Origin of the sequence: Sphingobacterium sp. BN32, assembly GCF_030503615.1 — a bacterium.
Taxonomy (GTDB): domain Bacteria; phylum Bacteroidota; class Bacteroidia; order Sphingobacteriales; family Sphingobacteriaceae; genus Sphingobacterium.
The window spans coordinates 1,787,820-2,018,505 of record NZ_CP129963.1; the positions used below are offsets into that span (position 1 = coordinate 1,787,820).

Genomic DNA, 230,686 nt, shown 5'->3' on the forward strand with positions numbered 1-230,686 from the left:
GGATCTTAATATCCCTGAGAGTCAAAAACGCTTATTGGAAGCCCTATTGAAAACAGGTAAGCCGGTAGTCTTGGTGCTATTTACCGGGCGCCCATTGACGCTCACCTGGGAGCATGAGCACGTTCCGGCGATATTAAACGTTTGGTTTGCCGGCACAGAATCCGGAAAAGCGATTGCCGATGTATTATTTGGCGATGTTAATCCGAGTGGTAAGCTTCCTGCCACATTCCCACAGAATGTAGGTCAGATTCCGCTATACTACAGCCATAAAAATACAGGACGTCCTTTGGCTGAAGGAGCTTGGTTCCAAAAGTTCCGCTCAAATTACCTTGATGTCAGCAACGAGCCCCTATACCCTTTCGGATACGGTTTAAGCTACAGTACATTTGAGTATGGCGATATCATACTGGACAAAAAAACGATCAAGAAGAATGAAACCCTAAAAGTCTCCATCGAACTTAAGAATACGGGCAACTTTGATGGCGAAGAAGTGGTTCAGCTCTATATCCGTGATATGGTGGGTAGTATCACACGACCTGTTAAAGAACTTAAAAACTTCCAGAAGGTCTTTCTAAAGAAAGGAGAATCGAAAAGAATCGAATTCACGATATCGGAAGAGGATCTGAAGTTCTACGATCAACAACTTAAGCACATTGCTGAGCCGGGTGCTTTCAAGATATTTATTGGCGGAAACTCCCGAGACGTTAAGGAAGCGGATTTCGAATTGACAGATTAAAAATATTCCGAAGTATGTTTATCTTTACCTTATGGTAAAATTGCTCTACTTCGTCGCTTTCTGGCTATCTCAAATCGTTTCCAGTATTATCTTTAAATATGGAGGTATCAATCCGAAATTTCAATGGCCTGCCTTGATTATCGGAAATATCATTATCCTATCAGCAAGCTGGTTTTTGATACAGCTTTTCAAGAACTTCCCACAGCCTATCGTTATTGCGGTTTGTTCTGGAGGTACATTCTTGACGGTACAACTCGCTATGGCCCTATGGTTTAAAGAATCGTTGAACTGGATACAGGTGTTAGGATGCTTAGTTATTGTTTTCGGTATGGCAATGATTACCTTTGGTGGTAAACAGAGCGTAACTCCTTAGCTATGGAAAATCAACAAAACCTAGAAGTCTGGATGAGAGGTCCTATTGAAGGCATTTCAGAACTATTACAACCCGTTGCCCATGCATTGCTGCAGGTCAGCGAAGATGTCCCCAAATTATTAAATAGTGAGGATGAGCAAATCATCCGGATCAAACCCTTTGGAATGGCTTCATCAGCCTTCCATATCCTGCATATCACCGGAGTAATTGACCGTATGTTCACCTATGCGGCGGGAAAATCCCTATCCGAAGAGTAGTTTGAATACTTAGACAAAGAAAACAGCCCAAATCAAGATATCTCGGTAGATGAAATGCTCGATAATCTCGATCATGCGGTCGAACGAGCGATAGACGCTTTAAAGAACATCGATAGTTCCACACTAACCGCGGAGCGATTCATCGGCAGAATGATGATTCCTACAACACAGTTAGGTCTGTTATTTCATGCCGCGGAACATGCGCAACGACACTACGGGCAATTGCTCGTTACGATAAAAACCGTACGTGGCTTATTTCAACAAGGCTCAATACATTAATTAAGGAAGTTCCAATACCGATTGGTCTACGATTGCATAAACTTTCGTCAAGCTTGTTTTGGGCAATATATGCAAGCCAGTAAACTTTCCAAATGCGGGTAAAGTGAGCACCCTATTCTCTAAATGGAAACAAGGAAGTCGGAAGCTCTGCCGACCAGCTAGAAATATTTGGCAGCCTGGGTGGATATGGCCAACCACATTGATGATATGACTTTCAAGACCTAGCAAAGGTTCGTGAGACAATACGATCCCTTCTTCCAACAGCAAATGATCGACGATGCGGAGTGCTGATCTTTCCCAATGTGCATCCTCCAGAATATCATGATTCCCTTTAGTCAAAGTGAAGGTAATATTCGGCTTAGCTTTCGTATATATACAGAATTGTTCCCAGTCGGAATTCAACTTGGAATGAAAAAGATCTCCTAGAAAAACTACTTGTTTGACTTCCAGGGCATTTAGCAAAGTATCAAGCCTGCTTAACTCCTCCATCACATTCGGGGCAGGAACAAAGAAACCTTCTTTTCTAAAATGCTTCAACTTGCCCAAATGCCAATCTGAAATTACAAGTAGTTGATGTTTGGCGATATACATCGCCTTTTGTGGCAATAAAAAACAATCTAAACCATTCAACACAAGCTTCTTAGCCATCAATCAATTGCATTTTAATTTTCTCCAATTTGCTTTGCCAGTCTTCATTGCTATATCGCTCGCGGAACGACTCCGAGAATATTGGAAACGCGAAAGGCGTAAGTTTCTCCGGTTTCCGAAAAATAATCCGGTGACTATCGATACGCTCAAACGCTTTTATCATCCTTCCCTCCTCAAGCTGAAAATCAAAGACTTCGTCATAAGACTCACGCAAAAGTAAGTTGTTTGGTTCATATTCTGAAAAGACAGAAAAGAAAAGACCTGCATTGGCTTGCAAATGCTTGCTCTTCATCTGCTTTCCGGGAAAGCCCTGAAAAACCAAACCTGCAATGCCCGCAATATCCCTAAAGCGTCGCCTCGCCATCTCATGCACGTTGATACCGGAATTGATATCTGCATGCAATTGATGGGGTGAAAAGATCTGTTTCAAAATATCCTCATTGAGCTCATAAGCGGTGTCACTCAGTAGCTCAATTCCATATTCATTTGTGGCAATACTGAATGTTGCCGGAGTAATTTGCCCTAGCCTATAAGCGATAACCTGAGCCATCCCCTCATGCACCAGCTTCCCATCAAAAGGATATAAAAACAAATGGAAACCATACCTTGTTTCTGTGTATTCCACCAACAGCTCATCTTCTTTCGGAAGTCCCGAAACACGCTCTTGTTCTTGAAATAGCGGCTGCAAAAACTTAATCTCTGCACTTTGTCCCGATTTCTTGTGGATACTGCTGAAGCTATGGCGGATTGCAATGCCCAAATCCGGCGATATCGCAAAGCGACCACCCATCCAGGATGGCACAACGCCTTTTTTCTTTTGCGAAGGCTTGACGATTGCATCATTAGCGATCACCTGAATCAACTCTAACTGTCGACCGGAAAACCAGAATACATCACCGACATTCAATTTAGAAATAAACGACTCCTCGATCGATCCTAAATACTTGCCCGACAGGAACTTTACCCGCATCATCAAATCCGATACAATAGCACCAATAGACAGCCGATGTCGCATAGCAAGTTTCCTTGACGTCACTTTATAAAGCCCATCGACCAATTCCAAACGATGGAAATCATCGTAAGCCTTCAAGCTACTGCCCCCATGCAACAACAAACTCATACATTGATCGAACTCCTCCCGACTGACCGACTCAAAGCAATGTGTATTCGTAATCTCCTGATAAATCTGCTTAGGATCAAATCCATCGCCAACTGCCAATGTCATTAAGTACTGCGTCAGCACATCGAACGAACGCACATAGGGTATTCGTTGCTCGACAATCTTTTCTTTTACCGCAAACTTGAGCGAATCTCCTTCGATGATCTCCAAAGAGTTCGTCGGGACATAGTAGATAATGGACGTTGCGTCAGGACGGTGTCCGGAGCGTCCTGCGCGCTGTAAAAATCTCGCCACGCCTTTGGGCGACCCAATCTGTATAACGCAGTCTACAGGCCTAAAATCAACCCCTAAATCCAAACTACTGGTACAAACCACAGCTTTAAGCTTTCCGGCATGTAAAGCTTCCTCCACCCACATGCGTACCTCATCACTCAAAGATCCATGATGGATAGCGAGCAAGCCGGCAAACTCCGGATAATTGGAGATAATCTGCTGGTACCATATCTCCGCTTGCGAACGCGTATTGGTAAAAATTAAAGTGGTTCCGTATTGATTGACAACATCGACCACCTTATCCAAAAGCCGAATACCTAAGTGTCCAGCCCATGGAAACTTCTCCAAACTATCCGGTAGGATCGTCTGTATATCAATCTTCTTATTGATCTGTGCCTTGACCAAAACACCTTTATTTGATGCACCCAGCAAAATATCCTTGGCTTGCTCTAGATTACCGATGGTTGCCGAAATGCCCCAAATCTTTAAGTTGGGATTAATACTCTTCAATCTGCTCAGCGCAAGTTCGATCAGCACTCCGCGTTTAGAACCTAGAAGCTCATGCCATTCATCGACGACGATAAATTCCAATTGCTTAAAGAAGTCTTGGCCTTGCTTGGTTGCTAAAATTAAGTGAACACTCTCCGGCGTGGTAATTAAGGCTTGCGGCGGATTCTTTCGCTGCTTTTGCCTGACGGCGGTACTTGTATCGCCCGTCCGTAGCTCGATCTGGTAATCCAAATCGAGGTCTAATGAAACCCCTTCGGTTACCCGGTGTATTTCCTTAGATAGTGCCCGCAAAGGCGTTATCCAAAGTGCATGTAGCCCTCGCTTGCGTTGTTTTTCAAGTTTCGCCTGATAAGCATCCGAATAATAATGTTGAATAACGCCAAACCAAATGGCAAAAGTTTTACCATAACCGGTCGGCGCATTTAGAATTCCAGAACGATTTGCTCCAATCTCATTCCAACACTTCTTTTGGAAATCATGAGGCTCCCAGCCCTGATTATAAAACCAAACATCCGCCAATTCGTTCTTCATAGACCAATTTATTGTTTCAAATTACAAAGAATATCACCCACTATACAACATTTTACTCGATTAATTGTTAGCACATGTAAAGAGATATTATTATGGAAAAGATACAAGTTGGCTTATTCGTCGGAAGCTTGAGAAAAGAATCCTTCAATAAGAAAATCGCAAAACATTTGATTAGCATAACCCCCGAGGGATATGAATATAAAATTATCGAAATCGGACAACTGCCATTTTATAATGAAGATTTAGAGGGCGACAAATTGCCGGATAGCTATAAAGCTTTTCGCGCCGAAGTGGAGGCCTTAGACGCGGTAATTTTTGTCACTCCTGAATACAACCGTTCGGTGCCTGCCGTATTAAAAAATGCAATCGATGTTGCGTCACGCCCTTATGGAAAAGGGAAATGGGCTAAAAAGCCTGGTGCAGTAATCAGTTCATCAATCGGCGCCATCGGAGGCTTTGGGGCGAATCATCACTTGCGTCAGTCCTTAGTTTTTGTCGATGTACCAACGATGGCACAGCCTGAAGCTTACATCGGGAATGCAGCGAAACTCTTTGATGAGCAAGGTAAATTGACAAATGAAGACACTGCAAAATTTCTAAAGAACTATGTTGCAGCGTTCAGCGACTGGGTTGAAAAGTTTGTAAAGAAATAATATTATTTAAACGACACCTCGCCGAAAAACTGCGGTAAGTGGAAATTCGGCGTTGGGTTGTCAATATCATTCCAAGCGATAAAATGTGGATTGGGCAATGCATCTCCACATTTGTAGAAATTTGCATGCGCTTGTTTTCCCTTCAAATCTTCAGCATTAACCTTGAAAACACTGAAAGGAATCTGCAAAATCTGCTGCCAACTCTTCTTGCCGTCAATCGTTTGAACCGAGGAGAATGCATTAATTTGAAGAATTTCTTCAGCGCTCAATCGGTTTCTATCCGATTTGACAGAAGTGCCATAGCCAACTAGCCCCACCCCTAAGACATTGAATTCCACGTTATAGTACGTTTCTCGATTGTCGAAGGAAATGAAAAACTCTACACAGCTATCTTCCCAAACATTTTCATTTGGACGGATATACTGCCCTTTAACATATTCTTCTTGGACCGAATAATGAACGAGAATAGCCTGATCGGTATAAGCCACTTGAAATTGAACACATGGAATATAGGGAAATTCAGCTTGCCATGGCGCCGAATTGATATCATGCCATGCTAATGAGCTCATCGTTTTCGCTAAAGAAGCGTAATCGCCTATTAATTCCTGAACGCCTATTTTTTCAATCTCAAGGGTCTTCATATTAGTTCGAATTTAAGTTCGCTGCTAATATATCAGTTAAAACCTTATGATTTGCCTCTAATTCCTGAACTAATTTCAATTGTGCCTTCGTACGCACCAAATTATGCTCGGGATAAGCGATTTTGTAGTAGGTATCACCGTCAATATAATCTGTTAAAAAACGAACCGCTTGCATATATGGCAACAAATGAACCCCATGAATCAAGGATTCAACTTCTGTTTCATTTAAAAACTCCTTCGCCTCAGACAAGTAACCTGCCGTGAAAGCTTCGAATAATGGAACGTTTAATACGATTTTAGACAGGTCAGCTTCATCTTCCGCCGCCGAATTGATGATCGTACGGATGGCATCGCCAAAGTCATAAGCCACATAACCAGGCATCACCGTATCTAAGTCAATAACACACTGAACTTGATCATTACTGTCCAACAAAACATTGTTGAACTTCGTGTCATTATGAGTGATACGAAGCGGTAATTTATTTGCGCGCCCCAATTCAAGGATGGTACGCATCTTGTCTTCACGCTCGAAAATATAATCCAACAAGTCTTGAACCTCTGCAACTCGATTTACACGATCGTTAGCAATCGCTTCGCGAAGATTGTTCATGCGGAATTCGATATTATGAAAGTTTGGAAGAACTTCAACTATAGATGTAGGATCCAGATCGCTCAGCTGCTTTTGAAATTGACCGAAGGCCATACCACCGGAAAACGCCTGATCTGTTGTTTCTAAGATGTCGTAACTGCGGGTATCCGGAATGAGGATAAACACACGCCAATAATCACCCTGCTCGTCTTTGTAGTAATGCTGTCCGTCCCAAGTCGGGATTAACGTCATCGTACGCTTCGCCACTTCTTCTTGCCCTAAATGTGCAAGTTTCTGTTTTAGATGAAGACATACTCTCTCTATATTATCCATCAAGCCGTCCACATTGCGAAAAACGTGGTGGTTGATGCGCTGAAGTAAGTATTGCTCTTTTTTATCCGAATCAGTAACAATCTTGAACGTATCATTGATATGCCCCGAGCCAAAAGGAACTGAGGATACAATGTTTCCCTCGATCTTAAATTTCTCTGCTGATAAAATGCTGTTTTCTATAGTATTGGTTGACATTACTTCACTTTTCATTTCATAATTTCTGAGTAAGTGTTCGCAATATCTACATAACTCGCCAATATTAAAAATATTTTTTTCAATCAAACGGTTGCACTGTTTTATTTGTTAATAACACGTAAATCTCGAATTAACATCTAATGATTATTCTCAACAAATAGCATTTAAAACGAAACAATGTGTATATTTTTTGTATTTTAGGACATCAAAGCGAATTTGCCTTTATATGGTCACGGAAATATTCATTATCCTCATCTTAATCATCCTAAACGGAATCCTGTCAGCATCTGAAATCGCCATTGTATCCAGCCGGAAGGCACGACTACAAGCAGCGAGCGAGAAAAATGCAGGCGCTAAAACAGCATTAGAGTTAAAAGATAACCCAAATAATTTCTTATCAACGGTACAGATCGGGATTACCTTAATCGGTATCTTAACAGGTTTTTTCAGTGGAGGCTCCATATCGACCTTCCTTGCTGAGCAAATGAACCAAGTATCTTTCTTAGCACCATACAGCTCACAGATTGCCGTTGTAGTGGTTGTGTTAACTATCACATACCTTTCATTAGTAATTGGTGAACTAGTACCGAAACGAATCGGTATGGCGATTCCAGAGAAGTACGCGTCTTTTATTGCCGTCCCGATGAACTTGCTAAGCAAGATCGTGAAGCCCTTTGTTTGGTTGCTGAGTGTCTCTACGGATTTTATTGTTAAACTATTCAACATTAAGTCGAATCAGAATGCAGTAACAGAAGAAGAGATCAAAGCATTAGTGGACGAGGGTGTAGATAGCGGAGCTATCGAAGGAATTGAACACGATATGGTAGACCGCGTGCTAAGTCTTGGTGACAAACGCGCGATCAACCTGATGGTACACCGATCGAAGATTACCTACCTGGATATACAGAAATCATTCGAGGAGAACAAAGCCTATATCCTTGCAGATGAACATACCGAATACCCCGTGTGTAACGGTAATTTCGACCATGTTATCGGTGTTGTACATATTAAAACACTTTTTAAGGAGTATTTGACAAGCGACGAGCCGGAACTGACCAACTTACTGCAACCGATCCCCTTCATCAATGAAAACACATACGCATACAATGTTATGCAGTCGATGAAGACCTCCGGCGTTATGCAAGCGGTAGTAGTCGATGAATACGGAAGTCCACAAGGGATTATCACCATGGCCGATCTGGTCGGTTCCTTAGTCGGTGGATTCGACTCGCCAGAAGATGATGAGAAGAAAACTATCCGACAACGTGAAGATGGTTCCTATGTGATTGACGGTAGCTACCAACTAGACGATTTCATCGAACTATTCAATATCAACCTTACGGAAGACGATGAAGATGAAATCGGAAACCTAACGACCGTCGCAGGATTAGTATTCCTCCTACTCGACCATATCCCTGAAGAAGGTGAACAAGTAGTCTACAAGAACCTAGAATTTGAAGTCCTCGATATGGACGGCCACCGAATCGATAAGCTTATCGTCAATGTACAAGGCGAAACAAGCGATGAAACGGCAAATATTGATTAGTAGTTAGTATTTAGTAGTTAGTATTTAGACCTAGGGCGGGAATAGATATTAGACGTTAGATATAAGAGATTAGAGCAGGGCGCCGATAAGGCGCCTTTTTTTGTATCAATAGCAGAGTTTAACTTGAATTTGTTGCAGGCAAGGAGATAGTATTTGTCGTTTAAAAGCAGTGTTTGTTCTGAACCAAGACAGGAAGGATGTAAGGATTGACAGGATGTTTGTGATTCCGTATAATGGGAGGCCATATTGGCCGCAATAGGTCTTTATACTAAGTACTAACTACTAAATACTATTTCTTTCCTGGTTCAAAGACAAATCATCCTGCAAATCCTTACATCCCTCCTTCCTTCCTCGTTTAAACACTTGGCTGAAGACCAACTTCTTCACCTATCCAAACACAAAATCCAGCACCTACATTTATCAAGGCGTCGTCGACCCTTCGTCTGCTTAAACCCATTGTAAACCCAATACAAAGCCCTTTCATAACCCAATCATAGCCGCTCCGAAAGGGGTATGATTGGGTTATGAAAAGGTATTGATTAAACTATAGTATGTGATATCTCCAAAGGATGCTGGAGAAAGCGATATTGAAGTCAGTAGCCGACCAGAAGTCTAACGACTAAGTACTGACTACTAAATACTACCCGAGATTGCGGATCAATTTTACCAGCTCGCTTTTTTGCTGCAAACCGCTTTGACGCCAAACCTGCTCGCCATTTTTGTAGAGAATTAGCGTGGGTACTCCCTGAATCTGGAACTTGGCAGCTAATGCCTGGTTTTTATCCACGTCAATTTTGATCACACTCAGGTCATCGCCCAATTCGTCTTTCACTTCTTTCAAGATTGGCGCTAGCGTTTGACATGGTCCACACCAGGCTGCCGAAAAATCAACTAATACTACTTTGTTTCCTTGAATTAATTCGTTAAAACTTGCCATTTTATTAGATTTTAGATATTAGAATTTAGATTTGAGACATTAGATTTTATATATATAAGAACTAGCAAAGTGCTGAAATTGTTTTTCGTTAGATATTAGACGTTAGACATTAGATATAAGAACTAGCAAACTCCTGACATTGTATTTTTTAGATATTAGACGTTAGACATTAGATATAAGAACTAGCAAACTCCTGACATTGTGTTATCTACAATTTTCTTAGAACAAAGATTGGAGACAGACATTCGAAACAACGCTCTAATGTCTTAAATCTAATGTCTCAAATCTAAATTCTAATGTCTTAAATCTAATGTCTCAAATCTAAATTCTAAAATTTACTTCATACATAACTCTTCGAGTTCTTCGATACTGCCGGTGTACATATTTAGATCGACGGGGCCTTTAATGCCTCTCACGGATCCTTTCTCTGAGAACTGCCAGAAGTTCCAGTGTTTTTTAGGTCTTTCGACCCAGAAATTATAGTTAGCAATCCATAGGGTATAGTCTTCGAATTCCTTTTCGAGGAAATCAGCAAAATACTTATCTCCGGAATATAAAATTGGTTTTATTTCGTAATGATTTTCAACAATGCTGAGCCAACGCTTTAAGCCTACTTTTAGGCTATCCATGGATTGGTTTCTAGGCATCTCTTCAATGTCTAAGACTGGTGGAAGATCGCCCGACTCCAGCTTTACGGTTTTGATAAAATTATTGGCCTGCTTTGTCGAATTTTCATTTGGCCGAAAGTAATGGTATGCTCCCCGCAACTTATTCCTTTTTTTAATTGCTTTCCAATTTTCTTTAAATGCACGGTCTTTTGCTCGCTCGCCCATCGTAGCGCGCACGAAAATAAAGTCTACAGGAAACTCGTCATGTATCGTTAATACCTCATCCCAGGAAATATCCCCTTGATACTGGGAAACGTCAATGCCATAAATCTTATCATCATAACGGCGCATGAGCTCCTTGTTGCGGATATCGTATTTAGATAAGTCCTCCCTTTCGATCTTTCCTTTCTCGAACCATTTTACAAAAAGATAAGATATGCCGGCACGATGCTGAATGGCGAAAATAAGGACAACTAAAGCGAGCGGAATGGCAATGCTCCAAATCAACAACTTACGTTGAACCTGCTTATCTGTTTGCACTTTTTTCTTGCCAGATTTCCTGCTTTTTGACATATTGCGTGAAAATAGGCTATTTCTGCCGCATAGTCAAAAAATATTTATTCATGATTGTTTACAACCCCAAGGACTGGTTTAAGACCATTAGTTATCTTCACAATAGCAAAATATTCAAACGTCTTTTACCCTATCTTATCATTTCTATATTTGTTTCCTGGGGCCTGGCATACCTCGAATTAGAATATCTAAAACTCTCCGACCGGAGCTGGATAAAGAATATTACGACTGTTCACAACCTTCTAGGCTTCGTGTTATCCCTGCTCCTCGTTTTTAGAACCAATACTGCATACGACCGCTGGTGGGAAGCGCGCAAGCAATGGGGCGCATTGACAAATACTAGCCGCACCCTTGCCATTAAGATGAATGCTTTTCTAGATCCGCTTGATAAAGTAAATCGTAGTTTTTATAGAAAGTCCATCACGTTATTTGCCGAAACCTTATACACCTACCTGCGTTCTGATTACACAAAATTCATGTTGGATGAAGTCGAGCACCCGGAACTAAACGCATTGGATGAAAAGAAGCATGGCCCGAATCAGGTTGCTGCATTAATCTATAAGAAGACGAATTTATTATATAAAGAAGGAAAGCTATCGGGTGATCAATTTATTTTGATCAATAAGGAACTGACTGCGCTTACGGAAGTAACCGGCGCATGCGAGCGCATCAAAAACACGCCAATACCGTTAGGCTACAGTGCTTTTATCAAAACCTTCATTGTTTTGTATACAGTGACACTCCCAATTGGATTGGTATTTTCCATGGGCTATTTTGTAATTGCCGCTGTTCCTTTTATTTTCTACGTGCTTGCCACGTTGGAGATGATTGGTGAATCGATCGAAGATCCCTTTGGTTCGGACTCGGATGACCTACCGATTGAGAAAATCTCAGCTAACATCAAGAAACATACGCAGGAAATACTCCTCGCCTAATAAAAATATGGCAACCGTTATTACAACGGTTGCCCATTCATTTTAAGCAATGTTTTGATCAAAATAAACAATAAACTGGGTTGGATTAAGCCCACGATGATCTTTAATTGATTTCGCAAATTTTCCGTAGGACGAAAAGCCGCAGTAAGCTGCTAGATAAGCTAATTTAAAACTTCGTGCCTGTTCGGTTTTACGAAGGTAGTCTTCCAAAAAGCAAATTCGCAGATTATTTACATAGTTTGGAAAATCACTCCCTTTGTTCTTGTTTACGACGTAGGAAAGATACTTGGAATTACAGCCGATTTCGCGAGCTGCTGATGTAATGGAACACGCTGGATTAAGGAAGTAGCGTTCTTGTTCCCATTCGTTTAGTGCATTTAAAAGTTTGCCCTCTGTTTCATGGCTCATGTAAGCCTTCGTGTTAGAAGATTCGTTTTTCGCAATCATACAATTTGGTTGTTTTACTATTAATATTTAATTCGCAGTTTTTATTTGTTTCTGTTTCGCAGATTATAGTTTTAAAGGCTTCGCAGCGCCTTGACGTTTATAATTCAATTAATTAATTTAATTTAAGATAATATCCTAAATTATTCTCTTTTCCATCGACCATATCTTTAATATTTCCGTTTTTATCCTTCGCTTCTTTATGAAGTTCTTCATAGTCCTTCGTGTATAATGCGTTGGGAACCACGTTCACATCAAATATCAACTCTTCCTTATCGGTCGTTGCAAAGTTGCCATAAAGCTCGATGTAGTGCTTCGCATATCCTATGTTTTTGGCGCTATTAAATTTCAGACTGATCACTCCTTCTTCTCCGGGTGGAACGTTCTTCGTCGTGATTTTATTAACGACCAGACAGCCACAGGATGTAATAATATCGGTAAGCAGCAGCGGAACATCCCCTGTGTTCTTAAATTTATAAACTACATCTAAGTCTTGTCCCGTAAGAATCGGATAGTAATGGCGATCATTATCAATGATCTCAATCTTTGTTTTTTTTCCTTTGAAATCTGAGCAAGAGGAAAGAATGAACAACAGTATGTAACAATTATATACTAATCTACTCATTTTGCTAATTTTTTTAATTAAAAACTTGAACTTCATCCAAACCTAGTCTCGATAGTTGAGCATTACTTGAACTGATTTTAATTTCGCTAACGACATCCGCTTTTAAGCCATCTAGTGGAATGCTTAGCGTGTAGACCGATTCTCCTTCTCGCACATCACTGATGTCGGTCTGGAATACAGGTTTGCCTGCTTGGAGGATCGCTACTCTGCTCGGAGCAGCGTATTTGTGGCGATTGTTTTTTAGAAATCTGAGTTGCATTGTTTTCTTCTGTGACAAGGCACCTGCTTCTAAAACCAATGTCAACTGCTTATTTGCTGTGAGCCATCCCTGATGAAAGTCGTTGCTAAATCCAAGTACGCCGTCGGCCAGCACACTTTTGTCTAGAACGTCATTTTCATTACTTAACGCCGTGAGCAGTTGTTCAGGCCGCAGTTGGTTCGGCTTCTGTAACTTCTCCGAATAAGAAGTCCATTGTGCCAGATAATCGTTCAGCTCGCCATCGGCTTCCTTATAGCGCTTAATAATCCCATGGTCTACATCTTTTTTCAACTGCTTGATCAATGTGTTTGCAGCATGATTTGGACGTACCTGCTGATTAACAACTTCAAATGCACCTCCGGTCCCTGTGCCTTTGTTATACGCAATCTGCAAGCTCGTATAACGGAATGCCGCCAGTAGCTTTTCCAATGCTTCGCGTTCAAATCCTTTGGTCTTAGGAAGAATGCTCTGCAAAGCCTTGTTAAACGATAAGAATTTGTCGGCATCAAAGTAAGATGTTTTCACTTCCGAAAAACCAGCATACAACGAGTATGGCTTAGCTTTCTTGGCAAAATCGTCTTCCATTTGTAGGTAATAGTCAGCGAGCAACTGATGTGATTTCGGATAGAGCTTCTTAAAATATGCTCTTGTCAATGTATGTATATCCAGTTCTGTATTAATCATTAGTGCGGCAGCCACATATGTTTTTAGATCATCGAAGCTACTATAGTCATATCCCGAGGCATTTAAGAATACACCTTCCACTCCCTCTTTCTTGAAGCCTTGAAGCTGTGCTTTCAAAACAGATAGCGATGGTAAGGGCGTTAAATAATCGTCGAAATTCGATGCGTAATCCCACAAGTAGATGGTCTTTGTTTTCGATTTCCAGGCCTCGATTTCATCTATTAACGATTGAAAGCTAGAATTGTCCTTTAAATCGGTAATTTTAGGTAGCTCGATAGTGCTGAAGAAAAGTCCGGCATTGTCTTCGAATTCATAAGCCGGGGGCTCATTGACCGAGTGATATCTAATGGTAAAGAATTGATGCTGTCTAAACTCCTTCGCCAGTTTGTTGATCAATAAGACAACGGCAGGCGCTGCATTTTTATCCGTATTCCCTGTCGCTTGACATCGGTCGCAGGTACAAGACAATAGGTTATCATTTGGCGCAATCATGAACTTCATTCCCTCTTCAGGCTTATCGCTAAAATTATCTTGAATGTATACTTTCAACTGATTGTAAAGGGAATCACTGCTGAAGCAATATTGCTCTTGTGTTATCTTGCCATCCACCTCCGCCCATATACCGGGCGCATCTTGTAGGACACGTGTGATATTATGTCCCCATATCCCCCATTCGCTGTCCAGGTTGTTGGTTCCTAATAATGCTGCGTATTCTATATTTGTGTTCGGGGCATAATGTGGTTCACGATATACGAAATCGAAATCCTTACATTGATTATTAAATTTGATAATTGCAGGCGGCAGGTCATCGGTATTAATTACCTTTTTAACCTGTCCCAAGCTTTCGATCAACTGATAGCTCATCCAGGTGGCAATCGCTTTCGTCTTTACGCGTAGATGTAACTTTTCTTTTGTATGCTGTATACAGTAGTCGTTATTCAAGTCAGGTGCAATCTCCACATGTATCTGTTTTTGATTCGCCGCGATATGCTCATCGTCTTCCGAACGGCTAATGAGTCCTTTCTTGGCGCTTCTCTTGCTCAAATGATTGAACAGATACTCTTGCCATTGCTCGCTCGCTGCATCTTGTTCTGCCGTCAATACATAAGCATTAGCATCTAATTCATTAAAATCGGATCCACAAGAGGTAAACAACATGATAAAACAGCTGAAGATGATATTAAAAAGCAACATTGGCTTGTAAAAATAAGTTATATAAATTACGGTACTGTACGGGGTTAGGGCTGGTTTGAAAGTTGTACCAAGTACCCATAACACTTGCTGATACATTTTTGGTTATCAAGCGTCCAAGTCCTGTTCCTACCATACTATTCATCACCGAAAGGGTATTGAAACTTTGGTAGTCGAGAATATCGACATCAGGAGTGGAACCCAAATTAGCTAAAGCGACTACATAATTCTTAGGATTATCGAAACTATACCGTGCTTGCGCTGCTATATTGTAAACCCATTTCTCTTGCAATACTGCCTGTGTAAATTTGGCTTGCAACCTGAACTGCTTGATGTCTTTTCCGAAACCTACAACAGCGGAGCTCATCTTTTCATCATTATAAAGTTTCCTGTGTCCGAGGCCTAATTCTATTTCCCAGTCCTTCGGAAGAGTTCGAATAACAGCACCGTGAACGGCAAATTTAGAGAAATATTTGTTAGCGCCGCTAACATCGATTCTAGACGCCCAATTGCTATTCCAGTTCCTACCCCATTCTAACTGTCCCTGAACGCCTTTGCCCTCTTCCCGACCCGAGTAGAAAACGCGCGCGGTATAGTTATTTTTAGCGCCCTTACGCATGTATTCTAATGCAGAAATCGTTTGGATCGAATAGTAGTCGCCATAGCGAGAGCGCATATGACTGATGGCAAATTCGTTCTGATACATTCTATAATTCAGATATTTTAAATTGGCTTTGAACTCGTCTAGCTCTAACAAGCTAGGCTCGTAAAACGACTGATAGTAATAAGCCGAATCGTATTGCTTCAATTTTTCATAAGCAAGGCCCTTCAAATATTTAAGTTCCTTGTTTGTTGGCTGATATCGCAAGGCCTGGTCCGTTACTTCTAAGACTTCCTTTTCGGCTTTTTCCGACAACAGCTGCGTGGCATGATCCTGCGACGCTTGCACATAGGCATTAACGACTTCGTTATGATAGGGATTACGAATGATCTCTTGACCCATCATTTCCCAAATATCTTTGGTCGGAGCACCGTTCAATTGCATGGCAGACGCTAGGCGCACTTTAAATAGGCTCTCTTCCGGATAGGCTTCGTTTGCACGCTTTGCAAAAGCAAGCATCTGAGCTTTATCTTGCAATTGATGCGATAGATTTACCGCATAAAGCAACGCTTGATGATTCTTTGGAGCCACTGCCAACCAACGAGTTACCCAATTCATGGCATCTCTATAACGCTGAGATTCTGTACTTTCTTTGACTACTTGAGCCATCATATCATTAAACCCAGTCAGGTAATAGAATTGTTGTTCGGGTTTTAAGCTCCCCAATAAGGCTTCATAACTAGCTACGGCTTTGTCATACTGTTGTAGACGCATATAGATGCTCGCTTTTTTTACAGCAAGATTGGCGTCACTAGGATTCACGCGATGCATTTCTTCGATAATTTGAAGAGCTTCTGTAAACTTGCCTTGTTGATAGTATGCGTTCTGTAAGCTATTATTGATAAAGTCGCGATATTCTGCATTTGCGTGAGGAATCAGCTGACGGAGTTTAGTTTCGGCGAGGTTCCATTCCTCTGCAGCCAGGTGATCTTTAATCTCTTCGCTGATCACTTTAACAAATCCTTCCTTTAGGTCGCTATCGTTCGGATAGTTCAAGAACATCGTCTTTGTGAGCTGGTTGACTTTAGAATGATCGTTTTTAAGGCGGTATAATTCAAGTTCCTTTGCAGCGAGCGTCTTCGAGTTACCTTTGATTCGCATAAAGCTATGCATTCTGCGCAATGCTTCATCGTATTGCTGTTGTGCCACTAAACTATTAAATACGACTTGGAAGGCTTCTTCATTTCCTGGCGTTGCATCCAAAATCTTTCCGTACAGCACTGCCGGGTCGTTCTGCTTAGCAGATCTGGCCGCTTCTAAAAGAAAGTAATTGTATTGCCCACCATTGATAGCTGAGGGATCATTCTTAATAAAGGCAAGAATCTCATCATAGCGTTTATTCTGTTCCAACAAAGCGATTTTCTTTTGTCTCAAGGCCGCATTGCTTGGAAAGGTATTCAAGCCACGCTCGGTCGTTACCATAGCACTGTTATAATCGCCTGCTTTAATATAACTGTTTATCAAATCCATGTAGACTTCGATGTTCCTTGGCTTTTCTTGCATAAGCAGCTTATTGACTTCGATAGCATCGTCAATGCGTCCGGATTTACGTTTGTTATTCGCAGTTAATTCCATTTGATAGTTGAGGTCTTCCTGGATCTGCCCATCCTCTGGAAAGATCTGAGAAATACGTTTTAATAGGCGGTTGGCTTCGACCTCATTGCCCTGCAGCCTATAAAGCTCAATCTTTTTGCGCCAGAGTCCTTTCCAATAGGGATTAACCTCCAGTAGTTCATTAACATAGCAAATGGCACTGGAATACCGCTTGGTTTCTGTTTCGACCGTTACTAAAAGATGACGGGAGTCGACATTCCCTGGATTGAATTCTAAGGATTTGTTCAATTCAAAACGAGCTTTATCGTATTGTTTGGTCATAACATAGTATTTTCCCAATAGCATTTTAAGATCAGAATCCTTTGGAGATTTCTGCAAATTGATTTCTGTCAATTGCTTGCCATCCTGGAGTTTACCAGCATGATATAAAGCGTTTATTTTCTTTACAACATTGCCTTTATCGCTGATGCTGACTTTTTGTTGGCCATAGAGCCTATTGCCGGAGAAATCGACCATGCTGCCAGTGCATAGCAGGAGCATGAATATTCCCGTGCGGAGATATGTGAAATTGCTGTTCATTAAATTTTAAGCTAACGTTTTAATAACATGTTTTAAGCTGCTTTTGACTCGGTATTCGATTGAAATCCTTGACGGGTCATAGTTCCCCATTTGAATTTTTTCTTGGTCAGGAACTGCCAATAGCCTTTGAGTGAGAAAAACACGACGAAAGGGTGATAGAAGAACGCTTCGAACGATGAAAATAGAATTAGCCTTAAATATTCTGCAAATGTTTTATATTGTTTTTTAATGGATAAGTCGAATACAATTGTTAAGGTTGAAATACTGACACCAATCAGATAAACATAGAGCAGCATTAACCAAAAGGTGTTGAAGTTAATTTGTTCTGTATAAAGCTGAAAGATGAGAAAGAACAAGCCGGTAGTCTCAATAATTGGTGCTAACAACTCAAAGAACAGTGCGTAAGGCATAATGACTAGGCCCATACGTCCGTACCGTTTATTGAATAGAAAGCGGCGATGTACGAAGAAAATTTGTAATAATCCTCTTCCCCATCTTGTTCTTTGGCGAGCCAGGACGTTGAGATTTGGTGGTCCTTCGGTCCAGCAACAGGTCGCTGGAGTTTGGACTATGCGATAAGGCTGTTTGTGCTCGCGCTTATAAGCGATCATGCGCAGCGTCATATCCATATCCTCTGCGTGCGAGTTCGTGTCGAAGCCTCCACAGTCGATTACCGTTTGTTTTTCAAACAAACCAAATCCTCCAGATACATTTGGTATTGCATTGATTGCCGACCAGCCCATTTTTGCTACCAAATACGAGCGTAGGTACTCCGTTTCTTGAAATGTAGGAATCACTTGTCTCGGTGGTCTAACACGCTTCAACTTTCCTTCTTCCACCTCGCAACCATTCGCCATACGCATTGTAGCACCTACTGCGATAACAGGGATATCCGAATCGAGTACCGGAAGAATGACTTTGGTTAGGGTGTCTGGCGCTAGGATGCAATCCACGTCCGTATTGATGAAATAGTCGTACTTCGCTACATTAACCCCTGCATTCATCGCGTCCGCTTTTGTCCCTCCGTTCACTTTATCAACTACGATGACTTTTTCATATAAGGGGTTGAACGACTTGAATACACGCTTCATCGGTCTACATTCTACTTTATTGATATAAGCATACGGAACTTCCACCATATCAAAATTGGAGATCAAAAGTTCTAACGTGTTATCCGTACTTCCATCATTCACAATAATGATTTCGTAATTCGGGTAGTTTAGGCTTAATAACGACTTTACGCTGTCGATAACAATTACCTCTTCGTTATAGGCAGGCGCAACAATGGAGATCCCTGGTGCTGCTTCGGGATATTCAACAAGAATGCGTTCTTCCCTTCTGGTATATCTGGTCTTATGGCGCCAAATATTGAAGTAGCCCATTACCGCAAGCGACAAATAGATCAGCGTTATGGATGTGGCATAGAAGAAAATGCCATAGCCATAGATAGAAAATAATATATCTAACATCTTTTCGTCCCTTAAGTTTACAAACCTGATTGATAGGTCACCTGATCGAAGATTTTCTTTCCAAATTCATTGCTCTTCGCAGATAGCTCTTTTAATGCATTACTGCCTTCTTCGCCGTACTGCTGAATAGCGTAGGCTACTTCAATTTTAATTTCATTGTCGACAATTCGATTATAGCTATAGCACAGAAAGCGAAGGCCATCGGCTGATTTGAAAAGTGTTATTGCTTTAATGATAGCACGTTGCACATCTTTGCTTGTCATCGGAAAAAGTTTGAAGAGATTGGGTTCAACTTCTTGATGTCCTAATTTCCCTAAGGTCTCGATTATTGCGATTTTCAAAATGTTCGAGTCTTCAGTTTCCAACATACTTGCAAGAATAGGCGTAGCTTCTGACTGTTTGAAGAATCCGATTTCTTTGATCATAAAAGCTCTAAATGCTTCGTTCTCCGAAGTCCTAACCCAACGTGTTAGCAATGGAAGAGGTCCGCTTTTCGCCCTGCTCGTTAAGAAATGGTGAATAAGAATCTCGTCTAGCGCATTAAAATCAGAATCAAAGCTGTCTTCTAAGAATTTGAACGGATCGTTAGTATCGTATTGTAAAGCTGCAGCACGCGCATGCTTCCTTAGCCCTTTATCCTTGTGATACGCTGAACGCATAATAATTGCACCGGCACAGCCATTGCCTAGGTCGTCAAGCTTGCGTAAGGCATTCCTACGGCGGCTGGAACTGCTCGACAAGAGTTCTTTCTCCCAGAAACATGGGATCTCGTATGCATTCAATAGCGCCCGAACATTCTGTTGATTAACTTTGTTCTTCTTCCCTGAGGCAAGTTGTATCAGGTCAATGATGATGTCAGTAAACACCATCTTATCCTGTTTATTCTTAACCAATCGGATAGAGTCTGCAAGTTCAAATGCCACGTACTCCTCTGAAAGATTTCGCTCGTCAAAAATAATAGCATTGATACGATCCCCCATCTTCGTTTCAATGCGATTCTTTCTGCGCTCGATCGCTTTATGATATAGATTAATCGCCAAGAACCGGATTAAACTAAATATGTAGACTAGCACCAGAATCGATACAAGTAGTACCGTTAGACGGATGATCAGCGGATATCCGAAGAACTTGCTCTCCAGGTATAGCGCATAATATTGAATGTAGTAACTGAGATCCATAATGTTTTAAAATAAGGTAAATGATTAATGTTGCTGTTTTGTGTTCTTGTTTATTCCTGTTTGTTGTTAAACCAAAATTAGAATCAACGCAAAAGAAAATTATCTCATTTTCGTAGGTTTTTGACCACTTGGGAAAATAAGACATAGTGATACACTTTTTAAAAACTTAATTATCAGCAATTTAAAAAAGACAGAGCATAAGCTTTTGCTCCTATCCATTTTCTGAATTCGGCAAGAAAATTGTCGAAAATTCGGAAATTGGACATAGAAAAATATGGTGGACATTTCCTGTTTTCTGCATGTTTATATCGAGAATAGTATAATTTGAAAGAATGCCTGTGAAAATAAATGATGATGATCACGAAAATGAAAGACTTTTGAACGCAATAAAGAGAGGAATCCACAAAATAATGTCGATTTCATGTGTTTTATCTACGCAATTGTAAAAATGCGCACATGTCTCAATGCCAAATGAGCCGTAAAGTAAGGAATGTCCCCTACCTATTTAGGATAGTTTAGGCTGAAAGTGATACTTAAATACTGATTTCGCTTCTGATCTCTTCAATATATTGGGAAGGAGTCTTTCCCATTACAGACTTAAATGCCGTAGTAAACTTACTGTGGGAGGAAAAGCCACTAAGCTCGGCTAAATATGCAAGCTTATAGTCCAGCAGGGAATTATCAGCATTGATCTTTTCCAATAGATAATTAACCTTTTTATGTTGTAAATAGTCATTAAAGTCGAGATTTCTATATTTTTTAATGATATGGGAAACATATTTTTGGTTAGAACTTAAGCGACCAGCAAGTTTATTTAGCGTTATGTCCCGTTCTAGAAAGAAGTTTTCCTGTTCTAAGGCAGAAAGTTCTCTTATTAACCGCGTTTCTGTTTCTAGCGCAATGTTTAACTCTGTCTCAGTAGCATGTGTTTCCGGTATACTACGGCTATGCTGCGCAGGCTTGGGTGAGTATTCCTCATTCAGCTCTTCCCTATGCTGTAAAGGCCGTAGGTTTATTGCCGCCTTAGAACGACGATATCGAATCTGATAAGATAACAGCAGAATAACAACGACAGAGGCTACGGAGATACACCACCAGAATAAAAGCTTATACTTACGATTCTCTAGTTCTTCTTTTCGTAATTCCATGATTATCCTGGAGGAAATCTCTTGGCCAATCAGATATTTATCCGAATCTAAAACTTGTTGCTTTTTTAAATATTCGTTCGCCATCCTATCATCTCCGGATAGCATATAATATTTCGCACTTGTCGCTGTAAAGAGTTCTTTCAACCTTAATCTTCCCGCTTTCTTCAAATAAGCGCTGGTAAGATCTAAGTAATGCTTGCAAGAGTCTATATTCGCCCCTTTTAAGTGATATTCCGCCAGTCCACGATAGACGAAAGGGATAATATTTCGATCTTCTTCAGTTAGATAACTTAATGAGCTATGCATTAACTCGTAAGAGGTCTTCATATTTCCTAATTCCAATTCACAGATACCCTGCAAATGATAATTTGCAGCCTTTTTAATCCGTAAGGCATCGTCGGTTTCTGGGTCGAGCGCAATCAATCGTTTCGCACTGTCTAACATGTCCAATGCGACGCGATAGCTACGCGTATTCATTTTATATAATGCCTGTTCCTGATAAAGTTCAATCTGTATATCGGACTTTAAATCAAGATCATCTAGCAAATTACACATGCTTTCCGCAGTAGCAAGGTAGGATCGCGACTGTTCATATAGGCCAAGCTCGCGGAAGTTCGTTGCCAGTATTTTGCAAAATACTGCTCGCCATCTGTTGTAACCTGTAAGCTGAGCGAGGCGATCGCCGATTGTCGCATACTTAATTGCACGCTGCACATTCCCCAAGCTTTGTTGAATATTGCTGTTTAAAATATAGCTCTTAATCTTTTGCTCGTCAGTTTCCGCAGCCTCTATAACAGAATCACCCATCGTTGCGGCAGCTTCCACGTTGGACCCCATATATTGCTGATGGCAAGCCGTGTATAGACTATCGAATTTACTCGATTGCCCCCATGCACAAAGTAAAATGCAGAAAAAAAACAATATGGAAAGAATAGCCCTACGCATAATACGAATTACTTCACTACCGATTTCTCGCGAAACTCTATTGGAGAACAGCCCATCTCCTGATTAAAATTTCTATAGAAGGAAGCTCGAGAATTAAAACCACAATGCAAAGCGAGTTCCTCAATATTCATATCAAAACCCTCGTCACTTAAATAAATGCAAGCTTCCTTGATGCGCAAGGAGTTGATTACTTTCAGAAAACTTTCATTAAAATGAAGTTTAAAAAACTGTTGAATAACAGGCTTTGAAACATTCAGAAGCTTTGACATCTTGTCGATACTAAACTCCGTATCGAGGTAGGATTTCTCCACAAGATAGTCTATAATCTTCAGTTTAACACCTTGTTGTTCAGCATGTGTTAAGCCGGATAAATTACGTTCAAAAGGCTCCGTATTCAGTTCTCCGCTTAAAGATTGCATTTCTAATCGCAGCGGTCTCCGAAGTCGACCCAAGAAATAATTATAGCCTAATAAGCTTCCTAGCAACATAATGAAAAAGATCGTTGCACCTGAACTGGGTGCATCAGCACTACCCTTTTCAATTATTCTATTTAATACCAGGGTTAGCATAAAAATGGAGGACACCAGAATCAGGATAACGCTGTAATAATAGATTCTTCTTTCTAATCGCGCCCGGTTTGCACCATTATTACTCAGTATAAAAACACCTACCGGATAGAAGAACCAAGAAAGGCCCATGAGGCTGTAAAGTACGATATAATATTCTCCTCGAAATTCCATTCGAAAGGAATAGGAACTAATAAAAACAACATGCCCCACCAAAAACAATAAGAACGGCATGCCGTGCCACAGCACTTGTTTTACGGTTATCCTCTTTTGTTCGATAGCACGATAAGCGAAGTATAGAAATGGACCATACACTAATCCAAACGGTGCCGACCTGTCGACATAAACAAGTCCTGGAAGGAGATCTCTAAATACTGCTGCATGGCAAATATGGATTAATAGGAACAACAGAAAAAGCTGTGCCAGCCTATCCATATCCGTTTTTTGCTGCAGGTAGTGGCTAATTTGAAGTCCAAGCAAGCAAATGAGGGAAGTTGCGCAATATAGAAAAGAGAAAATCATATATTCTGCAACATTTTAAGCCTGTATTCCGATGGCGATAACCCGTTAAACTGTTTGAAATATCGCGTAAAGGACGTCCGGGAGTTAAAACCACATAGATTCGCGAGGAATTCTAATTTTAAATTATCAGTACCGCTTTTCAAGAGCTGTATCGAATAGGCGATCCTATATTTTGCGAGCCATTCATAGAAATTACTTTCTAAACTGTTATTAATAACATAAGATATGTGGTGTTTGGGGATATTGGTATACACCGAGAGACCTTCTAAGCTCAAGTTAGCATCTAAAAATAGCTGCTCGCTCTCCATGATGCTATTTAGTTTCGTCTTGTACAATTCTATTGTTTCCCGAGATAAATTCAGATGTATCAACTCTTCCCCAATTGGAGAACCCTCCTTCTTAGCCTCAAAGCGCGTCGTATAAACATACCATATGATCAATCCCATTGAAATAATCATCAAGGAAATAACAACAAATAGCGGATTGACATCAAAATCAAATGGCATAATCATGTTAAAGAACAATAAGCCGAAAAAGAATGCCGCGGCAACACCCAATAATGCCAAATTTTCTACAAATAAGATCTTGTTTACTTCTGTAGTCTCTGCTTTGAGTTTCGACGATTTGAATAATACATAAACCGGATAACCTGTCAGCAGGCAGAATACCGCCAGCATATACGGAATATCAACTTCATTATACCAGCCCGTGGGGTTCAACAGGAAAAGTATCAGAAAAGAGATAAGCGGTGTTAGATGAAGCAACACGGTGCCCACATCGATACGCTCCTGCAAACTCGCCTTAAAAATGAAAAACAACATTGGACCATATACTAAAGGTATTGGCAATATGATCACATTCAAGATCAGTATGACATGTATACAAAGGATGGAAAAAAAGAGACCGATTATAAGTCCAAATAATCCGTAACGTTTGATTGCCCTGTTAAACATCGCCGAATCTTCAAATTCAAAAAATACAGTTAATAAATCGTGGTTAACGCAGTTTTGCACAACGTTTTACAAATATACTTATTTATTTTTTTAATTAAGATTCTTCCAATTATAGAAAATATTATCATAGTATGAGGGAATTATTAAACATATTAACCATACTGGTTAAATATTAACCCTAAATGTATTTTTAATCTTAATTACCACATTATTTAACTCGCATCCGCATGAGTTAATTAAGAAAATAGAAATCAGGCAAACAAAAACCGGCTGAAATTGTTTGTATAGCAGTATGCAGAATCAAACCCCGACAAATTCTGGCAAAACTCTTATCATCTCCAATCGATTGCCAGTCAAAATTGAACGTAAAAAAGGAAAGCTAAAATTTACCGCAAGCGAAGGTGGACTGGCCACAGGACTAGGCTCCTTCTATAAAGATAATGGCTCTTGGTGGATCGGATGGCCGGGCATTATTCCGAAAACCCAGGAAGAGGAACAGCATATCCGCGAAGAATTGTACAAACTAAATTTGATACCGGTATTTCTTACCCAAGTAGAAATAAAAAACTATTACGAAGGTTTCTCCAACGCTGTGCTCTGGCCACTTTGTCATTACAGACCCAGCTATGTTGAACTACGCAATGACTATTGGGAAGCCTATGAACAGGTGAATCAGAAATTTGCAAAAGCCGCTCTTCCCTATATTGAAGAAGAAACAACGGTTTGGGTTCATGACTATCAATTAATGTTATTGCCCAAATATATTCGGGAGCAAAGCGAGCCAAACAGTATTGGCTACTTTCATCATATCCCCTTCCCTCCTCCAGAACTCTTTAGCATGTTGCCCTGGAGAAAGCAGTTACTCGATGGACTTTCCAGCGCCGACTTAGTCGGATTCCATACCTATGAAAATGCTCATAATTTCCTGGAAGCAAATCAAACCCTGTTGAGCGCAGAGATCCATCACCATCATATCAAGTTGGAAGGCCGTAGTTGCTTTGTCGATGTCTTCCCGATGGGAATAGATTATGAAAAATACAAACAACAGGCTATCAATTCGAAAACCCAGTTGTATGCCGCTGAGCTCAAAAAGCTGTTTGACGACAAAAAGATTATTCTTTCTGTCGATCGTTTAGACTATAGTAAAGGAATTTTACAGCGATTAGCATCTTACGAAAAACTATTACTGAAACATCCGGAACTGCAGGAAAAAGTCGTGCTATATATGCTTATCGTCCCTTCCAGAGATCAGGTTAATCAATATAAAAAGCTACGGAACGAGATTGACCGCAAAGTCGGCAATATCAATGCCGTCCTCGGATCGCCAGGATGGCAACCCGTTTCCTATTTCTATAAATCCTTGCCATTCGACAGACTTTCGGCAGTATATGCAGCTGCGGACGTCTGCTTGGTCAGCTCCTTGTACGATGGCATGAACCTCGTCGCGAAGGAATATATCGCTAGCAAACAACTCCAAACCGGCGCTTTGGTCCTTAGTGAGTTCGCCGGTGCTTCCAAAGAGCTGTCCGATGCTTTATTAATCAATCCCTATGCGATTGAAGAATCAAGCGACACACTATATGAGGCACTAACCATGTCTGAAAGCGAGAAGATGGAACGAATGCAGGCAAGTCAGCAGGTCGTCGAGAAGTTCAATGTCTTTCATTGGGTTAACCTCTTTTTCCAGCGCCTGCGTGAAATAAAAGAACAGCAGCGTAATGCGATCACACGCAAAGTAAAAGATCAAGTTCGAACATCCATCAAATCAACCTATCAACAGGCGACAAATAGATTGATCCTCCTAGACTACGATGGTACCTTAGTCGGATTCAATAAGGATGCCGCCAAAGCCACGCCTACCGACGAACTGCATCAACTGCTTGAGAATATCGCAAAAGACAAACAAAATACGCTCTCATTAGTGAGTGGCAGAAAATATGACAATATGCAAGATTGGTTTCCCGGAAAATCCTTCTTTACGATTGCAGAGCACGGTATTTGGTCCAACTTTCCGAACCACCAATGGCATATCAAAGAAGGATTATCCAACGAATGGAAAGTCTTTGTACGCAGTATCCTGCAACGCTTCACCGACAGAACCCCCGGTTCGCTGATCGAAGAGAAAACCTACTCCCTGGCCTGGCATTATCGAAAGGTAGATCATGCCTTGGGGAAAATTAAAGCACAAGAATTACTACAGGAACTCCATCCGCTCGCAAATGAAATAGGTTTGCAGATTATCAATGGTGATCGAGTGATCGAGATCAAGAACGAAGAAATTAATAAAGGGAAAGCGGTTAGTCAATTAGTCAATGAAATAAACCCTGATTATATCCTATGCATTGGCGATGATGCGACAGATGAGGATATGTTTAACGAATTACCCGCAAATGCCGTCACGATTAAAGTCGGTAATAAGCAATCTGCGGCAAAATATTTCGTTGAAAATAAAGATGAAGTCTTAAAACTATTGACTGAGTTGACACAAGCTTAACAACAAAACCATATTGAATGAATAAAAAACATTTATATAATTCTGGCATTATTGGAAACTGCAATTTTATTGCTCACGTCCATAAAAGTACAAATATCAACTGGCTCTGCTGGCCAACCTTCCGGGATAACTTTGTCTTCGGATGCTTGCTCGATAAGAATAAAGGGGGCGAGTTTAACATCAGACTACAGGGCGACAATGTATATTCCAAACAGTATTATCTAGAAAACACCAATATTTTAGTCACCGAGGTGCATAGCGACCAGGGAAGTTTTAAAGTGACAGACTTTGCTCCTCGATTCGAGCAATACGAACGATTCTATAAGCCGCTGATGCTGATTCGCATTGTTGAACCACTGGCAGGCAATCCAAAGGTAAAAGTTACCTGCAGTCCGAAAGCAAATTATGGGTTGGCAGATTTTAACCGGTCGAGAGGCAGCAATCATGTGCAATTCAACTACGATAATGAGCATATGCGCTTGACCACGAACATCCCAATCAGCCACTTTTTCGACGAAGATAAAGGGAGCATCATCCTCTCTGAAAAGAAATATATGGTATTGAGCTACGGGAGTGCATTTGAAGCTGCCTTGGAAAAGACAGCGGAAGATTTCTTAATCAGAACCAAACAATACTGGCGCAACTGGACGAAAAAAGCTGATATCCCTAACTTTTATCAAGATCAGATTATTCGCTCAGCATTAGTGCTCAAACTGCATCAGTATGAAGATACCGGAGCGATTATCGCATCAAGTACAACCAGTTTGCCTGAATCGCCAGGCTCGGGACGAAATTGGGATTATCGCTATTGTTGGGTGCGCGATAGCTATTACGTGCTGACAGCACTTGCGAATATTGGCAAATTCGATGAACTCGAAAAATTTGCAACCTACATCACAGGAATCACGCAGTCTGATAGTGGTAGACTACAGCCACTTTATGGTATCCTGGGTCGACGCACCTTGACCGAAGAAACGCTGGATTACCTGGATGGTTATCTGGGAAACAAACCGGTACGTATTGGAAACCAAGCTTATGAACATATACAGAACGATGTCTATGGTCAAGCTATGATAGCCCTGCTTCCCCTATTCACCGATTTCCGGTTCCCTGCCGACGAACGCAAGGATGCAAAAAGCTGGCTGACTTATATTCTGGACAAGATCGCAATGACGATCGATGAGAAAGATGCCGGCATCTGGGAGTTCCGACATATTGCCAACAGACATGCTTATTCCAACCTATTCCAATGGGCGGGCGCATCCGCTGCATTAAAGATCGCTAAGCAAAATGGCTATCAGGATATTGAAATCCAGGCACAAGAGTTAAAAGACAAGGCCGCAGCACATATCGAATCCTGCTACGATGAGGAAAGAAAGGTTTATCGAAACGCTGCCGAAGGATCCGATTTGGATGCAAGCACGCTGCAGCTCATCATGATGCACTATTTAGACCCCAATTCGGAACGTGCAAAACTTCATCTGAATGAATTGGAAAAAGTGTTGAAAGGTAAAAATGGATTATTCTATCGCTACTTACACCAAGATGATTTTGGAAAGCCACAATCCACTTTCTTAGTCTGTGCGTTTTGGTATGTGGAGGCTTTGGCCTGTGTGGGAAGAATCGAAGAAGCGCAGGAAATTTTCCATAACTTGATGGGTTACAGCAATCATCTAGGGCTATTTAGCGAAGACGTGCATGAAGACGATGGCAGTCAATGGGGCAACTTTCCACAAGCATATAGCCATGTCGGACTGATGAATGCTGCATACCGAATTGCAACAAAATTAGACTGTCCAATCTTCATATAGCGTTAATGCATCCTTTACAATTAAATTACAATTGGCATAAGGTTTGCCTAAGGAAGATTGCATTACTCACATTTTACTATGAAAAATACATTATTATATTCACTAGCTCTAGCAACCTTAGCGTTGGGAAGTTGCTCGACTGATGATGGTATCCCGACTGGTAAAACGCCGTTAACCATTAAGATGACGGACGCACCGGCAAATTACGATGCCATTTATTTGAACATTGACGAAATCGAAGTCCGTACAGTAAGTGGAAACGAAGTAATCGATGTAGATGCCGACCCTTTTGATATTCTTCAATATCGTTTCGGTAGAGATACAGTAATTGCTGCACACGATGTACCCTCCGGAAGAATTAAGGAAATTCGTCTAAAACTAGAAGATGAAGGCAATGAAATTGTTGTCGATGGCGTTCATTACCCGTTAACTACGCCTTCAGGACAGTCATCAGGTGTAAAACTGAAAGTGCATGATGATCTTATCCCGAATGTAGCTTATACCCTACTGATCGACTTTGATGCTGCAAAATCGGTGCACCGCGCTGGAAATGGTAAATGGATGTTAAAACCAGTTCTTCGTGCAATCCCAGTAGCAACATCGGGCGCTATTGAAGGGGTTGTCACCCCATTCTCCGCTTGGCCGAATGTATATGCTATTGCGGGAACAGATACGATTGGTACAATCACCAACCCACTAGGAAAATTCTATTTCCCAGGGGTGGATCAAGGTACTTATAAATTGCTAATTCAACCTACAGAACCCGGATACGACACTGTATCTCAAGATGTTATTGTAACGCAAGGAAAAGTAACGAATGTAGGTACAATTAACCTAGGAAAAGTTTTAGCAAACTAATCCCGATATACTATAAAGTAATAGGTTGTCTATTTTTAGACAGCCTATTTTTTTTATGATTATAAACTCGCTTCAATAGCGTCCCAAAGCGCAATTCTTTTCTGTAGAGCCTGCTTAGCCGTCTGCTGCATCTCTTCCCATTTCTTATTATCCTCACCTGCTAATTCCATGATCATACGCATTGCTAATGGACCGTGCTCATCGCCATCCAATTCGATATGGCGTTGGAAATAATAGATCAAACGGTCTAAGTCGGTATCCGGAAACTGAACCTTTAACGAATCCAGAATAGAACTGAACATATCCGGAATCAAGTCCTCACGACCAAAAGTAAAAGCCGAAGCAATTTTATGGGGCTCCTGACTCGCAATACAATCAAACGTAAAATGTAAAAAGTCTTTGATGCGCTGATCAAAAGACTGCGCATCAATAGCACCGCGAATGTCTGATTTACCTTTCAATCCCGATACAAAGCCTAGAATAGGCTCGCAGTTTGCGCCTAATGCCTGCATGGAATCCAAATACATCTCAAAATGGCTTAATCGACGTCCATCGTAATATTCGTCCGACTCCTCTGCCAGAACAATTTCATTGATCAAATAGCGAGTGTCTGGATATTCACTCGCAAACCAAGGCACTTGGGTGCAAGTTAATTGAATCTGCAAAGCCTTCAGCAAGGACATAAAATCCCAAACAGCATAAACATGCCCCTCGGTAAATTTCCGAAGATCGTCAACCGTTTGGATTTTCTGGTAAAGGGGATGGCTCAAAAGTATAGCGCGTTCTTCGTTAATAAAAGAATGGATAGTGTTAATACGGTTTTGCATGCACAAAAGTAAGCATACCTAAACGATATTATCCTCTTATTGCGCTGATTATTTTTAAACACTAAATTAGTTTGATATTTAACTGTCTATTATTTAACTTTGCATATCAATCAGCAAGCTATGAATGAAGATATCGCATTAGTACGAAACTTGATACACGACGTAATTGCACTTCGCGCTGGAATAAAGCAGTTTTATTACCAAAAAATTAAAGAACTTAATCTAGACATCACCTATGAAATGATGCAGGTAATGGCTGTACTATGGCGGAAAACAGAGGTTAATCAACAGGATATTGCCGAAGCGGTACAGAAAAGCAAAGCCAGTATCACGCCCCTGATCGATAATCTGTGCAAGCGTGGGTTAGTCACGCGCGTTTCAGATCCTTCTGATCGACGAAATAATAAAATAGAACTTACAGAAAAAGGCTTCCTTTTCCAAGAAACAATGGCTCCCGTTCAAGACGAACTATTCCAAAGAATTTCAAAAGTAAGCAGCAAGGAGGAGATCATCCGCTTGCGCGAACAACTGCAAAAAATCGCGACGGCAATCGTTTAGATTTTTTTAACTCATTAGTTCAATGTTGAACTAATTTAAACATATGCACATCACAGTATATGAATCAGAAAACAACGAAACAAATCAGTCCGAAAGAAAAGATACGCAGACGTAAAATCTATCTCGTCAATGCAATTTCCATCATCGTTATTCTTGCGGCCATTAGCTGGGGAATTACGGAGTTTTTCCACCTCAACGAAAGTGTGTATACCGAAGATGCACAAGTAGACGCACATATCAACCCGGTTTCTGCAAAAGTATCCGGTTATGTCAAAGACATCAAATTCCGTGAACACCAATATGTACACAAAGGCGATACACTCGTCGTACTGGAAAATGAGGAATACAAAATTCAAGTAGAAAACGCAATGGCAGCATTGGCAGATGCGCGAGCCGGTCACGATGTGGTTCAAACCGAAGTTCAAATTGCGAACAACAGCTTGAATATAGCGGATGCAAACATTGAAGAGCTCAAAACGAGACTAAACAACGCGGAAGCAAACTACAATAGATTCCAAGCATTAATGGACAAGGATGCCATCGCTGTTTACCAGTACGAACAAGTTAGAACAGAATATGAGTCTCTACAAGCGAAATATAAATCGCTATTGGCACAGAAGACGAGCAGCAACCTAAGTTCGCTAGAAACGCGAAAGAAAACTGCAATCAACCAAGCCAGCATTATGCGCGCACAAGCGGCGCTGGATTTGGCTCGATTAAACCTGTCTTACACCGTCATCCTTGCGCCCTATGATGGCGTATTGGGTCGTGTACCGGTGGAAGAAGGACAGCTAATACAATCCGGACAGCAGCTTTTCAGCATCGTGCGAGATCAGCAAAAATGGATAACCGCAAATTATACTGAACGACAGCTAAAAGAATTAGCGATAGGTAAAGACGTACAGATTACTGTAGACGCCCTGCCAAACCGTATATTTAAAGGCAAGATCAGTGCGATATCCGAAGCAACGGGCTCAAAATATGCAAGCATCCCTGTTGACAACTCCACCGGAAATTTTATCAAAGTACAGCAGCGCATTCCTGTTCGTATAGACTTCTCTCAACAGAACGACACCAAGGAACTCGAGAAACTATTGGTAGGAATGAACGTCGTCGTAAAAGCCATATAAATGAAGGGTAGCATTTTTCAAAGCTGGATATCCGAAAGGTATAAATTCCCTATCCTACTGCTTATCGCCATCACCTTATCCTGCAACAGCGGTATTCCCAGTACAATTTATCCCTTCGTGATGGGCGCACTATCCGCCAACTCGCCAGATTTATCGATGGCCATGTATGCCTATTGTGCCGGAATGGTATGTTCGATACCCCTGATCTTTCGCCTCGGAGGCGTTATTCCGAAAAAAACACTGATCATTTTTTTGATCCTTGTTTTAATGGCAATTAATTTCCTCACGGCGATCAACGACAATGTATTAGTCAACGTGATGCTCATGTTTGTGTTTGGCTGCGTGAAAATCATTGTAACCATGGCACTGATAACCGAGCTTATGCCCTATCTGATGCCGAAAGGCGAGCGATATCAAATGTATGCGGTTTATTATCCAATGAATATGATTTTGCCTGTCATTGGCGGACTAATATCTGTCATGCTCGCACAGCGATATTACTGGGAAATCGGATTTCATTTCCAGAACCTTATGCTATTCATCTGCCTTTTGCTCGTACTTTGCACATTCAAAACACAAGCTATAGTCAAAATTCCACTTTTCCAATACGATTGGTTCGGAACAATTCTATTAGCAAGCTCCTTACTTTCTTTTTCATTTGTATGCAGCTATGCCGTGCAGAACAATTGGTGCTACAGTCCTTCAATCATTATTGCAACGGTGCTGTGCATCGTGTTCTTTATGCTCTTCTTCAACAGAAATTACCGAAAGAAAAGAAAGGTTATCAGCTTTTCGACAATGGTTGATAAAGGTACATTTTTAACCCTCTTGACTATATTTCTGCTGGGGATGTTCTATGCAAACAGCAGTTTATTGAATTACTTACTAAACAATCTCGTGCCGAATAACCCCGGCAAAGTAGCAGAGATCAATGCGTATGTCATCATCGGTTACCTCATCGGCAGCCTTATCGTTTGGCTTTATTTCAAACGCACGAAGAAATGCAAAGCCATCATGCTATTTGCGGGCCTGTGTTACCTCGCTTCAAATATCTTGATGTATCGCTACATCAATACGAATACTGCCGTAGAATTGCTTATTACCCCGATTATTCTACGAGGAATAGCCATCATCGTGTCCTTTATTGCTACGGCCGTTTACCTGGCCGCCAATGTCAACCCGAAACAATTCCTGCATAGCATCGTCCTCTTCTTGTTGGTCAGAACCTTTATCGTTACTGTGTTTTGGTCTTCGTTCATCAATTACTGGTATCAACATCAAGTAGCGGTGCATCAAACGCGTTTAGCCGAAATAATAGAAAACTCGATCGTATTAAGCCGCTCAAGTCTGGCGAGTTTTCAAACACAAACCGCGCTACTTGCGTTGCAAGATGTTTATTGGTACCTTATCCTGGCGAATATCGCGGTATTGCTTATTATTGCGATACTTCCATATCATTCCTCAACGATAAGGCATATCTACAATTGGGCAACCAAGAAAAACGCAAAAGAGCTGATACAGGCAAGCCCTATGTAGTCTATAACTGTACTTAATCAAGACTGACCCGAGACGACTTAAAACCCTTTCAAACCCAATGATCACCCAATACAAACCCCAATCATAGCCGCTTGGAAAGGGCTTTGATTGGGGTGTAAATGGGATGTAATTTATGTCATTGTTGTTCTAGTCTTGAACAATTCTGCACAAAAGCTTGTATTTAATATATTCGCTGAACAAATATCGCTTGATACTATGAGGAAATTTGCTTTTATTCTGTCCATTTTATTATTTTCCCAAGGTCATTGCCTAATCGCTCAAGAGCAAGAGATCAAGCAGATCGAACCTACTGCGCAGGAAAAAGAAGCATTATTTTTTCAAAAGCTGTGTTTCAGCCAAACAATCTTTCCGCTGTATGAGGATATATTTGGATTGGATGCCGAGCCTATTGCATGGATATCCCTATTTTGGCCGGAAGAGAAGTTCGGATTTTTGGAGAGCAAGTCCATCACAATATCCAATGAGCAAGGCGGTGAAATTATCTTAAGCGACGAGCTCCAACATTCGGTTACTATTCGCGGTAGCTTAATGGGGAACTCTCAAGCAATCGATGATAAGGGGCATTGGCTGAACTTCAGACGTAACTTCGTTGGCAAAATCAATATTGAGGATGAACACGCGCAAAAAAGCAGTGTTAGTAAGAACCTGATTAATAAAGCAAAGATTGCGACCAACTCCGGACAACAAATCACTATAAAAAGTACACGTATCGGTCTAGAAATATCCGATAATAGAGGAAACAATGCTTTAATCGAGATTGACCGCTGGGGAAATCGAACGCTTCACTATCCTAATAAAGACTATATTGCATTTGAATACTTAGAAGAAGGCTATCAAATCAGCAGCAATTTCATCGATGAAGTTTTTATTGCGATTGATGGCAGAACCGGCAACATGAAGATCTGGGAAGGAACGAAACCGCCCTACCGGATTATCAACGAATTTCGAAAACCAACGCCGCCAGATGATCCATTTGTTTTTATACCATCGCCCTAAGTAGTAAAATTAGATCGTTGTATCCTGACCGCATTTAATATCGCTAATAGTGCCACCCCAACATCGGCGAACACCGCTTCCCACATGGTCGCCAGGCCGCCTGCACCTAAGATCAGTACAATGGCTTTGACGCCGAAAGCGAAGCCTATATTCTGCCATACAATGGTCTTGGTTTTCTTTCCAATTTGAATCGCAATAGGGATTTTTATAGGTTTATCATCTTGGATTACGACATCTGCCGTTTCAATCGTCGCATCAGATCCGAGCCCACCCATCGCAATACCGACGTCGCTCAAAGCGACAACTGGCGCATCATTGACTCCATCGCCAACAAAAGCCACTACCTGATCACTAGATTTAATTGTTTTGAAATGATTTACCTTATCTTCTGGTAGTAGATCGCCGAAAGCTTGATCGATTCCCAACTCTTTGGCTACATGCTTAACGACCGTTTCCTTATCTCCGCTTAGCATCGTCGCTTTAGCGCCCAGGCTGTGTAGCTTGTCGATCGTCGCTTTTGCATCCGCTTTTATCGTGTCCGCGATTGTTATATAGCCCTGATATTGCCCGTCGTAAGCAATAGCAATCGTCGTATAAGCGATATCTGCCGGATTGATCGGATAAGCGACCTGGTATTTATCCAATAGTTTGAAGTTACCTACAAGGAGTTCTTTCGAATTGACCTCGCCTCTAAGTCCATGTCCGGCGATTTCTTCTATATTTTGAAGCGGCAGCTGTTCTTTAATCTCGCCTACATACTCGTGTATTGCAGTAGCAACGGGATGGGTACTCTTGCTTTCCAGTAAATTGACATAATCCATTAAATCCGGGAGAGCCACTTGTTCTGTTAAATTCACCTCCTGCACTTTGAACACACCTTCTGTCATTGTTCCGGTTTTATCCATCACCACATGCTTCAGACCTGCTAAGACATCAAGGAAATTGCCTCCTTTGATCAATATACCGTGACGGCTTGCGGCGCCTATCCCACCAAAATAACCTAGCGGAATTGATATCACAAGGGCGCAGGGGCAAGAGACAACTAAGAAAATAAGCGCTCGATACAACCAATGCTGAAAGACATAGTCGGCCACAAAGAAATATGGGATAAAACAGATACCTATCGCAAGAAAGACGACGATGGGTGTATAGATACGAGCGAATTTGGAAATAAACAATTCCGTAGGTGCTTTCTGCGAGCTGGCATGTTGAACCAACTCGAGTATCTTGCTCAACTTACTATCCGCATAGGCCGTCGTGACCTCTACCTGCGCAACAGACTGTAGATTGATCATCCCGGCAAGTACTTGTTCTCCTTTGCTCTTGGTATCGGGTTTACTCTCACCGGTCAGTGCAGCGGTGTTGAAGGATGCAGCATCCGATAATAAAATGCCATCAAGCCCCAGCTTCTCACCTGGCTTCAACTGTATGACATCACCGATTTGAACGTCGGTCGCTTTAATGGTCTGCGTCTTGGAATCGCGGATAACAGTCGCTTCATCGGGACGCTGATCCAATAACTTTTTAATATTGGATTTGGCACGAGATACCGCCAAGGTTTGGAAACTCTCGCCTACCGCATAAAATAGCATCACCGCAACAGCTTCCGGATATTCAGCAATGCCAAAGGCACCTAGCGTCGCGATCCCCATCAAAAAGAACTCAGAGAAAAAGTTGCCCTTTCTGATGCTTTTCACCGCATCTTTCAGGACAGGCAAGCCTACAGGAATGTAGGCTGCCAAATACCAAACTAAGCGCACATAGCCCGTAAACCAATCCATCTTCCAGAAATGGTCGAAGGTAAGCCCCAGCAATAGCAGTATTAAACTGACAATCGACGGTAGAAAAAGCTTAAACAGACTATCGCCAGCTTCATGGCTATGATCATGATCGTGAGCATCTTCATCAGCATGATCGTGTTCATGGTTATGCTCCTTGCTTTCCTCATGCGGATGTGCATGAGCGTTTTTTGCAGCTTTTTTTGTTAAAAGGTCGGCAGCATTCGCTTGCCGATATACCTTTTCCGTTTGGCTACATATTTCACAAACCCCATTTTCATTGTAGATATGCTGATGTTGTTGTCTCATAAAAAACTTTGTTTAATTTGATTAATGTTCATGACCTTGTGATCCACTTAATACGGCATTCACAAAAAATGCGCCTTTTGCAACGACCTTATCCGTAGCTGATAATGCTTTCGTACTGGTTACCGCTGCATACTTTCCATCGGAAAGGCCTTTGCTAACTTCTACTTTTTCAAATTTATACACGCCCTCGGCTTTATCAAATCCACGATCGATAAAGATATAATCCTTGCCCTCTTCATTGATGATAGCCTCTACCGGTAAACTCTGCTGTAAGCTAGAGCCCGCATGGATGTATGCCACCGCCTGCATACCTTCTGCAAGAAGGTCTTTGCTTCCAATGACCTGTGCATGTACAGGAATGGTGCGATTCTCGTCAAGGCTTTTATTGATCATACTGATCTTTGCTTGATAGTTCTGTGCAGCGTTATTTGCCAGTGTGAATTCAATAGCTTGTCCGACCTTCACTAAAGATAAGTCTTTTTCGAACATATTGATTTGCAATAGAATATTATTATTATCCTCTACGGTTGCTATAGCTACCGATGGGTCTACGAAATTACCTATGCTGCTATTCAATTGCGTAATATATCCGCTTAATGGACTCTTTACGGAAATAGAGCTGATTAAGTTCCCATTGACAACCTGCTGTGGCGAAATACCCATCAGTTGCAATTGCTTGCGTAAGCTCTGTTGTTGTGCCCGTAGGCTTTTCAATTGGGATTCTGCGTTCTGAAGATTACGTAATGTTCCTGCTTGTCCTTGATTCAGGATCTTCTGGCGCTCTACCTCCTTCGCAGCAAAGTCAATCTGGCTCATAACGGACGAATAATTCTCCTGCACCTGAATATATTCCGGGTTGCTAATGGTCGCAATAGTTTGGCCTTGCTTCACAAAGTCCCCCTGTTTGATATATAATTTAGCAATTGTTCCGGAATAAACGGAGTTTATCGTTGCTTTTTTCTCGTTCGGGATGATAAGCGAGCCGTTAAATTTGAGCTTATTCTCTAAATCGCGAGACTCCATGCTGGTATAGGCAATACCGACCGTTTTAAATTGTTCCGGACTGAGTTCTGCTATATTACCGCCATGTCCTGACTCCTCTTCTTCTCCGTGCTCATGTCCATGCTCATGTGCATCGCCTTCGGCATGCCCCTCTCCCTTATTACCTCCCGAATTACAGGCCATAAAAAGTGATAGACTTAACCCTATTAATAGGTAACTGATATATGTTTTAATTGGAATTCTCATTGTTGATTTCACAATAGTGTCTCTTAATTTGTTTATTACTTAGCCGTATGGTTTCCTATGATATATCGAATATTATTTACGGTCTGATTGTTTTCATAAATGCTCTGTATGTAGTTCATCTCGATAGTAATAGCATTTTGAATCGCTGTAAGATATTCGATATAGTCCATATCGCCTACCTCATAGCCCAATCGTCCGGCATTCAAGATATCCGCAGCATTTTGTAGACCCTGCGATCGGTAAAAATTATACTGCTCTTGCTGTTGCTGAAATAGTTTAATATTGTTGTTCAGCTCGGACTTCAACTCGCGACTTCGCTGTTGAAGTCTGAGGTTATTTGCTTCCTGCTCTAGCTTGATGCTTTTGATTCTGGACTTAGCCCCCGTGTTGAAAATCGGAATTGCCACACCGATATTTGCGGAATGGAACCGATCTCTCGATGTTCTTTCATCGATAACAATTCCGTTCTGCACATCAGAACCTATAAAGGATGTATTTGCATATCCTATCGTAAAATCAGGCAGCCTTTGCTGTTTTTCTAAACCAATCTCCGCTTCGGCGCGTTCAATTTGATTTGCGATCTGCCCAAGTTCGGGATTGGAAACAAGCAACTCTTCCTGCATGGACTTGTCGATCATATCGACAAGCAACGCCGGATGATCGATATGATGCATTAGACTATCATTGGTAAATGCATTGATTTGCTCCTTCAGGTTCTCAATAAGTACCTGTTGTTGCCTCAATTGTAGCTGAGCTTCGCCACGCTTCGTCTTCGCCGTTGTTACTTGTATTTTGGGGATATCGCCTGCTTGAAACTTCACTTGTGAGGCTCTCTCAAACTCGGCATATAGACTATCTAAACGTTTCAGTTTTTCCTCACGTGCATAGGCAAAACTCAAATCTTCATAAGCGTTTGCCAACTGCAAGGCGAGCATATTCTTAAACAGGCGATAGTCGTTTTCCGCCAGTAAGACATCTTTTTCAAATAGAGTTCGTCGCGCTTTGAAGACGGTAGGAAAAGGAATTTCCTGAGACAGCTCGAAATTCTGATCGAATTTCTCCGAGTTATATTGCCCCAATTGGGCAGACAGATTGGTTTTTGCCATCGAACCTGCCGATCCTATCAGCGCTCTTCGAGCTTCTACGCTTCGACTGGCAGCCTGAACCGCAGCATTGTTTGCAAGTCCTGCCTGTACAAACGCTGTTTTCTCAATATTCTGTGCCTGTGCGACCACTGTACTAGTGCATACAAAGAAGATTAGCATAGCTGTTCCATTCGGCTTTACCTTCCATTTGCGCTCGAATAGCGAGTATAATATGGGTAAAACGATAAGCGTCAGTATAGTGGCTGTAATCAATCCTCCTATTACGACCGTGGCTAAAGGTTTCTGCACCTCAGCTCCATCGCCCTGACTAATCGCCATCGGCAGGAAGCCTAGGCTCGCTACACTTGCCGTCATCAATACTGGTCTAAAGCGTTCTTTCGTTCCTTCTTTGATGCGTTGCCAAACATCTTTCATACCATCTTGTTTTAAGTGATTAAAGGTTCCTATCAATACAATCCCATTCAATACGGCGACACCAAATAGCGCGATAAAGCCTATCCCTGCCGAAATGGAGAATGGCATACCTCGAAGCATCAGCGCAAAGACACCACCAATAGCCGACATCGGAATTGCTGTAAATATTAATATGGCTTGTTTTACGGATTTAAAAGTTGTGTACAGCAGGAAGAAGATTAACAGCAAGGCAAGTGGTACTGCCCAAGATAATCTTGCGTTGGCTTCTTCTAGGTTTTGAAACGAACCTGCATACTGCAAGTAATAACCGCTAGTCAATTTCAACTGCTTGTCCATCTTATCTTGAATTTCCTTTACGACAGAGGCAACATCCCGTCCTCCTGTAATATTGAAACCGATTACTACACGACGCTTACCTTCTTCGCGGGAAATCTGTGCAGGACCGTTCTTATAGGCAACGGTGGCTAATTCGCTTAGCGGCAATAACACGCCTGCCTTCGTTGGAACAAAAAGGTTTGCGACGTTATCTATCGTCTGGCGATTCTCTTCATTCAATCGCACGACTAAATCAAACTTCCGTTCATTTTCATAAACAGATCCTGTTACTCGACCTGCAAAGGCAGCCGCAATAATATCATTCACTTCCTGCACCGATACGCCATTGTTTGCCAATCGAACTCGATCATATTCTACAGTAATTTGCGGAAGACCGCTGATATTCTCCATCTGCGGCGTACTGGCGCCCGGCACCTGCTTGATGATTTCGCTTACTTTATTCCCATAAAATAATAGGCTATCGATATTCTCACCAAATACTTTTACTGCAACATCCTGACGGATACCCGTCATCAGTTCATTGCTGCGCATTTGGATAGGCTGATTCTTTTCAAAGAACACCCCCGGAATGGTTGCTTTCAATTTCGCATATATAGCATCTCCCAACTCATCATAAGTCCGCCCTGACGTCCATTCGTCTTTCGGATTAAGGATAACCATGATGTCTGTCGCTTCAGGCGGCATCGGATCTGTCGGCACCTCTGCAGAACCTGTTTTACCAACGACCATCTTCACCTCATCAAAACTCTTGATTATTCGAGAAGCTAGCATAGAAGTCTCAATACTTTGGTTCAAACTAGTTCCCTTTGGCAAGATACAGTGGAAAGCATAGTCTCCTTCCTTCAATGTCGGCAGGAACTCCCCTCCCATTTTTGAAAAGAAGAATACCGATATCCCGAACACAGCAACGGTAATTCCGACAATCCATCCTTTAAAATCAAATGCTTTGTGTAAAATCGGCTCATAGCGTAGATAGAGCCAGCTGATCATCCGCGTTGAGAATGTCTCCTTTTGCTTAATTTGCTTTGGTAAGAATAAAGCACACATCATCGGGATATAAGTCAACGATAGGATTAATGCACCGATGATAGCGAAAGACACGGTTTGTGCCATCGGCACGAACATCTTCCCTTCAACTCCTCTTAATACGAGAATAGGAATATATACGATGAGGATAATGATTTCTCCGAATGCTGCGCTAGAGCGAATCTTTGACGCAGACTGGTAAACCTCTTCATCCATCTCTTTTTGGCTTAACTTGCCAGATAGGCCACGCGTGGCAAGGTGATGCAGCGTCGCCTCGACAATAATAACCGAGCCATCGACAATCAGTCCAAAATCTATAGCTCCTAAGCTCATCAGATTTGCAGTTACGCCAAACACGTTCATTAAGCTGATTGCAAATAGCATAGACAATGGAATTGCTGATGCAACAATCAATCCTGCACGAAGATTTCCTAAGAAAATAACCAACACGAAGATTACAATTAACGCACCTTCGATCAAGTTCTTCTCTACCGTTCTGATTGCCCGATCGACAAGGTCTGTACGATCTAGATAAGGTTCAATGGTCACATCTTTTGGCAAAGTCTTCTGTATGGTCGCAATGCGTCCTTTGACAGCATCAACGACTTCTTTACTGTTCTCGCCTTTCAACATCATCACCACGCCCCCTACGGCATCAACTTTCCCATTATAGGTCATTGCACCATATCGAACGGCACTTCCAAACTTCACATCAGCGATATCCCTGATATAAGTTGGAGGCTGGTTTTCCCTGATGATTGCTATTTGTTTTACATCCTCTAAGGATGTCACCACCCCTACACCACGGATATAGTAGGCGGTCGGCTTCTTATCGATATAAGCACCGCCGGTATTCTGATTATTTTGTTCTAAAGCTGAATATACGTCCGCGATAGATAGATTATAAGCTCTTAATCGCTCCGGGTCGATACTGACCTCGTATTGTTTTAGTAAACCACCGAAACTGTTGACTTCTGCCACACCGGGCGTCCCGTTCAACTGCCGGCGCACAATCCAATCCTGCATCGTACGCAGGTCCATCGTTGTGTATTTATTCTCCGCACCTTCTTTCGGATGGAGAATATATTGGTAAACCTCTCCAAGCCCTGTACTTACAGGCGCTAGCTCCGGACGGCCCACGCCATCAGGAATCTCTTCTTCGGCTTCCTTTAGCTTTTCTTGCAGTAGCTGCCGCGCAAAGTAGATATCTACTTCTTCCTTAAAAACGACAGTAATAACGGACAATCCAAACCGGGAGATACTGCGGATCTCTTCCGTATTCGGAACGTTGGCAATGGCTTGCTCGATAGGAAAACGTAGTAGGAATTCAATTCGATAAATTGATATTCTGTACGAATGTGTTCATTGAGGTTGATCTGATGACTTACCTGATCAGAAAGTACGATATGACAACAGCCACACACGCACAAAGGCGAGCAATCATGAGAATTATTATGTGCTTCAGAGCTTTTATCATCACTGTTATGATGATCTTCGCTACTGTGAGCATGCGAGCAATAAGTATGTGAAGCAGGTTCCGCAGCGTTGCCCTCTGCATAATGGAAATGATCGCCACACGGCACTAAAAGCAGTGCGATGTAATAGACGATAAATGCCAGTATGCATGTTCTCATTGATTTATATAATTAAGCTAATGCGCAACAAATATAAATATTTGATATTAAAACTTTGGTGTTAGATTTGATCGTATAAAAACAAAAGCCTTATGAGAGCCCTATTTACCTTAATCTTGATAGTAGTATTCGTTAATGTTGGATTTTCTCAAGTCGCTGTGATCAGCAGTCCGGATGGATATGCGAACATTCGCGAAAAACCGGATAGCAAGAGTAAAGTCGTCGCAAAGGTTAAGGCTAATATGGTGATCCTTGCTTTCAATGATGACATTGGCGTTTCCAATGCTGATGCTGTCTGGTCGCAGGCTTTACTAATCAAGGATCCGATGAGCAGGCTCAACACCGCAAACGATGAGTACACTTACGGATATATTCATAGGTCGCAATATAAGTTATTGGATGATCTCAAAAATGCCGACCCCAAAGCCTTTAAATTTCAATACAAACATAAACCCTTCAGCAAATCAGGAAAGAAGATCGACTATATTGACGGATCCGAGGCGATCGCAACGATCAATGGCGAGCATTACTTCGGAGCGGACTGCGGAACTCCAAAGACGGAAATCAGCAAAGCAACAGCAACAATCGGTAGCAAAATAGTCGATATCCCCATGTCCTTAATCTGGGGAATATTGCATGCTGGCAAGGACTTCGAAATCAAAACCTATAACAACCACTACTACGTCAGTCAAGGCGTCGGCGACGGCGGCTGCTTCGCACATCTCGTATGGGTATTCGACAAAAACGGACTGGTGCAACGGTTTGTTGGGTGGCAATATTAGGTCTAGATGGTAGATATTAGATTTAAGACATTAGAGTAAGCTGGCTAAGGAGAAAGTGCTGTATGGTGTTTATTTACTCCTCATATATTTTATCTTTTACGCTATAGTAATAACGCACATTGATGTGCTAGTATATTTATCGTTGCGCTCTAAAATCTTATGTCTAATGTCTACAATCCAAATTATATTTCCATAACACAAAAGAAGTGCTACAATATTTATCGCAACGCTCTAAAATCTTACATCTAATGTCTAAAATCTAACGTACAACAAAATCATTCAAATAAATCTTCTTTCCTTCGGCGAATAGCACTTGCGGTTTGCCGTTTGTCCAGAGTACTGCTGTAGATTTTGTTCCGTTGAGGTAATTTCCGAGGACATATACTTTACCGCTTACCACTTGTATTGCAGTCGCGGTGATGCTAGCTGCGCCGCTTAGCTGGTAAAGTTTTTTTTTATTCTTATAAACTACAGATGTGCCCTTGCCGCCGTTATCGAAGTTGGCGACGAAATAATAATCTGTCCCTACCATGGTTCCTATAACGTCTGATGCAAAGTCTCCAAGGGGCAACTTGAATACTTCTTTCCGATTTTTCCATACCATTGCCGCGTCGGAACTGCTATTATAATTTGCATGGCCGAGCACATAAACATCCTTATTAATGGCATGTATATAGTCTGCGTAGGTATTCGGACCGGCAATCGACATTGCCCATTCATTGTTAAACATATGCGCATTGCTTGCAAACCGTCCTGCTAGGTAGGGCTCCCCTGCAACTTCCGTAATCGATGTTAGTTCGGACTGTGCCAAACAACATGCTTTTGTCTTCTCTACTCCGTTCGTCCATAGATACAAGCCGGAAGCTCCGTTGGAATCTTTGGTTCCCCCTACATAGACATTACTCCCAATTACATTGATTGCCGTGCCTTTATTACTATTTCCTGCCTGTGTTAGGAATGAAATCTTACCATTCTTCCAATAGGCAACACGCTGCTGCCCTGTCGATGTCTTCTGATAACCTGTAATATGTGCTTCCTTCTTGTTTACCGCTGCAATGGCTAATGCATCTGAACGCAATGAGGGAGAAAGAAGAACAAGCGAGTCATCAACGCTTAAGATAGCATTTCGATCGGCACCTCTATAATCTGTTTGATACTTATAGCCGGCATAGAAAAATGTCAACGGCTCGGGTGTCGGGGGTTGTGGCGTCTCTGGAGTTTCGGGCTCTGGCGTCTCTGCATCATCAGATTTCTTGCTACAGGCACTGATGACAGCCAACATACCGAAGGCGACAATCACACTTCTAAAATTCAATTTTCTCATAATACTCATCTATGCTAAGAACCACACAAAGAAAGAACCAACGCCCCGAAAAAATAAATGGAACCTTAGCATAATTATATAAAAACGCTATAGAACGAGGAAATACACGATTTTAGGCTATCTACTTTATATCTACATGCTATAGTTTATTACAATATCTCGAGCTCCCTCGATAAATCGGCTACTCCACTAATTAAAAAGCGTCTTTCATCATATTGTTTTTCAATCGCTTACATATATTCTCAACTTTAATACATCTTATTAATAAACCACTAAACTTAAAGTCATGAATAACGATGTATTTAAGATTATGGAGGATCTAAAATGGAAAGCCGTAGGTGTAGATCCCAGCACTGGCCAGACTCCAAATAATCAATTTGTATCATTTCTCCCTATTGGACTACCCATCCCGGAAGAAGATTTCAGAAATCCATGGACACCCACTCAATCCAACCTTGCCGAAGCGATGAAGTTTGCTAGAGAGAATAAATCGGGAACGACTGATGCCACAGATCCGGCGAATTCCGAAGCAGCCTCTGTGTCGGCAACCTTGGAAGACATTATGCTCAAGGATGCTGCTATCGGACAATCCATGAATGCTTATCTACAAACCTTCTCGCTTACAGATACTAAGATTTCTATTGACGACACCTATCGTGCTTGGCCCAACGCTGCGAAAGTCAATGACACATGGTATGCCATCATCAACGGCGCTAATGGTGTAGAATCAGGTTTGGAAGCCAATGAAAACATCAAGGCTGCTTTGCAACGAGCTGAAAAAATAATGGTTGATGAAGAAGGTAATGACAGCCCAAAATATGCTAAATACAATCAATATCGAGATGAATATTATGACGCTGTAAGAGAGCGTGATCGACAGTATGCAAATGCATTAACCGACCCCATGAAGTTCAACTTATGGCCAATGCAGGGTAAAGTCTACCAGGATGACATTGATTATGCATGGGACAAATGGCAGGCACGCGGTGCCAAGCAAGAAATTGAGGAAGCAATGGCCTTGCTATCAGCTCAAGGAATTGACCCAGCTATCTTGATGATTCGGCGTGCTAAAGTCAAATACGAAAATAGCCTGATCAATGCGCCCGGAGTCGGCAATCTTCCATATACCTTTATTACGCCGAGCAAATGGTACTCTAAGAATGGTCCCGGATGGAATACCTACAGCCAAACCGACTATCATTCTGAAAAATCCTTTGATACGCTGTCGACAAAAACAGAAGCTTCGGCTAAAATCAGTAGTGGATTTAGGCTCTTTGGAAGTCTTGGTGGATCGGTAAACCATTCCAAACAACACAGCGAAAAGCATATCAGTTCATCCTTCGAAGGACTAACGATTAATTTTTCTTATTGTATTGCCAACATCAACAGGCCATGGATGGATACCACCTTGATGAATATTGGAAACTGGTTTCTTATGGGGGATTATCCAGAGGGCTGTATTTCAACAGGTAAAGTGAACCAAGAGTTTAAACCCGACGATCCAAAACAGTTTGTATTGCTTCCTTCTGTCGTTACGAGCATGATTTTGATTAAAGATGTCGTGATCTCTTGGAACTCTGCTTCCTTTGATTCAAATGAAATTGCCAATACGATAAGTACAGGTGGCGCAGTTAGTTTCGGAAACATATTTGTATCCGGCAAAGGATCCGCGAGCTATCGGAAAGACGACTACCACTGGGATCAAACCATTGACCAAAACACGCGACAACTGCGGGTTGATGGCGTTCAACTTATTGGATATGTATCCTCCATTATGCCGCTATCGCCGAAATTGAATGGAGCCAACTTTACGCAGAAGAAAAAAGAAGAACCTAAAAAAGAGGCAGTGAAAGAGGAACCGGTGAAAGAAGAGCAAAAATAGGGATAAACGATCATGGACTTTCAAGAAAAACTAAAAGAGTTCTTTCTTAGGCAGTATAAGGACGGACTGGAAAAAAGCAATCTGTTCATTGCTTTCGAACCGATTGGTTGCATGATCGATGAACTCGACCCTGCCGATCCGCAGAGCAAAACGAGAGCAAATGAACAACTCTCCATTCTTGCTGAACGCCTTCCTGCTATCCAAGAAAGCATGACTTTTGGCAGCTCCCGCTTTACTGACATATGGGAAACGATGGTTTATTCGAGTACTTTTCGAGAGAATCTTGTAGCGGATGCTGAAAAAGAAGATTATCGAAAGATATTCAACCAAGCCAAAGCCGAAACGATAGCAAAGCTTGAACAAGGAAAAAGAGCCTCTGTCGTTACAGCGACGGGTTCTTATTACCTAGTCACGGGCCAGCCCGACGCCTGGTACAATAAGGATGCATCAGTCTGGATCAGTAAATCCTTCTCTCAAAAAATACCCGAGCAAGTAGATGAACCAGACAAACCTTTTCGGTTTGACTTAAAATGGAAGCGCATTGACCAAACAAAGCTGTCGACTTCAGTCCAGCAGCAGTTCGAAGGACTGATTAAACGGAATCCTGCTATTGAGAAGACGCAGTGGCATGAGTCTTTAGCAAAACAGCAATTGAATATGAATCTGCTCCAGGTTAAAACACAACAGATCCGACGTCCGGCTATTAACTTTCAAGTCAAGCCTATGCTCGTTAGCGAAAGCAAACCATTGTTAATAAAACCACTCCTATCCAAGCGTTTAGCAATGACTCAAATGCTCCAGCAAGATAAGCTGCTAATACAGCAGCAGCCGGAGGCTGATCGTTTTGAACTATCTTTCGATTATTGCATGGTCAATCTACGACGTGATTGGTTTGACCGATCCCTATTGAATTGCTCCAAACTTTGGTACGCGAAAGCATTGGAAAAGAACTTTTTCTCGAATGGCATGAAAGATAGCAGCAATGAGGGGGAACTGAAATGCATGACGACGGCAATGATATTGGTCAAGAATTTGAAAATATCTGCCAACTGGTCTACGCAAGACCTTGCTCATTCGGAAGAAAGTATGAGTTTGGGCTTCTTCAATATTGCAGACAGTCGGATCAATAGTAAAAACGAATTAATAAACCCCGGGATACAGGCTTTGGGTTGGATTTGCGAAGTATTCCCAGCCTTGCCCAGCATCAGCGATCCCATTCTTTTCGAATAATATAATCATGGAAAATTTCAATACAAAAATCGCAGACCTCGCAGGGCGCGGATTCGATACTGGCCAAATCCTCAGCGAATCAGAGTTGGCTAACGGACGTGTAGCCATCTGTCAGAATTGTGTGTTATACGCTTGTCCAGATGAGCTGATATTTGAAGTTCACGGTAATATTCTCATGAAATATCAGGAAGTTGGTGAAACGACTTCTAACTTAGGCTTTCCCCGATCGGATGAAATGGATGATCCCAGCATTGCTGGCGGAAAAGTCAGCTATTTTGAATATGGAAAGATTAACTGGCAATATCCTAATGGCAGCTCGATAGAAATGTATGAATTTGTCGACCTAGATAGTTATGAGCTGCAGCGTGCGCCCTTGGTTGCCAAACTTCAGGAAATTGCAGACTATGCCTTTGAAGCCCTTTCCGAGCCCCAAAGCAGCATTGAAAACAAAATTACCAAGGGCAGTAAGGAGTCTTGGTGTGGCAAAGCTGTTGCTTATTTTTATGCCAAAGCGGGCGTACCGAACAAGACGACTAGTCAATTTATGAATACTTCCAATATTTCATTATTCGGTTCCTATGGGAAAATGACCTTTGACCAAAATGGGGTTCTACGTAAAGACTATCGCGAAAACACGCAATTGAAAGAGCAACATATGGCGCAGGATGCAGCTAGGAAAATGATTACGTTTGAAGATATTGATGCCCAATATGACCTCGATATCTTGCCAGGCGATATTGTCCTTGTCGACAATTCGGGTAAGGGAGGCGCAGACCACATCCAAATCGTTTACAAATATGATCCCGGAACTAAAATGCTGACCGTAGTCGATGGAAACGGCGGTGGATTCGCTCTAGCCTCCCTCGGTATACCAAACAACGACGTCGCCCTAGCGCAAATAGCGGCTGACGGTATCCCCATATCGGCCAAAAAACAATGGATTGAAGACGAACTGGGAATATCACTGGTCTATCAGGGAAACGTCGCAGGTCATGTCGGAATCTCCTGCCATATCCTATTGCCGGAATATCAGATTCGTTACGAGGATAATACCTCCAAACATAAACGTGTATGGGCAATTATCCGGCCTTCTATTCTGGACTTGCAATGAGGAGGTATTAGATTTGAGACGGTTGTCTTGAACTAGGAAAGGAAGGAAAAGTTTGTCTTGAACCAGGAAAGGAAGGATTTAAGGATTTGCAGGATCGGGTCTAACTACTAAGTACTAACTACTAAATACTTTCCTGGTACAATACTTCATCCAGCCTTCGTCAACTTAAAGCCCTTGTAAAACCCTTTCAAAGCCCTTTCAAACCCATACCACAACCGCTCTAAAAGGGGTATGATATGGGTTTGAAAGGGTTAAAAAAAAGTATGGAGTTGTAGGAAATCACTTCCATTGTTCAATCCATTGTTGCTCTGATTTATGGAGTTTGCTGATAGCGGGTGAATATTGTGGGTCTGGCATATACCAATACAACGATTCGTAGTATTCTTTCAATTCGGGGTCGCTGAATACATACCCACGTCTGGCGAAAGGCAGATTTCTCAATATCTTCTTTTGGAAGCTCGAGAGCGATTCTTCGAAATTAATGTTGTCGGCTTGATAAATTGAAAACGGCAGGTAAAAGTCCTTGTCCGTATTTAGAATTTCATGGATATAGAGGTTGTGACTGTAAATGGATAGCTCCCCTTTCGGACTGAAGTTTTTCTTTTGAAAGACTAACTTTCCACTTTTCACTGCGAATTCCAAAGCGTTACGATCTAACGGTGAATTTGGCGTTGCCTTAATATCTCGAACCTTCCCTACCCCATCAATCTTCCACTCGTCTTTGCGTTTGAAGAAAGTCTTATCAATATAAAAATCTTCAAAATCCTCCATCTCTATATTCAATGTAAAGTCGTCGATTTGCTTATTTGCCCAACGGTTTGCTGCGGTAAGCACATAGTCGAATTGAAAGTTATACTCGATACCGCCGGACACATCGAAGGTATAGGTATGTTTAACGATGTTCTTTCCTTTCTTAAACTTGGCTTTGAAATGGTAAACGTAGAAAAAGTCTACGTAGTTGCCACTCGTGCTGCCATCGAAATTCGCAAGGTCGATGGTCTTGATTTTTCCGTTCTGATTGTAAAGTGAATCAGCAACATAGGCGACCTGATATTTCAACGGACTTCCATTCATATTTACCGTGAAATCGCGCATATACGGGTGAAGTCCTTTCTTAGGTGCGCCCTCCACGTCCCCACTTGGCGATATGGCTTCAAAACCGACGATTAGTTCTTTTTCGCGAGAAGGATTGAAGAATTCGTAGTAAACTGTGACTTCGATCAATTTATTATTGAATTTCTTTACTGTTAGTATTTCCTTTTGTATGGAAATATCGGTTTCATGAATGGGTATTAATTGGTTTCCAGCAGCAAAGTAAGCACCATCATTCGCGAATGCGCTCAAACTGAGCAACAGGAATAAAAAAGACAGGAGATGTTTTGGGATCATGGGGTTCGTTATTTTTCTATATTTTTCATAGAATCAATCAACTAGGACTGATCTATTAAATATAAAAATTATTAATCGACGAATTTGTAAAAAAGGGGAAATCTGTAGCCGTTTATCGAGCGTCAGACGCTGCTTCGAGCAGCTTGAAAACTATCATATTTCAAAAGAAAAAGCAGCGAGTATTCCTCAGCTGCTTTTCTCATATTAAAATTTATTTTGGTATTACCAACCTGGATTTTGTCCAAGGTCAGGGTTGATTACCAAGTCGCTGTTTGCGATTGGTTTTAAATATTTGCGATCTTCAAATTTTCGATTTTCATCGACACGCCATAGGATATGACCTTTGGTTCCTTGACTGAGTTTGGCGGCTTTCCCATCTACAACGAAGTAGGATACTCCTTGCTTCGGGCTTGCCGGCGTTTTTGCGACAAACGATACATCAGGAGTACCATTGCCATCTAAGTCCATTTCCTGATCCATTGCCGGCACGTAAATACCCTTCCATGGCATTTCTAGCAATGTTCCCTTTTTCCAGCGCATTAGATCATCATAGCGTAAGCCTTCATAACAAAGCTCGATGCCCCGTTCGCGACGCACCTCTAGTAAAAACTTATCGCTTATCTCAGGGAAATACACTTGCTGTAGATAGGTATCTGCTGTTTCAGGCTGCTTTGGATTAACGCCGGCACGCTTTCTTAGGGCAGCAATCGTTTGTTCCCAAATACTGGCATTTCCGGCCATTTGTCCTAGTTCAGCAGCAGATTCCGCATAGTTCAATAACACTTCGGCATAACGCAACATCGTAATAGAGTTATAGGCTTCGGCTATTCCATCCAGTCTTTTATCGTCTAAGCTGAATTTTAAGATGTGATATCCTGTAAATGTATAACCAAAGTTTGCTGGCGCAGCGGATCCGTCTGAGCGCTTGTATCCTAAGCCACGGATAGTTTGTGACAGACGTGGATCGCGACCTTTCATTTCCTCGACGAACAAAAGTTCGTCAAAGCCTGCTTTATCAGTAAATCTCGAGCCGTCGGCATTTAAGTAGGTATTAACAAATTGTTTGTTCAAGCCCCAGCGAGCACCATAGGTCGCTGAATTGAACTTCCAGGTAACCTCATGCCAACGCTTTAACGCATTGTTATAGGTATTGGCCCACATAATCTCGGCAGCAACCGGATTTTCGCTGGTGAACAATGTACGATAATCTGTCGTTGGATTACCCGTACTATATAGCGAATACTGTTTTGAATCCATTACTTGTTTTGCTGAGTTTAATGCTTCGGTCAGCCACTTGTCTGCTGTGTTAGCCAATCCGATCTCGCTGTGGTATTTACGGTAGGTTCCTTCGAATAAGCAGATGCGCGACTTGATTCCCAAGGCTACCCATTTGCTGATCATGGAAGATGTATTATCCTTCTTGTCGCGAATATTGGCTACTGCATAATCCAAGTCGGCTAAGACTGAGTCCATAACCGCTGCACGAGGGTCTCTTTTTTTGTACAGCATATCTCTATCATCTGTTGAGAGTGGTTTGCTATACCATGGCACATCGCCGTAGTCTTTTACCATATCAAAATAAAATAAGGCTCTGTAAAATCTAGCGATTCCAGCGTAGTGTTTCCGAGCAGCTTCGGGGATTGCCGGGTTATCATACTTACTTAAAAAATAGTTGATGTTTCGGAGCTTAGTCCATGACCAGCCTCCCTGATCGATCGGCGTAAAGCTTCCGGAGATGAACTTTGGGGAGTTGTTCTTCGAGGTATATTCGCCCATTTCATCTGCCTGCACAATGGCAAGCGCTGATGGCGTAAATTGTTGATAGAACGAATTGCTGTAAAGCTGTAAGTCAGCTTCTGTGTTGAAGAAACTATTAGGCACCAATTTGTCGAATGGTTCCCTGTCGAGGAAATTCTTACTACATGCCGAGCACAGCAATGCAGCAAAAGCTAATAAACAATATTTTATAGATGGTTTCATCGTTGTAGATTTAGAATGTGACATTTAATCCGAAGGTGTAAGATTTCAATTGTGGGTAAGCATAGCCTTCTGCTTGGTTGTTCGTTAAGTCACCAATAGGTTTCTCGATCACTTCCGGATCAAAGTTGTCTGTGTGTTTGAATAATCCTGAGAAAGTGAATAGATTCTGCCCGGTTACAAATACTTGAACGTTGGCTAGCTTCGATTTTTGCAACCAGCTTTTCGGCAGGCTGTAATCAATCGTAATATTTTTAACGCGTAAGTATGATATATCTTGCAAGTAACGGGTTTGCGGGGCACCTAATGAACGGTCAGTTCCCAAGGCAGTATAGCCTCTATATCTTGGGAAATAAGAATCTGGATTTTCCTCCGACCACATATCCTCCATCATTTTTGTTGGCTGATAACCATATGGACGGTTATACGGTCCCCAAAATAAACCTGCTTCCGGTGCAAAATAGTAATCTCTCTTACCGATACCTTGGAAGAATGCAGACAGTCCGATGCCATTCCAACGGCCGGAAAGGTTGAATCCGAACTGATAACGTGGAGAATTATTACCGATTATACGGCGATCGCCCGGATTTTCTACTGTATTATCACCGTTGTTAATCACACCATCGACTTCGCCATTCGCATTCGGTAAGTCAGCAAACTTCAAATCTCCCGGCAGCCATACATTGTTATTCGAGTTACGAATAAAACTTTGATCGGCATGGTTTTTCACGTCTTCTTCTGAGGTGAAGAATCCCAGGGTTTGATATCCCCAAATTTCGCCAATTTCTTGTCCTACATAATAAGAACTCAATAATTTCCTCGGATTGTTAAAACGAGTGATGTTAGATTTACTGTCCCATAAGGAACCGTTTATCCCCCAATTGAAGGGTTTGCCGGCAAGTTCAAATTGATTGTTATAATTAACGGTTAGTTCCCATCCTTTTGTCGACAGATCGGCAAAATTACCATAAGGAACTGCGGCGCCAAATACAGCAGGAAGCGGCTCGCCTATGGTAAACATATCGTAGGTTTTACGATTGTACCAATCAAAAGTTAGGTTTAAGGCATTATCAAAAAAACCAAGATCTGCTCCCACGTTGAATGTCGTCGATCTTTCCCAGGTTAAGCCTTCAGGAATGACGCCTGGGATAGACGTATAGCTCGGTTGAACACCACCTAAAATAACACCCGTTTTTGCGACACCCATTTGCTCTTGATAGCGGTATGGACTGATATTTCCATTTCCAAGAGAACCATAGGATGCTCTAAACTTTAAGTTGCTGACCAAAGGCTTCGCATCTTCAAAAAATGATTCATTCGATACAACCCATCCCGCGGAGACCGATGGAAAGAAACCAAAGCGTTGATCTTCCGGGAATTTCGACGATCCGTCGTAACGCCCATTTAGCTCCAGCAAATATTTATTGGCGTACGCATAATTGAAGCGATAGAACAATCCAATATATGCCCATTCATTACCGCCGCCGCCGATATTGAAATTTAAACCATCCATTAGGTTAAAATCGGGTTTATCGGGCAATATGATTCCGTCGCGTTGAGCATCTAGGTTTTTGAAGGTTTGCTCTTCGACGTTGTAACCAATTAATGCATTGATGTCATGTTTGTCAGCGAACTTTTTCATGTAGTTTGCCGTGATGTTTCCTGCAAGATACTTTTTACGGTCGCCGAGCTGTCTTAGTAAGCTTCGACCAAAGCGGTCGATTACCCCCGGCGAATTACTATAATTCACATAGTTGTTGGTTCTGGTATCATCTTGCCAAGTTCTTGCGTAGGTAAGATCGCCCTTCAATGTTAATCCTGCCAGCGGTTTGATGACTACGCCTGCTGTGTTTCGAATCACGGTATTATTGAGATCGGAAGCATTTACGCCTTCCATATACGATGCAACACCGGTATAAATTGCGGTATGGGTATAGGTCCCATCGGGGTTATGGATAACCGCCATAGGATATCCTTGGTGCTCAAAATTTCGCCAAATATTTCCGTCTCCATCTGCAAACATCGGGTAATGATAGTCATACGATGAGATTTCCATATTATTTTGGAAAGTTAACCAGTCGGTTACTTTGATATCGCCTTTTCCTCGGACGTTGTATTTGTTGAACTTATCCGGATTGAACTGGAACAAGCCTCCTTGATGATAATAGCGTCCGGAAAGGAAATAGGATGCTTTATCGCCACCACCCGATACGCTCATGGCCTGTTCGGTTGCAGGCATGTCGTTGCGATATATGATGTTGTACCAATCGGTATTACCGAAATACTCGTAGCGCTTCGTTGCAGGATTGTAAACGACGTCTTCACCAGTAGGATTTTCGTCGTGCTTCCGCAAAGCCTCTAAATACTCCAACGAGAATGGATAGACGTTGTTCACCGAAATTGGCGTTGATTTATAGTCGTACCATGCATTGAAGGCATCGTTAAAGTTTTTTGCCCATTGGTAGCCATTGGTCACAAGCTTAGGTTCCACTACCCTATTATTGATCGAGAAATTCGAGTTTAAAGTTACAGTAGCCTTTCCTGCTTTGGGGGTCTTTGTTGTGATCAATACCACCCCAAACGCGGCACGCGAGCCATAGATAGCCGCCGAAGACGCATCTTTTAAAACGGTCACACTCTCGATATCGTTCGGATTGATCATATTTGGATCGCCCTCTACGCCATCAATCAAAACCAAAGCACTACCACCGGCACCGATCGAGGTCGTACCACGTACGTTAAAGGTCGCACCGCGAGTTGGACTTCCGTCAACCATCTTTAAGTTTAAATTGGGAAGAGCGCCTTGCAACATCCGACTCAGACTGGAAGAAGGACGATTCTCCAGCGTTTCGGAGGTAATCTGCGAGACAGCGCCCGTTAGATTAACCTTCTTTTGCGTTCCGTATCCAACCACAACGACTTCATCTAAGTCATTTTTGTTGTCTAGCTGCACCAGCACGTCGTCAGCATTGTTTGTAACAGCATGTGTTTTCGTGTTAAAACCGACGTACGAAACAACTAATGTAGGATTTTGTTTAGGTGATTCAATCGTAAACCGACCTAACTTATCTGTCGCTGTACCGCGGTTAGTGCCCTGAATAGCAACTGTTGCATTTTCAATGGGATTGCCGCTTCCATCAACGACTTTTCCGCGTATGGTTTGCTGTAAAACATTGCTGTACAATAGTTCTACGCTTAGTTTCGATTCTTTCCCTTGTATCGGTAAGGACAATGCCATCCCTGCCAATAGGAATATTGGTATACATTTTTTCATAAAAAAATAAAAAGTTAGTCTACTATGAGATTATTTTGAAGGTCGCCTGTTTATCACTAGGGTGGTCGGTTGAAGTTGAAGTCGACACGAAAGGGTTAGTCTCCTTTCCATGGTCGATAACAAGTGGCAGAAGCAAGTTTCCTTGGTTTCTCTTGTAAAATGAAGCGGCGATTAAAGGCCTTAAAAACGTAGCTGTAATAGTCATCGTTAGTCGGTTAAGTTATGCCGACAAAGCTAATTAAGGTTTATTAAGAGAATATTAACTTCTTGTTCAATAAAAATTAAGAAAACTAAAGCGTTTAAATAGTTTAATAAGAACTTTATAAAGTTAATAACAAGCTAAGTTTTCGGTTTTTTAGAAGAGCAACAGGTTATTTTGCCTTTCGATAAGTTCTTGAAGACGATATTTTTTGATGTATTCAATGAAATAAGTAGCGGTCGGTTAGTTTCGGCTTGACAAATTTAATTTTAGACTAAGCGTTGATTTATTAATCTGAAATGTTTATAAATTCTTACTATTTTTCGATAAATTCTTTCGAATGCTTTGAGCCTTTATAGCGGGGAATTAAAGCATTGAGGCTATAAAGCTTTGGTTTTGTCTATAAATTGTAGATAAGCATCTGCTTTGAATTCGTTGTATTGGAAAACATCGAAGACAATTTTGGCAAATAGATGATTAAGTTTTTTGAGAATTTCTTCCTTATTCCCTTGAATCGTCAAAGTTAGTTTCGTTTGCTTCGGCGTGTAAACAAAGCCGATTTGTTCTAGTTTTTCTAGGTTGTCGTAAAAGAAGATTCTTTTCTTTAGCAGTTGCTTTATTCCTGGCAGACTGACCTTTGCGGTCTTATTGGCATAGCTAATTGAAAAATAGAAATTGTCGTTTTTTATTAAGATAAGTTTCAGATGCTTGACTTTCTTATCAAGTAACTGCTCTAGAATATCGGCGAATAGACGCTTGTCCTTTTGCGTTGGTTCTTCAACTATGCGATTGAGCTTTTCCAACTCTTCTGTCGCACTTATAAGCTCGCTCTGAAAATATTCCCGCATTTCGCTCGATGGTTCGGATGCGATGTCGCTCTCAATCCCCGCTATATTTCGTTTCCAAAACGCCTTTTCATTATGTAAAGGATCCTCGAGCTCTCTTAGCTTATATAGACTTAAAGATACTTGCTCGAGAGCTCCCGCATGATAGTGTGCACTTAAATACTGGTTATCTGAGATTGCTTGATCGATAAACTTTGTTAGACGATCTCTTTCTTCCGAAAGCAAGGAAATGAGAAAGGGAAGATTAGTATCGTCTTTATACATACGGCTTCGTTTCTTTTAGCAGTTCAATTTTTTTTATGCTAGTAACTTCATCGCCAAAGTCGGTATTGACAACAAATTGATTAATGCTAATTTAGTTTAATTTTCCAACACATGCTCAATTACGCTTGCAATTTCCTTCGAACTGAACGGATTTTGACCCGTGATTAAATTGCCGTCCCTAACAACATTGGACGTCATTGGAATGAACGCTTTTACAAATGTTACATCTCTTTCTTTGATAGAAGCCTCTAGATTAAAAGGCACTTCATTTTTTCTTCTGGCGATACTTTCTTCAAACCAATCAAAACCAGTTAATCGCTTTCCTGCAATTAAATACCTGTCGTTAGAAAGCTTTACGTTCAATAATCCGCCAACACCATGACATATTGCTGCGACTATTTTTCCGCTCTCATAGTGCCCTCTTACCATAGCTTGCAAAGTACCGTTTTGAGGGAAGTCATACATCGTTCCGTGCCCTCCCGCCAAATATAAACAATCGAACTTTTTATTCTCAACTTCTGCGAGGCTTGCAGATTGGTTAAGTTCCTTCATGAAACTTGGCGAACTGTTATATTCCTTCGTGATCTTGTCCATCACTAACGGCTTTAAACTTTCAGGATCAATTGGTACTTTTCCTCCTTTGGGACTTGCGATAGTAACCGTCCAACCCTCCTGTTTAGCCGTATGATAAATGTGTGTGATTTCGCTCAGCCATAAGCCGGTTTCCAATCCACTCTCGTAATAGGACACATTAGTTACTACTAGTAATATACTCTTCATAGTTGATGTTTAATGGTTTCAAATAACAGCTTTTCTCTAGTAAGCTTTGCATATCAGAGTCCACTATTACGCTAAAGTATTTTTGCATAGTGCCCGACGAATTGAACGAAGCTCTAAAGTCTAAAGGGGAAACTGACGTTTTCTCAGGCTTTCCGATTTGTCCATTTCCTAATTATATATCGCTTCCGTTTCGCTGCTCTTTTTTAATTTGCTCTATCCCTTCTTTGTAAGTGGTAACCTGAAAGTTAGAAAAATGATTTTTGAACTTCGAATTGTCGAAGATATTATCATAAGCATATCTAGGCAACAGCTCTAATAATTCTTTTACTTTGGGATTGAACCATGCGGCAATTTTGAAAAAAACCTTAGGTAGTACGAGGTATCGAAATGTTCTATGATAGACATTAGACGTTAAATCAATTAAATCTCGATAGGTCGGATGCGTTTCATCAACTGGTAAATGCCAAGTTTGACCATAGGCCGTAGGCGTATTTCCGATTAGTGCCGTTGCGCGACTAGCATCAGGCGTCCAGATTAAACTTCTTCTTTTTCTAGAACTTATCGGCACAATCAGCTTCTTCTGCTTTTGGATATTGTCGAAAATAAAGCTGTTGGTTATACTTTGCGTTTTTCCAGGTCCATAGAATTCGGGAGCTCGACAGATGACCACTTCCAAGGTATTATTATCTATTTCCTCTTGCAGCATGTCTGCCATTAGTTTCCTAACCTTTCCTTTTCGACCCAGCGGGCTAAACGGGGTCTCCTCGGTCAAAACCTTATCGTCCTGCGGATACATGTAAGTGTTATCAAAAAACACCAACTTGGCACCGTTTATTTTGCACGCTTCAATAACATTACTAAGAATTGTTGGAAAGGTTCTTTCCCATAAATCAGAATCCATTGGTAATCCTAGGGTGAAATAGGCAATTTCGGCCCCTTTCACTGCCTGGATTGCCTCTTCTAGATTCAACAAGTCTGCAGAAAAGACTTCATCCGTTTCATTCACCTTTTTAGCTGTTCGACTTACGATCCTTATGCTTGAGGTAAAATTTCGGTATAGCTCTCTAGCCAATTCCTCGCCGATTTGTCCGTTGGCACCTAATATAACTTGCATATAATCTTATTTACGATTTTTCTATTTTGGAACATAAGTTCTGGTATTTAATGAACTGAAAAGTAGCTAGAATAAGTGCAGTTGTAACAGATTTACGGATTACACGAGACGCTTTTGCTTTCAGGTCTTTCAAAATACCTTGCCTACAGAAAATGCTTTCTACAGAAGCTAGAAGTTCACATTATGTAACGAATCCCCAAGCTTAGTTGTTAGCAAGTGTAATAATTCCCCGCCTTAACGTAGTTTAATGTCACCTCCGTCTGCCATTAAAGTTTGCCCTGTCATATATTTACTATCTTCACTAAGTAAAAATGCAACTATCGGTGCAACATCGGTTTGAGGGTCTCCAAAGCGCCCTAAAGGAATTTGTTCAACAACGTGTTTATAATCTTCTGGAAACTGTTCTTTCCATTTCTCAACCCCTTCGGTAAACGCTAAAGGACAAACAACATTTACCCGAATATTATCTACTGCCCATTCCGTTGCAGCTACACGACTTAACCCTCTTATAGCTTCTTTGGCCGCAGCATAACTCGCTTGAAATCTACTCCCTTGCAGTGCGGCACCCGAACCAAAGTTGACGATAGAGCCCTTCGATTGTTTTAATTCTTTGTATGCTGCTTTCATAAAGTTAAGCGTTGCATTAAAACCTGTTCCAAAAGAAATTGCCCAATCGTCCTCCTTAAGTTCAAGAAGTGGTTTTTGCCTCGAAACATGAGCGTTATTTACCAATCCTGTAAGTTTTCCAAACTTGCTTACCGCTTTTTCTACAGCTTCCTGCGCAACTGCTTCTTGAGAAACATCACCTTTTAAAAAAAAGACCTTTCCAGGGTTTTTTGCTTCAATATTTTTGCCTGCTTCTTCATTAACATCCACGGCAATCACAGAAGCTCCTCGTTTAACAAGTTCGCTGGTAATTCCACCACCTATTCCGGCTGCCCCGCCGGTTACAATTATTACTTTATTATCAAGTGTACTCATATTTATCGAATTTTGTGTTTTACATTGTTGCTAACGGTTTGCGGCTTGGTTATTCGTTTTATTTATTCTAAAAAATCTTCAAATATTAGTTCTTTGTTAGAGTTGCTTATTGCTATTCCCCTAAATGTTGCTAAATAACCTTGAGTTACACTTGAGTGAAAAATTCCCGAACAAAGGAGCTTTCAGTTTCATAATGCTGAACATTTTCTTGCTAAATATTTCTCAGTTTCTGTTTGATATAATAACGATTCTATGGAAGTATTGTTTGTATTAAGATTGTCCGCGCTTTTCATTTTAGTGATTGCATTTTTATTTGTCTTGCTCTGATATTTTCAACGTGAATGTGTGATAATAATCGACAATAGCAGACATCTATTAACTGATCATCTATCGATTAGACAAAACCTACTCTGACAAAAGCATTGAATTTATTGAGAACTTAGGAATAAATGAAAAAGAGAAGAATGCCTTTAAACGAAAAAGAGCAACTGTAAATAGTTGCTCTTTCATCTTTCGCGGAGAGGGAGGGATTCGAACCCTCGATACAGTCATCCCGTATACAGACTTTCCAGGTCTGCTCATTCGACCACTCTGACACCTCTCCTGAGAATGTGGGTGCAAATATATAATTTTTCGTAACTTAAGCATCATTATATTTCAAAATAATTCCTAGCGGGCTGAAACACAATGAAACGTATTTTATCTATTGACGGTGGTGGTATTCGCGGCATTATCCCAGGGATGGTTGTGGTTTCATTGGAGGAACGAATCAAACGCTTTACCAACGACCCTGAGGCTCATATTGCTGACTATTTTGAATTCTTTGCGGGCACCAGTACTGGCGGCTTGCTGATCGCCCTCCTAATCTGTCCGGATCCCGAAAACAGCAATCGCCCGAAATACACAGCCAAACAAGCCCTCGATATTTATTTAGAGCATGGTACGGAAATATTTACCACCAGCAGCTGGAGACGCTTTTTAAATCAGTTCGGTCTATTAGCGGAACTTTACGATGAAAAAGTACTCGAAAAAATAGTATGTAACTATGTAGGCGATGTTAAACTCAGCCAGCTCATCAAGCCTTGTTTAATGACAGCCTACAACATCGAACTTCGAAAAAACCACCTCTTTAGGCAGCAGAAAGCAATCTCCCATGGTCCATCCCGCGACTACCTTGTGCGCGATGTATGTCGGGCAACCACTGCCGCACCCACCTATTTTTCCGTAGCGCAGATCTTTTCACTCGCCGGTACGCGCTATCCTTTAGTCGACGGCGGTGTATTTGCGCATAATCCCAGCATATGCGCCTTGATTGAAGTGCTAAAAACCTTTCAGACCTTCAAGATAGATGATGTACATATCCTTTCACTAGGTACTGGCCTTGCCAAAAATGCTTACAATTACGACGACTTTAAAAAGAAGAAAGCCATCTCTATCGGACCCGCATTAGTGGATATCATGTCGAGCGGATCATCAGAATCCAACGATTTCTTCCTGAGGCAATTGTTCCGGTCTATTAAAAAGACAAACAATTACATTCGATTAGAACCAACGAATCTCTCATCTATTGAACCCTCGCTAGATGCGGCATCAAAAACCAACATACAGAAATTGGTTTCCTTAGCCGACAAACTGATTAGTGAAAATGAAGACTTGCTGGATGCCTTAGCTAGAGACCTGATCGCTGATAAAGAAAATATAGAGAAGAAGGAAGAGAAACAAGGATACTCTGTTTGGAAATTCTTAAGAGAGAAGCTTTAACTTACTAGATTCCCTGACATTCCATAATACTTTGATGTGAACTTAAGGATCTATGAAATTTATAGCAAGAATGAGACAACAGAGAAAGAGCGTATTAAACTTATAGAAAATCAGAATAACCGCAAACGTTAGCTCAATTTCTCATTACGACACTTTCCTGATATAGCCTTTCCAAGATTTTCACTATCTTACGGACGTCAACAAAGATCACAAAAAGACTATCTACAACATGGCAAAAACTATCGCTCTAATCGCACATGATGGTAAAAAGGCAGAAATGGTGGCCTTCGTCAAAGACCATCAGGAGGAACTCGCCAAAGCTCATTTGGTAGCAACCGGAACCACCGGCTCCTACATTCAGCAAACCGGTTTAGAAGTTGAATTGAAACTTAGCGGTCCGAAGGGCGGTGATGCACAGATTGCGGCGATGGCTGCTGAGGGAAAGATCAACGGAATCATCTTCTTCCGCGACCCACTCGGCAAGCATCCACACGAACCCGATATACAAATGCTGATGCGTATCTGCGATCTATGGAACGTACCGCTAGCAACCAACCCTGCAACAGGATCACTAATTATTAAAGGACTTTTAGAATATCAATAACGTATGGCAAACGAAGTACAGGTTACTATAGAGGAAGAGAATTACACAACGAAAGTAGCCTACGGCGATCTATCCATTTTAGCAGACGAACCCCTAGATCTAGGTGGCCAGAATAAAGGCCTCACCCCCACCCAATTGCTCCTGGCCTCCATTGGCTCTTGCAAAGTCATCACCATGCGTATGTATGCAAATCGCAAGCAATGGGATGTCAAAAAAATTAACATAAACTTAAGCAGTGAGTTCGTAAAAAGCGACCTGCAACAGACGACTTACGTCAGATGTCATATCAGCTTTGAAGGAAATCTTGATGAAGATCAGATTAAAAGACTTTATATAATCGCTGATAAATGTCCAATCCACAAGATGTTACAGCATCCAATTATCATCGAAAGTAATGTAATTGATACAACAAAATAGCCGGAAAATTGTTGAAGATTGTATATTTGCGCTCGGATAAAGAAGAACCCTATGCCTTTTATTAGCGAACATACTTTTACCAGCCCATTCCAAAACTTTACACGCGAGGAGTGGAAACGGTTGAATGGTCAGTTGAGTAATATGCTAGCTGAAGAGGATTTAGGTGCGCTGCACGCCTTAAATGAGCCTTTAACGATGGAAGAGATCGAAGATATCTATATTCCATTGGCGCATCTCATGGACGTACATATCAGCGAGTTTCGGGAGTTGCATCGCCGCAGCAATGACTTCTTCCGCCGCAACAACCGCAAACTTCCGTTCATCATCGGCATTGCAGGATCGGTCGCTGTCGGGAAAAGTACCACAGCGAGGGTTTTACGCAAGGTATTATCGCTATTACCGAACAAACCTAAAGTGGAACTGGTCACGACAGACGGATTCCTTTATCCCAACAAAGAACTCATACGCCGTGATATCCTCAATAGAAAAGGATTCCCTGAAAGTTATAATACCAAAGAATTGCTGCAATTTCTTTCCGATGTGAAGTCTGGAAAATCATCATTAACGGTTCCGATCTATTCCCACTTGGAATATGATGTACTACCGCAGGATAAGATTACAATTGCACAGCCTGATATCTTGATTGTCGAAGGGATCAATGTCTTGCAGGTCAACTCGCGCAGAAATGGTGTCTTCGTATCCGACTTCTTCGATTATTCCATTTATGTAGATGCTGACGAAAAGAATATTGTAGCTTGGTACATCGACAGATTCGAATCCTTAAGAGCCACTGCCTTTCAGAACGAGAAATCATACTTCCATAAATATGCGAACATGAGTGTAGATGAAAGCGTGGAAATGGCAACCCGCATATGGAATGAAATCAACCGACCAAACCTTCATGAAAACATCCTCCCTACTCGATACCGTGCAGATCTCATCTTAAAGAAAGGTTCGCATCACTTTGTCAAGCGTGTGAAGGTTAGGAAGATTTAAGTACCCTACGCTCAAATTTGATTACTTCTTTTAATATTTCGTTCTCCAACTGCCTATGCATCCGATTGCTGTTGCTTACTGCATGAAGATCTAACTTATAACGAACGAAGTCTTTTCCCAATTCAACCACCTTAAGCTGGAAATCATCGGGCTTATCACTTAAATTAGGATGCGTTGTCAAACTTACCCGTAGCGCCTCTTCCAACTCTTCCACCTCTAGCGATGCCTGCAAAGGCAGCTCAAATCGGACGGTGAACAAACTCGATTGGTGTGCCGAGAGGTTCATAAAAGTGGAAGTAAATACCAGGTTGTTGGGAACCATAATAATATCATCTTCCTCATCCTGCAACACAATATTCGCGAAGGTAATATCGACAATTCTTCCTTTTTGATCACCCACCTTAATACGATCGCCTACAGAAAGCTGTTCGGAGAACATCACAATTAATCCGGAAATCATGTTGGTGATATAGTCGCGGAATAAAACCGCAATCGCCATCGCAACGATCGTTAAGCTCGTGATAAAATCCTTAGGATTGATACCAAAGCTGATCAATAGGGCGATCAATGCAAAAACTACATTTAATACAGCCGTCAATCTGTTTACCCCTAAAACAAAGTTCCCACGCACCGCCCGCTGCTTATGTCGTGCGTTATAAAGAAAGATGACTACATAACGTATCACGGAAAGAAAGATACTTGGGATCAAGAAGCTGTAAAAGCCTCGCATAACCTGAACAAGAGTTTTTTGCTGCATTATTTCTTTACCCAGGTAGGTATCAGCGGCAATCAACCCGATCACTAAAAATATTTTTAGCAAAAAAACATATGGAAATCTAGGTTTGTTGTCTTCAGCCTGTGCAATCATGCCGATGAAGTTATTAAATTTTAACTACTGCACAAAACTGCAATCTGCACAACGACGCTATTCCGCTCAAAATCAGTAAATAAATAAAGACTAGCTCGTATTACCCCGTTTAACCCAGCAATTTAGTTTTCATAATTTCTTAAAAAACAATTAACTTAGCTTCGCCTATGTTGGCAGCTAATAGTTTATGATGGAAACAACATTTGATTTTGAAAAGCCTATCGCTGATTTACAAACTCAAATCGAAAAGGTAAAGCAAGTAGAAGAAAAAACCAAAGTAGATATGGGAGCAACAATCCGCGAACTGGAAGAAAAACTTGAACAAACTAAGCTTGAGGTGTACAACAACATGACCGGATGGCAAAAAGTGCAAATGTCACGCCATGCCGACCGCCCTCAAACTTTCGACTATATTGACCTTATCTGCGACGATTTTATTGAATTACATGGTGACCGTACAGTAAAAGATGATAAAGCCATCGTTGGTGGCTTTGCTTCTATCGCGGGGCAACCGGTAATGGTAATTGGACATCAGAAAGGTAAAAACACGAAAGAGCGTCAATTCCGTAACTTCGGAATGGCAAACCCTGAAGGCTATCGCAAGGCATTACGCCTGATGAAGATGGCAGAGAAATTCAACAAACCTATCGTTACGTTAATTGATACGATGGGTGCTTATCCAGGACTAGAAGCTGAAGAGCGCGGTCAAGGTGAAGCAATCGCTAGAAACCTACTGGAGATGTCGGTGCTTAAAGTGCCGGTAATCTGTATCGTAATTGGCGAAGGTGCATCAGGTGGAGCTTTAGGTATTGGTATCGGCGACCGCGTATACATGTTGCAAAACACTTGGTATTCGGTAATCTCTCCAGAGTCTTGTTCATCGATTCTATGGAGAAGCTGGGACCACAAGGAACGCGCTGCTGAAGCCTTAAAACTAACGGCTGAAGATATGCTAGGCAATGGATTGATCGATGGCATCATCGCTGAACCCCTAGGTGGAGCACACCAAGACCCAGAAACGACAGCAATCAATGTTAAAAACAGAATCCTTGAGGATTTAGCAGTATTACTGCAAAAAGATAAAGACGCCCTAGTCGCTGAACGAATTGATAAGTTCAGTAAAATGGGAGTTGTAAATGAATAAAGGAAAGCGTCTGAAAAGACGCTTTCTTTTATTAGGAGGAACCCATAACGTTAAATTTACGCGCCCTGTATTACTGAAGCCCTTTAGTGAAAGGGCTCTACGCATTGGTGTTATATATAGCGCCCAACATCAATTTCCTTTGTAAGGAATTGGATCCACTAATTTAAATCGCAGTTGCTTTTCTTCGCCCGCTCTCTCAACGACCAAATTGATCAGGTCGCCGTCTTTGTGCTGTAGTTTATGCAACAGGTCCTTGAGTTTCATATTTTCGGTCTTCTTTCCGTTTATCTTTATCAGCACATCATCTTTCAGTACCCCTGCCCTTTCTGCGGGCGAATCCTGTCGTACCCCCGCAACCACATAAACCGGCAATAATTTAAACTCGTATTTCAATACCTGCGATTGCCAAGCTGTTACCCCGCCATTAGGATCATCTTTGTCGCGTCCTCCAATGCTGGTCGGGACTTCGCGCTGCGCCCATACCAAGCCATCATGCTTGACTTCCATGCCGCTCATATTGAATTCAAAAGGCTTCCCGAAATTCTTATTCGGCTTTAAATATATCTCCTCCCCCTGATAATTCAAGATTACATGGAAGTGGCGCAACACCTGACTCCCTACAGATCCGATCCGGCTTTCCGCTAACCTAGCCGCGTGCACGGCATTGGAATCCGGATAAGAAACAATAGGTTGTTTTATCTGAAAGCCAGCCCAGTCGAATCCGGCTATCCGATTTCGCTTGCCATAGATCTCTCCATTAAAGCCACGACCGATAAATTCATAGACGCTAGGTTCCTTCACTTGAAAGGAATCCAGAACGAAGGGAAAAATCAGTAGTCCATCTGAATTGCCCATATCAATCAGCATCTTAGCATGCTCCATTCGATTATCCGCCAAACGAATATCCACTTCCGTATAAGGCCGATCGCGTTCCAAGTGAATAGGAAGTCTCGTAAATTTTCTAGTGATTTTTTCCGGAAAGTTTTGCGGGTCGTATAAGCTAATCCTGTTCTTGATGTAGTCAATCTTCAGCACAAACTGCTGAATAAAGCGCGCTCCTAATATTCCATTAACGGGCATGCCGATGTGGCTGGAGATATCGAGCTCATCGCCATTGATGACAAATACATTGTGCGACGAATCCCGCAAGGTGCCGCCGATCTCCAAATCATTTGCAATGGCCATAATCCCTTCTACCCCATCCTCAATACCAATTCCAGAAAACTTCACCCGATGCACATTGTCAAGCGGAACAGTGTCCTGCTTCCCCGCAAATAGGATCGTCTCCTTGACCCCCGTATCCAACAGAAAGGAAAGCGAAACACCATTTAACTTGACAGGAACGATGATAAGATTACCCACCAACTCAAAATCAAGATGCCGCTTCTTTGTTAAAAAAGAAAACTCGGATTGCCCATGAGCATAAAAACTCAGCAAGCACATACAAAGAAGTGCAATCAATCTCATTTATAAATGGCTATGAGTCTAATTTAAGGAAAAAGATTGGTTTCGTATTAGATGTGAGACATTAGATTTTAGATATTAGAGTATGTCTGGAACAGAAAAAAAAGGATGATAGGATTAGGGTATTGTCTTTGAGCCAGGAAAAAAAGGATTTTAGGATTGGCAGGATCGTGTTAATCTTTTCATCATTTTTTTCCTGGTTCAAGACATCTAGTCGGAACAAGATAATAGATACCTTGACTTTCCTTCTGCTTAAAACCCTTGTAAAGCCCTTTCACTCCCCTTATATACCCCTACCAAACCCGCTCGCAAAGGGCTATGATATGGGTCAGCAAAGGATGAGAAAAAGTAATCAATAAATAATCATCAGTCGTGATCCTGATTATCCCTGCATCCTTCCTATCTTGGTTCAGGAATAGTATTTAGTAGTTAGTACTTAGTATAAAGACCTATGCTGGCCATTCATACGCCATACCCGATCCTGCCAATCCTTGCATCCTTCCTTTCCTCAAAGACAATACAACTACTCCAACTCGAATAAGCGTTAAATAAGGAAGGCGCCTAATTGGCGCCAAACTCTAATGTCTCACATCTAATGGCTAAAATCTAAACTTAAACTGCACTTAACACCCCTCTAAAATATCCTACCGATTCAGCAAGGCCGGCAAGCGGATCTTTCATGTCTTTTTCAAACTCTAGACTGCACGATCCTTGATAATTAATTTTCAGAAGGCCTTTTACAAATGCTGGAATATCGATTACGCCGCGTCCTAGTTCACATGTTTTTCCTTCGGCGGTTGCGGAGGTTACATTTTTAAGGTGCAGGTCAAATATGCGGTCTTTATAGCGAAGTAAATCTTTCAAAGGGTCTTGTCCGTCGCGCATATTGTGTCCCATGTCAAAGCACATACCTACGTTCTTATCTAGCGATTTGATATTATTCCAGATGACCGTTGCATTGGGGTAGATTTTATCTTCGGGACCGTGGTTATGAATTGCATAACGAATATTTGTTTCTTTACATTTCTGAGAAACGTAAGGTAGATCTTTAATTTCAGGAATGCCCACAATCAGATCAACCCCTACCCGTTTTGCATAATCGAATGCTTTATCGATATCTTGAGTTGACTTCGTATAAATTGGCCCGACGGCATAGCCTTTTACATTGGCATCTGCTAACTGTTTATGAAATGCAGCAATCTGTTCGGCAGAACTATCGAAAGGGAGGTGGAAATCTTTGATACACAAGTATCGAACGTTCATCCGCTTCATCATGGCTAAAGATTGTTCTAGATTAAAATGTACAAAGCTGTATCCTGCGATACCAAGTTTCAGTCTGTCTTGTTTGTTTATGGTAGATTGCTCTGCCGCATTTGCCGTATTGCTAAATAAAAATGGAGCCGTAATAAGCGCTGTGCCAGCTAAAAAAGACTGTTGTAAAAACTGTCGCCTTGAGGCAGATTTATTTTTCATTGATGTAGGTTTATGTTGTATAAACCTAAATATAGGGATAAGCGCATTTATTCACAAATTCCAGCAATTCGACCTACAATATTTTTACATATAATATTTGCTTTTCAGCCACAAACTCGCTCGCACTAGCAATATCAATACAGGTACCTCTACAAGTGGTCCAATAACCCCTACAAATGCCTGCGGCGAATGAACGCCAAATACTGCAACCGACACTGCGATTGCTAGCTCAAAATTATTTCCAGTAGCTGTAAATGCTATCGATGCGTTCTTATCATATGGGATTTTTAAGGATTTGTTGATGAAGAAGCTCGCGAAAAACATAAATACAAAATAGATGACTAAGGGTACTGCAATCTTTAAAACATCCAATGGCAACTCCACAATTTTATCTCCTTTCAGACTAAACATTAAGACGATGGTAAAGAGCAGAGCGAATAGAGTGATGGGTGATATTTTCGGTACAAATTTTCTATTATACCATTCAACGCCTTTCAACCGAACCAAAATAAACCGGCTTAGAAAGCCAGCAAAGAAAGGAATACCCAAGTATACCAATATACTTTCTGTGATCTCTTTCATGGACACGCTGACATTGAAATTAGCCAACCCAAACTTGCTAGGCAGGAAATTGATAACAAGCCATACCAATCCACCGTAGCTCAGAATTTGAAAAATACTGTTTAGAGCCACTAATAAAGCTGTGTATTCTCGATTAGCTTTTGCTAAATCACTCCAAACGATAACCATGGCAATACACCGTGCTAATCCAATTAATATTAAGCCCGTCATATAGTCGGGTTCATCTCGTAGAAATAAGACCGCCAACCCAAACATCAATGTCGTGCCGACTACCCAATTCAATAGTAAGGATATTGCGATTACCTTTTTGTCCTTTAGCGCTTTAGGCAATAAAGAATAATCTACTTTCGCTAATGGAGGGTACATCATCAAGATTAACCCTAAGGCTAGTGGAATATTTGTACTGCCTACGTTCCAACTATCGGTTATATGGGAAATGTTTGGGAAGAAATTTCCAATACTTACGCCAATAGCCATGGCAAGAAAGATCCATAGAGTGAGGTAGCGATCTAGAAACTTTAACTTGGGTTGCATAACCTATCGTTTAATTTTTGAAAAAACATAAAACATTTCGCTCGCAATCTGCAAACTACGTTTCTTGTACACTTGAGACTGCTCGGGAGTACCATCTGATACTTTTGGATCCTCATACCTAATCGGGATTCTTTTTTCTGCGCCAACAATAAATGGGCAAGCCTCGTCGGCCTGCGAACAAGTCATAACAGCTGCAAATTCGGATATGGGATTAAAAGGGTTATCATAGGTTTTGGAAAAAGCGATGATTGGCATATCATTATCGCTGAATTTTATCGCATAGACCGGATTTCCACTTTGGCCTATAGCGCATAGCTTGAATCCTTGATCTGATAATGTTTCGGCAACCTTGGGGAAGACTGCTGTTGCCTCAGTTCCACCGGAGTAGCAATAGGTATTAGGAATTTTGAAGTATGAACTAGCTACCTGTGCCCAAATCTGAGCCAAATGGCTTCGTCGCGAATTGTGTGTACAGATAAAATTGATATTTACGTCTTTCTTATTTTCTATTTTTTGCTGAATAAAATCTATCAGAGGCTGCAATATCAATTTTCGTTCATCGCTGATGTTTTGGAAATCAATTTCCTTAACAATAGTCTCGATTAGTTTATTGTACATTTTCAGAACGTTTAGCAATTAGCAACAACCAGAACCGGGACTACAAGAATAATTCTTCAACTCGCTTAGTTTCACTTTTGGCTTTTCTGGAGGAATGCCGCAAGCATCCTCAGCTAAACAGGTAGTTTGCTTATTCAATAAAAGAAAACGATTGCCTTCAAAGTTTAAATCATATTTGCCGATCGTTTTGCCTTGATATTCAACTTCGACCTCAGCGTCCTCAATCCCTAATTTTGATTCAGATAGCTCAATAATTTTCAATAGTTTGCCTGGCTTCAATCTATGTTCGAAATCGTTAGCATCCCACAATTGGAAATTAACAACTCGCTCCTCTCGAATTGTTCCGCCGCAGTCGATAAAGCGTTTTAATATAACGCCCACTTCCGTCACATGAAAGTGTTCCGGAACAAATGTTCCATCCTCTAATTGAAATACAACATTTTCCAATGTCGGTAAGATCTCTTTGATTTCAGATAATTTCATCTCTATTGTTTTTAGAATGGTTTAATTTACATAAATAACATCGTAATATACCGATGTTAACATTTAAAAAAATGCACTAGCAACAGCGATTTACTTTAACCTCCTGATTAAAGAACGCATTAAATTCCTTTTGAAAGTCCTTCCAAACAGATTCGTCAATGCAATAACAAACAGATTTACCATCAATAGTCCCTTGAATAATGCCAATGCTTTTCAATTCCTTCAGATGCTGCGATATTGTTGCCTGCGCTAACCCTAATTCTTCCACTAGATCATTGCATATACATGCCTTTTGATTGATGATATGCTGTAAAATAGCTATTCGCGCCGGATGCCCCAAAACCTTAAGCAATGATGCTAACCTGTTTTGTTCATCCTTATACATTTCCGTCTTTGTAGTTCCCATTGCTTTTAAGTAGATATTAGATTTTAGATTTAAGATTTTAGACCCGATTCCGTCAATCGTTAAATCATTCCTTTCCTAGTTCAGACTAGACCTTAGAAATTAAACATAAGATTTTCGACCCGATCCTGTCAATCCTTAAATCCTTCCTTTCCTGGTTCAGACTAGACCTTAGAAATTAGACATAAGATTTTAGACCCCATCCTGTCAATCCTTAAATCCTTACTTTCCTGGTTCAAGACCAACTTTCTTTTGTTTAAACCAAAAGTTCAAGACAAACATTCCCCAAATGTACAAAACAATAGCTACTCCTATCCTATTTCAAAAAAAAGGGCGCCTAATCGGCGCCCTATGTCTAATGTCTAATATCTAATGTCTAACATCTCATTAAAACGTATCAATCGCTTCATTCAGCGTTGCCGAAGGTCGCATTGCTTTGGATGCTAAATCATCGTTCGGGAAGTAGTATCCTTCGATGTTTTGTGCTTTTCCTTGTGCGGCGATCAATTCTTCGTTAATTTTTGCTTCGTTGCTTGACAGCTTATTTGCTAATTCGCCGAAAGTTTTCGCTAATTCAGCGTCTTTCGTTTGTGCTGCCAATGCTTCAGCCCAGTATAAAGCAAGGTAGAAGTGAGAACCACGGTTGTCGATCTGTCCTACTTTACGAGCTGGCGATTTATCGTTTGCTAAGAACTTCGCATTTGCCTCATCTAGGGCGTCAGCTAGTACTTGTGCTTTCGGGTTGTTTTGAGTTTGTGATAGGTGTTCTAAAGAAGCTTGAAGTGCTAAGAACTCACCTAGAGAATCCCAACGTAAGTAGCCTTCTTCTAAGAACTGCTCAACATGCTTAGGCGCAGAACCACCAGCACCAGTTTCGAAAAGACCACCACCGTTCATCAACGGTACGATAGATAACATTTTCGCTGAAGTACCTAGTTCTAAGATTGGGAATAAGTCTGTTAGGTAGTCACGTAATACGTTTCCTGTAACAGAGATAGTATCTAACCCTTGACGAATACGCTCAACTGAGAATTTCGTTGCTTCGATTGGAGAAAGGATACGGATATCTAAACCATTGGTATCGTGGTTTGCTAAATAAGCTTTCACCTTTTTGATGATCTCTCTATCGTGCGCACGGTTTTCATCTAACCAGAATACTGCAGGAGTATCGGATAAACGAGCGCGGTTTACCGCTAATTTAACCCAGTCTTGAATCGGTGCATCTTTTGTTTGACACATGCGGAAGATATCGCCTTTTTCAACGGCTTGCTCCATATATACATTTCCGGAAGCATCAACAACACGGATTGTTCCGTTCGCTGCAGCTTGGAAAGTTTTATCGTGTGAACCGTATTCTTCAGCTTTTTGAGCCATCAAACCTACGTTCGGCACAGAACCCATAGTTTTAGGATCGTATGCACCATTTGCTTTACAGTCTTCAATAACAGCTTCGTAAATTCCTGCGTAAGAACGATCCGGAATTATCGCCAATGTATCTTGCTCAGCACCGTTTTTATCCCACATCTTACCACCGATACGGATCATCGCTGGCATAGAAGCATCAACGATAACATCAGAAGGAACATGTAAGTTAGTAATACCCTTATCGGAGTTTACCATCGCTAAGTCAGGACCATTTGCGATTGCTGCATCGATTGCTGCTTTTACCTCTGCTTCTTTTGCATTTCCAGCAATCTTCGCATACACCTCGCCAAGACCGTTGTTTTTGTTGATACCTAATTCCGCAAACAATTCTCCGTATTTAGCGAATACATCTTTGAAATAAACCTCAACGATTGCTCCAAAGATAATAGGATCAGAAACCTTCATCATCGTTGCTTTCAAGTGCGCAGATAATAAGACGCCTGCTGCTTTTGCTTCAGCAATAGCATCCGCAACAAATGATTGTAATTTAGCAATATTCAATACCGATGAATCGATTACTTCACCAGCTTTTAAGTTTCCTAAGCCTTTTAGTTCTTTTACCGCACCATCAGCACCTACGAATTCGATTTTATATTGCGAGTCGTTTTCTACGGTAACAGATTTCTCTGTGCTGTAGAAATCGCCATCTTGCATAGATGCAACTTTAGTTTTGCTATCTGAAGCCCATGCGCCCATACGGTGCGGATTTGCTTTAGCATAGTTTTTCACTGCTTTTGGAGCGCGACGATCAGAGTTACCTTCGCGTAAAACCGGGTTTACTGCCGATCCTAAAACCTTAGCATATGATGCTTTGATTTTCTCTTCTTCGGCGTTTGCAGGAGCATCCGGGTAATTAGGGATGGCATATCCGGCCTTTTGTAATTCAGCGATTGCCGCTTTTAATTGCGGGATAGATGCGGAAATATTAGGAAGCTTGATGATGTTTGCTTCCGGTTGAGTAGCCAATTGACCTAATTCTGCTAATGCATCATTGGTCTTTTGGTCTGCCGATAAATAATCATTGAAATTTGCAAGGATACGCCCTGCTAATGAAATGTCTCTTAATTCGATTTCAATATTCGCAGGTTTAGCGAATGCTTGAACAATGGGTAGAAATGAATACGTTGCCAATAACGGCGCTTCATCTGTTTTTGTGTAAATGATTTTAGATGACATAATTTTCTATTGAAATGATATTGTTTTGCTTTAAATATGGAAAACAAGTTATTAAACAACCTGTTTTTTTTAAAATTCGCCTAAAGATAACAAATTGATAATAAAATAGCCATAAATACCGAAATAATACCTACACATGAAAAATGAATGGCTGTTTCGGATTATTTTGAGCGGTTTTCGGTGAATGTAGGGTATTTATCTTTTGATTCCTGCGAGTATTTCGGGAGACTCATAGAGCTGCTCCCCTGCTTTCTGAAAGTCAATACCTGCAGCAATAAGTGCATTGGCTAGGTCGACGGTTGTAATAGCTCTGAATTTATGGAGAAGCCCCATCTTATTAAGAAGTTTGATGATTCGAACAGCGAGTTTTTCACCCGTCCGATCCGTATTGGGGCGATCAATAATCCCGGGTCGAAGAATGATATAGGAGGGAAAATTCAATTTTTGTATGGCATGCTCCAATGTACCTTTCATCCTTGGATAAAAGAGCCTTGCTTTCGGATCTGCCTGCATCGAGGATAGCAGGACGAAAGTTTGTATCCCATTCTGCTTTGCAATTTCCGCAAAGGCTAGTGGGTAATCGTGATCGACTTTCCATTGTGCCTCTTGGCTACCTGCATCCTTAATCGTCGTGCCTAATGTGCTAAAGGCAATATCGCCTTCAATATGCTCGCTGTATTGAGCAAGCATATTAAAATCGACAATAACCTCATCCAACTTTGTATGTGGTTTAAAATATGGGCGACGCAAGAGCACCTTGACCTGTTCCACATCGGGACGATCTAATAACTGCTGTACAAGTTCTTTTCCTGTGGCGCCAGAACCGCCGATGACAACTGCTTTGATACCCATTATGATCTGCTAAAATAAGACGTCACGAATCGTTACGTCACGATCGAAAGAAGCTTTCGCAAATGGACATAAAGGCAATATCTTGACGTTGTTCTCGCGTGCATATTCCACAGCTTTCGTCAACAGGACATGGCCAATGCCCTTCCCTTTTTCTTCGGGATCAACTTCTGTATGATCGATAATAATCTTCCCCGGTCCGGCAGCAGAATAGGTCATTTCCCCTATTTTCTTACCTTCTTCGATGGCATAAAATCCTCCTTTATTGCCATCCACTTCATGTTTTACTAGCATAGGCTTCCTCTATTAGTGTTTAATTGACTGTATTACTTTATCCTCAATGGCTGCTTTCGTCTTGATGACTTCACCCGAAACATCGTTTGGAACCGTCATCGACAAGACATAGTGTTTGATGAACCATTTACCATTCTTCAGCTCTAAAACTGCCGATCCTCTACAGATCTTCATCTGCGTATCTAACAATTCATCCAGCCATGCGGTTTTACCGTTTTTCGAAAAATTAATATGCCGCTCTAACGATGTAAAGTTCCAAGCTCTCCCTTTATCAAAATGTGGCTTCGCATAGGCCATGAACGCCGGTTTGTCCCAACGCTCTGTCGCATCCGTACCGATAAAAATAGACTCTTCATCCATCAGGTCGAAATAAGCTTTAAAATCGGCTTTAGCAGCTGCCTGATGCCATAAATCCATTGTTCTAGCGACTTCTTCCTTTTTGCTCTGTGCGAACAAAATCATTGTAGAGAAAGTTAGAACCATTGTTAAAAGGATCTTCTTCATTTGTGAAAAATTTGAATTAAATATACCGATTAGTACATTAACAACGCTATTTTCCAAACGGGAAATGACATTAAAAAGGCATTTAAGCTTTTCGGAAGTGCTTCATGTTCTTGGTCACATTGACTGTCGTCCATTCAATATGTTTCTTAAACTCTTCGGATCGAATTGGACAATTTTCTACTTTACAGTAGTGACAACATTCTGGCATACAAGGGTCTGCATGAATAAAGAACTCTGTTTTGGACTGCAGATTTTCATTCAACACATTATCGAACTCCGATATACAATCATGAACCTTCGTCAGCTCATAATAATTTGGCAAAGTGAGGTGACAGTCTATATGGAGTTCCTGACCATAACGCTGTACACGGAGGTTGTGCACATCGATCCAGTCTGGCTTTCTCTTTTCTTTTAAAATCGCTACTACCTCATCGACCACTTCCTGATCAGATTCGTCCATCAAACCGGAGATAGATTTTCTAAGTAGCTTGTAGCCATTGTACAAGATAAAGCATCCTAAAGCAATGGATAAGGCTAAATCTATCCAAGGCAGCTTCGTGATTTTCATGATGAACAGTCCCGCGATTAGACCGATTGAACTATAGGCATCAACTTGTAGATGCTTCCCATCTGCTTCGATCGTTAAAGAGCGTAATGCACGTCCGCGCTTCATCAGGTAGAATCCGACTCCAAAGTTAATCAGGGAGGTAATAAAGATAAGAAGCATCCCCTCTTCTACATTGGCAACCGGTTGTGGGAAGAAAATATTGTAGAATGCTTTGACCAGGATTACACTGCCGGCAATAAAAATAAGGGCTCCTTCGACAAACACGGAGAAGAATTCAACTTTTCCATGTCCATAAGGATGGTTTTCATCCTTGGGTTGTGCCGCCAGATAAATGCTGTAGTATGCAAATCCGGATGCGGCGATATTTACGATGCTCTCGGCGGCGTCGGAGAAGATGGCGTTTGACTCGGTAATAAAATATGCTACGAATTTTATCAACATCAACACGATCCCTGTCACTAAGGACAGTAACACCAGTCTCATTTGTTTAGACATTGTATTTGCCAGTTTGAAGCGACAAAACTAAAGAATTTATCGCTTAGTTAACTTATTTTTTCGTCAAGATTTCCTCATTATACTGATTTGCATAGCGTTGCGCAATAATCGTAACGACGAAGATCTGAAAAGCGTGAAAAACCATCAACGGCAAGAAATAGAGCCCTAAATTCGGATTGCCAGCAAAAAGAAACTTACTGAATACCGAGCCATGTGTCAGTGATTTCTTTGAGCCACAGAACAATGCCGTAATCTGATCTTCCCTATTGAACTTCAACACATAACGCGTGATCAGATAAACTATACCATAAACTAGGAAGAAGAAGATGATGACTGCAATAAAAAGAGCACTTAAATAAAGTGTGCCCACTTTATGGAATACATCCGACAGAAAAGACTCGGCAAAACTGCTGTAAACAATAGATAGGATAACGGCCTTATCGAATTTAGACAACTGCTTGCTGTACTTGCTTGCCCATTTGCCTAAGTACTGTTGCAATATAAGACCTAAAATGACGGGTATAATGATTTCTTTGATTAGCCCCCAATACACATCGCCCAACACATTGACTTCTTCAAATTGTATAAAAGGCTCCATTAATAGCGGCGTCACAACGACGCCGATGAGCCCGGATATGCTTGCATTGAAGATAGCGGCAGGCACATTTCCGCGCGCAATCGAAACCATCACGACTGAGGAGGACACAGTTGACGGCAGTGCGGCAAGGAAATAGAAAGATAGCCAAAACTGCTCTTGAATAGCATTTTGTATAAATGGTCGGAAGATTACGATGATCAGCGGAAATAACGCAAAGGTGAATAGCTGGATGCAAACATGGAGTTTCCAGTTTTTTAGACCATCCTTTATTTCACGGAAACTCAATTTTAATCCATAAAAAAAGAAAATCAATGAAACACCGATGGTACTTATCGTTTCAAATAGATGTCCGTTTTGTGCCTGTACTAAATCGGGGTATATATAGGCTAAGATAATCATAGCGATTAGCGCCAATATAAAGCCGTCAAATTTCAATTTCATCATCCCTCCGCTTAGGCCGGTAAAATTAGGAATTAATTTCGAGGGTATTTCCTCCTAGAATTATTAAAAAAGTCTCATCTTTATAAAGATTTTATTACATATTTATCAGTTTAAGTGAAAGCTATATAATATATTTGCAATATCATGAGTACAGCATCATATTTATCAGACAGGATAAACAATCTATCCGAATCAGCGACATTAAAGATGACCAAATTAGGTCGTGAGTTAGCAGCAAAAGGGATCAACGTTATTAGTTTAAGCGTAGGAGAGCCAGACTTCAATACACCAGAACATGTGAAAGAAGCAGCAAAGAAAGCTTTAGACGAAAACTATACACGTTACTCTCCGGTACCGGGATATCCGGAATTGCGCCAAGCCATCGTTAACAAATTGAAGAACGAAAATGGTTTGGACTATGACATCTCTCAAATCGTGGTATCAACCGGTGCTAAACAATCCCTATCAAACGTGATCTTAACGCTGGTTAACCCAGGAGATGAGGTCATCATCCCAACTCCTTACTGGGTTTCTTACTCGGAGATGGTAACCCTTGCTCAAGGTAAAGCCGTTTATATCGATACAGAGATAGAATCTGATTTCAAGATTACGCCAGCGCAATTAGAAGCGGCTATTACGCCGAAGTCTAAGGTATTCATGTTCTCCTCTCCTTGTAACCCGACAGGGTCGGTTTATACAAAAGATGAGTTGGCGGCCTTAGTAGCAGTTTTTGAGAAACACCCAAACATTTTCATCATTTCTGATGAGATTTACGAACATATCAATTTCGGTGATAAGCATGAGTCTATCGCTCAGTTCGACTCTATTAAAGACCGTGTAATCATTGTAAATGGTTTCTCGAAGGCTTTTGCGATGACAGGATGGCGCTTAGGCTATATCGCTGCAAACAAAGAGATTGCTTCGGCAAACGATAAAATGCAGGGTCAGACAACGTCCGGAACATGTTCAATAGCACAGCGTGCTGGTATTGTAGCCTACGAGCAGGGACTAGAAAGCGTTTTAGAAATGAAGGAAGCTTTTGCGCGCCGTCGTCAATTGGTTTACGACTTATTGAACGATATTCCAGGTGTAAAAACAAATCTTCCTCAAGGTGCATTCTACTTCTTCCCGGAAATCAGTTCATTCTTCGGAAAGAAAGATCCGGAAGGGAATGAAATCAAGAACTCCGCAGACTTAGCTCTATACTTATTGAATTACGGACATGTGGCTACAGTTGGTGGTGATTCATTCGGAAACAACAACTATATCCGTTTGTCGTATGCGGCATCCGATGAGAATTTGAAAGAAGCATTGAGAAGAATAAAAGAAGCGCTAGGTAAATTATCTTAAAAGAATCTTTTCTAGATTTTAGGCATAAGATATTAGATTTAAGACTCTTGTATGCTGTCTATTCATTTTCAGAAAGATAGTATTGTCTTGAATTAGGAAAGGAAGGATTAAAAGATTTGCAGGATCCTGTAAATCTTTTAATCCTTCCTTTCTTGGTTCAAAGACAATTGTCTAATATCCGAAGCCTCTTTTTAAATAAAAAAAAATTGTAAAGATTGGCAGTATAGGTCTAAAATCTAATGTCTTATATCTAATCTCTACTCTATAAAGATTGGCAGTATAGTTCTAAAGTCTTAAATCTACTGTCTAATATCTGTTAAACAATAGTATAATACAATACTTCAGCGATAACACATCCGATTGCTATTCCTGCGGTTATAGAGACCGCTACTTTAACCCAAATGGGAAGTCTTTCAATTGTTGCCCTCAATTTGTTTTTCTTTAGAATAATCTGCGCCACAAATATCACAAGGCAAATTTTCAATGGCAAGCTTGTCCTCTTGTAAAACTGCGTTTGTAAATTTTCGACTACATATCTGCAAAGGAATTGGAGTTAATTAAAATATTCACAAATAATTAGCATAATCGGAATCTATTTTCTATTTTTGCATCTCCGTAAAATAACTCGGAATATTAATAAACAAAATTATTCAAACAATGCAACAGTACGAATCTGTAATCATTCTTACCCCGTTGCTTTCAGAAGATGCTGCGAAAGAAGTAATCACTAAATTCAAAAGTATCTTAACAGAAGGCGGAGCCGAAATTATCGCTGAAGATAATTGGGGTTTGAAAAAATTAGCGTATCCAATCCAGAAAAAAACTACTGGATTTTATCACTTAACTGAATTCAAGGCTCCAGGTGAATTAATTAAAAAATTAGAGGTTGAATACAAACGTGATGAGCGCGTGATGCGTTTCTTAACAATCTCTCTTGACAAGCATGCTCTTGCTTACAACGAGAAAAAACGTAGCGGTGCATTCAACAAGAAAACTGAACCTAAAGCTGAGGAGGTAGCAAACTAATGGCAAACGAGAATATCCAATACGTAACTGCCCCTAAAGTAGAGGACAACCGTAAGAAATACTGTCGTTTCAAGAAGAACGGTATTAAGTATATCGACTACAAAGACGCGAACTTCTTATTGAAGTTTGTAAATGATCAAGGTAAGATTTTACCTCGTCGTTTAACAGGTACATCATTGAAATTTCAACGTAAAGTAGCTCAGGCGGTGAAACGTGCGCGTATCATCGGATTATTACCTTACGTAACTGATTCATTAAAATAAGGAGGATACGATAATGGAAGTTATATTAAAACAAGATGTTAAACACCTTGGAGAGAAAGACGATATCGTAGTAGTAAAACCAGGTTATGGTCGTAACTACTTAATTCCTCAAGGATTTGCAGCAATGGCTACGGCTTCTGCAAAAAAAGTATTAGCTGAGAACATCAAACAAGCTCAGTTCAAACAAGAGAAAATCAAGAAAGATGCTACTGAGTTAGCTGGTAAATTAGAGTCGGTAAAATTATCTATCGGTGCTAAAGCTGGTGAGTCTGGCAAAATCTTCGGTAAAGTAAATAGCATTCAAATCGCTGACGCTTTAAAAGCACAAGGATTTGATGTAGATCGCCGTCGTATTACTTTCGAAACTGAGCCTAAAAACTTAGGTGAGTACATTGCAAACTTAAACTTACACAAAGAAGTTAAAGTTCAAGTACCTTTCGAAGTAGTTGCTGAGTAATCTTTACTTCAAAAAACAGAAAAGGCCGTTTCGAAAGAAATGGCCTTTTTTGTTTTTTAGATTTTAGATGGGAGATATTAGATTTCAGACTTATCCCGCTATGATTCTTTGTTATGGGTCAGGAAAGAAAGGGTTTAAGGATGTTCAGGATCGGCTTGAAATTAAATGTGTCGTCTGAACAAGGAAAGGAAGGAATGTTTGTCTTGAACCGGGAAAGGAAGGATACAGGGATTAACAGGATCAAACACGCTTACCGTTTTTTTATGAAGTTTATCTGAACCAAGAAAGGAAGGATGAAAAGATTAGCAAGATCCTGACAATCCTAAAATCCTTCCTTTCCTGGTTCAAGACAAATTTCCATTACGGTTCAAGACAAATTCTCCTTACTGTCCAATCCAAAAAGTTCTAAACAACTTCCCTCTCTTCTTCATTCCGAATACCCTAACGGAATTCCTGACAGACAAAAAAAAGACGCCATACCGGCGTCTAAAATCTAATGTCTTATATCTAATGTCTAAATAAGATTAAACAAATCCTTCACTCCCAGCAGCCTTCTTGCTGTAAACCCTTCAGCATATTTCACTTGAATGGATCTACCTAGCTCTTGTGCTCTGGCACGCGTAGAAGACATGAAATCAGGATTAGAGATATAAGTTTGCGGTTCAGAATCGTCACTTCCAGCGTTAAATTGCGTGGTATAAGCTAATATTGAACGTTCTTTAATATCCCAGTAATCGGTAATATCGATTAAGATATCGGGAGTGATATATTTATCTTGGATCAACTGTAACTGTAGTCGCGGGCGAAATGCCTCCTGTACTCCCCCATCCATTATGGTCTCGATGCGACGTAGGCCTGCAAGAAAAATGGAGTCATTCACCAATTTACTGGCTCTACCATGATCAGGATGGCGATCATCCAACGCATTGGTAATCACGATATCAGGTTGGTACTTGCGAATTGCCTTGATAACCTCCAACTGATTGGATTCGTCATTTTGAAAGAAACCGTCGCGTAGTTTGAGATTCTCGCGAACAGCCACTCCTAATATTTTTGCAGCTTCTGCCGCTTCGGCGGCTCTGGTTACAGCAGTACCACGCGTTCCTAACTCACCCTGGGTGAGGTCAATAATTCCTACGGACTTACCTTCCGCTACATATTTGGCGATTACACCACCAGCACCCAATTCAGCATCATCAGGGTGCACCGTCATCACTAGTAAATCTAATTTCATGAATTTCAATTTGTACAAAAGTACAAAATAATAAGTCTATGCGGGATTTGTGAGCAATTCTTCTATCTTACTGTGGACCTTTTTTGACATAGGACTGGTAATTGAATAAAAATGATCAACAACCTCTCCCTGGCGATTTACAAGGTATTTATGAAAATTCCAGAATGGCGCAGTGCCTACTTTTCCGTTTGCAGATTCGTCAGATAAGTATTTGTATAGCGGGTCGGTAAATTCGCCTACAACATGGATTCTTTTAAACACAGGAAAAGATACTTGCTGATTAATCCGACAAAAAGTTTCTAAAGTTCTGCCTGTCAACGGCTCCTGATTTCTAAAATCGTTGGATGGAAATGCAAGTATCTCAAAGCCTAGATCACGATATTTTTTATATAGATTTTCCAATGATTTAAACTGCTTGGTGAAGAAGCATTTACTTGCAGTATTCACAATCAGTAACACTTTGCCTTCAAAGTCCTTCAATGATTTCTTCTGTCCATTAAATTCCAATGCATTAAAATCATAAACTGTAGCTTTCATAATTATCGGTTTTAAGGGTTAGGAATTGGGCGAACGCGTTCGTATTCACGAATGATGTTCTCTATCTCGAAATCCTCTTGAGGATCATAGGTACTCTTTAAATTATGTCCGAACAGCTTAGCAACCCCTTGGTATACAAAGGCTGACACTCCGCCTTTCATGTCTCGCACTAAATCGTAGCTGGTATTTCCTGTCTGTCGCTCAATCAGCTTGATCAGAATCTTACCCTGCGAGATTGAAAGATTTTTAACCTCGGAGGTAATCTTTTCTTTAATCTCTCGCTCACATTCTTTGATCAGTCGCTTTTCTTCTCGGCGGGAACTTGCCGTCGCCAAGTCGCGGTCCAGTTGATCATAGCGCTTTTGGGCATAAATTGCATAGGGCAATACACGAATAACATTTCTTTTAAGTCTCAAGTAGCGTTGTCTCTCCTCTTCGCTTTTCCAATGTCGTACTGCTGTAACAACCACCTCCTCGATTGGAAACCAAGGAACAACCTCACCATTATCTAAAGTCGTAGTGGCATAATGTTCAACCACCTCTGCTTTTCCCTCACCATACTGCGGCTTCGTCAATGTCTGTGCATGACTTAATGTTGCTGCAGAAACGAAGAAAATCCCCATCAAAACCCACTTAATAACACAGCTACGCATCTTTAATTAATTATTTCCTCCAGCTTAATATTAACTTTTTTTCGTATATTTATACAATACAAAAAACATTCTTTCTGTATTGTTTGCCCACTAAATTTAGCAAATAATATTTAATTATCATAGTCATTTACAGGAGATTTATGCAAGAATATGTGATTGATATAGAGGCTGAAAATAAGGAAATACGAAAAAGATACCGTGCATTATTAAGAGCTTGCAAACCTACATTACAAAAAGGCGATAAACAACAGATTCGTAAAGCATTCGACTTGGCATTGGAAAGCCATAAGGATATGCGTAGAAAATCTGGTGAACCATATATCTACCATCCAATCGCTGTCGCACAGATTGCCGCGGAGGAAATAGGATTGGGAACTACCTCTATCGTCTGTGCCCTGTTACATGACGTGGTAGAAGATACCAGCGTTACATTACAAGATATTGAAGAGCAATTCGGGAAAAAGGTAGTTCGTATCATCGATGGCCTGACGAAGATATCGGGAATATTCGATCCGAATAGTTCCATGCAAGCCGAGAATTTCCGTAAAATGCTACTGACGCTCGCCGATGATGTGCGTGTTATCCTCATTAAACTTGCCGACCGCTTGCACAACATGCGGACAATGGAGTTTATGGCCCGCCATAAACAACTTAAGATTGCTTCAGAAACAAGTTATTTATATGCTCCCCTCGCCCACCGCTTAGGTTTATATGCGATTAAATCGGAATTGGAAGATCTTTCCATGAAATATACCGATCCGGATACCTATAAATTTATTGCGAAGAAACTAAATGAGAAAAAGGCGGAGCGTGAGAAATTCATTGGAGATTTCATCGGTCCAATCAACGAAATATTAAAAGAAGAAGGTATTAACGCCTCAGTATTCGGGCGACCAAAATCTATACATTCCATTTGGAATAAGATGCGTAAGAAGTCTATTCCTTTTGAAGAGGTCTACGACTTATTTGCAATTCGAATCATCATCGACACAGAAGACGAGAAAGAGAAGACCGAATGTTGGAAAGTGTACTCGATAGTAACCGATCTATACCGTCCGAATCCCGATCGATTACGCGACTGGGTATCCTCGCCTAAAGCGAATGGATATGAGTCCTTACACACCACCGTAATGGGCCCTCGAGGACAATGGGTGGAGGTACAGATCCGAACCAGACGCATGAACGAGATCGCGGAGAAAGGTTTCGCGGCGCATTGGAAATACAAGGAATCCAACTCCGATAATGGATTGGATCAATGGATACAGAAAGTACGTGATATCTTAAGCAATCCAGAGTCCAATGCAATGGACTTTGTGGATGACTTCAAGATGAACCTCTTCTCCGACGAGATATTCATCTTTACTCCTAAAGGCACATTAGTGCAGCTGCCTAACGGCGCTACTGCATTAGACTTTGCTTTCGAAATACATACGGATATCGGTGCAACCTGTATTGGTGCGAAGGTTAATCATAAGCTCGTACCACTTAGTCAGGAACTGCAAAACGGGGATCAAGTTGAGATTATTACATCGAGCAAGCAAACTCCGAAGGAAGACTGGTTGAGTTTTGTCGTTACTGCGAAGGCTAAATCTAAGATTAAATCGTCTCTGAAAGAAGAGAAGCGTCGCGTTGCGGAAGACGGGAAAGAAATCTTAGAGCGCAAGTTGAAGTCTTTGAAGATTACCTACAACACAGAGAATATCAATAAAATTGCAAACTTCTTTAAGTTCCCTAGTTCGCAGGAACTTTTCTTCAATGTCGCAAAAGGAGCCATCGATATTAAGAACTTGAGAGAGTTTGTGGCAGCGGAAAGATCGGAAGATGCGAACCAGAATCAGTTCCAAGCTCATATCAACGGTCTTGTAGAAAAGATCAACAAGAAAGACGATACGATATTAATCGGCGATGACTATCAAAAAGTAGACTACACACTAGCTCCCTGCTGTAACCCTATTCCGGGCGATGATATCTTCGGGTTCTTAACGGTTAACGATGGTATTAAAATACATAGAACGAGCTGTCCTAACGCATCTAAACTGATGGCGAATTACGGCTATCGCATCTTGAAAGCTAAGTGGGCTTCTTTACACAATAATGTTTCATTCTTAACAGGACTACGAATTATTGGTATTGATGACGTGGGCTTGGTGAATAAGATTACCACAGTAATCTCTCAGGATTTCAATGTAAATATCCGCTCGTTATCCATCTCCAGCAACGAAGGAATATTTGAAGGCGATATTATGGTATTTGTTAATGACGTTGGTCAATTGGACAGCCTGATTAAGCATTTAAAGCAAATCCCTGGCATCACCGGCGTGACGCGCTATGAGTCGGAGAACTAAAGACTTACAGCACTTTGACAATAGCACTAGATAATAACATAACATTTTGGTAATTTTGAATCTTAAAACTTGGCGAATACTATGAAGCAGGGCGAAAACTACGAAACTGTTAAAAAGATTTTCGAAGCATACCTAGAAAACAAAAATCTTAGAAAAACTCCAGAGCGCTACGCGATTTTAGAGGAGATATATTCACGTTCTGATCACTTCGATGTGGAGTCTTTATATATACATATGAAGAACAAGAAGTATCGCGTTAGCCGTGCAACGGTTTATAACACGTTAGAACTTCTAGTATCCTGCGATTTAGTTACCAAACATCAGTTTGGCCGCAATATGGCGCAATTCGAGAAATCTTATGGATATAAACAACACGACCACGTCATTTGCATTGAGTGCAATAAGGTGGTCGAGTTCTGCGACCCGCGTGTTTACCAAATCCAAACAATGATCGGCGATTTACTGAATTTCGAGATCAAACACCACTCTTTAAATCTATACGGAATTTGCGCAGATTGCCGTAAATCTAAGTCCGTGAAAGAACCTGTAAAAGAAGAAGCAGTAATTTCAAATTAATTTAACATTCGAAAAATTAATATATACCTTTGTTCGGAAAAAGGCTAGTAGATTCCCTTTTTCCGAACATTTATTTTTTCAGGAAAAACAAACAATAATTTTAACATATAAATTTCAATAAATACTATGCAAGTTGATGTGCTTTTGGGTTTGCAGTGGGGTGATGAAGGAAAAGGAAAAATCGTAGATGTATTTTGTCCAAAATACGATTTGATCGCTCGCTTTCAAGGCGGTCCAAACGCTGGACATACTTTAGAATTCAACAACAAGAAATTCGTCCTAAACACCATTCCATCTGGAATCTTCAACGAAGATACTTTAAACCTAATCGGTAATGGCGTTGTAATCGACCCTATTATCCTAAAAAGAGAACTAGACAACCTTAAAGCTGCTGGCTTCGATCCAGTGGGAAAAGGCAAGTTGGTATTAGCTCGTAAAGCACACCTTATTTTACCTACTCACCAATTGTTAGATGCGGCTTCGGAAAGCACAATGGGTGCCGGTAAAATTGGCTCTACTTTAAAAGGTATTGGTCCAACTTACATGGACAAAACTGGCCGTAACGGTCTTCGCGTCGGAGATACTACCCTTTCTGACTTCAAAGAACGCTATGAAAAGTTGAAACAAAAGCACCTTTCGATGTTAGCTCACTATGGTGAAATCCCTGATTTCTCAGAAAAAGAGCAAGCATTCTTAGATGCTATCGAATTCTTAAAAACTATCCCTCATGTAGATTCTGAACACTTGGTGAATCAGTACTTGAAAGAGGGTAAGCGCGTATTAGCTGAAGGCGCTCAAGGCACTTTATTAGATGTTGACTTCGGATCTTATCCTTTCGTGACATCTTCGAACACAACGACTGCTGGTGCTTGTACAGGTCTGGGTATTGCTCCGAACAAAATTGGTGAAGTATTCGGTATCTTCAAAGCTTACGCAACACGTGTTGGTGGAGGTCCTTTCCCTACAGAATTGGAAAACGAAACTGGCGAGAAACTACGTCAATTAGGTCATGAATTCGGTGCTACAACAGGTCGTGCGCGTCGTACGGGATGGATCGATCTTCCAGCATTGAAATATGCTATTATGATCAATGGTGTTACCGAGTTGATTATGATGAAAGCAGACGTGTTAGACACCTTCGAGAAAATCTACGTTTGTACGCATTATAACTACCAAGGCGAACAGATCGACTATATGCCATACGAGATCATCACGAACAAACCAGAGCCTGTATTGAAGGAGATGGAAGGTTGGAATCAAGATCTAACAGGAATACGCTCGAAAGACGAAATCCCTGCAGCATTACAAAACTACATTAATTACTTAGAGCAAGAACTTAACGTTCCTATCAAGTATTTATCTGTAGGTCCTGATCGTACGCAAACTATCGTATTATAAGACAGATATGGCCGAAGCCATTTTTGAAGTGCATAGTGAATTGTTTTTGTCTAAGGCCTTACAGTGGTCTAAAGGCTTCGAACATGTATGCTTATTTCAATCCAATGGTTTTAGCAATCAATATTCGCAAGTAGACTGCTTGATGGCTATCGATGCTGCCGAGGTCTTCACCTCCAAAGCTGGGCTACCAACTTTCGAACGCTTAGAACAATTTAAATCCCGGTTTCCTGATCAATGGATTCCGGGATTTCTTAGTTATGATCTGAAGAATGAATTAGAGGATCTACAGACGCAATTCCCAAATCGCGCGGGATTTCCTGACGCTTACTTCTTTGTCCCCAAGATCATCTTACAATTCAAATCCAACAGCCTGCATATTCAAGCTGACGATCCTGCAGCTGTATATCAAGCGATTTTGAACACAGAGTATCTAAATCCTGTCTTTCAGTTTTCGGGAGATATTAAGTCTCGCATGACTCGAGAGGATTATTTCCATGCCTTCGACCAAATTAAAGGCCATATACAGCGCGGAGATATCTACGAGGCTAATCTTTGTCAGGAATTCTACGACGATGAGGCGAAAATTGAAAACCCAGAGGCTTTATTTAATAAGTTAAATGAAATCTCCCCTACACCTTTCGCCTGCTTTTTTAAAGTTAAGCAATCCTATATTCTCAGTGCTTCTCCGGAACGCTTCCTGGCGAAGCGTGGAAACACCTTAATTTCTCAACCGATAAAGGGAACATCTGCTCGTGGAAAGGACGAAGCAGAGGATGAAATACTAAAGAAAAATCTCGCGAACAATCCTAAAGAAATTGCTGAAAACGTAATGATCGTCGATCTGGTTAGAAACGACCTCACCAGAAGCGCAGTGCCCGGAACGGTAAAAGTTACTGAGAAACTGGGGCTTTATACGTTCAAGCATGTGCATCAATTAATCTCGACTATTTCTTGCGAAAAGAACCCCAAGTTGAGCGATTGCGAAGTTATAGAAAACACCTTCCCTGCAGGTTCGATGACCGGAGCGCCCAAGATATCGGCGATGCAGCTATGCGACCAATATGAAAACTCCAGACGTGGCGTTTATTCGGGTGCTATCGGATATTTCTCACCGGATGGAAACTTCGACTTTAATGTGGTCATCCGAACGTTAATCTACAATGCAGAAACAAATTACCTCTCCTTCCACACGGGAGGTGCCATCACCATTGATGCAGAGGCAGAATCGGAATATGCAGAATGTCTTACGAAAGGAGCTGCAATCCGTAGCGCGCTAAATAGCCGATAGGCAAATTATCCTAACCTCACGGCATCCTACCTCTAAACAACTGAGAACCATTTGCATAGTTTTCGAAAGCCTCCTACTTTATTTAACGCCAAGGCAAATACGGCTTAAAAAAAAGCGGATTTCAATATTTTATTTTTAACCAATCAACCGTTTGCATTGCAATACATACTACAAAAACTACTTTTAACTATTTATTTTTATAATAAATAACCTAAATCATTAACAATTTTGTATTTTTGAAGACAATTATGATAAAGTGATTTTTGCTATTAGAATCACGATCACTATGTTTATTTTGTTTTAAAAATTAATGGGACGTCATATCTTAAAAAGAGAACAAGCAATTACGTTTGTTAAAGAAACGTTTGCGACAAAACTCAAGCAAGCCTTAAACTTAATTCCTGTATCTTCACCAATCGTTGTATTGGATGGAACGGGTATTAACGATGATTTAAACGGAATTGAACGACCTGTTTCATTCCCTATCAAATCCTTACAGGACCAACGCGCAGTGGTGGTTCATTCCCTGGCAAAGTGGAAAAGAATACGCTTAAAAGAATTAGAATTAGAACCTGAAGAAGGCATTTTAACGGATATGCGTGCATTGCGCCCTGATGAGGATTATTCCCCGATCCACTCCATCTATGTCGATCAATGGGATTGGGAGAAATGCATATGCTCAGGAAATAGAAACTTAGCTTATCTGAAAGAAACGGTAGAGAAAATCTATCAAGTCATTTATGATACAGAACAAGCGGTAAACGTTCAATACCCACATATTGAGCCTGTTCTACCCGAAACTATTCACTTTATTTCAGCAGAAGAGCTGCTTCAAAAGTATCCAAATAGCACAGGCAAAGAACGAGAGAATGCCATTGCGAAGGAGTACGGAGCAGTATTCATTTATGGAATCGGCGGTTCTTTGACCAATGGAGAACCACATGATGGCCGTGCGGCTGATTATGATGATTGGAGCACCGGTAATGAACAGGGTTATCATGGGTTAAATGGTGATATTTTAGTCTGGAACCCTATTTTAAACACGGCATTTGAGCTATCCTCTATGGGAATCCGTGTGGACAAGAAAGCTCTATTAACACAGTTAGAAATCCGCAACAGCCTGGATCGCCAAAAACTAACTTTCCACCAAATGCTGTTAAATGATTTACTCCCAGAATCCATTGGTGGAGGCATCGGACAATCTCGCATCTGTATGTTCATGTTGAAGCTTGAACATATCGGACAGGTGCAAGTGAGTATCTGGGATCAACTAAAAAAGAACGAACTCTTAGAAAAAGGCGTGGAGCTTCTTTAAAATATTTAATCAAAACGCAGAAAATAATACTAATATTCTTAGTAAATAAGAATATTAGTATTATTTTTGTTTAAATGAAGAAGCCACGCTACGCTATTGTCGATATTGAAACGACCGGAGGATATGCCTCTGCGAGTAAAATAACAGAGATTGCCATTTATATCTTCGATGGCAAGAAGGTAGTAGACGAGTACACAAGCTTGGTCAATCCCCAGCAACCTATCCCCTTTCATATTCAGGCATTGACGGGCATCTCGGATGAGATGGTCGAAAGTGCTCCAATCTTTGAGGATATCGCCGAAGATATCTACCATCTATTGGGAAGCTGCATATTCGTAGCACATAATGTGCATTTCGATTATTCTTTTGTTCAAACTGAATTGAAGGCTGCCGGTTATGAGTGGAAAGCACAGCGACTATGTACCGTTCGATTATCTCGTAAAATCTTCAAAGGACTACCAAGCTATAGCCTGGGAAAACTATGTCAAAGTCTGGGCATCATCATTGAAGACAGGCACCGAGCGGCCGGTGATGCGAAAGCAACAGTTACTTTATTTCAAAAACTTTACGAAGCTGACAGCGAACATTTTATTAAGCTGATAGAACAAACAAACGCCAAAGAACAGCGCCTACCTACCAATATTCCTGTAGAGGTATTCAACCGTCTTCCGAATAGCACGGGCATCTACCTTTTCAAAAACAACAAGGGAAAAATAATCTATGTTGGCAAGGCCGTAAATATCAAAAAACGTGTCATCAGTCATTTTACGGGGAACAACAGTGGACAGCGTAGACAGCATTTCATCAATGAGATCAGCGACATTGATTTCCAAGAGTCAGGAACCGAACTGATGGCCTTTTTGATGGAATGCCATATGATCAAAAAGATATGGCCCATCTACAACCGAGCATTGAAAAAATACGACCCTAAATACGGTTTGATCAGCTATGAAGACCAAAACGGATACCTTAGGCTTTCCGTTTGCCAAATTAGAAAGCATATCACCCCTCTATTTGCATTCAACACCGTGCATGAGTCGACGCAGTTCCTGCTACAATTGATTAATACCTATTCGCTGGAATTTAGACTGTGCTCATTCTTCAATAGTGAAAAATCAAATACAGAGCGTTCTGAGGCGCTCTTAAAGAAAGAGCTCCCGTTGGTCACCGCATACAACGATAAGGTCTTAGAGGCGATAGAAAGCATACAGAACAGTAAGCGGAGCTTTGTCATTATCGATCGTGGTAGGCATGCCGACGAGAAGAGTTACATATATTATAAAGAAAACAGAGTTTTTGCTTTAGGATTTGTTGCGAACGACTTGGAATTTCATACAATCGATGATGTGGTAGAAAATGACAGCCTTGTACATAGCAATTTCTACATGAACAATCTCGCGATGAACTTTGCCAGACTGAACCCTTCTCGCGTACAGTATTTGGTTGGAGAGCCTTTAGAAGAGGCTTAACTGCACATATTCCGGCGTATCGTGCTGCTCACCCTGGAAATTAGAAACTGTAACACCCAACAGCCGAACCCGCTTATCCTGCATATCCACCTTCTCGAGCAGTTCGTAGGCGTAATCCTGTATTTCATGCAGTTTGGAAAGAGAAATCAATCCCGTTTTGCTCCTCGTTATCTGTGAAAAATCAGCATACTTAATCTTCAAGGTGACTGTTTTCCCAAACTTCTCCCCGCGTTCCAACCTCGCAAATACGCGCTCCGCTAATCGGGCAATCTCTACTTTCATTAATTCCGGATCCGTGAGGTCCGATTCAAAAGTATCCTCCGAACCCACAGATTTCGAAATTCGATTGGGACGCACGGGGCGTTCATCCATCCCGCGCACCATCTGGTAAAAAAACTTCCCAGACTTACCAAAGTGCTGCTGTATCTCGATCTCACTAAATCGCTTCAAATCAGCACCTATATGCACACCCATTTGGTTCATTTTCTTGGCTGTCACCTTTCCGACTCCGAAAAACTTATGAATAGGCAAAGCCTCCAAAAACTTCGTTACTTTAGAAGGTCCGATGAAGGTCAGCCCATCCGGCTTCTGAAAATCCGACGCAATCTTAGCAACAAATTTATTCACCGAAACCCCTGCCGATGCCGTCAGTTGTAATTCGTCATGTATTGCCTGCTTTATCTGTCGTGCAATTTCAATAGCCGAACCTATATTCAGCTTATCTTCTGTTACATCCAAATACGCTTCGTCTAATGATAGCGGCTCGATCAAGTCGGTATACCGATGAAATATGGAACGGATATGATTCGATACCTCCTTGTACACATCAAACCTAGGGCGGGTAAAGAGTAGATGAGGACAAAGTTGCAGCGCCATGCGCGAGGACATGGCAGACTTCACCCCAAATTTGCGCGCTTCATAACTAGCCGTTGCGACCACTCCCCGTCCACTTGGCGAGCCACCAACAGCCAATGCCTTACCACGAAACTCCGGGAAATCTCGCTGTTCGACAGAAGCATAAAATGCATCCATATCAATATGAATTATTTTGCGCATACACAAAGGTAACAAAACAGGGAACTTTGCATCTCAACGAGCCGTACAACATCTTCTACAACAGACAAAAAATTACATAATAACTACGCATTTTCAGCCCATATTGTGTACCTCCATCAGTTAACCTCATTATTTTATCCTATCTTTGCGCAAACCTTATAAGTAATTGTAAAAATGAGTAAAGTAAAAGTTGGTTTAGTTCAAATGTCCTGTGTAAAGGATAAACAAGAGAATTTGAATAAAGCGGTCGAGAAAGTTCGCGAAGCTGCAGCAAAAGGCGCCCAAATCGTTTGTTTGCAAGAGCTTTTTACCTCCTTATATTTTTGTGATGTAGAGGATTACGACAATTTTGATCTGGCTGAAGCTATTCCAGGGCCATCGACGGATGCCTTATCCACAGTAGCGAAAGAACTTGGGGTGGTTATCATTGCTTCGTTATTTGAAAAGCGTGCGCAAGGTCTTTATCATAATACAACTGCTATTTTAGATGCAGATGGCTCCTACTTAGGGAAATACCGTAAGATGCACATCCCTGATGATCCAGCATTCTACGAAAAATTCTACTTTACACCTGGTGATTTAGGTTACAAAGTATTTAACACGAAATTTGGTAAAATCGGCGTATTGATCTGTTGGGATCAATGGTACCCTGAAGCATCTCGTATTACCGCTTTAATGGGTGCTGAGATCATGTTCTACCCAACGGCTATCGGCTGGGCGACAGATCAGGACGAAGAAACAAACAAAGACCAATATAATGCTTGGCAGACGATCCAACGATCGCATGCAGTTGCCAACGGCGTTCCAGTTGTTTCGGTAAACCGTGTTGGCTTTGAGCAAGACGGCGCAATGAAATTCTGGGGAGGCAGCTTCGTAGCCAATGCACAAGGAAAGCTTTTGTATCTGGCATCCCATGATCAGGAAGAAGTGGAAGTTGTTGAAATCGACTTGAATCAATCCGATTATTTCCGCAAGCACTGGCCTTTCCTTCGCGACAGAAGGATTGAAACATATGCTCCTATCACTAAGCGATTTATAGACGAGGACTAAAGAATAAATTAAGAAATACCGACTATGCTCATCCAAGAGCATAGTTTTTTTACGTCATGTTAATATGAGTTCAGAAAACACATCCCGACTATATAAAAAGGAAGATACGCCTAAGGCTCAAGGTTTTACTTTTCCTGCCGAATGGGCAGCTCAAGAAGCACTCTGGTTAAGTTGGCCACACAAGGAAGAATCATGGCCGGGTAAGCTAGAAACAGTCTATGCACCTTACTCCCAATTTATCAAGCTGGTTGCAGCAGACCAAAAAGTACGCATCAATGTAGCGGATGAAGCGATGAAAGCCTTCGCACTATCACATATCGAAGCAGCAGGTGCAAATCTTGAGAACATTAGCTTTCATCTAAATCCTACAAACGATGCTTGGTGCCGCGATCATGGCCCTGCATTCCTGATTAATAAAGAAACGGGCGAGAAAGCCGTGGTCGATTGGGGTTACAATGCTTGGGGCGGCAAATATCCTCCCTATGATTTAGACGATGTTGTACCTACAAGAATAGCGCAGGAATTTGGACTAAAGTTGTTTACTCCGCCCATCGTTATGGAAGGCGGATCGGTAGAATTCAATGGCGCAGGTACTATCTTAACGACTACAGCCTGTCTATTGAACGAAAACCGCAATCCACATCTTAACAAAGAACAAATTGAAGGATATTTGATGGATTATTATGGTCAAGATCAGGTATTATGGTTAGGCGATGGAATTATCGGTGATGATACTGACGGCCATATTGATGATATCACCCGTTTTGTAAACGAGGATACCGTATTGACCGTTGTAGAAGAAGATCCCAATGATGAGAACTACCCTATTCTTCAAGAAAACTTGGAGAAATTAAAGGAAATGCGCCTTTTAGATGGTCGCCCTTTAAATATCGTCGAGTTGCCAATGCCAAGACCTGTTGTTTATGAAGACCAGCAATTGCCGGCTTCATACGCCAATTTCTACATTGCAAACAAAGTTGTTGTTGTTCCAATTTTCAACGATAAAAACGACCAAAAAGCACTAGACATTATACAGTCAGTATTCCCTGACCGCAAGGTTATCGGCATCGACTCTGTCGATATTATTTGGGGACTTGGAAGCTTCCACTGCCTAAGTCAGCAAGAACCAAAAATTTAATTATATACTTTACAATGAAGTGGATTACTAATTTTACCTTAAGCTTTGTTGTAGCTATTATCGCTATGACCGAGGTTTACGGACAGAGCCACCATCCGCAAGAGCGTGATGACCGTGCTACTATCCTAAACTTCAAAGGAATCCAATACAAATCCAAAGATTCCCTTTTCTATACGAACTTCCGTTTTCGTATGCAAAACCGACTGGGATTCTCTAACGTTATTGACGGAGAAGATAACGGTAAATTCGATGCACGTATTCGTCGTTTAAGAATGCGTATGGACGGTTATATCTATACACCAAAGATTTCCTACACCGTACAATTGGCATTTACACGTAGTGACCAGGATTTCGACGATACAGGTATCCCCAATATCGTTCGTGATGCTGTGATGTTCTATAACTTTTCCGACGACTTTTATATCTCTTTCGGACAGAACAAGCTTCCAGGTAACCGCCAGCGTGTGAACTCATCAGGGTCCCTGCAATTCGCAGACCGCTCGTTGGTAAACAGTAATTTCACATTAGACCGTGACTTTGGAGTTTCCTTAAACCTGAGCAAAAAGATTGGCGATATGCCTTTCAACGCTAAAGCGGCCATCTCAACAGGTGAAGGTCGTCCGGCCAGCGCAACAGATAAAGGCTTAGCCTATACCGGTAGAATCGAGTTCTTACCTTTAGGGAAATTTACGAACGACAATGACTACTCCGAGGGTGATTTAGAGCGCGAGGAAACACCAAAATTATCTATTGGTGGCGGTTATAGCTATAATGACAAGACCATTCGCGAAGGCGGACAGTTAGGTCGTTATGTTCAGAATCCGTTTACCTTAAAAACATCCTTTGCCGACGCCATCTTCAAGTATATGGGCTTCGCATACGAAGCTGAATACATGCGCAGAGATGTAGACAATCCGCTTAACCTTACTGACGAAGAAGATCCGGAACAAACCTACGCTTATAAAGGCTGGGGTGTGAACCAACAAGCTTCATATCTTTTGAACAAAGGTTATGAGATTGCTGGTCGCTATACTTATGTGATGCCACACGGCGATATCGCACTATACGAAGACCAAACTGAGATTATCGAACTCGGTCTTACAAAATACATGAAAGCACACCGCTTGAAATTCCAGCTAAATGCTAACTATACCTTTAAGGATGGTTACTTAAATAATGCCAATAATAAAGCTGCTTGGGGCGGAATGTTCCAGGTGGAGCTTGGAATTTAGTAGTAGTTAGTAGTTAGTAGTTAGTAGTTAGACCTAGGGCTGGAATTAGATTTCAGAGTTTAGATATAAGACATTAGATGTAAAGGCGCCGATTAGGCGCCTTTTTTTGTCAGGATATTTTGTTTGAACTTTTGAAAGTTTGTCTGAACCAGGAAAGGAAGGATTCAAAATAGTATTTAGTAGTTAGTAGTTAGTAGTTAGACCTATGACGCCCGATCCTGTTCATCCTTGCATCCTTCCATTCCTGGTTCAAAGACAATTTCACCTTTCTTGTTATAACCAAAAGTTCAGACAAAGCACCCTTAAACTCATCTTTTCATCCCTCAAAAGACTCCATACGCTTATATCTAAATCTAATGTCTAATCTCTTTACCCGCCCTAGGTCTGAATACTAACTACTAACTACTAAATACTACCCCATTATAACCCCAATCAAACCCAATTGGAATTGGGTTTGATTGGGGTTATAATGGGGTTACAAAGGGCTTTACAAGGGTTCTAAGCAGAGCGAGACTCCTAGAAAGGTTGAAAAATATTTATGCAAAAACAGCGAAATTGCATCATCCTATAAAGAATCCGTATATTTAAGGGGTTAATATAAAACATGAAATATTACATTATTGCAGGAGAGACTTCGGGGGACCTTCATGGTGCGAACTTGATTAAAGCGCTGAAAAAGGAGGATCCGGAAGCAAGTTTTAATATTGTTGGTGGCGACCAGATGGCGGCAGCGGCTGGCGAGCAGGTTCTTATCCATACTTCGGAGATGGCGTTCATGGGCTTCATTGAGGTGTTGAAGAATTTGAGCAGCATCGCTAAAAACCTCAAAAAGGTGAAAGAGGATATCCTTAAGCAGCAACCTGATACCCTCATTTTGATAGACTTTCCAGGTTTTAACCTTAAGGTCGCTGCTTTTGCGAAAAAGCTCGGCATTAAGGTGTGCTACTATATCTCTCCGAAAATATGGGCATGGAATCAAAAACGTGTGTATAAGATTAAGAGATTGGTAGACCACATGTTTTGTATCCTTCCTTTCGAGGTGAAGTTCTACAAGCAGTTTCATTATCAGGTTGATTACGTTGGAAATCCCCTGTTAGATGCTATTGCAGCATACAAATTCAATCCGAACTTCCGGCTGGACAATGGTTTGAGCCAGAAGCCGATTATTGCCTTGCTTCCTGGCAGTCGCAAAATGGAGATCGAGAACTTACTCCCTATTATGGTCGATTTAAACCGTATGTTTCCGGCGCATCAGTTGGTTATCGCAGGGGCACCCAATTTCGATTTAGCGTATTATAAAAACTATATCGGGGACGAGGATATACCCGTGGTATTCGATCAAACCTATGATTTGTTGAAGAATGCAGAAGCGGCCGTTGTGGCCTCAGGCACTGCCACTTTGGAAACTGCGTTATTGCGCATTCCGCAGGTCGTTGTGTACAAAGCAAATCCTATCACCGTCATGATTGCACGCAAACTGATCAAAGTACGTTTTATCTCACTCGTTAATTTGATAAACGATTACCTATCGGTTCGCGAGCTTATCCAGAACGATTGCGACACGATGACTATCTCTGAGGAATTGAAAGAGTTAACCTTAAATCCAGCACATCGGGCAAGTGTTTTAGAGAATTACGACAACTTGATCGAAAAGATGGGAACGCCGGGTGCGTCTGAGAAGACTGCTGCCTTGATCGTAAAATATATGAAAGGTCTGGAATAAACTTTTTAACTTTAATACGGTCTAACAGACAGGAGGTTAACGTATGAAATATTTAATATTAAGTTTAAGTATGTTGTTTTTGGGCTTGAATAGTCAGGCACAAACAACAGAACATATAACGAAATTAGAAGTCGGAAAAAAGAAGACTAAAAATTTCGTGAGCCGTGATTCTTCGATGATCGTTCGTATTGACACGTTGATCATGAAGGACAAAGCGAAGTTGGAATTCTTTGGTAAAAAGGACGTAAAACTGGAGATCGGTCATGCTATTATTGGTAAAAATGCGGTTATATCGGGTTCCGATGGAAAAAACAATGCGACGAACTTTGATATCAAAGTGAATCTGCAAGAGTTGGGATCGCTTTATGTGATTGCGCGCGGATGGGATGCGATGAACGGTACCAAAACATTCCCGAACGGAAACGGTGGTAAGGTAAATTTTGCCTATGCCAATTCAGGTATCAAACCACAGACGACCGATAAGAAAGGAAAAAACTATTTATTGATTGATGTACAACAAGGTGGACTTCGCGTAAACCCTACATCAGACTTACAACGTGTCTATTCACAGATTTCGATGTCTGGTCCGGGACTACGAGGTGTACCGCAGGGACAAGTATATTCAGGATCGCCTGGTACAAAGGGAAAAGTAGAAATTACAGCCTATGATTAATCATAGGCTTTTTTTATGCCTAATAAATCACTAAATTTAAGACATGAAAATATTGGCTTTCGCTGGTAGCAGCAGCAAAAACTCCATCAACAAGAAATTTATCACATCGGTTTCCAAATATTACAAAGAGAAAGACGATGTCATTGAAATATTAGATTTGAACGATTTTGAAATGCCTTTATTTTCTGTCGATCGCGAGCAGGAGATTGGCATTCCGGAAGCTGCGCATGCCTTTGCCGCTAAGATTGATTGGGCAGACTTGATATTGATTTCCTTAGCAGAACATAATGGTAACTACGCTACTGCTTATAAGAACATCTACGATTGGACGTCAAGAATCAAAGGTCGTAAACTATTTAACGGAAAAGCTGTTTTTCTATTAGCAACGAGCGATGGAAAAGGAGGCGGACAATGCATTTTAGATATAGCATCGGCACGCATGCCGAAAGATGGCGCGGATATTTTGGAGAGTTTTTCACTTCCGGAATACAGCAAGAATTTTAAAGAAGGCGTCGGCATCATTACGCCGCTATTTCGCAGTCAATTGGAGGCCAAAGTGCGCAAAACGAAGCGCATGATGGCAACAAAATTAACAGAGAACGATAATTAAAAATTAAATATCATGGCAAAGAAAGTATTATTATTAGTTGGAGACTATGTGGAAGATTATGAAGCAATGGTTCCCTTCCAAGCGATGGGTGCTGTAGGAATCGAAGTTGATGCTATAGCTCCGGATCGTAAAAAAGGTGATGTTGTGCCTACGGCAGTTCATGATTTTACCGGCGATCAGACGTATAAAGAACTTCGCGGTCACAATTTCGCAATTAATAAAGATTTTGATTCGGTAAATCCGGAAGATTACGATGGACTTTACATAGCTGGCGGCCGATCGGCTGAATATATTAGATTGAACAAGCGTGTTATTGAAATTACGAAGCACTTCTTCGAGAAGGATAAACCTGTTGCGGCAATCTGCCATGGTATACAAGTGTTAACGACGGCTCAGGTATTGAAAGGACGCACCTTGACGGCTTACGTCGCTGTAGGTCCGGATATCGAACTGGCTGGTGGTACTTGGAAGAACATTCCTGCCGACCAAGCGGTTGTTGATGGAAATTTAGTAACCTCACCAGCATGGCCAGGACATCAAGCAATCCTGAAGGAGTTCTACAAATTGTTAGGCATTCAAATTAGTTTATAATCGAGGTAGGCATAGATGGCGCAACAAAGAAGGAAGAAGGTTTGGTTTTTTGCCATTCCGCTCATTTGTTTATTAGGGTATTTTATTTGGGACGCATATTCGCAGCCCTCGATTAAAGATTTACCTGGAGATTTTGAAGAGGTCGCTTTTGTTCGAAATGAGCAAAATAAAGGTGGTATTATTCGAATCTATGCCGTAACGGTTGGCGATCCAATGAATGCACAATATGATCAATGTGCAGATCAATTTCCGACCAATGATTACGGTTCGGTCACTAAAGTTTACTTTTTCGATAAACACAAACCTTTTCCTACTACTTTAAATATTGAAGAGCCTCACTATGACGATAAGAAGTTTGAGGCAATAAATATTCAGAAAAGGTATGGTTCGCAGAAGTGATTTAATAATTTGATTTTATAAAGTTAACATAAAATTAACATAGCACCGATAATTTCGATGCTATTATGAGAGAACTAGAAATGGCAAAAAAATTTATCCCCAGGGATATTAGCTGGTTAAGTTTTAACGCTCGTGTGTTGCAAGAAGCGGCAGATACCGAAGTTCCATTGGAGCAACGCATTAAGTTTCTAGGTATCTTCTCGAATAATTTAGATGAGTTTTTTCGTGTTCGTGTAGCTGCACTGAAGCGCGCGGCCGAGATTAATACCAAAGAAGTATTGGGATCTTTTTATGAAGATCCCAATATTATTTTAGAACAGATAACGCATATCGTTATCAAACAGCAAAAGAAGTTTGATAAGATTTGGTTAGATGTTCAGAAAGAGATGGCTAAGCAGCGCGTCTTTATAAAAACTGCGGAGGACCTTTCGCAGGAACAGTTAGAATTTGTGAAAGACTACTTTGACCGGGAGGTGGAGAGCAGCATTATTCCGCTCCTTCTGGATGAGGTACGCCCCATGCCCTATCTTCGCGACAAAAGTCTTTATCTGGGTGTTGCTATGTATAAGAAGGACTGGCAATATCAGACGAAGTTTGCCATCATTGAATTACCTTCGAGCCAACACGGCCGATTTGTGATCCTTCCGGCACCTAAGAATCAGAAGCATATTATCTTAATTGAGGATGTTGTAAAAGTCAATTTACCTTACATCTTTTCCTACTTCGGTTTTGATGAATTTGTTGCGAACACTTTCAAAATCACGAAAGATGCGGAGTTTGATTTAGATAACGACGTGAATACGAGCTTTGTAGAAAAGATAACAAAAGGCGTAAAAAATAGACGCAAAGGCAAGCCGACGCGCTTTGTGTTTGATAAAGATATGGACCAGATGCTTCTGGAGTTTTTGATTCGGAAATTGGATCTTTCAAAACGCGACAGCATCATCCCAGGTCAGAAAATCCATAATTTCAAGCACTTCATGGACTTCCCAGATGTGTTCAGATCTTATAGAAGACCATTTGAGCGAACTTCATTTGAGCATCCTGATCTCTGCGATGTCGATCGTGTGACGGACGTTATCCTGAAAAAAGATGTGCTCCTCTCCTTTCCTTATCACCAGTTCAGGCCGATGATCGATCTATTGCGGGAGGCGGCTATGGATCCGGACGTGAAAACGATTAAGATTACAATCTATCGGATGGCTACAAATTCAAAAATCGCCAATGCCTTAGTAAATGCAGCGCGTAACGGGAAAGAAGTCACGGTGATGTTAGAGCTGAGAGCGCGTTTTGATGAAGAGCATAATCTGGATTGGAAAGACCGATTCGAAATGGAAGGCGTTAAAGTACTTGTTGGTATTCCGAACCGAAAAGTACATGCCAAACTCTGTATTATCAAAAAGCGGGTAGATAACAAAACCATTCAATATGGTTTCGTGAGTACCGGCAACATCAATGAAAAGACGGCGCGCATTTATGGCGACCACTGTTTGATGACGAGCAACAAGAGCGTGATGGCCGATATCAACAAGATATTCAATGCGCTGCAAAAGCCTAAGATGCCTTTAGAGAACACGATAAAAAATTGTAAAAGTTTACTGACCTGTCCTTTAGATATGCGTCAGCAGATTTTGCAGTTTATCGATAAAGAGATTCTGGAGGCCAAGGCTGGACGAAAAGCGCATGTTATCATCAAGATTAACTCGCTTAGTGACAAAGAATGTATCAAAAAATTATATGAAGCTGCAATTGCCGGCGTTAAGGTCGAGCTGATCGTGCGTGGTGTATATTGCGCAATCAATCAGAAAAAATTCAAAGAGCCATTATATGGTATCAGCATTGTAGATGAGTATTTAGAGCACGCCCGTGTACTCTATTTTTACGCCGCTGGGAAAGAGCTGACCTACATCTCTTCAGCCGATTTGATGACTCGGAATTTAGATTATCGTATCGAAGCAGCAGTAAAAATCAATAGTAAAAAATTGAAAACCGAGCTGAAAGATCTGTTACAAATTCAGTTGAAAGACAATGTGAAAGCCAGGATTTTCGACAACCTGCAAACCAATGAATATGTGACCAATAAGAAGCCTGCATATCGCTCGCAAATTGAAACTTTCATCTATCTGTATGCAAAAACCCGTAAGGATATCGCGGAAGCTATTTAAAATATGACATTGTAGCCTTGTTGTTTTACTAATATTTTTAGTATTTTAGAAAAATATTAGGAGGAAATATGGCTACTGAATTTATTCAAGGTCGTGGTGCACAGGAGAATGTATCGAACATTTTTTTTCAACAAAGCTACAGCAAGGACTTTATAGAGGGGATTGATGAATGGGAGGAGGAAAAGCCGCAAACTCATTTTACGATTGTTCATCCCAAAAGTTTCGTCAACAAAGTGACTAGCCCCGACGTGGGCATGGAATACTCGGCCAACCCCTACCAGGGCTGTGAACACGGTTGTATCTATTGCTATGCACGCAATTCGCATCAGTATTGGGGATACAGCGCGGGCCTGGACTTCGAGACGAAGATTATGGTCAAAGCGAATAGCGTGAAGCTATTCCGCGAGTTTATCAGTCGTAAGTCATGGACTGGGACACCTATTTCACTTTCTGGAAATACAGATTGCTATCAACCTTTAGAACGTAAGTTTCAATTGACGCGCGGAATTTTAAAAACGGCTAGCCAATATGGTCAGCCGGTCAGCATTATTACAAAGAACAGCTTAATATTGCGCGATGCGGATATTATCAGCGAACTTGCCAATAGAAATCTCTGTGTAGTCTATATTTCCATCAATTCTTTAACTGAGGAAACGCGCTTGAAGCTTGAACCTAGAACAGTAACTGCTAAACAGCGCTTGCATGTTATTGAGTCGTTATCAAAGTTGGGCGTTCCGGTGGGCATTATGTGTGCCCCTGTCATCCCGGGTTTGACCGATCATGAGATTCCTAATGTATTGAAGGCGGCTGCTAGTGCTGGGGCGAAATGGGCTGGCTATACAACCGTAAGATTGAATGGTGAGATTGGACAAATATTTGAGAATTGGCTACACAAGGCCTATCCGGATCGTGCGAATAAGATTTGGCATAGTATACAGAGTTGTCATCATGGAAAAGTGAATGATAGCGAGTTCGGAAACCGGATGAAAGGAACCGGAAAGCTAGCGCAAATGATTAAAGATAGCTTCCGTATGCACTGCAAACGCAATAAATTGAACGTAGAGCACTTTGAGTTTGACTGTTCACAGCTTATAAAAAACTCCGATCATCAGCTTAAATTGTTCTAAATTGAAAGCGTTAAGAAGTGTTAAAAAGAAAATGTAACAGCTATGTTGCAGACATAATGGCATCGTGTTTGGTTTAACAAGTACAATAACTATTAGAAAAACATAAATATTGTACTATGAAAAACACATTGAAATTATTAAGTCTTTTGTTTGTTGTCCTATTCACAGTTTCTGCTTGTTCGAAAGATGATGACCCGGTAGATAATGAATTGTTTACTGGAAACTATACGGGTGAGGTTGGTTACACCAATCTTTCTGATAACAGCAAGAATGTTGCTTACGGTCCTGGTTCTGTGCGCGTGTACAAAGTTGGAGACAAGTATTCGTTCGACTTCAAATCTGATAAAGGCAATATTCCTTCATTAACAGGAATCGTGATGCAAAAAGGAGATAACAACACCATTTTCTTTAATTCAGAGGCAATAGGGTCGATTACGATCTCAGAAAGCACTTTAGAAATTGCTTATACAAATCTGGATAAGAAAGAATCGTTTAGAGCAAGTTGCGATAGATAAAATTAGATATTAGATTATAGATATTAGATTTCAGACTGTTTGGTTAAACACCTCAAATCTAATATCTTATATCTAAAATCTAATGTCTAACATCTAATATCATTAACCCCCTTAAACAACATACTATTACTATTGAGGAATAGGCTGTGTTTATCGGGGTAATGAAATTTCAAGCGGTATTGAAGGTTGTTAATGTAGTCGTTTTCGGACTGATCTTTTAAATAATGGTTGACATGATTGCTTACTTCCAGCTTGATTTGATTGCTCGAACTACTTAACCGAATTTTAATTGGATGCGCAGGCATCGTATTATAACCATTAGTAAGCGCATTTTGAACCAATGGGAAGCAGAGTAATGCATGAACTTTCATTGAGGGATCTGCGATATTAAAATCAACTTTTACATGCAGTTCTTCATTTTGAAGTAAACCCCACAGAGAGATATAATATTCCAAGAGTGCTTTTTCTTCCGCAAGCGTATGCACGCTGTCCTTAGAAAGATTTTCTGTCAGTTTACACCAGTTAGAAAAGCGCTCATCCGTTACGACTGTTTTCTCTTTTTTTTCGAACAAATCCAAGAGTGCTGGATCGAGTTCGCTGATAAAATACGACTGCATTGCGCCATTAGACAACAACAAATCCTTTGATTCTTGAGATTGCTTATTGTTGCTTTTTTTCCAAAACATCTCTTCTCTTTGAAGGTTCAACGCCACTAACACCGCCCGACACAGCTAATTTCATAGCATCAGTGGCTGACATATTTAATTTATGAACTTTATCTGCGCTTATGATAGCAACCTGTCCTGCAACAGAATAAGAATATGGAAAGTAAACAATAACTTCACCTTCTAAGCCTATGCTGCTCAAGTCCTTTTGAGTTAGGAAGCCAACCTTCTTTAATCCAAAGTTGTTGACTTCGACCAATACCGGTTCATTGAATTTCTTTGCATCACCAACAAAGGCTTCGGTAAAGTCTTTGATGGAAGAATAAAGCGTATTGAATAGCGGTATTTTGTTAATGGTACGCGTCATCCAACTGCGGATTGGTGCTGTCACTAAGGTTGTAAAAATTAAGCCTACCAACGCAAGCAACAGGATGACCGATAGAATTCCTATTCCCGGGATATAGAGCGGATGTCCGGTTTCATCTTCAAGGAAGTGCTCAGTAATATTTAGCGCACCGTCCAAGGTCGCAACTAACCAAACAATCACGAAGATTGCTCCCGCAACGGGCGCAACGACCAAGGTTCCCTTGATTAAATAATAAAAGAATTGTTGAAAGAATTTACGTAGCATGTTTATTCAAAATAATAGACTCTCTTTACCCTACTAGAAATATTGACCAATAGTTCATACGGAATGGTGCCGATATCTCTTGCCGCTTGCATGATGTCTGGAAAAACCTCTACGGTATCCCCTTCTTTGACTTCAATATCCGTAACATCCAACATGCACATATCCATACAGATAGTGCCTACCGTTGGTACCAACTGATTATTGATTTTCATTTTTCCAATTCCGTTTCCAAATTTACGATTATATCCGTCAGCATACCCAATTTTAACCGTAGCAATTCTGCTATCACGTGTTAATACTCCTTTCCGATCATAGCCAACCGTCTCGGTTTTCGGTAAATCTTTCAATTGCGTTACGGTAGTTCGCAGCGTACTTACTTTCTCTAGAACGCTATTCCCGTTGTCCATATCAACACCATATAGTCCTATTCCTAGGCGAACCATATCAAAATGTGCTTGCGGCCAGCGTACAATTGCGGAGGTGTTCGCAACATGCTTGATGAAAGAATAGCCGATTCCTGCTTCTAACTTAGTAACACAGTTGTTGTAAGTATCGATTTGATACTGGGTAAAACTATCTTGATTAGGATCGCCGGATGCAACCAAATGCGTGAAGCAAGATTGTACTTTAACTTCCTTTTGTTGGTTCAAGCGTTCTATAAGTTCGTTCACTTCATTCGCTAAAAATCCTAATCGATGCATACCTGTATCCAACTTCACATGAATCTTATATCCTTCACGTTTATTGGACCTTAAGAATTCTATAAACTGATTAAGGAAACGCATGGAGTACACCTCTGGTTCCAAATCGTATTGTAGTAATGTCTGAAAAGTATCGCTGTCTGGACTCAAAACCATGATGGGTAATGCGATGCCACCCATCCTTAACTCAACACCTTCGTCAGCAAAAGCTACCGTTAGATAATCGACTTTGCTAAACTGCAACAGGTTGGCGACCTCGAAGCTTCCACTTCCGTAGGAGAACGCTTTGACCATCGCCATCAGCTTAACCTGATTGGGGATCATCGCACGATAGTGCATCAGATTATGCGAAAGTGCATTTAAGTTAATCTCCAGAACGGTACCATGTGATCTCAATGTCAGGCGTTGTACGACCTGTTCAAAGCGGAATGCACGCCCTCCCTTGATCAATATGGTTTCATCCTTGATATTTAAGCTCTCCAATTGCTGGAGTAAGTCTTCTGTAGTCGCAAACCGCAGTATGGCAGTCGTTGAAAGATCATCCAACCACTGATAATCCGGACCGACCCATATCATCCGGCTGATGGATGCGCGAGAAAGTATACCTAACAGCTTCTCTTGAAATTTTTCACTGACCGACAATCCTTCCATATCGGATAGAATTAACGTCTTCTTACTATGTTGGTTCTGCTGTGCTAGAAAATCTAATGATATCTGAAGCGAGGCTAAATCATTGGAATACGAGTCGTCGATTAAAGAACTGTTAGCTATACCCTTTTTAAGCTGCAGGCGCATTTCTAAAGGTCTTAATTGCTGCAAACGTTCAATAATCAACGGTTCAGCATAACCAAAATACATCATTGCCGTGAAGCAAGTCAAGACATTCTCGATGGAAGCTTTATCAGTAAATGGGATGTCGAACGTATGGATATTGCCATTCGATTTAATCGTTAGTTGGGTTCCTTTTCTTGAAGGTTCTTGATTCAACAATTGTATCTCATTGCTATCTTCCTCCCCCCACTGCAATAATTTTATATCTGCGGAGACTTGATCGGCATTTACATATTTCGAGCCAGCAATAAGGACTTTCGATCGTTGAAATAATTTCAATTTCTCTAATAACTTTGCCTGCTTCGAAATGAAGTTCTGCGCATGAGCTAGCCCAATATTGGTGAATATCCCTACCTCCGGCTGTATCAGAGCTTGCAAGCGCTCCATTTCTCCCGGCTCTGAAATACCCGCCTCAATCAATGCAAGGTCGTATTGCGAAGTCAAATTCCATAGCGATAATGCGACACCAAGCTGAGAGTTGTAGCTTTTAGGACTCTGATACACTTTCTTATCAATCGATAATAACTGGTACAGCCATTCTTTTACCACAGACTTCCCATTACTTCCCGCAATGCCAACCACCGTTCCATTAAAGGATAGCCTATGGTAGACAGCGAGGCGTTGCAATGCATCCAGTACATCCACAACAAACAGTACATTAACATCGGAAAGTGTCTCAAGGAAAGGCACGTTTTTGGAAACAACAAAACTACGAACTCCCCGCAGATAGGCATCATTAATGAAATCATGACCATCACGGGCGGCAGTAAGCGCAAAAAACAAGCTATGTTCAGGTTGATTAACCTTTCTACTGTCGTATACTAGCTCTGTAATTTGTTGATTATAATCCGCTATCCGAAAACTCTTTAACTCTAAAACTTCGCGTATTAAATCGATAGTATACATCTCATATTAAATAATGAACGAATTTCATCATTTTTTTTATAAGTTCATCATTTTTTGAACATTTGTGATATGGAAGATCAAACGGGAAAAACAAAGGTTCTAACTCCACTTCAGGCAAAGAGAAAAGCTGAAAGCTATTGCGCGTATCAGGAACGAGCACAACAAGAAGTTCGAGACAAACTTTATAGCTGGGGGCTCCACAGTAATGATGTCGAGCAAATAATTTCAGACTTAATCTCCGACAATTTCCTGAACGAAGAGCGTTTCGCTAAGGCTTTTGTATTAGGAAAATTCCGAATGAAAGGTTGGGGAAAAATAAAGATTGTTCAGCATTTAAAAGCAAAACGGGTTTCAAAGCCGCTAATCCAGATTGCACTTAGGGAAATCGATCTGGATGATTATGAAGCTAAGTTATCCGAACTAATTTCAAAAAAAGTTAATGTGGATGTCGCTTCCTTGAATTTAAAAGAAAAGGCGAAGCTGATCAGGTATCTGCAATCGAAAGGATATGAAAACGATTTGATATTTTCTAAAATTAAGGAATAACATTTCCGAATTGGAATCTATGCTCTTTACCGAAATCATTTTGATTTGATCCTATCGGATGATTTTTATTCAAAAAATATTACTTGAGTTCCAGCCAGTTGATGTCTGTCTGTGGACTTTTTTAAAAAATAATTTTAGGAATTGATTTTTCTCTCTATATTTGCACCACGTCAAGCGAAAGTAGCTCAGTTGGTAGAGCACAACCTTGCCAAGGTTGGGGTCGCGAGTTCGAATCTCGTCTTTCGCTCAGTTGCCTAGGTGGTGGAACTGGTAGACACGCAGGACTTAAAATCCTGTTCCCGTTAAGGGAGTGCGGGTTCGATTCCCGCCCTAGGTACTTGGAAAAAAGCTCATCAAATGATGAGCTTTTTTATTTTAGCCCCTCCATAACTTTTGTACATAAACCAAGACTATCAACTTTCATCTACAAACTTTTTACTGATAAGCATCCATATAAATTAAAGCCACTATCTTTGTCATCGCAATACCACGAGATTAATCGTTAATGAATTTTACAAAAGGTTTCGGAACAACACTCCTATACGCAGTCTTTTTCTTATACTTTATCTTTAGCTTACTGGCTCTTGCAACCGAGCTAAGAAATCCTCTTTGGGGCTCGGACGCGCTCTCAGAATGGTTGGTTAACTATCAGGGAGGTTTTGTGCGACGAGGCTTTGCCGGTGAGATACTATTCCAATTATACTCATTATTCAATATCAAACCCGAGATTATTATAATATCAATATCCTTGATATCAATGCTTTGGTTAAGCTGGATTTTTATAAAAACATTAGCTCGAGTTGGCATTCCACTCTATTATGCCGTTCTGCCTTTGGTTGGAGTAACGATATTCTACTATCACCCTCATTTCTCAGGCTTTCGTAAAGACCCTCTCTTATTATTGATTGTTTATTACTCCTTAAAACACCTCTTTAACTTCCAAAAAAGCAAAAAAATCATCAGCTTTATTTATTGGGAAATGCTTCTAATTCTTGGTGTATTTCTACATGAAGCATTTCTGTTTTACGGCGTTTTGATCCAATTAGCATTATTTTATTTCTCAGCAACCGCAGGAATTGCAATTAATTGGGTTAAAAAATCAGCAATGCTCCTCCCCCTTTTCATTGCAATCTTGGCAAACTTTCTAAACAAGGGTAATGAAGTCGTTGCGGAACGCATTTTTAATTCTTGGCGTCCTTACCTCGAATCACAATATGGTAATCAGGTATCCATAGATAAAATGCTATCAATTAAAGCCTTAGGATGGAAAACCATCGATACCATTAAATTTCACTTAGATCTAAACTTCTTTAAGACAGATAACTTCGGCATCCCTGCAGCATTCTTCTTTATATTGATTTTCTTCGTTGTAATCTATGTATTTGCAAACTGTAAGTTTAAGTTCAAAGATTTGTCGCAATTAGATAATTTCAACATATTCTTAACGATATGGCTTACTGTTTTTGTAGCGATGACACCACTCTTCAGCGTATTATCATGTGATTATTTAAGACTATTCGCTTACCTCAATTTCACGGCGATATTTGTATATGATAGATATGCGGGAATATTTTCTAGCGATGGCGGTATATTAAATACGATGAAGCCAATAGCTCGATCTGTTTCATCAATTCTTTACCATCCGCGACATAAGTGGATATTCCACAAATTCTTTTTTATAATTATTATTTTCCTTTTTCTAACTTATTCTCCAGCAGGTATTGAGTTAGATAGCGCCTTCACTGGGTCAATCTTTGGAAAATTCTATCAAAAAGCAAATAGATTATGGGAAATCTTATTGCATTAATAAGACCTAAACAGTGGACAAAAAACCTTTTTGTCTTCTTGCCGATTTTCTTCGCAGGCCAACTCGGTAATCAGGCATCATTAATAAACTGTCTTTTGGCGTTTGTTGCTTTCAGCTTTGCCGCGAGTGCCATATACTGTATCAATGATGTTTTAGATGTTGAGGAAGACCGTATACACCCTAAAAAATCAAAACGCCCGATAGCGTCAGGAGCCATTTCAATTCCTACTGCAATTGTCATATGCGTTGTATTAGTGAGTCTGTCATTTCTAATCGTATATCTCTTCTCCACGACCAACAAGATGCAACAAATGTTCATCCTTGCTTGTTATGTGGTTTTAAATCTGTTCTACTGTTTCTACCTAAAGAAAATAGCAATTATCGACGTCATGACGATTGCCACGGGCTTTGTGCTCCGACTAATCATTGGAGGCTTTGCAGCGGACGTTGAATTAACCCACTGGATTATCATCATGACTTACTTACTAACGCTCTTTATCGGGTTTGCGAAACGTCGTGATGATCTAGTCTTGCAGAAGAACAATGGCACAATACTTCGAAAAAACACAAATCGTTATAACCTAGAATTTATCAACCAAGTTTTATGCTTACTCGGAGGGATCACCATAGTCTGCTATATTATGTACACTGTTTCTCCGGAAGTAATTGCGCGCTTCAACTCTCCACATATCTATTTAACCACTATATTTGTGCTGGGAGGAATTGTGCGGTATCTTCAGCTGGCGCTTGTGGATGAAAAAACAGGAAGTCCAACCGAAATTCTGATAAAAGATAGATTTATACAAGCTAGCCTTGTACTTTGGATACTATCTTTCTACCTAATCATCTATTTAAATGGATAAAAAGCTTCTTGAGTTATTCGACTTTGACGGGACATTAACCAACAAGGATACTTTCGTTGATCTGATCAAGTTCCAATTTGGAGCCTCAAAGTTATTGCTAGGCTTTGGAATGTATCTACCCCATCTGCTCTTAATGAAACTGAAGCTTTATTCCAATTCGAAAACAAAGGAAAAGATATTCAAACACTTTTTCAAAGGAATGGATATCCATAGGTTCAACAAAATATGCCAATCTTACTGTGATAAGCGATTTGCGGAAATCATGCGCCCATCAGCATTGACATATATTGAAAATTCTGAGGCACAGAAAGCCATTGTATCAGCAAGCATTCATAATTGGGTGAAATGTTTCGCAGAGCGACTAAATATTGAAACTGTACTAGCTACGGAGATTGAAATCGATAAAGATGGAAAACTAACCGGAAACTTCTCCTCCAATAATTGTCATGGCGACGAGAAAGTTGTACGGATAAAAACATTAGAAATCGACCGTCCTTCCTACCAAATCACAGCCTTTGGTGATAGTAGCGGAGATAAGGCGATGTTAAATTACGCAGATAAAGGACACTATAACTATTTCAAATGAAAAGCTATTTAATCAGTCTGATCCTTAGCATCTCTCTTGGTGCGGTAGCTCAGCTCCTCCTCAAGAAAGCGGCATTATTATGCACGGCTACACAAGCAATCGACAAGTTTAAAGAGTTAAGCGCCACTCCTTTCTTATGGGGCGGCTTGCTCTGTTATGGCTTAAGCTTGGTATTTTGGCTAGATGTACTCTCCAAACTCGAGCTAAGTCGGGCATACCCCCTTGTCAGTTTAGGTTACATTGCTTCGCTGATTCTAGGATATTTCTTTCTTCAGGAACCGATCACTGTTTCAAAAGTTATAGGTATTGCATTGATCATCTCCGGGGTATATTTCATCGCTCGATAAATAAGGAAGTTGGTTATCTTGTTCTAAAATCGTCAGCATAACTATTCTCTCCTATCAGCAAGCTCTTGTAATCTTCCCTTAGGTTAGCTATCTTACAGCAAAACCTAGAAACTATTTATGATCAAGAAAGGATTTGGAATCAAGAATATTGCCGAAATGTTGGGCATCTCTGTTTCTACCGTATCCAGGGCCTTGCGCGATGCGCATGATATCAACCCGGAAACCAAAGAAAAAGTGCTCAAACTGGCTAAAGAACTCAATTTCAAACCCAATAAAAATGCCGCAGCCTTAGCGTCCGGAAGCACCAAAAACATCGGCGTTATTATCCCGTTTATTACCAATTACTATTTCAGCACGGTAATCTCCGGGATACAGGAAGCCGCTTTTCAACTCGGATACAACATCATTCTGTTTGTTACCAACGACGAGGAAGAACGCGAAAAACAACTCATCGAAAACCTGGATCTTGCAAGCCTCGACGGGCTTCTGATCTCCTTATCATCAAACTCCAGCAGTATTGAACACTTCGAAACATTAATCGATGGAGGGCTTCCTTTAGTATTCTTTGATCGTGTCCCTAATGAAATCAATGCTTCCAAAGTGATGCAAAGCGATTATGAAGGGGCGTTATTGGCGACAAGCCATCTGATTCGAAAAGGATATAAGCGAATAGCACACTTAGCAGGACCCGAAAGCCTCAAGTTCACACAGGAAAGATTAAGAGGTTTCCTAAGCGCATTGAAACAAGCCCAAATGCCGGTGCATGAAGAATACATAATCCATTCAGGGTTCTCATCGCAGCATGGATATGCCGATGTCCAGCAATTGCTGGCTTTAGAGGAACTTCCAGACGCGATATTCGCAGTCAATGACCGGAAGGCCATCGGCGCAATTCAAGCGCTCAAAGACGCTAAAAAGCTCGTTGGAAAGGAAATTGGCGTGGTTGGATTTACCAACGACCCTATGTGCACCGTCATCGAACCAAATTTGACGACGGTCGAAGAACCGGCTTTCCAAATTGGAGAACAGAGCTGCGAACTCCTGATTAAGCATATCAAAAATAAAGACTTCGAACCCCGTTCGGTACTTATCCCTTGCCGTTTAATTGAACGAGACTCTAGCTAAAACAATAGCCACTTCGCAAACGAAGTGGCTACCAACTATATGTTAATTAATCAATAAACCCAAGTCTATTACTTCTCATAAACAAAGCGACCTGCTATCATGGTCTTTTGAACCTGAATATTTTCATCAAATAAAATTAGGTCGGCTTGCAAGCCTTTGCTGATGGTTCCAATCTGATGCTGCAAACCTAATATCCTTGCAGGGTTAACTGTAAGCATATGCACCGCATCTTTAAGCTCCACACCTGCCATCTTTGTCATCGTACGAATCAATCGATCCGCCGTTGCCACGCTTCCCGCAAAGGACTTACGATCCGGAAGTTTAGCAACCCCATCTTCCACCACAACGGCAAGGCCATTTTCTTTACTGCCCAAAATACTTTCTGTCACATCAGTTCCCGCTGCACGCATCGCATCTGTAATCAGAATAATTTGATTCTTTGCCTTCACTTTGGTAATCAGCTTCAAGAATGGCTCCGGTAAATGCGTTCCATCCGCAATAATCTCTACATCGATATCATCAATCAATAAGCAGGATTCAATCGCACCAGCATATCGGTATGCATTCCGTCGAGTCATCCCCGACATGCCTGAGTACAGATGTGTTGCTAATTTATAACCAGCCTCCACTCCTTTCACCACCTCATCGTACACCGCATCTGTATGTGCTAAAGCTAATAAAATACCCTCTTCGCAGACCCGCTTCCCAAAGGTCAATGCCCCCGGCAATTCCGGTGCTGCACTCCATCGCGCAATCAGATGCTTGTATTTTGATAAGATGGGTTCATATTCCTCAGGCTTTGGGTCCCGTATATATCGAGGATCTTGAGCACCGCGTTGCTCCATCGCAAAATAAGGCCCCTCCAAGTGCAACCCATAGAACCTCGCTCCTTTTTCATTCTTGTCCAACGATTTTGCATATACCTCAAACGTCTCCAAAAGTAGATCTTGTTCACTGGTTAAGGTCGTAGGCAACATCGCCGTCGTGCCGAAACGCGCATGCGTTTCTGCAATATTAAGATAGGCATCAACGTCGTTATCCATAAAGTCCGAACCGCCACCACCGTGTATATGAATATCGATAAAACCGGGCGAAAGGTAAAGCCCCTGCGCATCGACAATTTCATGGGTGCTACTCGCCTTTGGCCAATCTGTTGATTCCTCAACAGCCACAATCCGGCCATTTTCAATACTCACATAACCATTCTCAATTATTCGAAAAGGGGTGATAATTTTTGCATTAATTATACTGATCATTGTTAGGTTGATTATTTCCAAGATTTAAATCGGTGCCCGATAAAGGCATAGAACACAATATACGAAAAACATGGAACTAATACCCAATAAGCCGTTTTCACATCATGAGAATCTGCTACTAACCCGTAAATCATCGGCAATATCGCATTCCCACATAGTCCCATAATCAAGAGTGCCGACCCCTGCTTCGCATATTTACCGAGACCATCCAGTGCCAGAGGCCAGATACCGGCCCATATTAAGGCATTCGGAACACCGATCATCGCCAAGAACCAAATCGACACATCCAGATGATGTCCGAACCAATGCACCTGATAGCTTACCAAGCAAACTAATAAGGATAAGATCAAGCCAACGATAGAGCAAATCTGTAGCATGCGCTTTTGCGATATCAGCGCAGGAATCAACGTGATACCCATCAGATAGCCGATAATCGTTGCTGTCAATACATAAGACGGAAGCGCTTTTGCTTCTAATAACGAAAGCCCCATCGCCCCAGCATAATTAATAATGGTATCGATCGCTATCACTTGTGTTCCCACATGAAGGAAGATGGCAACCGCGCCTAATACCAAATTCGGAAATTGAAAAACACCAGACTTCGACTCGGCGTCCTTGTCTTCTTCCCGATTCTCGATTTCCGGCAATGGCGAAAACTTAACAAAGAGTCCGATGAGAAATAGCACCGCAGCAACGACAATGTAAGGCACTACGACGCGTAAAATCAGCTCATCGAGTGTTTGTGCTCTCGTCACTTCATCCATCAACGGAATCTGTTTAAACAGCTCGTTATCTGTGGGACGTAGAATAGCCCAAGAGAATGCAAGTGGGGCCAAAATACCGGCCCCTTTGTTGCATATTCCCATTATACTAATTCGTTGTGCTGCACGTTCCTTCTCACCGATCATCGTAATGTATAAGTTCGCAACAGTCTGCAAAACCGCAAGCCCAGAGCCAAGGGTAAACAAGCCCAGCAAAAATATAACATAAGTCCTACCATAAGCCGCCGGCACGAACAATAAGGCCCCTACAGCCATGATCCAGAACCCAATCGTAATCCCCCTCTTATAACCAACGCGCTTGAGTAGATAAGACGACGGCATAGACATGACTAAATAGGAAATGTAGAAAGCAAAGGCAACTAAATAAGATTGAAAATTCGTCAGCTCACAGGCAATCTTAAAATATGGAATTAAGATGGCATTGACCCAGGATACAAATCCGAAGACAAAGAACATCGTCCCAATGATGCCAATGGAAATTAAGGTAGTGCGTCTATCTAAAACTTGTGCGTTCATAAGTTAGGTTAAAGGTTTAAAGTTTATAGCAAAGAAGCTGATCCTTCGTCTAAATAACAATAGCAGGCAGGATGATTTTGTAAAATACTTGCCGGATACAGATTAGAAACCTCGTTCGTTAAACAGTTCTTTACGGCAAGCGCCTTTCGTTCATCGGGTACCGCACATATGATCTTCTTCGACTTCATGATTTGCTTAATAGACATCGATATCGCCTGCAATGGCACCTCGTCGATGCTGTTGAACCAACCCTCGCCCATCTGCTGCTGTCTGCATAGCGCGTCCAAATCGACTACGAGATAAGGGTCTTCTACATCAAAATCTGCCGGTGGATCATTAAATGCCAAGTGTCCATTCTCTCCAATGCCCACAAATGCAACATCAATCGGGTAATTTCTGATGATATCCCCTAAACGCTTACATTCTTCCTGCGCATTTCCCTCGCCATTGATCAGCACCACCTCTTTCAATGTGCCGACCTGATCTACAAAACGCTCATTCAAATATTTTCTAAAGCTCGCCTTATGCGTAATAGGCATACCGATATATTCATCCAAGTGAAACATGCGGACCTTAGACCAATCTATATCTTTATCCTTTATCAAAGTCTCTAATGTCTCAAATTGACTTTGTCCTGTAGCCAAAATAATATTAGCTTCGCCCTTAGCACGGATAACTTCTTTAATTAGTTCCGCTCCCTTTGCTCCAGCATGAGCCCCTAAAGATTCCCGATCCGGGAAAATTTCTACATTCATATTCTATAAGCTTTAAGTTATTTATTCGATTTTAATACTTTGGTATTGCCACCAGTTTCCAAATGGATATTGTGGACTTTATTAGCTTTCCATCGTCCCATCGTAAAGTCCGGAATAGCAATAGGTTTTGATCCGTTCGCAACCGACCATTCACTCAACGGTCCAATTGACGACCAGGACGCGGCATCATACACATCCATATCGACAGGCAAGCCATTACGCAGGCAGTCGATCAGGCGCCAGTCCATGATAAAGTCCATACCTCCATGGCCCCCTACTTCTTTCGCCATCTCTCCAATCTGACTGATAATCTTTGGCGTGTTCTCCGCTTCAATCTTTTTGAACTCATCCTCGTCGAGGAATTTCTCATGCCCAATAGCCAATTTTGCTGGAAGTGGATATTTCTGCGCAAATGCCTTCGTTCCGGAAATCAAATGTATGCGAGAATAAGGTCTAGGCGTACTGACATCATGTTGTAGCATAATGGTACTGCCGTCATGGTTCTTAATGGTCGAGGTATTCATATTGCCACGAAACGGATATTTAAGATATTTCTCAAACTCCTTATTCGTCTTAGCCAACTCTTCCGTCTTCGGGCGCAGCGAGAAATCCTTCGAAGCCATCGAAGTCATAAACTCCATCTTGTTCCCACGGTTGATCTTCAGAACCTGAGCAATCGGGCCTAAACCATGGGTAGGATATAGATTCCCGTTTCGCTTTGCATTTTCCATCAAGCGCCATTTATCATAGCGCGCCTCGTCTTTAAAAAGACTCTCGAGAATATCGTGAATATAGGCTCCTTCGCAATGAACAATATCACCGAAAAAGCCTTGCCTTGCCAAATTCAGCGTTAGCATCTCGAAGAAATCATAGCAACAGTTTTCTAGGATGACACAATGCTTCTTGGTGCGCTCTGATGTCATCACCAATTGCCAGCATTCCTCGATCGTCACCGCTGCAGGAATCTCAACAGCAACGTGTTTGCCCTGTTCCATTGCATAAATTGCCATCTCCGCATGCAAGGCCCAGTTGGTAGCGATATAAACAAAATCAATATCGTCGCGACGGCACATCTCCTTCCAGGATTCCGCTTTACCACTATATATTTTCGCTTCATGGCCGGTTGTCACAATGCGCTTTTTTGCCGCCTGCGCTTTTTCATCGCGGATATCGCAAATACCTTTAATCGATACTCCTTCAATCATACTCAAACGGTAGACCGCTGCCGAACCACGATTTCCTACGCCAACAAACCCAGTGCGTACCGTGGATAAAGCGGGTGCGGCATAGCCCGACATGTTGAATATAGGTTTATAGCTCTGCTGCGATTCTCTAAGAATTTGATGATAGTTGCTCTGCTCCTCCAAGGGACTCGCAGATACTTTGTTGGAAAGAATACCTAGACCGGCAAGTCCAGATAACTTAAGAAATGATCTTCTATCTGTTGACATAAAATTAAGTTTTGGTTAGTAGGATATTTAACTAAAGAAACGGGAATTGTAGATGATATCCAAGTCTCTTCCGTTCTAATCTACGGCACCGTTATCGGTAATTATTTTCAAAAAAATGAGTATGAAGCTGCACTAAAAGGAATCGCCACAGTTCAACGCTTGTTCCTACACTTGTCAAGACTAGGTCAACTCATAACCCTTGTAAAGCCCTTTCAAACCCAATGCTAAGCCCAATCATAAGCGCTCTGAATCGGGTTTGATAGGGTTAAACAAGGCTTGATCAAGGCTTGATCCTGCTTCTTGAACAGCATCATGTCATAGGTAGTTATGTTGATTACGTGATAAACTAAGCACTATATTCCGGCTTCCACACTTGCTCTTGATGCGTTTCCATCGCAATATTGGCCATATGGCTTGCAATAGCGACATCTCGGCCCGTATATACATCCGCAGCAGGTTTCTTTCCCGTACGGATACACTCGAGAAAATCAACTAACGCATAATAGGTCGGGTCCTTTTTCAATGGATCTAAATCCGAGAAGTCTATAAGTTCGCCCTCGCCATAGTGCACAGCCTTCGTGGCACCTGTTACGCCGTCTACTGTCCCGATTTCTTTCTTTACGTTTTCCGAGAATAGGCGTGCCTGGTCTTGCGTGACAATGATAGATCCCTTATCGCCGAGAATACGGATGCCGTAGCCCTTATACGCATTGGACAAAATGGACGAAACACTAGACTTTATGCCATTTGGATATTCATAAACCACACGCACATTGTCATAGTTCTCGCGCCCATCTTTCCAGTAATCCACTCCACCAATACCAGTTACACGCAGTGGTGCCGCACCAACCATCCAGTTTACAACGTCAATCGGATGTCCACATAATTCGGTCATCAGTCCGCCGCTAGAGGCCTTGTACATTCGCCAATTGACGAAGCGCTCGTCCATGCCCGCAGGAACTGGAAAACGCCAGTTTGAATTGCGATGATACTGACATTCGTAATGCAGCACCTTTCCCAGCCATCCTTTGTCGATAATCTCTTTGATGCGTTTGTATAAGCCGTAATAACGGTATTGATGCCCCACCTGAAAGACCATCCCCGATCGTTCAACTTGCTTCACCAAGTCGATTGCCTGCGGTATATCATAAGAGATTGCCTTCTCCAGGTAAACATGCTTTTTATTTTGCAAAGCATTCACGGCCATTGGATAATGCAGGTATAAAGGGGTGGCAATAATAACCGCATCGACTTTTTTATCTGTTACCAGCTCTTTATAGTCCTTATAGACCTTTACCGAGGGAGGTATCATTTTCTTTGCCGCTAGGGTATTGTCTTCGCGCAGGTCACAGATTGCTGCGACCTCCACGTTCTGAATATCTCTGAGTAAACTTAGCAAGCCTCGCCCACGACTCCCCACGCCGATCACTCCCACTCGTAACTTCTTGGCCGATCCCGACAAACCGAATACAGCGAGATTACCCGGCAACACGGCTAAGCTTGAGATGGCTATGCTGCTATTTTCAATAAACTTCCTTCTGGAAATATGATTGTCTTTCATAATTTAAATTCTTTTAATCCGAATATTCCTAAAACTAGAAGCATCCTGATGATCCGTCAACATGATATGTCCAGCAACAGCCTCTCCATAGCGCGAGCTATACATTTCGAACTTCGTTCCTGCCACTAAGGCACGAAACTCATCCGTCCCGCGTTCATAGCTTAAGATCTTTTTCCCATTCAGCCAATGTTCTACCAAATTTCCTTTGACCACGATACGCGCTTTATTCCACTGTCCGTGCGGCTTAAGTACTTTATTCTTATCAGGGGCATACAGCAAATAGGCAGATCCTGTTTCTGTTTTCGGGCTGATCCCGCCTTTTACCGACTCATGGTTAAAATCATCGATCATCTGATATTCCGGGCCGTTTAGCTCGACCTTTCCAGCTTTGGTTTGCAGCGGACTAACCAGGTATTTCACTCCGGAATTGGTATTCTTATCCAGTTTGAACTCAATTTCTAGAATGAAATCGCTGTACACTTTTTTGCTGATAATGTCGCCTCCTTTTTCACCAGGCACGAGCTTTAAAACCCCATCCTCCACTTTCCAACCTTGTGTCGGAAAGCCTCCCCCTTTTGCGCTGGTCCAATGTTTTGAAGCATCTTTCCCATCGAATAGTGTTTCCCACTGTCCTTTGGATTGCGTTGCTTCAAAAGCACGTTCTATTTTCAAAGCTTCATTGATTGGCGAAGCGGCTAGATGCAGACCTAATAAAATTGCACTGATTATTTTCATGGCTGTTCAATTAAGGAATTGTTTCAATTGGTGGCACATTCCTTTCTGCTCCATCATAGCCCTTGTTCTGGTTGATTACGCCTTTAGTATTGGCAGTAATTACGGTTGAAGGAATTGGCCAAAGTACATGGAAAGGCGCAATATTTGCCACGTTTCCTAACATCGAGATCTTCTGGTCGTAAGTTGGGTTCTTGCGCTTCACGCGGTCGAAGTAGTAATTCTTCTCCGAAAAATTTGCTAAGGAATAGCCCTGCAGGTTCTTCGCCGCTAAGATGAACGAAATTCTGACCATCTCTGAATGTCTTGGCTCCTCGGTAAACAACTCCCTTGCTCGTTCATCCATAATAAAGTCTATTGTCACTTCTGCAGCAGTCATCGGCAATGCTTTGGCACGTGTTCTAACTTTGTTGATATCCGCAGCTGCCAAATCCAACTGTCCCTTCCAAAAATAGGCTTCAGCACGCAATAGGTAGGTTTCCGCCAATCTAAATACGTAGAAGTCGCCATTTCCGCCTTGCGGAATCGCTGTTTTGTTCTGCTCCGGAACATATAGTTTATAATGCGGAATCGCATATATGCTACGGAACGTATCCAATGGATCGGCGAAATATGCTGGGTTTACTGGCTTTCCAAAATCTTTCGAATTCGGATTGTTGTATTTATACTCGTGCTTATCTACCCAGTTAGCATCTGCTCTTCGTAAATCGGTCGTATTCTTATACGTCGCCCCCTTATAAGACCAAACATCATATTGGTAAAATCCGGTCAAGCGCACATTCGCATTCCCTCTTCCCAATGAATCATACATCGGTCCCGAAGCCACCATACCTGCCTTACCCTCGCTATCGCGCACAGGTGCCTGAAACCATGAACATCCGTAGTAGCGCATGGTAAATAAACCGGCAGAGCGAGCATCAGCAGGCGCCTCAAAGCGATCTATCGTCGCTAAAATTGTTTCCTTGTTGTTTGCTAATGAAACGTTTTCCGGCCTATGCAAATCCCACATCAAGTTTCTATAGTTATTTGCTGCGTCCTTACCGAAACGCTCCGTCATTAAAGCATACGGACCATTGATGACCGCACTTGCAGTCGCGATGGCTTTGTCGAAATCTAAATTTGCTAGATATACTTTGGTCAATAGGTGATTGGCAGCTCCTTTGGTCAATTCGCCAGCTGCGGCAGAAACAGGAAGCCATTGTGCGGCAAACTCTAAATCGGATTGAATTTTCTTTAAAATTGCTGTGCGGCTATGTGATTGAAAATCCAATTTCGCGCCTTCGATTTCATCGCTAATAAACGGCACATCGCCATAGCTATGTACTAAGCGGTAATACCAATATGAGCGGTAAAATAATCCTTGCGCAAGCATCGCATTTTTCTCTTCTTCGGTCTTAAACTCAACAGATTGAACTCTTGAGATCAACACATTACAATTCTTGACATTGGCAAACATTAAGTTGAACATTTTCAAGAAGTTGTAATACACATCATTATTTGGCGTCAACTTATAAAAATCCAATTGCGACCAAGGAGAACCTAGATCTGAAGCAGCAAACTCCATGATTAAGTTATGTAGGCCCTTATTCATGTTGTGGGTCTCTTGCTTTAGATCGGTTTTCAAGGTTACCGCCAGCGAGGCAAGCCCCTGCGGATCCTTATAAACATTCTCGGGCGTAAAAAACGAAAGCGGCTCCGGGTCTAACCAAGATTTGCTGCAAGAGAGCGTTATGATCGACAGAAAGAATCCCGCTATGATTATATTTAGTTTTTTCATGATATTTCAGTTTAAATTATAGTGAGAAATTTACGCCTGCAGAAAAAGTGCGTGGCATCGGCATAGCATTTAATGCATTGGTATAAGTCGTCGTAGGATCTGCTCCTGGATAAGCTGTTTCCGGGTCCCATCCTGGCCATTTGTCAATCGTAAATACGTTACGAACAGCAAGGAATACACGTAAGTTTTTAACATGTAGGCGCTCTAAGGAAGTTGATGGAACAGTGTAAGAAAAGGATAAGTCTTGTAAGCGCAAGAAAGCTGCCGACTTGTAGGTACGAATACCACCACCAAAAACCGTTGTTAAAGCGTTCAGTCTTGGGTAATCGTTATTTCTGTTTTCTGCTGTCCAATACGGAAGATCATAGGTACTGCGTTTGTCGTAAGTATCTGTACCGCCTGCGCGCTGTGCTTCCTGCAGATTACCTAGATGACCTAATTCTGCTCTCAAGAAGAAAGTAACGTTAAAGTTTTTCAAGAAATCGATAGAATTTCTTAAACCTAGTCTATGGCGAGGGCGTTCATATCCAATAAACTTCTTATCAATTAAGGCGTCGTATTTAAAGTTTCCGTCAAGATCTACTACTTTAAAATCGCCTGGTTTCAAGCCGTATTTCGCCGCTTCATCGGCTTCTTCAGCTTGCCAAATTCCCGTTATTTTATAAGTCCAAATAGCATCGATTGACTGCCCAGGAAACCATTCGTTCGTGTAATCCGGCAATTCTTGATATCCCTTTACTCCACTGATAGTAGTTTCGCCAAAATCACCGAATAGCTCTTCTATTTTATTTCTGTTTCCTGAATAGACGAAACTGCTATTCCATCGTAGGTTTTCTCTATCGATGTTAACCGTATTGATCGAAAGCTCCCAGCCTTTATTACTTAGTTTTCCAAGATTGGATACAACACTTTCATATCCGGTAATCTCCGGCAACTTTCTTTTCATCAATAGGTCAACCGTTGTCATGTTATATACATCAGCGGTAATACTCAATCTATTCTTGAACATAGCCAAGTCAATTCCTAAGTTATATGACTCCGTTTGTTCCCATTTTAAATCATAGTTAGAAAGTGTATTGTTAAATACACCGATCTGCGTATTAACACCATTGTAATACCGACCAGAATTGACAGTTGCTAGCGCCGCATATTGTCCAATAGAACGGTTACCGTTTCTACCCCAAGATGCACGTATTTTTAAATCATCGATTTTATCAACATTAAAGAAGGGTTCTTGTGAAAGTCTCCATGCAAATGCAAAAGCCGGAAATACCGCTCTTGGATTTTTCTTTCCGAATGCTGAATAGCCATCACGACGTACTGATGCGGTGAATAAATACTTGTCGTTCAATGTATAATTCAAACGAGCCATAGCCGCATCGCCTGTTGCGCGCGTATCATTAGCGCCAACTTTATGATCGGAACCAAATTGAATACCGTGATAGCCAAGCGATTGATTTGGGTTGAATGATTGATTGCTTAAGCTTGATTGCCAAGTATCCACCTTCTCCGCACTGTATAGCAACGTCACATCAAATTGATGCATACCGAACTGTTTGTTCCAGTGCACCAGATGGTCTAGCATCCATTCGAAAGTTGAACCTTCGACCCTCGTAGCATAACCATCCTTGTAAGTCGACCCACCAGTTAACGTGGTTGATGGGTAGAAGTTATAGAGTTTGCTGAATTCATATCGTGGTTGGAAAGAAACTTTATAGTTGATATCAAACGGTAGCTTAATATTCATGTAAACCGATGAAAATAAGCTGTTGATCTTATTTTTTTGATCCTGTCCACCGAGGTTATTGATTAAAGGTGTTGCAACGGCAAAACTATTCGGATACCATATTTGCTTCCCTTCATCGTCATACATACTGCCGTAAGGGCTCATGTTAAACATCGCATTGATACTTGGGATAATTTGTGTCTGATTCTTATCAGCAAACTGCGCATTAACACCTGCGGATAACCAGTTAGTGATGGTAAAATCGGTGTTGATACGGCTTCGAATCGTATTAAAATCATCACCTAGAATAATTCCCTCATTATCTTGATAACCGAGAGACCAGTAATATTTAACCTTCTCCGCACCGCCTGATATATTCAAGTTATAATTTTGTTTAAGACCTTGTCTAAAAACCTCGTCTAGCCAATAGATCTCATTGCCTGCCATATAATTATCAACTTCTACATCATAGAAATTCAATCGGCTTAACCATTCTCTCGTATTATCCGCCTGAGGGTTATTACTTGCCGCTCTCCATTGATCGAGTGTTACTCCATCAGGGAGGTTATTGGGGTTATTGTAGTAAAAGTTAGGCTTCGTTGGGTTGTAACCTCGCATTACATCCGTTCTAAATTGGATGTATCCTGGACCGTCGTACGGCTTAAAGGCGTGCATTAAATTGGCTAAACCGAAATTAGCGTCCATCGTAATTCGTGGCGTACCTGTAAGGCCTTTCTTTGTCGTTACCTGGATGACGCCAGCTGCTGCTCGCGCACCATAAACCGCGGTTGAACTTGCATCTTTCAAGATATCCATCGTTTCAATATCCGAAGGATTGATATCTGCGATACTACCATTGAAGATCACACCATCCAATACGATCATCGGGCTGGTGGAAGCATTCAATGATTTCGGACCGCGAATTTCCATATCACTTTCTCCAGACGCTCGTGTACTCTGATTCGAAATAAACCCGGCAACTGTACCATTTAACATCTCTGTCAATTGTGTCGTCGGTTGATTCTTAAATTGGTTAGCATCTACGCGGGTAATTGATCCGGTCAAATCGCTCTTTTTCGCCGTACCATATCCAATTACGACAACTTCATCCAAGTCGGCGGTGGTACTTTGAAGTTTGATGAGTAAATTGCTTTCAGCTCGTGTGACTGTGTATTCGTACGCCGTGAAGTTCAACATATTGAAGGATAGTTTATCCCCTTGTTTTACTTCAATGGTGAAATTACCTTGATCATCTGTCGCCGTCTTTTTAGTAGAACCTGCTACAGATATGGTAACACCCGCGAGCGGTTCGTTGCCTTCCGAGGATACAACTTTTCCGCTAACCGAAAAGGTTTGCGCTTGTTGAAGCTTAAACTCATGATAAGTTTTGATCGGAATTTTTGCATGCAGAAGCGTTGGGCTGAGTGCCGCCGATACTGCCAAGAAAAACAAGTAGTCTTTTCTCATAATTCAGTTTTTTAGTAAAGGTTATAGGATCGAATATAGCTATTGTGTCCGTACACAATGATAAAAAGAAACTTGAGTGAAAAGAGGGATTATCACAAAAATATTACCGACAGCGTTTCCGACGATTTTTGAAATAAGTACTCCAAAAATAAAGTAACTTGTGTTAAAACTGCCCCTATGATGAAAAAAACATATACCACTTTTTTAAACATTCGTTTGTTGCTGATCTGCTTTGCCTTAAAAACATCGATACTATGTTTAAACGCACAGTCCAAGGTCGATTGGGACGATAGGTCGGCTGGAAATTGGCCCGCAGAAACACGCCAAATTGGAATCAAATCCACAAAGGATCATAGCATTCAGAAGTCTTATCTGTACGAAAGTAAAGCCAAGGGAAAAAGACCATTGATCATTAGTTTGCATACTTGGGGTGGAAATTATGCACAAAAGGATCCCTTGCTGAAATACTGTATGCAGGCCGATGTACACTATTTGCACCCCGACTTCCGCGGCCCCAATAAAAGACCGGAAGCAGCAGGGAACGATTTAGTGATACAGGACATAGACGATGCTATTCAGTGGGCACTAGATTCTCTTCGCGTAGATGAACAGCATATTCATCTTGTCGGCGTCAGTGGCGGAGGGTTTGCATGCGGGCTCATGTATATGCGATGTAAACATCCGATTAAGTCCTTCCATGCCTTCGTCGGAATCTATAATTTGGAAGATTGGTATTATGAATCGCTAGCACGTAAAAATTCATATGCAAAGGATATTGTGCGCATTACGAGCGGTGAAAACGAGATGCCAGATTTCGAGGAGGCAAAAAAGCGTTCGGTCATTTTGATGCCAACGCCGATCAAAGAGCGGAAAGATGCGACATTACATCTATATGCCGGCATCGACGATGGTTATACCGGTTCGGTCCCTATTTCTCATAGTTTGGAGCTATATAATAAAGTGGTAAACGATTTTGAGAAAGACGCGAGCGAACAGCTTATCCCTTTAGAGGATTGCTATACGCTGTTAAAACGACGGATAAGCCCCAACTTCCAAGTGGAACCTAAAGCTTTCATGGGTAGAGATATCATCTATAGAAAGGAGTATAAGAATAAGGTCGAGATCATCATATTCGACGGCGGTCATGAAATGCCGGAAGAAAACCTATTAGAACGAATATTCTGAGCTTAGATTATTTGAATTTTCATTAAATTGCAACAACATTTATAAAACCTTAAACTCTAAACCATGTACATTAATTCAGGAATGAGATTTCTACTGTCCCTGCTTGTGCTTGTATGCTTATGGAATTTTGGCTTTGCGCAATCAAGAAGCAACCAGCTGATCCAAGTATTAGTCACACCGAACAAAGCAGATTGGACCTATGCCAACAATGAAGAAATAAGCTTTAAAGTATCTATCGTCAAGCACCAAGTACCTATTAAAGATGCTGATGTAAGCTATACCATCGGCTGGGAAAAAATGGAACCTTTGCAGTCGGGAAATTTGAAAGTCAACGGGTCGGAAGTTTCAGTTGGCAAACCCCTAAGGGGCGACAAGCCGGGCTTTATTCGCTGTGAGGTTAAATATAAGTATGACGGGCAAGAGTATAGGGGAATTGCCACTGCAGCCATTAGTCCGGATAAAATACAACCGACACAAACGCTCCCAAATGATTTCATGGCGTTTTGGAACAAAGAAATCGACGCATTAAAAAGTATCGCTTTAGATCCGAAAATGACCCTGCTTCCGGAGCTTTCAACCGCTACGGTAGATGTTTACCATGTCAACTTCTCGAATATAAACGGCAGCCGAGTTTACGGCATTTTGTCCAAGCCAAAAAAAGCTGGAAAATACCCTGCAGTATTACAGGTGCCGGGAGCCGGCATCCGCCCTTATGCTGGTCTGGTGTCTGTAGCTGAAAAAGGCTTAGTGACGCTTCAAATCGGTATACATGGAATTCCTGTAACCCATGAGCTCGAATTATATAACTCGCTATCCGCAGGCGCATTAAGAAGTTATCCTTTCTTCAATCTAGACGATAAGGATCAGTATTATTATAAGCGTGTTTACCTTGGTTGTATCCGCGCGGTCGATTTCCTAACGCAATTAGATGACGTCGATAAAAACAATTTAACCGTATGGGGCGGTAGTCAAGGAGGTGCCTTATCTATCATTACCGCAGGTCTGGACAAGCGTATCAAACATTTGGTAGCCTTGTATCCAGCGCTAAGCGATGTAACCGGATATCTGCACAACCGTGCCGGTGGATGGCCGCATATGTTCAATAAACAGAATGCTCCTTTTATGGCGACAGATGCGAAGATTAAAAACTCAGCATATTATGATGTCGTAAATTTCGCAAGGCAAGTGAAAGTTCCTGGATTCTACACCTGGGGATATAACGATGAAACCTGTCCTCCTACCTCTTATTATGCTGCATATAATTTAATCAATGCTCCTCGGGAACTTTATCTGGTACAAGAAACGGGACACTGGACTTTTCAAGAACAACAAGATAAGATACTAAACTGGGTTTTAGAAAAAGCGAAAGTAAAATAGGAAGATGCTAAGGAATACCATAATTGGTAAAACTAAGACTTCTAGAAACGTGAAAGATTGCCCAGGTCCTAAAAACCTGGGCATCTTCTTTTTTAGTATCCTAGGCTTCGAAATTTTGTGAATTAGCAGAAAACTGTATATTTAGAATCCCAAGAGAATTTTCAAAAATGGAAGAGATCAAACAAATCCCGGAATTAACAGCAGAAGAAATAAGAGTTTTAGGATCCTTAATAGAAAAATCTAAAACCACTCCAGAATACTATCCGATGACGCTAAATGGATTGCAGACTGCCTGCAACCAGAAGACCTCTAGAAAGCCCGTCGTTCAATACGATGAAGGCACTGTGATTGCCGCCCTCGACAGCCTGAAAAGAAAAGGATTAATATCTACGGTTGTTGGCGGAGGCAGCCGAGTGACCAAATACAAGCATAATCTAGCGATTCAATTTCCCTTATTACCGCAAGAAGTAGCGGTTTTATGTTTGCTATTTTTGCGAGGCCCTATGACCGGCGGAGAGATTAACAGCAATTCAGGAAGGCTTTACGATTTTGAATCGCTGGATGATGTTCAAGAACTGCTCAATAAACTTGCCGACGAGGAGCCTAAATACATACAGCAATTGTCAAAACGTCCAGGACAGAAGGAAGCACGCTATGTACATTTATTCAGTCCATTTGACGAAGCAAGCTTTGACGATACGTCCAACTCGAGCGACACGCCAGCAGCTTCTAATCGGATTGCGGCTTTGGAAGAACGCGTAGAAACGTTGGAGGATCAGCTGAGCAAATTGCAAACGGCATTCGATAAACTAATGGAAGAACTAACTTAAGCGATAATGAAAAAGCTTCTTATTACGGCGCTATTTGCGTCTAGCCTTTTAGCCGCTGAAGCCCAACATTTTCATAATCTGGTTAACGACATCCCGTCGAGTTTTAGGGGATTGGAAACTTATAAGGAAAATGTAGTTTGGGTAAGTGGCAGTAAAGGTACCGTCGGCAAATCTACCGATGCCGGTAAGACCTGGACTTGGGTGAATCCAAAAGGTTATGAAAATATGGACTTTCGGGATATTGAAGTGTTTTCAGCTAAGGACGCCGTAGTCGTCAGTGCGGGTAGTCCGGCTGTTGTATTACGAACTTCGGATGGCGGAATGACCTGGAAAGTAGTTTATAGAGATGATCGCGCTGAGATCTTTTTAGACGGTATGGATTTTAATGGCAAGACAGGATTTATTTATGGCGACCCTATCGATGGATCTTTCCAGCTTTTAAAATCTACAGATAAAGGAAAATCATGGAAAGACGTTAGCAAGCATATTTTTCTATTGGCTGAAGAAGGCGAAGCTGGTTTTGCCGCAAGTGGATCCGGTATTCAAGTATTTCCAAATATCGTTTATATAGCCTCTGGTGGCAGATACAGTTCTTTCTACAAACGGAATGAAAAAGAAAATAGTTTAGATGTCGTCGATGTTCCGATTTGGTCTGGAGAGGCATCCACCGGCGTATTCGCTCTAGATTTTTGGGATCAGAACACTGGGGTTTTGGTGGGTGGAAATTATACCATGGATAAGGACAATAGAAACAATATTTTGTTAACGACGAATGCTGGCCGTTCTTGGACTAAGCCCAGCATCCCCGTTGCTGGATATCGTTCCAGCGTAAAGTATATTAACAGGAATGTTTTAGTCGCTACAGGAACTTCGGGAACCGATTTATCGGTTGATGCCGGACAAACCTGGAGAACGATATCGGAAGCAAGTTTTAACGTGATAGCAAAGACGAAGTCTGGAAAATACATTTATTTGGCAGGCAGCAATGGTAATATTGAGCAGCTGCGCATCGATTAACGTCAAAACCTTTCATGTTTCAGTTGAAGCAGCAACAAGGATAAAAGTTCTTTTTTGCGTTGAAAAGTTGAAATTTTCAGAAAAAAAAATGGCCACGATAAACTAGGGCAAGTTTGTTCGTGGCCATTAAAATCCATTGTTGTTAATCGTTGTTTTAGGAAGAGAGAATAACAGGATTTTTATGCTCAGATATTACCACAAAATTGATTTTTCAATATTTTCCACCTCCCATTCTTGCTTTACTTCGCCATCGTTGTCGGTTGGAGCAACAACAGCAGAAGCTGTCGCTATACTGTCCTCCATCGGTAGTACGTCTAGAGTAATGCGTGGAGCAACATAGCGCTGTCTTTTCATTTCGAGCGTTGTACCCTCGAACAAGTTGTTCAATAGACTCTTGCTGTAGCTGAAACCCGCTTCTGCATCAGCGGAGAGGTTCAACAAATTCTTATTATTTTTCATACCTTAAATATAGTCGTCTTCACTAGCGAACACTAAAAATGTGTTACCGTTGCTTTACACAAATGTTATACTATTTTAATATTAAGAGAATGACATTAGTCACTAATATAGGCTGGCCATATCAGATTACCGCTTATCGACACTAAATTTTAAATATTAGGGTATTTTATAAATTATTAAACTATATTTATTCGAATTTTAGTAGATATCCCGCTACTAGCGATTCCTAGATTAGTCATCCGCATCATTGAAAAGAAGCGCGTTTAGCCAATATTAGTATGGCAAAGCTTGATATTGGAGTCAATATTATTCGATATGCACTAATAATTGGTTACATAGGAAACTATGATATCTATAATGGAAAATAATTAATCCTATTAGGATTATAAATTACTATAAGTTGTACTTTTAATAATTAAAAATTGTGAGATCAGTGATTTACCCTTATATCCGATGCCGTGTTATTCATTAGTCAGAAATTCTCCCATATCTGTGTAAAAACAATGTTTGCCATCAGCATACAATCCATTAGCGATATGGATGTACCCAGTTGGGTCTATATGTTCTTCTTAACAGATGTGTCGCTTCCTCATCACCTATGCACACTTTTTGTATTGGATCATATTGAACTGCTCGTCCTAATTGCATCGAGACATTAGCAAGAATGCAAGATGCTGTAGAAATATGCCCTTGCTCGATATCAGCAATCGGAAGGTGGTCCTCCTCTATCGCCGACAACAGGTTTTTCATGTGCTGTCTGGTTGCGGGAGCTGAATTCAACTCAATACGCGGCTCCGTCAGATCCTCAGGAAATGCTTCTTTTTCGAGCACAACATCCTTCCTAATCTTCTCTCCTTTTATAGGTGTGAACTCATATTTTAAGGTGCTTCCTTTCAGTGTTCCTTTGTCGCCATAAAGTATAAATGCCCAAGGGAACTCCGGATCGGTTGGTCGCCCCCAAGTCCGATGCTGCCATACACAGTTCAAGTTATCATATTCAAATATCGCAGTCTGCGTATCGGCAATATTAGCTTTTCCCTCCTTCTGCACATAAATTCCGCCATTCGCATGTATTCGCTTTGGCCATCCTAAGCCTAGCATCCATCGAACAGTATCAAACATATGCACGCACATATCACCGGTTATACCATTACCATACTCCATAAACGATCGCCACCATCCTCCGTGGGGAAGATTATCATAGGGCCGTAATGGAGCGGGACCCGTCCATAATTCGTAATCCAGAAAGTCAGGCACGGGTTTGACATCCGGATTTGAATTGTTGCGCATATGATAATAGCAGCACATCTCTACATGGGAGATATTCCCGAGCAAGCCCTTATCCACTATTTGTTCCTTAGCTTCGATCATATGTTCTGTGCTTCTTCGTTGCGTTCCGATCTGAACTTTTCGATTCAAGCGTCGCGCCGTTGCTAGAATAGCTTCGCCTTCTAAAACATCTACAGAGATGGGCTTTTGCAAATAAACATGAGCGCCAGCCTCCATCGCCGCGATAGCCTGCAGCGCATGCCAATGATCGGGCGTCCCTATCAAAATGAGGTCAAATCGATGTGCAGACAGCATCTCTCGGTAATCGCGATAGGTTTTAGGAGTATTTTTTGATTTCTGCCGTTCACTAATCAGCCGAGCTGCCTCCTCCAGATGTTTGCTGTCTACATCACAGACCGCCAATACCTCCACATCACGCACCTGCAATAAGCGGAACAAGTCGCTCTTCCCATACCATCCAGCGCCAATTAGCCCCACCTTATTAACAGCTTTGAGGGTATCTCCTTTAAGCATGCTTGGCAATGCAGAAAGACTGAGAAAGGCTGAGCCAGCAACAATGAAATCACGACGATTTAGATTCAAGTTGTTCATAGGAAAAGGTTTATCGATTATTCTAATATAATTAAAATTAACTACATTAGCATACGTATTACCACGCCTAATTATGTTTACCAACCAACGCTTTGACTCCCGTGAGTTTGAAAGACTATTCCAGCAATGGAATAGAAAGGTGTATCATTACGCGTTTTCCAAAACCAAATCAACCTATATCGCCGAGGAGACTGTACAGCGTGTGTTCATTAAATTATGGCAAAACATAACTCAGAAAAACGTTTCTAGCCCCATCGATTCGCAAGTTTTTACCATTACCCGTACAACCCTGCTGGATATTTTAAAGGAGGAATACCGACGAAAGCATGCTATGGAACGCTTTCCACAGGCACCCCACGCCCCGCATGGGCTGGCTGAGCTCGAAAGGAAAGAAACCGAAGGCAAAGTCGAGGAGCTTATTAATCAACTGCCCCATATGCGGAAGCTTGTATTTAAGTTGAGCAGATTTGAGCAGCTCAACTATAAGGAGATTGGCGAAAGACTCCATATTTCGCCTCGCACAGTAGAAAACCATATCGCACTCGCACTAAAAACCCTCCGTAAATCCTTTTCTAATTTCCTCATCCTCTTTATTCTATTGCGTTTGTTATAGCATAACTAAAAAAATATCACTCGTTCTTAGGGGTACTTTGAGTTTCAGTCGTATTAATCATAGTTATGACACGAGACCAATTTGAAAAATACCTCCAAGGCAAATGTAATGAGCAAGAAACGGCTGCGATAGAACGTTTCTTGCAAGAGAAAGAGATGAATTTCTTTCAGCTTCCGATTGGAATTTGGCGCATGATACGCATTACACGCAAGAAGATCAACTAAAGTCCAAGATACGTTCAAGAATAGAATTCCAAAGGCATAGGAGCAAGCGTTATGTTGTCATGATCAGCACCGCGGTTGCTGCTGTGCTTCTAATTATTATGGGCGTCGTGAACCCACTATATCAAGATAAGGCTCCTACGCTCCCACTTGTTCAAGAACACGCAAAAACTAATGTGCCTACCGCCCCACTGGTCGGAAACCTCTTTTACATTAACTCAACGAACCAAGACATGGAGATCTATTGCAGCGACAGCTCCAAGATCTTGTTAGCGAAAGGTTCCGAAGTTCGCTTTGCCGAAGACTTCAGCGGACTGAAGGAACGGAAGATCGAACTGAAAGGCAAAGCAACCTTTCGAGTAACAAAAGATAAAAACCGGCCATTCCGCGTGTTCTCTGATAAATTGATAACGACTGCCCTCGGCACAACATTCTTAGTCGAAGAAATTTATGGACGCAAAACCCGGGTTCAACTGATTGAAGGTAAAATCGATGTTAAAGAACGCGATCGAAAGAGCGAAAAGCCTATCCAAAAGCTGTTTGAACAAACTGGAGAAATTGTCCTTGATCACCTGCAACAAAAGATTATTTCCGAGGTCAAAACGGTGAACAATCAATACGATCGTAAAGGATTTTACAAAGAAGAACATGGGAAGATTATCATTAAAAATATTCCAATAAAAGATTTATTAAATATTCTAGAGCACAATTTTAACATTAAGTTAAAGTCAGATTCTTACCTTGCGCCCAATTTCTATTTCAGTGGGACGTTCAAGGAAACCCCAGATGCCTATGCAGATATCATTAAAGAGATTAACTATTTGCACAAAACGGACATCGTCGTATTGAAAAATTAGAGTACAAACTAATATTGATTAATTATGAGTAATTATTTACACAAGAAAAAAGGAGTGCTAACGGCATTCCTACTCCACTTTTCTCGACCTAAGAGCACATGGGCACTGCACATGGCACTCTGCGGCGCAATGAGTATGAGTGTGCAAGTCGGAATGGCTCAAAGCAGCGCAAGCGTTAATGGTGTCGTGAGAGATGCTAATGGTAAAGCGGTAGAAGGTGTCACGGTTGTCATTCAAAATAGAGCGCAGTCGTTTAGACAGACCACCGTTACGGATGCGGCAGGAACGTTCAACTTCAGTCAGATACCTGATGGACAAGGCTATAGCTTTACCTTCAATTCCCTAGGATACAGCTCGAAAACATTAAGCGATTATAATATCAAGGGGAATGATAAAGTATCTTTATCCGTGACTTTAGAGTCTAGTGCTGAGAACCTGGAAGAGGTTGTAGTAACCGCTTTGGGTATCAAGCGCGACAAAAAAGCCTTGGGCTATACAGTTGCTGAGCTTAAGGGCGACGAGTTGACCAACGGTAAAGAGGCGAACGTAGCGAATGCGTTATCAGGCAAAGTGGCTGGCGTCCAAGTGAGCCGTGCCGCCTCGGGTGCTGGTGGTTCGGCTAAAGTTGTTATCCGTGGAAACAATTCCCTGATTGGAAATAGCCAACCGCTATATGTTGTTGATGGTGTCCCTATTGACAACCAAAACATTTCTGCACCCTCTCAATGGGGAGGAACCGATTATGGCGATGGTATCGGAAATATAAACCCTGATGATATCGAAAGCATGTCGGTCTTAAAAGGGCCAAATGCCGCGGCACTTTATGGGCAGCGCGGTAGTAATGGTGTTATCCTGATCACGACGAAGTCGGGAAAGGCTGGCAAAACAAACTTTAATTTTAATTCTGATTATTCGATTGGGACAGGACTGGTATTACCTGATTTCCAAAATGAATATGGGCAGGGATTGAACGGAACCTTCACCCATTTCCGTAAAGACGATGGAACTATCGTCTCTATGGCGCAAGCCATTGCAAACAATTTCTCAGGGATTCCGAAAATGTCCGGCGGTCGCGATAGAACAACGCGCGCAAGTTGGGGAGCACGCATGGAAGGTCAGCAATATGAAGATATGTATGGAAATATCTTAGCGTTTAATCCAGCGTCAGACACTTATAAAAGCTTCTTCCAAACCGAAAAACAATGGGTGAATAACTTAAGTGTCGATGGTGGAAATGAAAAAGTAAACTACCGTTTCTCGTATGCAAACACGAATGTTGACGGATATATCCCGACGAATACATTAAACCGTAATAACTTCGGTCTTCGTTCGCAAGCAAAGATTACCGATAAGCTACATATTGATGTAAAAGCTAATTACATCATTCAACAGGCGGAGAATCGTCCCACAGTTTCTGATGCGGCGGATAACCCTGCATACTTATTCATTAGTCAGCCAAGAAGCTTAAGCAATAGCATTGCTTCAAGCTACAAATGGACAGCCGATGAGGTGAAAAAACAATTGGGCTTCTCTGGTGTGTATGAAGGATTGGAGAAGACCTATGCAACGAACAGTTCGACGGCTAACCCCTTCTGGACGATCAATGAAAACCATAATGAGGATCGTCGTGATCGATTGATCGGAATGTTAAGATTATCCTACGACGTGATGCCATGGTTAAAACTATCGGCTACTGGTGGAACGGATTTCTACACGGATCAACGCTTTAGATATCGTCCGATAAACACCTATCAAAGTTTAAATAAAAAAGGGGATATCCGCGAAGAGGTGATCCGCAGCAGAGAGGATAATTATGACTTCTTAGCAAGCTCTAACTTTGCAGCAAACGATGATATTAACTTAAGTTTCAACTTAGGAGCAAGTCATTTAAGCCGTTATCTTCGTTTAACAGGTAACTCCGGAAATCAGTTTATTGTTCCGAACCTTTACGTCATCAACAATACAACAACGAATACCTATCTTTTTGATTTAATCGAGTCGCAGATCAATTCGGCTTATATGTCGGGACAATTTGCTTTCCGCGATTATTGGTTTGTAGATTTCTCCGCACGTAATGACTGGTCTTCTACCCTATCGAAAAAGAATAATTCTTTCTTCTACCCTTCTGTAAGTAGCAGTTTGGTACTTAGCGATGCCTTCAACTGGAAATCATCGACTATGCCGTATGCTAAAATTAGAGCATCTTGGGCGCAGGCTGGTAGCTCGGGTAATCCATATCAATTGACTGGTGCTTATAGTCTGAATCAGTACACCCACGGCGGTATTCCGATGGCTTCTTATACCGAAATCATTCCTGACCCAGATCTAAAGAATGAGTTGACAACTTCCATTGAGGCTGGAGCAGACTTTAGATTCCTTTCTAGCAGATTGTCACTATCCTTTACCTATTACGAAGCACGTACGAAGAATCAGATCTTGGACGTCCCTATTTCACCATCGAGTTTGTATGTTAAAAATAGAATCAATGCGGGAGAAATCTCCAACAAGGGTTTCGAATTTGTCGTTTCGGGTACCCCTGTAAAAACGGAGAACTTCGAGTGGACCAGTCAATTCAACTTTAACAGAAACCGCAATAAAGTAGAATCGCTTTATCCAGGCGTTGAAACGTTCTTACTAGCGACGGATAGAGGGATCAACGTTGTTGCAGAAGTTGGAAAGCCTTTCGGTCAATTGATCGGTACGCAATTCGCGTGGATTAAAGATGATGCTGGCAATCGCTTGATCGACCCAAATACAGGCTTACCGCTACGCACATCAGGTCGTGTAGAAACAGATTTAGGGAATGCCCAACCAGATTGGATTGGTGGATTCTCTAATAACTTACGTTATAAAGGCTTCACATTACATGCATTGGTTGATATTCGTCAGGGCGGCATTATCTTCTCACAATCTAACCGTGAACAGATTATCTATGGTACATCAAAGAAAACTTTAGAGGGTCGCGATGGAACATATGTAGCTTCAGGTATGGTGGCTTCACAGAATGGAAATGGCCAATGGGTAAGTACTGGAGTTGAAAACAGCAAGCAGGTGAATGCGCAAGACTACTGGAACTTGGTAGCAAGTGATAAAGAAGTTATGGTTTCGGAAGAGATGATCAACGATATGAGCTATATCGCGATGCGTGAGATCAGCCTTTCATACAACCTTCCGAAAAGTTTTCTTCCACATAAAGCGGTGAAAAACTTAAAGCTTGGAATTTACGGTAGAAACCTATTCTATTTCCAACGCAAAACTGATGGTTTCTCGCCTGAATCAGCTTCATTTAATGTGCATAACTCATCGATTGGTATCGAATCAACTTCTCTTCCAATGATGCGCAACTTCGGAATTAACTTATCAATGGGCCTGTAAAAAAGAACAACAATGAAAACATTAAAACATATTACCTATATAAGCATCGGCGCCCTATTGATGACAACAGCGTCGTGTACAAAGGATTTCGAAAGAATAAACACGCCTCCGACTTCGGTAACTGAAGTTGATCCTTCACTATTGATGGCTCGCGTATTACGCGACGGTACTTTCCAAGAGTCCGGAGAACTTCCGAACACAAAATTCGGTTCATGGATTCAACATTGGGCAGGCGGACCGGTAGTTCCGGTTTCCCGATATTTTGAGGGTCCCGAAAACCTGATCTGGGCGCAACATTATCAGTTGTTTAGAAATATCGCACAGATTCGTGAAGAGCTTAGCGGCTTAGAAAACGATCCTGCAGGCAGAAGCAAACTAGCGATTGCGGATATCTATGAGGTATTCTTATTTCAACGTCTAACGGATCTATTTGGAGACATTCCTTTTTCAGAAATTACGAAATCAAGTACTCAAATCAATAGAACGCCAAAGTTCGACAAACAAGAGGATATCTATCCGGCTTTAATTCAAAGGTTAAACACCGCCTTAGGCAAATTAACAACGGGGGATGCGAGCTATGGCACTTCCGACTTCTTTTATTCTGGAAACATCGACAAGTGGAAGAAATTCGGGAACTCCTTAAAACTACGTCTTGGAATGCGCCTTCGCTATGCTAACACAAGCCTAGCGCAGCAGACCGTAACGGAAGCAATGGGTTCAAGCTATGGATTATTGAGCAGCAATGCTGATAACGCCGCGGTAGCAACATTCAACAATGCACAGGCGGAGAATCAGAATCCTATCCTCAGACAGTTAACCACCGGTAGTGCCGATCTACGGTATCTCGCAAACACCTTGGTCGATAAAATGAAAGAGTATAATGACCCTCGCCTTCCTTTATTAGCGGAGCCCGTTACGATTAATGGAAACAGCACCTATCAGGGTATCGGAGTTGCACTAACAGATAACCAGCTTTCACAACTGATCCGAGCAAATTACTCTACACCCAATAAGGCAACATACTTCAGTCAAAGTTTCACACCCATCCCTGTTTATGCTTTAACCTATTCAGATGTTTGTTTCTACAAAGCGGAAGCTGCCATTTTAGGATGGGGATTGAGCGCTGCTGATGTGCAAAGCAATTTCGTAAATGGCGTGAAAGCTGCGGCTGCACTGCCACCTTACAATCTTTCGACTCTTCCCGCAAGTTACGAGCAGAATGTGCTTGCATTAACAGGATTATCGAACGATCAGAAGATGGAGAAGATTGCGACCCAAAAATGGATTCATCTGTTTGGTCGTAATATGGAAGCATTTTCCGAATGGAGACGGACCGGATACCCTCGCTTAACAGCAGGTCCTAATCCTGGTTCGACAAACGGACAAATCCCGCGTCGCGCTATCTATTCCAGCGATGAGTCAGAATTGAATAAAGCAAATTATGACGAAGCCGTAGGAAGACTGAGCAACGGCGATTCCTTCCTTTCGAAAGTTTGGTGGGATAAACGATAATATAGATAAAAAAAAGCCGCTAGCGATCGCTAGCGGCTTTTTATTTATATTAATTCATAACGCTCATCTATCTAACCAAATACGTCTTGATGACGCCGTTATTTTCCGTAGGATTCCAACGGATCTGATCAGCTTTGCCATCGCCATTGATATCCTCGAAATAATAATTCGTTGATTCCTTCTGCGAGGTACCTCGCAGTGAATAAACCGGACTTTCAAATGTTGTGCTTGTGCCTAAGTAAATCTTCGGCTCTCCCAAGTTATTGGAAGCATTCCAATATATCTTATCGGCTTTACCATCGCCATTGACATCTGCAAAGTAGAACTTCGTACTTTCTAATCCGCTCGTTGCACCGGCATTCGAGTGGTCGACAGATTTTGTGAATGTCCCATCGCCATTGGAAAGAAAAACCATCGCTTTTCCGCTGTCTAAGCTCGCCTGCCAGCGTACTAAATCATATTTACCATCACCGTTAATATCTGCAAAATAATAATTAGTATTCACGGTGGTACTACCTACATTGGACGAACTTATCACGGTGCCAGAGAAATTACCGCCGCCAGTGGCAAGATAAACGCGAATATTTCCGCCGTCATGGGTAGAATTCCAATAGATTTTATCCGCCATTCCGTCGCCATTTACATCAGCAAAAAAGAACTTCGTTGTTGTGCCTGCAGATGTACCTTCAGGATTATCAATCGCCGTTGCTGAAAAACTACCATTGCTCGATGCTAAGTAAACCTGTGTTTTACCTGAAACCAAACCTTTATTCCAACGAATCAGATCGGCTCTCTTGTCGCCATTGACGTCGGCGAAATAATAATATGAATCTGCAGATGTACTTGCTGACGCGTCATGCACGACTGCAGTACTTTGGAACCCTCCGTTGCCATTTGCTAAATAAACTGAAACCTTGCCTCCGTTTGAGCCGGCATTCCAGCTAATCTTATCTTTCTTCCCATCGCCATTGATATCAGCGAAGAAGTATTGATTCTTTGCATCGCTGGAAGCTGCAGAAGCGTCTTGTTTTGAAGTGCCGAAAATTGCAGGAATATATCGTGCAAATACCGGAAAATGGTCGGATGGCCACATCGTCTTCCCATCCACCGTGTACTTATCTTTCACCACCTTATAGCTACGGAAGGCAAGATCGCGTGTACTCATAACATAGTCAATCTTTTTTGAGCCTACTCCGGTCCAGTTATGAAAGGTTGGGTCGCCTTGTGCTTCCATAAGCGCATCCACCATATTGAATCCATCCGCATTCTTTATTGTATTAATTTCCGTTGTACCTGGAATAGCATTAAAATCACCCATACAGATCACAGGACGACCTCCGTGGTTTGCTTTAATACAGTCTAATAAAATCTGAGCAAATTCTTTTCTATACTCCCCTGCATCAGCAGTGTGATACCAATGTGAGTTGATGACGAAGTATTCATTATTATTCTTCACATCTTTTAAAATCACCCATTTGGCACTAGAGATGATAGTCCCAGCAACGAACTCTTTGATCAAATGACCAGCATTGACTAAAGTAAACCTGCTCTTCTTATAAAAAATTGATTTAGGTGATCCGTTCGCAGCTCCAGTTTTGTAAACTGCATAGCCGGCTTGATCCATCGCAGAGTTTACATAATCCTCCACATCGTTGTTGGCCAACTCCTGTACCCCTAAGATATCTACCTCATTATCGTTCATTAGCGTAGTAAGCTTGCTCATTCGCTGAAGTTGGGTAAAAGGATCGGCGTTCGTAGGGTTTCTCAGATTAAAAGACATGACTGTAAAAGATTCCTCTAACACCAAAGGATTGGGATTAATTACATTTGGTTCTTCAGGCGTTGCAGGAGTCTCAACATCTTCTTTAGGTTGAACCGTATTTTTTTCACATCCCATGGTACAGAGCAATAAAGCTGTCGCCATTACTTTACATAATCCCTTCATTCCAAAGGCTTTCAATGGTGATTTTAGCATAATATAGTTTTGTTTTTTAATTGGCTTTAAAAATAGTATTTAAGATTATTAAAGATTATGAAACTAAATTATAAATATAATTGAATAGAAAAAACACTTTTATAATATATTTTAAGTCTATCTAGAGGCGACGAATATTTCAGGCTAAAACATTTTATAAAAACTCACGTTTAAAAAATATCAACTCGACATAAAATCTACGATCATGACGCTACAAGCACGTTTAGAAAATTTAGATAGAAAATTTGGATTTATTAACAACCCCGAGGACTTTGATTTTAACTTATCGCCGGAAAGGATAGCCTATAGAAATGAGGCATTAAGAACGAAAGACAGGGATTTATACACTGCTTATTTAGCAGATCATTTTCCTAATGAAATGGCGGCAGAGCTTAAGCGTTTCGATGAGCTACTTCCCAAGATACGACGTGTGAGTAAAGATGAGGCGGAAGACATTTTTCGTGCGAAAGGCATTAATCTGCTTCAGGCAGACTTCAGCGCAAAGGACGAAGACTCGATCTTCAAAATGCTTAGCGTCGCTGAGGAGGATTTGAATTGGCATTTAGAAGGAAGTGACACTGATGTATTGAACAGCAAGGCCAGACCGATTTCTGTTCTGAACAACCTCGATCAACTATGGCTGATAATCGATTAATTTTAACATTTAGATTATTAGTCTTTCGATATTAATTCAATATTAACCTTTAATTATAATAATAACAATAAATTATTGCTTAATTAAACATTTTACACTACTTTTACAAGGTATTCAATCGATTGCTGCAAGATTTGAAGACTTTCCCTACAAGTAACGAGTAAAACGCCGTTATGGGTATTCACGAAAGAGTAAACAAAACCTCTCAAACAATACCTGTACAGATTTTAATTTATGCAGATGATCACGATATTTATTATTTCCATCATATTATTATTTCTTTACGTACTATTCAAAACAAAAGTTATATGTTTTCATGTATGGACAAGCCGCATCGATAGCAGAGGCAAAACGGTGCGATATTGTTCAAAATGCGGTCGGAAGGGTAAAAATGGGCCACTCATACCATAAACTTCATTCTTCAATTTAATTATTATTCGCCTTTGATCAAGGCGAGTGATTTATTGTATTGGATGCGTTCCATTTCAAAAAGGGTTATAGAAAACCCTGCAGAAGCTAATGCCCTCCGAATATATTGAGAGGATGGTATTCAGACATCTATTTATCCGAATGATAATCTAGTTCAATAATTTTGAAAGTGTGATTTGTAAAGAATCTCCACGGAGGTTTTTCTCTACAATTGTTCCGTTATTATCAATCAATATGTTTTGTGGAATTGCAATGATGCCATATTCAACTGCAGCAGCGCACTGTAATCCTTGCAGGTCCGAAACATGTATCCACGGTAGATCATCATCTTTAATGGCCTTCAACCAATCTGCTTTCCTACTATCCAATGAAACTGCGTAGATCTCGAAACCCTTATCCTTAAATTCAGCATATGCTCGTTTAAGGTTGGGATTCTCTGCTCGACAAGGCCCACACCAAGACGACCAGAACTCCAGTAACACATACTTCCCTTTGACTTCAGAAAGCTTAATCAAATTGCCAGTACTATCTGCAAGATTGACTTCAATCATAGGCTTTCCAACCCCCGTTTTTTTCGCAATTTCCAATCTATTGGACATTTCGCGACCTTCTTCCGAATCCTTCGCCTTTTCACCAAGGGCCGCTAAAAATGGAGAAAATCGTTCTACGTCAATAATGTAAGATCGCGCTTTTACCACGTCAAACGCCACCATGGACTCAGGATTGCGCTTCACAAAGTCCAATTCGGCTAAATTAATCGCTGAACTCAGCTTTGCAACTGCAGCTAAATAGTCTTTCATTAATACACTGTCTTTCTTCGCTAGAACAGACCGATAGGTAGAAAAGACTGAATCCAATTCTTTGCGAGGACCGCCGATTTGTCCTTTTAATTGGACGGCCAAAGCTTGCTCAGCACCTGCAGAGACCTGCGCTTCCCGAATATCCTCATCGATTTCAATCAAGACGTTTCCAGGTTCCAAGTAAAACTCTAAATAAATATAGCGCTGATCCTTATCATCGGAGATGAATTGTAGAGTGGCTTTTTGTACAGCGGAAACTTGTCCTTTGATCGTAAAATTACCATCGACAATATTGGCCGTGTCGCTCAAATAATTTCCGTCATCCCCAGCATAGCCCAAACAAATTTTCGAGCGCCCCTCCGAGTGTTTTACTTTTCCTTTGACTATAAATTCTGCGGCGAACGCCGGTATACACATAGCACACGCGATTGCTATAGAGAAAAACTTTAAATAATTCATATTTGTCGATTGCTTTAGGCTATAAAGACTCAACCCCTTAATAGTTAATCTAATATAAAGACTAAACAACTATCATAAAACCAAAAATATGTTAAATAACATTCAATTTATTATACCCACACAAACATTCTTTCTCAAACTCCAATGCTTCAAACTAGATTTGCCGCCCAAGCATCGTTGCGAACGCAAAGGATAAAAAAAGCCCTCTAATAAATTAGAGAGCTTTTGACAACAATATTAAGAGTATAAAATTAGTCTTATTATATTCCTTTAAACCAATCCTGGAACATCGGTCCCACGACCGGTACAGGGTTTGTTTTTCCACTAATGGCACCTAAAATCCCGATAATCCAAAGGACGAAAAGTACCGCGAAAAGTACATAACCGATAATGGCACCTACTGCTGGAATGAAGTTCAATACCCCACTAAGAATCCCGATTACTAACAGACCCAGATTCTGGCGAATGTGAAATTTAACAAAAGGATCTTGCTTGTCCTTATTCATGATAAAGGCTACTAAAAGCCCAATCCAAGTGATGTAAGCAATAATTCCAATTGTCTTGTTGTCTTGTAAACCGGCTGTGTTAACTTTTAAATCATTCTTCTCCATGATTAGCGATATTTTAATTTTGTAAATGTTGCACCATCCAGCTACGATCATGTATCTGATGGTATAACAAACATACAGCTAATCATAGGAGTTTTTTATCCCTGAAATCAGGGTTTTTTAACCTATTCCGACTCCTTACCTACAACAATCTTTAACATATCTTCATAACGCAGGTATTGTGAAGCGATAGTCCTTACCTCTTCCGCACTAATATGTTGGATAACATCCGTGTAATAGTGATAATAATCTAATGTCAACCCTGAAAAATAAACGGATTTAAACTTATCTACATGAGAAAATACCGATTCCAGACTACCCAACATGCTCCCGAGCATGTAGTTTCGAACCAGTTCCATCTCTTGATCAGGAACCAACTCTTCCTGCAAACGACCCATTTCCTTTTGTATCTCCGTCAGGGTATCTGCGGTATATTCCACGCCTACTTCTGTTGCGATCGTGATGAAACCAGCATAATTCAAATTCGCAACGGCGGATCCAATGCTATAGGTATAACCCTTCTCCTCACGGATATTGCTCATCAGGCGAGAGCCAAAGTATCCCCCCAGCAAAGTATTTGTAAATTGTAATGCGGGATAGTCCGGATGCACACGTTGTATGCTGCGCTTACCCAGGCGTATAGCCGACTGTAAAGCGGCTGGCTTGTCGATGAAGCTATAAACAGGTAAGATAGGTTCTAAAGCCGGAAAATCATGTTTTTGTATGACTTCGCTATTTGTCCACTGTTGCTCGAAATATAGCCTAAATTGTGCTAACACTTCAGCCGTAATATTGCCGGACAAGAATAAAGTCGCATTATTAGGCTGAATCTGTTTTTTGTAAAGCGCAATAACCTGCTCCCGATTTAATGCACTAAGCGACTCTTTGGTCAGGGAAATTCCATATCGTGTATTCGGAAATAGCTCATGGTAGAAACGCCTGCGAGCTAAGAAATCCGACTTTTCCATCGAAATCTGTAGATTCTGCTTATTATTTCGGATATAGGTGTTCAGCTCTTTTTCCGGAAAAATAGCGTCAGTTAATACGTCATGTACAATGGGCAATATGGCATCAACATGTTTCCTCAAGCTGTACAATGTTAAGGCATTGTGATCAAAACTATATTCAGGAACCAGATACGCCCCATAATAATCAATTTCTTCCGCTATGCGCGCGCTCGACAATTTCGAAGTACCCTCTTTCAACAGATTTCCTAATGCCACATTCGCAACGGGGTTCTCATTGCCTTCAAATATATTGCGGAATACAAATTCCGCTTTAATGAGCTCCTGTTCAGGGGCAGTAAATACGAACACTTTCAAGCCGTTCGCAAAATCATATTGCTCTGGCTGCTGGAGCGTAATCTCATCGATGGCATGCAATGCCGGTGCAAGTTCTCTATTGATCATATTATGCCGACTTTTGTGCATGGTAAAACAAAACAGATGAATTCTCTGGCCTAAATATCTCGTTCGCGACGCGCTGTATAGCTGGCGCATCCACCGCGATATACTTGGCTATCTCTTTATTATAATTATCGGCATCTCCCAATAGCTCGTAGAACGCCAAGTTCATGGCTTTATCTAAAATGGATAACTCGGCAAATACCAAAGTGGATTCAATCTTGTTCTTCACTTTGTTTAGCTCATAATCCGTAACCAACTCATTTTTAAGGTTATTTAATTCCTTCCAAATAGCCAATTCGGCCTCTTCCAGACTTATGCCCTCCGATGGCTTTCCTTCTAACATGAGTAGATTAGAATCGATGCTGCCCAGTATATAGCAATTGATTTCGGAGAACAAATGCTTTTCTTTCACTAAACTCCGATATAAGCGCGAAGAACTTCCTCTCGACAAAATATCAGTAATCAAATCAGCGGTTTGGTAATCCGGATGCAATCTGTCCACCGTGTGGAATGCCATATAGAGGCTGTCCACCGGCACTTCGGCATAGACCTCTTCCTTACGCGCAGCAATCTGTAGCGGCTCGGCAGGCAAGCTGCGTACAGGCTTCTTACCTCCCGGTATATCGCCAAACCACTTCTCTGCAAGTACTTTGACCTCCTCAGCCTTCACATCTCCGGTAACTACCATAATGGCATTGCTAGGCAAGTAATACTTGCTAAAGAAACTCTTTACATCGGCCAGTGTAGCTTCCTCAATATGTTTGATTTCCTTCCCGATAGTCGCCCAACGATAAGGGTGCTCTTTATAAGCCATCGGACGAAGCTTTAACCAAACATCGCCGTAAGGTTGGTTTAAATAACGCTGCTTAAACTCTTCAATGACCACCGATCGCTGTACTTCCAAACCTTGCTCATTGAAGGCCAGGCTCAGCATACGATCGCTTTCCAACCAGAAAGCAGTTTCCAGATTAGAAGCTGGCAACGTGATATAATAGTTCGTGATATCGTTGGACGTAAAAGCATTGTTCTCGCCTCCCACACGTTGCAAAGCCTGATCAAAACTTGGAATATGTACCGATCCACTAAACATCAAATGCTCAAATAAATGTGCAAAGCCCGTTTTATCGGGCTGCTCGTCTCTTGCGCCCACGTCATATAAAATATTGACGCACGCCATTGGACTATGTGGGTCTTCATGTACAAGTACACGCAACCCATTTTTTAAAATGAATCTTTCAAAAGATACCATGAAATCTGCTTTAAGTATTATTTTACCCAGGAAATGTCTTTCTTCAATAAAGAAAGCGTCTTTTCCTCCAAAGAACCCGCCTCGGTCTTGAAATTATAAAACCAGTTGGCTTGCTCCGGCAAACTCATCAAGATGGATTCTATACGTCCGTTGGTCTCTAAACCAAACTTCGTACCTGCATCGTATACGAGGTTGAATTCTACATAACGGCCGCGACGCAACAACTGCCAATTCTTTTCGCGCTCGGTATATTCCTGATGGCGATGTCTGTTGACGATTTCTGAATAAACCTTCGGAAATAAGCGTCCCAAATCACATGAAAAAGCGAATATTTCCTCCTCGGAAATCCCTGCTTTTTCCGAAGTTAGCTTATCATAAAAGATACCGCCCACTCCCCTTGTCTCTTCGCGATGTTTGATATAGAAATAATTGTCGGCCCAGGTTTTAAACTCCGGATAAAAAATAGGACTATATTTATCGCAGACGGATTTTAATTGTTCGTGAAAATATTGCGCATCTTCTTCGACAACATAGTGAGGTGTCAAATCGATACCACCGCCGAACCAACGAATTTGATCGTTAAGCTCAAAATAGCGAATATTCATATGGATGATAGGCACCCAGGGATTGTTTGGATGGATAACAATAGAGACTCCCGTTGCGAAGAATTGATCTTCTTCTACGCCAAAAGCTTTCTTAATGGGTGCTGGCAACTCGCCATGCACTGCCGAGAAATTGACACCACCTTTTTCCAAAATATCACCATGTTGGATTACGCGCGTGCGTCCGCCGCCGCCGCCATCGCGTTCCCAATTCTCTTCAACAAAAACCGAAACACCGTCTAACTCTTCTAGAGCCTGCGTAATTTCGTGCTGTATCTCTTTATATTTTTCAGCAATCTGCTCTTTTGTGATCATCTATGATAATTTATCTGCTAACTCTTTAACGGCCAATACAGCCGATTTATTCTTATATAAGATATCGTACACCGTATTACAAATAGGCATTTGCAAATGATGCCTATTAATAATATCCTGAATGCAATCTGAAGCAAAATAGCCTTCCGCTACCATGTTCATCTCCAGCTGTGCCGATTTTACACTGTAGCCCTTACCAATCATCGTTCCGAAGGTGCGGTTACGACTAAATTGAGAATAAGCCGTCACTAATAAGTCGCCTAAATATCCCGAGTTATTGATTTCGCGATCCTGAGGTGCTATCGCATCCACGAAATATTCCATTTCGCGAATAGCATTCGATATTAATACCGCCTGAAAATTATCGCCATAACCTAAACCATGACAGATACCCCCAGCCAATGCATAGATATTTTTGAGAACTGCCCCATATTCTACACCCGTGGCATCGTTAGAAATAACCGTTTTGATATAATGGGTTTGAAAAAACTGCGCAACAAAAGCTGCATTTGCCGTATTCTTTGAAGCAAAGGTTAAGTAGGATAATTTTTCCAATGAAACCTCCTCAGCATGGCAAGGTCCACCCACCACGATAACATCATCAACAGAAACGGAATAACGGTCCACAAGATATTCTCCAACGATTTCTTTTAGGGAAGGGATGATACCCTTAATTGCCGATACAATAATTTTTCCCTGCATATCTTCCACGGTAACATCTGCCAGCGCGTCTTCCAGATATGCTGCAGGGGTGTTCAGAATGATAATATCCGATTCTTGAATGACTTTTTTAGCGTCGATGAACAAGCTACTTTCAGGTAGCTTTATCTCAACAGCGCTTAAGTAGGAAGGATTATGTTGATAGGATTTAATATAATCGATGTCTTCTTCCTTGCGAACCCACCAATTGACTTGTTTATCTTTAGGGTTGTCGGTCAGCATCTTGATCATGGCGGTCGCCCAACTTCCACTACCAATTACACCGATACTCGTCTTTTGTTCACTCATTTCCTATAAATAAACAACAAAGATAGGCAATATATGCCTTTAGCACTAATGAAAAGCAAAATGGGCAGCTTGCGAAGCGCTAGTATTTTCCGGATTTCGCATTAATGATGTGCGCGAGATGATGATTGCAGTGCCATGCATAGACGCCAATATTCGTTCGTAAATCAATCAGCTCGCCAGTCTCAGGATGCCTGAAACTTCGATTAAGATCTTCGTCGGTCAAACTCGCCAAGAGGTGTGCCCATCGTTCGTGTATGCCATCCATTATCTTTAAAGAGCTTTCGATCGGGAAATCCTTGGAATCTGCCAGCGCCGCCCAAAGATCCTCTTGATAGGTTTTAATTGTAGGCGTATCTTCGGTTAAGGCTAGTTTGAAACGAACGAAACTATTGATATGGCTATCCGCACAATGATTGATCAATTGCGTAATTGTCCAGCCGTTTGGTCGGTAGGATCTATTGAAATCCTTTTTCGAAAGCGTAGCGATTTCATTACGTAAGCGTTCAGGAAACTTTCGAATACTTTCGATCCAAAGTGTTAAGGTCTGTTGATCAATATCTGTCGGCCGAATAAATTTACCGATTGGGTAGCGGAGTTTTTCAATTTCTAAACTCATGAGAATGAAAAAAAATGCACAATAGATCAATTCCTATTGAGCATTTCAATTTATTAAATATTCCCTAAAAATAAGAATGATTTACACTTAAAGCTTCATTCTATATATTAGCCCGAAAGAATAGAAATTCTCAAATTCAGGCTCCATCTTATCCTTATATCGATAAAAAGTCGGTCTATACTGGAAAGAGGCACTGATTCCTTTCGTCAATTCATAGGAAACCGGGAACCACAGCCCAAAAGATTGCGTGTTCATCCAATGCTGCTCATATATCCCCGGCTCGATACTCTTTGCGATCTTCGTCACATCATTACCTGGAGGAATGCGTCTTGATGCTAGCAAATTAAGCGTTTGCGGCACCATAGGGTCTGGAAGTCGAATAGTATACCCTCTACGATTGAAAACATAAGACAAACCATAGCCGAGGTGAAACCTTTGAATTCTATGGTTATTGGAAAGCGTAAATTGATAACTGAACTCCTTTTCCGATTTTCGTTCGAAAACAATAAACGGTGGCGGTAAGGGATAATTTGATAGTAAAAAGGATTGAGCCGAGAAATTGAGGTAGGTATTCTTTCGGTAAAAATGATTCAGGCCTAATCCGACACCAAAAAATCCTTCTTGTAACTCCTTATATCCGTAGGGATCCTTTCGATGAAACAAATTAACGAAGGGCATCTCCACTTGAAATTCCCATCTACCTTTCAGTTGGTTCTTTTCAAAAGTATAATATCCTTTTTTCGTATTGCTGGAATCTAGATAAATATGGGAAGGATAGGTAAAGCGCTTCGGATTCGTTAAATCCACCAACATACCAAGACCGAACTTCAGCGGGATATTACTCCAAAAAGCAAAGGAATGCTTTTTATTGACAATGTAGGTCCGCATGCTTGAATCTTGCAACACGGAAAACTGCATGGTATCTTTTTTACGTTTAACCTCAAATGAAGCGACATGATCGACCGTTTCTACCGAACCCTCATTATAAATAACGGTAGCAGCACGCTCCGTATGAACATTCACTTTCTTGTAAGGACCATTGAATACGCTCGCACAGGAACTAAACAAAAGCACAATTAGTGCAAAAACAAAAAACATCCGCATATCAAAAAGCAAAGATGTTAAATGAAACAAACGATAACCATCGACCCTAGTTAAAAACAATTTCCCGAAAATAGAAAATTATTACAAACAATCGGTTATGGTAATATTATTTCTCAATTAAAAACGGGCGCGCCTTTTCTCCATTGATCGATAGGAAGAACTATCTCGCTAGTCGGGCACCTAAGAAAGCCATGGGAAGGTAAGCGAGCCCCAAATCAAGAATCGTAAACCACAAAGGCGATGGAACCATAAACATCATGGAAATACCTCCAAAGAGGAAGAAAAAGCCAATAATCATTGCATAAAGCATTTTCGGTCCGGCACAAATTTTAGCGGCAACAAAAGCTCCGAACAACGTTCCTAAGGCATGCGCCAAGAAGGGCATTAAAAAATGTTTAGGCTCGAACAAGTGTAAGCCAGCTTTTAAGCCTTCCGCCGTCATCACATCGACTCCTGCTGGCGGCGGAATCAGGGATGGACCAACCTGTATAATCCCACCATTTACTAAGCTGCCCACGAGCAGTCCAAGCACAATTGCCAAAACATTTTTTAAAATTGGATGCATAAATTTCATGTATTAGGTTTGTCAGGTAAAAATAAGGAAATAGTTTAAAGCAAGGCAAAAGGATCCAAAAAGAAAACTGGTATAAGTGATAGCCAAACCAAACCCATTGTAGAACCCAATCAAACCCGCTCTGAAGCGCTCATGAAAGGGTTATACATTGGGTTTGAAAGGGCTTTGAAAGGGAACTATGCCGAAGAAGCCTGCTCAACGAATTGAGGAAGAGCAATTGTAAATTAAAGGAATGAAACTCCTTGTTGGGCGATAGATAAAAACAGTATCAATAGAAAATGCGGAAATTATTCCGCATTTATTCAAATCTTGGAGCGCTTATGCAAGCATTTATTTTTTCTTAAACTTTCTTTCTAAATCAAGTTCAAGGTTGGATAATACGTATTCGTGTTCTTGCTCGACGCCTAACCGTTCCATAGGTTCCCAATAAAAGCGCGGCGACAGAATGGACGTATAGGTTGTGACGCGCGTCATCTTACACTTCCCTCCTGCGACTGCCTCGAAATAGTAAATAGCTTCCTTAAAGCCCAACCAGTTTCTACCGACGAGCGTATAGTCGATAACATCCATTTTCAATAGCTTGCCCGGTTCATAAGCAGTAACACGCTCGGTTATTGTGCCGCCTCCAAAATCTGCATTGCTTAAACGCCCTCCTTTAAAATAGCATATGCGCTTCGCTCCAACTTCTTCTTTTTCCAATACACATTTGATTGGAATCGGAAGATCGAGCTTCAATAGGAAAGGCTTTGGCGCATCCAGCGTGTCGACCGATTTAATGGCTTCGAAAACTTGTTCTGGCGTATAGTCGTAAATCCGGCTGGAACTTACCTCAATGATCTCCTCTTTGTCTACTTTGAAAAAATGTTCGACAGGTGCTGCAATAAGAAAGGGAATTAAAGGAATCACAAGCACAGAAAGTTTGTTCGTATCCTTGATTTGACTATAGCGTTTAATTAACCGCATAATAACGTAGCCTAACGCAATCAGTGGAGCCACAAGAGCCACCGCCATCACAATACAGATAACGCCTGACAAACCCGGTATATAGATTAAAATCAATAGCAAAATAGTCGTAACAATCGCGCTAATCAAAGCATACTTTCTGAATTTCATGGAGCCAATCGCTATACCTAACACAATGGGCAGTAAAACAAAAAGCACATAGCTGTAGTCGGTTAGTCCGAGGAAAAGGAATACAATTCCAGTTCCAATAAAGATGGTTGTGAGTAAGGCAGATAATCTGAAACTCTTGTCTTGCAAGATTTTTTTCATCGGGAAAGGTTAATAAATAAATGGTTTTTAAGCCTAAATGCTTTATTTCAGTTTAAGCATAACAATGGGAGTAAAAATAGCAATTCGTTTTTGAAAAGAGCAAAGATTATTTTCAAGTGCAATATTTTTATTTAAAAACAATAATTTAACTATATTTAATGAAAAGTTATTTTAATTATCATGAATAGATTGGCAACTAAATACTTGTTAGGTTTAAGTTTATTTATTTTCGCTTCCTGTCAGCCAAATTCCGGCGAGCAAGTGAAAGAAGAACAAGTTGTGGCGACAAAAAGCATTCGGCAGGAAGATATCCTCGATGTGGACATCAAATATTTGGAAAACCCGGATTATGTTAGAGGGAAGTCTAAAATTCCAGATTCCACAATACAACAAGTTAAGGAGATTGTACGTCGTGTGTACTCGCATATAGATATAAAAGATAAACAATACATATTAAAGGCACAGAGTGGAAAAGAAATTGGTGTTTCAGAAGCAATTTTTCAGCTCTATAAAAAGAATTTAGATCAAACCAATGCCGTCCTACTAAAATGGGAAAAGGAAGGTCAGGAATCTGGCGAGCATCATGAATTTGCTCTTCCTACTATTAAAGAGGAAGACCTAAAATATCTAGATAGCTTGTGAAACGATTAGGCTATTCCGGGAACTGTTGCGATTCGGGGATCCCGGAGTAGAAATAATACCAGGCGTAGTATAGCGCAATAATAAGCAGGATAACGATTACTAACCATATAATCGTTGACCTCAATCTTGTTTTTGTTTTCATAGCATTTCTGTATAGCCCACTAAACTAATCCCCTCCTCTACCTCCTCGACGGTTGCCCAAAAGAGATTGTAAACGATATATACAAGTACAATCCCTAATACGATGATGATGATCCATATCAGCGTGCCGATAAAATTTTTGTCCTCCATCATAAAAGTTGAACAGTTGGTTTATCAATTCGTTGTGTAAAATGTAAAATGCTTTTTTAGGAAAAATGTTTTTATCTGGACGCGTCGATCCATAAAAAAATCAGGATGATTATCCTGCCAAAGAGGTAGATAAGAAAGGGATAAAGGAAAAACCACCTGAAATACCAATATTGGCGCTTGCTGAATTTTGGAGTTTTCATTGGGAAAGAACAAGTGGCGTGGGGAAAGGTTGGCCTCATTTATTGGATTGGCGGTAAGTACTGCAAAGAAAACAATAACAGGAAAGATTCTGTAAGAAAAAAACAGCCAGCCCAAGGTCCGAACCCTCACTACGCAAAAAAGCTCCAATCTTACGATTGAAGCTTTTTGTGCGGAGAGTGAGGGATTGGTTCAGCCCCACATTCCCCGAACACAACCCTGAACCTTCCAGAATCGAACCCCGGCCAGCCCAAGGTCCGAACCCTCACTACGCAAAAAAGCTCCAATCTTACGATTGAAGCTTTTTGTGCGGAGAGTGAGGGATTCGAACCTTATTCACAACTCGCTAATTATCAGTATTTTAAAAATAGGTGATTTTTGGGGTCTCGCTTTTGTGTCGCGGGGTTGAAAATCACCTTTCCCTATGTCTTTTCTCTTACACTAATATACGAAATAGTTAGGTGTGGTGGGTATTTTAAGTTGTTTTTGATCAGGTAGATGGCTGTTAAAAGTATCGGTATTGTTAACCGAAGTAGAATATAATGTTTACTTAAGATTATGTTGTTTTTACATTAATGTAGGGCGTCTATTTTTAGGAAAAATAAATGTTATTAATATGCTTAATGAATTGACGGCCCGTTATTCGAGGTATTTAGTGCCTGGGATCCTTTTTATATCGGTTGTGCTAACCTTATTTTCTTTCTGTTACCTGTTGTATCATCATGGTTTTAGTGTTCTGGGATTGGCTGCTCATCTTTTGATCTTGGGCTTAGCATTGTTTGTTGCGCTTAAATCTGTCGGTTTCGAATTCGGGCGGCCGAAACTAAGCCGGGAATGGAATTTTCATTTGGAATTGGAACGCACGTTTGATTTAGTGAGCCGAATTAGGGCTTTGGACCTGGTTGAAGTTAAAGCGGATCTGAATGACTGTCGACGCTATTTTATGATATCAGAGAGCAAAGAGTCTTTCTTGGTCAACCTTCCGGATTTAAATCGGTTGTTATCGTGTTATTCGGATAAGCTCGCTGTATTTATCGGTTCGTTAGAAGATAAGCCACTCGATCAGTCGGAGAAAACACATCTGTTGCAGTATATTAATAAGTCTTTATATCCGGGTATGCGTGAGGTTGTTAAGCATTTTGTTGAGTTCCGGAAAGCTCACCAAAGTGAAGATCTTATCAAGCTTCATGATCATTATATTTTTGGGATTCATCGTGCCAGGCTATTAAAGAATTCACCAGAAGCTATGACTTGGAGCGAGGATATCAAAAACGTGTATGTTGAGGGCGTCAGTGAGATTGAAAGAAAGGACTTTGTCGTCGCATTGAATATGTTTGATGTGCTTTTGGAATGGCTTCAAGATGCTGATAGAGGTCGTTGCTTTAGCGCTGAATATGTTTAATGCGCGGTTTGAATGCCGTTAGTGAGATTGATAGAAACGACTTTGTTGTCGCATTGAATATGTTTGATGTGTTTTTGGAATGGCTTCAAGATGCTGATAGAGGTAGTTGCTTAAGCGCGGGATATGTTTAATGTGCGGTTTGAATGCCGTCAGTAAGATTGATAGAATCGACTTTTTTTTATCGCATTGAATATATTTGATGTGCTGCTGGAACGGACTCATAAGGCTGTGAAAAGCTTGTTCGTTTGAGGACTTTCAGCATGTTGCATCGGTTTTACCTGATTACTTTCTCGAGTTTTTCCAGGTTTAATCCGAGGAATTTTGCCACGTCGGAGGTCGTTACGTGCTGGTCCTCTGTTTTGTTCATATGCTGCTTTATTTTGTGGTATACGCGGAGGCTTTGCCGGTAGGATTTTCCTGTGATGACCATGATATCCTTCGGGTATATGCATATTCTTTTTAATACCGGTTCGATGACCTTTTGTTGGTTGCTCATAGTTTTTATTTTATTTGGTGATCTTCTTCTATATCAGTACAGTAAGTATGCTTTATATTTGCTTAAGTCTCAGTTTACTTAAGTTTTAATTAGCTTAATTCTATATTTATCTCCTCTCAAATGTATACTTGTTGTTTACAATAAGCTTTTCCCAATTTGTACCGAATTGGGAAATTATTCGGTGACGTTTTTCATGTTACAAGTTACGGATAATTCGTTGGCGGACTTGAACGATATGTGACTAAAACGGCCATTTTGCACGCATAAGTAAATGCTTATCAATCTATTGCAGACCTTGTGTTTAAAAAACGGGTAACATGGCAAAACAGTCGGGTATTTTGAGAATTGAGGGTACAATTGCAGGAATTTCATTTTATAAAACTGCGGATGGATATTTCGCACGTGAAAAAAGTTCGCTTAGTCGGAAACGTATTTACTCGGATCCTTCTTTTCAGCGTACTCGAGAAAATGCATCGGAGTTTGGGACAGCTGCTCGAATGAGCAAAATATTGATCGACGTGGTACGTCCGGTTCTGAAGGGCTCGGGGGATCGTCGGTTATTCTCGCGATTGGTTAAAACCATATTGGCAATCATCAAAAAAGATAAAACGAATATTCGAGGTTCAAGGGTTCTGGCAGAGGAGAACGTTAAAGATTTGGTCGGTTTTGATTTTAATTTGAACGCAGACATTCGTTCTGTGGTGAATTTTGGGATTGATAAAGTCCAAGAGAAAAGTCCGACTGAACGGATCTACACGTTCAGCAAATTTAGGCCGATTGATGCGATCAAATTTCCTCCAGGTGCAACTCATTTCAAACTAGCTATAATGTTGATTTCGGGTGACTGGCTTGGCGAAACGAGAGATGCGGCGACAGGTTACGGTAAAATTCTTCCGTTGAATGAAGAGGAAATTTCGCCTGAAATCATGATCAAGCCATTAGCAAAAGAGACCAAACATGAAATGGTGTTGTTAGGGATTGAATTTATGCAGGAGGTGAACGGCAGTTACTATTCGTTAAAAGACGGAGGATACGTATCGCTTTCTGTATTAAGTTTTGGGAAGAATGGATCCGAGGGTGGTCAGGTTGCTGCGGAGGTATGAGCCCAGGGGGACGAATGGGGAAATTCGGTTTCTTGATCGATTGATCTGTTATTCGATCGAGCTGCCTTGGGAAGGGAATCAGCGCGGGATTTCGTGTATTCCGGAGGGGCGGTATGAGCTAAGGCGGCGTTTTAGCAAGCGTTTTCGATGGCATCTTGAGGTTTGTGGCGTTGAAGGGCGTTCGTTTATTTTGATCCACTCTGCAAACTATGCAATTCGTGATCTTCGGGGTTGTATTGCGCCGGTGAGCAAGTTAACTGGTGTTGGACGAGGGGTTGGATCGCGTGGAGCATTTTCGAGGCTTAGGGAGCTTGTATTTGGGTGGATCGATGAGGGTTCAATCGTTTATTTGGAAATTTTAAAAGCTTAAAAGATGAATTTGATAGACCGAGCGAAAGCTCCTACTCCGAAGTTTTTCAGAATTGTTCGAAATATTGGGTTGATCGTTGCTGCTGTTGGTGGTGCATTGATCGCTTCGCCCGTGACGGTGCCGGCGGTTATCGTAACGATTGGTAGTTATCTTACTGTGATCGGTGGAGTGCTTTCTGCGGTTAGCCAGGTTACGGTTGACGATAGCAGTCTGGAAGATCGTTAGTTGTACTTTCTTAGTGATTGTTACACTGTTAGGGATAAATTTTGGACTGCGTTTACCCAACAATTTTAATTGGCAAGGCTCATCAAAATATATACGTTTTTGCGGCTGGGGAAAGCGTTAGATTTCTTTTAATTTTACTCACGGACCTTATGGTCAAATAGCGCGTATAGGTCGTGGTGGCTTATTCGAGCGTAATTATCTTTATTTTATGATTAAGCCTGGCAGGACACCAGGCTTTTTCTTATTTAGTGTTTTTTTTCTGAAAGTGTCTGTTTTCAAAGGCCATCAAGAACTTTCATTCCTGTTGGTGTTTCAATGGAAACATGAAAGTTTTCTCCGCTTTTTCAGTTATATCATCTACTACTGAATTATCAGTCTGATAAGAATGTTTCGATCGTTGATAAATGCGATTATCTGTTCGTTCCCAATCTGGAATTGATTACTCAAGAGGGCAATTATTATTAGATATTTCCAATATTTCCTGTATTTCTTGGCTTATCCATAAGCTCGATTCTTTTGGCTTATCAAATAGAATCCACCCTTTAGGTTTATATCCTGCGTTTGCATACCAGATTCCATTATCTTTCTGTTTAGATTTTAAATACTCCATTGCAAAATTACACCGAGAGTCGTTTACAAAACCATTAGACTTTAACATCCGTAAAATCTCAATTACATTAGTTTTCCACGTAAAAGGATAAGATAAAGATGTGATATAGTTAGTTATCGGTTCGCTTGTTGATTTGCGGAGATATACATTTTGATTTAAAATATAATCGATACCTTGGTTAAATTTGGATTCAACAATTTGATTCGATTGATAATAAATACTTTTTTTATATTCAGAAAGAGCTATTATTGATTTCACAATTCCGATATAACATGGGATTGCTTTTAAACATCCGCCATATCTTAGAATACCAGAACCATTCCATTCTGTTGGTGTATTTCGTTCAAACCTCTGATATTTTGTTATCCAATTGATACCTTGATGTATTTCTTTGTGGTTTGAATATTCCATTCTAATAAAAAGACTGGTAAGCATTCCATTGTAACAAGAGAGAATATAGTCCTTTTTTTTCGTTAAAGAAAACCCTTCATCACAAGCGGTTAGACTATTTAGTATTGCTAACCACTCCTGGACTTTAGGTATATACTGGGTAAAAGGAATCTCGGCAATCTCATTTAATCGATTCATCAATTGGTAGGATTCAAATTGAAAATTTTCGGCTAACAACTGCCTTAATAAATCAGATTGTTCAAGGAAATGCTTGGCAGATTCGTAATCGCTAATTAATCCTTTTCTATGCTCTATTTTCAAAATCAATGCAGTATCCATTATTCTATCGGTATATATATATATATATATTAAAACAGATGTTTTTATCTTCGAGATCTATTAGTTTATCCCCTTTTCCATTTTTGTTATTTACTGCAAAAATACGGTTTCTTTTGCGTTTACATTTTAGGACTCTTGCTGATTTTACAAATCAGTAAGGTTGTGTTTTACAAGATCTTCGGTCTGCTTTATGTTTATAACCTTTCTGTAATCTGCTTTTTGAGAGATTCAAATTTGTGGGAAAGAATTTCGATATCCTGACTGATTATTATTCGCTTTTTCGATTATCGCGACAAAAAGAATATTAGGGGCCCGCAGCGCGCGCTTGGGGACTGAAATCGAAGATTTCACATCATGATTTCGGCGATATGTTCTTCGGTCGTCACCCTTTTAGAAAGACTTCCTTTGGTAACCATTCCTAAAAGAAAAAAAAAGAAAAAAAAGAAAGTTGATTTTGAATTTAGCTGCGCTAATAAAGCAAGCTGTTTTTTAAAGAATTTCCGAGCAGGACAATTGTTTAAAAAACGGCTTGCTGTTTAGCGTGGCTAAATTATCTTTAACTCCTTTTTTTGGTTTTTTATAGCACTATCCTTACTAGAAAGCAGAAGCCCAAATTGATAAAGGGGTGTGCGGGTCGGGAATGTGTCGGGTTGTGTTAGATTGCACGGCGGAGCCACGCAATCGTTGCTTGGCCGCGAAGCGGTCCTTCAATTGATGGAGTGCACCCGGAGTTTGCCTCGGCGGTGTCCCCGGGACGAAGGGTTGCGCGACTTTCTGCACGCGTGGCGGGCATGGATTAGAAAGGGTGCGACTTTGGATGAGCGGATTGGATGTGTGATTGGGTACGTGTGTTGGGTTGCGTTGGGCGCGGGCTGGGCGGCCGTGGAGGTGGCCTGTGGGGCTATTTAATATAACTGAGTTATCTGACTCACTGTACTAGCATGCCGGAAAGTCATATAACTCCCAGTTATGTTAAATAGCTTGGCCCGCGATGGAAAAAACGGCTTTGCCGGGGTGGGTCGGCCAAAATGGGCGTGCGTTGGGATAGTGTGTCGGCGTGGGGTGGCGAGGCGGCGGTGTTTGCAACTTTTTCAGTTGCAAAAAGTCCGCCGCCTAGTGCGCGAACCCTTGCGAATTAAGCGCAGGGGGCCGGGACCGGGAGGGGCTTGCCCCGGAGGGACCGGCTCTGTAGGCCCTTTTTACTGGCTCGTTTTTTTGATGTGCGTTGGCTGTTGTTCGTGGGCTGGGTATTCAAAAATCGAGACAGTTAAAAAAGGGACTACACAAGGGGGCTCGATTGGCACGGGGCTGTGTTTCTTGGCCGCATGCCCCCGCAGCCCAAGCTTTTAGCAGGTGAGCCTTATACCGGGCGGCGGGTGAATTTTGCGGTGCTTCCGTGGGTTGGGATTGTGTTGGATGGGAAGCTCCGCAAAAGGCACAGGGAGCCGCCGCGAGAAGAACGCCGGAACCGCAAGGAACAGGCCAAAGGCGTAGCCCCGAAGGGCGCCATAGCTCTCTTGGCGGCCTTGGTGTGCTGGCACTTCCGCCAAGAGGGCTATGGCGCTTTGGCCTTTTCCTTGCTGACGGCGGGCGCCGAGCACCTTATTTCCTGTGCGGGGGAGAATTATTCAAATTATCTGCATTCATAAAAATTTGATTTTTCTTTTATAAAGAATACATATATTTAAAGTTCTTCAAATTATGAAAATCGATATATGGATACAGAAATTGTCAAACTAATATTAGATGTTGGTAGTCCCCTAATAAAGACTGTAATCGAGACCTTTGTAGATAAAAGAAAAGCGACTCAGCAGAAAGGCTCAAATTTTAGTCCGGAAGTTTATTCTGAATACTTAAATATTACTGTAAACCATCTATCAACAATCAATTTAATAGGACTTAAAGGTGCGCCTAGAAAATTAGACGATATTTATATTCCGGCAACGCTGTATTGTCCGTTCGGTGAACGAAAAGAAGAATATCATATAACAAGTTTTCCCTCATTATTATTTGAGAAGAATAATCGAATTCTTGTTACGGATACTGCGGGCATGGGAAAATCTACTCTTTTGAGAGTGCTTTTTTTATTGTCATTTAAAGAAATAGAAAAAATGCCCATTTTAATCGATCTCCGTCGATTGAATGAATCACATTCGATAATAGATGAATTGCAAAATTTATTGCTTCCGCTGCATCGCAGTATTGATGAAAAATCAATGATCGAAGTATTTATTGATGGTGGTTTTCTCTTTTTATTGGATGGATTCGATGAAATAGCTCCCCAACACAGAGCAGTTGTTACTAAAACTATCAAACGATTTATCGATAAGACGAATAAAAACACATTTGTTCTCACGTCAAGACCAGAAAAGGAGCTAACGTCGCTTCCAGGATTTAAAGAGTTACGAATTAAACCTTTGTGCAAAAAGGAAGCTTTTGAACTAATTGAACGTTACGACCGGTATGGTGAAACGTCCAAAGCTTTGATTCGTCGTCTGGAGGACGATGTTAATGAAGGTATTGAAGAATTTTACTCAAATCCCCTATTGGTTTCACTTCTTTTTACTTCTTTTAATTACAAACCAACTGTACCACTTAAAAAGCATCTATTTTATCGTCAAGTATACGACGCTATTTTCGAGTCACACGATTTGGCGAAAGGTGAGTCGTTTCAACATCCAAAACATTCTAAACTCGATATTGACGATTTCGAAAAGGTACTTCGGTTTCTGGGTATGCATACTCTATTTGAACTTCAAAAAATTGAATATACAAAAGATGAATTGTTAAAAGTCTTAAGTAAGGCTAAAACAAAATGGAGAGATTTAGATTTTAAGGAATCAGACTTCCTTCGTGACCTTTTAACTACAGTTCCGCTTTTTCTGGATGATGCTGGGTATGTGCGATGGGCTCACAAGTCTCTACAAGAATATTTTTGTGCTCAATACATATATGTCGATATCCAGGATAAAGAGCCTCTTCTAAAAAAATTATTCCGCAGCTCTAAAATTTATACATTTGAAAACCTAATCGACCTGTATTCTGTAATAGATCCCATTGCTTTTGAGCAGAGTTTTGTCATAGAATTGTTGAATGATTACGAAAAAAATGTAATCATTCCACTGTCTAGAGAAACTGGTCAAACAGATGAAGAAAAATTTAGAAGATCCATATTGTTTAACAGTTATGTCATGTTAACCCTAATACCAGGTGACGAGTTCGATCCACAATACAGTTCTATGCAACAACTAGCACTTGACAGATTCGCATTGGAAATGGATAATAATTCTTCAATTTATGAAGGGGATTTAATGCTTTCAAACCGTGAAGAGGATATTCTCTTGATACAAAAGGATCGTTACCATTATACGATAACAAAAATAATTAGTCGGAGATACCCACATTTATTCCGCCCTGTAAAATTCAAAGATTTCGATTGGGATGATGAAGTATTAGAAGCTAGCGATGTATTTGAAGCGACAGATCAATTCATCTCAAGAAAGACGCGGAGATTGATGGATGAGAAGAAACTAGAAACTATATTTTTAAATCACCCCGATTCAATTTTCAACAGTTTAGAAATTTTCGATTTAGAGATCCGTATATTAGTATTTTTAGGTTCGATTACTGAATATTTAAATTACGATTACGCATTGAATTTATTGCGTGATATACGAAGAAAACGAGCTGAATCGGATTCTATTGACGTTTTTGATTTATAGGATGTGGCGTTCCCTCAAATAATATTCAGCGTTTGGTAGAATAATTAAAACTTTAACCTCGAATTATGCCAATATCAGATCTTGGAAAAATATACCTTTTGTATTGGAAATCAAAAGTTGAATTAGCAGAAGCACATCTTATGCGCAGTCCGAAAAACTATTTTGAAAAATTTGGACGATTGGTTTCTGAGGAATATGATTTGGATATCTTTGATTTCATCGTCAGAAAGGAGTCTGCCGGGTATAATCAATTATGTAGGAATTCGTGGATAATCTTCGTTTTAGAAATCAATAAAATTATTTCCAAAAGTGGTGGCGACAAATTCAGCATTCAGAAATTTTACAATAAACTTTCCAACAAAGAATGGGATCATAATTATGACCTAACGTGTTTTAATCAAATTTTATTGGTTATTCAAAATAATGATTCGAATTCGACCGTCGCAAAACTTCGTGTGTTACGAGATAAATTTTACGCCCATTCTGATAAAGATTTTAACCGAATGACAGAAGATTTGTTCCCTACTTATAATGAAGTTTGGGATTTAATGTTTGAAATAGAGACTTTTTTAAAGGCAATATATGGACAAAATGATTCTGACATCGACGTTAGTGTTAATCGGGAACTGGATAAATATATTCGTGAATTTCAATTACTTTATTCGTATTTTCAAACAACTCCAAGTTATGGGGACACTTATAGAATAAAAGTCGCGTTTGGAGAAGAAAGATTCTCCTCGTTTCGGAATAATCTAATTATAAATAGATTTTAGGAGAATTTTGTTCTATTTGATGGCTGCCCGCTATTCTCTATCAAGCATTGCATTCGTATACTACCGATTGCAAGTGTAATTTATTGCGAAAATTCAATTCAATAGTAAACTTAATTCTAACTTTAAGACAATTTATTAATAAGTCTTATTAAGGTGTAAGGTTGGTAAATGATCTTTAGCCTTAATTCAATTAAAAAAACCGAGAATGGAGATAAATTTTCAGGCGAATGATCCTAGTGTGGAATCACAATGGCGAGCATTGATACTATTCGGGAAAAACTCCGCGACTTATAAATTTGCGTTTGGGAAAGCTTTACTAAATTTAGTATCGAAAGGTGTCGATGAGGTAACACTCAAAGATTTGTCACCTTTATTTGTAGAAAGTATATTAGATCATATTAAGAGTAGTGATAAGCAAGGCAATTCTACGACTAGTAAATTTTTAAATGCGTGTCGTAATTTCAACGTCGGAGAGATTTCCTATGACGAGCTTTTGACTGTCACTGAGCGATACGGATTTGTAAATGTGATCGACGCGTTTCAAAACATCAATGGTGGCGTAATTCCTTCGAAATTTTACGAAAAGGATTTTAACGGCAACTCAAAACGATTGGTAATTACCGATGAATTGTTGAAGCTGGGAGAAAGCGTGCAATTTTCGAACCTAGACGATGAACTTAATGCACGTTGGAATCTTGTTGAAACTGCTTGGAATTTGAATGTTTCTCCAACTCTTTTAGAAGTGAAAATTAGCGATAATTTAGAGGTTCTCTACATAGAAAGTGATTTTATGAAGAGAAAGGATATTACTTCAGCACGTGCCTCTTTAAATGGATATCAAAAAGGAAAATGCTTTTATTCTTTTCAAGATATTTCAATTATTTCTGGTTCAACAAATCTTTGTGAGGTTGATCATTTTTTTCCTCATGTTCATAAGCTGACGATTAATGATGGCGGTGGCAATGTGAACGGTATTTGGAATCTTGTATTAGCAGATAGATTCGTAAATAATCATAAAAGAGCTCGGATACCTGAAATCAGATTTTTAGAAAGACTTTACAGGAGGAATGAGTTTTATGTTAATAGCAAGCATCCACTTGGAGAAACAATTATTAATCAAACAGGTCGAACACCGCGTGATAGACAAAAGTTTTTGCAGCACCAATACAATTTATCTTTAAGTTTGTCAATTCAACAATGGTCGCCTCTTACTGAACAAAAAGCAACATTTTAATGAAAGATTTTACTTCGATTACTCCAGACAAGATTCTATATAGAAATGATTACTTCTTTATTATAAAAGATGGTTTTCCTGTCAATCCAGGCCATCTATTGATTATTTCTAACGAGGTTCGCCGCGATTATTTCGAATTGACGCAGGATGAGGTTATAAATCTTCCTGTTGCAATAGCTAAAGCCAAGCAGTTGATTGAGGAGGAAAATAGCCCTGAGGGATATAATATTGGAATGAATTGCGGTGCTACTGCAGGTCAAACAGTTTTTCATTTTCATTGTCATATTATTCCTCGCTATGAGGGTGATATGGAAAATCCTCGAGGTGGAGTGCGTCACGTGATTCCATCAAAAGGAAATTATTGAGCAGTTATAGAATCAGCTTAAAATATAGCTTACTTAATTTCAGAACATATGAAGTTTGGAATGCTTTGTTGTGTTTTAATCACTGCGCATATTATTAACGCTTTCCTTTATTTGGTTTCTGGTTAATAAATCTTGTGGTGGCACATCCGAAACTTTTATTCGTGCAGATATAGAGCTGCGAGGTTCCGAAGGAATTTGTATAGGTTTTTAGGAACTTCATAATTCCTCCGCATCGATGGCAAATTTCCGCATCTGGGTTAGTGAATTCGTTCGGGAACATTTCCCTCACAAATTTGGATAATTTGTTTTTTGGGCCGTAGAAATAAAACCGTTCTTTCGCTCGGGTCATTGCAACGTACATTGCCCTTCTTTCTTCTCCATTCTTAAACGTATCGTCGGCACTAAGAATTAAATCAAGGATTAAGTCATCTGATAGCTCAGCTGGGAATCCGAACCGCCCGCTTTCACAGTTTATTAGTATCACTATATCGCTTTCAAGTCCCTTTGATTTATGTACTGTTAAAAGTTGGAGTTCATTATCAAAATTAAGTTGCTCGTTCGCTTCATTTCCTTGAGCATCGGTAATTGTTCGCTTTAAAAGGGATTTTACTCTAATTTTTCTGTTTTTAACATGCTGTTCTAAATCTTTAAAATCTAGATTATATCGACCCAATAAGAGAATTGATTTTGTATTTAAATCGGTGCCAACATCTTTGAAAACTTCATTCAATATTCTTTTGACGTCTTCAATATTAATTTTATCATTAATCTTGCTATCCAGCAATTTGACAGTAGTTTCATTTGTTTTTCTAGAACGTAGATTCTTAGGTGTTTGATTTGGGTTTTTTAGGATGAATTTACCGCTAATCTCTATCAACGGATTTGCGAACCGATAGGTCGTTTCAATCTTTCTTATGATAGAATATCCGAAGTTGTTTTGAAATTGATTGAATAAAGTTAAATCTGAACCCGCAAATCTATATATAGATTGCCAGTCATCACCAACCGCGAATAGCCTGGCAGTCGACTGATCTTTCAATAACTTCAAAAAATTCGCCCTATTAATTGATATATCTTGGAATTCGTCTACAATGATATACCTGTATTTTGAGTGAAATTTGTTGGTTTCAATTAAGTCTGTGGCGAAGTTAATCAGATCGTTAAAATCAAGTAATTGTTTAGATCGTAAATGCTTTTGATATTCCTGATAGATTACATCGATGATTGCTAGGATCGACTTGTTTCTATCTCTCACAGCTTGATTAGGACTGTCTTGATTTTGCTTATAGATTTCTGGGAAAGATTTTTTATTGGATTTTACTAAGTTAATGAAAGTCATTATTAGGCCCATTGTAGCTTCAATTTCTTTCGAGTATGCCGTATCCAAAATCTCAAGGACCTCGGTTTCAGTCATCGGATTTAAAACAACGCCCATTTCCTTTAGGATCTTTTTCAGATGGTTATCAATAGTTTTGTCTTGAAATTGATGACTGTACGTTTTAATTAATCGTGTACCAAAGGCTTCATGAACTTTGTCTTTCCACTCCATTAATTCGATATAGTAATCACGCGCACTTATATCCTTATTTGGAGATTGAAAAAATTTGGGAGTATTGCCGTCTTTATCAATCCCGTAATGTTCTAGAAATATGACGTTGTCCTCCGGATTATCACAATGTTTTATGCTTGATTCGTCGTAACCATTAAGGTAGATGGTAAAATCTGGTCGATACTTTTTCTTACTAAGGTCAAATTCTACTAAGGTTTCTCTTTCTAAATCTTGTGGGAAATAGACGCTCTCATAGCTATAATTAATTCTATTGAGAAACAGAAAGTTTGCAATATAACACTCTTGTCCACTCTTGACATATTCATTGTTTATCGTGCTCAAACGGAGTTTGCTTTTTAAACTGCTTCCATTGTTTGTTTGTTTGCGAGCCATCATCGCTTTTATGGAATTGAACTCTGCGTCTTTGTTGTACTGAACAAGTTCTTCAAGATCATCGAATTCATTTTCATCTCTTGTAATGCGAATCCCATTAATAATAAAGTCGTTGTAGGTCTTGAGGTATTTTGGATTATTTAAAAGCCTTGAATGTATTGATTTTATTAGACTCTCAAATTCTTTAGGATCAAAAATATCGGGTGGTTGAATGGTCTTAGAAATTATTTTATGAGCCAAACTGTGAAATGTCATACATTCGACGTTTTTTGATCCTAGCTTTTTTTCTAGATCGGTCGCGCTATCCTTTGAGAACGATAGTAATAATATTTCTCCAGGGGCAGCTAATTTGTTGTCTAGAAGGTAATTTACCTTGCCCTGAACAGTAGTAGTTTTGCCACATCCGGCACCGGCAATTATTAAACAATTATCCTCGTCGTGAAGAATTGCGTCAATTTGTTGTTCATCGAGCGGATTGTTCAATATTGAAGCGAAATACTCCGTTTGCGATTGCTTTTCCTCTGCTATAAATCTCATGTTTTTCTCAGCACGAACTTTTTCTGAGTTGGCTGCAAACGAAAGCAATTGTAGGTTGGCATTGTGTAATTTATTATTGTTTATTTCAATATTGGGAATCCTGTAAGAATGTAGGTTGCTTATTTGTTTTACAATCACTTGAAATTCGGTGTACGAATGGTATTTATTCGACGACAGATTATCGATCTTAGTTTTTAAAGTTTCAATCGTATTCGAGTTTTCTTCTAAAAACTGTTGATACGGTCGTAACTGTTCCTCAAATTGTTGTTTCTTTCGTCTCTTTTTGTCTATATTAATTTTTGAAACATAGCCGTAAGCTGCTGCAATAATTAGTAAAGTAAGTATGTAGAGTGTCTGCATGCTTTTATACCTTGATTAGAGCTTCCAACAGGTTAAATGGTCGTGGTGCTATAACCAATATAATATATTTATTCGGTTTAAATTTGGTTGTTAAGAGAAAGTGTAGACGAAATTCGTATCCATCTTAGTCATAAGTTATGTGGTAAATCATTCTTAAATAAGATATGTAAATTTCAAATATCTCAACCGGGAAGTAAGGCGAAAGAAAGAGTGCAGACATCATCTGCACTCTATCAAAATTTCAGGGTGATCCCTTGTCGCTTGTAGCTCTTGAATTATGATTCTTTTCACTTTCTTTTCAAGATGCTTCGGTAAATCATCCTCGAATACGAGATAAACCAAGTCGCTGTTAATATGCTTGAAGAGATCGAATAGAAAATTCTCTTCGCCACAAAATCCATGATAGTCTACAGACTCTTCTTTTAAGCTGTTTTTGACTGATTCATGAAGTTCGAAATAGTTTGCTATTTCTTTCATAACGACAAAGGTAAGTTAAATAAGTACGTGTTTTTTGAAAATGGTCAACGTGCAATAATTTTTATTATTTTCTTTTGTCGGGGACTTTAGTGTCGAAACTTATGAGGTTTAACATCTCGCGGAGCCTGGATCTTAGTCTGTTTCCGTATGAGAGTTCGAGTTCGGTTGCTGAAAGATTTGTTGTTATGTGGGTTTGTAATCCTTTGCTGATGAATAGGTCGTATCGGGAGAGCAGTATCTCGGCCATTACGTTGCATTCGTTTCCGTATAATTTCATGTTCTGTTCTGATCCTAGATCGTCAAAGCAATAGTTGCGATAATTGCTGCTGTAGAGGTTTCCGCGACTATATTTGTGAATTACGAAATATCCATCCTGGATAAACTCGAAGGTTATATCCCTCGTGCTTTTTATGATGAAGTTGTTTTTCCCTTGTCCTAAAAACCTGCAGATATTTATAAGACTGGTTTTACCGCTGCCTATGGGCCCGGTTAGCATGATTCCTTTATCAAGATTGATATTTTCTTTTGCACAGAAGTCTTCGTCCCTCAGGAAGTATGCTGCGAGTTTTAGGATTACCGGCAGATCCTCCTTTTGGAGCTTGAATTTTAATCCATATAGATCTTTTCCTTTCCTGTCGATAAACTCGATCACCTTGGCGTAGTCATAGCGGTTCGAAGTAATTTTTTTTAGGTGTTGTATGGAGCTGCTGTGGTCTTGTTGTCGCGTTTGAGTTTGCATTTTTGTTGAATCTTGAAGAGTTTGCTATCCAGTTTTTTGCCGATGCTTTCCAATCTAACATCGGGCTTCTTCCGCCAACGAGCCATCCGTTGGCGGTGTAGTGATTTAGAAACTTTTGTGCTTCCTGTAGGGTCGATTTATTTGAGATAAAGAATTCTTCTACTGCGAATATTTGTGGCGGGATCTGCCTTGGATTATCTGTGTAAGCAATAATATCCTGATTTTTTAACCTGATTAATTTTTGATCGCTTGTATCCTTTTTTGAGCTCGCGCGAGGACTAATATTATCTTTGATGATATTAGTTGTTTGTTTATTATATGGCTCGTTTAATGGTCTTGTGGACAGATTTTGAACGGGTTCAGTATTTGTTTTGCTGTGTATGTTAGTTGGGGGAAAGAATCCGATTTCGCTTCCTTTTAGGGGATTATAAGATGGTTTGTATTCGATGTAAGCATTTTTATGAAGGTATGTCATTGCCTTGTGATATGTGGCCTTAGAATTGATCTTTGCGAGTCGCATGATGTCGTCGCGAATGATCTGTATCTTTTTTGGAAATCTCGCCTGGTTCCAGCATTGGAATAAAGCAATGAACAGACTCATGTGTGTCGGGGTAAAGTTTGGGTCTGCAGTTGATTTATTGAAAAAGTATGTGAGCTGCTTGATGTAGTTCATTTGTTAGTAGTTAGTATTTAGATCTATGGGTGCTAAATAGGTGGTTAGAATTGAGTTTTTTACGGTGTTGAGGCTTGTGCTAGTTTTTAGACCTATAGGTGCTAAATAGGTGGTTAGATTTGTTTTTGGGCATTGCTGTTGGATTTTAGAGGTTGGTCGAGATTGTGTAGTGCGCTTAGTCGTACGAGGTTTTGGTGCTAGTTGTTGTAATAGGGATGCTTCTTTGTCTATTTGGCGTTGTGTTTTTCGCTTTGATCGTTTTTTCGTATTGAGACCTTTGGGCGCTAATTTGGGTATTAGATAAAAGCTTATGGGCATTTGGCGTTGGATATTTGGGGATGGGCGATATTGAGCGATGTGTTTAGTTTTAGGGGCTTTTGGCACTATTGGTTGGATTAGAAATGATATTTGAGCCTTTTGACGCTTTGTTTTCCGGGTGGAGCTTTTTTGCGGATTACGTTTCGTGTTAAGAGCTTTTGGCGCTATCTTTTGTGTTAGATATATGTTGATGGGAGCTTGTCGTTGAATTATTGCTTCTGGACGATTGCGGGAAACTTTTTTAGTAGCAGGTTTTTTGGGTGTAAAAAACATGGTTATAAATGAGTTTTTGGTCATTTGATTTTGAATTTTTGGGGTTAGGCGATATTAAGAATAGCGTTTTTGTCTAGAATCTTGTTGATTGCGTCTAGATCATAGTAGTAGGTGCTTCCGACTTTGCTGAACTTTATTGCACCTGAGATTCGGTAGTTTTGTAGGGTCGCTGATGAGATGTTGAGCATCTTCTCGACTTCTTTGGATCGAAGCCATTTCTTTTTGATCTGTTGTTTTGTTTCGAGAATTCTTTCGAATTCTGCGATTAGCTCGATTTTAAATCTGTTCAAATCTTCTTTTGTTAGAATTTCTATTGACATAATTTTATTTTTTGTCATAAATTTCTGCTTTAGATTTGTGACTTTTTCCCAAGCCGGATGGTGTTGTGAAAGTTTTATGCAAAGAGTTCGTTGTCTGTATCTTTCATTCGTTTTTCGAGTGCCTCTTTCAGATTTTGTATAAATTTTGTTTTGTTGCCCTTGCGAGCTCTTATGTCGTAGAATATTCGGTTGTATTGTCCTAAATCTGTGTCGAACATTTGCTGTAGGTGTATTGCTATTTCTTTTAGTTCGGCTTTTCCATTATTTAATGCTCCAGAAGCGTGAAGCGCATATATCAATTCGATAAGATCGGTTTTGGAGCTTGTCCATTTCAGTTTAGAGGTTTCTTGTGGTGATTCTAAACCAGACAGTGTTAATTTGAGTTCTCGGATTGTTTTTTTGAGGTAAAGTCGCGTACGATCGTGAGCTTCAACGAGTGTAAAAATGTGTACGCTCGGGCTCTGTGGTTTTTGTTCGACTTCGAATAAAAAGTCTCCGGAGCGGATATAGATAAACTCGTTTATTTGTTTGAAATAGTGCTCATCGCGGTAGTTGTGTTGTGCTCGGAAATATCGATAGTAGACATTGTATTCCTTTAATTTCTTTTTAATCTGTTTTAGATGATATCGATAAAACTTGAGCTGAATTTCGATGTCGTATTTTGGTTTTTCGAATTCAATGTTTTGAAGATATTCGTAGTGTTGAATTGAAGCAAGTAGATAACATTTGATGTGTTTGAAATAAAAAATTTCGTCATTTGTGGATTTGAATGGTGCCGCTTCGTGTTTTTCTTTCACATGCTGCAGTATTGTAGAAATAAATTTTATTGTTTGTTCGCAAAACTGATAGTGATCATTCTTGTACTCTTCTGATTTTGAACTAATAAAGGAATGGATTTCTGACTTAATTCTGGTAAGGGTTAATTGCATTTGGGCATTTACTATTACGGGTATTACAATCGTAATGTAGATGTTATAAGGATAAATTAAGGTTTTGGAATTGTTAAGTTATTGTGATTCGGATGCTTAAGTTGACGTTGGATAATTGAAAATTTAGATATGAAGCTTGATTTATCGGGTGGCGGGTGGGCCTGGTCTTAAATGTAAGTGCGACCGGTAATTTGGCTCAGATGGTGGACTAAATGCGCATTGTAGTCTGCAGCTAGAAATTCTAACGTCTGATCATTTGCTCTTCTTTGAAGATCATCGGAAGATAGATTCTTCCAAAGATTAATGAGTTGGATATTTTGAGCCTTCCATAATTTAATCAGCTGCGGATTGTCGATATTTTGATAGTGATTGTATTTACACCAGTTGTCTTGATCATAGGAAACTATGGGGTTAACTTGGAATTGTGCTAAGAGAAATCGTCTGTGATTATTGGTAACGCTATCAATCAGATGTCCTAAGATTTCTTTCTTACTCCATTTTAGAGTCGACTCCTTTAAAGCGAATGTTTCTTCGTCGATTGCCTGCAGGTGTTCTTCCGCTAGTTCTACAATTTTGGTTAGTTGTTCGATCGTGGTTGAAATCATTCTGCAAAATAGTATTTTACATAGACTTCTTATTGTGATTTTTGCTTTTTGGTTCTAACAATGATCTTAGTTCGTCCATATCGTTTGCCACTTTTCGGTCGGTTATCTTCGCATAGTGTTGTGTTGTTCGGATGCTTTTATGACCAAGCATTTTGGAAACGGACTCGATCGGTACGCCATTAGAAAGTGTTACGGTTGTCGCGAAGGTATGCCTAGCGCAATGAAATGTTAACTCTTTGTGTATGCCGCATATTGTTGCTAGCTCTTTGAGATAGGCGTTCAGTTTTTGGTTTGATGGCACCGGGAGGAGACGCGTTTCGTTGTTTGATTTTGGGTGATTTTCGTATTTATCGATTATCTGTTCGGCTTGCTTTAGCAATGGGATCTTTGAGGGAATATTTGTTTTCTGCCTATGGGTATGTATCCATTTCTTGCCGTCTATTCCTTTTACCAAGTTGTCTTGCGTTAGTTGCTTTACGTCGATGTATGCAAGTCCGGTGTAGCAGGAAAAAATAAACAGATCGCGAATGATGTCCAGGCGCGGTATATTGATTTCTTTCGCGATAATCTTCGACAGTTCTGTTTCGGTTAGCACATCTCTTTCAACTTCCTGGAGTTTGGGTTTGTAATTTAAAAATGGGTCTGTCGATAGCCAACCGTTAGCGATGCACAATTTGATGATTTTCTTGAAGTTCTTAATGTACTTTACAGTGGTGTTGTTGCTGCAGGATTTCTCGGTTCTAAGGTAGTAGTCATATCCGGTTATAAATGCATGGTCGATTTTGCTGATCGCGATATCGTCCGCTCCATATTGAAAGTTAATATATTTCTTTGTGTGCTGCAGCGAAACTTCGTAGCGCTCATGTGTGCCGGCGGAATATTCGATTCCAATGAGGCTCTTTATCTTTCTGTTGTGTTCTATGAATATGGGTATCAATGTTCTTTCGCGCTCCTGGCTCTTTCCTTGAAACGCATTCATAAAGTTGTCTATTGTTATCGGGATGTTTTGGTAGGTCAGGAATAGTTCGATCTGCGTCAGCTTTGCTTTTTGCTGCTCGAGGTAGCTGTTTATTGAACGGGCTTCTTCAGTGTTGCCCTTGACTTTCGTCAGTTTTGCATCCCACTGGTTTGGTTTTATGTATTTCTTGGTGGTGAATTCTTTCCGCTTCTTGTCGATCGTGACCCGGATGTATAGGGGCTGTAGTCCCTGAGCGTTGGCTTTTGTAGCGCGCGGGTAAATGTGAGTGGTAATTCTTGCATTCATCGTGGTGGTCTTATTTTGCTTGTTCAAATTATCGTTTGAATTGTGTTGTGTCAAGATGTTCAACTGATGGTTCGGATGTTGAATTTTCTTGGTCAACTAGGTGACTGTTTTAGCGAGACCTTTTGATGGTTATGTGCGAGGTCTCGCTAAAGTCTCGCTGGAAATAAGACTTTTGGGAAGATTCTGGATGCTGATAAAAAGAAAAACCCTATTAATTGTGAAATTAATAGGGTTTTGATATTTTCTCCTTGAAAGGATGCGGAGAGTGAGGGATTCGAACCCCCGAACCTGTGACAGTTAACGGTTTTCAAGACCGCCGCATTCGACCACTCTGCCAACTCTCCGCGACAAAAGTACAAATTCTGATCTGTTCTCCAAATAAAAAGTGAAAATAATATCCTTAAAAACGGCCTTACAATGCTAATAACACTGATATTTAAGCTGTTATTACTCCAAAATATTTTATCCTTTATAGACTCAGCTTACTAATTTCTTTTTGATTTTCTATTTACACACTTTTTAAGCGTCGGTCACCAAAAACCCTTATTTTAGGGCTGGGGTAAACATTGTAAATTATGTTGTTGGAAAGCAATCACTTATTGGTGGTTGTATAAAATTTATCGGAAAAATTTTGCTTTTTACCCTCAAATAGCTACTTTTGCTTCACAAAATAAAAGCGCCAATAGCTCAGCTGGATAGAGCAACGGTTTTCTAAACCGTAGGTCTTAGGTTCGAACCCTAATTGGCGTACTATTTATTTAAAGCCTTTCAATCAATGAGAGGCTTTTTTTGTGACAAATTTCAGCGAATAAATCTATGCGCTCTACCTTGTTTACGAAGTCAATTAATAATCCATGTTAAATTTTCATTAACTCGTTGCTAGCCAGAATCGGTAAGACTATTTTTAATAAAAATGGTGATAATGGATTCAACACAGATTGATCAATATTTAACAAATTTAGCAGACAGACTCATTAACAAATCGAAGAGAATAATGCTGCTACCTTTAAGAAATTGGGAATATCAATTCCCCAATCTACCGGCGGTATTTATATTTATAGAAGCAAATGAAATATGCTTTGTTGGAGAAACGAAGGATCTTAGAGTTAGGATGCGGAAATTTTGTCTCCATAAAAATGATCGTTTTAAACGCGGTTTCGGAGTATTCCACTTTCCCAGCCACCCAGATCTTAACATGTCTAAAGAAGAGTCAATTTCTGATGAGGCAAACGCTCTCATTGCAAATAAGATTGCTGAATTAATAACTTTCGCTTATATACAGGTTAATTTTGGACGTGCAGAATTGAAAGATCTATTAGATAAGAGAATTAACGCAAAATATACTGGCACCTTAGGTAATACCAAACCTAAATCTAAAAATATTAAAGAGTTGAGAAAGACTTTTCGAAATGCTTATAAACGTTGGTCTACTGATGAGGATCATCTCTTAACATCGCTGTTCTATCAGAACAAAACAATAAATGAACTAGCAGATATTTTTAAACGACGAACGTCGGCAATTCGTAATCGGATAGAAAAACTAAAACTATAACTGTTTATACGCTGCAAAATTATGGCGTCCATTCCTATATTTCCGTACGCATAGAAAGGAATATAAAAAAAGCGAGAAATAAAATCCCGCTATTTTTTTATTCATTGCGCAGCTAAAACGCCGAACAGTTTTGTGCTATGGAAGTTTTGCTATCGGATTATTCGACTTCGATTACACGCTGTACATCTTCGCGAATATCATTTGGCAACATCATAAATATCTCCTTTTTCACCATTAAGGGTGATAAATCTGGGTCAGCATGATTAGTATCGATGGTTACCAAAGTCTCAAATCCACCATCTAACCATTTCCCTTCGTCTTCCAAATATGTTTTGTGTTTTTCATTCAATAAACGTAATCCCTGTAAAATACGTTCATTGCTCAAGGTTTGATTGTTTATCATATCTAAATGCTTTTCCATTAACTATTAACGTTAGATATTAAATAAATGTATAATCTGTATGTAACAATTGTATGCTTATGTTTTTTTAAACATAAAAGCAGACTGCTAGGTCTGCTTTCAATATTTAGAAGTTTTTATAAACAACAGTTTAGTTCTTTTTGGTATAAAACGCTTTTTGATGAAAAGCAGAAGTTTTATCAGCCTTTATTTGTAGTTCAAAGCTCGAATAATTTTTATCGATGAAAATATAGAAATACGGGTATGTAGATTTAACATTTAACGTTATAATATCAGGAATTTCATCTGCTTTATTTGCGTTCGATACATCATAGCCCAAACGCGTCGAGACGCCATCTTTATTTGTGCATTCCAAAACGTTGTCTACAAATCTAACAGACTTTATTTCGGCCATTTCATTTTCAACGACAGTACCTTCAATCTCATCCCCTTCTAAAAGTTCAACACGGTCGGGCGTCCAAACCGTATTTCGCAAATCTGAGGCAATTTGATCCTTAAGTTTTGGTGGCTTAACGTCGTTATCGCTACATGCGATAAAAAATACACTTATCAGCAATAGGAGTCCAAGTTTTTTCATAGTATTTTATTTTATGCTTTAAATGTATGTTTTATTGCTACTATTCAAAATTGTATTTCGGTAATTGTCATATTAATACGACAGCAAAAACGATAAACCTCTAGTCTTTTGATCATTGCAAATAGAAATCCCCAATGTTAACAGCCGGAATACACGATTATAAATATTAATTCACACTAAATTGTGTGAAAAATGACGAAATTTTATTGAATCTATTTTCGTTAATAAATAAATTACTTAGTTTTGATGTGCTTTAACATTACACTATTAATACATTAATTAGCCCCCGAACACAGTAGTATGAAAACATTAAAAAACGATCCCCCAGAATGTAGCCTCAATTTGCTCGCCATGCGCGACACCTTAGAAGTACTGGGCGGGAAATGGAAATTACTCATCCTTCATTATCTAATTACTCGCGATGATCAGATTAACACGTTCAAGAAGATGCAAAGAGAGATCACCGGCATCTCCGCAAAAATGCTGACGAAGGAGTTAAAAGATCTGGAAGAAAACCATCTGGTTCATCGTGAACAACAAAACACAAAGCCAATAACCGTAAGGTATAGCATTACGGATTACGGTCGCTCCTCCGGTGATCTAATTCAGCAATTGGTTGAATGGGGAAAAGCGCATAGAATTAAGTTGCTAACCTCCACTGAATAACACGAATAAATAATTTTTCCCTTAAATAGCCTTCTCTATCCTTAGTGAAGGCTATTTTCTTTCTGTTTTACGCTCGGTGAATATTCTTTCCAATTTTTCACCGAATCCTCCCCCACTTTCACCGAATATTCTTCCGCTTCAACCTAATCAACATAGGCCTGCATACCTATTCGCTCTACCTTTGGAGTATCAAATAAGAAATAATAACAGAACAATTAAACATTAAAAAAATAAAAGACATGAAAACTCTAACTAAAACTTTCGCAATCGCAGCATTACTATTCGTTTCATCGGTAAACGTATTTGCAAACCCTATCAAGGAGGAAAAGAAGGCATTGAACAAAGCCGTTGTTGAAAATGTGGTCGATGAATATATCAATGCAACGGTAAAAGGAAACACACTTTACATCAGCGATCTTTTCGACAGCAACTTCACACAGAAGTTCAATGGCGGTAAATCACAAAAAACATCTGGAAAAGAAGATTATATCAGCTTCTTAAAGAAAAATAAAGGCGTTCAATATGATTGCGAAGTGAGCTATGAGCTGGTTGAGAAGAATAGCAATTACAGTTTAGCACGCGTTACTTTAGACTTCGGAAACTTTAAAAGAATCGACTATGTTTCAATCAATATGGATAAAGATGGCTGGAAAATCAACGAAGTCAATTCTGTATATCAAAAATAATATCTCCAATGATAACACAAAAGAGGGTTAAGCAAGACTGCTTAACCCTCTTTTGTGTTCTTGATTATCTATCCCAGAAAAATGGCGGCTCGATGCCTAATGCACGCAAGTACACAAAACCTTGCGCACGATGATGTATTTCATTATCTACGAAATACAAAAGGTTCTGATAGACTGGAAATTCATATTCCCCAAACAAGTTAAAAGATTCGTGAAATTGTTCATCAGGAATCTGATTAAACAGCTCGTTGATCTGAACGGTTTGCCTGTCCCATTCTTCGAGAAGATCGCTTTTTGTTTTCAATTCTGGCAACTCGTGAGAATAACCTTCGATTTTCTTATGAACTATACCGTCCAAGCCTGGGGCGCCGATGCTCAGCAATTCTTTTATTAAATCGCCGAATACGCGCATGCCAGCAATTGAGAACTTAAAGATCTCCGATTCCGGAAAAGCTTCGATCGTTTTCCTTGTCAATGTACGATGTCCTTGCCAATGTTTCAAAAACTCGTCTCTGCTAATAATTTCTGTTGTGCTCATCTGTTTAAATGTTGATTAATGATAGATTCAAAATTAATGGCAGATTTGACAAGGGAATGTCAGCAGTAAAATATTAGTCCACAATTCTTGCTACGGGATATAAGTTGAAAGTCTTTTCATAAAATGGGCTTCGCTGATACAGCCATTGCAATTGGGCAGCAGCACTTTCCTTAAGTTTCCCGTCGTTCGACTTGGCTTCCTCAAAAGATCTCTTTAAATCCTTATCCTTTTTAAGCATCTCAGCAGCATAATCCTCGAAAATATAGCCTGAGAAATATTCCTTCTGTGAGAGTATTGCATCAAAAAAATTCCAATTGAAAAAAGAATCTGTATCCTGCGGCTCTAAGGTTTCGACGATATAACGAATGGACACTTGATCAGTAGGAATAATCCAGTCACCTTTAAAATAAGCTTGCTTTCTGTTTACAGCTTCCACTTCAACTGCACTATGGGGATAATGCCCTTCATAAGGCCTATTAGCTGTTCTATAATCGCGTATATAATACATTTGGGCATCGATGACCGTATCCTGCTTTAGCTGTTGCATATCGACTCTATTGGCCTTCAATAGTTGGATTACTTTTTCGTATGCCTGGGGAACGATATATGCTTTTGGCTTTTCAATGCGCAATGTCTCCTTATAGCTATAATAATGCGGGATACTGCTACTAAAAGGCTTTTCTCGATCATAAAATAAGCGCTGCTGTCCGCTGACCTCGCTAATTTTATGTCCACTCTTAAAACCTAGGAATGGAATCTGCTCAATCTTAGTGGTATCCAATTCCCATTGAATTGGAAACTCTTTTTGATGAACGAGCTCGTGCTTTATTTGCCGACGAAGTTTTACCAGATCCTTTGCCTCTTTTTTTAGGTTTTCATGCAAAATTCCCATGAGTGCGTAAGTTGATTCTACGCGTTCCTTATAGGGTTTCCACATATGTGTTTCCGGCATATAGCCGATAGTATGATGTAAAGCAGCATAGCCAGTTGAATAACGCGCGCCGTCAAGAAAAGAAACTAAGCCTGTTTCCGGAGTCTCGCCTTTGGAATCAACATAGGGAACCATTGGATATCCTTTTTTCTCCATTTCCTGATATATCCTATTCGTAAATCGTTCTTTCATATAGCCCCCTAGCTTGGGATGTAATTTATCGGGATGTGTAGCAATCAGGGTCATGATATGCTGATAGTCTGCGCCATTGCTGGTATGAGTATCAAAGAAAACATCCGGATCCCAGGTGCTAAAGACTTCATTGAATAGCATCGCATTTCTGGTATCCGCTTTAATGAAATCTCTGTTTAAATCGTAGTTCTGTCCACTTCCACGGAAACCATATGCATTTGGACCGTTCTGATTCGCTCTTGTTGTTCCTCTATTGATCATCCCCGCAATATTATAAACAGGTATCATACAGATAACTACCTCCGACGACAGCTTGTTTTGCTTTAAGAGATCCCTTACGAACATCATACTAGCGTCGATGCCTTCCGGTTCGCCGGGATGTATCCCGTTGTTCATAAACAACACCGCTTTTCCTTTCCTTTTTATACTTTGAGGATCAAAATCCGCATCCTTCGATAAGACAATGAGTTGAAGTGGCTTGCCAATATCTGTCTTTCCTAAATCAATAATTTTTGCTTGCTTTTGATCTTTTAAAAGTTCCTGATAATAATTCTGGAGCTCATTATATGTGACTGTTGTATTATGCTCCGGATCTCTCTCGAAGGGGATTTGTTGTCCGAATACATTATTTAGCGTCAGTATTAAAAAAACGCTCCATATTGTAATAGTTGCTCTCATAGTATTGAAAAAAGTAATATTGGATGATCGACCTTCGACAAATCTACCGAAATATGCTTAGAAAAGGAGAAAGATAGGATGAATTGGATTCGGCAGTCTACTCAAATGTAAAGACCTCAGAGAGAATAAGCAATGAAAAAAGCCGCTCGGAAATAGAGCGGCTTTAATATTTTTAATCTTATTGCTAAGATTTAAACTGTTGGAGTATTACTTAGCTTGGTTAGCACGAATAATATTCAATGCACCACCAGCTTTAAACCAACCGATTTGTTGTTCGTTATAAGTATGGTTTGCTAAGATTTCTTCCGAGGTGCCATCAGCATGGTGTAATACCAAGGTTAATGGTTTATTCGGAGCAAACTCAGTTAATCCAATGATATCAATGATATCATCTTCTTGGATTTTATCGTAATCTTCCTTGTTTGCGAATGTTAATCCTAACATACCTTGTTTCTTCAAGTTCGTTTCGTGGATACGAGCGAATGATTTCACTAATACCGCGCGAACACCTAAGTGACGAGGCTCCATTGCCGCGTGCTCACGAGAAGAACCTTCACCGTAGTTCTCATCACCAACAACGATAGATCCGATGTTAGCAGCCTTATAAGCGCGTTGCGTTGCAGGAACTGGACCATACTCGCCTGTTAATTGGTTCTTAACGTTATCTGTTTTATCGTTGAAGTAGTTAACAGCACCGATTAACATGTTGTTAGAGATGTTATCCAAGTGACCACGGTATTTCAACCAAGGACCTGCCATAGAGATGTGGTCAGTCGTACATTTACCTTTAGCTTTGATTAATAATTTCAAACCTTTAAGATCTGTACCTTCCCATGCTGCAAATGGCTCTAGCAATTGCAAACGATCTGAAGTTGGAGAAACATCTACAGTAACTGATGAACCATCTTCAGCCGGAGCTTGGTATCCTGGATCATCTACTGCGAATCCTTTTTCTGGTAATTCATCACCAGTAGGTGGATCTAATTTAACTTGCTCTCCATCTTTGTTTGTTAAAGTATCTGTAACCGGGTTAAATCCTAAGTCACCTGAGATAGCGATAGCTGCTACCATTTCAGGAGAAGTTACAAATGCAAAAGTATTCGGGTTACCGTCAGCGCGTTTCGCGAAGTTACGGTTGAACGAGTGTACAATTGTATTTTTCTCTTGCTTGTCTGCTCCTGCACGATCCCACATACCGATACATGGACCACATGCATTGGTGAAGATTGTTGCATTTAGATCTTCGAAAGTTTTCAATAAACCATCGCGATCCGCCGTAAAGCGTACTTGCTCAGAACCTGGGTTGATACCAAACTCAGCTTTCGTTACTAATCCTTTTTCAATAGCTTGCTTAGCAATAGAAGCAGCGCGTGAAAGGTCTTCGTAAGAAGAGTTTGTACAAGAACCGATTAATCCCCACTCTACTTTTGTAGGCCAGCCGTTTTTACCAGCTTCCTCACGCATACGAGAGATTGGAGTATATAAATCTGGTGTGAAAGGACCATTCAATGATGGCTCTAACTCAGACAGGTTAATTTCAATTAATTGATCGAAGTATTGCTCAGGGTTAGCATATACTTCTGCATCAGCAGTTAAATGGTGTTTGATAGCATTTGCAGCATCAGCAACTTCTTCACGGTCAGTAGCACGTAAGTAACGCTCCATAGACTCATCGTATCCGAAAGTTGATGTAGTAGCACCGATTTCAGCACCCATGTTACAGATTGTACCTTTACCAGTACATGATAATGATTCTGCACCTTCGCCGAAGTATTCTACGATAGCACCAGTACCACCTTTAACAGTCAAGATACCAGCCACTTTCAAGATTACATCTTTAGGAGCTGCCCATCCTGATAATTTACCTGTTAATTTAACACCGATTAATTTAGGGAATTTAAGCTCCCATGGTAATCCTGCCATAACATCACAAGCATCCGCACCACCAACACCGATAGCAACCATTCCTAGGCCACCAGCGTTTACTGTGTGTGAATCCGTACCGATCATCATACCACCTGGGAAAGCATAGTTCTCCAACACTACTTGGTGGATAATACCTGCTCCTGGTTTCCAGAAACCAATACCATATTTATTAGATACAGAACTTAAGAAGTTGAACACTTCTGAACTTTCTTGCTTCGCACGAGTTAAATCCTGGTCTGCACCATCACGAGCTTGAATCAAGTGGTCACAGTGAACTGTTGATGGAACTGCAGCTTTCGGACGACCTGCTTGCATAAATTGCAATAAAGCCATCTGTGCCGTAGCATCCTGCATCGCAACGCGATCCGGTGCGAAATCAACATAAGACTTACCTCTCTCGTAAGCTTCCGTAGCGGTACCATCCCAAAGGTGCGCATACAAAATTTTCTCTGCTAATGTCAAAGGCTTATTCACCACCTGACGAGCTGCATTGATGCGCTCATCATACTGTGAATAAACTTTTTTGATCATGTCTATATCAAAAGCCATGTATTATTTGTTTAAATATGATTTACTTTTAACTAATTCTATTGGAATAAATATTTACTTACGCCAACAAGAACAAAAATACAAAAAAAACCAAGTTAAAGTTGCATTTATGCCACCTTGCTGCAATTTGGAAATATTCTAAACAAGTGTTAAACCAGCTGAATTGTAGGGTCTACTTCCTTTAATTCTTTCACCGTTTGAATGGGATTCTCAGAATTGAAAACAAAACTTCCCGCAACCAAAACGTCAGCACCAGCCGCTAATAATTTACCTGCATTTCCTGTTCCCACTCCCCCGTCGATCTCGATAATCAAGTCTGTACCCTCTTGTAAAGCTAGCGCGCGAAGTTCTTTGATTTTGGAATAGGTGCGCTCAATAAATTTCTGACCACCAAAGCCCGGGTTAACCGACATCAAACAAACTAAATCGATATCCTGAATAACATCTTTTAATAAGGAAACCGGCGTATGCGGATTCAACGCAACACCTGCTTTACATCCCAACTCTTTAATAGCTGCTAGCGTGCGGTGTAAATGCGTGCAAGCTTCATAATGTACGGTAATAATTGCTGCACCATTATCTTTACATGCTTTTAAATAGCGATCAGGATCAACAATCATCAAGTGAACATCCAAAGGTTTCTTTGCGTGTTTAGCAATTGCTTGCATGACCGGAAATCCAAAAGAAATGTTAGGAACAAATACACCATCCATAATATCAATATGGAACCAATCAGCTTCGCTGTTGTTTACCATTTGGATATCATCATAAAGTTTAGCAAAGTCAGCCGCTAGAATTGATGGGGCGATTAAATGTTGTTTTGCAGACATGTCATAATTTTTTTGCAAAGATAGGAAGTAATAATCGCTAATGACGAACATCCCCATACTTTTCAGAAATAAGGGGCATTTACACGAAAATAATTACATTTGTTTGATAAGGAAGATTATAAGAACGTGGCGAAACTAAAGATTAACTACCCGAAAGACAAGTTACAGCAGAACTCAACCCTATGGAAATATGGGATGGTTGTGATTACGATTATTTTAATCTGCATATTCCTACCAAAACAACCCCGTTTCCAATATGAGTACGAGAAGGGAAAACCATGGAATCACGAAAACCTGACTTCCCCTTATAACTTTGCTATCCTGAAGACGCCAGAGGAGCTTGCGCGTGATAAACAATATATTCTCCGTACCGTACAGCCCATCTATAATCTTAACGACGTAGCAAGCAAGGAGCAGATCGATCAGTTCAACACCGACCTAAATGAGAAATGGCAATCTAGCCAGCTCGACTCCTCGGGTACCGATATTTCAAAGTATAGAGAGGTCGGCACTGCCCTACTCAACTATGTCTATAATCGTGGAATTATCTCCTTAAATAACCGATTCCAAGTCAAAGGAAATGACTCCGTTAAGAATGATGCGACAGCTATGCAATACAACTTTGTCTTGGTACATGACAATGTCGCTCAGCAAAAAAATACAGTCGATTGCTTTACCATTGAGTCGGCAAATAAATACCTACGCGAAGCAATAGAGAAAAATGAACTGATTGATCATAAGGCATGGTTTGCTGAGGTGCTAAAAAGCTATGTCACTATTAACTTCGTGTTTAATGAGAGCCAAACCAACAAAGTCGAACAAAACGCCTTAGCGAATATTTCGACCACCCGAGGGATGGTGCAAAAGGATGAGTTGATAGCCGAGCAAGGCAAGATCATCAATAACGAGGCTTACCAAAAACTAGAGTCTTTGCGGAAAGTATTTGAAGATGAATCTCGGATATCCGGAGAACAGAATCTCGTGATGTTCGGCCATTTCATCTTGATATCATTAGCGATGTCGCTATTGATGGTATTCCTATTCTATTTCCGTAGGGATATCTTCAATAACAATCGCCTGCTCTTCATTATCTTCATCGTTATCCTCGTTATGCTCGGTGTTTTGAGTTGGGCGATTAAGATGAAGATCCCGAGCTTGTACTACATTCCTTATTGTAGTGTGCCTATCATTTTTAGATTGTTGTTCGATACTCGTATCGCCCTCAATATCCATATCCTGATGGTGTTAGTAGCCGGCCTATTTGTACCAAATAGCTTCGACTTCGTCTTCCTGCAGTTCACTTCTGGCATGGTGGCGATATACAGTATAAAAACGCTAGTAAAAAGAGAGCAATTCCTGGTCTCCAGTGTGATTATCTTGGCGACTTATATTCTTGCTTATATCGGATTAGTATTGACGCGTAACGGCTCCTTCTCGACCATTTACTGGCAAGACCTCCTACCGTTTGCTGTCAGTGTCGGATTAACGCTTCTAGCCTATCCGCTGATCTATGCATTTGAGAAGTTATTCGGCATTGTCTCTGACCTGACGCTGATGGAATTAACCAATAGTAATTCCCGTCTATTACGCGAGCTATCCTTGAAAGCTCCAGGTACCTTTCAACACTCGCTGCAGGTTGCAAATCTTGCCGAAGCAGCTATCTATAAAATCGGTGGCAATCCGCTATTAGTTCGTGCAGGCGCATTGTACCATGATATCGGGAAAATGATCAACCCGCTTTATTTTATCGAGAACCAGAAAACCAATGATAATCCACATGAGGAGCTAACGCCAGAACAAAGTGCGCAAATTATTATCTCGCACGTCCTGAAAGGGATCGAGATGGCAAGAAAGCATCAGATGCCAGAGGTCGTGATTGACTTTATCCGTACGCACCACGGTACGACAAAGGTTGATTACTTTTATAACCTAGCGGTAAAGGATAATCCTGATAAGGTTATCGATGAGTCTATATTCAAATATCCTGGCCCTGTGCCCTTCTCCAAAGAGACTGCAGTATTGATGATGGCAGATTCGGTTGAAGCCTCTTCCCGCGCCTTAAAAGAGCCTACAGAAGAGTCCATCAATAACCTTGTGGATAAGATTATAGATCATAAGTTAATGCAACGCCAGTTTGCAAATGCGGATATTACCATGCGTGATATTACTGAAGTATCCAAGATTTTCAAATCTATGCTGAAGAGTATTTACCATGTTCGTTTAGATTACGATTTAAGCAAGAAAAAAGACAACTAAATAAAGGAATTGACATTCAGCAGGTTGTCATTTCGTATGAAAAAATTGTTAAAAATTAGCGATAACAGCTTTGTAGAGTGAAAATTTTGCTTTATGTTTGCACTGTCAAAACCCGGAGAGGTGCCTGAGTGGCCGAAAGGAACAGTTTGCTAAACTGTCGTACTGGAAACGGTACCGCGGGTTCGAATCCCGCCCTCTCCGCAAAGACATGAGAGCAACTGTAAAAAGTTGCTCTTTCTTGTTTTAAGCCATTTTTCTCTTTTTCATCTATTATAATTTCTTATTAGACACAGGGCTTTCAACAGAATTTCCCACTCTCCACAAATCAATTTAACAATTGATGATGAACAGCATAGTATAATTAAAAAAAGCTATTGAACATTAAATACAATCATATTAAACTCGAAATAAGACGTTGAGCTGATCTCACCGTATTTTTTAGGACCGCAATAAGTAGCTTTGCGATAAAACCTGTTCAATATATTCTGAATAACTAGTTTACAATACTTGAATATCTAAATAAATTGCTTTAACGAAATTAGCCTATAGAAATCCATTAGCAAACCTATTATCAGAAGCTCAACGAATTTAAACTTTTTGTATATTCGTTTCGCCAACACAGCTGTTAGCAGAATTTCAACCAATTTAAACGCTAAATAATAATGGATAAAAAAAAATTGTCAAACTTAACGGATCAGGAAATATTAGACAAGAAAAAAAAGTTAAAATCAAACCAAATTATTAGTGCTGTTTTAATTGGTTTTCTAGTTGGGATTGCTGTTTATAGTACAGTTAATAAAGGTCTTGGATTTTTCACCTTTTTTCCATTATTTTTTATCTTTCTAATAGCTAAAAATAAGTCGGATTTAAACACTATTAATCTAGAGATGAAGAATAGAAATCTTGACTAAATGGAAAGGATTTGTAGAAACTGTGGTGATTCAGTTACTAAAAATTATTGTGGAAACTGTGGAAACAATAACGAAATAACAAGAATCGACAGGAAGTATGCGTTACAAGAATGTTTAAATCTTATAAATTTTGATAAAGGCTTTCTTTATACTACAACAGGGCTTTTATTAACTCCTGGATCTTTAATACGTGAATATATAAGCGAAAATAGAGAAAAGATAACTAAACCTATTACTTATCTAGGTTTAACTTCTATAATTTATACGTTGATCGCAAATTATCTTAAAGTAGAAAATCCATATTCAGAAATGTCGAAAAAAATGTACGGCAAATCTAGTGTTAACGATATAATGATTTGGATTCAGGACAATTACGGATATGCAAATCTACTAATGATATTACCTATTACTCTTTGCACATTAGTATTCTTTAGAAAATATAAATATAATTTTTATGAAATATTCATTGTGATTTCCTTTGTAATGGGAATGGGAATGCTAATTTTTTCGATAGAACCGATATTAAATAAGTTATCAGCGGATACATTTATTTTTAATGAAGTTATAGTCGTATTCCTTGCATTTTTATACACAGGTTGGGCAATTGGTAATTTTTATGGCAACAAATTAAAAAATTATCTTAAAGGATTTTTAGCTTATGTCTTAGGGTTTATAATATTTGAAGTCGTGGTAATTACATCGGCTTTAATTTATGATGTGATAATAATATAACCAATTCTGCCAACAAGGACAACCAAAGTAATGAAATCAAAAATGGCGATCTAATTTTCCAAACCTCTCTTTCGGGACAAAGCAAAGCCATTCAACTTACAACAAACTCAAAATATTCGCATTGCGGTATTATTTTTAGTGATGAAGGACATTTTTATGTTTTTGAGGCTGTTCAGCCAATTAAATCAACAGCGCTTGAAGAATGGATTGCTCTTGGAGAAAATGGACATTAGGTAATCAAACGTCTAAAAACGCTGACCAAATATTGACCGCCAAAACGCTTCCTCTAAATACATATTTATTCCCTACCGCCATCAAAATTCTAATATGTCTTTTGCTTATAAAATAAAATCAGAGAGACATTCAGCAAATCAAACACCAACCCTTTTAAAATACCCAGGATAATCCAAAACAAAACCGTCCTCATCCACCAAAATCAAAGCTTCGAAGTTATTTTCCAAATGCTGGAACAGAAACCTATCAGACGACTGCTGTATATACCGCTGCTTTGCCGCACTCACCTCACGTTCTAAAATATCAATATAAATAACTTCCACCTCCTGCTCCATCCTACCAGCTAGAAAAAGATTATTTATCACCAGTGTATTCGTGAATGGCGTCAATGAAATATCTATAAATTTAAAACCCTTGAATCCAGATGCTTCCTGATCATTAATCGACCAGACCCCATTAATATTCTGTCCAGTTATCATGCTTCGTTCCCCATTTAATTCAATTACAATATGAAAACTCTTTACAACCCAATCTATTCCCATAACCACCTCATAATTCAAATACCAGAATTGACCATTGCAGAAACCGATAGTATTTGCTTCTACAAAACGCGCTTCGTTACGAATTTCAGAATTCAAATATTCAAGTGAATCATAATAAAGCCCTTTCCACATCACACTTTTCATATCGCTCGCATTAAAAAAAAACATGATTGTTGCCTATATCGATTACCTATTAAAAATATCCGGCCGCTTTCTTTGCAACCATCTTAATATTTAAATCAATAACATAGTGGAATTGTTTGGGAACGGTAATTCCCTCATTTTCCTTAGATTAGTAATTAGCAAAAAGCTGTTGTCCTAGCAAACGCGTCGCATAGACTATACGTCGATTGTGATTAAATCGCCCGAGTTCTATGAAACCTTTCCCTCTCCCCCAGCACTCTTCCTCCCAACCATATCCAACCAACGTCAACTCACTTCCCTTTCAAACCCAATGTAAACCCAATGATAACCCCAATCAAACCCATCTTGAATCGGGTTTGATTGGGGTTTAAATTGGTTCCACAAGGTACCTTACTCGAACAGTTCAAGATCTAGTCAATACTAGCAATGCCCTCGAAGAAATGACATCCGCATTAAAAACAAAAAAAGCCCATCTTTCGATGAGCTTTTTCTTTACCCTTTTCTGAGCCTCCTATCGGAATCGAACCAATGACCTACTGATTACAAGTCAGTTGCTCTACCAGCTGAGCTAAGGAGGCTTGTTTTTGGTGATGCAAATATCCGAATTTTAACCTTTTTTGCAAAGAAAAAAGGCTGCTTTTCAATAAAACCCCATTAACACATTGATTTTCAAGGAGAACTTTTTTGCCGAATTTCATCAAATCATGTATATTCAGTAAAACCTTTTTTTATATTTGTCACTACTCATTTACAGCTTATTATTAACACGTCGCCCTATTAGCAAACTTTCAATGGATTTGATTGTGGCTTAAGTTTGGTATGAATACGAATGATCAACATATAGACGAGATCGAGCTAATCCGCAAGATTAGCGAAGGCAGTCATGCTGCCTATGATGCGCTCTATGATCACTTTTTCGAAGATATATATATTCATATCTACAACAAAACAAAAGACTACGAACTCACCAAGGATCTCACACACGATGTATTTCTAAAACTATGGGAAAACCGCGAATCACTGACCCACATCAGAAATATTAGAGGATATCTTTACATCACGGCGCGCAATAAGATACTCGACTTAATAAAACACAACAAAATTGTCGACACTTATTATGAATCATTTCTTCATACTTACAAGTTAGTGGAGTCTACAGACTTTCGCATTCGCGAGAAACAAATAGAAACGATAATTTCAGAAGCAGTAGACAGCCTGCCTACTAAGATGCGACAGGTATTTGAGTTAAGTCGCAAGCAAGAATTGAGTTACCAGGAAATTGCTGATCAGTTAGCCATCTCCGAAAAAACTGTTAAAACGCAGGTACACAATGCATTAAAGATTTTAAGAAAAAAACTTCACCCCTATACGCATTTTTTTCTCTTTTAATCTACAACTCACGCTATACTAAGTCGTCTTATCTATATACTGCCTGATATTGCCGTATTGATAAACCATCAAAATGACCGAACACGATTTTAAAATACTTATCGACAAATACCTCAGTGGAAAATGCTCTGATGAAGAGGAAAAGGCTATTGAGTTCTGGTATGCTGTATCCGAAGAGGAACATGTAATTGATCGCTCGACGCTGAATCTTCATAAAAAGCAAATTCGAGAAGACTTGAGCAAGGAAATAAAAAGAAAACCGAAGGTCTTTAAGTTCAACAATTATTGGAAAGTCGCAGCAACCGCTATTGTAGCCTCTGCTATTGCGATGGCGATCTATTTCAATCAAAATCCAAAAACGCTCCTGCTTTCTGAAGTGCCTACCATTATGCCGGTCAAAGATCAGGTAGAACTAAAACTGGCAGACGGGAAAACTATTGTAATCAATCCGAAGATAAAGCAAGATATCACAACAAGCGATGGTCTGAGCATTCGTGTTGACGAGCAAGGGAATTTATTATACCAACAAGAAGCAGTAAATACTAGCGATGCACCTATCGCGTATAATACATTAACAACTCCGAAGGGAACAATCTCTTCTATCCTACTGGCTGATGGCAGCAAAGTAACATTAAACGCTGCTTCCTCCCTCCGATTCCCAAGTCGTTTCCAGCAGGACAAACGAGAAGTTTACCTGGAAGGAGAAGGATATTTCGAAATCAAGAAAACCGCTAATCACAGTAGCTTTATCGTCAACTCAAAACAACAGTCGGTTAAAGTCTTAGGCACTAAATTCGTCGTTAAAAACTATGTAGGCGAAGCCGAGAGCCGAACGACCTTAGTTGAAGGTAAAGTCGAAGTGTCAGCGCTGAAAGCCAATCATTCGCTTATTTTATCACCGGGACAAGAAGCAACGCTCAACGCATCCGGACTTATCAAACGTGAATACGATGAAAGCAGCCTCGCCTGGATCAATAACGACTTCATTTTTATCAATGCCGACCTCGCCGAGATCTGCGTAGAGCTCGAACGCTGGTATGATGTGAAATTCAAGATTGACAACGACATCGAAAAGAAACGATTTACAGGAGCAATAGCCAAGAACAAATCCCTTCAGGAGATTCTAAATATCATGAGTTCCTCTCAAAAATTACACTTTAGAATAAACGCCAAAACAATATACGTATCAAACTTTTAACCCTATTTTTTTATCACTAATTATGAAAATCTCTCTAAAAACACTCTTTAGGGGTGAGTTCTCCTTGAACAAAGGAGGATTGAAGATGGGACGGACTACCATTCTTGCAGCACTGCTGCTGAGCAGTAGTTTAGTGTCGGGACAGATTACGATCCCGCGGAAAACGATGTCGCTACAGCAGGCTCTTTTCCAAATCCGACATCAGTCGGGCTATGACCTTTTCTTCGATGCGGATATGATCAATCAATATCCGAAAATATCCATCGAACTGAAGGATGTGCCTGTCGATCAGGCAGTACAATCTGTATTGCAAAATCTGCCTTTAGACTATCAGATCAAAAACAAAACCATTAGCATTCTTCCCAAAAAGAAAGCGGCTAACAACGAGAAAAACCAACAGCAGCAATCGACCAAAGGGGTAGTTGTCGATGCGCAGGGCAATCCCATATCAGGAGCTTCGATTCGTCTGATTTCAGACCGTAAAAAAGCAACATCAACAAACACTGATGGTAGCTTCACCTTTCCTGGAAACATCCAAAACCAAGAGATCGAAGTGTCCAATGTAGGCTATGAAACTAGAATTATCAAAGTACAGGGTAGCACGGTGCGCGTTGTCTTAGAATCTACAGACAACCGCGTGGAAGAAGTCGTTGTTACGGGTATTTCTGCTCGTAAAAAAGAAACCTTTACCGGCGCGAGTGCTTCATTCAATACCGAAGAGCTTAAACAGGTTGGGAATACCAATGTTATTCAATCGTTAAAAGCATTAGACCCTTCTTTCCTATCCATGGAAAATAACTTAGCGGGGTCCAATCCAAATGCTTTGGCAACCATCGAGCTTCGCGGACAAACCAGTATTGCTACGGATGCCCTAAGAGATGAGTTCTCCGAAGATCCCAATCAGCCTTTATTCATTTTAGATGGCTTTCCAACGACCTTGAGAACCGTTACGGATATGGATATCAACCGCATCGCATCGGTAACCATTCTTAAAGATGCTGCATCTACGGCAATTTATGGTTCGCGCGCATCCAACGGTGTTATCGTTATTGAAACTATTGCGCCGAAGCCCGGTGAGCTATTGATAAATTACAGTACAGACATCAACATAGATGCTCCCGACCTTCGAAGCTACAATATGATGAACGCGGCAGAAAAGGTAGAATTTGAAAGACTATCTGGACGTTACACCATCCACCCGCGCCGTGATAAATACGAAACGCAAATTGAATTAGATGCGCTTTACGCCGAACGCCTAAAGAATATAGCAAGAGGGGTTGATTCCTATTGGCTAAGTGACCCGGTGCAGACTGCAGTGTCACAACGCCACTCATTGATGATCAACGGTGGTGACGGATCGCTTACCTACGGTATCGGAGGAGATTACCGCAAGAATAATGGTGCCATGAAAGGTTCTTCCAGAGATACCTGGGGAACTCGCTTAAATGTTGATTTCCGACATAAGTATTTCCGAGCAAGCAATATGCTTTATATCAATGGATACAGCGCGGAAGAGTCAAATTATGGAAGCTTCAGCAACTGGGTCAACACCAATCCTTACTACGAAAAAGCGCCTAGCTCGCAGGCCTATCTAGCGATCGTATCGACTGGTTACAGCAGCGAAGCAGAATACATTAGCAACCCGCTTTATCTCTCTGCAATCGGGAGCTTTGACCGCACCAAGAATTATGCGATAACAAACAATACAAAGATTCGCTGGGATATCAATAGCAACTGGACGCTTAATGGAGCCCTACAGATCTATAAAGATGATACCGAGCACAATGTATTTATATCACCAAGACACACCCAATATCGACTGATTAACGTGCTTGAAAAAGGTCGTTTAACAAATTCCGAAATGAATCGCTTGAACTACACAGCGAATGCAAGTGTTGTTTATCATAAGGTTTTTGATGGAAAACACAGCTTAAACGGACAAGTACATGCGGAAGTATTCAATTCGAATGCTAATTCTGCAGGATTCATCGCTGTTGGTTTTCCTACATTTAGTACGGGAGCGGCTAGATACGCCTATGGCTATCTGGAAAACTCCAGACCGCAATCTTCAGCAATCGTCGAGCGCCGGAATTCCCTGATCAGTACGTTCAATTACTCGTACGATAATAAATACAACGCCGACTTTACCTTTTCATACGACGGTTCTACCGCCTTTGGCGTGGATAACCTCTATTCGCCATTTTTCTCAGGCGGTTTATCCTGGAACCTTCATAAAGAACAATTTTTTAACGACTTCGCGCCGGCAATCAATTTGTTAAGATTGCGCGGTAACTACGGTCGCACGGGAAATCAAAATTTCACAAGCTACACTTCGATTACAACCTACGATTACGAATCTGGATATAACTTCTGGGGTCAGGGCGTCAATGTTAGTTCCTTAGGAAATAAGAAGCTAAAATGGCAAAATACAGAGACCATCTCATTAGGATTGGATTTCGCTGCATGGAATAGCCGATTGTCAGGATATGTGAATGCCTATAGAAAGTTCACCGATCCGCTTGTCGTGGCAGTAGCGCTTCCATCATCAACTTCTTTATCACGTTATCCGATTAATGCCGGCAACCTGACGGTAGATGGTGTCGAAGTATATGCAAAGTATGCCCCAATTTACAAATTACAAGACCGTATCATTTGGACGATTGGCTTAATGGGATCCACATACAAACAAGAGTACAATGACTTCAATAGTATTCTAGAAAGTATGAACAGCAATCTGAGACAGAGCAAATCGTTAATTCAATATAGAGATGGTGGCGATCCGGCAGACATTTGGACAGTTCCTTCCCTAGGGATTGACCCAGCCACCGGAAACGAATTGTTCATGAAGAAAGACGGAACATACAGCTTTCAATACGATTTTAATGATGCTGTAGTTGTTGGAAATAGCAGACCTAAGTTGCAAGGTGTATTCACGTCAAACTTAGTTTATAAGGGCTTCTCGGCGAATGTTATTGTCCGCTATCTGTACAATCAAGATGTTTTTAACTCAGCACTGTATAACAAAGTAGAAAATATCAGTATGCAGCAGCTGTTAAACTCTAATCAGGACAAGCGTGCGCTATACGATCGTTGGAAACAAGTTGGCGATGTTAGCTCCTACAAACGCATAAACTTAATTGATTTAGGTGGTGAATACAGCGATTTAGATAGCCATCCGGAGTCTACGCCTATGTCATCGAGGTTTGTTCAACAGGAAAACAGGTTGGCGATCGAATCAATTAGTTTGGGTTATGACATCAGAAATACCAGTTGGTTGGACAAAATCCGCATGAGCAATTTAAAAATAACGGGATACATGAACGATATAGGCTATTTCTCTACGGTAAAACGTGAGCGAGGCATAGACTATCCTTACACGCGTTCGTTCTCCTTGAGTTTAACAGCAAATATTAAATAAGCCATGAAAAGAATTTCAATCTATATATTAGCATCCATCCTGTTCTGCACAACCTCTTGTAGCAAATGGCTTGAAGTAAAGCCAGAAGATCGCTTTACGGAAGATCAGATCTTTGAAACCGAAGTAGGCTTCGATGAAGCAATGAATGGCCTTTATTTGGGTTTGGCAAAAGACAACTTATACGGTGATAAGATGACCCTCACAACGGTAGAGCTTTTAGCAAACCGCTTCCATGTGTTGGAATCAAGCTCGCCGTACATGAGCCTTTGCACTTGGAACTATAATGCGAACTATTCGCTCGAGTCGTTCTCCAATATCTGGAGCCAGGCTTATACGAGTATAGGCAATGCGAACAACCTGCTAGCGGCGCTTGACAAACAAGGAACTACGGTATTGCCTGATGCAAAAAGAACGCGCTTAAAAGGCGAAGCACTAGCGATTAGAGCCTATGTTCATCTTGATTTGCTTCGTTTGTTCGGGCCGGTTTACAATAGTGTTGATTCAACAAAAAATGCGATTCCATACTATACACAGTTAAGCCCGGATATTGAAACTATCCTACCAGCCAACCAAGCGATGACGTTGATATTGAAAGACATCAATCAAGCATTGGATTATCTTAAAGAAGATAACTCCGTTGAACTGGGCTACAAGAATTATACAAACTATCGATTCAATTATGTAGCGGCAATGGCTCTGAAAACCAGAGCGCTACTATGGAGAAATAATAAGGAGGAGGCATTTAAGCTGGCTAAAGAAACGATAGCTTTGACCGACAACTTTACCTGGGTAACCATTGATCAAGCGAAGAACCCTACTAATCCAGACAGGATATTCGTTAATGAGATGCTATTCGGGGTCTACAATGATCGCTTATATTTAAACTATGATAAGTACTTTTCGTTCGAATTAGAGCCTAAGTCTATTCTTTCATCAGGATCAGCGACTTTTATCGAAAATATCTATGAAAAGTCGAGCAATGACTATCGATTCGAAACGCAGTGGAAGATCCCATCCTACGGGGTTTCCTACCCTACTTTCTTCAAATTCGCGGATATCACTGATAAAACTGGAGGTTACCGACAGCGCTTCACGATTCCATTGATTCGCAAAAGCGAGCTATACTATATCGCTGCAGAAACCGCAGCAAGCACTGCAGACGGATTGGTATTTCTAAATAAAATCAGAAACCAACGCGGCTTAAGCTCTTTGTCCTCAGCGTCACAGATCAGCAATGAAATCTACAAGGAATATCTTAAAGAATTCTATGGTGAGGGTCAAGTATGGTACTATTATAAGCGCAATAGAATTTCCGCAATTGTTTCGCCAAATGGGGACAAAACTTCGGCGATCCCATCCAATGCATGGGTGATTCCTCTTCCTTTAAACGAAACTGATAACCGCTAAAAAGACACATGATAATGAATACTTTAAAGATAAAACTATTCTTTGCGAGTCTTTTATTTCTCGCTCTATCGGCTTGTAATGAAGATAAGCTCGATCTATATGACCAGGAAGCAACGGGAAGCAGCATTTATTTCTATACACCCTATGCTACTGCCAATCAATCTGTGCCGACGACACAGCATAAGTTTTCTTTTGCTTTTGAAAAATTGGAGGTTAAGGAAAAGACAATCAATATTCCTGTTCGTATCACAGGTATTCCACAAAGTACAGATAGAGAATTCTCGATTAAATTCGACCCCAACTCTACATTGAAAGAGGGAACTCACTTTGTATTGGAAAACGATAAACTATTCGTTCCAGCCGATTCTACCAAATCAAGCGTATCCATTAAATTGATTCGCACAGCGGATCTGCAAACGGAGCCCTTGGAATTGAGAATGAAACTTGTGAAGTCTTCCGATTTTAACACCTACTTCAGAGAGCAATATAATCTTGCCAAAACAAAAGCTACCTCTGTTTTAGATTTTAGTTTGGTAGTTGATGATATCTTCGGTGCACCGTACGCATGGATTCAATATAGCTCACGTTTTGAGCCGGCATTAGGAAAATATTCTAAAGAGAAGTTCAACTTGCTATTGGAGATCTTTGATCTGGACGTTGAGTTATTTACCGACCCTACCGTAAATCCAAATACTGCTTTCGGTATTAGCACAATGACTTATTGGAAAAACTATTTCAAATACTGGTTGCTGAAAGAAAAAGAAGCCGGTCGCACTTATGTAGATGGAAACGGAGATCCAATTACAATTCCAAACTAATGTTCAAAAAACCATGAAATTAAGATATTTAAAATATAGCATATATGTTCTTTGTGCACTTGTCATGATAGCTTGCACAAAAGACAAAGGAAATTACGATTACCAGGACATCAACTCGGTCGAAATAAATGGAATTGAAGACCATTACTTAATCGAGTTTGGAAGCACGCCTAACATCAGCCCAACTTTAGAGTTCTCTAAAGACCCGAATTTTAATGAGGAGAACTATAGCTTCGAATGGATTAGCTTTAATCAGGGTGAAGTGCACCTAAGTACCGCCAGAAAGCTTTTGCATACGGGGAAAGACTTTGATATCCCCTTGGCCCTAAGTCTTGGAAAATACACTTTGTATTACCGCGTGAAGGAAAAGTCTACCGGGATTCTTTGGACCAGGAAATTTGAAATTGAAGTTACAGGATCGATCAAAGGTGGATGGGCAGTATTGTCAGAGGTTGACAACAATTCGCAATTAGACTACTTTGAGTATGACTTGGAAACAAATAGCCACCCGAAAGAATATAGAGACTTTGCCTCTTACTTTATCGATTCAGAAACGGGAGCACAACTTACCCTTGAAGGTAAACCAAAGTTTATCGAAGGATGGGTTAATACAACAGCGGCAACAGGAACAAACAGATATTTGCTTTATGTAGGAACAGACAAGAAAACGGAGAAAATTAATGTCACTGCAGGTTTTCAATGGAGCGAGCGATTTAACTTTAGCTTCGAAACCCTGAACAATATGGAATTGCCGCGCCTAGACAGAATATATCCGATCGCAGCCAGTCAGGGATACGGAATGTACAATGGTGTTTTGCACAAACGTGTAAACGTTTCGAACATCAACTTCGGTAATCCCGCCAATCTTTTGAATGGTGAACTGGTTGAACTTGCTCCGTTTATTGCTGTGAACAGAATGCAAATAACTGGGAATGTTGCTTTAGTGTATGATAAAAAGAATAAACGCTTTTTAAGATGCACAGCTACCAACACCGCGCTAACCGGATCCTTATCGATGACGGGTGCTGCGTTCAATCCAAACAATGTCGGAATGGACTTGGTATGGATGGGCAGTACCAACATCAATAACGGATCCGCCTATGCGGTACTAACAAAAGATGGTAAGTTCCACCTTGCTAGAATGACCAATAATATCACAACGTTTGAAGCGAGATACCTAGATGATATTTCTTCTCTGCCGGGTATTGCACAAGCAAAACACTTTGAAGTCGATCAGATTTACGGATACCTACAATATGCTGTTGGTGGAAAGCTTTACCAATATGATGTCGACACCAAAGAGACGAAGTTGATGAAAGACTTTGGCAATCGCGAGATTACCATGCTGAAGCATAATAAAGGAAACTATGTGTCTTATACTACTGCAATTAATCCTGCACAGGCGGATAAAGCTGGACGCCGTTTTCTTCCGGTTATCAAAGCGATTATCGTAGCGACCTATGATCCTACAAACCCTAAGACTTCCGGACAGGTAGACTTCTTTGAAGCACCCCAATTTAATATGGAATACACGACTTATTACAGTTTCTCCGGCTTAGGTAAAGTTCAAGACGTGGCATGTATAGAATTTCCAACTGGTTATTAAATGATAATATGATGAAAAAGAACTTTATATATTTTTTATTCCTTTTAGCCCTAATTTCCTGTAAGGATAGCTCCTTCGACCGGATTATCCCAGAGGATAATGACGAGTTTCCTGCGCCAGCTCCTCCTCCTACGCCGCTCCCTTATCCGCTGGATAGTGCTTTCCAAGTGAAAAGCATCACATCGGCAGAGACTGAGCGTATTCGCTTGAATCAGAATTTCAGCAGCAGCGATTTCATTCCAACGGGTTGGTTTGCTGAAGAAGGAAGCGATCTGATCGTAAATCTCAGAAGATTGAAGGGGGATTACTACCCGGTACTGATTATCGGAACTTACAATAGAACTGCGAATCCCGATGCCGACGTTAAAACCTATACCTTGACGCCTGGAAACAACAGTATCAAAGTAGAAAAATCAGGGCTGATCTACATCCGCTATAATGGGGAGCTAAACAACAATGAATCTATCGTGAAGTTTGTCTCAGGTGTTAAACCTGCCCCATTCTACCGTGCCGGGAAAACGAGCAAAGAAGAATGGAAAGGTATGTTGAATACCTATACCAGTAGCCCGGACGCTGTTCTATTTGGCGGGAAGATTATTATCGTTGTTAATAGAAGAACAGCATTGGATAATATTGCCGAGGATCAGGAACTATTATTGAAGACAGCGAACAACATTTGGGAATGGGAAGAGGATTTTGCAGGTCTAGATAATTCATCAGCATTGCATACCAGGAATCTGCATAATCATTTGATGACGGAATCAAATAACCCGGAGTATTACATGGCAGCATTCCATTACGGAACTTTTTATAATGCCAGCTCTGCGGCTCATATGCTCGTCAAACCAAAGGACATCAACTCCTGGGGGCCATGGCATGAAATAGGTCACCATCATCAGCAAGCTTCCTATTTATGGACAGACTTGATGGAAGTAACAGTGAACCTGTATAGCCTTTATGTACAAGAAAAACTAGGTCGCGAACCGGAGTTAAAAACTAGAGGAACTTGGCCATCCGTGGTTAGTTATCTAGCATTACCGGCGGCAAGTAAAAACTTCGATGGTATTGAAGACCCATTCATCAAATTAGCGATGTTCAGACAATTGTGGCTGGCGTTCGGATCTGATTTCTATACGCAATTGCACAAGGTGACGCGAGAGAAGAAATTGGCAAACAGCGCAACAGACCTGCAAAAGAAAGAATTCTTTATGCTAAGAGCATGCGAAATAAGTGGGCGGAACTTAACGAATTTCTTCCAAAAATGGGGAATGACGGGAGTATCCACGGTCTATCCGAAAATTACAGCATTAGGGCTACCGATCCCTAGTTCAGATTTAACAAAACTTCAAGATTAAGGTCATGAAAAACATTATTATAACGGCCATTATAAGCTTATTTGTGAGTATCGTTCATGCGCAAGCGCCCATGATCATTAATGGAACGACGACCGACGAATTCTACCAAGAGGTCGTACTGTTCGAAGTAGTGAATGGAAGAACAGAGCCGATCGCACAATCCAAAGTAGTGAATGGAAAATTTGCATTCAAGTTCTTTCCGACCTATGAAGGATTTTACGTGTTGGGCTCTACTCAAACACAAAACAATTCTGCCAGACATATTATCTATGGTAAGGAAAATGAAGTCCTGAATATTGCTATCGGTGGAAAGAGCTACCAATTGAGTGGAAAGAATTCGGCAGACAATAAAGATCTAGAAAGATTTCAATCCATGTTGGACGATATGAAAGAAGGCATTCGTTTGGGTGGTCCTATTACCTATGTGGAGTTCTACCCTATCGTTGAAAAGCTGGAACCACAAATTGCGCCTTTCAAAACCACCTCTAAGAACAAAGCATTCTTAAGCAACTTTGAAATCCTGAGACATTATCTCTTCCATTATTATGCGCTGCATTTCCAATACTTACCTAAAAGAGCTCATCCGGATGCCGAAGAGATCATTAGTTTCTATAAAGAGCTAGATCATCAAAAGTTTCTAAATGAAAATTTATTGATCCTTCCTTTTGGAGATAGCTTTTTGATGAACTTGGTAATTGATGCAGGACAACAAAAGAAATACAGCATTAAACAAGGCGAAAATAAAGCACAAAATGCTATAGACTTTATTCCCGATACGACGATTAAAGGGCAATACATTGTGCTGCTATCAAATAACTTCAAATCTTATGACGATTATTTAAGATTGGTAGAACCGAACAGGAACTATCTTACTCTTGCAGATCAGGAAAAACGATTGAATGCGAAGTTAGTTAAGCTAGCGGATTCAAAACCTGGTGACGACTTTATCGACTTTACCTTTCCAGACATCGCGGGAAAACAGCATAGCAAAAAGTCCTTAAAAGGAAACATCATTGTTATTGACTTCTGGGCAACATGGTGTGGACCTTGCAAACAAGAGGAACCATTCTACGAAAAGCTAGCTGATAATTACAGAAATAAAAACGTGAAGTTCCTAGCGATATCCACCGATAAGGACAAAGCAGCCTGGGAAAAATATGTTAATGCGAAAGAAAGCGACTTGAATATTATACATTTACATGCAAGTAATAAGAACATTCTTTCTGACGCTTATCAAATAAACACCATTCCACGTTATATGGTCATCGATGCCAATGGAAAGATTGTAACGACCAATTCTCCTAGACCATCGAATGTAGAATTGAAAAACTTAATCGACAAATTGATAAAACAATAGATTAAACATCTTTCCAACTATGAAATAATGGCAGGTTAAAATTAATTAACCTGCCATTATTGCATCTAGGTAGTTTCGAAAACTAAAGGGCATCCCTTTTGTTAATTAATTAGAAACTTAGAAACAACAAATAATCGAAAACTACATATGAACTTTAATAATTATACAATTAAGGCTCAAGAAGCCATACAAAAAGCATCGGAGATTGCTGTTGGGAATCAACAACAAGCAATCGAACCGGCGCATATACTCAAAGCCCTATTAACAGTCGATGAAAACGTAGTTGGCCATTTGCTGAAAAAGCTAAATGTCAACATCAATTACATCACGACCGAGGTTGACAAACAAATTGAAGCATTGCCAAAAGTTAGCGGTAGCAACGTGTACTTAAGCAACAGCTCAGCAGCTGTTCTGCAAAAAGCACAAAGCTATCTAAAGGAATTCAATGACGAATTTGTATCGATTGAACACATTCTGCTAGCGCTGTTGTCAGCAAACGACAAGGTATCCAGTCTGTTAAAAGATCAAGGGGTTACTGAGAAAGATTTAAAGACAGCGATCAAAGAACTTCGTGGCAATAGCCGAGTGACCGATCAGAATGCTGAGGCAACTTACAATGCACTTGGAAAATATGCAAGAAACCTAAATGAATTTGCAGAATCTGGTAAGTTAGATCCGGTCATCGGTCGCGATGAGGAGATTCGTCGTGTGATGCAGATCCTCTCCCGCCGTACAAAGAACAACCCTATTTTAGTGGGTGAGCCTGGTGTGGGTAAAACTGCAATTGCCGAAGGTATTGCACATCGTATCATCAAAGGCGATGCGCCAGAAAACCTAAAGTCCAAAACTGTATTCTCATTAGATATGGGAGCCCTTATTGCGGGCGCAAAATATAAAGGCGAGTTCGAAGAACGCTTGAAAGCTGTAGTGAAAGAAGTATCGGACAGCGATGGCGAGATTATCCTCTTTATCGATGAGATCCACACGCTTGTCGGTGCCGGCGGCGGTGAAGGCGCTATGGATGCGGCGAACATCTTGAAACCTGCCTTAGCGCGCGGTGAGCTTCGTGCTATCGGTGCGACTACCCTCAACGAGTATCAAAAATACTTCGAAAAGGATAAGGCTTTGGAGCGTCGTTTCCAAAAGGTTATGGTTGATGAGCCGGATACTCAAGATGCAATTTCTATCCTACGTGGATTGAAAGAACGCTATGAAACACACCATAAAGTAAGAATACTCGACGAATCGATTATTGCAGCTGTAGAATTATCTCAGCGCTATATTACCGACAGATTCTTACCGGACAAGGCAATCGACTTAATTGATGAGGCTGCCTCTAAACTACGCTTAGAAATGGACTCCGTTCCGGAAGCCGTTGATGAGCTGGAGCGTCGCATCATGCAGTTGGAAATCGAACGCGAAGCCATCAAGAGAGAAAACGATGAGCGCAAAGTTTCCGAATTATCTGAAACGATAGCTAACCTTTCCAATGAGCGCGACTCCTTGAAAGCGGCATGGCAATCGGAGAAGACATTGGTAGATCAAGTCAACCAAGAGATTCAGAACATTGAAGATTACAAGCTCGAAGCGGAACAAGCGGAACGTGCAGGTGATTATGGCAAGGTTGCGGAATTGCGCTACGGAAAGATAAAGGAAGCACAAGACAAGGTTGAAACTTTGAAGCAGGAGCTTTCGGAGAAACAGCAAAGCAGCCGTATGCTGAAGGAAGAAGTAACTTCTGAGGATATCGCTGATGTAGTTTCTCGATGGACGGGCATCCCTGTAAACAAGATGGTGCAATCTGAACGTGAAAAACTGTTGAACCTAGAAGAGGAATTACATAAACGCGTAGCAGGTCAAGAAGAAGCTATCGAAGCCATTGCTGACGCTATCCGCCGTTCGCGCGCCGGTTTGAGTGATGCAAAACGCCCGATTGGTTCCTTCATATTCTTAGGTACCACCGGTGTCGGTAAGACCGAGTTAGCGAAAGCGCTTGCAGAGTTCTTATTCGATGACGAACAAGCACTCGTACGTATCGATATGTCAGAATATCAAGAGAGACATGCGGTATCCAGATTGATCGGAGCGCCTCCAGGATACGTAGGATACGATGAAGGTGGGCAGTTGACTGAAGCAGTGCGTCGCAGACCCTATTCTGTTGTACTCCTAGATGAAATCGAAAAAGCACACCCGGATGTTTTCAACATCTTGTTGCAGGTGCTAGACGATGGACACTTAACAGACAACAAAGGTCGCGTTGTAAACTTTAAGAATACAATCATTATCATGACCTCTAACACTGGTTCGCATATTATCCAAGAGAACTTCTCGAAGATGAACGATAGCAACCGCGACGAGGTTGTCGGCAAAACGAAAGACGAGGTATTTGAATTGCTTCAAAAATCTATCCGTCCCGAGTTCTTAAACCGTATCGATGAGGTCATCATGTTTACTCCACTAAGTCGCGATGAAATCGGTGATATCGTACGCATGCAATTTGGACGAGTTGAAAAGCAATTAGCGGAGCAAAACATCTTCCTATCGGCTACAGACGAGGCCTTAGATTGGTTAGCTCAATTAGGATACGATCCTGTTTATGGAGCACGTCCATTAAAACGTGTCATCCAAAAACGCGTACTCAACGAACTTTCCAAAGAGATCCTCTCCGGAAAAGTAAGCCGAGACTCGATCATACAGTTGGATGTCTTTGACGGAAAATTTGTATTTCTCAATAAAGAGTAGTCTTAGACAATAGATTTTAGATATCAGATATTAGATATTAGAGTATGGCGGGGTTAAGATATTAGGTTTTAGATATATGATATTAGAGTATGGCGGCTAGAGATAGTCGCCATTTTTTTTTGATAGTAGTTAGTACTTAGTACTTAGTATTAAGACCTATGACGCCCGATCCTGGCAATCCTTTCATCCTTCCTTTCCTGGTTCAAGACAAACTTCCCTTTCTGTACCAGGAAAGGAAGGATTTAACGATGAACAGGATCGGGTGTTATATCTTATATCTAACGTCTAATGTCTAAAAATCTCATATCTATGACCCTTGATAAATTGCTAATTTTTTTAGTAATTTGCAACAATGAAACCCTTAGAAATCCACTGTCGTAATCGCGTCATGTATGCGCAGCTATCCGTTAATGATAGAGGCTTAGGAATGCGCGACTATAACCTAACAGGAAAAGATGGTTTATCGCTGTATATCTTTCGGAAAGAACAAGGCGAATGGAAATGTGCATATGGCTATCTTGATGAAGATATAAAACAGGCAATTATTGATGCTTTAATTTTACGCTTTGATTGGACCATAAAGGACTTATTTTACCTCGATGGGGAAAGGCATGTGGTCGAAATAAGAAGCAAGAAAGGTGGACTATGGCATATATACGACAATAACAGGTATATCGCCAGCATCAATTACGATCGCTATACTCGGCAATTTGAATACCACCTGGACGACCCAACACGTAGTGTCACCGAAGCACACCTGAGGAAGTATACCGAAATGATCAAGCGTGGAGAGATTACTTGGCAAAAGGAAGAACGATAAGAAAATAGCTTAAGCCTGAGCAAGGTAGCATACTGCTAAGCGCAAATTACAATAACTAGCGAACAATCGCTATGACAACTAAATTAAACACGCAACAGCAGCTATGAGACTTTCGTCTTACGGCTAAAAAGCTTAAAGAAATAAAGTACCAAAAGAAATTGCGTATATCCATAAACAGCATCCTCTATCGGGATTGTAAGCATCCGGATTCCTAGGAAGTCGCCAGGATTATAGTTAACAATAGGACTTTCTAAACCTGTCCCCGTCAAAACACCATTGACCGGGAAAAATCCTAACATCAAAATACTGAACACAAAGGATGCCTTTCCTATCCAATCAACGCGTGCCACGAAGTGCAGATAGACCAATGTCCCAATCGTTGCAATAGCGGTTACTAAGGTATAAATCTTGTCGTAATGAAGTAGCGCCATTAACGCACAGACAATCACCGTTACAAAAACAATCAGATTATTAAAGCCCAAAAGCCAGGATAGATTAAAAAACTTATCAATACAGTAGTAAGTAAAAATGCAGGAAAAAGGAATGCATATAAAAAAAAGCCACTCCTCGATTGGAAGTCCAGCAAGCAGCAGACCAACCGTATATTTCGTATTGAACCACCATACCCCATGTGCCGTGAACCAAACGTCCCAGGCAATAAATGGAATGGCAACTAGGATTGCTGCTGTCAGAAACGCCCCAAAATAACGATCGAAACGGATTCTCCGATCAAAGGAAGCAAGGAAGCAGATAATTACCGTAAAAAATAAAATTAGCGAATAAGTATAGCTCATTATGCTTTCTCCGATTTAAAATACATTTTGAAATATTTCATAGGTACATATAAGAATCCAAAGCACTCTCCGTCTTCTTTGCCTATATGTTTATGATGTTGCTTATGTGCACGTCTCAGTGCCAAAAAATAACGATTCTCGCTCTTCGTAAAAATCTTCAGACGCTGATGTATAAAAATATCATGTACAAAGAAGTAAGCCATACCGTATAGCATAATTCCCAAACCGATAAAGAACAGATAATTGTATCCTGCTAAAGAGCCAAAATACATTAACGCAATGGTTGGGATAGCGAAAATAACAAAGAAATAATCATTTCTCTCAAACGCGCCTTCCGCACTATGATCGTGATGATCTCTATGTAAAATCCATAAAAATCCATGCATTACATATTTGTGGATCAACCAGGTCGCCCCCTCCATCAAGATAAAAGTCAAAAGAACAATTAAAAAATTTAGCATATCTATAGATAATATCCGTTAAACATAAATGGTTTCCGAAAGTGTCAAAACTTAATCCAATAATGCTTTGACATCTGCCATCGGCACATCAGGCGAAAATGCACCCCAATTCGCTTGTATAAACCGACGATCCTCGGCAATGTTCGATTTATAGCCCAGAAATGAAGGCGCATTCTTTTGTATCGACAATCGAATAAAACGCAACTCCGGATTCTTCGGATCCATGAGAATTGCGCGCTCGATGTCTTTACGACCTTCTTTGAATGTACTAAGTTTAGCAATAGGACTAAACACATGATTCGCCCAAATAGTCTTCAATCCTCCCAAATAGGCTAATTCTAAAGGCGTTTGCTGCTTTGAGCCTTCTAACCTATCCATCAGTTTCCTGCAAAGCTCCTTATTCGCAATGCATCGCTTATAATTGGATCGTACTTCCAACAAATCATTGCCTAAGCAAAATATGCTAGTAGAAAGAAAAACAAAGAGCAACATCGAAATCCGCATCATAACCAAGCCGATTTATACCTTACGTAGCACTTTAAAGCCACGTATGCTTTTTCCGAATTCGGTACACGAACGCGTTTATTTAATATCTCGTGAGAAGACTTGCTTCTAATCTTTTTGAATAGGGATAGGTAATATTTATAAGCTAAGTAAACCCCGAACATGGCAGAACTAGGCAGTTTTTTAATTCCAATCAGCGCTTCTTTAAATTCTGCATGAATCTCTTGCTCGATCTGGGCTTTTACCTGATTATCGAAAACTTGCATATCGATGTTCGGGAAGTAGGTGCGCCCCAAGATATGATAATCATCTTTAAGATCGCGCAGGAAATTAATCTTCTGAAAAGCCGACCCCAACTTCATTGCGTAAGGTTTCAGCTCATTGTACCGTTCCTTATTGCCATCCGTAAATACTTGCAGACACATCAAGCCCACCACCTCGGCGGAACCATAAATATATTCTTTATACAAATCCGAATTATAGTCGACCTGCTGTAAATCCATCTCCATACTATGCAGGAATTGATCGATCAATGCCTGATCAATCTTATAACGGTTTACCGTTTCCTGGAAGGATTGTAAAATAGGATTGATGGAGATACGGTCCTCAATAGCATGTTGAGTCTCGGTCTTCAATCGCCTCAGCAACTTCTCCTTGTCATAACCATGAAAACTATCGACGATTTCATCTGCCAGGCGCACATAACCATAAATCGCATAGATCGCTGGGCGAATCGTCGGCTTTAAAGCTAGAATCCCTAAAGAAAAACTCGTACTATATTTTTTGGTGATCACTTCACTGATGCTGAAGGAAAGTTCGTCAAATTTTTGTTTCATATAGTGCTGTTTTTTAGTTTTATAATCTCATTGGCAACAATGCGTCCCGAAATAATCGCAGGCGGAACACCCGGACCTGGAACCGTCAACTGACCGGTGTAATATAAATTCGAGAGTCGCTTATTTCGAATTTTTGGCTTCCATACTGCAGTCTGCTTCAACGTGTTTGCTAAACCGTAGGCATTGCCGCCGTAGGCATGGTAGTCTTGCTTGAAATCCGACACACAATAACTTCTCTTATAAATAATCTTATCATAAAGATCTGCCGTGCCGGTATGCTGCTCCAAACGCTTTAGCATCGCTCGCAGATAACGCTCGCGAGTATCTTCCGGATCGCTGATATCAATCGCTAAAGGCATCAAAAGGAATAAATTCTCCTTACCTGCCGGTGCTACATGTGGATCTGTCTTGGATGGGCAACAAGCATAGAATAAAGGCTTATCCGGCCATTTCACATCCTCATAGATACAGGAAATATGATCATCCAGTTCATTTTCAAAAAACAGACTGTGATGCGTTAGGTTTGGAATATGCTCGTCGATTCCTAAATAATAGATGAGACTCGACGGCGCAAAAATTCTCGTCTTCCAATATTCATCGGTATAATTCCTGTAGGCTTTTGGCAATAAGCTCTCCGTATGATGGTAATCCGAAGAAGCAATAACCAAATCAAATTCCTCCACGACACCATCGATTCGCAGCGCACTGACTTTATCTTGTTCGACCTGTATCTCCTCAACCTGCTTATTGAAATGAAAAGTCGCCCCTTGTTTTTCTGCAACAACACTCATCGCGCGAACCAGCTGATAAAAACCTCCAATCGGATAATGCGTTCCTAAGGCATAGCCACCGTAGTTCATCAAGCTATATAAAGCAGGAATATCCTTGGGTGATGCGCCTAGAAAAATAACCGGAAACTCCATTAAGGTCCTTAGTTCTGCACTTTTGAAATAGCGTGCGACATAATTTCTAAAATTCGACAGCAAATCCAACTTCAATGAACTCTTGGCAATCTTCGGCGACATAAATTCAAGCCAGCTGTGTGAAGGTTTGTTCACAAACTCCTTCATGCCGATTTCATACTTAAATTTTGCCGAATCCATAAATTTACGCAGCTGTTTGCCCGCTCCTTTTTCGACAAATTCGAACAGCTCAACCATTTCCTCAAAATCTCTCGGAACGCGCATGTTCTTCTCAGAAAATATCATCTCAAATTGCGGGTTCAGGGAAACCAGCTGAAAGAAATCTGAAGTTTGATAACCAAAGTCTGCGAAGAAACCGTCGATAATATCGGGCATCCAATACCAACTTGGCCCCATATCAAAAATAAAATTCTCTTGGGTCGAAAATTGCCGCGCACGGCCACCCGGTTGATCATGGCGCTCATATACATGAACATCAAAGCCCGCCCTTGCAGCATATGCAGCAGCAGACAAACCTGAAAAACCAGAACCTATGACAGCAACTTTTTTCCTCATCGTTTTTTACTTTTAACTCCTTCGTTTAATAAATGCTCACTATCGATTTGCTTATCGTAAATCGCTAAATGGAACACATCCAACTTGTCCAGCAAACGGATCAATTCCAACTTTTCCTTGCTCGTGAGGTTACCCGTCACAATATCCGAAGCCATACGAATCTTATCCATCTGTTGCTCCAGCACTGCTATTCCCTTCTCACTAATTCTCAATACCTTACTCCTTTTATCGGTCGAAGAGTTGAATTGTTCCACCCAGCCCTGCGCAATCAACCTATTGATAATCAGTATTCCACTCGGCTTCTCATGCACATTTTTCTTAATAAGATCCATCTTCGTCATCTCACCAAAAGATTTCAACGTAATGAGATAAATAAAATCGTCCTGTGACGTAAAATCTGACCCATGTATCGCAGACTTCGAATAACTCTTCGCATATCGCCCCATATGGACCAATAAAGTGTTGATTACGCTCTCCGCACTTCTACCTTTCTCCTTCCCTTCCCATTCCACATCCGGCAGCTCTTCAACTTTTGCATTTCTATCAACAAGCCAGTCGATAAACCCCTCTGTATCCCTTGTATATATTTCATCCAACTGAACCTCCGCCTCAAAATCTTCAAGAAGCGCAATCATATCTTTTAAAATATTGTATTTCATTTCGAATTAATAGTATGTAAATATACTATAAAAATTTAAATAAAGTATTTTATTAAACTATATTTTAGATTTTAGATATAAGTTTTTAGATTTAAGACCCCTGAAAATGGCTCTCTTTATTGCCTTATTTATACTTGCATCTGAACTTCTTCGACTCCTATGCTTTTCACACCCCTTGTAGTTCCCAATCAAAGCCCTTCCAGAGCGGCTTTGATTGGGTTATACATTGGGTTTACATTGGGTTTGAAAGGGGAGTAAGTAGTACTTAGTATTATTAGTAGACATTAGATATAAGACATTAGAAATTAGACTCGATCAAGGTCATCCTTTCATCCTTATTTTCCTGGTTCGGAAAATAGTATTTAGTAGTTAGTAGTTAGTAGTTAGTATTTAGTATTTAGACCTAGGGCGCAAGATCCTGCCAATCCTTTCATCCTTCCTTTCCTGGTTCAAGACAACTCATCTGAAATACTGTTTGTCTTTGAACCAAGAAGGGTGAAAGGATTGGCAGGATATTTTGTCTTTGAACTAAGAAAGAAAGGATTTTAGGATGACCATGATCCGGTGTAACTATTATCAAATAAAAATGGCGACTATCTCTAGCCGCCATACTAATATCTGATATCTGATGTCTGATATCTATACCCCGCCATACTCTAATATCTGATATCTTATGTCTAATATCTAAGACTACTAAATACTATTAGAAAATACATACCTTATTTCTTCTCTCAGATTGTACTTAGAAGCCATCACCTCGCCGTAGGCACCTGCCGTGCGGATAGCGATCAGATCTCCTCTTTGGGATACGGGTAGTGTCACTTCCTTGCCAAAGCAGTCAGAACTCTCGCAAATAGGACCTACGACATCGTAGTTCAATTCGCTAGTTTCTGTTGCGACGCCAAGGCGTTCAATTTTATGGTAAGCCTGATATAGGGCTGGACGCATCAATTCGGTCATACCGGCGTCGAGGATCAAGAAATTCTTCTTTACGCCACTTTTGCTATATAGTACACGGCTCACTAAGGATCCGGACTGCGCTACTAGCGCACGCCCTAATTCGAAGTGTACCTCTTGCTGTGGCGTACGTTCTAGAAACTTATCGAAGACGTCGAAATAAGCTTCGAAATCAGGATAAGGGTTTTCATCAGGATGATGGTAGTCCACACCTAGTCCGCCTCCAACATTCAATATCTTGATGCTGGTTCCGCGCTCTTCAAACCAATTCTTCCACTCATTGACTTTCACGCATAAACTCTTGAATACATTCATATCTGTGATTTGGGACCCTACATGGAAGTGAAGGCCTACTAAATCAACGTTTTTACAATCTCTAAGGACAGAAGCAGCCTGCTCTAGCTCCGAATTTGGAACTCCAAATTTATTCTCATCCAGTCCTGTTGTGATATAATGATGTGTATGCGCATCTACATTCGGGTTGATTCTTAAGGAAACATTCGCGCGCTCGCCTAAATCGGCAGCCAGCTCGTCGATTACCTGAAGTTCTTCGATTGACTCAACGTTGAATGCGAAAATCTGATGCTTAAGCGCCATCTTGATTTCCTTGTCAGACTTCCCTACTCCTGCGAATGTAATCTTATCGGCCGGGAAGCCCATATCAATCGACTTCTGAACCTCATTACCCGACACACAGTCTGCACCAAAGCCTACGGCCTGAATTGCAGACAGTAACGTATCATTAAAGTTAGCTTTTAACGCATAGTGAATATGGAAACCACGCTTATCGGCAGCAAGTTTCGCTGCCTGTAAAGTGCGATCTAGAAGCTCTAAATCATAATAATAAAATGGAGTTTCAAATTGCGATAAACGGTCTAGGCTAATTTTATTTATTTGCATTTTCTATCTATTAAAACAATCTATTGTGTAAAGAACGTAAAGCCTCAGTTTTATGTTCTGAATTCAATAGAATCGACACATTATAATCTGAACCACCATAAGAAATCATACGCACCGGCAAATGCTTAACAGCGTCTAATACGCGAGCGGCATAACCGTGGGTATTAGCTCCAAAGTCGCCAACAATACATACGATCGTTTGATCTCTATCTACGCTTACCGTTCCGAAGTCCTCCACTTCGCGGATGATATCCTCTAGATTCCGGGTATCATCAATCGATAAGGATACAGCCACTTCCGACGTTGTAATCATATCGATCGGCGTTTTATACCGCTCAAATATTTCGAAGATCTTGCGTAAGAAACCATAGGCCAACAACATGCGGGACGAATGAATATGTATAGCTGTAATTTCATCTTTTGCAGCAATTGCGCGGATAGCACCTTTCTGTCCGCCATCTTTAGAAATCAGCGTACCTGCAGCTTTCGGATCCATGGTGTTCAACAGGCGTACCGGTACATTGTACTTCTGTGCCGGGAATACTGACTGTGGATGTAAAATTTTCGCACCGAAATAGGCAAGCTCTGCCGCCTCATCGAAGCTTAAGTTTGCAATTGGCGTCGTACCTTTTACAACTCTCGGATCGTTATTGTGCATACCATCGATATCCGTCCAAATCTGAACTTCATCAGCCTGGATAGCTGCGCCGATAAGCGATGCGGTATAATCAGACCCTCCACGACGTAGGTTGTCGATTTCCCCAAACGCATTTCGGCAAATATAACCTTGCGTAATGAATAGTGTATTGTCAGGGTGGTTCGCTAAAATAGCACTCAATTTTTCATTGATAAATGGAACAACAGGCTCATTGTCTTCATCGATCTTCATAAAGTCCAATGCTGGCAACAAGACCGATTTAACACCAATTTCCTCCAAATGAAAGTGCCATAAGGTGGTTGACATCAATTCACCCTGCGCTAAGATTACCTTCTCTTCAACTGGCGTAAATAAGTCATTTGATAAAGAAGCAATTAAATTAAAGTGATAATCGATTAATTCCTTACCGTTCTTATATCCGTTCTCTGTGCTGAAGAGTTCCTTTATTAACGATTCGTACTTATCCTTATGAGCGACGATCAACTGTTTGGCCTCGTCCTTCTTACCTGCTAAGTAAGCTTTTCCGATTTCAACCAATGCATTAGTGGTTCCAGCGACTGCTGAAAGCACGACGATCTGACGCTCTGATGGGTCCACGATTTCGAGTAGACCTTTGATACGCTCAGCACTTCCTACGGATGTTCCTCCGAACTTAAGAATTTTCATATCTCTGTAATTTAACTTTGTTTTTTGCGGGTGTGAATATAAGGATTAATCACATAAAAAAAAGCGGCACAATCGCATTTAATCGCTTTTGTGCCGCATATCATTTTTGCGGAAGAATTACTTCTTCAGGTTTTCTATCAATAGTGTTGCAAGTTCCTCACCAATTCGCTCCTGCGCTTCGTTGGTTGCTGCACCAATATGCGGTGTCAACGATATCTTCGGATGGGTCAGAATTTCAACGCGTGGCGTAGGCTCATCATCATAAACGTCCAAGCCTGCAAATGCTACTTTGCCAGTGTTCAAGGCATCGACTAAGGCTAACTCATCGACAACACCTCCACGAGATGCATTTACGATGCCCACTCCATCTTTCAAGATTTCAAACTCTTCTTTTCCGATAACCGGTTTGTCCGTAAATGGTACGTGTAGCGAAATAAAGTCAGACTCACGTAAAACCGTTTCTATATCAGCTTGCTTCACAGGAACTTCAACCTGAATATCGCCAGAAAGATTTAAGGTTAAAGACATCGGTCCTTCGAAAAGATCCGAATAGATGACATTCATTCCTAAACCCAAACCAATCTTTGCAGTTTCGCGACCGATACGTCCAAATCCAACAACACCCAAGGTCTTGCCTTGCAATTCGGAACCAGCGCCGTAAGCTTTCTTCAAGGCTCCAAATTTAGTAGCGCCGGCAACCGGCATCTGACGGTTGGAGTCGTACAAGAAACGAACACCATTTAAAAGGTGCGCGAATACTAATTCAGCAACAGAATGTGATGATGCTGCAGGTGTGTTGACAACCGTGATGCCTTTCGAGCGTGCATAATCCACGTCGATATTGTCCATCCCGACTCCACCACGACCGATCACCTTGATGTTCGGGCAAAGGTCAATCAGCTCTTGTCTCAGTTTAGTTGCGCTACGAACCGTAACAGCGTCGTAGTTATTTAAGCGTGTTGCTAATTCTTCTTGTGGAATATGTACAGTATCCACCTCAAAGCCAGCAGCCTCTAATATTTGTTTACCGATAGGATCGATCCCATCGTTTGCTAAAATTCTCATTAATTTATTATTTGTGCGTTTCTTCAAATTCTCTCATCGCGTCAACCAATGCATTGATTGAACTGATCGTTAATGCGTTGTAGATGGACGCTCTAAATCCACCAACAGAACGGTGACCTTTAATTCCTATCAATCCACGCTCTTTAGCAAGTTCTAAGAACGCTGCTTCTAAGTCAGGATTTTCCATAACGAACGTTACGTTCATGCGCGAGCGATCTTCTAGGTTCGCTGTTCCTTTGAAGAATGGGTTACGGTCGATTTCATCGTAAAGCGTACGCGCTTTAATGATATTTTCTTGTTCGATAACCTCTACTCCTCCTTTTGCTTTTAACCAACGTAGGTTCAACATAGAAACATAGATGGAGAACACTGGAGGGGTATTATACATAGATCCCGCTTTTGCGTGGGCCTCATACTCAAAAATTGTTGGGATTGTGCGTCCCGATTTACCGAATAGCTCATCTTTGATGATTACCAGTGTAACCCCCGCAGGACCCATATTCTTCTGAGCGCCAGCATAGATTAAATCATATTCTGAGACATCGATTTTTCTGCTTAAAATATCAGAGGACATATCAACAACAACAGGCAGGTTTGTTCGAGGCGTTTCGAACACCTCTGTTCCGTAAATGGTGTTGTTAGACGTGAAATGGAAATAAGCAGCGTCCGCCGGAATGCTATAGTCCTTTGGAATGTAAGTGTAATTCTTATCGCTCGAGGAGGCTACAATCTCAACTTGTCCAAGTTTTTTTGCTTCTTTAGCGGCTTTGGTCGCCCAAACTCCCGTGTCTAAATAAGCTGCTTTCCCTCCTTCTGGCAATAAGTTCATCGGAACCATTGCGAATTGCTGGCTTGCTCCTCCTTGTAAAAACAGAATGGAATATCCCTGCGGTACATTAAGTAACTCGCGAACTAATCGCTCCGTCTCAACGACAACCGCCTCAAACTCCTTCGAGCGGTGGGATACCTCTAAAATGGAAAGTCCAGTTCCATTAAAGTCCAACACTGCTTTTGAAGCTTCTTCAAAGACTTCCTTTGGTAAAATACAAGGGCCTGCTCCGAAATTGTGTTTCATTATTTTCTAGTAAAGTGTTTAAAATAAGGTTATTAAAACAAGCTCAATCGTTTGCTTTAACTTTTGAATGCCCAAAGGTAAAATATTTTTGAAATTTTCTAAAACAAAAACCGTATTTGTTTAGAATATGACAATATTTGTTAAATTTCAATGACATATTATCATCGTTACTCCCCTAATTCCGTGATTTCACGATTGGTAAAAACAACTAACATTTCAGTGGAAATGTGGATATTTTTAACGGCTTTAAAAGTGGTTTTTGGACGAAATTTTGTGTATATTCGCCAGCTATGTGTCTATATTTATAACAGGCACTTTTTTAGTTTTATCGAAACCACAAAATAATGGCTGAAGAAACAGAAAACGAAAACAACTTAGTACCTGCGGAAAACAGGATTGTCCCTATCAATATTGAAGATCAAATGAAAGCTGCCTACATCGATTACTCGATGTCGGTAATCGTTTCACGTGCTCTTCCTGATGCACGCGATGGGCTGAAACCTGTACACCGCCGTGTATTGTATGGTATGTTGGACTTGGGGGTAACGAGTGGAAAACCATATAAGAAATCTGCTCGTATTGTTGGGGATGTTTTAGGTAAGTACCACCCACATGGTGACTCGTCGGTTTATGATACGATGGTCCGCATGGCTCAAAACTGGTCATTGCGCTATCCATTGGTTGATGGACAAGGTAACTACGGTTCTGTCGATGGGGATCCACCAGCAGCGATGCGTTATACCGAGGCGCGTCTTCGTAAGATTGCCGAAGAGCTATTAGCAGATATCAATAAGGATACTGTCGATTTCCAATTAAACTTCGACGACTCTTTAACAGAGCCTACCGTTCTTCCTACTCGTATTCCTAATCTTTTGGTCAATGGATCTTCAGGTATTGCTGTAGGTATGGCGACCAACATGGCGCCGCACAACCTGACAGAGGTTATCGACGGAACAATCGCCTATATCGATAACCGTGATATCGGGATTTCTGAGTTGATGACCCATGTCAAGGGACCGGACTTCCCTACTGGTGGATTGATCTATGGTTACCACGGTGTTAGAGAAGCCTTCGAAACAGGTCGCGGTCGTGTGGTGATGCGTGCAAGAGCAGAGATCGAGACAACGAAATCCGGCAAAGAGGTTATTATCGTAACGGAGATTCCTTATCAGGTGAACAAGTCGGATATGATCAAGCGTACAGCTGATTTGATTCAAGAAAAGAAAATTGAAGGTATCTCGGAGATTCGCGATGAGTCTACGAAAGAGATCCGTATTATCTATGAAATTAAACGGGATGCGAACGCCAATGTGGTGTTGAACAACCTGTATAAATATACCGCATTACAAACATCATTCTCAGTAAATAACATCGCCTTAGTAAAAGGGCGTCCGATGTTGATGAACCTGAAAGACATGATCCACGAGTTTGTGGAGCACCGTCACGATGTGGTAATCAGACGTACGAAGTTTGAGCTTGCTGAAGCGGAAAAACGTGCGCACATCTTAGAAGGTTATCTAATCGCATTAGACCACTTAGATGAAGTAATTAAGTTAATCCGTGCATCGGATACGCCAGAAGATGCTCGCGTAGGCTTGATGGAACGTTTCGGACTTTCCGATATTCAGGCTCGTGCAATCCTTGACATGACCTTACGCAGGTTGACAGGGCTAGAACGCGACAAGATTAAAGAAGAGTATGCGGAATTAATGAAGACGATTGAATACTTAAAAGAGGTATTGGCAGATGAAGGTCTGCGTATGAAGATCATCAAAGACGAGCTTCTTGAAGTTCAAGAGAAATATGGAGATGAACGTCGTTCGGAGATTGTTCACTCGGCAGAAGATATGCGTATGGAAGACTTCATCGATGATGAGGAAGTTGTTATTACGATATCTCACAACAGCTACGTTAAGCGTACGCCGCTTACCGAATACCGTCGTCAAGGTCGTGGTGGTAAAGGTGCCATTGGTTCCTCTACGCGCGACGAAGACTTCACCGAACATATCATTACAGCCTCTGCGCACAACTACTTATTGTTGTTTACAGAAGCAGGTCGTTGTTTCTGGCTACGTGCTTTCGAGATTCCTGAAGGAAGTAGAACTTCAAAAGGTAGAGCACTACAGAACATCATCAATATTCCGAAAGACGAGAAGATCAAGGCTTACATCAATGTGAAGAACTTGAAAGATCAGGAGTATTTAGAGAACAACTTCATTATTATGTGTACTAAGAAAGGTACTATTAAGAAGACGTCGCTAGAAGCTTACTCTCGTCCTAGAGCAAATGGTATCAATGCAATCAATATCAATGAAGGCGACCAGTTATTGGAAGCAACCTTGACTTCGGGCGGCAGCGAGATCGTGATGGCTTTACGTTCGGGTCGTGCAATCCGCTTCAACGAGGAAAACGTCAGACCGATGGGTAGAACTGCTACTGGTGTACGCGGAATCACGCTTGCAAGCGAAAATGACGAGGTTGTTGGCATGATTAGTGTTAATGATCAAGAGACAACTGTATTGGTTGTTTCGGAAAAAGGATACGGAAAACGTACAGATATTGAAGACTACCGTATCACCAACCGTGGTGGTAAAGGGGTAAAAACAATCAACGTTACGGAGAAGACCGGTGAGTTGGTTGCAATTAAAGGCGTTACTGATGAGAACGACTTAATGATCATCAATAAATCAGGTATTGTTATCCGTATTGGCGTAGCTTCACTTCGCGTTATGGGTCGTGCAACACAAGGTGTTCGATTGATTACCTTAAAGGACAATGACGAGATCGCATCGATCACTAAAGTTGACCACCAAGACGAAGAAGAAGAAACGCAAATTGAAGGTTCCGAAGAAAACACAACTGAAAACGATTCAAGTAGTGCTGAAAATGAAGAACAAGAATAATTTCATTATTTCATCCCTATCGGTACTGTTAGCTTTATCAGCTAACAGTGCTTTTGCGCAATCTAATTACAAAGAAGCTAGCAATGCCTTTGCGCTTTATACGCAAACCGGCGCTATCAAGAATCTTGAGAACGCAAAAAAACAATTAGATAACATCTACAAAACGGCTAAAGACTCTTCAAAAACACGCGTAAATGTACTGCGTGCGATGGTGATGAGCTCTATCGCTTACGCCGACTCTGCGCGAACGATAAAAACAGATAAGGACCCTATTGATTTGACCTATCAGACCTTGGGAAGAATTCGTGAAAAAGATCGCGAAGGCTATCCTGGCGAGATTAGCTATGTAAAACAGAACTTAGCTGCAGCATTGATCAAGCGCGCGAATAAATCGCTGCAAGGCCAGAAGTATGATGCTGCTTATAGTGATTTCCTGAAAGTCGACGAGTTGAATGCTAAAAATGAAGATGTAACCTACAATCTTGCTGTCTTAGCAAACAAAGCAGGCAAGTCTGAGGATGCTGTTAAATTCTACAAAAAGATTATTGAAAGTGGCAATGCTACGGAACAACAATATTTAGAATTAGCGGCTCTTTACAATAAGTTAGGTGAAAGCCAGTTGAATTTAACGACTTTAGAAAACGCTCGTACGAAGTATGGAGAGAATAAGGAAATCTTGTTTCAATTGATTCAGGAATATGCTTCTGTAAAAGCTTACGATGCGATCGTTCCTATAGCTGATCAAGCTGTTAAGATGGAGCCAGACAATGTGGAGTTGAATTACCTGGCGGGCTACGCTAATGAAAATGTAAACAATATTCCTGCTGCAAAAGCGTTTTACGAAAAGGTGTTAGAGATAGATCCCAATAATTATGAGTCTAATCTAGCATTGGGTTTAATCTATTTGAAAGACTTTTTAAATGATACGGAGAATCATGAGGCACAATACAATGCTCAGAATTTTCTGTTGAAAGCAAATGAAATCAAACCTTACGAGATCAATGCACTTAAATCTTTAGCGATGTTCTATGAGAAAGCTGACGATGCTGAGCAATTAGATCGCGTGAATCTACTTTTGAACCAACTTACGAATTAAGACAACACAAATAAAAACGATATGAATCTAAGAAAATCCATATTATTCGCCGGAGTTCTTTTTGCAGCCGGTACAACGACTGCAATGGCTCAATCGGGTAATATCAAAAAAGCGAAAACCAACTACACGAAATTCGAAGAGTTGAAAGCTGCAAATACAGCTGCTTTAGGTAAAGGTAATTTAACTTCAGCTCAAGAAGCTATCGACGCTGCTGTTGTACATGAGAAAACACAAAACGATCCAGAAGCTTGGACGGTATATTCTTTAGTATATGCTAATATTGCGAACCTTGATAAAAATGCGGAAGCTGCAACAAAAGCCATTGAGGGTATCAAGAAAGCAACAGAGTTGGATACGGATAAAAAACACGCGGAAAACATCAAAGCTGCTGGTCAGACACTAGGACAGTTCCGTTTTAACGAGGGTGTTGCTGCTTGGGACAAACAAGACTACCAAACAGCTTACAAAGAGTTTACTGGGGCTTTAGATTACTTACCAGGTGATACTACATTAACATACTACTCTGGTTTAGCGGCTGTGCAAAACAAGGATTATGATAATGCTATTGCTCGCTATAAAGCTTTAGTACCTGTAAAAGAATATTCTGCACACAAGTCAATCATGATTGATTTACCTAAGCTTTATTTATCAAAACAAGATACTGCTGCTGCATTAGCTTCTGCTGCTGAGGCGGTTGCTGCTTATCCAAACGATAATGCGGCTGTCGTACAGAACATCGAGTTGAACTTGATTACGGGAAATGAGGCTAAAGTAGTTTCAGACATCGAAGCTCAGATTGCTAAGGATGCGTCAAACAAAAGCTTACATTATTACCTTGGCTTAGCATACAGCACTTCTGGTCAACCGGAGAAAGCTTTAGAGGCTTACAAAAAAGCTTTAGAGATCGATCCAAACTATTTAGAAGCTAATACAAACGCTGCTGTTGTTATTATGAACAGTGGTCGCGATGAGTTAATTGCATTAAACGACGATAAAACGTTGCAGGCAAAAGACTACAATGCAAAAGTTGCAGCATTGAAAGAGAAAATTGCTCGTGCATTACCTTACTTACAAAAATCTGTAGAAGCAGATCCTAAGAATGCTGATGCATTGCGCAACTTGAAAAACTTCTATGATTTCATGCAAGACGAAGCTAAATCTGCAGAAACGCAAGCGAAGATTGATGCATTGAACTAATGCGCAGTTAAGATAAAAAAAGCCTTCAGCATATGCTGAAGGCTTTTTTTATGTGCTTATCTATTACCCTAGTGCCACATCCAATACCATCATCACTACGAAACCGAGGACAAAACCGAGCATCGGGATGTCCGAATGTTCTTCCTGTTGAGTCTCCGGGATTACCTCTTCGATAACCACAAAGATCATGGCACCGGCAGCAAAAGCTAAAGCATATGGAAGAATAGGAATAAAGAATGCCACCGCCCATGCACCTAATACTGCAAAAATAGGCTCCACAATCGCTGACATTTGTCCGTATTGAAAACTCTTTCTACGGGATAATCCCATTCTACGCAAAGGCATCGAAACAGCAATTCCTTCCGGGAAATTCTGTAATCCGATTCCCATAGCTAGTAAAATAGCTCCGGCGATGGTTGCCTCAGCATGTCCAGCGGCTGCACCGCCAAACAGAACCCCTACCGCCAAGCCCTCAGGAATATTGTGTAAAGCTATCGCGATGGTTAGTAATGTCGTTCGATGTAAAGATGATTTTGGACCTTCAGTTTTTAGAAAATTCAAGTGCAAGTGAGGCATCAGTTTATCCAAGCCGAAAATAAAGAATGCACCTAAGAGAAATCCGATAGCGGCAGGCATAACTTTCTCGAAGCTTTCGCCTTCGCTCATCTCAATTGCTGGGGCCAATAAGCTCCAAAAACTGGCAGCTATCATGACTCCCCCAGTAAAACCTAGCATGCCGTTTAACAATTTCTTATTAACGCCTTTAAATAAGAACACACTCGCCGCCCCCAAGGCTGTTACGCCCCAAGTGAAAAGACCAGCTATCAATGCCGCAACAATAGGATTTAGGGTTTCAAAGTAAGCTATCAGGTTATCAATCATACGAATAATGAAAATATGCTCTGAATTTAACTATTCTTTTCAATAAATAAGTTGAAATATCACTTTTCTTATTCAATTTATCAATCTTCAGTCAGCAGAAACAACAAGAGCCCCTTTCGGAGCTCTAATTATGGGAATATCTTGCCTCTATTTTACATGAGCGCGCAGCATCCAAGCTGTTTTCTCATGTTTTTCCAAAATTCCTACCAAGAAATCTTCTGTTCCTGCATCTTCATGATCTTCCGCTAACTTAATATCTTCACGCAGGGTGATGATCAAGCTCTCGAAATCATTCAATAACTCCTTGATAAATCCTTGGCTATCGTTCTTGTTGTATTTCATTTCTGTAAGCTGTGTCACTTCCAAAAACTCCTTCATCGTGCCGATAGCATAATGGCCAATAGCGCGAACGCGCTCTGCAACTTCATCGATCAATTCTGCCAATTCATCATAAATAGTCTCAAAGAACAAATGCTGAGCATGAAAATCTGGTCCTTCCACATTCCAATGGGCATTTCTAACCTTGATATAGAGTACATTCTCATCTGCCAACAATCTGTTCAACATATTTGCAACAGCAGCAGTGTCCTTTTCTTTTAAACCGATATTTGTTTTCATCTGTAAATTAGTTTTATATGTTTTTAATAAGTACTTGCTTCGTTCAATTTTTGTATAGCGTCCTCCCCTAGTCTAAGTTGCACAGCGGCAACAAAGGATTGTAAGTGATCTTCTTTAGTAGCACTAGCTATCGGCGCTGTGATGGATGGTCGCGCGAGCAGCCATGCTAAAGCAACGGCGGAAGAAGACGTACGATAAACTGCGGAAACCTCCGATAAGACTTTCACAATACGTTGTCCACGCTCATTCCAATAACGCTTTTGTATCCCCTCGCCTCTTGCAGACTTATTGAAATCGTCATCCGAAAGATACTTCCCACTTAGAAAACCACTGGCAAGCGAATAGTATGGAATTACTGCAAGGTCATTTTGTGCAGCAATTACCTCAAACTCTTGCTCATATTTTGCGCGATCATAAAGGTTATACTCCGGCTGCAAGGAAACATACTTCGGAAGATTTAAATGATCCGCAGTAGATAAACTCTCTGTAAGACGTTCGGCCGTAATATTTGATGCACCAATATACCTAACCTTTCCTTCTTTAATTAAGTCCTCATAGGCCCTTAAAGTCTCTTCTATCGGAGTTTCGACATCATCATAGTGAGTTTGATAGAGATCGATATAATCCGTCTGCATACGTTTCAACGATAGTTCGACCTGCTCCTTAATATAGGTTGCTTTTGTGTTTGGCTTCGAATCATAGCCAAACCGTCCTCCCACCTTCGTCATTAATACCAGATCATCACGCTTTCCACGCTTATTCAACCAATTTCCGATGATAGTCTCGGATTCTCCGCCTTTATTTCCAGGCACCCAATGCGAGTAATTATTAGCAGTATCGATCGCATTGAATCCTAAATCAACAAAGCGATCTAAAATATCAAAAGACTGCTGTTCATCTAGTGTCCATCCGAACACATTTCCTCCGAAAATAATAGGGTCAATAAATAAATCTGAATTTGCAATTTGACGTTTGTTTTCCATAGCGGGCGCTCTAATTTTGATAAGGACAAGTTACCATTTTTAATGCGCCTTTCCCAGTTTTCAAGGCTTTATCTTGTCATAATATTATAAGAATAGCGCAGTGTATTCGCCTACACTTTTGTATTTTTGCCCCTTCGAGAAAATAAAAGAAAATGCAAGGGTATTTAACACATCTACATCGCTTTAATGAAGACATAACTGCAATTCAATTGCCGGATGCTTTTACTTATCCTTTCTTTTATGAACCTCATCCATTAAGCATGCTCGCTGCAGAACAAGTCCAGCAGTACTTAACCGCTCAAACTGATTTTCAGCATAACTTTGGGCTAAAGCCAGATATGCCAGGCTTAGTAATTGGAAAAATGTTCGGAGTCTTAGTCGTGCAAGATCAGGAGGGCAAGCTAGGTTATCTGGCCGCAGTTTCTGGAAAGCTCGCTGGAACCAATCAGAACCAATATTTCGTTCCTCCCATCTTTGACATGTTAGACCCCGACGGATTTTTCATCCAAGAGGAAAACATCATCAATGCAATCAATCGTCGCATCGAAGAGCTTTCGGCAAATCCTAACATCAAAATCTTTAAAGAGAGATTAGTTTCCCTTCAACAGGAAAATGATGCTGTCCTATCCGACCTGCGTAAGTTTCATAAGGCGAACAAAGCCGAACGCAAGCGCATTCGAGAGCAGGCAAAGCAGCAGCTTAACGAAGAAGAATACAACCTAATCGCTGAAGACCTTATCAAACAAAGCTATCGCGATCAACACGACTACGATGTCGCAAAACAAGCTTGCAAAGAGAAATTCCAAAGGCAAGAAGAAGAGCTGCAGCAGCTAGTACAAGAAATCGATAATTTAAAAGACGAAAGAAAAAGACGCTCCGCGGATCTACAACAACGCTTGTTTGATCAATATCATTTCTTGAATGCGGAAGGCAATACCAAACCTGTTCTTGATATATTTCAAGATCATATCAATATGCCGCCGCCTGCTGGTGCAGGAGAATGTGCGGCGCCGAAGCTTCTACAGTATGCTTATCAGCATCAACTAAAACCCATCGCATTAGCTGAATTCTGGTGGGGCGCTTCGCCATCCTCGGAAGTCAGGAAACATAAGCAATACTATCCTTCCTGCCGAGGAAAGTGTGAACCTATCTTAGGCCACATGTTACAAGGATTGAAAGTTGATCCCAATCCAATGTTACAAAATCCAGCAGCGGATAAGGAATTGGAGTTTATTTATAAAGACGATGATATCATCGTGGTCAACAAGCCTGCAGAGTTCTTATCCGTTCCAGGCATTAACATACAAGACAGCGTGCAACAGCGAATTGAACGCATGTATCCCGACATCAAAAGTCCCATTATCATCCACCGCCTGGATATGTCCACTTCGGGAATCTTAGTGTTGGCAAAGAATAAAGAGGCGCATCAAATCATACAAGACCAGTTTATCCAGCATACGGTCAGAAAACGCTATACCGCCCTGTTAGAAGGGATAATTGAAGAAAGCGAAGGCCTGATCGACCTACCACTTCGCGTAGACCTGGACGATAGACCACGCCAGATGGTTTGCTACGACTATGGTAAGCCGGCAAGAACCGAATTCAAAGTCGTTGCAATCGAAGGAAACCGCACCAGAATACATTATTTCCCACTAACCGGTAGAACACATCAGTTGCGCGTACATTCTGCACACGTGAAGGGACTCAATGCCCCTATCGTTGGAGACGATCTATATGGAAACAGAGCCGACAGGCTACATTTGCATGCCGGTTTCATCAGCTTTAAGCACCCAAAAACAGGCGAAGTAATGAGTTTTGAAGTTACCGACCCATTTTAGAATTTCTATTCAAATGCCTAACTTGTCATACTAATAAAGCCTCCGCCAATGGAACTCTTCAAATTCGTATATCAGCACCCGCTATTCGAAGCCGCTGATTTAGAGCTAATCAGCAAAGAACATCAACGTGTGGAACTGAAAAAAGGAGATTATCTTTTGAAAAAAGATCAAACCGCCAATTGCTATTCCATCGTTGAGTCCGGTCTTATACGCACCTATCTATACGACTACGAAGGCAATGAAATTACCACAGGATTTACCGGCACCAATGAAATCGCGATAGAAGTTGCTTCCCTATTTCAACGTATTCCAACGCAGGAGTATATGCAATGCTTGACTGACTGTGTACTTTGGCAAATTGATTACGACCAATTTCAAGAGCTTTTCCATCAAATCCCTGCTATGCGGGAATGGGGTCGTGCCTGGATGGTATTCGAACTATACCTCGCTAAGAAAAGAGCAACAGAAATGATCACAGAACCTGCTACGCAACGATACTTGCACCTTATGCAAGAGAAACCGCAGATCATTCAGCAAGCGCCACTTAAGCATATCGCTTCTTACCTGGGTGTAACAGATACTTCCCTAAGCCGTATCCGTAAAGAAATTATGCACGCCTAAATCTTTATTAACGAATGGAAAAAGAATATTTCGAAGATCAGACCTTCGACCAAACACGAATTGCGAAAGCTCCACTAACACAAGCACACTACGACTACTGCCAATTCAAAGGATGTAACTTAGAACAATACGATCTAAGCGATTATAAATTCACGGAATGTACCTTTATCGACTGCAACCTGAGCTTGGCAAATCTAACTGGTTGTAGCATACAGGACGTTAAATTCCAAAACTGCAAATTGATGGGATTACACTTCGAAACCTGCAATCCCTTCAATATCTCTTTTACATTTAAAGATAGTATCCTCGATCGCAGTAGCTTTTATAAGCTCAAGATAAAGAAAACGAGCTTTCAAGGCAGCCGTCTACAAGAGGTAGATTTCGAAGGCACAGACCTCAGCCTTGCCGACTTTAGCGATACGGATCTAAGCATGGCAAACTTTACGCAAACAAACCTCGAGAAAGCCAACTTCTTAACGGCGACCAACTATAGCATCGACCCGGACAGCAATAAGATTAAAGGCGCTAAATTTAGTCTTCACGGATTGCCTGGTCTTTTAGAAAAGCATCAGATCAAAATTCAATATTAGCATGCAGGAAATTGATCGAGCAGAACAAGCTTACGCAGGTTGTATAGCAGACATCCAAGAAAGCTTGTCGACCATCGGTCTGTTGCCCAACAATTTTGAAATCCTCTTGATAGCCTATAAGGAGGAGGATATCCTAAAACTATATGCCAAAGAAAAAGCAAGCGAATCCTACAGATTCCTCATGTCTTTTCCAGTTCTTACACGATCAGGAACGCTAGGCCCCAAGAAAAAAGAAGGCGATAAACAAGTTCCAGAAGGACAATATCGAATCAACCGATTCAACCCCAAGAGCAAGTACCACCTATCGCTCGGAATAAACTACCCAAACGAATACGATCAAGCACAGCAATACACTGGCTCTGACATCTTTATTCATGGTGGAACGGAAACCGTAGGCTGCCTGCCAATCGGCGATCCTGCAATAGAAATGCTCTATACCCTCGCATCCCTGGCGAAAGCAAACGGGCAAGAAGAAATCCCCGTCTATATTTTCCCTTTTGTCTTAAACGCTGATGCCATCGAAAAACTCAAGCTGGAGTATCCTATAGAGACAATTCTTCGATGGGAGCAATTAGCCATCCTTCACAGTCAGCTTCAAAAACAGCTCAAATAATTGCTGAAAATTAATATGCTTGCATATTTTTTTCATCAACTTTAACGCCCCTCAACCGCCCATTTCCCAATTTATTTACTTACCTTTAAAAGGATGCCAAATGCTTAAAAATCACAGCTTAATGCATCTATGATAACGATTATAAATATTTAAAGCCTTTTAAAATGATAGAATCAGCAGGAAAACGCTTGCGTACTGCCATGGCTGAAGAAAAGCCCTTGCAAATCGTCGGAGCTATCAATGCTAATCATGCCCTCTTAGCCGAACAATCGGGATTTAAAGCAATTTATCTTTCTGGTGGTGGCGTCGCTGCCGGCTCCCTAGGAATACCCGACCTCGGAATCACCAATTTACAGGACGTACTTATCGATGTAGAGCGCATCAGCAATGTCTGCTCGCTGCCCCTGCTTGTCGACATCGACACGGGCTTCGGACCGTCGGCCTTCAATATCGCCCGAACGATTAAGTCTTTGGATAAAGCTGGCGCAGCAGGTGTTCATATTGAAGACCAAGTCGGTGCCAAGCGATGTGGTCACCGTCCAGGGAAAGAACTCGTTTCTCAACAAGAAATGGTAGACCGTGTTAAAGCCGCTGTAGATGCCAAGGTTGACTCCAACTTTGTTATCGGTGCTCGTACAGATGCTTTTGCATCCGAAGGCCTAGAAAAAGCGCTAGAGCGTGCAGTTGCTTACAAAGAAGCGGGTGCTGATTTCATCTTCGCCGAGGCCCTATCTGAGCTTGCAGACTACCAGCGCTTCGCAGAAGCGACAGGAATTCCTATCCTCGCCAATATCACCGAATTCGGACAAACGCCGCTTTATACGGTAGAGCAACTTCGCGACGTGCAAGTATCCATCGTGCTATATCCCCTGTCGGCATTTCGTGCCGCCAATAAAGCCGCGTTAAATGTGTATCAGCATATCCGTCAAGATGGCTCACAGCAAGCGGTAATTGACAGCATGCAAACGCGCGAGGAACTATACCAAAGCATAGATTACTATGCTTATGAAAATCGACTTGATCAATTATTTAAAAACAAATAATATGAAAGAAGAGAACAGCACAGGCTTTAAGCCTAAAAAAAGCGTCGCACTTTCGGGTGTGCCCGCCGGAAATACAGCCCTTTGTACAGTAGGTCGCTCGGGCAATGACCTCCACTATCGCGGATACGATATCCTCGAGCTTGCCGATCAGGCTAGCTTCGAAGAAGTGGCCTATTTGCTCATCCATGAAAAACTACCGAACAAAGAGGAGCTCGAAAAATATAAACAGAAGCTGAAAGGCTTACGCGGATTGCCGACCAATGCAAAAGAAGCATTGAAATTAATCCCAAAGAAAGCCCATCCAATGGATGTTCTTCGTACATACGTATCCATCTTAGGAACGCTAGAACCGGAACCGCTAGCGCATGAAACCGAAAAAGCGCGCGACATCATCGATCGCCTGATGGCCAGCTTCCCCTCTGCCCTTCTATTTTGGTACCACTTCTCTCATAACCACAAAGAAATCACGGTAGAAACAAACGATGATAGCATTGCTGCTCACTTCTTGCATCTACTTCACGGCGAAAAGGCACCTGCTTCCTGGGTAGAAGCCATGCAAATTTCATTAAACTTATATGCAGAGCATGAATTCAATGCCTCTACTTTTACGGCGCGCGTAATCGCAGGTACGGGGTCTGACTTGTATTCTTGCATCACCGGCGCTATTGGTGCCCTACGTGGTCCAAAACATGGCGGAGCCAACGAAGTTGCCTTCGAGATACAAAGTCGCTATAAAAATGCGGACGACGCGGAAGCGGACATCCGAAAAAGGCTGGAAGTTAAAGAAGTCATCATCGGTTTCGGGCACCCGGTATATACCATCTCCGATCCACGGAACCAGGTCATCAAGCAAGTTGCTAAAAGACTGTCGGAGGAAAAAGGCGATATGAATCTATACGATATCGCAGAACGCCTGGAGACCCTGATGTGGGATGAAAAGAAAATGTTCCCTAACTTAGATTGGTTCTCTGCAGTAGCTTACCATATCATGGGTATTCCGACCGATATGTTCACTCCGCTCTTCGTGATGTCCAGAATATCAGGATGGGGCGCCCATGTAATCGAACAACGCCAGGATGGAAAGATTATTCGTCCGAGCGCCAACTACACGGGTCCGGAAAACCTCGAATTTATTCCTTTAGAAAACAGAAATTAATCATATTACGATAAAACAGTATTAAAAGATCCTATGTCATCCTTTATTTCAAATGATAGACCACAACCAGATCAGGTATTGGTCGATATTGCCGATTACGTATTAGACTACAAAATCAATAGCGATTTAGCGCTAAAAACAGCACATTACTGCTTCTTAGATACTATAGGCTGTGGTTTCGAAGCATTGACCTACCCTGCTTGCACAAAATTATTAGGCCCTATCGTACCGGGTACCGTGGTGCCAAACGGCGCGAAAGTTCCGGGTACTCCTTATCAGCTTGATCCTATTCAAGCCGCTTTCAATATTGGCGCTATGGTACGTTGGTTAGACTTCAACGACACCTGGCTTGCTGCCGAATGGGGACACCCTTCGGACAACCTGGGCGGAATCCTTGCAGTGGCAGATTGGATTTCCCGCAATCGTATCGCTGAGGGCAAGGAAGCCTTGACCATGGACAAAGTATTGGAGGCAATGGTGATGGCGCACGAAATTCAAGGCGTATTGGCATTGGAAAACTCCTTCAATAAGGTAGGTTTAGATCATGTTATCCTCGTAAAAGTGGCTTCAACAGCTGTAGTAGGGAAATTGATAGGGCTCAATAAAGACGAATTGATCAACGCTATTTCTCTAGCCTTTGTCGATGGACAATCTTTACGCACATACCGACACGCACCAAATACGGGTAGCCGTAAATCATGGGCAGCCGGAGATGCGACATCGAGAGCTGTTCGTTTAGCATTAATTGCTCAGAAAGGCGAAATGGGATATCCATCGGTACTTACAGCACCAGTATGGGGATTCTATGATGTGTCGTTCAAAGGACAGGCATTCAAATTCCAACGTCCTTACGGTTCTTACGTCATGGAGAATGTATTGTTCAAGATCTCATTCCCTGCCGAGTTCCACTCGCAAACTGCAGTAGAGGCAGCGATGACCCTGCACGAGCAATTGAAGGAAATGGGCAAAACAGCAGCAGACATCAAGTCCATCAAAATCCGTACGCATGAAGCTGCAATCCGCATCATCGATAAAAAAGGACCATTGCACAACCCTGCCGACCGCGATCACGCCATCCAATACATGGTTGCCGTTCCTTTGATCTTTGGCCGTTTAACAGCTGCCGACTACGAAGACAAGATAGCTTCCGATCCACGCATCGACGCCCTTCGCGAGCGTATCACCTGCCATGAGGATCCAGCTTTCACGGAAGATTACCATGATCCAGAAAAACGTTCAATTGCCAATGCATTAACGCTTGAACTAGAAGATGGCACTGTCCTAAAAGAAGTGGTGGTAGAATATCCAATCGGACACAAACGCCGCCGCGACGAAGGCATCCCAAAACTGATCGAAAAATATAAGATCAACCTCGCTCGCGTATTCGCCGACAAACAACAGAAAACTGCAATCGAAAAAACACTGGATTATGATACTTTCGTGAAATTGAAAGTTAATGAGCTGGTGGATGTTTATTGCTGGAATTAGATATTAGATTTTAGACATTAGACACCAGAGTATGGTGTTTAGAAAGGGGTGCTTTTACACCCCTTTTTTGTGCTTGTATGGAAGTTGGAAAGGAAGAAAATTTTGTTTTGAACCTTTGGTTTCGATGGAATTGTCTTGAACCAGGAAAGGAAAGATGAAAGGATGTGCAGGATCGAGTCTAACTACTAAATACTAAATACTATTCTGAAAGGAAAGATGAAAGGATTGGCAGGGTCGGGTCTAAAATCTAATGTCTGAAATCTAACATCTATTCCATGTCGTACTTAACTGTTCGTTAATAGTGCAACGGACACTCGTTTACTTAGAGCCCTTTTAAAACCCTTTTAAACCCCATTACTATCCATATCAAACCCGCTTCCGATGGGCTAATATATGGTTATGAAAGGGGTTTGAAAGGGTTATACAATGGGTTTGAGTGAACGAAAGATTGAGTTGTGCTTGATTCTGCCTATCCTTAAATCCTTTCTTTCCTGGTTCAAGACAATATCATCCTTAAATCCTTCCTTTCCTGGATCAGAAATAGTATTTAGTACTTAGTATAAAGACCTATGCTGCCAACAACCCCTGAGACCACAAAAAAAGGAGCCTAATCGGCTCCCTACTCTAATGTCTAAAATCTAAAATCTTACATCTAATGTCTAATATCTAAAGAATTAGCTTCAAAGCCCTTATAGAATTGGAATTCATCTTTGGCGAGCTTCTCCAATGACTGGGGGATTTCCCATTGCTCACCGGCGGCGGCATAGCCTTTACATTCTTCGACGAACTGTGCTAAACCGACCTGATCTATATGTCCGAATACCCCGCCAGTATGTGTTGGGTAGCCTAATCCGAACACAGAACCTATATCTCCATCAATAGCTTTGCTAAGGATTCCTTCGTCGAGGCAACGATAGCTATCCAACGCTACAACGTGCAGCAGACGTTTCTTCAGGTCTTCGGTGCTAGGAATTTCTTTACTAACAGCAATATCTGGATCTTGCCAATATTGCTTTTTGCCGCCATCTGCAGGATAGTCATAGAATCCTTTGCCAGACCTTCTGCCGGATCGGCCTTCGGCGATCAGCTTTTTGAGGTAGCTGAGCGTTCGTTGTTGCGACGGGTGCAGTTTTGGTAACTGCTCATATACTTTGACCATGAGGTCTAAGGTTATTTCATCTAATACAGCAAGTGGACCGACGCCAAAGCCTGCTAATCTTGCTGCGCCCTCTATTTGTTCTAATGGAATGCCCTCTTGAATCATGCTAATACCTTCCAACAGATAATTGAAGAAAATGCGCGATGTAAAGAATGCAGGACCATCCTGAACGACGATTGGTATCTTCTTCAGTTTAGAAATAAAATGAAGAGCTTTATTTAATGTTTCTTCGCTCGTCTGCTTTCCGCATATCACTTCCACGAGGGGCATCCGATCTACGGGCGAGAAAAAGTGGAGTCCGATGAAGTTGGAAGGATTTTTACTGGCAATAGCCAGCTTAGAGATTGGAAGTGAGGTCGTATTCGATGCGAATACGCCGCCCTCATGCAACAGATCAGCGCTTTCTGCAATCACTTGATTTTTTAAAGCGATATCCTCGAATACCGCCTCCACAATAATATCGGCATTGTGCATCTCTGCTAGCTTATCCGTAGCATGGATACGCGCCAGAATAATTTCCTTATGCTTTTCAGTAGCCTTTCCAAGGCTAATTGATTTATCAAGCACTTTAGCGGAATAGGCTCTACCTCGCTCGGCGCTTTCTAAACTAATATCGCGTAATACAACGTCAAAGCCTGCTTTTGCTACTTCATAGGCAATCCCTGCCCCCATCATGCCCGCACCGATTACCCCTATCTTTTGTATAGGAAAGGATGCTGCCGCAGCCGCCATGCGAGATGCGTCCGCCGTACCATAATATTGCGTTCGAAGCATTGCCAAAGGCTCTTTACGCTGCAGAACGCTGCAAAATGCATCTGCTTCCAATTCGTAGGCATCGGCAAGATTTTCGTTCAGCGAATCTTGAAAAACCTGAACAATGGCGAGCTGACTTGGGATCGCTCTATTGATTTTTGAAGAAAGGTTGACGAAGTATTCGGCTTCAGCCTCTTTAATTACTAAATGCGACTCTGACTCCAGTTGCTTATGTGCGGCGATACATGACAGCGCCAAAGAAAGCCCTTCCTCTTCTTCTTCAAAAAGCAGGTTGGCTAAACCTAGTTTTAAAGCCTCTTCTGCCTGATAGATTTTTCCGCTAGTGAGAATATTTAGTGCACCTTCTGCCCCCAATCGCTGCAATAGATTGATCGTACCACCAAATCCGGGCATCAAACCGAACTTTGTTTCCGGAAAGCCTAGTTTACCTTTGCTTTTAGATAGCAGAATATAGTTTGCCATGCTAGCAAAAGAATAGGCTGCCGATAAACACTCGTCGTGCACAATGCAAACGATAGGCTTACGAAATGCTTTTAATCGGCTGATGCGTTTTGAAACACTATTTAAGCGATCGACAAAGACTTGCCAGGCCATCGCCTCCTCAAAAAGAACCTTGTAGTCTGTTCCTACCGCAGGATCTTTAAATTCGAATATAATGGCTTTCGAGCTGCCCTCTTCCAGAAAATCAATGGCTTGCGGAAGCAGCTCGTCAAAGAAGTCTAAATCGACAATGATGGATTCCTTGTTATCGCTCGAAAACTCGAACCTTAAAATTCCGTGCTGCGCTTTATCTATGTTAATATTTTTCATGTTTATTTTTGGCTGAGGTACCTATTTACTCTGATAATGCACCTGATCGATTGAGGTCTTCGCAATAATCTCCCGCATAATCTCAGATGTACCTCCAATAATAGTTCCAACCCTCACATCCCGATATAAGCGGGCGATTTTATAATCCTCTGTAAAACCATAGCCCCCGAAAAACTGTAGGCATTCATTTACGACTTTTATCGCCAACTCACTGGCTTGCAGTTTGGCAATGGAGCACTCTTCTACGGCATATTTTCCCTCATGCTGAAGGTCGCAGCAATGATATACATAGGCTCTAATAACCTTCACATCAGCAATCAATTGCGCCATACGATGGCGAATCACCTGAAAGTCTTTCAATGTTTTTTTAAAGGCCGACCGTTGCTCTATATAATCCAAAGTGTAGTCAATAGCAGACTTTGCTGTAGCCAAGCTATGTATTGCTATAGTTAAACGCTCCAACTGAAGGCCACCCATTAGATATTTAAAGCCATCGCCCTCAACGCCCAATAGATTTTCCTTCGGAACCCGAACATGATTGAACCCAAGTTCTGCAGTATCAGAGGCATGCCAACCCATCTTATCAATTTTATTGGCGGTCACACCTTCAGCATGTCGATCGATAAGCAACAAACTGATGCCTTTGCTTCCTGCGCTTGGATCTGTCTTAACGGCAGTAACAAAGAAATCGCCATAATAGCCATTCGTAATGAAAGTCTTCGAA

201 protein-coding genes and 7 tRNA genes (2 of these 208 only partly in view) are annotated in these 230,686 nt (G+C 40.8%); 101 read left to right on the plus strand and 107 right to left on the minus strand.

The features are described 5' to 3' along the window. The 4 genes in view from bglX to QYC40_RS07450 are tightly spaced (at most 54 nt apart) and all read left to right on the plus strand, a layout consistent with a single transcriptional unit that may run on beyond the window. Positions 1-736 carry the end of a beta-glucosidase BglX gene (bglX, locus tag QYC40_RS07435; RefSeq protein ID WP_301993304.1) on the plus strand. Its footprint begins 1,544 nt before the window's first position, so the window shows 736 of its 2,280 coding nt (coding positions 1,545-2,280); its start codon lies off the left edge, out of view; the stop codon is at positions 734-736. A 31-nt stretch (positions 737-767) separates the two neighbouring features. Then, a complete protein-coding gene (locus QYC40_RS07440; RefSeq protein ID WP_301993305.1) occupies positions 768-1,109 on the plus strand; it encodes a hypothetical protein in 342 nt (113 codons plus the stop codon). A 32-nt stretch (positions 1,110-1,141) separates the two neighbouring features. Beyond that, on the plus strand, positions 1,142-1,366 hold the full coding sequence (locus QYC40_RS07445) for a hypothetical protein (protein ID WP_301993306.1): 225 nt from the start codon (positions 1,142-1,144) through the stop codon (positions 1,364-1,366). A 54-nt stretch (positions 1,367-1,420) separates the two neighbouring features. Further along, positions 1,421-1,645 carry a hypothetical protein gene (locus tag QYC40_RS07450; protein WP_367652322.1) on the plus strand — a complete coding sequence of 75 codons (225 nt, stop codon included), beginning with the start codon at positions 1,421-1,423 and terminating at the stop codon, positions 1,643-1,645. Here the strand turns inward: QYC40_RS07450 and pdeM are convergent, their stop codons facing one another. Further along, positions 1,646-2,293: a ligase-associated DNA damage response endonuclease PdeM gene (gene pdeM / locus QYC40_RS07455; RefSeq protein WP_301993307.1), complete on the minus strand. Its 648-nt coding sequence runs from the start codon at positions 2,291-2,293 to the stop codon at positions 1,646-1,648. Further along, positions 2,286-4,727, minus strand: a complete 2,442-nt coding sequence (locus tag QYC40_RS07460; protein WP_301993308.1) for a ligase-associated DNA damage response DEXH box helicase — start codon at positions 4,725-4,727, stop codon at positions 2,286-2,288. The genes pdeM and QYC40_RS07460 overlap by 8 nt, the downstream gene beginning before the upstream one ends. Before the next feature lie 92 nt (positions 4,728-4,819). Between QYC40_RS07460 and QYC40_RS07465 the strand changes: the two genes are divergently transcribed. Then, positions 4,820-5,380, plus strand: coding sequence for an NADPH-dependent FMN reductase (locus QYC40_RS07465; protein ID WP_301993310.1), 561 nt, complete (start codon positions 4,820-4,822; stop codon positions 5,378-5,380). Between the two features lie 2 nt (positions 5,381-5,382). Here QYC40_RS07465 and QYC40_RS07470 read toward each other — a convergent pair whose 3' ends face one another. Together QYC40_RS07470 and QYC40_RS07475 are read right to left on the minus strand one after the other, a co-directional pair. Further along, the gene (locus QYC40_RS07470; RefSeq protein WP_301993311.1) at positions 5,383-6,021 is read right to left on the minus strand and encodes a carbohydrate-binding family 9-like protein; all 639 of its coding nucleotides are present in this window, start codon (positions 6,019-6,021) and stop codon (positions 5,383-5,385) included. A gap of 1 nt (position 6,022) precedes the next feature. Continuing rightward, positions 6,023-7,153, minus strand: coding sequence for a phosphotransferase enzyme family protein (locus QYC40_RS07475; RefSeq protein WP_301993312.1), 1,131 nt, complete (start codon positions 7,151-7,153; stop codon positions 6,023-6,025). Positions 7,154-7,364: 211 nt separating this feature from the next. Between QYC40_RS07475 and QYC40_RS07480 the strand changes: the two genes are divergently transcribed. After that, on the plus strand, positions 7,365-8,684 hold the full coding sequence (locus QYC40_RS07480) for a hemolysin family protein (RefSeq protein ID WP_301993313.1): 1,320 nt from the start codon (positions 7,365-7,367) through the stop codon (positions 8,682-8,684). 640 nt (positions 8,685-9,324) lie between these two features. Here QYC40_RS07480 and trxA read toward each other — a convergent pair. Both trxA and QYC40_RS07490 read right to left on the minus strand, forming a co-directional pair. Further along, positions 9,325-9,621, minus strand: a complete 297-nt coding sequence (gene trxA / locus QYC40_RS07485; RefSeq protein WP_301993314.1) for a thioredoxin — start codon at positions 9,619-9,621, stop codon at positions 9,325-9,327. 335 nt (positions 9,622-9,956) lie between these two features. Further along, on the minus strand, positions 9,957-10,802 hold the full coding sequence (locus QYC40_RS07490; protein WP_301993315.1) for a GH25 family lysozyme: 846 nt from the start codon (positions 10,800-10,802) through the stop codon (positions 9,957-9,959). A gap of 50 nt (positions 10,803-10,852) precedes the next feature. On the opposite strand from QYC40_RS07490, the gene QYC40_RS07495 reads away from it, so the two are divergent. Further along, positions 10,853-11,737 (plus strand): bestrophin family protein, encoded by an 885-nt coding sequence (locus QYC40_RS07495; protein WP_301993317.1) that lies wholly within the window; start codon positions 10,853-10,855, stop codon positions 11,735-11,737. A gap of 42 nt (positions 11,738-11,779) precedes the next feature. On the opposite strand, the gene QYC40_RS07500 is transcribed toward QYC40_RS07495, so the two are convergent. The 9 genes from QYC40_RS07500 to QYC40_RS07540 form a co-directional block, all read right to left on the minus strand. Next, the gene (locus QYC40_RS07500) at positions 11,780-12,184 is read right to left on the minus strand and encodes an AraC family transcriptional regulator (RefSeq protein ID WP_301993319.1); all 405 of its coding nucleotides are present in this window, start codon (positions 12,182-12,184) and stop codon (positions 11,780-11,782) included. A 112-nt stretch (positions 12,185-12,296) separates the two neighbouring features. Next, a complete protein-coding gene (locus QYC40_RS07505; RefSeq protein ID WP_301993320.1) occupies positions 12,297-12,806 on the minus strand; it encodes a DUF1573 domain-containing protein in 510 nt (169 codons plus the stop codon). Between the two features lie 13 nt (positions 12,807-12,819). Then, complete coding sequence (locus QYC40_RS07510) at positions 12,820-14,943, minus strand: DUF4838 domain-containing protein (RefSeq protein WP_301993321.1); 2,124 nt, start codon at positions 14,941-14,943, stop codon at positions 12,820-12,822. Continuing rightward, positions 14,930-17,734, minus strand: a complete 2,805-nt coding sequence (locus QYC40_RS07515) for a tetratricopeptide repeat protein (protein ID WP_301993322.1) — start codon at positions 17,732-17,734, stop codon at positions 14,930-14,932. The genes QYC40_RS07510 and QYC40_RS07515 overlap by 14 nt, the downstream gene beginning before the upstream one ends. 32 nt (positions 17,735-17,766) lie before the next feature. Continuing rightward, positions 17,767-19,203, minus strand: a complete 1,437-nt coding sequence (locus tag QYC40_RS07520) for a glycosyltransferase family 2 protein (protein ID WP_301993323.1) — start codon at positions 19,201-19,203, stop codon at positions 17,767-17,769. A gap of 17 nt (positions 19,204-19,220) precedes the next feature. Then, complete coding sequence (locus tag QYC40_RS07525; protein WP_301993324.1) at positions 19,221-20,381, minus strand: HEAT repeat domain-containing protein; 1,161 nt, start codon at positions 20,379-20,381, stop codon at positions 19,221-19,223. A 533-nt stretch (positions 20,382-20,914) separates the two neighbouring features. After that, positions 20,915-22,366 carry an AraC family transcriptional regulator gene (locus tag QYC40_RS07530; RefSeq protein WP_301993326.1) on the minus strand — a complete coding sequence of 484 codons (1,452 nt, stop codon included), beginning with the start codon at positions 22,364-22,366 and terminating at the stop codon, positions 20,915-20,917. Positions 22,367-22,482: 116 nt separating this feature from the next. After that, the gene (locus tag QYC40_RS07535) at positions 22,483-23,475 is read right to left on the minus strand and encodes an AraC family transcriptional regulator (RefSeq protein ID WP_301993327.1); all 993 of its coding nucleotides are present in this window, start codon (positions 23,473-23,475) and stop codon (positions 22,483-22,485) included. 83 nt (positions 23,476-23,558) lie between these two features. Next, positions 23,559-24,575: an AraC family transcriptional regulator gene (locus QYC40_RS07540; protein ID WP_301993328.1), complete on the minus strand. Its 1,017-nt coding sequence runs from the start codon at positions 24,573-24,575 to the stop codon at positions 23,559-23,561. Positions 24,576-24,807: 232 nt separating this feature from the next. Here QYC40_RS07540 and QYC40_RS07545 point away from each other — a divergent pair, with 232 nt between their 5' ends. The 3 genes from QYC40_RS07545 (at position 24,808) to QYC40_RS07555 (ending at position 29,678) form a co-directional block, all read left to right on the plus strand. Then, the gene (locus QYC40_RS07545; RefSeq protein WP_301993329.1) at positions 24,808-27,009 is read left to right on the plus strand and encodes a bifunctional alpha,alpha-trehalose-phosphate synthase (UDP-forming)/trehalose-phosphatase; all 2,202 of its coding nucleotides are present in this window, start codon (positions 24,808-24,810) and stop codon (positions 27,007-27,009) included. A 17-nt stretch (positions 27,010-27,026) separates the two neighbouring features. Then, a complete protein-coding gene (locus QYC40_RS07550) occupies positions 27,027-28,820 on the plus strand; it encodes a glycoside hydrolase family 15 protein (RefSeq protein ID WP_301993331.1) in 1,794 nt (597 codons plus the stop codon). Positions 28,821-28,898: 78 nt separating this feature from the next. Further along, positions 28,899-29,678, plus strand: coding sequence for a DUF4382 domain-containing protein (locus tag QYC40_RS07555; RefSeq protein ID WP_301993333.1), 780 nt, complete (start codon positions 28,899-28,901; stop codon positions 29,676-29,678). A 59-nt stretch (positions 29,679-29,737) separates the two neighbouring features. Here the strand turns inward: QYC40_RS07555 and QYC40_RS07560 are convergent, their stop codons facing one another. Continuing rightward, positions 29,738-30,505, minus strand: a complete 768-nt coding sequence (locus QYC40_RS07560; protein WP_301993334.1) for a DUF3050 domain-containing protein — start codon at positions 30,503-30,505, stop codon at positions 29,738-29,740. A 120-nt stretch (positions 30,506-30,625) separates the two neighbouring features. On the opposite strand from QYC40_RS07560, the gene QYC40_RS07565 reads away from it, so the two are divergent. The 4 genes from QYC40_RS07565 (at position 30,626) to QYC40_RS07580 (ending at position 34,746) form a co-directional block, all read left to right on the plus strand. Next, on the plus strand, positions 30,626-31,063 hold the full coding sequence (locus tag QYC40_RS07565; RefSeq protein ID WP_301993335.1) for a MarR family winged helix-turn-helix transcriptional regulator: 438 nt from the start codon (positions 30,626-30,628) through the stop codon (positions 31,061-31,063). 59 nt (positions 31,064-31,122) lie between these two features. Further along, complete coding sequence (locus tag QYC40_RS07570) at positions 31,123-32,193, plus strand: HlyD family secretion protein (RefSeq protein WP_301993336.1); 1,071 nt, start codon at positions 31,123-31,125, stop codon at positions 32,191-32,193. Beyond that, the gene (locus tag QYC40_RS07575) at positions 32,194-33,729 is read left to right on the plus strand and encodes an MFS transporter (RefSeq protein ID WP_301993337.1); all 1,536 of its coding nucleotides are present in this window, start codon (positions 32,194-32,196) and stop codon (positions 33,727-33,729) included. Between the two features lie 216 nt (positions 33,730-33,945). Further along, on the plus strand, positions 33,946-34,746 hold the full coding sequence (locus QYC40_RS07580) for a hypothetical protein (RefSeq protein WP_301993338.1): 801 nt from the start codon (positions 33,946-33,948) through the stop codon (positions 34,744-34,746). On the opposite strand, the gene QYC40_RS07585 is transcribed toward QYC40_RS07580, so the two are convergent. Genes QYC40_RS07585 through QYC40_RS07600 form a run of 4 tightly spaced genes read right to left on the minus strand, consistent with a single transcriptional unit; the run spans position 34,743 to position 42,597 of the window. Beyond that, positions 34,743-36,833, minus strand: a complete 2,091-nt coding sequence (locus tag QYC40_RS07585) for a heavy metal translocating P-type ATPase (protein ID WP_301993339.1) — start codon at positions 36,831-36,833, stop codon at positions 34,743-34,745. The genes QYC40_RS07580 and QYC40_RS07585 overlap by 4 nt on opposite strands. Before the next feature lie 21 nt (positions 36,834-36,854). Further along, complete coding sequence (locus tag QYC40_RS07590) at positions 36,855-38,081, minus strand: efflux RND transporter periplasmic adaptor subunit (protein WP_301993340.1); 1,227 nt, start codon at positions 38,079-38,081, stop codon at positions 36,855-36,857. Between the two features lie 35 nt (positions 38,082-38,116). Beyond that, positions 38,117-42,271: a CusA/CzcA family heavy metal efflux RND transporter gene (locus QYC40_RS07595; RefSeq protein WP_367652325.1), complete on the minus strand. Its 4,155-nt coding sequence runs from the start codon at positions 42,269-42,271 to the stop codon at positions 38,117-38,119. After that, positions 42,172-42,597, minus strand: a complete 426-nt coding sequence (locus tag QYC40_RS07600) for a hypothetical protein (RefSeq protein WP_301993341.1) — start codon at positions 42,595-42,597, stop codon at positions 42,172-42,174. Before QYC40_RS07600 ends, QYC40_RS07595 begins: the two co-directional genes overlap by 100 nt. Positions 42,598-42,689: 92 nt before the next feature. On the opposite strand from QYC40_RS07600, the gene QYC40_RS07605 reads away from it, so the two are divergent. After that, entirely contained in the window at positions 42,690-43,379 is a 690-nt protein-coding gene (locus QYC40_RS07605) for a hypothetical protein (protein ID WP_301993342.1), read from the plus strand. 259 nt (positions 43,380-43,638) lie between these two features. On the opposite strand, the gene QYC40_RS07610 is transcribed toward QYC40_RS07605, so the two are convergent. After that, positions 43,639-44,703 (minus strand): hypothetical protein, encoded by a 1,065-nt coding sequence (locus QYC40_RS07610; RefSeq protein ID WP_301993343.1) that lies wholly within the window; start codon positions 44,701-44,703, stop codon positions 43,639-43,641. A gap of 286 nt (positions 44,704-44,989) precedes the next feature. Here QYC40_RS07610 and QYC40_RS07615 point away from each other — a divergent pair, with 286 nt between their 5' ends. The 3 genes from QYC40_RS07615 to QYC40_RS07625 are packed head-to-tail and all read left to right on the plus strand — an operon-like array spanning position 44,990 to position 48,926. Continuing rightward, positions 44,990-46,585 carry a hypothetical protein gene (locus QYC40_RS07615; RefSeq protein ID WP_301993344.1) on the plus strand — a complete coding sequence of 532 codons (1,596 nt, stop codon included), beginning with the start codon at positions 44,990-44,992 and terminating at the stop codon, positions 46,583-46,585. A gap of 12 nt (positions 46,586-46,597) precedes the next feature. Beyond that, positions 46,598-47,815 carry a hypothetical protein gene (locus tag QYC40_RS07620; protein WP_301993346.1) on the plus strand — a complete coding sequence of 406 codons (1,218 nt, stop codon included), beginning with the start codon at positions 46,598-46,600 and terminating at the stop codon, positions 47,813-47,815. Between the two features lie 7 nt (positions 47,816-47,822). Beyond that, the gene (locus QYC40_RS07625) at positions 47,823-48,926 is read left to right on the plus strand and encodes an LGFP repeat-containing protein (protein WP_301993347.1); all 1,104 of its coding nucleotides are present in this window, start codon (positions 47,823-47,825) and stop codon (positions 48,924-48,926) included. Between the two features lie 279 nt (positions 48,927-49,205). Here the strand turns inward: QYC40_RS07625 and QYC40_RS07630 are convergent, their stop codons facing one another. From QYC40_RS07630 to QYC40_RS07665, 8 genes are all read right to left on the minus strand, one after another. Further along, positions 49,206-50,315 carry a YARHG domain-containing protein gene (locus QYC40_RS07630; RefSeq protein WP_301993348.1) on the minus strand — a complete coding sequence of 370 codons (1,110 nt, stop codon included), beginning with the start codon at positions 50,313-50,315 and terminating at the stop codon, positions 49,206-49,208. 222 nt (positions 50,316-50,537) lie between these two features. After that, a complete protein-coding gene (locus QYC40_RS07635) occupies positions 50,538-52,295 on the minus strand; it encodes a RagB/SusD family nutrient uptake outer membrane protein (protein ID WP_301993349.1) in 1,758 nt (585 codons plus the stop codon). Positions 52,296-52,305: 10 nt separating this feature from the next. Beyond that, positions 52,306-55,566 (minus strand): TonB-dependent receptor, encoded by a 3,261-nt coding sequence (locus QYC40_RS07640; protein WP_301993351.1) that lies wholly within the window; start codon positions 55,564-55,566, stop codon positions 52,306-52,308. A gap of 579 nt (positions 55,567-56,145) precedes the next feature. Further along, positions 56,146-56,874, minus strand: coding sequence for a hypothetical protein (locus QYC40_RS07645; RefSeq protein WP_301993352.1), 729 nt, complete (start codon positions 56,872-56,874; stop codon positions 56,146-56,148). A 96-nt stretch (positions 56,875-56,970) separates the two neighbouring features. Further along, the gene (locus tag QYC40_RS07650; protein WP_301993355.1) at positions 56,971-57,654 is read right to left on the minus strand and encodes a type 1 glutamine amidotransferase domain-containing protein; all 684 of its coding nucleotides are present in this window, start codon (positions 57,652-57,654) and stop codon (positions 56,971-56,973) included. A 172-nt stretch (positions 57,655-57,826) separates the two neighbouring features. After that, a complete protein-coding gene (locus QYC40_RS07655) occupies positions 57,827-58,768 on the minus strand; it encodes an NAD-dependent epimerase/dehydratase family protein (RefSeq protein WP_301993356.1) in 942 nt (313 codons plus the stop codon). Positions 58,769-59,002: 234 nt separating this feature from the next. Beyond that, a complete protein-coding gene (locus tag QYC40_RS07660) occupies positions 59,003-59,749 on the minus strand; it encodes an SDR family NAD(P)-dependent oxidoreductase (RefSeq protein WP_301993357.1) in 747 nt (248 codons plus the stop codon). A gap of 516 nt (positions 59,750-60,265) precedes the next feature. After that, positions 60,266-60,353, minus strand: a tRNA-Ser gene (locus QYC40_RS07665). A gap of 83 nt (positions 60,354-60,436) precedes the next feature. Here QYC40_RS07665 and QYC40_RS07670 point away from each other — a divergent pair. The 4 genes from QYC40_RS07670 (at position 60,437) to coaA (ending at position 63,527) form a co-directional block, all read left to right on the plus strand. After that, the gene (locus QYC40_RS07670) at positions 60,437-61,510 is read left to right on the plus strand and encodes a patatin-like phospholipase family protein (RefSeq protein ID WP_301993358.1); all 1,074 of its coding nucleotides are present in this window, start codon (positions 60,437-60,439) and stop codon (positions 61,508-61,510) included. A gap of 229 nt (positions 61,511-61,739) precedes the next feature. Further along, entirely contained in the window at positions 61,740-62,114 is a 375-nt protein-coding gene (locus QYC40_RS07675; RefSeq protein WP_301993359.1) for a methylglyoxal synthase, read from the plus strand. A 3-nt stretch (positions 62,115-62,117) separates the two neighbouring features. Beyond that, positions 62,118-62,531, plus strand: coding sequence for an OsmC family protein (locus tag QYC40_RS07680; RefSeq protein ID WP_301993360.1), 414 nt, complete (start codon positions 62,118-62,120; stop codon positions 62,529-62,531). Between the two features lie 51 nt (positions 62,532-62,582). Continuing rightward, entirely contained in the window at positions 62,583-63,527 is a 945-nt protein-coding gene (gene coaA, locus QYC40_RS07685) for a type I pantothenate kinase (protein WP_301993361.1), read from the plus strand. Here the strand turns inward: coaA and QYC40_RS07690 are convergent. After that, a complete protein-coding gene (locus QYC40_RS07690) occupies positions 63,514-64,395 on the minus strand; it encodes a mechanosensitive ion channel family protein (RefSeq protein ID WP_301993362.1) in 882 nt (293 codons plus the stop codon). The two genes, coaA and QYC40_RS07690, sit on opposite strands and share 14 nt — an antisense overlap. 190 nt (positions 64,396-64,585) lie before the next feature. Between QYC40_RS07690 and QYC40_RS07695 the strand changes: the two genes are divergently transcribed. Next, positions 64,586-65,539, plus strand: a complete 954-nt coding sequence (locus QYC40_RS07695; protein WP_286650985.1) for an acetyl-CoA carboxylase carboxyltransferase subunit alpha — start codon at positions 64,586-64,588, stop codon at positions 65,537-65,539. 129 nt (positions 65,540-65,668) lie between these two features. Here the strand turns inward: QYC40_RS07695 and QYC40_RS07700 are convergent, their stop codons facing one another. The 12 genes from QYC40_RS07700 to QYC40_RS07755 all read right to left on the minus strand — a co-directional run bounded on the left by QYC40_RS07700 (position 65,669) and on the right by QYC40_RS07755 (position 77,449). After that, entirely contained in the window at positions 65,669-67,006 is a 1,338-nt protein-coding gene (locus QYC40_RS07700) for a PDZ domain-containing protein (protein WP_301993363.1), read from the minus strand. Between the two features lie 609 nt (positions 67,007-67,615). Further along, on the minus strand, positions 67,616-68,476 hold the full coding sequence (locus QYC40_RS07705; protein WP_301993364.1) for a sugar phosphate isomerase/epimerase: 861 nt from the start codon (positions 68,474-68,476) through the stop codon (positions 67,616-67,618). An 84-nt stretch (positions 68,477-68,560) separates the two neighbouring features. Then, positions 68,561-69,592 carry an ACR3 family arsenite efflux transporter gene (gene arsB, locus QYC40_RS07710; protein ID WP_301993365.1) on the minus strand — a complete coding sequence of 344 codons (1,032 nt, stop codon included), beginning with the start codon at positions 69,590-69,592 and terminating at the stop codon, positions 68,561-68,563. A gap of 3 nt (positions 69,593-69,595) precedes the next feature. After that, positions 69,596-70,210 carry a low molecular weight phosphatase family protein gene (locus QYC40_RS07715; protein ID WP_301993366.1) on the minus strand — a complete coding sequence of 205 codons (615 nt, stop codon included), beginning with the start codon at positions 70,208-70,210 and terminating at the stop codon, positions 69,596-69,598. Positions 70,211-70,228: 18 nt separating this feature from the next. After that, positions 70,229-70,693: a DUF6428 family protein gene (locus QYC40_RS07720; protein ID WP_301993367.1), complete on the minus strand. Its 465-nt coding sequence runs from the start codon at positions 70,691-70,693 to the stop codon at positions 70,229-70,231. 76 nt (positions 70,694-70,769) lie between these two features. Further along, on the minus strand, positions 70,770-71,099 hold the full coding sequence (locus tag QYC40_RS07725; protein ID WP_301993369.1) for a helix-turn-helix transcriptional regulator: 330 nt from the start codon (positions 71,097-71,099) through the stop codon (positions 70,770-70,772). A 384-nt stretch (positions 71,100-71,483) separates the two neighbouring features. Next, a complete protein-coding gene (locus QYC40_RS07730) occupies positions 71,484-73,697 on the minus strand; it encodes an NADP-dependent isocitrate dehydrogenase (protein WP_301993370.1) in 2,214 nt (737 codons plus the stop codon). Between the two features lie 195 nt (positions 73,698-73,892). Then, on the minus strand, positions 73,893-74,549 hold the full coding sequence (locus QYC40_RS07735) for an NAD(P)H-binding protein (protein ID WP_301993372.1): 657 nt from the start codon (positions 74,547-74,549) through the stop codon (positions 73,893-73,895). A 9-nt stretch (positions 74,550-74,558) separates the two neighbouring features. Next, positions 74,559-74,840, minus strand: a complete 282-nt coding sequence (locus QYC40_RS07740; protein ID WP_301993375.1) for a GNAT family N-acetyltransferase — start codon at positions 74,838-74,840, stop codon at positions 74,559-74,561. A gap of 12 nt (positions 74,841-74,852) precedes the next feature. After that, on the minus strand, positions 74,853-75,344 hold the full coding sequence (locus tag QYC40_RS07745) for a nuclear transport factor 2 family protein (protein ID WP_301993376.1): 492 nt from the start codon (positions 75,342-75,344) through the stop codon (positions 74,853-74,855). 82 nt (positions 75,345-75,426) lie between these two features. Next, on the minus strand, positions 75,427-76,407 hold the full coding sequence (locus QYC40_RS07750; protein ID WP_301993377.1) for a cation diffusion facilitator family transporter: 981 nt from the start codon (positions 76,405-76,407) through the stop codon (positions 75,427-75,429). Between the two features lie 52 nt (positions 76,408-76,459). Beyond that, on the minus strand, positions 76,460-77,449 hold the full coding sequence (locus QYC40_RS07755; RefSeq protein ID WP_301993378.1) for a bile acid:sodium symporter family protein: 990 nt from the start codon (positions 77,447-77,449) through the stop codon (positions 76,460-76,462). Positions 77,450-77,653: 204 nt separating this feature from the next. On the opposite strand from QYC40_RS07755, the gene QYC40_RS07760 reads away from it, so the two are divergent. From QYC40_RS07760 to rplI, 4 genes are all read left to right on the plus strand, one after another. Beyond that, complete coding sequence (locus QYC40_RS07760; RefSeq protein WP_301993696.1) at positions 77,654-78,796, plus strand: pyridoxal phosphate-dependent aminotransferase; 1,143 nt, start codon at positions 77,654-77,656, stop codon at positions 78,794-78,796. A 657-nt stretch (positions 78,797-79,453) separates the two neighbouring features. Further along, positions 79,454-79,822, plus strand: a complete 369-nt coding sequence (gene rpsF, locus QYC40_RS07765) for a 30S ribosomal protein S6 (RefSeq protein WP_149525822.1) — start codon at positions 79,454-79,456, stop codon at positions 79,820-79,822. Then, the gene (rpsR, locus tag QYC40_RS07770; RefSeq protein ID WP_103906215.1) at positions 79,822-80,085 is read left to right on the plus strand and encodes a 30S ribosomal protein S18; all 264 of its coding nucleotides are present in this window, start codon (positions 79,822-79,824) and stop codon (positions 80,083-80,085) included. Before rpsF ends, rpsR begins: the two co-directional genes overlap by 1 nt. Positions 80,086-80,098: 13 nt before the next feature. Beyond that, positions 80,099-80,542 carry a 50S ribosomal protein L9 gene (rplI, locus tag QYC40_RS07775; protein ID WP_149525821.1) on the plus strand — a complete coding sequence of 148 codons (444 nt, stop codon included), beginning with the start codon at positions 80,099-80,101 and terminating at the stop codon, positions 80,540-80,542. Positions 80,543-81,056: 514 nt separating this feature from the next. Here the strand turns inward: rplI and bshB1 are convergent. Genes bshB1 through QYC40_RS07790 form a run of 3 tightly spaced genes read right to left on the minus strand, consistent with a single transcriptional unit; the run spans position 81,057 to position 82,966 of the window. Then, entirely contained in the window at positions 81,057-81,776 is a 720-nt protein-coding gene (bshB1, locus tag QYC40_RS07780) for a bacillithiol biosynthesis deacetylase BshB1 (protein ID WP_301993379.1), read from the minus strand. A 36-nt stretch (positions 81,777-81,812) separates the two neighbouring features. After that, the gene (locus QYC40_RS07785; RefSeq protein ID WP_301993381.1) at positions 81,813-82,313 is read right to left on the minus strand and encodes a glutathione peroxidase; all 501 of its coding nucleotides are present in this window, start codon (positions 82,311-82,313) and stop codon (positions 81,813-81,815) included. An 11-nt stretch (positions 82,314-82,324) separates the two neighbouring features. After that, entirely contained in the window at positions 82,325-82,966 is a 642-nt protein-coding gene (locus QYC40_RS07790; protein WP_301993383.1) for a DUF4294 domain-containing protein, read from the minus strand. A 140-nt stretch (positions 82,967-83,106) separates the two neighbouring features. On the opposite strand from QYC40_RS07790, the gene QYC40_RS07795 reads away from it, so the two are divergent. The 6 genes from QYC40_RS07795 to QYC40_RS07820 all read left to right on the plus strand — a co-directional run bounded on the left by QYC40_RS07795 (position 83,107) and on the right by QYC40_RS07820 (position 91,357). After that, positions 83,107-85,311 (plus strand): bifunctional (p)ppGpp synthetase/guanosine-3',5'-bis(diphosphate) 3'-pyrophosphohydrolase, encoded by a 2,205-nt coding sequence (locus tag QYC40_RS07795; protein WP_301993384.1) that lies wholly within the window; start codon positions 83,107-83,109, stop codon positions 85,309-85,311. An 81-nt stretch (positions 85,312-85,392) separates the two neighbouring features. Continuing rightward, positions 85,393-85,887, plus strand: coding sequence for a Fur family transcriptional regulator (locus tag QYC40_RS07800; protein ID WP_301993385.1), 495 nt, complete (start codon positions 85,393-85,395; stop codon positions 85,885-85,887). 126 nt (positions 85,888-86,013) lie between these two features. Then, the gene (locus QYC40_RS07805) at positions 86,014-87,285 is read left to right on the plus strand and encodes an adenylosuccinate synthase (protein ID WP_301993386.1); all 1,272 of its coding nucleotides are present in this window, start codon (positions 86,014-86,016) and stop codon (positions 87,283-87,285) included. 7 nt (positions 87,286-87,292) lie between these two features. Next, positions 87,293-88,573, plus strand: coding sequence for an anthranilate synthase component I family protein (locus tag QYC40_RS07810; RefSeq protein WP_301993388.1), 1,281 nt, complete (start codon positions 87,293-87,295; stop codon positions 88,571-88,573). A gap of 310 nt (positions 88,574-88,883) precedes the next feature. Next, on the plus strand, positions 88,884-89,888 hold the full coding sequence (gene asnA / locus QYC40_RS07815; RefSeq protein ID WP_301993389.1) for an aspartate--ammonia ligase: 1,005 nt from the start codon (positions 88,884-88,886) through the stop codon (positions 89,886-89,888). A 74-nt stretch (positions 89,889-89,962) separates the two neighbouring features. Then, positions 89,963-91,357: an exonuclease domain-containing protein gene (locus QYC40_RS07820; protein WP_301993390.1), complete on the plus strand. Its 1,395-nt coding sequence runs from the start codon at positions 89,963-89,965 to the stop codon at positions 91,355-91,357. Here the strand turns inward: QYC40_RS07820 and dinB are convergent. Next, on the minus strand, positions 91,343-92,413 hold the full coding sequence (gene dinB, locus QYC40_RS07825; RefSeq protein ID WP_301993391.1) for a DNA polymerase IV: 1,071 nt from the start codon (positions 92,411-92,413) through the stop codon (positions 91,343-91,345). The genes QYC40_RS07820 and dinB overlap by 15 nt on opposite strands. A gap of 174 nt (positions 92,414-92,587) precedes the next feature. On the opposite strand from dinB, the gene QYC40_RS07830 reads away from it, so the two are divergent. From QYC40_RS07830 to QYC40_RS07880, 11 genes are all read left to right on the plus strand, one after another. Then, entirely contained in the window at positions 92,588-93,463 is an 876-nt protein-coding gene (locus QYC40_RS07830; protein WP_301993392.1) for a carbon-nitrogen hydrolase, read from the plus strand. Positions 93,464-93,527: 64 nt separating this feature from the next. Continuing rightward, entirely contained in the window at positions 93,528-94,601 is a 1,074-nt protein-coding gene (locus QYC40_RS07835) for an agmatine/peptidylarginine deiminase (protein ID WP_301993394.1), read from the plus strand. A gap of 14 nt (positions 94,602-94,615) precedes the next feature. Beyond that, a complete protein-coding gene (locus tag QYC40_RS07840) occupies positions 94,616-95,833 on the plus strand; it encodes a porin (RefSeq protein WP_301993395.1) in 1,218 nt (405 codons plus the stop codon). Between the two features lie 604 nt (positions 95,834-96,437). Next, positions 96,438-97,556, plus strand: coding sequence for a lipid-A-disaccharide synthase (gene lpxB, locus QYC40_RS07845; RefSeq protein WP_301993396.1), 1,119 nt, complete (start codon positions 96,438-96,440; stop codon positions 97,554-97,556). A 43-nt stretch (positions 97,557-97,599) separates the two neighbouring features. Beyond that, positions 97,600-98,229, plus strand: coding sequence for a hypothetical protein (locus QYC40_RS07850; protein WP_301993397.1), 630 nt, complete (start codon positions 97,600-97,602; stop codon positions 98,227-98,229). A 43-nt stretch (positions 98,230-98,272) separates the two neighbouring features. Continuing rightward, complete coding sequence (locus QYC40_RS07855; RefSeq protein WP_301993398.1) at positions 98,273-98,839, plus strand: NAD(P)H-dependent oxidoreductase; 567 nt, start codon at positions 98,273-98,275, stop codon at positions 98,837-98,839. A 12-nt stretch (positions 98,840-98,851) separates the two neighbouring features. Beyond that, positions 98,852-99,430 (plus strand): DJ-1/PfpI family protein, encoded by a 579-nt coding sequence (locus QYC40_RS07860; RefSeq protein ID WP_301993399.1) that lies wholly within the window; start codon positions 98,852-98,854, stop codon positions 99,428-99,430. 15 nt (positions 99,431-99,445) lie between these two features. Continuing rightward, the gene (locus QYC40_RS07865; protein ID WP_301993400.1) at positions 99,446-99,829 is read left to right on the plus strand and encodes a hypothetical protein; all 384 of its coding nucleotides are present in this window, start codon (positions 99,446-99,448) and stop codon (positions 99,827-99,829) included. A 65-nt stretch (positions 99,830-99,894) separates the two neighbouring features. Beyond that, on the plus strand, positions 99,895-101,994 hold the full coding sequence (gene ppk1, locus QYC40_RS07870; protein ID WP_301993401.1) for a polyphosphate kinase 1: 2,100 nt from the start codon (positions 99,895-99,897) through the stop codon (positions 101,992-101,994). A gap of 68 nt (positions 101,995-102,062) precedes the next feature. After that, positions 102,063-103,121, plus strand: a complete 1,059-nt coding sequence (locus tag QYC40_RS07875; protein ID WP_301993402.1) for a PA0069 family radical SAM protein — start codon at positions 102,063-102,065, stop codon at positions 103,119-103,121. Positions 103,122-103,237: 116 nt separating this feature from the next. Further along, the gene (locus QYC40_RS07880; RefSeq protein ID WP_301993404.1) at positions 103,238-103,636 is read left to right on the plus strand and encodes a hypothetical protein; all 399 of its coding nucleotides are present in this window, start codon (positions 103,238-103,240) and stop codon (positions 103,634-103,636) included. An 86-nt stretch (positions 103,637-103,722) separates the two neighbouring features. Here the strand turns inward: QYC40_RS07880 and QYC40_RS07885 are convergent, their stop codons facing one another. Genes QYC40_RS07885 through QYC40_RS07895 form a run of 3 tightly spaced genes read right to left on the minus strand, consistent with a single transcriptional unit; the run spans position 103,723 to position 107,370 of the window. Then, positions 103,723-104,322, minus strand: coding sequence for a hypothetical protein (locus tag QYC40_RS07885; protein WP_301993405.1), 600 nt, complete (start codon positions 104,320-104,322; stop codon positions 103,723-103,725). Further along, on the minus strand, positions 104,297-104,932 hold the full coding sequence (locus QYC40_RS07890; RefSeq protein ID WP_301993406.1) for a DUF502 domain-containing protein: 636 nt from the start codon (positions 104,930-104,932) through the stop codon (positions 104,297-104,299). The genes QYC40_RS07885 and QYC40_RS07890 overlap by 26 nt, the downstream gene beginning before the upstream one ends. 2 nt (positions 104,933-104,934) lie before the next feature. Then, complete coding sequence (locus QYC40_RS07895) at positions 104,935-107,370, minus strand: bifunctional UDP-N-acetylmuramoyl-tripeptide:D-alanyl-D-alanine ligase/alanine racemase (protein WP_301993407.1); 2,436 nt, start codon at positions 107,368-107,370, stop codon at positions 104,935-104,937. Positions 107,371-107,439: 69 nt separating this feature from the next. Here QYC40_RS07895 and QYC40_RS07900 point away from each other — a divergent pair, with 69 nt between their 5' ends. The 8 genes from QYC40_RS07900 (at position 107,440) to QYC40_RS07935 (ending at position 112,644) form a co-directional block, all read left to right on the plus strand. Then, on the plus strand, positions 107,440-107,916 hold the full coding sequence (locus QYC40_RS07900) for a regulatory protein RecX (RefSeq protein WP_301993408.1): 477 nt from the start codon (positions 107,440-107,442) through the stop codon (positions 107,914-107,916). Between the two features lie 174 nt (positions 107,917-108,090). Then, positions 108,091-108,163: transfer RNA gene (locus QYC40_RS07905), tRNA-Gly, on the plus strand. Positions 108,164-108,168: 5 nt separating this feature from the next. Further along, positions 108,169-108,253 (plus strand) — tRNA-Leu (locus QYC40_RS07910). Between the two features lie 168 nt (positions 108,254-108,421). After that, positions 108,422-109,723 (plus strand): hypothetical protein, encoded by a 1,302-nt coding sequence (locus QYC40_RS07915; RefSeq protein ID WP_301993409.1) that lies wholly within the window; start codon positions 108,422-108,424, stop codon positions 109,721-109,723. After that, positions 109,702-110,586 (plus strand): decaprenyl-phosphate phosphoribosyltransferase, encoded by an 885-nt coding sequence (locus tag QYC40_RS07920; RefSeq protein ID WP_301993410.1) that lies wholly within the window; start codon positions 109,702-109,704, stop codon positions 110,584-110,586. Before QYC40_RS07915 ends, QYC40_RS07920 begins: the two co-directional genes overlap by 22 nt. Then, on the plus strand, positions 110,579-111,172 hold the full coding sequence (locus tag QYC40_RS07925) for an HAD-IB family hydrolase (protein WP_301993411.1): 594 nt from the start codon (positions 110,579-110,581) through the stop codon (positions 111,170-111,172). Before QYC40_RS07920 ends, QYC40_RS07925 begins: the two co-directional genes overlap by 8 nt. After that, positions 111,169-111,519 carry an EamA family transporter gene (locus QYC40_RS07930; protein WP_301993412.1) on the plus strand — a complete coding sequence of 117 codons (351 nt, stop codon included), beginning with the start codon at positions 111,169-111,171 and terminating at the stop codon, positions 111,517-111,519. Before QYC40_RS07925 ends, QYC40_RS07930 begins: the two co-directional genes overlap by 4 nt. A 117-nt stretch (positions 111,520-111,636) precedes the next feature. After that, positions 111,637-112,644 (plus strand): LacI family DNA-binding transcriptional regulator, encoded by a 1,008-nt coding sequence (locus QYC40_RS07935; protein WP_301993413.1) that lies wholly within the window; start codon positions 111,637-111,639, stop codon positions 112,642-112,644. A gap of 68 nt (positions 112,645-112,712) precedes the next feature. Here the strand turns inward: QYC40_RS07935 and nagA are convergent, their stop codons facing one another. The 8 genes from nagA to QYC40_RS07975 form a co-directional block, all read right to left on the minus strand. After that, positions 112,713-113,900 carry an N-acetylglucosamine-6-phosphate deacetylase gene (gene nagA / locus QYC40_RS07940; protein ID WP_301993414.1) on the minus strand — a complete coding sequence of 396 codons (1,188 nt, stop codon included), beginning with the start codon at positions 113,898-113,900 and terminating at the stop codon, positions 112,713-112,715. An 11-nt stretch (positions 113,901-113,911) separates the two neighbouring features. Further along, complete coding sequence (locus tag QYC40_RS07945) at positions 113,912-115,198, minus strand: sugar MFS transporter (RefSeq protein ID WP_301993415.1); 1,287 nt, start codon at positions 115,196-115,198, stop codon at positions 113,912-113,914. A 23-nt stretch (positions 115,199-115,221) separates the two neighbouring features. Then, positions 115,222-115,953: a 6-phosphogluconolactonase gene (locus tag QYC40_RS07950; protein WP_301993416.1), complete on the minus strand. Its 732-nt coding sequence runs from the start codon at positions 115,951-115,953 to the stop codon at positions 115,222-115,224. Positions 115,954-115,970: 17 nt separating this feature from the next. Then, a complete protein-coding gene (locus tag QYC40_RS07955) occupies positions 115,971-117,404 on the minus strand; it encodes a Gfo/Idh/MocA family protein (protein ID WP_301993417.1) in 1,434 nt (477 codons plus the stop codon). Positions 117,405-117,750: 346 nt separating this feature from the next. Further along, positions 117,751-118,965, minus strand: coding sequence for a Gfo/Idh/MocA family protein (locus QYC40_RS07960; RefSeq protein WP_301993418.1), 1,215 nt, complete (start codon positions 118,963-118,965; stop codon positions 117,751-117,753). 3 nt (positions 118,966-118,968) lie between these two features. Continuing rightward, positions 118,969-119,700, minus strand: a complete 732-nt coding sequence (locus QYC40_RS07965) for a DUF1080 domain-containing protein (protein WP_301993419.1) — start codon at positions 119,698-119,700, stop codon at positions 118,969-118,971. 10 nt (positions 119,701-119,710) lie between these two features. Next, positions 119,711-121,474, minus strand: coding sequence for a RagB/SusD family nutrient uptake outer membrane protein (locus QYC40_RS07970; protein ID WP_301993420.1), 1,764 nt, complete (start codon positions 121,472-121,474; stop codon positions 119,711-119,713). A 16-nt stretch (positions 121,475-121,490) separates the two neighbouring features. Beyond that, positions 121,491-124,667 carry a SusC/RagA family TonB-linked outer membrane protein gene (locus QYC40_RS07975; protein ID WP_301993421.1) on the minus strand — a complete coding sequence of 1,059 codons (3,177 nt, stop codon included), beginning with the start codon at positions 124,665-124,667 and terminating at the stop codon, positions 121,491-121,493. Between the two features lie 177 nt (positions 124,668-124,844). Between QYC40_RS07975 and QYC40_RS07980 the strand changes: the two genes are divergently transcribed. From QYC40_RS07980 to QYC40_RS07995, 4 genes are all read left to right on the plus strand, one after another. Next, positions 124,845-125,852 (plus strand): S9 family peptidase, encoded by a 1,008-nt coding sequence (locus QYC40_RS07980; RefSeq protein ID WP_301993422.1) that lies wholly within the window; start codon positions 124,845-124,847, stop codon positions 125,850-125,852. Positions 125,853-125,933: 81 nt separating this feature from the next. Continuing rightward, complete coding sequence (locus QYC40_RS07985) at positions 125,934-127,229, plus strand: acetylxylan esterase (RefSeq protein ID WP_301993423.1); 1,296 nt, start codon at positions 125,934-125,936, stop codon at positions 127,227-127,229. A gap of 167 nt (positions 127,230-127,396) precedes the next feature. Next, entirely contained in the window at positions 127,397-128,059 is a 663-nt protein-coding gene (locus QYC40_RS07990; protein WP_301993424.1) for a YceH family protein, read from the plus strand. Between the two features lie 6 nt (positions 128,060-128,065). Further along, entirely contained in the window at positions 128,066-129,076 is a 1,011-nt protein-coding gene (locus tag QYC40_RS07995; protein ID WP_301993425.1) for a YCF48-related protein, read from the plus strand. A 192-nt stretch (positions 129,077-129,268) separates the two neighbouring features. Here the strand turns inward: QYC40_RS07995 and QYC40_RS08000 are convergent, their stop codons facing one another. Further along, a complete protein-coding gene (locus QYC40_RS08000; protein WP_301993426.1) occupies positions 129,269-129,535 on the minus strand; it encodes a hypothetical protein in 267 nt (88 codons plus the stop codon). Positions 129,536-130,063: 528 nt separating this feature from the next. Further along, entirely contained in the window at positions 130,064-131,416 is a 1,353-nt protein-coding gene (locus QYC40_RS08005) for a Gfo/Idh/MocA family protein (RefSeq protein WP_301993428.1), read from the minus strand. A gap of 73 nt (positions 131,417-131,489) precedes the next feature. Between QYC40_RS08005 and QYC40_RS08010 the strand changes: the two genes are divergently transcribed. The 5 genes from QYC40_RS08010 (at position 131,490) to QYC40_RS08030 (ending at position 137,994) form a co-directional block, all read left to right on the plus strand. Beyond that, on the plus strand, positions 131,490-132,029 hold the full coding sequence (locus QYC40_RS08010; protein ID WP_301993429.1) for a sigma-70 family RNA polymerase sigma factor: 540 nt from the start codon (positions 131,490-131,492) through the stop codon (positions 132,027-132,029). A 65-nt stretch (positions 132,030-132,094) separates the two neighbouring features. Further along, entirely contained in the window at positions 132,095-132,253 is a 159-nt protein-coding gene (locus tag QYC40_RS08015) for a hypothetical protein (protein ID WP_301993430.1), read from the plus strand. Between the two features lie 59 nt (positions 132,254-132,312). Further along, positions 132,313-133,107 carry a FecR family protein gene (locus QYC40_RS08020; RefSeq protein WP_301993431.1) on the plus strand — a complete coding sequence of 265 codons (795 nt, stop codon included), beginning with the start codon at positions 132,313-132,315 and terminating at the stop codon, positions 133,105-133,107. 24 nt (positions 133,108-133,131) lie between these two features. After that, positions 133,132-136,482, plus strand: a complete 3,351-nt coding sequence (locus tag QYC40_RS08025) for a SusC/RagA family TonB-linked outer membrane protein (RefSeq protein WP_301993432.1) — start codon at positions 133,132-133,134, stop codon at positions 136,480-136,482. Positions 136,483-136,494: 12 nt separating this feature from the next. Next, positions 136,495-137,994, plus strand: coding sequence for a SusD/RagB family nutrient-binding outer membrane lipoprotein (locus tag QYC40_RS08030; RefSeq protein WP_301993433.1), 1,500 nt, complete (start codon positions 136,495-136,497; stop codon positions 137,992-137,994). Between the two features lie 67 nt (positions 137,995-138,061). Here the strand turns inward: QYC40_RS08030 and QYC40_RS08035 are convergent, their stop codons facing one another. Next, a complete protein-coding gene (locus QYC40_RS08035) occupies positions 138,062-139,969 on the minus strand; it encodes an FG-GAP-like repeat-containing protein (RefSeq protein WP_301993434.1) in 1,908 nt (635 codons plus the stop codon). Between the two features lie 205 nt (positions 139,970-140,174). On the opposite strand from QYC40_RS08035, the gene QYC40_RS08040 reads away from it, so the two are divergent. Continuing rightward, positions 140,175-140,624 carry a hypothetical protein gene (locus tag QYC40_RS08040; protein ID WP_301993435.1) on the plus strand — a complete coding sequence of 150 codons (450 nt, stop codon included), beginning with the start codon at positions 140,175-140,177 and terminating at the stop codon, positions 140,622-140,624. A gap of 578 nt (positions 140,625-141,202) precedes the next feature. Here the strand turns inward: QYC40_RS08040 and QYC40_RS08045 are convergent. From QYC40_RS08045 to QYC40_RS08090, 10 genes are all read right to left on the minus strand, one after another. Beyond that, the gene (locus tag QYC40_RS08045) at positions 141,203-142,270 is read right to left on the minus strand and encodes a TlpA disulfide reductase family protein (protein WP_301993436.1); all 1,068 of its coding nucleotides are present in this window, start codon (positions 142,268-142,270) and stop codon (positions 141,203-141,205) included. 302 nt (positions 142,271-142,572) lie between these two features. Further along, positions 142,573-142,923 carry a DUF4870 domain-containing protein gene (locus tag QYC40_RS08050; RefSeq protein WP_301993438.1) on the minus strand — a complete coding sequence of 117 codons (351 nt, stop codon included), beginning with the start codon at positions 142,921-142,923 and terminating at the stop codon, positions 142,573-142,575. 122 nt (positions 142,924-143,045) lie between these two features. After that, entirely contained in the window at positions 143,046-144,329 is a 1,284-nt protein-coding gene (locus tag QYC40_RS08055; RefSeq protein WP_301993440.1) for a pitrilysin family protein, read from the minus strand. A 1-nt stretch (position 144,330) separates the two neighbouring features. Continuing rightward, positions 144,331-145,575: a pitrilysin family protein gene (locus tag QYC40_RS08060; protein ID WP_301993441.1), complete on the minus strand. Its 1,245-nt coding sequence runs from the start codon at positions 145,573-145,575 to the stop codon at positions 144,331-144,333. Positions 145,576-145,592: 17 nt separating this feature from the next. Further along, positions 145,593-146,492, minus strand: coding sequence for an oxygen-dependent coproporphyrinogen oxidase (hemF, locus tag QYC40_RS08065; protein WP_301993442.1), 900 nt, complete (start codon positions 146,490-146,492; stop codon positions 145,593-145,595). Next, complete coding sequence (locus tag QYC40_RS08070; protein WP_301993443.1) at positions 146,493-147,500, minus strand: NAD(P)H-dependent glycerol-3-phosphate dehydrogenase; 1,008 nt, start codon at positions 147,498-147,500, stop codon at positions 146,493-146,495. A gap of 79 nt (positions 147,501-147,579) precedes the next feature. Continuing rightward, entirely contained in the window at positions 147,580-148,116 is a 537-nt protein-coding gene (locus QYC40_RS08075; protein WP_301993444.1) for a YfiT family bacillithiol transferase, read from the minus strand. An 87-nt stretch (positions 148,117-148,203) separates the two neighbouring features. Then, entirely contained in the window at positions 148,204-149,220 is a 1,017-nt protein-coding gene (locus QYC40_RS08080) for a hypothetical protein (RefSeq protein ID WP_301993445.1), read from the minus strand. A gap of 160 nt (positions 149,221-149,380) precedes the next feature. Next, positions 149,381-149,785: a hypothetical protein gene (locus tag QYC40_RS08085; RefSeq protein WP_301993446.1), complete on the minus strand. Its 405-nt coding sequence runs from the start codon at positions 149,783-149,785 to the stop codon at positions 149,381-149,383. A 339-nt stretch (positions 149,786-150,124) separates the two neighbouring features. After that, positions 150,125-151,066: an SRPBCC family protein gene (locus QYC40_RS08090; RefSeq protein ID WP_301993447.1), complete on the minus strand. Its 942-nt coding sequence runs from the start codon at positions 151,064-151,066 to the stop codon at positions 150,125-150,127. A 180-nt stretch (positions 151,067-151,246) separates the two neighbouring features. Here QYC40_RS08090 and QYC40_RS08095 point away from each other — a divergent pair, with 180 nt between their 5' ends. Continuing rightward, positions 151,247-151,708, plus strand: a complete 462-nt coding sequence (locus tag QYC40_RS08095; RefSeq protein WP_301993449.1) for a hypothetical protein — start codon at positions 151,247-151,249, stop codon at positions 151,706-151,708. A gap of 10 nt (positions 151,709-151,718) precedes the next feature. On the opposite strand, the gene QYC40_RS08100 is transcribed toward QYC40_RS08095, so the two are convergent. Next, positions 151,719-151,850 carry a hypothetical protein gene (locus QYC40_RS08100; protein ID WP_301993450.1) on the minus strand — a complete coding sequence of 44 codons (132 nt, stop codon included), beginning with the start codon at positions 151,848-151,850 and terminating at the stop codon, positions 151,719-151,721. Next, positions 151,847-152,002 carry a hypothetical protein gene (locus QYC40_RS08105; RefSeq protein ID WP_301993452.1) on the minus strand — a complete coding sequence of 52 codons (156 nt, stop codon included), beginning with the start codon at positions 152,000-152,002 and terminating at the stop codon, positions 151,847-151,849. The genes QYC40_RS08100 and QYC40_RS08105 overlap by 4 nt, the downstream gene beginning before the upstream one ends. A gap of 811 nt (positions 152,003-152,813) precedes the next feature. Here QYC40_RS08105 and QYC40_RS08110 point away from each other — a divergent pair. Further along, positions 152,814-153,599: a hypothetical protein gene (locus QYC40_RS08110; RefSeq protein WP_301993453.1), complete on the plus strand. Its 786-nt coding sequence runs from the start codon at positions 152,814-152,816 to the stop codon at positions 153,597-153,599. Between the two features lie 274 nt (positions 153,600-153,873). Here the strand turns inward: QYC40_RS08110 and QYC40_RS08115 are convergent, their stop codons facing one another. After that, entirely contained in the window at positions 153,874-154,095 is a 222-nt protein-coding gene (locus tag QYC40_RS08115) for a hypothetical protein (protein WP_301993455.1), read from the minus strand. 317 nt (positions 154,096-154,412) lie between these two features. On the opposite strand from QYC40_RS08115, the gene QYC40_RS08120 reads away from it, so the two are divergent. The 3 genes from QYC40_RS08120 to QYC40_RS08130 are packed head-to-tail and all read left to right on the plus strand — an operon-like array spanning position 154,413 to position 155,793. Beyond that, on the plus strand, positions 154,413-155,198 hold the full coding sequence (locus QYC40_RS08120) for a hypothetical protein (protein WP_301993456.1): 786 nt from the start codon (positions 154,413-154,415) through the stop codon (positions 155,196-155,198). After that, a complete protein-coding gene (locus tag QYC40_RS08125; protein ID WP_301993457.1) occupies positions 155,161-155,568 on the plus strand; it encodes a DUF5675 family protein in 408 nt (135 codons plus the stop codon). The genes QYC40_RS08120 and QYC40_RS08125 overlap by 38 nt, the downstream gene beginning before the upstream one ends. Before the next feature lie 3 nt (positions 155,569-155,571). Then, entirely contained in the window at positions 155,572-155,793 is a 222-nt protein-coding gene (locus QYC40_RS08130; protein ID WP_301993458.1) for a hypothetical protein, read from the plus strand. A 439-nt stretch (positions 155,794-156,232) separates the two neighbouring features. On the opposite strand, the gene QYC40_RS08135 is transcribed toward QYC40_RS08130, so the two are convergent. Then, positions 156,233-157,132: a hypothetical protein gene (locus QYC40_RS08135; protein ID WP_301993459.1), complete on the minus strand. Its 900-nt coding sequence runs from the start codon at positions 157,130-157,132 to the stop codon at positions 156,233-156,235. A gap of 1,396 nt (positions 157,133-158,528) precedes the next feature. Here QYC40_RS08135 and QYC40_RS08140 point away from each other — a divergent pair. The 5 genes from QYC40_RS08140 (at position 158,529) to QYC40_RS08160 (ending at position 163,226) form a co-directional block, all read left to right on the plus strand. Further along, entirely contained in the window at positions 158,529-158,789 is a 261-nt protein-coding gene (locus QYC40_RS08140) for a hypothetical protein (RefSeq protein ID WP_301993460.1), read from the plus strand. A 58-nt stretch (positions 158,790-158,847) separates the two neighbouring features. Beyond that, positions 158,848-160,854: an NACHT domain-containing NTPase gene (locus QYC40_RS08145; RefSeq protein ID WP_301993461.1), complete on the plus strand. Its 2,007-nt coding sequence runs from the start codon at positions 158,848-158,850 to the stop codon at positions 160,852-160,854. Between the two features lie 65 nt (positions 160,855-160,919). Further along, positions 160,920-161,627: a hypothetical protein gene (locus tag QYC40_RS08150; protein ID WP_301993462.1), complete on the plus strand. Its 708-nt coding sequence runs from the start codon at positions 160,920-160,922 to the stop codon at positions 161,625-161,627. A gap of 205 nt (positions 161,628-161,832) precedes the next feature. Then, a complete protein-coding gene (locus tag QYC40_RS08155; RefSeq protein ID WP_301993463.1) occupies positions 161,833-162,861 on the plus strand; it encodes an HNH endonuclease domain-containing protein in 1,029 nt (342 codons plus the stop codon). Further along, positions 162,861-163,226, plus strand: coding sequence for an HIT family protein (locus tag QYC40_RS08160; RefSeq protein ID WP_301993465.1), 366 nt, complete (start codon positions 162,861-162,863; stop codon positions 163,224-163,226). Before QYC40_RS08155 ends, QYC40_RS08160 begins: the two co-directional genes overlap by 1 nt. A gap of 94 nt (positions 163,227-163,320) precedes the next feature. Here the strand turns inward: QYC40_RS08160 and QYC40_RS08165 are convergent, their stop codons facing one another. From QYC40_RS08165 to QYC40_RS08210, 10 genes are all read right to left on the minus strand, one after another. Further along, a complete protein-coding gene (locus QYC40_RS08165; RefSeq protein ID WP_301993466.1) occupies positions 163,321-166,065 on the minus strand; it encodes a UvrD-helicase domain-containing protein in 2,745 nt (914 codons plus the stop codon). 219 nt (positions 166,066-166,284) lie between these two features. Continuing rightward, entirely contained in the window at positions 166,285-166,542 is a 258-nt protein-coding gene (locus QYC40_RS08170) for a hypothetical protein (RefSeq protein WP_301993467.1), read from the minus strand. Positions 166,543-166,606: 64 nt separating this feature from the next. After that, positions 166,607-167,194, minus strand: a complete 588-nt coding sequence (locus QYC40_RS08175; RefSeq protein WP_301993468.1) for an ATPase — start codon at positions 167,192-167,194, stop codon at positions 166,607-166,609. Positions 167,195-167,204: 10 nt separating this feature from the next. Further along, a complete protein-coding gene (locus QYC40_RS08180; protein ID WP_301993469.1) occupies positions 167,205-167,954 on the minus strand; it encodes a transcriptional regulator in 750 nt (249 codons plus the stop codon). Positions 167,955-167,957: 3 nt separating this feature from the next. Beyond that, positions 167,958-168,569, minus strand: a complete 612-nt coding sequence (locus tag QYC40_RS08185) for a hypothetical protein (RefSeq protein WP_301993470.1) — start codon at positions 168,567-168,569, stop codon at positions 167,958-167,960. A gap of 20 nt (positions 168,570-168,589) precedes the next feature. After that, on the minus strand, positions 168,590-168,865 hold the full coding sequence (locus QYC40_RS08190) for a helix-turn-helix domain-containing protein (protein ID WP_301993471.1): 276 nt from the start codon (positions 168,863-168,865) through the stop codon (positions 168,590-168,592). 74 nt (positions 168,866-168,939) lie between these two features. After that, positions 168,940-169,662 carry an RteC domain-containing protein gene (locus QYC40_RS08195; RefSeq protein WP_301993472.1) on the minus strand — a complete coding sequence of 241 codons (723 nt, stop codon included), beginning with the start codon at positions 169,660-169,662 and terminating at the stop codon, positions 168,940-168,942. A 299-nt stretch (positions 169,663-169,961) separates the two neighbouring features. Further along, positions 169,962-170,399: a DinB family protein gene (locus QYC40_RS08200; RefSeq protein ID WP_301993473.1), complete on the minus strand. Its 438-nt coding sequence runs from the start codon at positions 170,397-170,399 to the stop codon at positions 169,962-169,964. 16 nt (positions 170,400-170,415) lie between these two features. After that, the gene (locus QYC40_RS08205) at positions 170,416-171,759 is read right to left on the minus strand and encodes a site-specific integrase (protein ID WP_301993474.1); all 1,344 of its coding nucleotides are present in this window, start codon (positions 171,757-171,759) and stop codon (positions 170,416-170,418) included. Positions 171,760-171,922: 163 nt separating this feature from the next. Then, positions 171,923-172,007 (minus strand) — tRNA-Ser (locus QYC40_RS08210). A gap of 332 nt (positions 172,008-172,339) precedes the next feature. On the opposite strand from QYC40_RS08210, the gene QYC40_RS08215 reads away from it, so the two are divergent. Then, a tRNA-Arg gene (locus tag QYC40_RS08215) sits at positions 172,340-172,413 on the plus strand. A 172-nt stretch (positions 172,414-172,585) separates the two neighbouring features. Beyond that, a complete protein-coding gene (locus QYC40_RS08220) occupies positions 172,586-173,215 on the plus strand; it encodes a hypothetical protein (protein ID WP_301993475.1) in 630 nt (209 codons plus the stop codon). A 157-nt stretch (positions 173,216-173,372) separates the two neighbouring features. Here QYC40_RS08220 and QYC40_RS08225 read toward each other — a convergent pair whose 3' ends face one another. Both QYC40_RS08225 and QYC40_RS08230 read right to left on the minus strand, forming a co-directional pair. Continuing rightward, complete coding sequence (locus tag QYC40_RS08225) at positions 173,373-173,618, minus strand: hypothetical protein (protein WP_301993476.1); 246 nt, start codon at positions 173,616-173,618, stop codon at positions 173,373-173,375. 148 nt (positions 173,619-173,766) lie between these two features. Next, on the minus strand, positions 173,767-174,213 hold the full coding sequence (locus QYC40_RS08230; protein ID WP_301993477.1) for a hypothetical protein: 447 nt from the start codon (positions 174,211-174,213) through the stop codon (positions 173,767-173,769). A gap of 300 nt (positions 174,214-174,513) precedes the next feature. On the opposite strand from QYC40_RS08230, the gene QYC40_RS08235 reads away from it, so the two are divergent. Both QYC40_RS08235 and QYC40_RS08240 read left to right on the plus strand, forming a co-directional pair. Beyond that, positions 174,514-174,879, plus strand: coding sequence for a helix-turn-helix domain-containing protein (locus QYC40_RS08235; protein WP_301993479.1), 366 nt, complete (start codon positions 174,514-174,516; stop codon positions 174,877-174,879). Positions 174,880-175,118: 239 nt separating this feature from the next. Continuing rightward, positions 175,119-175,565 carry a nuclear transport factor 2 family protein gene (locus QYC40_RS08240; RefSeq protein ID WP_301993480.1) on the plus strand — a complete coding sequence of 149 codons (447 nt, stop codon included), beginning with the start codon at positions 175,119-175,121 and terminating at the stop codon, positions 175,563-175,565. A gap of 64 nt (positions 175,566-175,629) precedes the next feature. Here the strand turns inward: QYC40_RS08240 and QYC40_RS08245 are convergent, their stop codons facing one another. The 4 genes from QYC40_RS08245 to rpe all read right to left on the minus strand — a co-directional run bounded on the left by QYC40_RS08245 (position 175,630) and on the right by rpe (position 181,209). After that, complete coding sequence (locus QYC40_RS08245; protein ID WP_301993481.1) at positions 175,630-176,103, minus strand: DinB family protein; 474 nt, start codon at positions 176,101-176,103, stop codon at positions 175,630-175,632. A 73-nt stretch (positions 176,104-176,176) separates the two neighbouring features. Further along, on the minus strand, positions 176,177-177,904 hold the full coding sequence (locus tag QYC40_RS08250; RefSeq protein ID WP_301993482.1) for a M14 family zinc carboxypeptidase: 1,728 nt from the start codon (positions 177,902-177,904) through the stop codon (positions 176,177-176,179). A 207-nt stretch (positions 177,905-178,111) separates the two neighbouring features. Beyond that, a complete protein-coding gene (locus QYC40_RS08255) occupies positions 178,112-180,379 on the minus strand; it encodes an aconitate hydratase (protein ID WP_301993483.1) in 2,268 nt (755 codons plus the stop codon). A gap of 149 nt (positions 180,380-180,528) precedes the next feature. Next, positions 180,529-181,209, minus strand: coding sequence for a ribulose-phosphate 3-epimerase (gene rpe / locus QYC40_RS08260; RefSeq protein ID WP_301993485.1), 681 nt, complete (start codon positions 181,207-181,209; stop codon positions 180,529-180,531). Positions 181,210-181,335: 126 nt separating this feature from the next. Between rpe and QYC40_RS08265 the strand changes: the two genes are divergently transcribed. The 5 genes from QYC40_RS08265 (at position 181,336) to QYC40_RS08285 (ending at position 185,341) form a co-directional block, all read left to right on the plus strand. Next, positions 181,336-183,465, plus strand: a complete 2,130-nt coding sequence (locus QYC40_RS08265) for an HD family phosphohydrolase (protein WP_301993697.1) — start codon at positions 181,336-181,338, stop codon at positions 183,463-183,465. Between the two features lie 114 nt (positions 183,466-183,579). After that, positions 183,580-183,666, plus strand: a tRNA-Ser gene (locus tag QYC40_RS08270). Positions 183,667-184,127: 461 nt separating this feature from the next. Further along, positions 184,128-184,376 carry a hypothetical protein gene (locus QYC40_RS08275; protein WP_301993486.1) on the plus strand — a complete coding sequence of 83 codons (249 nt, stop codon included), beginning with the start codon at positions 184,128-184,130 and terminating at the stop codon, positions 184,374-184,376. Then, positions 184,377-185,108 carry a DUF3667 domain-containing protein gene (locus tag QYC40_RS08280; RefSeq protein WP_301993489.1) on the plus strand — a complete coding sequence of 244 codons (732 nt, stop codon included), beginning with the start codon at positions 184,377-184,379 and terminating at the stop codon, positions 185,106-185,108. A 35-nt stretch (positions 185,109-185,143) separates the two neighbouring features. Then, entirely contained in the window at positions 185,144-185,341 is a 198-nt protein-coding gene (locus QYC40_RS08285) for a YiiX/YebB-like N1pC/P60 family cysteine hydrolase (RefSeq protein ID WP_301993698.1), read from the plus strand. Between the two features lie 138 nt (positions 185,342-185,479). Here the strand turns inward: QYC40_RS08285 and QYC40_RS08290 are convergent, their stop codons facing one another. Together QYC40_RS08290 and QYC40_RS08295 are read right to left on the minus strand one after the other, a co-directional pair. Then, positions 185,480-186,028, minus strand: a complete 549-nt coding sequence (locus QYC40_RS08290; RefSeq protein ID WP_301993490.1) for a putative glycolipid-binding domain-containing protein — start codon at positions 186,026-186,028, stop codon at positions 185,480-185,482. A 505-nt stretch (positions 186,029-186,533) separates the two neighbouring features. Then, positions 186,534-186,606, minus strand: a tRNA-Thr gene (locus QYC40_RS08295). Positions 186,607-186,847: 241 nt separating this feature from the next. Between QYC40_RS08295 and QYC40_RS08300 the strand changes: the two genes are divergently transcribed. The 10 genes from QYC40_RS08300 (at position 186,848) to QYC40_RS08345 (ending at position 202,138) form a co-directional block, all read left to right on the plus strand. After that, the gene (locus QYC40_RS08300) at positions 186,848-187,417 is read left to right on the plus strand and encodes an RNA polymerase sigma factor (RefSeq protein ID WP_301993492.1); all 570 of its coding nucleotides are present in this window, start codon (positions 186,848-186,850) and stop codon (positions 187,415-187,417) included. 73 nt (positions 187,418-187,490) lie between these two features. After that, complete coding sequence (locus QYC40_RS08305) at positions 187,491-188,615, plus strand: FecR family protein (RefSeq protein WP_301993494.1); 1,125 nt, start codon at positions 187,491-187,493, stop codon at positions 188,613-188,615. A gap of 22 nt (positions 188,616-188,637) precedes the next feature. After that, positions 188,638-192,033: a SusC/RagA family TonB-linked outer membrane protein gene (locus QYC40_RS08310; protein ID WP_301993496.1), complete on the plus strand. Its 3,396-nt coding sequence runs from the start codon at positions 188,638-188,640 to the stop codon at positions 192,031-192,033. A gap of 3 nt (positions 192,034-192,036) precedes the next feature. Further along, positions 192,037-193,440, plus strand: coding sequence for a RagB/SusD family nutrient uptake outer membrane protein (locus tag QYC40_RS08315; RefSeq protein ID WP_301993497.1), 1,404 nt, complete (start codon positions 192,037-192,039; stop codon positions 193,438-193,440). A 14-nt stretch (positions 193,441-193,454) separates the two neighbouring features. Beyond that, positions 193,455-194,258 (plus strand): DUF4843 domain-containing protein, encoded by an 804-nt coding sequence (locus tag QYC40_RS08320; protein WP_301993498.1) that lies wholly within the window; start codon positions 193,455-193,457, stop codon positions 194,256-194,258. A gap of 13 nt (positions 194,259-194,271) precedes the next feature. Beyond that, positions 194,272-195,864: a PKD-like family lipoprotein gene (locus tag QYC40_RS08325; RefSeq protein ID WP_301993499.1), complete on the plus strand. Its 1,593-nt coding sequence runs from the start codon at positions 194,272-194,274 to the stop codon at positions 195,862-195,864. 8 nt (positions 195,865-195,872) lie between these two features. Then, on the plus strand, positions 195,873-197,219 hold the full coding sequence (locus QYC40_RS08330; protein WP_301993501.1) for a M60 family metallopeptidase: 1,347 nt from the start codon (positions 195,873-195,875) through the stop codon (positions 197,217-197,219). A 4-nt stretch (positions 197,220-197,223) separates the two neighbouring features. Further along, positions 197,224-198,576, plus strand: a complete 1,353-nt coding sequence (locus QYC40_RS08335; protein ID WP_301993502.1) for a TlpA disulfide reductase family protein — start codon at positions 197,224-197,226, stop codon at positions 198,574-198,576. Positions 198,577-198,723: 147 nt separating this feature from the next. Then, the gene (clpB, locus tag QYC40_RS08340) at positions 198,724-201,318 is read left to right on the plus strand and encodes an ATP-dependent chaperone ClpB (protein ID WP_301993503.1); all 2,595 of its coding nucleotides are present in this window, start codon (positions 198,724-198,726) and stop codon (positions 201,316-201,318) included. A 352-nt stretch (positions 201,319-201,670) separates the two neighbouring features. Continuing rightward, on the plus strand, positions 201,671-202,138 hold the full coding sequence (locus QYC40_RS08345) for a hypothetical protein (RefSeq protein ID WP_301993504.1): 468 nt from the start codon (positions 201,671-201,673) through the stop codon (positions 202,136-202,138). 101 nt (positions 202,139-202,239) lie between these two features. Here the strand turns inward: QYC40_RS08345 and QYC40_RS08350 are convergent, their stop codons facing one another. The 10 genes from QYC40_RS08350 to serC all read right to left on the minus strand — a co-directional run bounded on the left by QYC40_RS08350 (position 202,240) and on the right by serC (position 212,191). Then, on the minus strand, positions 202,240-202,932 hold the full coding sequence (locus QYC40_RS08350) for a lycopene cyclase domain-containing protein (protein ID WP_301993506.1): 693 nt from the start codon (positions 202,930-202,932) through the stop codon (positions 202,240-202,242). Continuing rightward, complete coding sequence (locus tag QYC40_RS08355) at positions 202,932-203,393, minus strand: sterol desaturase family protein (RefSeq protein ID WP_301993507.1); 462 nt, start codon at positions 203,391-203,393, stop codon at positions 202,932-202,934. The genes QYC40_RS08350 and QYC40_RS08355 overlap by 1 nt, the downstream gene beginning before the upstream one ends. A gap of 51 nt (positions 203,394-203,444) precedes the next feature. Then, complete coding sequence (locus tag QYC40_RS08360; RefSeq protein ID WP_301993508.1) at positions 203,445-203,771, minus strand: hypothetical protein; 327 nt, start codon at positions 203,769-203,771, stop codon at positions 203,445-203,447. Positions 203,772-203,896: 125 nt separating this feature from the next. Further along, positions 203,897-204,733 (minus strand): phytoene/squalene synthase family protein, encoded by an 837-nt coding sequence (locus QYC40_RS08365; protein ID WP_301993509.1) that lies wholly within the window; start codon positions 204,731-204,733, stop codon positions 203,897-203,899. Beyond that, positions 204,730-206,211, minus strand: coding sequence for an NAD(P)/FAD-dependent oxidoreductase (locus QYC40_RS08370; RefSeq protein WP_301993510.1), 1,482 nt, complete (start codon positions 206,209-206,211; stop codon positions 204,730-204,732). The genes QYC40_RS08365 and QYC40_RS08370 overlap by 4 nt, the downstream gene beginning before the upstream one ends. Beyond that, complete coding sequence (locus QYC40_RS08375; RefSeq protein ID WP_301993511.1) at positions 206,208-206,870, minus strand: MarR family winged helix-turn-helix transcriptional regulator; 663 nt, start codon at positions 206,868-206,870, stop codon at positions 206,208-206,210. Before QYC40_RS08375 ends, QYC40_RS08370 begins: the two co-directional genes overlap by 4 nt. A gap of 693 nt (positions 206,871-207,563) precedes the next feature. Continuing rightward, a complete protein-coding gene (gene lysA, locus QYC40_RS08380; RefSeq protein WP_301993512.1) occupies positions 207,564-208,727 on the minus strand; it encodes a diaminopimelate decarboxylase in 1,164 nt (387 codons plus the stop codon). Between the two features lie 10 nt (positions 208,728-208,737). Then, positions 208,738-210,051: an aspartate kinase gene (locus tag QYC40_RS08385; RefSeq protein ID WP_301993513.1), complete on the minus strand. Its 1,314-nt coding sequence runs from the start codon at positions 210,049-210,051 to the stop codon at positions 208,738-208,740. A 117-nt stretch (positions 210,052-210,168) separates the two neighbouring features. Beyond that, positions 210,169-211,116: a D-2-hydroxyacid dehydrogenase gene (locus QYC40_RS08390; RefSeq protein ID WP_301993515.1), complete on the minus strand. Its 948-nt coding sequence runs from the start codon at positions 211,114-211,116 to the stop codon at positions 210,169-210,171. A 7-nt stretch (positions 211,117-211,123) separates the two neighbouring features. After that, positions 211,124-212,191: a 3-phosphoserine/phosphohydroxythreonine transaminase gene (serC, locus tag QYC40_RS08395; protein ID WP_301993516.1), complete on the minus strand. Its 1,068-nt coding sequence runs from the start codon at positions 212,189-212,191 to the stop codon at positions 211,124-211,126. Positions 212,192-212,535: 344 nt separating this feature from the next. On the opposite strand from serC, the gene gyrA reads away from it, so the two are divergent. Genes gyrA through QYC40_RS08410 form a run of 3 tightly spaced genes read left to right on the plus strand, consistent with a single transcriptional unit; the run spans position 212,536 to position 217,387 of the window. Further along, the gene (gene gyrA, locus QYC40_RS08400) at positions 212,536-215,094 is read left to right on the plus strand and encodes a DNA gyrase subunit A (protein ID WP_301993518.1); all 2,559 of its coding nucleotides are present in this window, start codon (positions 212,536-212,538) and stop codon (positions 215,092-215,094) included. Then, entirely contained in the window at positions 215,078-216,190 is a 1,113-nt protein-coding gene (locus tag QYC40_RS08405; RefSeq protein ID WP_301993519.1) for a lipopolysaccharide assembly protein LapB, read from the plus strand. The genes gyrA and QYC40_RS08405 overlap by 17 nt, the downstream gene beginning before the upstream one ends. 21 nt (positions 216,191-216,211) lie before the next feature. Further along, positions 216,212-217,387: a lipopolysaccharide assembly protein LapB gene (locus QYC40_RS08410; RefSeq protein ID WP_301993520.1), complete on the plus strand. Its 1,176-nt coding sequence runs from the start codon at positions 216,212-216,214 to the stop codon at positions 217,385-217,387. Positions 217,388-217,450: 63 nt separating this feature from the next. Here the strand turns inward: QYC40_RS08410 and QYC40_RS08415 are convergent, their stop codons facing one another. The 3 genes from QYC40_RS08415 to QYC40_RS08425 all read right to left on the minus strand — a co-directional run bounded on the left by QYC40_RS08415 (position 217,451) and on the right by QYC40_RS08425 (position 219,870). Continuing rightward, positions 217,451-218,269, minus strand: a complete 819-nt coding sequence (locus QYC40_RS08415; RefSeq protein ID WP_301993521.1) for a ZIP family metal transporter — start codon at positions 218,267-218,269, stop codon at positions 217,451-217,453. A 147-nt stretch (positions 218,270-218,416) separates the two neighbouring features. Beyond that, complete coding sequence (locus tag QYC40_RS08420; RefSeq protein WP_301993522.1) at positions 218,417-218,887, minus strand: Dps family protein; 471 nt, start codon at positions 218,885-218,887, stop codon at positions 218,417-218,419. A 23-nt stretch (positions 218,888-218,910) separates the two neighbouring features. Beyond that, positions 218,911-219,870 carry an aldo/keto reductase gene (locus QYC40_RS08425; protein ID WP_301993523.1) on the minus strand — a complete coding sequence of 320 codons (960 nt, stop codon included), beginning with the start codon at positions 219,868-219,870 and terminating at the stop codon, positions 218,911-218,913. 152 nt (positions 219,871-220,022) lie between these two features. On the opposite strand from QYC40_RS08425, the gene QYC40_RS08430 reads away from it, so the two are divergent. The 7 genes from QYC40_RS08430 to QYC40_RS08460 all read left to right on the plus strand — a co-directional run bounded on the left by QYC40_RS08430 (position 220,023) and on the right by QYC40_RS08460 (position 227,219). After that, the gene (locus tag QYC40_RS08430; RefSeq protein ID WP_301993524.1) at positions 220,023-221,708 is read left to right on the plus strand and encodes a pseudouridine synthase; all 1,686 of its coding nucleotides are present in this window, start codon (positions 220,023-220,025) and stop codon (positions 221,706-221,708) included. A 48-nt stretch (positions 221,709-221,756) separates the two neighbouring features. Continuing rightward, positions 221,757-222,329: a Crp/Fnr family transcriptional regulator gene (locus QYC40_RS08435; RefSeq protein WP_301993525.1), complete on the plus strand. Its 573-nt coding sequence runs from the start codon at positions 221,757-221,759 to the stop codon at positions 222,327-222,329. Positions 222,330-222,343: 14 nt separating this feature from the next. Beyond that, complete coding sequence (locus QYC40_RS08440; protein ID WP_301993526.1) at positions 222,344-222,919, plus strand: pentapeptide repeat-containing protein; 576 nt, start codon at positions 222,344-222,346, stop codon at positions 222,917-222,919. Between the two features lies 1 nt (position 222,920). Continuing rightward, positions 222,921-223,532, plus strand: coding sequence for a murein L,D-transpeptidase family protein (locus QYC40_RS08445; RefSeq protein WP_301993527.1), 612 nt, complete (start codon positions 222,921-222,923; stop codon positions 223,530-223,532). 164 nt (positions 223,533-223,696) lie between these two features. Then, positions 223,697-224,575, plus strand: a complete 879-nt coding sequence (gene prpB, locus QYC40_RS08450) for a methylisocitrate lyase (protein ID WP_301993528.1) — start codon at positions 223,697-223,699, stop codon at positions 224,573-224,575. Between the two features lies 1 nt (position 224,576). Beyond that, positions 224,577-225,731 carry a 2-methylcitrate synthase gene (prpC, locus tag QYC40_RS08455; RefSeq protein WP_301993529.1) on the plus strand — a complete coding sequence of 385 codons (1,155 nt, stop codon included), beginning with the start codon at positions 224,577-224,579 and terminating at the stop codon, positions 225,729-225,731. A gap of 33 nt (positions 225,732-225,764) precedes the next feature. Beyond that, entirely contained in the window at positions 225,765-227,219 is a 1,455-nt protein-coding gene (locus QYC40_RS08460) for a bifunctional 2-methylcitrate dehydratase/aconitate hydratase (RefSeq protein ID WP_301993531.1), read from the plus strand. A 652-nt stretch (positions 227,220-227,871) separates the two neighbouring features. Here the strand turns inward: QYC40_RS08460 and QYC40_RS08465 are convergent. Together QYC40_RS08465 and QYC40_RS08470 are read right to left on the minus strand one after the other, a co-directional pair. Next, positions 227,872-229,962: a 3-hydroxyacyl-CoA dehydrogenase NAD-binding domain-containing protein gene (locus QYC40_RS08465; protein WP_301993532.1), complete on the minus strand. Its 2,091-nt coding sequence runs from the start codon at positions 229,960-229,962 to the stop codon at positions 227,872-227,874. Positions 229,963-229,983: 21 nt separating this feature from the next. Continuing rightward, positions 229,984-230,686 carry the 3' portion of an acyl-CoA dehydrogenase family protein gene (locus QYC40_RS08470; protein WP_301993533.1) on the minus strand. 461 nt of this gene lie beyond the right edge of the window, so the window shows 703 of its 1,164 coding nt (coding positions 462-1,164); the start codon falls outside the window, past its right edge — the gene reads right to left on this strand; the stop codon is at positions 229,984-229,986.

Bases quoted from the DNA above. Each gene is read 5' to 3' on its own strand.
- QYC40_RS07440 (WP_301993305.1), top strand. From the start codon at position 768: ATGGTAAAATTGCTCTACTTCGTCGCTTTCTGGCTATCTCAAATCGTT.
- QYC40_RS07445 (WP_301993306.1), top strand. From the start codon at position 1,142: ATGAGAGGTCCTATTGAAGGCATTTCAGAACTATTACAACCCGTTGCC.
- QYC40_RS07450 (WP_367652322.1), top strand. From the start codon at position 1,421: ATGCTCGATAATCTCGATCATGCGGTCGAACGAGCGATAGACGCTTTA.
- pdeM (WP_301993307.1), bottom strand. From the start codon at position 2,293: ATGGCTAAGAAGCTTGTGTTGAATGGTTTAGATTGTTTTTTATTGCCA.
- QYC40_RS07460 (WP_301993308.1), bottom strand. From the start codon at position 4,727: ATGAAGAACGAATTGGCGGATGTTTGGTTTTATAATCAGGGCTGGGAG.
- QYC40_RS07465 (WP_301993310.1), top strand. From the start codon at position 4,820: ATGGAAAAGATACAAGTTGGCTTATTCGTCGGAAGCTTGAGAAAAGAA.
- QYC40_RS07470 (WP_301993311.1), bottom strand. From the start codon at position 6,021: ATGAAGACCCTTGAGATTGAAAAAATAGGCGTTCAGGAATTAATAGGC.
- QYC40_RS07475 (WP_301993312.1), bottom strand. From the start codon at position 7,153: ATGAAAAGTGAAGTAATGTCAACCAATACTATAGAAAACAGCATTTTA.
- QYC40_RS07480 (WP_301993313.1), top strand. From the start codon at position 7,365: ATGGTCACGGAAATATTCATTATCCTCATCTTAATCATCCTAAACGGA.
- trxA (WP_301993314.1), bottom strand. From the start codon at position 9,621: ATGGCAAGTTTTAACGAATTAATTCAAGGAAACAAAGTAGTATTAGTT.
- QYC40_RS07490 (WP_301993315.1), bottom strand. From the start codon at position 10,802: ATGTCAAAAAGCAGGAAATCTGGCAAGAAAAAAGTGCAAACAGATAAG.
- QYC40_RS07495 (WP_301993317.1), top strand. From the start codon at position 10,853: ATGATTGTTTACAACCCCAAGGACTGGTTTAAGACCATTAGTTATCTT.
- QYC40_RS07500 (WP_301993319.1), bottom strand. From the start codon at position 12,184: ATGATTGCGAAAAACGAATCTTCTAACACGAAGGCTTACATGAGCCAT.
- QYC40_RS07505 (WP_301993320.1), bottom strand. From the start codon at position 12,806: ATGAGTAGATTAGTATATAATTGTTACATACTGTTGTTCATTCTTTCC.
- QYC40_RS07510 (WP_301993321.1), bottom strand. From the start codon at position 14,943: ATGTTGCTTTTTAATATCATCTTCAGCTGTTTTATCATGTTGTTTACC.
- QYC40_RS07515 (WP_301993322.1), bottom strand. From the start codon at position 17,734: ATGAACAGCAATTTCACATATCTCCGCACGGGAATATTCATGCTCCTG.
- QYC40_RS07520 (WP_301993323.1), bottom strand. From the start codon at position 19,203: ATGTTAGATATATTATTTTCTATCTATGGCTATGGCATTTTCTTCTAT.
- QYC40_RS07525 (WP_301993324.1), bottom strand. From the start codon at position 20,381: ATGGATCTCAGTTACTACATTCAATATTATGCGCTATACCTGGAGAGC.
- QYC40_RS07530 (WP_301993326.1), bottom strand. From the start codon at position 22,366: ATGGGGTCCAACGTGGAAGCTGCCGCAACGATGGGTGATTCTGTTATA.
- QYC40_RS07535 (WP_301993327.1), bottom strand. From the start codon at position 23,475: ATGGATAGGCTGGCACAGCTTTTTCTGTTGTTCCTATTAATCCATATT.
- QYC40_RS07545 (WP_301993329.1), top strand. From the start codon at position 24,808: ATGCAGAATCAAACCCCGACAAATTCTGGCAAAACTCTTATCATCTCC.
- QYC40_RS07550 (WP_301993331.1), top strand. From the start codon at position 27,027: ATGAATAAAAAACATTTATATAATTCTGGCATTATTGGAAACTGCAAT.
- QYC40_RS07555 (WP_301993333.1), top strand. From the start codon at position 28,899: ATGAAAAATACATTATTATATTCACTAGCTCTAGCAACCTTAGCGTTG.
- QYC40_RS07560 (WP_301993334.1), bottom strand. From the start codon at position 30,505: ATGCAAAACCGTATTAACACTATCCATTCTTTTATTAACGAAGAACGC.
- QYC40_RS07565 (WP_301993335.1), top strand. From the start codon at position 30,626: ATGAATGAAGATATCGCATTAGTACGAAACTTGATACACGACGTAATT.
- QYC40_RS07570 (WP_301993336.1), top strand. From the start codon at position 31,123: ATGAATCAGAAAACAACGAAACAAATCAGTCCGAAAGAAAAGATACGC.
- QYC40_RS07575 (WP_301993337.1), top strand. From the start codon at position 32,194: ATGAAGGGTAGCATTTTTCAAAGCTGGATATCCGAAAGGTATAAATTC.
- QYC40_RS07580 (WP_301993338.1), top strand. From the start codon at position 33,946: ATGAGGAAATTTGCTTTTATTCTGTCCATTTTATTATTTTCCCAAGGT.
- QYC40_RS07585 (WP_301993339.1), bottom strand. From the start codon at position 36,833: ATGAGACAACAACATCAGCATATCTACAATGAAAATGGGGTTTGTGAA.
- QYC40_RS07590 (WP_301993340.1), bottom strand. From the start codon at position 38,081: ATGAGAATTCCAATTAAAACATATATCAGTTACCTATTAATAGGGTTA.
- QYC40_RS07600 (WP_301993341.1), bottom strand. From the start codon at position 42,597: ATGAGAACATGCATACTGGCATTTATCGTCTATTACATCGCACTGCTT.
- QYC40_RS07605 (WP_301993342.1), top strand. From the start codon at position 42,690: ATGAGAGCCCTATTTACCTTAATCTTGATAGTAGTATTCGTTAATGTT.
- QYC40_RS07610 (WP_301993343.1), bottom strand. From the start codon at position 44,703: ATGAGAAAATTGAATTTTAGAAGTGTGATTGTCGCCTTCGGTATGTTG.
- QYC40_RS07615 (WP_301993344.1), top strand. From the start codon at position 44,990: ATGAATAACGATGTATTTAAGATTATGGAGGATCTAAAATGGAAAGCC.
- QYC40_RS07620 (WP_301993346.1), top strand. From the start codon at position 46,598: ATGGACTTTCAAGAAAAACTAAAAGAGTTCTTTCTTAGGCAGTATAAG.
- QYC40_RS07625 (WP_301993347.1), top strand. From the start codon at position 47,823: ATGGAAAATTTCAATACAAAAATCGCAGACCTCGCAGGGCGCGGATTC.
- QYC40_RS07630 (WP_301993348.1), bottom strand. From the start codon at position 50,315: ATGATCCCAAAACATCTCCTGTCTTTTTTATTCCTGTTGCTCAGTTTG.
- QYC40_RS07635 (WP_301993349.1), bottom strand. From the start codon at position 52,295: ATGAAACCATCTATAAAATATTGTTTATTAGCTTTTGCTGCATTGCTG.
- QYC40_RS07640 (WP_301993351.1), bottom strand. From the start codon at position 55,566: ATGAAAAAATGTATACCAATATTCCTATTGGCAGGGATGGCATTGTCC.
- QYC40_RS07645 (WP_301993352.1), bottom strand. From the start codon at position 56,874: ATGTATAAAGACGATACTAATCTTCCCTTTCTCATTTCCTTGCTTTCG.
- QYC40_RS07650 (WP_301993355.1), bottom strand. From the start codon at position 57,654: ATGAAGAGTATATTACTAGTAGTAACTAATGTGTCCTATTACGAGAGT.
- QYC40_RS07655 (WP_301993356.1), bottom strand. From the start codon at position 58,768: ATGCAAGTTATATTAGGTGCCAACGGACAAATCGGCGAGGAATTGGCT.
- QYC40_RS07660 (WP_301993357.1), bottom strand. From the start codon at position 59,749: ATGAGTACACTTGATAATAAAGTAATAATTGTAACCGGCGGGGCAGCC.
- QYC40_RS07670 (WP_301993358.1), top strand. From the start codon at position 60,437: ATGAAACGTATTTTATCTATTGACGGTGGTGGTATTCGCGGCATTATC.
- QYC40_RS07675 (WP_301993359.1), top strand. From the start codon at position 61,740: ATGGCAAAAACTATCGCTCTAATCGCACATGATGGTAAAAAGGCAGAA.
- QYC40_RS07680 (WP_301993360.1), top strand. From the start codon at position 62,118: ATGGCAAACGAAGTACAGGTTACTATAGAGGAAGAGAATTACACAACG.
- coaA (WP_301993361.1), top strand. From the start codon at position 62,583: ATGCCTTTTATTAGCGAACATACTTTTACCAGCCCATTCCAAAACTTT.
- QYC40_RS07690 (WP_301993362.1), bottom strand. From the start codon at position 64,395: ATGATTGCACAGGCTGAAGACAACAAACCTAGATTTCCATATGTTTTT.
- QYC40_RS07695 (WP_286650985.1), top strand. From the start codon at position 64,586: ATGGAAACAACATTTGATTTTGAAAAGCCTATCGCTGATTTACAAACT.
- QYC40_RS07700 (WP_301993363.1), bottom strand. From the start codon at position 67,006: ATGAGATTGATTGCACTTCTTTGTATGTGCTTGCTGAGTTTTTATGCT.
- QYC40_RS07705 (WP_301993364.1), bottom strand. From the start codon at position 68,476: ATGAAAAATAAATCTGCCTCAAGGCGACAGTTTTTACAACAGTCTTTT.
- arsB (WP_301993365.1), bottom strand. From the start codon at position 69,592: ATGCAACCCAAGTTAAAGTTTCTAGATCGCTACCTCACTCTATGGATC.
- QYC40_RS07715 (WP_301993366.1), bottom strand. From the start codon at position 70,210: ATGTACAATAAACTAATCGAGACTATTGTTAAGGAAATTGATTTCCAA.
- QYC40_RS07720 (WP_301993367.1), bottom strand. From the start codon at position 70,693: ATGAAATTATCTGAAATCAAAGAGATCTTACCGACATTGGAAAATGTT.
- QYC40_RS07725 (WP_301993369.1), bottom strand. From the start codon at position 71,099: ATGGGAACTACAAAGACGGAAATGTATAAGGATGAACAAAACAGGTTA.
- QYC40_RS07730 (WP_301993370.1), bottom strand. From the start codon at position 73,697: ATGTCATCTAAAATCATTTACACAAAAACAGATGAAGCGCCGTTATTG.
- QYC40_RS07735 (WP_301993372.1), bottom strand. From the start codon at position 74,549: ATGGGTATCAAAGCAGTTGTCATCGGCGGTTCTGGCGCCACAGGAAAA.
- QYC40_RS07740 (WP_301993375.1), bottom strand. From the start codon at position 74,840: ATGCTAGTAAAACATGAAGTGGATGGCAATAAAGGAGGATTTTATGCC.
- QYC40_RS07745 (WP_301993376.1), bottom strand. From the start codon at position 75,344: ATGAAGAAGATCCTTTTAACAATGGTTCTAACTTTCTCTACAATGATT.
- QYC40_RS07750 (WP_301993377.1), bottom strand. From the start codon at position 76,407: ATGTCTAAACAAATGAGACTGGTGTTACTGTCCTTAGTGACAGGGATC.
- QYC40_RS07755 (WP_301993378.1), bottom strand. From the start codon at position 77,449: ATGATGAAATTGAAATTTGACGGCTTTATATTGGCGCTAATCGCTATG.
- QYC40_RS07760 (WP_301993696.1), top strand. From the start codon at position 77,654: ATGACCAAATTAGGTCGTGAGTTAGCAGCAAAAGGGATCAACGTTATT.
- rpsF (WP_149525822.1), top strand. From the start codon at position 79,454: ATGCAACAGTACGAATCTGTAATCATTCTTACCCCGTTGCTTTCAGAA.
- rpsR (WP_103906215.1), top strand. From the start codon at position 79,822: ATGGCAAACGAGAATATCCAATACGTAACTGCCCCTAAAGTAGAGGAC.
- rplI (WP_149525821.1), top strand. From the start codon at position 80,099: ATGGAAGTTATATTAAAACAAGATGTTAAACACCTTGGAGAGAAAGAC.
- bshB1 (WP_301993379.1), bottom strand. From the start codon at position 81,776: ATGAAATTAGATTTACTAGTGATGACGGTGCACCCTGATGATGCTGAA.
- QYC40_RS07785 (WP_301993381.1), bottom strand. From the start codon at position 82,313: ATGAAAGCTACAGTTTATGATTTTAATGCATTGGAATTTAATGGACAG.
- QYC40_RS07790 (WP_301993383.1), bottom strand. From the start codon at position 82,966: ATGCGTAGCTGTGTTATTAAGTGGGTTTTGATGGGGATTTTCTTCGTT.
- QYC40_RS07795 (WP_301993384.1), top strand. From the start codon at position 83,107: ATGCAAGAATATGTGATTGATATAGAGGCTGAAAATAAGGAAATACGA.
- QYC40_RS07800 (WP_301993385.1), top strand. From the start codon at position 85,393: ATGAAGCAGGGCGAAAACTACGAAACTGTTAAAAAGATTTTCGAAGCA.
- QYC40_RS07805 (WP_301993386.1), top strand. From the start codon at position 86,014: ATGCAAGTTGATGTGCTTTTGGGTTTGCAGTGGGGTGATGAAGGAAAA.
- QYC40_RS07810 (WP_301993388.1), top strand. From the start codon at position 87,293: ATGGCCGAAGCCATTTTTGAAGTGCATAGTGAATTGTTTTTGTCTAAG.
- asnA (WP_301993389.1), top strand. From the start codon at position 88,884: ATGGGACGTCATATCTTAAAAAGAGAACAAGCAATTACGTTTGTTAAA.
- QYC40_RS07820 (WP_301993390.1), top strand. From the start codon at position 89,963: ATGAAGAAGCCACGCTACGCTATTGTCGATATTGAAACGACCGGAGGA.
- dinB (WP_301993391.1), bottom strand. From the start codon at position 92,413: ATGCGCAAAATAATTCATATTGATATGGATGCATTTTATGCTTCTGTC.
- QYC40_RS07830 (WP_301993392.1), top strand. From the start codon at position 92,588: ATGAGTAAAGTAAAAGTTGGTTTAGTTCAAATGTCCTGTGTAAAGGAT.
- QYC40_RS07835 (WP_301993394.1), top strand. From the start codon at position 93,528: ATGAGTTCAGAAAACACATCCCGACTATATAAAAAGGAAGATACGCCT.
- QYC40_RS07840 (WP_301993395.1), top strand. From the start codon at position 94,616: ATGAAGTGGATTACTAATTTTACCTTAAGCTTTGTTGTAGCTATTATC.
- lpxB (WP_301993396.1), top strand. From the start codon at position 96,438: ATGAAATATTACATTATTGCAGGAGAGACTTCGGGGGACCTTCATGGT.
- QYC40_RS07850 (WP_301993397.1), top strand. From the start codon at position 97,600: ATGAAATATTTAATATTAAGTTTAAGTATGTTGTTTTTGGGCTTGAAT.
- QYC40_RS07855 (WP_301993398.1), top strand. From the start codon at position 98,273: ATGAAAATATTGGCTTTCGCTGGTAGCAGCAGCAAAAACTCCATCAAC.
- QYC40_RS07860 (WP_301993399.1), top strand. From the start codon at position 98,852: ATGGCAAAGAAAGTATTATTATTAGTTGGAGACTATGTGGAAGATTAT.
- QYC40_RS07865 (WP_301993400.1), top strand. From the start codon at position 99,446: ATGGCGCAACAAAGAAGGAAGAAGGTTTGGTTTTTTGCCATTCCGCTC.
- ppk1 (WP_301993401.1), top strand. From the start codon at position 99,895: ATGAGAGAACTAGAAATGGCAAAAAAATTTATCCCCAGGGATATTAGC.
- QYC40_RS07875 (WP_301993402.1), top strand. From the start codon at position 102,063: ATGGCTACTGAATTTATTCAAGGTCGTGGTGCACAGGAGAATGTATCG.
- QYC40_RS07880 (WP_301993404.1), top strand. From the start codon at position 103,238: ATGAAAAACACATTGAAATTATTAAGTCTTTTGTTTGTTGTCCTATTC.
- QYC40_RS07885 (WP_301993405.1), bottom strand. From the start codon at position 104,322: ATGTTTTGGAAAAAAAGCAACAATAAGCAATCTCAAGAATCAAAGGAT.
- QYC40_RS07890 (WP_301993406.1), bottom strand. From the start codon at position 104,932: ATGCTACGTAAATTCTTTCAACAATTCTTTTATTATTTAATCAAGGGA.
- QYC40_RS07895 (WP_301993407.1), bottom strand. From the start codon at position 107,370: ATGTATACTATCGATTTAATACGCGAAGTTTTAGAGTTAAAGAGTTTT.
- QYC40_RS07900 (WP_301993408.1), top strand. From the start codon at position 107,440: ATGGAAGATCAAACGGGAAAAACAAAGGTTCTAACTCCACTTCAGGCA.
- QYC40_RS07915 (WP_301993409.1), top strand. From the start codon at position 108,422: ATGAATTTTACAAAAGGTTTCGGAACAACACTCCTATACGCAGTCTTT.
- QYC40_RS07920 (WP_301993410.1), top strand. From the start codon at position 109,702: ATGGGAAATCTTATTGCATTAATAAGACCTAAACAGTGGACAAAAAAC.
- QYC40_RS07925 (WP_301993411.1), top strand. From the start codon at position 110,579: ATGGATAAAAAGCTTCTTGAGTTATTCGACTTTGACGGGACATTAACC.
- QYC40_RS07930 (WP_301993412.1), top strand. From the start codon at position 111,169: ATGAAAAGCTATTTAATCAGTCTGATCCTTAGCATCTCTCTTGGTGCG.
- QYC40_RS07935 (WP_301993413.1), top strand. From the start codon at position 111,637: ATGATCAAGAAAGGATTTGGAATCAAGAATATTGCCGAAATGTTGGGC.
- nagA (WP_301993414.1), bottom strand. From the start codon at position 113,900: ATGATCAGTATAATTAATGCAAAAATTATCACCCCTTTTCGAATAATT.
- QYC40_RS07945 (WP_301993415.1), bottom strand. From the start codon at position 115,198: ATGAACGCACAAGTTTTAGATAGACGCACTACCTTAATTTCCATTGGC.
- QYC40_RS07950 (WP_301993416.1), bottom strand. From the start codon at position 115,953: ATGAATGTAGAAATTTTCCCGGATCGGGAATCTTTAGGGGCTCATGCT.
- QYC40_RS07955 (WP_301993417.1), bottom strand. From the start codon at position 117,404: ATGTCAACAGATAGAAGATCATTTCTTAAGTTATCTGGACTTGCCGGT.
- QYC40_RS07960 (WP_301993418.1), bottom strand. From the start codon at position 118,965: ATGAAAGACAATCATATTTCCAGAAGGAAGTTTATTGAAAATAGCAGC.
- QYC40_RS07965 (WP_301993419.1), bottom strand. From the start codon at position 119,700: ATGAAAATAATCAGTGCAATTTTATTAGGTCTGCATCTAGCCGCTTCG.
- QYC40_RS07970 (WP_301993420.1), bottom strand. From the start codon at position 121,474: ATGAAAAAACTAAATATAATCATAGCGGGATTCTTTCTGTCGATCATA.
- QYC40_RS07975 (WP_301993421.1), bottom strand. From the start codon at position 124,667: ATGAGAAAAGACTACTTGTTTTTCTTGGCAGTATCGGCGGCACTCAGC.
- QYC40_RS07980 (WP_301993422.1), top strand. From the start codon at position 124,845: ATGATGAAAAAAACATATACCACTTTTTTAAACATTCGTTTGTTGCTG.
- QYC40_RS07985 (WP_301993423.1), top strand. From the start codon at position 125,934: ATGAGATTTCTACTGTCCCTGCTTGTGCTTGTATGCTTATGGAATTTT.
- QYC40_RS07990 (WP_301993424.1), top strand. From the start codon at position 127,397: ATGGAAGAGATCAAACAAATCCCGGAATTAACAGCAGAAGAAATAAGA.
- QYC40_RS07995 (WP_301993425.1), top strand. From the start codon at position 128,066: ATGAAAAAGCTTCTTATTACGGCGCTATTTGCGTCTAGCCTTTTAGCC.
- QYC40_RS08000 (WP_301993426.1), bottom strand. From the start codon at position 129,535: ATGAAAAATAATAAGAATTTGTTGAACCTCTCCGCTGATGCAGAAGCG.
- QYC40_RS08005 (WP_301993428.1), bottom strand. From the start codon at position 131,416: ATGAACAACTTGAATCTAAATCGTCGTGATTTCATTGTTGCTGGCTCA.
- QYC40_RS08010 (WP_301993429.1), top strand. From the start codon at position 131,490: ATGTTTACCAACCAACGCTTTGACTCCCGTGAGTTTGAAAGACTATTC.
- QYC40_RS08015 (WP_301993430.1), top strand. From the start codon at position 132,095: ATGACACGAGACCAATTTGAAAAATACCTCCAAGGCAAATGTAATGAG.
- QYC40_RS08020 (WP_301993431.1), top strand. From the start codon at position 132,313: ATGATCAGCACCGCGGTTGCTGCTGTGCTTCTAATTATTATGGGCGTC.
- QYC40_RS08025 (WP_301993432.1), top strand. From the start codon at position 133,132: ATGAGTAATTATTTACACAAGAAAAAAGGAGTGCTAACGGCATTCCTA.
- QYC40_RS08030 (WP_301993433.1), top strand. From the start codon at position 136,495: ATGAAAACATTAAAACATATTACCTATATAAGCATCGGCGCCCTATTG.
- QYC40_RS08035 (WP_301993434.1), bottom strand. From the start codon at position 139,969: ATGCTAAAATCACCATTGAAAGCCTTTGGAATGAAGGGATTATGTAAA.
- QYC40_RS08040 (WP_301993435.1), top strand. From the start codon at position 140,175: ATGACGCTACAAGCACGTTTAGAAAATTTAGATAGAAAATTTGGATTT.
- QYC40_RS08045 (WP_301993436.1), bottom strand. From the start codon at position 142,270: ATGTGTATACCGGCGTTCGCCGCAGAATTTATAGTCAAAGGAAAAGTA.
- QYC40_RS08050 (WP_301993438.1), bottom strand. From the start codon at position 142,923: ATGGAGAAGAATGATTTAAAAGTTAACACAGCCGGTTTACAAGACAAC.
- QYC40_RS08055 (WP_301993440.1), bottom strand. From the start codon at position 144,329: ATGATCAATAGAGAACTTGCACCGGCATTGCATGCCATCGATGAGATT.
- QYC40_RS08060 (WP_301993441.1), bottom strand. From the start codon at position 145,575: ATGGTATCTTTTGAAAGATTCATTTTAAAAAATGGGTTGCGTGTACTT.
- hemF (WP_301993442.1), bottom strand. From the start codon at position 146,492: ATGATCACAAAAGAGCAGATTGCTGAAAAATATAAAGAGATACAGCAC.
- QYC40_RS08070 (WP_301993443.1), bottom strand. From the start codon at position 147,500: ATGAGTGAACAAAAGACGAGTATCGGTGTAATTGGTAGTGGAAGTTGG.
- QYC40_RS08075 (WP_301993444.1), bottom strand. From the start codon at position 148,116: ATGAGTTTAGAAATTGAAAAACTCCGCTACCCAATCGGTAAATTTATT.
- QYC40_RS08080 (WP_301993445.1), bottom strand. From the start codon at position 149,220: ATGCGGATGTTTTTTGTTTTTGCACTAATTGTGCTTTTGTTTAGTTCC.
- QYC40_RS08085 (WP_301993446.1), bottom strand. From the start codon at position 149,785: ATGCATCCAATTTTAAAAAATGTTTTGGCAATTGTGCTTGGACTGCTC.
- QYC40_RS08090 (WP_301993447.1), bottom strand. From the start codon at position 151,066: ATGAAAAAAATCTTGCAAGACAAGAGTTTCAGATTATCTGCCTTACTC.
- QYC40_RS08095 (WP_301993449.1), top strand. From the start codon at position 151,247: ATGAATAGATTGGCAACTAAATACTTGTTAGGTTTAAGTTTATTTATT.
- QYC40_RS08100 (WP_301993450.1), bottom strand. From the start codon at position 151,850: ATGAAAACAAAAACAAGATTGAGGTCAACGATTATATGGTTAGTAATC.
- QYC40_RS08105 (WP_301993452.1), bottom strand. From the start codon at position 152,002: ATGATGGAGGACAAAAATTTTATCGGCACGCTGATATGGATCATCATC.
- QYC40_RS08110 (WP_301993453.1), top strand. From the start codon at position 152,814: ATGCTTAATGAATTGACGGCCCGTTATTCGAGGTATTTAGTGCCTGGG.
- QYC40_RS08115 (WP_301993455.1), bottom strand. From the start codon at position 154,095: ATGAGCAACCAACAAAAGGTCATCGAACCGGTATTAAAAAGAATATGC.
- QYC40_RS08120 (WP_301993456.1), top strand. From the start codon at position 154,413: ATGGCAAAACAGTCGGGTATTTTGAGAATTGAGGGTACAATTGCAGGA.
- QYC40_RS08125 (WP_301993457.1), top strand. From the start codon at position 155,161: ATGGATCCGAGGGTGGTCAGGTTGCTGCGGAGGTATGAGCCCAGGGGG.
- QYC40_RS08130 (WP_301993458.1), top strand. From the start codon at position 155,572: ATGAATTTGATAGACCGAGCGAAAGCTCCTACTCCGAAGTTTTTCAGA.
- QYC40_RS08135 (WP_301993459.1), bottom strand. From the start codon at position 157,132: ATGGATACTGCATTGATTTTGAAAATAGAGCATAGAAAAGGATTAATT.
- QYC40_RS08145 (WP_301993461.1), top strand. From the start codon at position 158,848: ATGGATACAGAAATTGTCAAACTAATATTAGATGTTGGTAGTCCCCTA.
- QYC40_RS08150 (WP_301993462.1), top strand. From the start codon at position 160,920: ATGCCAATATCAGATCTTGGAAAAATATACCTTTTGTATTGGAAATCA.
- QYC40_RS08155 (WP_301993463.1), top strand. From the start codon at position 161,833: ATGGAGATAAATTTTCAGGCGAATGATCCTAGTGTGGAATCACAATGG.
- QYC40_RS08160 (WP_301993465.1), top strand. From the start codon at position 162,861: ATGAAAGATTTTACTTCGATTACTCCAGACAAGATTCTATATAGAAAT.
- QYC40_RS08165 (WP_301993466.1), bottom strand. From the start codon at position 166,065: ATGCAGACACTCTACATACTTACTTTACTAATTATTGCAGCAGCTTAC.
- QYC40_RS08170 (WP_301993467.1), bottom strand. From the start codon at position 166,542: ATGAAAGAAATAGCAAACTATTTCGAACTTCATGAATCAGTCAAAAAC.
- QYC40_RS08180 (WP_301993469.1), bottom strand. From the start codon at position 167,954: ATGAACTACATCAAGCAGCTCACATACTTTTTCAATAAATCAACTGCA.
- QYC40_RS08185 (WP_301993470.1), bottom strand. From the start codon at position 168,569: ATGACCAAAAACTCATTTATAACCATGTTTTTTACACCCAAAAAACCT.
- QYC40_RS08190 (WP_301993471.1), bottom strand. From the start codon at position 168,865: ATGTCAATAGAAATTCTAACAAAAGAAGATTTGAACAGATTTAAAATC.
- QYC40_RS08200 (WP_301993473.1), bottom strand. From the start codon at position 170,399: ATGATTTCAACCACGATCGAACAACTAACCAAAATTGTAGAACTAGCG.
- QYC40_RS08220 (WP_301993475.1), top strand. From the start codon at position 172,586: ATGGATTCAACACAGATTGATCAATATTTAACAAATTTAGCAGACAGA.
- QYC40_RS08225 (WP_301993476.1), bottom strand. From the start codon at position 173,618: ATGATAAACAATCAAACCTTGAGCAATGAACGTATTTTACAGGGATTA.
- QYC40_RS08230 (WP_301993477.1), bottom strand. From the start codon at position 174,213: ATGAAAAAACTTGGACTCCTATTGCTGATAAGTGTATTTTTTATCGCA.
- QYC40_RS08235 (WP_301993479.1), top strand. From the start codon at position 174,514: ATGAAAACATTAAAAAACGATCCCCCAGAATGTAGCCTCAATTTGCTC.
- QYC40_RS08240 (WP_301993480.1), top strand. From the start codon at position 175,119: ATGAAAACTCTAACTAAAACTTTCGCAATCGCAGCATTACTATTCGTT.
- QYC40_RS08245 (WP_301993481.1), bottom strand. From the start codon at position 176,103: ATGAGCACAACAGAAATTATTAGCAGAGACGAGTTTTTGAAACATTGG.
- QYC40_RS08250 (WP_301993482.1), bottom strand. From the start codon at position 177,904: ATGAGAGCAACTATTACAATATGGAGCGTTTTTTTAATACTGACGCTA.
- QYC40_RS08255 (WP_301993483.1), bottom strand. From the start codon at position 180,379: ATGGCTTTTGATATAGACATGATCAAAAAAGTTTATTCACAGTATGAT.
- rpe (WP_301993485.1), bottom strand. From the start codon at position 181,209: ATGTCTGCAAAACAACATTTAATCGCCCCATCAATTCTAGCGGCTGAC.
- QYC40_RS08275 (WP_301993486.1), top strand. From the start codon at position 184,128: ATGGATAAAAAAAAATTGTCAAACTTAACGGATCAGGAAATATTAGAC.
- QYC40_RS08280 (WP_301993489.1), top strand. From the start codon at position 184,377: ATGGAAAGGATTTGTAGAAACTGTGGTGATTCAGTTACTAAAAATTAT.
- QYC40_RS08290 (WP_301993490.1), bottom strand. From the start codon at position 186,028: ATGAAAAGTGTGATGTGGAAAGGGCTTTATTATGATTCACTTGAATAT.
- QYC40_RS08300 (WP_301993492.1), top strand. From the start codon at position 186,848: ATGAATACGAATGATCAACATATAGACGAGATCGAGCTAATCCGCAAG.
- QYC40_RS08305 (WP_301993494.1), top strand. From the start codon at position 187,491: ATGACCGAACACGATTTTAAAATACTTATCGACAAATACCTCAGTGGA.
- QYC40_RS08310 (WP_301993496.1), top strand. From the start codon at position 188,638: ATGAAAATCTCTCTAAAAACACTCTTTAGGGGTGAGTTCTCCTTGAAC.
- QYC40_RS08315 (WP_301993497.1), top strand. From the start codon at position 192,037: ATGAAAAGAATTTCAATCTATATATTAGCATCCATCCTGTTCTGCACA.
- QYC40_RS08320 (WP_301993498.1), top strand. From the start codon at position 193,455: ATGAATACTTTAAAGATAAAACTATTCTTTGCGAGTCTTTTATTTCTC.
- QYC40_RS08325 (WP_301993499.1), top strand. From the start codon at position 194,272: ATGAAATTAAGATATTTAAAATATAGCATATATGTTCTTTGTGCACTT.
- QYC40_RS08330 (WP_301993501.1), top strand. From the start codon at position 195,873: ATGATGAAAAAGAACTTTATATATTTTTTATTCCTTTTAGCCCTAATT.
- QYC40_RS08335 (WP_301993502.1), top strand. From the start codon at position 197,224: ATGAAAAACATTATTATAACGGCCATTATAAGCTTATTTGTGAGTATC.
- clpB (WP_301993503.1), top strand. From the start codon at position 198,724: ATGAACTTTAATAATTATACAATTAAGGCTCAAGAAGCCATACAAAAA.
- QYC40_RS08345 (WP_301993504.1), top strand. From the start codon at position 201,671: ATGAAACCCTTAGAAATCCACTGTCGTAATCGCGTCATGTATGCGCAG.
- QYC40_RS08350 (WP_301993506.1), bottom strand. From the start codon at position 202,932: ATGAGCTATACTTATTCGCTAATTTTATTTTTTACGGTAATTATCTGC.
- QYC40_RS08355 (WP_301993507.1), bottom strand. From the start codon at position 203,393: ATGCTAAATTTTTTAATTGTTCTTTTGACTTTTATCTTGATGGAGGGG.
- QYC40_RS08360 (WP_301993508.1), bottom strand. From the start codon at position 203,771: ATGGATAGGTTAGAAGGCTCAAAGCAGCAAACGCCTTTAGAATTAGCC.
- QYC40_RS08365 (WP_301993509.1), bottom strand. From the start codon at position 204,733: ATGAAACAAAAATTTGACGAACTTTCCTTCAGCATCAGTGAAGTGATC.
- QYC40_RS08370 (WP_301993510.1), bottom strand. From the start codon at position 206,211: ATGAGGAAAAAAGTTGCTGTCATAGGTTCTGGTTTTTCAGGTTTGTCT.
- QYC40_RS08375 (WP_301993511.1), bottom strand. From the start codon at position 206,870: ATGAAATACAATATTTTAAAAGATATGATTGCGCTTCTTGAAGATTTT.
- lysA (WP_301993512.1), bottom strand. From the start codon at position 208,727: ATGCAAATAAATAAAATTAGCCTAGACCGTTTATCGCAATTTGAAACT.
- QYC40_RS08385 (WP_301993513.1), bottom strand. From the start codon at position 210,051: ATGAAAATTCTTAAGTTCGGAGGAACATCCGTAGGAAGTGCTGAGCGT.
- QYC40_RS08390 (WP_301993515.1), bottom strand. From the start codon at position 211,116: ATGAGAATTTTAGCAAACGATGGGATCGATCCTATCGGTAAACAAATA.
- serC (WP_301993516.1), bottom strand. From the start codon at position 212,191: ATGAAACACAATTTCGGAGCAGGCCCTTGTATTTTACCAAAGGAAGTC.
- gyrA (WP_301993518.1), top strand. From the start codon at position 212,536: ATGGCTGAAGAAACAGAAAACGAAAACAACTTAGTACCTGCGGAAAAC.
- QYC40_RS08405 (WP_301993519.1), top strand. From the start codon at position 215,078: ATGAAGAACAAGAATAATTTCATTATTTCATCCCTATCGGTACTGTTA.
- QYC40_RS08410 (WP_301993520.1), top strand. From the start codon at position 216,212: ATGAATCTAAGAAAATCCATATTATTCGCCGGAGTTCTTTTTGCAGCC.
- QYC40_RS08415 (WP_301993521.1), bottom strand. From the start codon at position 218,269: ATGATTGATAACCTGATAGCTTACTTTGAAACCCTAAATCCTATTGTT.
- QYC40_RS08420 (WP_301993522.1), bottom strand. From the start codon at position 218,887: ATGAAAACAAATATCGGTTTAAAAGAAAAGGACACTGCTGCTGTTGCA.
- QYC40_RS08425 (WP_301993523.1), bottom strand. From the start codon at position 219,870: ATGGAAAACAAACGTCAAATTGCAAATTCAGATTTATTTATTGACCCT.
- QYC40_RS08430 (WP_301993524.1), top strand. From the start codon at position 220,023: ATGCAAGGGTATTTAACACATCTACATCGCTTTAATGAAGACATAACT.
- QYC40_RS08435 (WP_301993525.1), top strand. From the start codon at position 221,757: ATGGAACTCTTCAAATTCGTATATCAGCACCCGCTATTCGAAGCCGCT.
- QYC40_RS08440 (WP_301993526.1), top strand. From the start codon at position 222,344: ATGGAAAAAGAATATTTCGAAGATCAGACCTTCGACCAAACACGAATT.
- QYC40_RS08445 (WP_301993527.1), top strand. From the start codon at position 222,921: ATGCAGGAAATTGATCGAGCAGAACAAGCTTACGCAGGTTGTATAGCA.
- prpB (WP_301993528.1), top strand. From the start codon at position 223,697: ATGATAGAATCAGCAGGAAAACGCTTGCGTACTGCCATGGCTGAAGAA.
- prpC (WP_301993529.1), top strand. From the start codon at position 224,577: ATGAAAGAAGAGAACAGCACAGGCTTTAAGCCTAAAAAAAGCGTCGCA.
- QYC40_RS08460 (WP_301993531.1), top strand. From the start codon at position 225,765: ATGTCATCCTTTATTTCAAATGATAGACCACAACCAGATCAGGTATTG.
- QYC40_RS08465 (WP_301993532.1), bottom strand. From the start codon at position 229,962: ATGAAAAATATTAACATAGATAAAGCGCAGCACGGAATTTTAAGGTTC.